General features: G+C 41.2%; 221 protein-coding genes, 4 tRNA genes, 7 pseudogenes, 1 CRISPR repeat array, 1 riboswitch and 1 other annotated feature (2 of these 235 only partly in view). Of the genes and pseudogenes, 151 read left to right on the top strand and 81 right to left on the bottom strand.

What is annotated here, in order from left to right:
* From aroC to ACVC7Q_RS02930, 24 genes and pseudogenes are all read left to right on the top strand, one after another.
* A protein-coding gene (aroC, locus tag ACVC7Q_RS03045; RefSeq protein ID WP_447264792.1) for a chorismate synthase crosses the window boundary here: on the top strand, positions 1 to 524 show its final stretch. It extends 643 nt beyond the left edge of the window; only the last 524 of its 1,167 coding nucleotides appear in the window; its start codon lies off the left edge, out of view; its stop codon occupies positions 522 to 524.
* 18 nt (positions 525 to 542) lie between these two features.
* Positions 543 to 1,649, top strand: a complete 1,107-nt coding sequence (locus ACVC7Q_RS03040; protein ID WP_447264791.1) for a prephenate dehydrogenase — start codon at positions 543 to 545, stop codon at positions 1,647 to 1,649.
* 100 nt (positions 1,650 to 1,749) lie between these two features.
* Complete coding sequence (locus ACVC7Q_RS03035) at positions 1,750 to 2,088, top strand: YlbF/YmcA family competence regulator (RefSeq protein WP_447264790.1); 339 nt, start codon at positions 1,750 to 1,752, stop codon at positions 2,086 to 2,088.
* Positions 2,089 to 2,257: 169 nt separating this feature from the next.
* Complete coding sequence (gene aroA, locus ACVC7Q_RS03030; RefSeq protein ID WP_447264789.1) at positions 2,258 to 3,541, top strand: 3-phosphoshikimate 1-carboxyvinyltransferase; 1,284 nt, start codon at positions 2,258 to 2,260, stop codon at positions 3,539 to 3,541.
* Complete coding sequence (locus ACVC7Q_RS03025) at positions 3,534 to 4,019, top strand: shikimate kinase (RefSeq protein ID WP_447264788.1); 486 nt, start codon at positions 3,534 to 3,536, stop codon at positions 4,017 to 4,019. The genes aroA and ACVC7Q_RS03025 overlap by 8 nt, the downstream gene beginning before the upstream one ends.
* Positions 4,010 to 4,865, top strand: a pseudogene (gene pheA / locus ACVC7Q_RS03020) (prephenate dehydratase). The gene ACVC7Q_RS03025 and the pseudogene pheA overlap by 10 nt, the downstream one beginning before the upstream one ends.
* A complete protein-coding gene (locus ACVC7Q_RS03015; protein WP_447264787.1) occupies positions 4,862 to 6,178 on the top strand; it encodes an LCP family protein in 1,317 nt (438 codons plus the stop codon). Before pheA ends, ACVC7Q_RS03015 begins: the two are co-directional and overlap by 4 nt.
* A 62-nt stretch (positions 6,179 to 6,240) precedes the next feature.
* Complete coding sequence (gene rlmD, locus ACVC7Q_RS03010) at positions 6,241 to 7,599, top strand: 23S rRNA (uracil(1939)-C(5))-methyltransferase RlmD (RefSeq protein ID WP_447264786.1); 1,359 nt, start codon at positions 6,241 to 6,243, stop codon at positions 7,597 to 7,599.
* A 739-nt stretch (positions 7,600 to 8,338) separates the two neighbouring features.
* Positions 8,339 to 9,337 (top strand): DNA-processing protein DprA, encoded by a 999-nt coding sequence (dprA, locus tag ACVC7Q_RS03005; protein ID WP_447264785.1) that lies wholly within the window; start codon positions 8,339 to 8,341, stop codon positions 9,335 to 9,337.
* Positions 9,330 to 10,562: a ComF family protein gene (locus tag ACVC7Q_RS03000; RefSeq protein ID WP_447264784.1), complete on the top strand. Its 1,233-nt coding sequence runs from the start codon at positions 9,330 to 9,332 to the stop codon at positions 10,560 to 10,562. The genes dprA (ACVC7Q_RS03005) and ACVC7Q_RS03000 overlap by 8 nt, the downstream gene beginning before the upstream one ends.
* An 812-nt stretch (positions 10,563 to 11,374) precedes the next feature.
* A complete protein-coding gene (locus ACVC7Q_RS02995) occupies positions 11,375 to 12,001 on the top strand; it encodes a hypothetical protein (RefSeq protein WP_447264783.1) in 627 nt (208 codons plus the stop codon).
* A gap of 28 nt (positions 12,002 to 12,029) precedes the next feature.
* A complete protein-coding gene (locus ACVC7Q_RS02990) occupies positions 12,030 to 12,560 on the top strand; it encodes a VOC family protein (protein WP_447264782.1) in 531 nt (176 codons plus the stop codon).
* Between the two features lie 64 nt (positions 12,561 to 12,624).
* On the top strand, positions 12,625 to 12,939 hold the full coding sequence (locus ACVC7Q_RS02985) for a TfoX/Sxy family protein (RefSeq protein ID WP_006153684.1): 315 nt from the start codon (positions 12,625 to 12,627) through the stop codon (positions 12,937 to 12,939).
* Positions 12,940 to 13,081: 142 nt separating this feature from the next.
* Positions 13,082 to 13,924 (top strand): AraC family transcriptional regulator, encoded by an 843-nt coding sequence (locus tag ACVC7Q_RS02980; RefSeq protein ID WP_447264781.1) that lies wholly within the window; start codon positions 13,082 to 13,084, stop codon positions 13,922 to 13,924.
* 245 nt (positions 13,925 to 14,169) lie between these two features.
* Positions 14,170 to 15,069 (top strand): helix-turn-helix transcriptional regulator, encoded by a 900-nt coding sequence (locus ACVC7Q_RS02975; RefSeq protein WP_447264780.1) that lies wholly within the window; start codon positions 14,170 to 14,172, stop codon positions 15,067 to 15,069.
* Between the two features lie 63 nt (positions 15,070 to 15,132).
* Complete coding sequence (locus ACVC7Q_RS02970; RefSeq protein ID WP_447264779.1) at positions 15,133 to 15,747, top strand: GyrI-like domain-containing protein; 615 nt, start codon at positions 15,133 to 15,135, stop codon at positions 15,745 to 15,747.
* Positions 15,748 to 15,759: 12 nt separating this feature from the next.
* Positions 15,760 to 16,302, top strand: a complete 543-nt coding sequence (locus ACVC7Q_RS02965) for a ClbS/DfsB family four-helix bundle protein (RefSeq protein ID WP_447264778.1) — start codon at positions 15,760 to 15,762, stop codon at positions 16,300 to 16,302.
* 241 nt (positions 16,303 to 16,543) lie between these two features.
* Positions 16,544 to 17,161 (top strand): DNA alkylation repair protein, encoded by a 618-nt coding sequence (locus ACVC7Q_RS02960; protein WP_447265034.1) that lies wholly within the window; start codon positions 16,544 to 16,546, stop codon positions 17,159 to 17,161.
* Positions 17,162 to 17,720: 559 nt separating this feature from the next.
* Positions 17,721 to 18,794, top strand: a complete 1,074-nt coding sequence (locus ACVC7Q_RS02955) for a hypothetical protein (RefSeq protein ID WP_447264777.1) — start codon at positions 17,721 to 17,723, stop codon at positions 18,792 to 18,794.
* Between the two features lie 165 nt (positions 18,795 to 18,959).
* Entirely contained in the window at positions 18,960 to 19,766 is an 807-nt protein-coding gene (locus ACVC7Q_RS02950; protein ID WP_447264776.1) for an alpha/beta fold hydrolase, read from the top strand.
* 11 nt (positions 19,767 to 19,777) lie between these two features.
* Positions 19,778 to 20,602, top strand: coding sequence for an ADP-ribosylglycohydrolase family protein (locus ACVC7Q_RS02945; RefSeq protein ID WP_447264775.1), 825 nt, complete (start codon positions 19,778 to 19,780; stop codon positions 20,600 to 20,602).
* A 46-nt stretch (positions 20,603 to 20,648) separates the two neighbouring features.
* Positions 20,649 to 21,214: pseudogene (locus tag ACVC7Q_RS02940) on the top strand (hypothetical protein).
* Between the two features lie 169 nt (positions 21,215 to 21,383).
* Positions 21,384 to 21,578 (top strand): annotated as a pseudogene (locus ACVC7Q_RS02935) (hypothetical protein).
* Between the two features lie 33 nt (positions 21,579 to 21,611).
* Entirely contained in the window at positions 21,612 to 22,418 is an 807-nt protein-coding gene (locus ACVC7Q_RS02930; protein ID WP_447264774.1) for a hypothetical protein, read from the top strand.
* Between the two features lie 30 nt (positions 22,419 to 22,448).
* On the opposite strand, the gene ACVC7Q_RS02925 is transcribed toward ACVC7Q_RS02930, so the two are convergent.
* Positions 22,449 to 23,468, bottom strand: a complete 1,020-nt coding sequence (locus ACVC7Q_RS02925) for a hypothetical protein (RefSeq protein WP_447264773.1) — start codon at positions 23,466 to 23,468, stop codon at positions 22,449 to 22,451.
* Positions 23,469 to 23,585: 117 nt separating this feature from the next.
* Between ACVC7Q_RS02925 and ACVC7Q_RS02920 the strand changes: the two genes are divergently transcribed.
* From ACVC7Q_RS02920 to ACVC7Q_RS02890, 7 genes are all read left to right on the top strand, one after another.
* A complete protein-coding gene (locus ACVC7Q_RS02920; RefSeq protein ID WP_447264772.1) occupies positions 23,586 to 24,092 on the top strand; it encodes a YfbM family protein in 507 nt (168 codons plus the stop codon).
* Between the two features lie 31 nt (positions 24,093 to 24,123).
* Positions 24,124 to 24,975: a CbrC family protein gene (locus ACVC7Q_RS02915; RefSeq protein WP_447264771.1), complete on the top strand. Its 852-nt coding sequence runs from the start codon at positions 24,124 to 24,126 to the stop codon at positions 24,973 to 24,975.
* A 38-nt stretch (positions 24,976 to 25,013) separates the two neighbouring features.
* Positions 25,014 to 25,475, top strand: a complete 462-nt coding sequence (locus ACVC7Q_RS02910) for a hypothetical protein (RefSeq protein WP_447264770.1) — start codon at positions 25,014 to 25,016, stop codon at positions 25,473 to 25,475.
* A 17-nt stretch (positions 25,476 to 25,492) separates the two neighbouring features.
* Complete coding sequence (locus ACVC7Q_RS02905) at positions 25,493 to 26,047, top strand: hypothetical protein (protein ID WP_447264769.1); 555 nt, start codon at positions 25,493 to 25,495, stop codon at positions 26,045 to 26,047.
* A gap of 103 nt (positions 26,048 to 26,150) precedes the next feature.
* Positions 26,151 to 26,561, top strand: coding sequence for a DUF7668 domain-containing protein (locus ACVC7Q_RS02900; RefSeq protein WP_070674183.1), 411 nt, complete (start codon positions 26,151 to 26,153; stop codon positions 26,559 to 26,561).
* Between the two features lie 12 nt (positions 26,562 to 26,573).
* Complete coding sequence (locus ACVC7Q_RS02895; RefSeq protein ID WP_118397918.1) at positions 26,574 to 27,011, top strand: hypothetical protein; 438 nt, start codon at positions 26,574 to 26,576, stop codon at positions 27,009 to 27,011.
* A 15-nt stretch (positions 27,012 to 27,026) separates the two neighbouring features.
* Positions 27,027 to 27,470 carry a GNAT family N-acetyltransferase gene (locus ACVC7Q_RS02890; RefSeq protein WP_447264768.1) on the top strand — a complete coding sequence of 148 codons (444 nt, stop codon included), beginning with the start codon at positions 27,027 to 27,029 and terminating at the stop codon, positions 27,468 to 27,470.
* A 277-nt stretch (positions 27,471 to 27,747) separates the two neighbouring features.
* Here ACVC7Q_RS02890 and ACVC7Q_RS02885 read toward each other — a convergent pair.
* The 4 genes and pseudogenes from ACVC7Q_RS02885 to ACVC7Q_RS02870 form a co-directional block, all read right to left on the bottom strand.
* Positions 27,748 to 27,884 (bottom strand): annotated as a pseudogene (locus ACVC7Q_RS02885) (CPBP family intramembrane glutamic endopeptidase); the annotation flags it as partial.
* A gap of 123 nt (positions 27,885 to 28,007) precedes the next feature.
* A complete protein-coding gene (locus tag ACVC7Q_RS02880) occupies positions 28,008 to 28,721 on the bottom strand; it encodes an ABC transporter permease (protein ID WP_447264767.1) in 714 nt (237 codons plus the stop codon).
* The gene (locus ACVC7Q_RS02875; RefSeq protein WP_447264766.1) at positions 28,718 to 29,533 is read right to left on the bottom strand and encodes an ABC transporter ATP-binding protein; all 816 of its coding nucleotides are present in this window, start codon (positions 29,531 to 29,533) and stop codon (positions 28,718 to 28,720) included. The genes ACVC7Q_RS02880 and ACVC7Q_RS02875 overlap by 4 nt, the downstream gene beginning before the upstream one ends.
* On the bottom strand, positions 29,530 to 30,333 hold the full coding sequence (locus tag ACVC7Q_RS02870) for a MerR family transcriptional regulator (RefSeq protein WP_447264765.1): 804 nt from the start codon (positions 30,331 to 30,333) through the stop codon (positions 29,530 to 29,532). Before ACVC7Q_RS02870 ends, ACVC7Q_RS02875 begins: the two co-directional genes overlap by 4 nt.
* Positions 30,334 to 30,459: 126 nt before the next feature.
* Between ACVC7Q_RS02870 and ACVC7Q_RS02865 the strand changes: the two genes are divergently transcribed.
* The 17 genes from ACVC7Q_RS02865 to ACVC7Q_RS02785 all read left to right on the top strand — a co-directional run bounded on the left by ACVC7Q_RS02865 (position 30,460) and on the right by ACVC7Q_RS02785 (position 45,889).
* Positions 30,460 to 31,479 (top strand): DNA/RNA non-specific endonuclease, encoded by a 1,020-nt coding sequence (locus ACVC7Q_RS02865; protein WP_447264764.1) that lies wholly within the window; start codon positions 30,460 to 30,462, stop codon positions 31,477 to 31,479.
* 119 nt (positions 31,480 to 31,598) lie between these two features.
* The gene (locus tag ACVC7Q_RS02860) at positions 31,599 to 31,775 is read left to right on the top strand and encodes a hypothetical protein (protein ID WP_003017298.1); all 177 of its coding nucleotides are present in this window, start codon (positions 31,599 to 31,601) and stop codon (positions 31,773 to 31,775) included.
* A complete protein-coding gene (locus ACVC7Q_RS02855) occupies positions 31,775 to 32,386 on the top strand; it encodes a Fic/DOC family protein (RefSeq protein WP_447264763.1) in 612 nt (203 codons plus the stop codon). Before ACVC7Q_RS02860 ends, ACVC7Q_RS02855 begins: the two co-directional genes overlap by 1 nt.
* A gap of 253 nt (positions 32,387 to 32,639) precedes the next feature.
* Entirely contained in the window at positions 32,640 to 34,388 is a 1,749-nt protein-coding gene (locus ACVC7Q_RS02850) for a glycoside hydrolase family 13 protein (protein WP_447264762.1), read from the top strand.
* Between the two features lie 107 nt (positions 34,389 to 34,495).
* A complete protein-coding gene (locus tag ACVC7Q_RS02845; protein WP_447264761.1) occupies positions 34,496 to 35,014 on the top strand; it encodes an RDD family protein in 519 nt (172 codons plus the stop codon).
* 60 nt (positions 35,015 to 35,074) lie between these two features.
* Positions 35,075 to 35,518 carry an NUDIX domain-containing protein gene (locus tag ACVC7Q_RS02840; protein WP_447264760.1) on the top strand — a complete coding sequence of 148 codons (444 nt, stop codon included), beginning with the start codon at positions 35,075 to 35,077 and terminating at the stop codon, positions 35,516 to 35,518.
* Positions 35,519 to 35,736: 218 nt separating this feature from the next.
* Positions 35,737 to 36,594 carry a MerR family transcriptional regulator gene (locus ACVC7Q_RS02835; RefSeq protein WP_447264759.1) on the top strand — a complete coding sequence of 286 codons (858 nt, stop codon included), beginning with the start codon at positions 35,737 to 35,739 and terminating at the stop codon, positions 36,592 to 36,594.
* A gap of 154 nt (positions 36,595 to 36,748) precedes the next feature.
* Positions 36,749 to 37,060 (top strand): hypothetical protein, encoded by a 312-nt coding sequence (locus ACVC7Q_RS02830; RefSeq protein WP_447264758.1) that lies wholly within the window; start codon positions 36,749 to 36,751, stop codon positions 37,058 to 37,060.
* A gap of 348 nt (positions 37,061 to 37,408) precedes the next feature.
* Positions 37,409 to 38,164: an alpha/beta hydrolase gene (locus ACVC7Q_RS02825; protein WP_447264757.1), complete on the top strand. Its 756-nt coding sequence runs from the start codon at positions 37,409 to 37,411 to the stop codon at positions 38,162 to 38,164.
* Positions 38,165 to 38,331: 167 nt separating this feature from the next.
* Positions 38,332 to 39,219 (top strand): DUF4300 family protein, encoded by an 888-nt coding sequence (locus ACVC7Q_RS02820; RefSeq protein ID WP_447264756.1) that lies wholly within the window; start codon positions 38,332 to 38,334, stop codon positions 39,217 to 39,219.
* A gap of 3 nt (positions 39,220 to 39,222) precedes the next feature.
* Positions 39,223 to 39,636: a hypothetical protein gene (locus ACVC7Q_RS02815; RefSeq protein ID WP_447264755.1), complete on the top strand. Its 414-nt coding sequence runs from the start codon at positions 39,223 to 39,225 to the stop codon at positions 39,634 to 39,636.
* 67 nt (positions 39,637 to 39,703) lie between these two features.
* Positions 39,704 to 40,555, top strand: a complete 852-nt coding sequence (locus tag ACVC7Q_RS02810; protein ID WP_447264754.1) for a CbrC family protein — start codon at positions 39,704 to 39,706, stop codon at positions 40,553 to 40,555.
* Between the two features lie 61 nt (positions 40,556 to 40,616).
* Positions 40,617 to 41,372: a CPBP family intramembrane glutamic endopeptidase gene (locus ACVC7Q_RS02805; RefSeq protein WP_447264753.1), complete on the top strand. Its 756-nt coding sequence runs from the start codon at positions 40,617 to 40,619 to the stop codon at positions 41,370 to 41,372.
* Positions 41,369 to 42,124 (top strand): CPBP family intramembrane glutamic endopeptidase, encoded by a 756-nt coding sequence (locus tag ACVC7Q_RS02800; RefSeq protein ID WP_447264752.1) that lies wholly within the window; start codon positions 41,369 to 41,371, stop codon positions 42,122 to 42,124. The genes ACVC7Q_RS02805 and ACVC7Q_RS02800 overlap by 4 nt, the downstream gene beginning before the upstream one ends.
* Positions 42,125 to 42,282: 158 nt before the next feature.
* On the top strand, positions 42,283 to 42,942 hold the full coding sequence (locus tag ACVC7Q_RS02795) for an ankyrin repeat domain-containing protein (RefSeq protein WP_447264751.1): 660 nt from the start codon (positions 42,283 to 42,285) through the stop codon (positions 42,940 to 42,942).
* 195 nt (positions 42,943 to 43,137) lie between these two features.
* The gene (gene glpK / locus ACVC7Q_RS02790; protein WP_447264750.1) at positions 43,138 to 44,646 is read left to right on the top strand and encodes a glycerol kinase GlpK; all 1,509 of its coding nucleotides are present in this window, start codon (positions 43,138 to 43,140) and stop codon (positions 44,644 to 44,646) included.
* Between the two features lie 478 nt (positions 44,647 to 45,124).
* A complete protein-coding gene (locus ACVC7Q_RS02785; protein WP_049515143.1) occupies positions 45,125 to 45,889 on the top strand; it encodes a (S)-acetoin forming diacetyl reductase in 765 nt (254 codons plus the stop codon).
* A gap of 49 nt (positions 45,890 to 45,938) precedes the next feature.
* On the opposite strand, the gene ACVC7Q_RS02780 is transcribed toward ACVC7Q_RS02785, so the two are convergent.
* Positions 45,939 to 46,358 carry an SP_0198 family lipoprotein gene (locus ACVC7Q_RS02780; RefSeq protein WP_447264749.1) on the bottom strand — a complete coding sequence of 140 codons (420 nt, stop codon included), beginning with the start codon at positions 46,356 to 46,358 and terminating at the stop codon, positions 45,939 to 45,941.
* On the opposite strand from ACVC7Q_RS02780, the gene ACVC7Q_RS02775 reads away from it, so the two are divergent.
* Complete coding sequence (locus ACVC7Q_RS02775) at positions 46,336 to 46,524, top strand: hypothetical protein (RefSeq protein WP_447264748.1); 189 nt, start codon at positions 46,336 to 46,338, stop codon at positions 46,522 to 46,524. The two genes, ACVC7Q_RS02780 and ACVC7Q_RS02775, sit on opposite strands and share 23 nt — an antisense overlap.
* On the opposite strand, the gene ACVC7Q_RS02770 is transcribed toward ACVC7Q_RS02775, so the two are convergent.
* The 3 genes from ACVC7Q_RS02770 to ACVC7Q_RS02760 form a co-directional block, all read right to left on the bottom strand.
* Positions 46,517 to 46,759, bottom strand: a complete 243-nt coding sequence (locus ACVC7Q_RS02770; protein ID WP_021153079.1) for a type B 50S ribosomal protein L31 — start codon at positions 46,757 to 46,759, stop codon at positions 46,517 to 46,519. The genes ACVC7Q_RS02775 and ACVC7Q_RS02770 overlap by 8 nt on opposite strands.
* Positions 46,760 to 46,920: 161 nt before the next feature.
* Complete coding sequence (locus ACVC7Q_RS02765; RefSeq protein WP_187539044.1) at positions 46,921 to 47,505, bottom strand: lantibiotic ABC transporter permease; 585 nt, start codon at positions 47,503 to 47,505, stop codon at positions 46,921 to 46,923.
* Between the two features lie 96 nt (positions 47,506 to 47,601).
* Positions 47,602 to 48,546: a DHH family phosphoesterase gene (locus ACVC7Q_RS02760; protein ID WP_447264747.1), complete on the bottom strand. Its 945-nt coding sequence runs from the start codon at positions 48,544 to 48,546 to the stop codon at positions 47,602 to 47,604.
* Between the two features lie 135 nt (positions 48,547 to 48,681).
* Here ACVC7Q_RS02760 and ACVC7Q_RS02755 point away from each other — a divergent pair.
* The 14 genes and pseudogenes from ACVC7Q_RS02755 to ACVC7Q_RS02690 all read left to right on the top strand — a co-directional run.
* Positions 48,682 to 49,446: pseudogene (locus tag ACVC7Q_RS02755) on the top strand (DUF3114 domain-containing protein); the annotation flags it as partial.
* Entirely contained in the window at positions 49,367 to 50,014 is a 648-nt protein-coding gene (locus tag ACVC7Q_RS02750; protein WP_447264746.1) for a hypothetical protein, read from the top strand. The pseudogene ACVC7Q_RS02755 and the gene ACVC7Q_RS02750, both read left to right, overlap by 80 nt.
* Positions 50,015 to 50,109: 95 nt before the next feature.
* On the top strand, positions 50,110 to 50,787 hold the full coding sequence (locus ACVC7Q_RS02745) for a hypothetical protein (RefSeq protein ID WP_447264745.1): 678 nt from the start codon (positions 50,110 to 50,112) through the stop codon (positions 50,785 to 50,787).
* A 116-nt stretch (positions 50,788 to 50,903) separates the two neighbouring features.
* Positions 50,904 to 51,347, top strand: coding sequence for a flavodoxin (locus ACVC7Q_RS02740; RefSeq protein ID WP_003007049.1), 444 nt, complete (start codon positions 50,904 to 50,906; stop codon positions 51,345 to 51,347).
* A gap of 63 nt (positions 51,348 to 51,410) precedes the next feature.
* On the top strand, positions 51,411 to 51,683 hold the full coding sequence (locus ACVC7Q_RS02735; RefSeq protein ID WP_447264744.1) for a chorismate mutase: 273 nt from the start codon (positions 51,411 to 51,413) through the stop codon (positions 51,681 to 51,683).
* 46 nt (positions 51,684 to 51,729) lie between these two features.
* Positions 51,730 to 52,893 (top strand): chloride channel protein, encoded by a 1,164-nt coding sequence (locus ACVC7Q_RS02730; protein ID WP_447265033.1) that lies wholly within the window; start codon positions 51,730 to 51,732, stop codon positions 52,891 to 52,893.
* Positions 52,894 to 53,016: 123 nt separating this feature from the next.
* Positions 53,017 to 53,364, top strand: a complete 348-nt coding sequence (gene rplS / locus ACVC7Q_RS02725) for a 50S ribosomal protein L19 (RefSeq protein WP_021153086.1) — start codon at positions 53,017 to 53,019, stop codon at positions 53,362 to 53,364.
* Positions 53,365 to 53,407: 43 nt separating this feature from the next.
* Positions 53,408 to 53,479 (top strand) — tRNA-Arg (locus ACVC7Q_RS02720).
* Between the two features lie 304 nt (positions 53,480 to 53,783).
* Positions 53,784 to 57,884: a type II CRISPR RNA-guided endonuclease Cas9 gene (cas9, locus tag ACVC7Q_RS02715; protein WP_447264743.1), complete on the top strand. Its 4,101-nt coding sequence runs from the start codon at positions 53,784 to 53,786 to the stop codon at positions 57,882 to 57,884.
* Positions 57,884 to 58,750: a type II CRISPR-associated endonuclease Cas1 gene (gene cas1, locus ACVC7Q_RS02710; RefSeq protein ID WP_447264742.1), complete on the top strand. Its 867-nt coding sequence runs from the start codon at positions 57,884 to 57,886 to the stop codon at positions 58,748 to 58,750. The genes cas9 and cas1 overlap by 1 nt, the downstream gene beginning before the upstream one ends.
* The gene (gene cas2 / locus ACVC7Q_RS02705) at positions 58,747 to 59,091 is read left to right on the top strand and encodes a CRISPR-associated endonuclease Cas2 (protein ID WP_447264741.1); all 345 of its coding nucleotides are present in this window, start codon (positions 58,747 to 58,749) and stop codon (positions 59,089 to 59,091) included. Before cas1 ends, cas2 begins: the two co-directional genes overlap by 4 nt.
* Positions 59,081 to 59,743, top strand: a complete 663-nt coding sequence (gene csn2, locus ACVC7Q_RS02700; RefSeq protein WP_447264740.1) for a type II-A CRISPR-associated protein Csn2 — start codon at positions 59,081 to 59,083, stop codon at positions 59,741 to 59,743. The genes cas2 and csn2 overlap by 11 nt, the downstream gene beginning before the upstream one ends.
* Before the next feature lie 90 nt (positions 59,744 to 59,833).
* Positions 59,834 to 61,323: direct repeats of the CRISPR family, unit length 36 nt; unit sequence GTTTTAGAGCCGTGTTGTTTCGAATGGTCCCAAAAC.
* 176 nt (positions 61,324 to 61,499) lie between these two features.
* Positions 61,500 to 62,468: a DUF6287 domain-containing protein gene (locus ACVC7Q_RS02695; RefSeq protein ID WP_447264739.1), complete on the top strand. Its 969-nt coding sequence runs from the start codon at positions 61,500 to 61,502 to the stop codon at positions 62,466 to 62,468.
* A gap of 115 nt (positions 62,469 to 62,583) precedes the next feature.
* Positions 62,584 to 63,396, top strand: coding sequence for a PrsW family glutamic-type intramembrane protease (locus ACVC7Q_RS02690; RefSeq protein ID WP_447264738.1), 813 nt, complete (start codon positions 62,584 to 62,586; stop codon positions 63,394 to 63,396).
* Between the two features lie 289 nt (positions 63,397 to 63,685).
* On the opposite strand, the gene mnmE is transcribed toward ACVC7Q_RS02690, so the two are convergent.
* Positions 63,686 to 65,059: a tRNA uridine-5-carboxymethylaminomethyl(34) synthesis GTPase MnmE gene (gene mnmE, locus ACVC7Q_RS02685; RefSeq protein ID WP_447264737.1), complete on the bottom strand. Its 1,374-nt coding sequence runs from the start codon at positions 65,057 to 65,059 to the stop codon at positions 63,686 to 63,688.
* Between the two features lie 162 nt (positions 65,060 to 65,221).
* On the opposite strand from mnmE, the gene rpiA reads away from it, so the two are divergent.
* From rpiA to ACVC7Q_RS02640, 9 genes are all read left to right on the top strand, one after another.
* Positions 65,222 to 65,893, top strand: coding sequence for a ribose-5-phosphate isomerase RpiA (rpiA, locus tag ACVC7Q_RS02680; RefSeq protein ID WP_118228234.1), 672 nt, complete (start codon positions 65,222 to 65,224; stop codon positions 65,891 to 65,893).
* Between the two features lie 93 nt (positions 65,894 to 65,986).
* Entirely contained in the window at positions 65,987 to 67,198 is a 1,212-nt protein-coding gene (locus ACVC7Q_RS02675; RefSeq protein WP_447264736.1) for a phosphopentomutase, read from the top strand.
* Position 67,199: 1 nt separating this feature from the next.
* A complete protein-coding gene (locus tag ACVC7Q_RS02670; protein ID WP_447264735.1) occupies positions 67,200 to 67,742 on the top strand; it encodes a DUF1697 domain-containing protein in 543 nt (180 codons plus the stop codon).
* Positions 67,743 to 67,755: 13 nt separating this feature from the next.
* The gene (locus tag ACVC7Q_RS02665) at positions 67,756 to 68,565 is read left to right on the top strand and encodes a purine-nucleoside phosphorylase (RefSeq protein ID WP_447264734.1); all 810 of its coding nucleotides are present in this window, start codon (positions 67,756 to 67,758) and stop codon (positions 68,563 to 68,565) included.
* 4 nt (positions 68,566 to 68,569) lie between these two features.
* Positions 68,570 to 69,802 (top strand): chloride channel protein, encoded by a 1,233-nt coding sequence (locus tag ACVC7Q_RS02660; RefSeq protein WP_447264733.1) that lies wholly within the window; start codon positions 68,570 to 68,572, stop codon positions 69,800 to 69,802.
* A complete protein-coding gene (locus ACVC7Q_RS02655) occupies positions 69,799 to 70,512 on the top strand; it encodes a glutamine amidotransferase-related protein (protein WP_447264732.1) in 714 nt (237 codons plus the stop codon). Before ACVC7Q_RS02660 ends, ACVC7Q_RS02655 begins: the two co-directional genes overlap by 4 nt.
* Before the next feature lie 383 nt (positions 70,513 to 70,895).
* Entirely contained in the window at positions 70,896 to 71,606 is a 711-nt protein-coding gene (gene deoD / locus ACVC7Q_RS02650; protein WP_447264731.1) for a purine-nucleoside phosphorylase, read from the top strand.
* Positions 71,606 to 72,373: a hypothetical protein gene (locus ACVC7Q_RS02645; RefSeq protein WP_447264730.1), complete on the top strand. Its 768-nt coding sequence runs from the start codon at positions 71,606 to 71,608 to the stop codon at positions 72,371 to 72,373. The genes deoD and ACVC7Q_RS02645 overlap by 1 nt, the downstream gene beginning before the upstream one ends.
* A complete protein-coding gene (locus ACVC7Q_RS02640; RefSeq protein ID WP_447264729.1) occupies positions 72,374 to 73,105 on the top strand; it encodes an NAD-dependent protein deacylase in 732 nt (243 codons plus the stop codon).
* Between the two features lie 37 nt (positions 73,106 to 73,142).
* On the opposite strand, the gene ACVC7Q_RS02635 is transcribed toward ACVC7Q_RS02640, so the two are convergent.
* The gene (locus ACVC7Q_RS02635) at positions 73,143 to 74,051 is read right to left on the bottom strand and encodes a LysR family transcriptional regulator (RefSeq protein WP_414348169.1); all 909 of its coding nucleotides are present in this window, start codon (positions 74,049 to 74,051) and stop codon (positions 73,143 to 73,145) included.
* A 244-nt stretch (positions 74,052 to 74,295) separates the two neighbouring features.
* Between ACVC7Q_RS02635 and ACVC7Q_RS02630 the strand changes: the two genes are divergently transcribed.
* From ACVC7Q_RS02630 to ACVC7Q_RS02540, 19 genes are all read left to right on the top strand, one after another.
* Complete coding sequence (locus tag ACVC7Q_RS02630) at positions 74,296 to 75,720, top strand: DUF6688 domain-containing protein (protein ID WP_447264728.1); 1,425 nt, start codon at positions 74,296 to 74,298, stop codon at positions 75,718 to 75,720.
* A 184-nt stretch (positions 75,721 to 75,904) separates the two neighbouring features.
* The gene (locus ACVC7Q_RS02625) at positions 75,905 to 76,711 is read left to right on the top strand and encodes a dihydroorotate dehydrogenase electron transfer subunit (protein WP_447264727.1); all 807 of its coding nucleotides are present in this window, start codon (positions 75,905 to 75,907) and stop codon (positions 76,709 to 76,711) included.
* Between the two features lie 10 nt (positions 76,712 to 76,721).
* Positions 76,722 to 77,660, top strand: a complete 939-nt coding sequence (locus ACVC7Q_RS02620) for a dihydroorotate dehydrogenase (RefSeq protein ID WP_447264726.1) — start codon at positions 76,722 to 76,724, stop codon at positions 77,658 to 77,660.
* 176 nt (positions 77,661 to 77,836) lie between these two features.
* Positions 77,837 to 78,529, top strand: a complete 693-nt coding sequence (gene pyrF / locus ACVC7Q_RS02615) for an orotidine-5'-phosphate decarboxylase (protein WP_003003278.1) — start codon at positions 77,837 to 77,839, stop codon at positions 78,527 to 78,529.
* 388 nt (positions 78,530 to 78,917) lie between these two features.
* Complete coding sequence (pyrE, locus tag ACVC7Q_RS02610) at positions 78,918 to 79,550, top strand: orotate phosphoribosyltransferase (RefSeq protein ID WP_447264725.1); 633 nt, start codon at positions 78,918 to 78,920, stop codon at positions 79,548 to 79,550.
* Positions 79,551 to 79,792: 242 nt separating this feature from the next.
* Positions 79,793 to 80,221 carry a hypothetical protein gene (locus ACVC7Q_RS02605; RefSeq protein WP_447264724.1) on the top strand — a complete coding sequence of 143 codons (429 nt, stop codon included), beginning with the start codon at positions 79,793 to 79,795 and terminating at the stop codon, positions 80,219 to 80,221.
* Between the two features lie 268 nt (positions 80,222 to 80,489).
* Positions 80,490 to 81,995, top strand: a complete 1,506-nt coding sequence (locus ACVC7Q_RS02600; protein WP_447264723.1) for a glycosyltransferase family 39 protein — start codon at positions 80,490 to 80,492, stop codon at positions 81,993 to 81,995.
* A 130-nt stretch (positions 81,996 to 82,125) separates the two neighbouring features.
* Positions 82,126 to 82,779 (top strand): uracil-DNA glycosylase, encoded by a 654-nt coding sequence (locus ACVC7Q_RS02595; protein ID WP_447264722.1) that lies wholly within the window; start codon positions 82,126 to 82,128, stop codon positions 82,777 to 82,779.
* 9 nt (positions 82,780 to 82,788) lie between these two features.
* Positions 82,789 to 83,253: an NUDIX hydrolase gene (locus ACVC7Q_RS02590; protein WP_298620210.1), complete on the top strand. Its 465-nt coding sequence runs from the start codon at positions 82,789 to 82,791 to the stop codon at positions 83,251 to 83,253.
* Between the two features lie 11 nt (positions 83,254 to 83,264).
* Complete coding sequence (locus ACVC7Q_RS02585) at positions 83,265 to 84,533, top strand: dihydroorotase (protein WP_447264721.1); 1,269 nt, start codon at positions 83,265 to 83,267, stop codon at positions 84,531 to 84,533.
* A 14-nt stretch (positions 84,534 to 84,547) separates the two neighbouring features.
* Positions 84,548 to 85,390 carry an SGNH/GDSL hydrolase family protein gene (locus ACVC7Q_RS02580; RefSeq protein WP_447264720.1) on the top strand — a complete coding sequence of 281 codons (843 nt, stop codon included), beginning with the start codon at positions 84,548 to 84,550 and terminating at the stop codon, positions 85,388 to 85,390.
* Positions 85,359 to 85,991: a YpmS family protein gene (locus ACVC7Q_RS02575; RefSeq protein ID WP_447264719.1), complete on the top strand. Its 633-nt coding sequence runs from the start codon at positions 85,359 to 85,361 to the stop codon at positions 85,989 to 85,991. Before ACVC7Q_RS02580 ends, ACVC7Q_RS02575 begins: the two co-directional genes overlap by 32 nt.
* A gap of 285 nt (positions 85,992 to 86,276) precedes the next feature.
* On the top strand, positions 86,277 to 87,833 hold the full coding sequence (locus tag ACVC7Q_RS02570; protein ID WP_447264718.1) for a 2-isopropylmalate synthase: 1,557 nt from the start codon (positions 86,277 to 86,279) through the stop codon (positions 87,831 to 87,833).
* A gap of 18 nt (positions 87,834 to 87,851) precedes the next feature.
* Positions 87,852 to 88,889 (top strand): 3-isopropylmalate dehydrogenase, encoded by a 1,038-nt coding sequence (gene leuB / locus ACVC7Q_RS02565; RefSeq protein ID WP_447264717.1) that lies wholly within the window; start codon positions 87,852 to 87,854, stop codon positions 88,887 to 88,889.
* 1 nt (position 88,890) lies between these two features.
* Positions 88,891 to 89,169, top strand: coding sequence for a DUF1294 domain-containing protein (locus ACVC7Q_RS02560; protein WP_447264716.1), 279 nt, complete (start codon positions 88,891 to 88,893; stop codon positions 89,167 to 89,169).
* 24 nt (positions 89,170 to 89,193) lie between these two features.
* Positions 89,194 to 90,576 (top strand): 3-isopropylmalate dehydratase large subunit, encoded by a 1,383-nt coding sequence (leuC, locus tag ACVC7Q_RS02555; protein ID WP_447264715.1) that lies wholly within the window; start codon positions 89,194 to 89,196, stop codon positions 90,574 to 90,576.
* 11 nt (positions 90,577 to 90,587) lie between these two features.
* On the top strand, positions 90,588 to 91,181 hold the full coding sequence (leuD, locus tag ACVC7Q_RS02550; RefSeq protein ID WP_447264714.1) for a 3-isopropylmalate dehydratase small subunit: 594 nt from the start codon (positions 90,588 to 90,590) through the stop codon (positions 91,179 to 91,181).
* 95 nt (positions 91,182 to 91,276) lie between these two features.
* Positions 91,277 to 92,062 carry an L-threonylcarbamoyladenylate synthase gene (locus ACVC7Q_RS02545; protein ID WP_447264713.1) on the top strand — a complete coding sequence of 262 codons (786 nt, stop codon included), beginning with the start codon at positions 91,277 to 91,279 and terminating at the stop codon, positions 92,060 to 92,062.
* A 520-nt stretch (positions 92,063 to 92,582) separates the two neighbouring features.
* Entirely contained in the window at positions 92,583 to 92,993 is a 411-nt protein-coding gene (locus ACVC7Q_RS02540; RefSeq protein ID WP_447264712.1) for a hypothetical protein, read from the top strand.
* A 57-nt stretch (positions 92,994 to 93,050) separates the two neighbouring features.
* Here the strand turns inward: ACVC7Q_RS02540 and plsY are convergent, their stop codons facing one another.
* A complete protein-coding gene (plsY, locus tag ACVC7Q_RS02535) occupies positions 93,051 to 93,695 on the bottom strand; it encodes a glycerol-3-phosphate 1-O-acyltransferase PlsY (RefSeq protein ID WP_447264711.1) in 645 nt (214 codons plus the stop codon).
* A 187-nt stretch (positions 93,696 to 93,882) separates the two neighbouring features.
* Here plsY and parE point away from each other — a divergent pair, with 187 nt between their 5' ends.
* The 9 genes and pseudogenes from parE to ACVC7Q_RS02490 all read left to right on the top strand — a co-directional run bounded on the left by parE (position 93,883) and on the right by ACVC7Q_RS02490 (position 102,905).
* A complete protein-coding gene (gene parE, locus ACVC7Q_RS02530; protein ID WP_049486220.1) occupies positions 93,883 to 95,832 on the top strand; it encodes a DNA topoisomerase IV subunit B in 1,950 nt (649 codons plus the stop codon).
* Positions 95,833 to 95,887: 55 nt separating this feature from the next.
* Positions 95,888 to 96,706, top strand: a complete 819-nt coding sequence (locus tag ACVC7Q_RS02525) for an aminoglycoside 6-adenylyltransferase (RefSeq protein ID WP_447264710.1) — start codon at positions 95,888 to 95,890, stop codon at positions 96,704 to 96,706.
* Positions 96,707 to 96,909: 203 nt separating this feature from the next.
* Positions 96,910 to 99,363 (top strand): DNA topoisomerase IV subunit A, encoded by a 2,454-nt coding sequence (gene parC / locus ACVC7Q_RS02520; RefSeq protein WP_447264709.1) that lies wholly within the window; start codon positions 96,910 to 96,912, stop codon positions 99,361 to 99,363.
* A 162-nt stretch (positions 99,364 to 99,525) separates the two neighbouring features.
* Positions 99,526 to 100,554: pseudogene (locus ACVC7Q_RS02515) on the top strand (branched-chain amino acid aminotransferase); the annotation flags it as partial.
* Positions 100,555 to 100,790: 236 nt separating this feature from the next.
* Positions 100,791 to 101,021, top strand: a complete 231-nt coding sequence (locus tag ACVC7Q_RS02510) for a DUF2969 domain-containing protein (protein ID WP_031576999.1) — start codon at positions 100,791 to 100,793, stop codon at positions 101,019 to 101,021.
* Between the two features lie 52 nt (positions 101,022 to 101,073).
* Positions 101,074 to 101,154, top strand: a tRNA-Tyr gene (locus tag ACVC7Q_RS02505).
* 9 nt (positions 101,155 to 101,163) lie between these two features.
* A tRNA-Gln gene (locus ACVC7Q_RS02500) sits at positions 101,164 to 101,235 on the top strand.
* A gap of 168 nt (positions 101,236 to 101,403) precedes the next feature.
* The gene (gene rpsA / locus ACVC7Q_RS02495; RefSeq protein WP_061604646.1) at positions 101,404 to 102,603 is read left to right on the top strand and encodes a 30S ribosomal protein S1; all 1,200 of its coding nucleotides are present in this window, start codon (positions 101,404 to 101,406) and stop codon (positions 102,601 to 102,603) included.
* Between the two features lie 230 nt (positions 102,604 to 102,833).
* Positions 102,834 to 102,905: transfer RNA gene (locus ACVC7Q_RS02490), tRNA-Arg, on the top strand.
* Between the two features lie 90 nt (positions 102,906 to 102,995).
* Here ACVC7Q_RS02490 and ACVC7Q_RS02485 read toward each other — a convergent pair.
* Positions 102,996 to 103,982 carry an L-lactate dehydrogenase gene (locus ACVC7Q_RS02485; protein WP_447264708.1) on the bottom strand — a complete coding sequence of 329 codons (987 nt, stop codon included), beginning with the start codon at positions 103,980 to 103,982 and terminating at the stop codon, positions 102,996 to 102,998.
* A gap of 200 nt (positions 103,983 to 104,182) precedes the next feature.
* Between ACVC7Q_RS02485 and gyrA the strand changes: the two genes are divergently transcribed.
* From gyrA to radC, 4 genes are all read left to right on the top strand, one after another.
* Positions 104,183 to 106,639, top strand: coding sequence for a DNA gyrase subunit A (gyrA, locus tag ACVC7Q_RS02480; RefSeq protein WP_447264707.1), 2,457 nt, complete (start codon positions 104,183 to 104,185; stop codon positions 106,637 to 106,639).
* 13 nt (positions 106,640 to 106,652) lie between these two features.
* Positions 106,653 to 107,396, top strand: coding sequence for a class A sortase (locus tag ACVC7Q_RS02475; protein WP_014713268.1), 744 nt, complete (start codon positions 106,653 to 106,655; stop codon positions 107,394 to 107,396).
* A 182-nt stretch (positions 107,397 to 107,578) separates the two neighbouring features.
* Positions 107,579 to 107,857 (top strand): porphobilinogen deaminase, encoded by a 279-nt coding sequence (locus ACVC7Q_RS02470; RefSeq protein ID WP_301362328.1) that lies wholly within the window; start codon positions 107,579 to 107,581, stop codon positions 107,855 to 107,857.
* A 54-nt stretch (positions 107,858 to 107,911) separates the two neighbouring features.
* Positions 107,912 to 108,595: a RadC family protein gene (gene radC / locus ACVC7Q_RS02465; protein WP_023918030.1), complete on the top strand. Its 684-nt coding sequence runs from the start codon at positions 107,912 to 107,914 to the stop codon at positions 108,593 to 108,595.
* Between the two features lie 52 nt (positions 108,596 to 108,647).
* On the opposite strand, the gene ACVC7Q_RS02460 is transcribed toward radC, so the two are convergent.
* The 6 genes from ACVC7Q_RS02460 to ACVC7Q_RS02435 form a co-directional block, all read right to left on the bottom strand.
* Positions 108,648 to 109,295 (bottom strand): redox-sensing transcriptional repressor Rex, encoded by a 648-nt coding sequence (locus tag ACVC7Q_RS02460; protein WP_024055729.1) that lies wholly within the window; start codon positions 109,293 to 109,295, stop codon positions 108,648 to 108,650.
* Between the two features lie 130 nt (positions 109,296 to 109,425).
* Positions 109,426 to 109,641 (bottom strand): DUF4649 family protein, encoded by a 216-nt coding sequence (locus ACVC7Q_RS02455; protein ID WP_049490891.1) that lies wholly within the window; start codon positions 109,639 to 109,641, stop codon positions 109,426 to 109,428.
* A 1-nt stretch (position 109,642) separates the two neighbouring features.
* Positions 109,643 to 109,990: a DUF1831 domain-containing protein gene (locus tag ACVC7Q_RS02450; RefSeq protein ID WP_368402669.1), complete on the bottom strand. Its 348-nt coding sequence runs from the start codon at positions 109,988 to 109,990 to the stop codon at positions 109,643 to 109,645.
* Between the two features lie 9 nt (positions 109,991 to 109,999).
* On the bottom strand, positions 110,000 to 111,112 hold the full coding sequence (locus tag ACVC7Q_RS02445) for a cysteine desulfurase family protein (RefSeq protein ID WP_447264706.1): 1,113 nt from the start codon (positions 111,110 to 111,112) through the stop codon (positions 110,000 to 110,002).
* A 9-nt stretch (positions 111,113 to 111,121) separates the two neighbouring features.
* Positions 111,122 to 112,078, bottom strand: a complete 957-nt coding sequence (locus ACVC7Q_RS02440; RefSeq protein WP_447264705.1) for a ribose-phosphate diphosphokinase — start codon at positions 112,076 to 112,078, stop codon at positions 111,122 to 111,124.
* Between the two features lie 72 nt (positions 112,079 to 112,150).
* Positions 112,151 to 112,708, bottom strand: coding sequence for a CYTH domain-containing protein (locus ACVC7Q_RS02435; RefSeq protein ID WP_447264704.1), 558 nt, complete (start codon positions 112,706 to 112,708; stop codon positions 112,151 to 112,153).
* Positions 112,709 to 112,803: 95 nt separating this feature from the next.
* Between ACVC7Q_RS02435 and ACVC7Q_RS02430 the strand changes: the two genes are divergently transcribed.
* The 5 genes from ACVC7Q_RS02430 (at position 112,804) to mutY (ending at position 117,406) form a co-directional block, all read left to right on the top strand.
* Positions 112,804 to 113,475, top strand: a complete 672-nt coding sequence (locus ACVC7Q_RS02430) for a GTP pyrophosphokinase (RefSeq protein WP_155169182.1) — start codon at positions 112,804 to 112,806, stop codon at positions 113,473 to 113,475.
* Entirely contained in the window at positions 113,459 to 114,277 is an 819-nt protein-coding gene (locus ACVC7Q_RS02425) for an NAD kinase (protein ID WP_447265032.1), read from the top strand. Before ACVC7Q_RS02430 ends, ACVC7Q_RS02425 begins: the two co-directional genes overlap by 17 nt.
* Positions 114,274 to 115,167: an RluA family pseudouridine synthase gene (locus ACVC7Q_RS02420; RefSeq protein ID WP_447264703.1), complete on the top strand. Its 894-nt coding sequence runs from the start codon at positions 114,274 to 114,276 to the stop codon at positions 115,165 to 115,167. The genes ACVC7Q_RS02425 and ACVC7Q_RS02420 overlap by 4 nt, the downstream gene beginning before the upstream one ends.
* A gap of 21 nt (positions 115,168 to 115,188) precedes the next feature.
* On the top strand, positions 115,189 to 116,163 hold the full coding sequence (gene pta, locus ACVC7Q_RS02415; protein WP_447264702.1) for a phosphate acetyltransferase: 975 nt from the start codon (positions 115,189 to 115,191) through the stop codon (positions 116,161 to 116,163).
* An 88-nt stretch (positions 116,164 to 116,251) separates the two neighbouring features.
* Entirely contained in the window at positions 116,252 to 117,406 is a 1,155-nt protein-coding gene (gene mutY / locus ACVC7Q_RS02410; protein WP_447264701.1) for an A/G-specific adenine glycosylase, read from the top strand.
* A 26-nt stretch (positions 117,407 to 117,432) separates the two neighbouring features.
* Here the strand turns inward: mutY and ACVC7Q_RS02405 are convergent, their stop codons facing one another.
* The 5 genes from ACVC7Q_RS02405 to ACVC7Q_RS02385 all read right to left on the bottom strand — a co-directional run bounded on the left by ACVC7Q_RS02405 (position 117,433) and on the right by ACVC7Q_RS02385 (position 121,536).
* On the bottom strand, positions 117,433 to 117,780 hold the full coding sequence (locus ACVC7Q_RS02405) for a thioredoxin (protein ID WP_371585059.1): 348 nt from the start codon (positions 117,778 to 117,780) through the stop codon (positions 117,433 to 117,435).
* Positions 117,781 to 117,887: 107 nt separating this feature from the next.
* On the bottom strand, positions 117,888 to 119,603 hold the full coding sequence (locus ACVC7Q_RS02400; protein ID WP_447264700.1) for a phospho-sugar mutase: 1,716 nt from the start codon (positions 119,601 to 119,603) through the stop codon (positions 117,888 to 117,890).
* A 148-nt stretch (positions 119,604 to 119,751) separates the two neighbouring features.
* Entirely contained in the window at positions 119,752 to 120,312 is a 561-nt protein-coding gene (locus ACVC7Q_RS02395) for an ECF transporter S component (protein ID WP_447264699.1), read from the bottom strand.
* Entirely contained in the window at positions 120,309 to 120,848 is a 540-nt protein-coding gene (gene coaC, locus ACVC7Q_RS02390; protein ID WP_447264698.1) for a phosphopantothenoylcysteine decarboxylase, read from the bottom strand. The genes ACVC7Q_RS02395 and coaC overlap by 4 nt, the downstream gene beginning before the upstream one ends.
* Before the next feature lie 10 nt (positions 120,849 to 120,858).
* On the bottom strand, positions 120,859 to 121,536 hold the full coding sequence (locus ACVC7Q_RS02385; protein ID WP_447264697.1) for a phosphopantothenate--cysteine ligase: 678 nt from the start codon (positions 121,534 to 121,536) through the stop codon (positions 120,859 to 120,861).
* Between the two features lie 175 nt (positions 121,537 to 121,711).
* Between ACVC7Q_RS02385 and ACVC7Q_RS02380 the strand changes: the two genes are divergently transcribed.
* Complete coding sequence (locus ACVC7Q_RS02380) at positions 121,712 to 123,382, top strand: formate--tetrahydrofolate ligase (RefSeq protein ID WP_447264696.1); 1,671 nt, start codon at positions 121,712 to 121,714, stop codon at positions 123,380 to 123,382.
* Between the two features lie 72 nt (positions 123,383 to 123,454).
* Here ACVC7Q_RS02380 and ACVC7Q_RS02375 read toward each other — a convergent pair whose 3' ends face one another.
* A complete protein-coding gene (locus ACVC7Q_RS02375) occupies positions 123,455 to 124,798 on the bottom strand; it encodes an MATE family efflux transporter (RefSeq protein WP_447264695.1) in 1,344 nt (447 codons plus the stop codon).
* Between the two features lie 95 nt (positions 124,799 to 124,893).
* On the opposite strand from ACVC7Q_RS02375, the gene ACVC7Q_RS02370 reads away from it, so the two are divergent.
* The gene (locus ACVC7Q_RS02370) at positions 124,894 to 125,448 is read left to right on the top strand and encodes a GNAT family N-acetyltransferase (protein ID WP_049497917.1); all 555 of its coding nucleotides are present in this window, start codon (positions 124,894 to 124,896) and stop codon (positions 125,446 to 125,448) included.
* A gap of 47 nt (positions 125,449 to 125,495) precedes the next feature.
* On the opposite strand, the gene ACVC7Q_RS02365 is transcribed toward ACVC7Q_RS02370, so the two are convergent.
* Positions 125,496 to 126,518, bottom strand: coding sequence for a YdcF family protein (locus ACVC7Q_RS02365; protein ID WP_447264694.1), 1,023 nt, complete (start codon positions 126,516 to 126,518; stop codon positions 125,496 to 125,498).
* Positions 126,519 to 126,713: 195 nt separating this feature from the next.
* On the opposite strand from ACVC7Q_RS02365, the gene brnQ reads away from it, so the two are divergent.
* From brnQ to ACVC7Q_RS02350, 3 genes are all read left to right on the top strand, one after another.
* Entirely contained in the window at positions 126,714 to 128,030 is a 1,317-nt protein-coding gene (gene brnQ / locus ACVC7Q_RS02360; protein ID WP_447264693.1) for a branched-chain amino acid transport system II carrier protein, read from the top strand.
* A gap of 157 nt (positions 128,031 to 128,187) precedes the next feature.
* Entirely contained in the window at positions 128,188 to 128,895 is a 708-nt protein-coding gene (gene ccdA2 / locus ACVC7Q_RS02355) for a thiol-disulfide oxidoreductase-associated membrane protein CcdA2 (protein ID WP_049497920.1), read from the top strand.
* Positions 128,896 to 128,917: 22 nt separating this feature from the next.
* Positions 128,918 to 129,487: a TlpA family protein disulfide reductase gene (locus ACVC7Q_RS02350; RefSeq protein WP_447264692.1), complete on the top strand. Its 570-nt coding sequence runs from the start codon at positions 128,918 to 128,920 to the stop codon at positions 129,485 to 129,487.
* Positions 129,488 to 129,517: 30 nt separating this feature from the next.
* Here the strand turns inward: ACVC7Q_RS02350 and ACVC7Q_RS02345 are convergent, their stop codons facing one another.
* The 3 genes from ACVC7Q_RS02345 to ACVC7Q_RS02335 are packed head-to-tail and all read right to left on the bottom strand — an operon-like array spanning position 129,518 to position 132,335.
* A complete protein-coding gene (locus ACVC7Q_RS02345; protein WP_447264691.1) occupies positions 129,518 to 130,762 on the bottom strand; it encodes an NAD(P)H-dependent oxidoreductase in 1,245 nt (414 codons plus the stop codon).
* Between the two features lie 18 nt (positions 130,763 to 130,780).
* Positions 130,781 to 131,386 (bottom strand): NADPH-dependent FMN reductase, encoded by a 606-nt coding sequence (locus ACVC7Q_RS02340; protein ID WP_447264690.1) that lies wholly within the window; start codon positions 131,384 to 131,386, stop codon positions 130,781 to 130,783.
* Positions 131,387 to 131,411: 25 nt separating this feature from the next.
* Positions 131,412 to 132,335, bottom strand: a complete 924-nt coding sequence (locus ACVC7Q_RS02335; RefSeq protein ID WP_447264689.1) for an FAD:protein FMN transferase — start codon at positions 132,333 to 132,335, stop codon at positions 131,412 to 131,414.
* A 224-nt stretch (positions 132,336 to 132,559) separates the two neighbouring features.
* On the opposite strand from ACVC7Q_RS02335, the gene nox reads away from it, so the two are divergent.
* From nox to ilvD, 13 genes are all read left to right on the top strand, one after another.
* Complete coding sequence (nox, locus tag ACVC7Q_RS02330; protein WP_447264688.1) at positions 132,560 to 133,936, top strand: H2O-forming NADH oxidase; 1,377 nt, start codon at positions 132,560 to 132,562, stop codon at positions 133,934 to 133,936.
* Positions 133,937 to 134,054: 118 nt separating this feature from the next.
* Positions 134,055 to 135,599 (top strand): chloride channel protein, encoded by a 1,545-nt coding sequence (locus tag ACVC7Q_RS02325; RefSeq protein WP_447264687.1) that lies wholly within the window; start codon positions 134,055 to 134,057, stop codon positions 135,597 to 135,599.
* A 110-nt stretch (positions 135,600 to 135,709) separates the two neighbouring features.
* Positions 135,710 to 136,582 (top strand): iron uptake system protein EfeO, encoded by an 873-nt coding sequence (gene efeO, locus ACVC7Q_RS02320; RefSeq protein ID WP_447264686.1) that lies wholly within the window; start codon positions 135,710 to 135,712, stop codon positions 136,580 to 136,582.
* A gap of 5 nt (positions 136,583 to 136,587) precedes the next feature.
* The gene (efeB, locus tag ACVC7Q_RS02315; RefSeq protein WP_447264685.1) at positions 136,588 to 137,793 is read left to right on the top strand and encodes an iron uptake transporter deferrochelatase/peroxidase subunit; all 1,206 of its coding nucleotides are present in this window, start codon (positions 136,588 to 136,590) and stop codon (positions 137,791 to 137,793) included.
* Entirely contained in the window at positions 137,771 to 139,456 is a 1,686-nt protein-coding gene (locus tag ACVC7Q_RS02310; RefSeq protein WP_447264684.1) for an FTR1 family iron permease, read from the top strand. Before efeB ends, ACVC7Q_RS02310 begins: the two co-directional genes overlap by 23 nt.
* Positions 139,443 to 140,162, top strand: a complete 720-nt coding sequence (tatC, locus tag ACVC7Q_RS02305) for a twin-arginine translocase subunit TatC (protein WP_447264683.1) — start codon at positions 139,443 to 139,445, stop codon at positions 140,160 to 140,162. Before ACVC7Q_RS02310 ends, tatC begins: the two co-directional genes overlap by 14 nt.
* The gene (locus ACVC7Q_RS02300) at positions 140,162 to 140,359 is read left to right on the top strand and encodes a Sec-independent protein translocase subunit TatA/TatB (protein ID WP_447264682.1); all 198 of its coding nucleotides are present in this window, start codon (positions 140,162 to 140,164) and stop codon (positions 140,357 to 140,359) included. The genes tatC and ACVC7Q_RS02300 overlap by 1 nt, the downstream gene beginning before the upstream one ends.
* 411 nt (positions 140,360 to 140,770) lie before the next feature.
* Complete coding sequence (locus tag ACVC7Q_RS02295; RefSeq protein ID WP_447264681.1) at positions 140,771 to 141,496, top strand: alpha/beta fold hydrolase; 726 nt, start codon at positions 140,771 to 140,773, stop codon at positions 141,494 to 141,496.
* Between the two features lie 181 nt (positions 141,497 to 141,677).
* Positions 141,678 to 142,661 carry a GMP reductase gene (gene guaC / locus ACVC7Q_RS02290; RefSeq protein ID WP_447264680.1) on the top strand — a complete coding sequence of 328 codons (984 nt, stop codon included), beginning with the start codon at positions 141,678 to 141,680 and terminating at the stop codon, positions 142,659 to 142,661.
* Positions 142,651 to 142,746, top strand: a riboswitch (purine riboswitch). Its footprint overlaps the gene before it by 11 nt.
* Positions 142,747 to 142,835: 89 nt before the next feature.
* The gene (locus ACVC7Q_RS02285) at positions 142,836 to 143,417 is read left to right on the top strand and encodes a xanthine phosphoribosyltransferase (RefSeq protein WP_447264679.1); all 582 of its coding nucleotides are present in this window, start codon (positions 142,836 to 142,838) and stop codon (positions 143,415 to 143,417) included.
* On the top strand, positions 143,417 to 144,676 hold the full coding sequence (locus ACVC7Q_RS02280) for a nucleobase:cation symporter-2 family protein (RefSeq protein WP_049474930.1): 1,260 nt from the start codon (positions 143,417 to 143,419) through the stop codon (positions 144,674 to 144,676). Before ACVC7Q_RS02285 ends, ACVC7Q_RS02280 begins: the two co-directional genes overlap by 1 nt.
* A gap of 113 nt (positions 144,677 to 144,789) precedes the next feature.
* Positions 144,790 to 146,133 (top strand): MATE family efflux transporter, encoded by a 1,344-nt coding sequence (locus ACVC7Q_RS02275; RefSeq protein ID WP_447264678.1) that lies wholly within the window; start codon positions 144,790 to 144,792, stop codon positions 146,131 to 146,133.
* A 121-nt stretch (positions 146,134 to 146,254) separates the two neighbouring features.
* A complete protein-coding gene (ilvD, locus tag ACVC7Q_RS02270; RefSeq protein ID WP_447264677.1) occupies positions 146,255 to 147,973 on the top strand; it encodes a dihydroxy-acid dehydratase in 1,719 nt (572 codons plus the stop codon).
* Between the two features lie 58 nt (positions 147,974 to 148,031).
* Here the strand turns inward: ilvD and ACVC7Q_RS02265 are convergent, their stop codons facing one another.
* Entirely contained in the window at positions 148,032 to 148,214 is a 183-nt protein-coding gene (locus ACVC7Q_RS02265; protein WP_001117401.1) for a 4-oxalocrotonate tautomerase, read from the bottom strand.
* A 114-nt stretch (positions 148,215 to 148,328) separates the two neighbouring features.
* Here ACVC7Q_RS02265 and ACVC7Q_RS02260 point away from each other — a divergent pair, with 114 nt between their 5' ends.
* From ACVC7Q_RS02260 to ACVC7Q_RS02215, 10 genes are all read left to right on the top strand, one after another.
* The gene (locus ACVC7Q_RS02260) at positions 148,329 to 148,913 is read left to right on the top strand and encodes a thymidine kinase (protein ID WP_447264676.1); all 585 of its coding nucleotides are present in this window, start codon (positions 148,329 to 148,331) and stop codon (positions 148,911 to 148,913) included.
* 21 nt (positions 148,914 to 148,934) lie between these two features.
* Complete coding sequence (locus ACVC7Q_RS02255) at positions 148,935 to 149,408, top strand: GNAT family N-acetyltransferase (protein ID WP_447265031.1); 474 nt, start codon at positions 148,935 to 148,937, stop codon at positions 149,406 to 149,408.
* Between the two features lie 15 nt (positions 149,409 to 149,423).
* Positions 149,424 to 150,503, top strand: a complete 1,080-nt coding sequence (prfA, locus tag ACVC7Q_RS02250) for a peptide chain release factor 1 (protein WP_003007273.1) — start codon at positions 149,424 to 149,426, stop codon at positions 150,501 to 150,503.
* Positions 150,503 to 151,333, top strand: coding sequence for a peptide chain release factor N(5)-glutamine methyltransferase (gene prmC, locus ACVC7Q_RS02245; RefSeq protein ID WP_447264675.1), 831 nt, complete (start codon positions 150,503 to 150,505; stop codon positions 151,331 to 151,333). Before prfA ends, prmC begins: the two co-directional genes overlap by 1 nt.
* Positions 151,326 to 151,940: an L-threonylcarbamoyladenylate synthase gene (locus tag ACVC7Q_RS02240; protein ID WP_447264674.1), complete on the top strand. Its 615-nt coding sequence runs from the start codon at positions 151,326 to 151,328 to the stop codon at positions 151,938 to 151,940. Before prmC ends, ACVC7Q_RS02240 begins: the two co-directional genes overlap by 8 nt.
* Before the next feature lie 35 nt (positions 151,941 to 151,975).
* On the top strand, positions 151,976 to 153,232 hold the full coding sequence (gene glyA, locus ACVC7Q_RS02235; protein ID WP_447264673.1) for a serine hydroxymethyltransferase: 1,257 nt from the start codon (positions 151,976 to 151,978) through the stop codon (positions 153,230 to 153,232).
* Between the two features lie 8 nt (positions 153,233 to 153,240).
* Complete coding sequence (locus tag ACVC7Q_RS02230) at positions 153,241 to 154,215, top strand: nucleoid-associated protein (RefSeq protein WP_447264672.1); 975 nt, start codon at positions 153,241 to 153,243, stop codon at positions 154,213 to 154,215.
* Positions 154,215 to 154,817: a lysozyme family protein gene (locus ACVC7Q_RS02225; protein WP_447264671.1), complete on the top strand. Its 603-nt coding sequence runs from the start codon at positions 154,215 to 154,217 to the stop codon at positions 154,815 to 154,817. Before ACVC7Q_RS02230 ends, ACVC7Q_RS02225 begins: the two co-directional genes overlap by 1 nt.
* A 357-nt stretch (positions 154,818 to 155,174) precedes the next feature.
* Complete coding sequence (locus ACVC7Q_RS02220; RefSeq protein WP_447265030.1) at positions 155,175 to 155,969, top strand: alpha/beta hydrolase; 795 nt, start codon at positions 155,175 to 155,177, stop codon at positions 155,967 to 155,969.
* 168 nt (positions 155,970 to 156,137) lie between these two features.
* The gene (locus ACVC7Q_RS02215) at positions 156,138 to 157,148 is read left to right on the top strand and encodes a DUF1002 domain-containing protein (protein ID WP_447264670.1); all 1,011 of its coding nucleotides are present in this window, start codon (positions 156,138 to 156,140) and stop codon (positions 157,146 to 157,148) included.
* Between the two features lie 200 nt (positions 157,149 to 157,348).
* Here ACVC7Q_RS02215 and ACVC7Q_RS02210 read toward each other — a convergent pair whose 3' ends face one another.
* Positions 157,349 to 157,984 (bottom strand): CPBP family glutamic-type intramembrane protease, encoded by a 636-nt coding sequence (locus tag ACVC7Q_RS02210; protein WP_447264669.1) that lies wholly within the window; start codon positions 157,982 to 157,984, stop codon positions 157,349 to 157,351.
* 222 nt (positions 157,985 to 158,206) lie between these two features.
* A complete protein-coding gene (gene guaA, locus ACVC7Q_RS02205) occupies positions 158,207 to 159,772 on the bottom strand; it encodes a glutamine-hydrolyzing GMP synthase (RefSeq protein ID WP_223324702.1) in 1,566 nt (521 codons plus the stop codon).
* Positions 159,773 to 159,900: 128 nt separating this feature from the next.
* Here guaA and ACVC7Q_RS02200 point away from each other — a divergent pair, with 128 nt between their 5' ends.
* The 12 genes from ACVC7Q_RS02200 (at position 159,901) to xerS (ending at position 172,203) form a co-directional block, all read left to right on the top strand.
* Positions 159,901 to 160,599 (top strand): GntR family transcriptional regulator, encoded by a 699-nt coding sequence (locus tag ACVC7Q_RS02200; protein WP_049514367.1) that lies wholly within the window; start codon positions 159,901 to 159,903, stop codon positions 160,597 to 160,599.
* A gap of 236 nt (positions 160,600 to 160,835) precedes the next feature.
* Positions 160,836 to 162,113 (top strand): glycosyltransferase, encoded by a 1,278-nt coding sequence (locus tag ACVC7Q_RS02195; protein ID WP_447264668.1) that lies wholly within the window; start codon positions 160,836 to 160,838, stop codon positions 162,111 to 162,113.
* A complete protein-coding gene (locus tag ACVC7Q_RS02190) occupies positions 162,110 to 163,087 on the top strand; it encodes an NAD-dependent epimerase/dehydratase family protein (RefSeq protein WP_447264667.1) in 978 nt (325 codons plus the stop codon). Before ACVC7Q_RS02195 ends, ACVC7Q_RS02190 begins: the two co-directional genes overlap by 4 nt.
* Positions 163,062 to 163,889, top strand: coding sequence for an MBL fold metallo-hydrolase (locus ACVC7Q_RS02185; protein WP_447264666.1), 828 nt, complete (start codon positions 163,062 to 163,064; stop codon positions 163,887 to 163,889). The genes ACVC7Q_RS02190 and ACVC7Q_RS02185 overlap by 26 nt, the downstream gene beginning before the upstream one ends.
* Complete coding sequence (locus ACVC7Q_RS02180) at positions 163,855 to 165,120, top strand: F390 synthetase-related protein (protein WP_447264665.1); 1,266 nt, start codon at positions 163,855 to 163,857, stop codon at positions 165,118 to 165,120. The genes ACVC7Q_RS02185 and ACVC7Q_RS02180 overlap by 35 nt, the downstream gene beginning before the upstream one ends.
* A 12-nt stretch (positions 165,121 to 165,132) precedes the next feature.
* A complete protein-coding gene (locus ACVC7Q_RS02175) occupies positions 165,133 to 166,077 on the top strand; it encodes a 3-oxoacyl-[acyl-carrier-protein] synthase III C-terminal domain-containing protein (RefSeq protein WP_447264664.1) in 945 nt (314 codons plus the stop codon).
* A 79-nt stretch (positions 166,078 to 166,156) separates the two neighbouring features.
* Positions 166,157 to 166,489: a putative DNA-binding protein gene (locus ACVC7Q_RS02170; RefSeq protein WP_126404245.1), complete on the top strand. Its 333-nt coding sequence runs from the start codon at positions 166,157 to 166,159 to the stop codon at positions 166,487 to 166,489.
* A 2-nt stretch (positions 166,490 to 166,491) separates the two neighbouring features.
* Entirely contained in the window at positions 166,492 to 166,707 is a 216-nt protein-coding gene (locus ACVC7Q_RS02165; RefSeq protein WP_447264663.1) for a 2-oxoglutarate:acceptor oxidoreductase, read from the top strand.
* Positions 166,708 to 166,723: 16 nt separating this feature from the next.
* Positions 166,724 to 168,295 carry a signal recognition particle protein gene (gene ffh / locus ACVC7Q_RS02160; RefSeq protein WP_447264662.1) on the top strand — a complete coding sequence of 524 codons (1,572 nt, stop codon included), beginning with the start codon at positions 166,724 to 166,726 and terminating at the stop codon, positions 168,293 to 168,295.
* Positions 168,296 to 168,359: 64 nt separating this feature from the next.
* Positions 168,360 to 169,127: an alpha/beta hydrolase gene (locus tag ACVC7Q_RS02155; protein ID WP_447264661.1), complete on the top strand. Its 768-nt coding sequence runs from the start codon at positions 168,360 to 168,362 to the stop codon at positions 169,125 to 169,127.
* Positions 169,128 to 169,229: 102 nt separating this feature from the next.
* The gene (locus tag ACVC7Q_RS02150; RefSeq protein ID WP_447264660.1) at positions 169,230 to 170,213 is read left to right on the top strand and encodes an acetylxylan esterase; all 984 of its coding nucleotides are present in this window, start codon (positions 169,230 to 169,232) and stop codon (positions 170,211 to 170,213) included.
* A gap of 919 nt (positions 170,214 to 171,132) precedes the next feature.
* Positions 171,133 to 172,203 (top strand): tyrosine recombinase XerS, encoded by a 1,071-nt coding sequence (gene xerS, locus ACVC7Q_RS02145; RefSeq protein WP_447264659.1) that lies wholly within the window; start codon positions 171,133 to 171,135, stop codon positions 172,201 to 172,203.
* A gap of 86 nt (positions 172,204 to 172,289) precedes the next feature.
* On the opposite strand, the gene ACVC7Q_RS02140 is transcribed toward xerS, so the two are convergent.
* The 32 genes from ACVC7Q_RS02140 to ACVC7Q_RS01985 form a co-directional block, all read right to left on the bottom strand.
* Positions 172,290 to 172,931: a hypothetical protein gene (locus tag ACVC7Q_RS02140; protein WP_447264658.1), complete on the bottom strand. Its 642-nt coding sequence runs from the start codon at positions 172,929 to 172,931 to the stop codon at positions 172,290 to 172,292.
* Positions 172,932 to 173,144: 213 nt separating this feature from the next.
* The gene (locus ACVC7Q_RS02135) at positions 173,145 to 173,771 is read right to left on the bottom strand and encodes a putative bacteriocin export ABC transporter (protein ID WP_447264657.1); all 627 of its coding nucleotides are present in this window, start codon (positions 173,769 to 173,771) and stop codon (positions 173,145 to 173,147) included.
* Between the two features lies 1 nt (position 173,772).
* Positions 173,773 to 175,782 carry a DUF1430 domain-containing protein gene (locus ACVC7Q_RS02130; protein WP_447264656.1) on the bottom strand — a complete coding sequence of 670 codons (2,010 nt, stop codon included), beginning with the start codon at positions 175,780 to 175,782 and terminating at the stop codon, positions 173,773 to 173,775.
* A 340-nt stretch (positions 175,783 to 176,122) separates the two neighbouring features.
* A complete protein-coding gene (locus ACVC7Q_RS02125; protein WP_447264655.1) occupies positions 176,123 to 177,112 on the bottom strand; it encodes a lipoate--protein ligase in 990 nt (329 codons plus the stop codon).
* Positions 177,113 to 177,180: 68 nt separating this feature from the next.
* Entirely contained in the window at positions 177,181 to 178,884 is a 1,704-nt protein-coding gene (gene lpdA / locus ACVC7Q_RS02120; RefSeq protein ID WP_447264654.1) for a dihydrolipoyl dehydrogenase, read from the bottom strand.
* Positions 178,885 to 178,925: 41 nt separating this feature from the next.
* Positions 178,926 to 179,969 (bottom strand): dihydrolipoamide acetyltransferase, encoded by a 1,044-nt coding sequence (locus ACVC7Q_RS02115; protein ID WP_117744237.1) that lies wholly within the window; start codon positions 179,967 to 179,969, stop codon positions 178,926 to 178,928.
* A 330-nt stretch (positions 179,970 to 180,299) separates the two neighbouring features.
* Positions 180,300 to 181,292 carry an alpha-ketoacid dehydrogenase subunit beta gene (locus ACVC7Q_RS02110; protein WP_003011072.1) on the bottom strand — a complete coding sequence of 331 codons (993 nt, stop codon included), beginning with the start codon at positions 181,290 to 181,292 and terminating at the stop codon, positions 180,300 to 180,302.
* A gap of 16 nt (positions 181,293 to 181,308) precedes the next feature.
* Positions 181,309 to 182,277, bottom strand: coding sequence for a thiamine pyrophosphate-dependent dehydrogenase E1 component subunit alpha (locus ACVC7Q_RS02105; RefSeq protein ID WP_049497866.1), 969 nt, complete (start codon positions 182,275 to 182,277; stop codon positions 181,309 to 181,311).
* Positions 182,278 to 182,503: 226 nt separating this feature from the next.
* Positions 182,504 to 183,670 carry an ATP-grasp domain-containing protein gene (locus tag ACVC7Q_RS02100; RefSeq protein WP_447264653.1) on the bottom strand — a complete coding sequence of 389 codons (1,167 nt, stop codon included), beginning with the start codon at positions 183,668 to 183,670 and terminating at the stop codon, positions 182,504 to 182,506.
* A 21-nt stretch (positions 183,671 to 183,691) separates the two neighbouring features.
* Positions 183,692 to 184,432, bottom strand: coding sequence for an esterase family protein (locus ACVC7Q_RS02095; RefSeq protein ID WP_447264652.1), 741 nt, complete (start codon positions 184,430 to 184,432; stop codon positions 183,692 to 183,694).
* Between the two features lie 38 nt (positions 184,433 to 184,470).
* A complete protein-coding gene (locus ACVC7Q_RS02090; RefSeq protein ID WP_447264651.1) occupies positions 184,471 to 185,298 on the bottom strand; it encodes an alpha/beta hydrolase in 828 nt (275 codons plus the stop codon).
* A 93-nt stretch (positions 185,299 to 185,391) separates the two neighbouring features.
* Complete coding sequence (gene trmFO, locus ACVC7Q_RS02085) at positions 185,392 to 186,726, bottom strand: methylenetetrahydrofolate--tRNA-(uracil(54)-C(5))-methyltransferase (FADH(2)-oxidizing) TrmFO (protein WP_447264650.1); 1,335 nt, start codon at positions 186,724 to 186,726, stop codon at positions 185,392 to 185,394.
* A 174-nt stretch (positions 186,727 to 186,900) separates the two neighbouring features.
* Entirely contained in the window at positions 186,901 to 187,608 is a 708-nt protein-coding gene (locus ACVC7Q_RS02080) for a DUF3307 domain-containing protein (RefSeq protein WP_447264649.1), read from the bottom strand.
* Positions 187,592 to 188,269 carry a SatD family protein gene (locus ACVC7Q_RS02075; protein ID WP_447264648.1) on the bottom strand — a complete coding sequence of 226 codons (678 nt, stop codon included), beginning with the start codon at positions 188,267 to 188,269 and terminating at the stop codon, positions 187,592 to 187,594. The genes ACVC7Q_RS02080 and ACVC7Q_RS02075 overlap by 17 nt, the downstream gene beginning before the upstream one ends.
* Positions 188,270 to 188,375: 106 nt before the next feature.
* Positions 188,376 to 190,463, bottom strand: a complete 2,088-nt coding sequence (gene topA / locus ACVC7Q_RS02070) for a type I DNA topoisomerase (RefSeq protein ID WP_447264647.1) — start codon at positions 190,461 to 190,463, stop codon at positions 188,376 to 188,378.
* Positions 190,464 to 190,549: 86 nt separating this feature from the next.
* On the bottom strand, positions 190,550 to 191,398 hold the full coding sequence (dprA, locus tag ACVC7Q_RS02065; RefSeq protein ID WP_447264646.1) for a DNA-processing protein DprA: 849 nt from the start codon (positions 191,396 to 191,398) through the stop codon (positions 190,550 to 190,552).
* A 61-nt stretch (positions 191,399 to 191,459) separates the two neighbouring features.
* Complete coding sequence (locus tag ACVC7Q_RS02060; protein WP_447264645.1) at positions 191,460 to 192,389, bottom strand: ROK family protein; 930 nt, start codon at positions 192,387 to 192,389, stop codon at positions 191,460 to 191,462.
* Positions 192,390 to 192,392: 3 nt separating this feature from the next.
* A complete protein-coding gene (locus tag ACVC7Q_RS02055; protein WP_447264644.1) occupies positions 192,393 to 193,160 on the bottom strand; it encodes a ribonuclease HII in 768 nt (255 codons plus the stop codon).
* Positions 193,147 to 193,998 carry a ribosome biogenesis GTPase YlqF gene (gene ylqF, locus ACVC7Q_RS02050; protein ID WP_447264643.1) on the bottom strand — a complete coding sequence of 284 codons (852 nt, stop codon included), beginning with the start codon at positions 193,996 to 193,998 and terminating at the stop codon, positions 193,147 to 193,149. Before ylqF ends, ACVC7Q_RS02055 begins: the two co-directional genes overlap by 14 nt.
* A gap of 113 nt (positions 193,999 to 194,111) precedes the next feature.
* Positions 194,112 to 194,450: an ATP cone domain-containing protein gene (locus tag ACVC7Q_RS02045; RefSeq protein ID WP_447264642.1), complete on the bottom strand. Its 339-nt coding sequence runs from the start codon at positions 194,448 to 194,450 to the stop codon at positions 194,112 to 194,114.
* Between the two features lie 179 nt (positions 194,451 to 194,629).
* Positions 194,630 to 195,565 (bottom strand): 4-hydroxy-tetrahydrodipicolinate synthase, encoded by a 936-nt coding sequence (gene dapA / locus ACVC7Q_RS02040; RefSeq protein ID WP_254728185.1) that lies wholly within the window; start codon positions 195,563 to 195,565, stop codon positions 194,630 to 194,632.
* 405 nt (positions 195,566 to 195,970) lie between these two features.
* A complete protein-coding gene (locus ACVC7Q_RS02035; RefSeq protein WP_223141885.1) occupies positions 195,971 to 197,047 on the bottom strand; it encodes an aspartate-semialdehyde dehydrogenase in 1,077 nt (358 codons plus the stop codon).
* Between the two features lie 145 nt (positions 197,048 to 197,192).
* Positions 197,193 to 197,744: a LemA family protein gene (locus tag ACVC7Q_RS02030; RefSeq protein WP_447264641.1), complete on the bottom strand. Its 552-nt coding sequence runs from the start codon at positions 197,742 to 197,744 to the stop codon at positions 197,193 to 197,195.
* Entirely contained in the window at positions 197,741 to 198,742 is a 1,002-nt protein-coding gene (locus ACVC7Q_RS02025) for a DUF3137 domain-containing protein (RefSeq protein WP_447264640.1), read from the bottom strand. The genes ACVC7Q_RS02030 and ACVC7Q_RS02025 overlap by 4 nt, the downstream gene beginning before the upstream one ends.
* Positions 198,743 to 199,071: 329 nt before the next feature.
* Complete coding sequence (locus ACVC7Q_RS02020) at positions 199,072 to 199,587, bottom strand: N-acetyltransferase family protein (protein WP_447264639.1); 516 nt, start codon at positions 199,585 to 199,587, stop codon at positions 199,072 to 199,074.
* 144 nt (positions 199,588 to 199,731) lie between these two features.
* Positions 199,732 to 201,510: an ABC transporter ATP-binding protein gene (locus ACVC7Q_RS02015; protein WP_447264638.1), complete on the bottom strand. Its 1,779-nt coding sequence runs from the start codon at positions 201,508 to 201,510 to the stop codon at positions 199,732 to 199,734.
* A 13-nt stretch (positions 201,511 to 201,523) separates the two neighbouring features.
* Positions 201,524 to 203,260 carry an ABC transporter ATP-binding protein gene (locus ACVC7Q_RS02010; protein WP_447264637.1) on the bottom strand — a complete coding sequence of 579 codons (1,737 nt, stop codon included), beginning with the start codon at positions 203,258 to 203,260 and terminating at the stop codon, positions 201,524 to 201,526.
* A gap of 177 nt (positions 203,261 to 203,437) precedes the next feature.
* A complete protein-coding gene (locus ACVC7Q_RS02005) occupies positions 203,438 to 203,887 on the bottom strand; it encodes an LptM family lipoprotein (RefSeq protein WP_447264636.1) in 450 nt (149 codons plus the stop codon).
* A 110-nt stretch (positions 203,888 to 203,997) separates the two neighbouring features.
* The gene (locus tag ACVC7Q_RS02000) at positions 203,998 to 204,450 is read right to left on the bottom strand and encodes a hypothetical protein (RefSeq protein ID WP_447264635.1); all 453 of its coding nucleotides are present in this window, start codon (positions 204,448 to 204,450) and stop codon (positions 203,998 to 204,000) included.
* 147 nt (positions 204,451 to 204,597) lie between these two features.
* On the bottom strand, positions 204,598 to 205,041 hold the full coding sequence (locus ACVC7Q_RS01995; RefSeq protein ID WP_447264634.1) for a hypothetical protein: 444 nt from the start codon (positions 205,039 to 205,041) through the stop codon (positions 204,598 to 204,600).
* 195 nt (positions 205,042 to 205,236) lie between these two features.
* Positions 205,237 to 205,386, bottom strand: coding sequence for a hypothetical protein (locus tag ACVC7Q_RS01990; RefSeq protein WP_447264633.1), 150 nt, complete (start codon positions 205,384 to 205,386; stop codon positions 205,237 to 205,239).
* 9 nt (positions 205,387 to 205,395) lie between these two features.
* Positions 205,396 to 206,949: a BCCT family transporter gene (locus ACVC7Q_RS01985; protein ID WP_447264632.1), complete on the bottom strand. Its 1,554-nt coding sequence runs from the start codon at positions 206,947 to 206,949 to the stop codon at positions 205,396 to 205,398.
* 187 nt (positions 206,950 to 207,136) lie between these two features.
* On the opposite strand from ACVC7Q_RS01985, the pseudogene ACVC7Q_RS01980 reads away from it, so the two are divergent.
* Both ACVC7Q_RS01980 and ACVC7Q_RS01975 read left to right on the top strand, forming a co-directional pair.
* Positions 207,137 to 207,250, top strand: a pseudogene (locus tag ACVC7Q_RS01980) (helix-turn-helix domain-containing protein); the annotation flags it as partial.
* A gap of 17 nt (positions 207,251 to 207,267) precedes the next feature.
* On the top strand, positions 207,268 to 207,465 hold the full coding sequence (locus tag ACVC7Q_RS01975; protein WP_447264631.1) for a hypothetical protein: 198 nt from the start codon (positions 207,268 to 207,270) through the stop codon (positions 207,463 to 207,465).
* Between the two features lie 201 nt (positions 207,466 to 207,666).
* On the opposite strand, the gene rplL is transcribed toward ACVC7Q_RS01975, so the two are convergent.
* The 17 genes from rplL to ACVC7Q_RS01890 form a co-directional block, all read right to left on the bottom strand.
* Positions 207,667 to 208,035: a 50S ribosomal protein L7/L12 gene (gene rplL / locus ACVC7Q_RS01970; RefSeq protein ID WP_003001622.1), complete on the bottom strand. Its 369-nt coding sequence runs from the start codon at positions 208,033 to 208,035 to the stop codon at positions 207,667 to 207,669.
* Between the two features lie 74 nt (positions 208,036 to 208,109).
* Entirely contained in the window at positions 208,110 to 208,610 is a 501-nt protein-coding gene (gene rplJ, locus ACVC7Q_RS01965; RefSeq protein ID WP_003001722.1) for a 50S ribosomal protein L10, read from the bottom strand.
* Positions 208,611 to 208,648: 38 nt separating this feature from the next.
* Positions 208,649 to 208,783: a sequence feature (ribosomal protein L10 leader region), on the bottom strand.
* 61 nt (positions 208,784 to 208,844) lie between these two features.
* Positions 208,845 to 209,642 (bottom strand): formate/nitrite transporter family protein, encoded by a 798-nt coding sequence (locus ACVC7Q_RS01960; protein WP_031573115.1) that lies wholly within the window; start codon positions 209,640 to 209,642, stop codon positions 208,845 to 208,847.
* A gap of 159 nt (positions 209,643 to 209,801) precedes the next feature.
* On the bottom strand, positions 209,802 to 210,506 hold the full coding sequence (locus tag ACVC7Q_RS01955) for a glucosaminidase domain-containing protein (protein WP_447264630.1): 705 nt from the start codon (positions 210,504 to 210,506) through the stop codon (positions 209,802 to 209,804).
* Positions 210,507 to 210,655: 149 nt separating this feature from the next.
* Entirely contained in the window at positions 210,656 to 211,258 is a 603-nt protein-coding gene (yihA, locus tag ACVC7Q_RS01950; protein ID WP_070662235.1) for a ribosome biogenesis GTP-binding protein YihA/YsxC, read from the bottom strand.
* An 11-nt stretch (positions 211,259 to 211,269) separates the two neighbouring features.
* Positions 211,270 to 212,502, bottom strand: a complete 1,233-nt coding sequence (gene clpX / locus ACVC7Q_RS01945; protein WP_254728205.1) for an ATP-dependent Clp protease ATP-binding subunit ClpX — start codon at positions 212,500 to 212,502, stop codon at positions 211,270 to 211,272.
* Between the two features lie 208 nt (positions 212,503 to 212,710).
* Positions 212,711 to 213,220 carry a dihydrofolate reductase gene (locus ACVC7Q_RS01940; protein ID WP_447264629.1) on the bottom strand — a complete coding sequence of 170 codons (510 nt, stop codon included), beginning with the start codon at positions 213,218 to 213,220 and terminating at the stop codon, positions 212,711 to 212,713.
* A 146-nt stretch (positions 213,221 to 213,366) separates the two neighbouring features.
* On the bottom strand, positions 213,367 to 222,576 hold the full coding sequence (locus ACVC7Q_RS01935) for a CshA/CshB family fibrillar adhesin-related protein (protein ID WP_447264628.1): 9,210 nt from the start codon (positions 222,574 to 222,576) through the stop codon (positions 213,367 to 213,369).
* Between the two features lie 203 nt (positions 222,577 to 222,779).
* Positions 222,780 to 223,619, bottom strand: a complete 840-nt coding sequence (locus tag ACVC7Q_RS01930; protein WP_447264627.1) for a thymidylate synthase — start codon at positions 223,617 to 223,619, stop codon at positions 222,780 to 222,782.
* A 90-nt stretch (positions 223,620 to 223,709) separates the two neighbouring features.
* Positions 223,710 to 224,669 (bottom strand): ROK family glucokinase, encoded by a 960-nt coding sequence (locus tag ACVC7Q_RS01925; protein WP_447264626.1) that lies wholly within the window; start codon positions 224,667 to 224,669, stop codon positions 223,710 to 223,712.
* Between the two features lie 86 nt (positions 224,670 to 224,755).
* Complete coding sequence (locus ACVC7Q_RS01920) at positions 224,756 to 225,274, bottom strand: DUF308 domain-containing protein (protein WP_447264625.1); 519 nt, start codon at positions 225,272 to 225,274, stop codon at positions 224,756 to 224,758.
* Positions 225,275 to 225,283: 9 nt separating this feature from the next.
* On the bottom strand, positions 225,284 to 227,152 hold the full coding sequence (locus ACVC7Q_RS01915) for an ABC-F family ATP-binding cassette domain-containing protein (RefSeq protein WP_447264624.1): 1,869 nt from the start codon (positions 227,150 to 227,152) through the stop codon (positions 225,284 to 225,286).
* Positions 227,149 to 228,360, bottom strand: coding sequence for a CCA tRNA nucleotidyltransferase (locus tag ACVC7Q_RS01910; RefSeq protein WP_447264623.1), 1,212 nt, complete (start codon positions 228,358 to 228,360; stop codon positions 227,149 to 227,151). Before ACVC7Q_RS01910 ends, ACVC7Q_RS01915 begins: the two co-directional genes overlap by 4 nt.
* Positions 228,357 to 229,124: a 4-hydroxy-tetrahydrodipicolinate reductase gene (gene dapB, locus ACVC7Q_RS01905; protein ID WP_447264622.1), complete on the bottom strand. Its 768-nt coding sequence runs from the start codon at positions 229,122 to 229,124 to the stop codon at positions 228,357 to 228,359. The genes ACVC7Q_RS01910 and dapB overlap by 4 nt, the downstream gene beginning before the upstream one ends.
* Before the next feature lie 10 nt (positions 229,125 to 229,134).
* Entirely contained in the window at positions 229,135 to 229,983 is an 849-nt protein-coding gene (locus tag ACVC7Q_RS01900) for a DegV family protein (protein WP_447264621.1), read from the bottom strand.
* Between the two features lie 3 nt (positions 229,984 to 229,986).
* Positions 229,987 to 230,361, bottom strand: coding sequence for a DUF1149 family protein (locus ACVC7Q_RS01895; RefSeq protein WP_009731099.1), 375 nt, complete (start codon positions 230,359 to 230,361; stop codon positions 229,987 to 229,989).
* Positions 230,362 to 230,493: 132 nt separating this feature from the next.
* Positions 230,494 to 230,686, bottom strand: partial view of a PTS fructose transporter subunit IIABC gene (locus ACVC7Q_RS01890; RefSeq protein ID WP_447264620.1) — the end only. The gene runs 1,775 nt beyond the window's last position; only the last 193 of its 1,968 coding nucleotides appear in the window; its start codon lies beyond the right edge, outside the window; it ends in the stop codon at positions 230,494 to 230,496.

Here is a 230,686-nt window from a genome sequence, read left to right as displayed (position 1 = left end):
GTGGGATCGTTGAAACCATTGTTGGGGGCGTCCCAGTTGGACTAGGCTCCTATGTACAATGGGACAAGAAATTGGATGCCAAAATCGCTCAAGGAGTGGTCTCTATCAATGCCTTTAAGGGAGTTGAGTTTGGTCTTGGTTTTGAAGCAGGTCGCCTAAAAGGGAGTCAAGTCATGGATGAAATCGTCTGGTCTGAAGAAGCTGGCTATACCCGTCGTACTAATAATCTTGGTGGTTTTGAAGGGGGCATGACCAACGGTGAGCCGATTCTGGTTCGTGGCGTCATGAAGCCAATTCCAACACTTTACAAGCCCTTGATGAGTGTGGATATTGAAACCCATGAGCCTTATAAGGCTACGGTCGAGCGGAGCGATCCAACGGCTTTGCCCGCTGCAGGAGTGGTGATGGAAGCAGTGGTCGCAACGGTTCTAGCGACAGAAGTTCTAGAAAAATTCTCATCCGATAATCTGGAAGAATTGAAAGATGCCGTTGCCAAGCACAGGGATTTTACTAAAAAGTTTTAACAGAGAAAGAGTTTTCCTTTGGAGAAGAAAGTAGTTTATATAGCAGGTCTAGGCTTGATTGGCGCTTCCCTAGCGCTAGGGATTAAGAGAGCTCACCCCAATGTGACGGTTCTTGGTTACAATCGGAGCGAAGCGTCACGAGACATCGCCCTTAAAAGAGGAATGGTGGATCAAGTGACGGATGATTTCGAAGCCTTTGCCCCGTTAGCAGATGTGATTATCTTGTCCCTTCCCATCAAGCAAACCAAGTCTTATTTAGAAACCTTGGCTGGCTTGAATTTGAAAGACCGGGTAATTGTGACAGATACAGGCTCTACCAAGGCAGAAATTGTGGCACAAGCTGAAAAGGTGTTTACAGATAAGGCTGTACGCTTTGTAGGGGGGCATCCCATGGCTGGTAGTCATAAGACCGGTGCTGCAGCAGCAGATGCAACCTTATTTGAAAATGCTTATTATATTTTTACCCCTTCCAGCTTGACCACAGAAGGTGCGCTGGAAGAGTTGAAAGAGCTTTTGAGTGGATTGGGATCCCGCTTTATTGAAATCGATGCCGAGGAACACGATCGGGTCACATCCCAGATCAGTCATTTCCCCCATATTTTAGCATCCACTTTGGTCGAGCAGGCCGTCGCTTATGGGGAAGAGCATGAAATGACCCGTCGTTTTGCGGCTGGGGGATTTCGGGATATGACACGGATTGCTGAAAGTGAGCCAAGTATGTGGACCTCTATTCTCTTGTCTAACCCTCAAGCTATATTGGAGCGGATTGCTGATTTCAAAGAGCGTTTGGATCAGGTGGCTAAGACCATTCAAGCAGAGAACGAAGAGGCCATTTGGTCATTTTTCCATGAGGGACGCAAGCACCGAAAAGAAATGCAGATCCACCAGCGTCCTGGACGCGATAGTGCCTATGATCTCTTTATCGATGTCCCAGATAAGGAAGGAGTCATTCTTGAGATACTGCAAATTCTAGAAGGGATTTCATTGGTCAATATTCACATCAATGAAGAGAATCGGGAAGATATCCACGGGATTTTGCAGCTGACCTTCAAAAATGCAGAGGATCAGGAGCGAGCCCAAACATTGATCGGCAAGGCGACGTCTTATACCGTCCTTGCTCGCTAGGTCTAAAGTAGGATTTGCATCAAAATGCCTGCTTCATTATAGGAATTTATAGGGAAAAGCAGTATAATAGAAGTATCTTATCAGTAAAGGAGCCTAACTAATGGCAAATATTTATGATGTCGCAAATGAACTTTCTCGAACTCTTCGAGACCTTCCTGAATACAAGGCTGTTGTAGAAAGTAAGGAAGCAATCGAAGCAAATTCAGAAGCTAAAACATTGTTTGACGAATATGTCGCTTTCCAAAATCAATTGCAAGGCTTGCTGCAATCAGGACAACTTCCAACAGAAGCTGTGCAACAAGAAATGAAAGATTATATGGAAAAGATCCAAGCAAGTCCAATTCTGAATGAATTTTTCACCAAACAACAACAGTTGTCTATTTACCTAGCGGATCTCGAAAAGATTATTTTTGAACCCATTCAAGATTTATATAAATAAGAATGCTACCAGAGTTGTGATTCACTCTGGTATTTTTGTTCGTCAGGAGATAGAAATAAGCTCAAAAAATGCTAGGAAACATTCGTTTTTTGTTCCAGATTTTTGATCAAAAATTGAATTCATGTCCTATTTATGATAGAATATGTGGAAAAGCACTCTGGAGAAGGCAATGAAATTAAGAACTAATGGCAAGGGTCTCAGGGGCACCATTCGTGTGCCTGGTGATAAATCCATCAGTCACCGATCCATTATTTTTGGAAGTCTCGCAACAGGCGAAACTAAGGTCTATGATATCTTGCGAGGCGAAGATGTACTCTCTACGATCCAGGTGTTTCGAGATTTGGGAGTTTCCATCCAGGATGATGGGGATGTGATTCGGATCCAAGGGGTAGGCTTTCACGGTCTTCAAGCCCCGACAGCTCCGCTTGATATGGGCAATTCAGGAACATCTATTCGTTTGATATCAGGTGTCCTAGCCGGTCAGGATTTTTCAGTGACGATGGTCGGAGACGATAGTCTTTCCAAACGGCCTATGGATCGTGTAGCGATTCCACTGCGTCAAATGGGAGTAGAAATTGCTGGGCAAGGAGAGCGTGATTGCCCACCTTTGCATGAAAAAGGAACACATCAGCTTCAACCCATTCATTACCATTTGCCAGTCGCATCAGCTCAAGTCAAATCTACCCTCATTTTTGCTGCTTTGCAGGCTGAGGGGGAGTCGACAATTATCGAGAAGGAAAAGACGCGTGACCATACTGAGGACATGATTCGCCAATTTGGCGGAGAGATCCAGGTAGACGGAAAAACTATTCACATCATGGGTGGACAAGAGTTCCAAGGTCAAACAGTCATCGTTCCTGGAGATATTTCCAGTGCAGCCTTTTGGTTAGTGGCTGGCCTCATTCTTCCAGAGAGCGTGATCAAGATCGAGAATGTTGGGATCAACCAAACACGGACAGGGATTCTCGATGTGATCCAGGAAATGGGGGGAGATCTCACCATTGACGATCGCGATGAAAAAGCGGTCTCTGCGAGTCTTACTGTCAAGACTTCGTCCTTAAAAGGGATTCGGATTGATGGGGAGTTGATTCCACGCTTAATTGATGAATTGCCGATTATTGCTTTACTTGCGACACAAGCCAATGGTCAAACTGTGATTGCGGATGCTGAAGAGCTTCGTGTGAAAGAAACGGACCGTATCCAGGTCGTAGCAGATAGCCTCAATGCCATGGGAGCCAATATTGTGCCAACAGAAGACGGCATGGTGATCACCGGACCGACCCCCCTGCACGGAGCTGACTTAGAGACCTTTGGGGACCATCGGATTGGCATGATGGCTGCCATTGCCGCCTTATTGGTGAGTGAAGGAAATGTGATGCTGGACCGAGCAGAGGCCATCAACACGAGTTACCCTAGTTTTTTTGAAGATTTGGAGACATTACTGCATGGCTAAAATTTTACTGGGATTTATGGGTGCTGGAAAAACGAGTGTTGGTCGTATTCTTGATCCGAAATTCCATGATATGGATGAATTAATTGTTGAAGAGATTGGCATGTCGATCAATGACTATTTCGCAGTGGAAGGGGAAGCAGCCTTTCGTCGCCACGAGGCTGAGATGCTGGAGCGTTTATTGGAAAATGAGGAGGCTATTATTTCGCCTGGAGGTGGGATTGTCCTCAACCCTCATAACCGTGCCCTCTTGGAAAAAAATCCGCATAACATCTATTTGCGAGTCGATTTTGAGACCTTGTACAGCCGGATTCAGAATGATAAAGCCATGCAACGTCCTCTCTTTTTAAACCACACCAAAGAAGAGTTTAAGAAGATCTTTGAGGGACGCTTGCCCTTGTATGAGGATATTGCTACCCATATTGTGGATGTTAAGGACAAAACACCTGACGAAATTGCGGAGATTATTCGATGCTTGTAGGCTATCTAGGTCCCAAGGGATCTTTTACCCACGATGTGGTGACTCATAGTTTTCCAAACTTCTGAACGCATCGCTTATCGAACGATCACAGATGTTATTAAGGCCTATGAAAATCAAGAAATTGATTTTGCAGTCGTCCCAGTTGAAAACTCTATCGAAGGCAGTGTCCACGAGACCATTGATTACCTCTTTCACCAGGGGACCATCCAGGCCGTTGCAGAAGTGGTCTATCCCATCAAGCAACAGCTCTTGGTAGCTAGAAAAGATCGGCCTATTCGAACGGTCTATTCGCATCCACAGGCCCTGGCCCAAGGGAAGGCTTTTCTAAGGGCCCATTATCCAGATGTGGCCATGGAAATGACGGCTTCAACAGCCTATGCAGCCCGCTATGTAGCAGAACATCCAGAATTGGAGATTGCGGCTATTGCCCCTTTGGCAGCAGCAAGTGAGTACGGTTTGGAGATCCAGGCCAAAGACATCCAAGAAATCGAGGACAACTACACACGTTTTTGGGTTTTAGGGGAAAAAGAGCCCTTGATTTCAGAAACTTTAAGTCCAGTCCTTCAAAAAGTTAGCTTGGCTTTAACCTTGCCAAGTAATCTGGCAGGAGCCCTATATAAGGGGTTGTCCACCTTTGCTTGGCGGGGAATCAATTTAACCAAGATTGAAAGTCGCCCCCTAAAAACAGCTTTAGGAGAATACTTTTTCATTATTGACCTCCTAAATGAAGCGCCTGATCTAGTGCAGTTTGCCTATCAAGAATTAGACAGTCTGGGCATTCAGACAAAAGTCTTGGGTCAGTATCAGGTCTATACCTTAAAAGAAAACGGAAGGAAGAAAAGATGAGTAACGAATCCAACTTTCTATCTCACCATGAGCGAAAGCGATTAGAGTACTTATACTCAAATTTTCATTATTTGAATGAACGAGAACAACTAGAATACAATTATTTGCTCAAAAAAAGCCAAGGAGCTTATGAGGGAACAGAACCCCTTCAACAGCCTGAAGTAGCTGCTACTGAAGAAGTGCAAGGGGGGATTGCTGAACCGATTGGTGACCTTCCTGTTTACCAATCACGTAGCAAAAAAACAAAGAAAAAAGCAGTTGCTGCGACGAGCGATCTACCTAAGAAACCACGGAAAAAGATCCGCGTCAAGCGGATCCTCAAATGGCTTGCTCTCTTTTTCTTGCTCATTATCGGTGGCATGGTCTTTATGTTTGTGAAAGGCCTCAACAGTAAACCAGCTGGTAAAGATGCCAAGCCTGCTGTCGTCGAGAAATTTAACGGCAAGAAGTCGCGAGATGGGGTCAATATTCTGATCTTGGGGACAGATGGTCGGATCGGTGAGAAATCAGATGAGACTCGGACAGACTCCATCATGGTGGTCAATGTCAATAACAAAGAAGGAAAGATCAAGATGGTCAGCTTCATGCGGGATACACTGGTCCATATCGATGGTGTCAGCCAGCAAAATATTCCTGAATACGATGGCTACTATGATCAAAAACTGAACACTGCCTTCACCATCGGGGAGCAAAATAACAACCAAGGGGCTGAATTGGTGCGTCAGATGCTCAAAGATAACTTTGACATTGACATCCAATATTACGCCATGGTCGATTTCAAGACCTTTGCGACAGCCATCGATACCCTCTTCCCAAATGGGGTCGAGATGAATGCGCAGTTTTCAACGGTTGATGGCGAAAAGGTCAGTGAAGTGGAAGTGCCAGACGATTTGAACATGAAAGACGGCGTCGTTCCGCAACAAACCATCAAGGTTGGAAAACAACGGATGGATGGCCGGACCCTTCTCAATTACTCGCGTTTCCGTAAGGACGATGAAGGGGACTTTGGCCGAACCCGTCGCCAGCAAGAGGTCATGTCTGCTATCATGCATCAGATCAAGGATCCAACCAAACTCTTTACGGGATCAGAAGCCCTCGGGAAAGTCTTTGCTATGACGTCTACCAATGTACCTTTCTCCTTCCTATTGACCAATGGACTTGGCCTGGTTGGAAGTGCTGGAAAAGGAATTGAACGAGTGACCATCCCAGAAAATGGGGATTGGGTCGATGCCTACGATATGTATGGTGGCCAAGGCTTGCTCGTCGATTTCGATGCTTATAAAAAGAAATTGTACCAAATGGGACTGAGATGATATAATAAGGGGATAGGAGTTTTGGACTCCACCCCTTTTAATTTGTAGAAAGATAGAACACCATGTTAAAGAAAAATGAAATTGTAACCGTTGAGATTGTCGATTTGACCCACGAAGGAGCAGGAGTGGCTAAGGTAGATGGCCTGGTCTTTTTTGTGGAGAATGCCCTGCCTGGAGAAATCATCCGCATGCGCGTGCTTAAAGTCAACAAAAAGATTGGCTACGGAAAAGTAGAGGAGTACTTAGAAAAATCCCCTCATCGTAATGAAGAGCTTGATCTTGCCTATTTACGAAGCGGAATCGCCGACTTGGGGCACCTGGCTTATCCCGAGCAACTGAAATTCAAGGCCAAGCAGGTCAAGGATAGTCTATATAAAATGGCGGGAATCGCTGATATGGAAGTACCCCTGACCTTGGGAATGGACCATCCTGTCCAATACCGCAACAAGGCCCAAGTCCCTGTTCGTCGCGTCAATGGTCAAGTTGAGACAGGCTTCTTTCGGAAGAACTCTCATGATTTGATGCCGATCGAAGATTTCTATATCCAGGATCCAGTCATTGACCAAGTGGTCTTGGCGCTTCGGGATTTGATTCGTCGTTACGACCTCAAGCCTTATGATGAGAAGGAACAATCTGGCTTGATTCGTAACCTTGTCGTTCGTCGAGGCCACCATTCTGGAGAAATCATGGTCATTTTGGTCACCACTCGTCCCAAGATTTTCCGTGTGGAGCAGTTGATCGAGCAGCTGATCAAGCAATTCCCTAAGATTGTGTCTGTCATGCAAAATATCAATGACCAGAATACCAATGCTATTTTCGGAAAAGAATGGCGGGTTCTCTATGGTCAAGATTACATTACGGACCAAATGTTAGGCAATAGCTTCCAAATCTCAGGACCAGCCTTTTACCAGGTCAATACCGAAATGGCAGAGAAGCTCTATCAAACAGCCATTGACTTTGCGGACTTAAAAAAAGATGATGTCGTGATTGACGCCTACTCAGGAATCGGGACCATTGGCCTATCAGTTGCCAAGCATGTCAAGGAAGTCTATGGAGTAGAAGTCATCCCAGAAGCCGTTGAAAATAGCCAGAAGAACGCTAGTATAAACAGCATCACCAATGCCCACTATGTCTGTGATACAGCTGAAAATGCCATGAAGAATTGGCTCAAGGAAGGTATCCAACCAACTGCCATCCTGGTCGACCCACCACGCAAGGGCTTGACTGAAAGCTTTATCAAAGCAAGCGCCCAAACAGGAGCTGACCGTATCGCCTATATCTCCTGTAACGTCGCCACCATGGCGCGTGATATCAAACTCTACCAAGAGTTGGGTTATGAATTGAAGAAAGTACAACCGGTGGATCTTTTTCCTCAAACGCACCATGTCGAATGTGTAAGCTTGTTAGTAAAACGCAACTAATCGTCAAAAGGTTCACTGAACCTTTTGAGTCCCACAGACGCACCACGTAGAGTGTGTGAGTTTGTTAGTGAAACGGGGTTAATCCTTAAAAGGTTCCCCGAACCTTTTGAGTCCCGCAAACGCATCACGTCGAATGTGTAAGCTTGTTGGTAAAACGCAGTTAATTCTCAAAAGGTTCCCCAAACCTTTTGAGTCCGAAGACGCACCATGTTGAGGCAGTGTGTTTGCTTGTAAAAGCCTAGAACCCTTTGACGGTTTGGAATAGTGAAAAGCTTTGGTATCAAGGATTTTTGTTGAATAGGAAGAGTATCAGAGTAAGACTGAAAATGGAGTGTGGGAGGATAGCTTGTAATTGATAAGTTTTGTAAAAAGTTAAAAATTCCCCACTTACTTTTTAAAATAAATTATAATTATCTTATAGGTAGTATTGCTAAATTACAAAGTTTACTTGAAAGTGATTAGGAAGATGTAATGGAAGGAAAAGGTACCAAGTTTTCAAGAAGATTATACTTTGTGATTATGGTAGCATTATTATTAAATTTTTAGAATGAATAGAATTTAATTTATCAGGCTGTAGTTAAAGAATGAAATGTTGTCATTACAGTTTTTTTTCTATTTTAATGTTATAATTAAAAATGAGTTTTTAATCTTTTCAAGTCAATTTTACATATATAAATTAATTTAACATGGAATATGTTATAATGATAAAGCACGAATTGATTTTGGGAAAGGAGGACATATGTTCAAAATAGATAATAAGATTAAACAAGAAGCCTTAAATTTTTCAACCTTGCAAAACTGTTTAAAAATGACAGAGGGAAAATTTGAGCCAATTTTTGATTCATTCATAGAAAAATATAAAGGAATAGAGTCATCTCCTGTTTTGGATTATCTAGATTTGTATAGTACATATTTCAAAATTAAACAAGATCAATTAAATAATGAATATGCATTTACTTATGCCCAGTTTTCAAAATTAAAAGAAACGGATGAAATAATAAAACGTGGAACTGGTGATTATCCAGATATGCTGGCATCAACGGAAAAATCACCTAGGTTTTTATATATTAGAGGTAGAAAAAGTCTTCTATATGAATTGCGAAAGGTTTCTCTTGTTGGTTCGAGAAATGCGACTGTTAAGGCAAAATATAACACGGCTAGGTTAGCCCAAAAACTTGGGAAAAATGGGATAACCGTAGTATCGGGCCTAGCAAAGGGAATTGATGTTTCTGCACATAAAGCAGCACTTGATTTAAGTTTAGATACTATTGCAGTAATAGGGACTCATTTAAATCAGTACTACCCAGCAGAAAATAAAGAAGTGCAGTTAGAGATAGAAAAGCATGGCTTAGTAGTTTCCCAATTCTCTCCAGCTTCTAAAACTCAGCGCTGGTTCTTTCCAATGAGAAATCGAGTTATGAGTGCTCTGTCTCTTGCGACGATTGTTATGGAGGCAGGGGAAACATCTGGCTCTCTTATTCAAGCTGAATATGCTCTTAAACAAGGAAGATTGGTTCTTCTACCTGAGAGTGCATTAGAAAATAAGAATATAACTTGGCCAGAGAAGTTTGTAAAAAAAGGGGCCAAGGTGATGCATAATCCAAGTGATGCACTAAAGATTTTGGCAGACAGTAGATTCTTTCAAGGGGAGTTTGATATTGATGAAGATTTAGAGCTTATACCTTTAGACTTTTCGTTAGATATTGTTTCTGAGGAAGGGAGAGATAGACTTGCTTAGAAATGTTAGTGAGATAAAAGTTATTGTTTTCCATATTTCTGATTCTCCGATTTTATCATCTAATGATTGGGAGGATATACAAAGGATTTATGAGTCAGAATATAATTGTATTTTTTTTACTGATTTTGATGAGTTACCTGGTTTTATTGATGATAGTGATATTATAAAAGTTGAGCCTTTTGAAATGATTCTGTGGCCTTCTTTGTATCTATTTGAACACATTAAAGAGCATTTTAACGCACAGACATCTGAAATTATTATAGTTTCTAAAGATTCTCGTTTTACTAAACGTTCTATGAAGTTATTAAGCGGGGTCATATTAATATCAGAGAATATGGTAATGTATGAACAATTAGATAATACCCCAGATGCTATTTTCCATAATTTTAACCAATTCTATGAGTTGGTTGTTCAGGATAAACTTGTGGGAAGGAATTATTTTGGTGAAAATCAGATCCCTTTGTCAACCAATCAATATAGAAGTAGATATATCCATTGCCTATATCCTATTTCAGATTCAAAAAAAGTAAGACTGTTTTCGTTGGGAAGATATTATAGTTCGAGACATTACATGCATGAAATTCATCCGTATTCTAAGGCGATTGTTTCTAACAAAAAATCCAATAGTAAGTTATTTGGAAAGTTTAATTTAGAACTCTCAGACCTTATTATACAAACAATAGGGTCTTTTCCTGATAGTTTTAAGCTTGATGCACTTTGTTACGTTCCTCCTCGCCCTGATGAGGAAAGTAGATTTAAAGAAATATTCGAGTTTATTTTCTCAAATTCTGATGAAAGAATACAACAAATTGAAGACCTTTCCCAATTTTTAATTGCAACAAGAGGGTTCGAAAAGCAAAAGTATTTAGGTACCGAAGAACGTTTGACAAATGTGGCGAACGCCTTTACTGTAACAAAAGATATTACGGGGAAAAGCATAATGGTTATAGATGACGTTGTTACAACTGGTGCAACACTAAAAGCTTGCGCGGATGCACTTTTTCAAGCTGGAGCAGAAAACGTGTCTTTTTTTGTCTTTGCGATTAATCAACGTGAGCAATCTGGCTTATTCTCTGAATATAGAGTAGTCTGTCCTGATTGTTCCGGAGACTTATATTTAAATATTAATTCAACTACCTTTTCGCCTTTTTATAGTTGTTCGGATTGTCGACGTACCTTTGGTTTCGATATTGTCATGGAAGATTTAAATCGAAGGATTATATAATTTGGGGTACATTTGATAATTTGATTCTACTATTCAGATGTTCTATATTTCGTTTCATAGTAAAGGATGATACATTCAAGATATACTGAGGCTGTATACGCTACTTGTACAAACTGGTGCATCAGCGAAGTAGAAGCATATATTTCACTCATTCGACAAGGTGAGAACGAAAGTCGAGAAGGTACCTGGGGGGATAGGTCTCTTAGAATGAGGCGGGACACCGACGAAACGATACGGTAACAGCGAACTGCCGAGTGTGTAGCTTTGCTAGTAAAACGCGGCTAAAGCCTCTCGCCTTTAACTTTCAAGGTGAGAGGCTTTAAAACTTTGGTGGAGCTTTGAACTACCCGAACCTTCTGTGTCCCACATACGTACCATGTTGACGATATAGCTACTTGTACGAGCTGAGTAATCATTAAAAAAATATAAATTTCAACGAAGTCTTAAACTATATTGATAGTATGATAAAATATAGCAGATATTGGATAGTATGACGATTTAATAGGCAAGGATGATTTCCTTTGTATTTTTATTACGAATGAATGTAGATTAATAAAAGACTGCAACTAGTATGTTGCAGTTTTTTGTATAGGTTAATGATATAATAGAAGTAGTTACTACTGATAATTCTATTTTTTATATGATGGTTATAGAATGTTGTATATAACGGAGGTTTAATTATGACAACTAGTCCAGAAAATAATAAGTTTATAGAGTAAACAAGAGTTGGTTTAGGTTTAGATGAAGATGATCCAAGTCTTGGAATTAGAGGATTTGAATTTGATAACTCAACATCTGAAAAAGATTGTGTTTTGGTTATTGGTCTAAACCCTGCAGGAGATAAAGAAGATGCAAAAAATGAGGAAGATATCAGAACATATCTCTATAGTTTAAAAAAGTCTATTAAAAGTAAATATGTTTATAATAAATACTATAAACCTATTTATGAACTAATGAATTATATCTTTGATGATGATGCTAAATGGCATTGGTGTAATAAATCATGGGATATTTTAAGTAAAGAAATAGAACAATCTGAGGACAAAAATGTGATACATAAAGAGTATTTAAACCACCAAAATAGAAAAGTATCAATCTATATTGGAGATATGTTCTATTATCATGAAACAAGTTCTAAAAAACTTCCACTTAAAAAATCAATATCTTACAATCAATACTGCAAAGAAATGTTGGACCTTCACATTGAGTCTCTTATAGAAGCTGGTAAAAGTATAAAATTTGTATACATAAATAATTCAAAAGTTTCTCAATGGTTGTGTGATAGTGATATAAATACATATACAGTTTTCGGGGATAGGAAAATTCCTGTTTTCTTTGGAAGAATGCTTTCTGGTGGTATTGATTCGTTTTCAAGATTAAGATTAGTAAATGAGATCAAAGATTATTTAAATAAACTTGAATCAAAAATAGGAAAATAATTAAAATTCGGTGACAGGGTCAAGTTACATGAAAGAATATATTTTAAATTTAGAAAAAGAATTCTCTTTAATAGAAAATGGATTTAAAGAAGAAGAGCAAAGAGCTCTTGCTGACTATCAATCAAACGATAATGTGTATACCAAAGAATTAGCATTTTTAGCTTTTAAATCCAATGTATATCAAGTTAGAATGTACAGTGTATTTCTCTTTGGATATTTGTCATCGTATGAAGAAATTTTGATTTTCATGAGGGATGAGGTTTCAAAGGATGACAATTGGAGAGTTCAAGAAGTATTAGCAAAAGCATTTGATGAAAATAATCCACCAAAAGGAAATGGATTTTCAGGAATTACATTAGCGTACAATGTTGAACATAAAGAAGATGTTGATGCTGTAATTGCATTAGTAAGAAAAGCAGGTGGAAAAATTGTGAAAGAGCCACAGGAAGTTTTTTGGGGTGGATATCACGCATATTTTTCTGATTTAGATGGATACTATTGGGAAGTTTCATGGGGACCGAATTTTCAATTTGATGAAAATGGATTGCTGAAATTTTGAGGATAAATAGGGAAAGAGTATGCCATAAAGTAAGGAATATTTGATTTTGAAGGAGGTAATCATAGTGAATGAATTTAATGAATTTGTTCGTGAGATTTTTTCCGCAGCAGGTGATATTGTCATAAGATCTATGATGGGCGGCTACCTTATATATTTTAACGGTAAGCTGATAGGTGACATTTGCGATAATGAACTATTTTTAAAGAGAACGCCGACATCGGACAAACTTCTTGCAGACTCAGAATTGCGTTATCCGTATGAGGGTTCAAAGACATTGATGTATGCATTCGACAGATTTGAGGATATGGATTTGATTACTGAACTACTGAAAGGTATGTATGCGGAACTGCCAGAAAAGAAACCCAAGAAAGCTAAATGAGACAAACAAGCTTCAGTTTGTTGAACTTAGCAAGGTATAAGTTTCTATGAGATGAAACCTGTAAAACTTGTACGGATATTGTAGGGTAGGAAAAGAAATCTTCCTCTATACTAAAATAAACCGAGAGGAAGGGAGAATCGAAATGAATATTATCAAGTCGTTTAACAATACGATTGATTATCTTGAAACAGTTCTTGATGATGAGATCAATGAAAAGAAAGTAACTCAGTTATCCGGATATTCTTATTCTATGTTTAGCCGTTTGTTTTCTATTCTAACCGAAACAACGCTCTCAGAATATTTAAGAAGCAGAAGATTAACTGAAGCAGCTGTTATATTAAGAGATACGGATGAAAAGATTATTGAAGTTGCATTCAGATTCGGATATGAGTCATCGGATTCATTTGGAACAGCTTTTAAGAATTTTCATGGATTTACTCCTTCTGAGGTAAGAAATGGGAAACCGTTCAAATTAGTATCACGAGTACAATTAGCACTTAGTGTAAGAGGAGGAAGAAGCATGAATATTACAATTCAAAAGAAAAAAGCATTTACAGTTGCAGGGGTAAATGAACAAAACATCAATTCATCATTATGTCCAAGTGTCTGGGGTAAGCTGTATGAAAAATATAGCCACGATGAACTTGCAAGTTTGGGAAGCGGTCAAAGTGTAGGCATTTGTCATGATGTCGAAAGCCCAAGTACAATAAACTATATGGCGGGTTATATTGTTAATGATGCAGACAAAGCAAGAAGTACGGATTTAGATGTTTTGGAAGTAGAAGAAGCAGAGTATGCTGTTGTAGAGTTAAAAGGCAGTGTTCCGGAGTGTATTCATACTGGATGGAAATATGCGATGGAAGTATTCTTCCCTGAGCATGGATATGTCCATTCAGGAAAACCTGACATTGAATATTACTATGAAGGTGATATGGATAGCAAAGACTATAAAATGGAACTTTGGATTCCGATAACTAAAGCTTAAAAAACAATTTGTCGATCTGAATAAAACTGAATATTGAAGATACAAGGCGATTAAGAAATAGAAATCTTAGTCGCTTTTTCTTATGCAAAAAATTAAAAAGAGAGGTGGTATGAGAAGTGGAATTTGATTATTCTTTATAACAGTTAATAAGATAAGCAGCACTATCATGATTTGAAAAACATTTCATAACATGACAATAGATGTCAAGTTATTGTGGTATACTATCTGTAGGAGATGTTAAGACGATGAAAGATAATAGACTATTTAGGATACTATATTACATTTTAGAAAAAGGAAAAGTTACAGCAAATGAGCTTGCTGATAAATTTGAGGTATCAGTCAGAACAATTTATAGGGATATTGACTCTATCAGCAGTGCCGGTATTCCAATCTATGCAACGCAAGGAAAGGGCGGCGGAATAGAAATTGCTGAAGATTTTGTACTTAATAAATCACTACTGTCTGAAAACGAGAAACAACAAATTATGTCAGCTCTTCAAGGATTGGATAATACCACAATACAGCGTGAGAATGAGCTCCTAACAAAACTCTCTGCACTCTTTAAAATGAAAAATACCAGTTGGATAGAGGTTGACTTTAATAATTGGCAAAACAATAAGATGTATGAAAAAACATTTGATGATATCAAATCTGCAATTTTAAGTAAAAACATTATTTCATTCACATATTTTAGCAGCAATGAAAAAGAAACAGACAGAAGTGTTAAACCTGTGAGATTGCTTTTCAAGAGTCAGGATTGGTATCTATATGCCCTATGTTTACTCAGAAATGATTTCAGATATTTCAAATTGTCCAGGATAAAGAATTTAGAAATCCATACTGAAAAGTTTGATGACAACTTTGAAGATGTAATACTCAAAAAAGAAACGCCACATGAAAATACAGTGAATATAAAAGTCAAGTTTAATCGTAAGGTTGCATTTCGAGTATATGATGAGTTAAATGGAGAAATCACAGAAGATAATGACGGAAATTTATATACCGAAATACAAATCCCAAATAATCACAATCTATACAACTATATTTTTTCTTTCGGAGATGGAGCAGAAGTATTAGAGCCGAAAGAGATACGGAGGCAGATTAAAGAAATGATAAATAAAATTGCAGAAAAATATATAACTTGACAAATGGTGTCAAGTATCTTCCTGTATAATAAAAATAACCAAATGTAAAGGGAGAACTGGATAATGAAATATGAATGGAGAAAACAAGAAAAAAATCTTTATGGTGTAAAGCAAACACCTATCATTGTAGAAGTGCCAAAGCAAAAATTTATTTTGCTAAAAGGTAAAGGAAATCCGAATGAAGTGGATTTCTCAGATAGAATATCCGCATTATATTCTCTTGCCTATGCCATTAAAATGTTGTTTAAAAATGCAATGAAAAATAAAAATTATAACGAGATTACAGATTTTACGGTATATCCATTAGAAGGCTTTTGGAAAAAAGTAAATGGAGAAGAGCTTGATAAAAATAAACTGGAATACACATTGATGATTAAACAACCTGATTTTATTACACAAGAGATATTCACAAAGGCACTTGAAAATGTAAAAAAGAAAAAGCCCAACGTATTGTATGATGAGATAAGTTTTAGAGAAATAGAAGAGGGTAAATCTATCCACATTTTACATGTTGGAAGTTATGATGATGAGCCAAAGTCATTTGAACTGATGAATGAATTTGCAAGAAAATTTGATCTTACAAGAATAGGTGATTTTCATAAAGAAATATACCTAAGTAATAAAAACAGGACATCAGAAGAAAAACAAAAAACTATATTAAGATATTCAGTGAAATAGGAGGGACTTGTTATGCCAAGACCAACGACAAAAAATGATTTAATGATTGTTGCTAAGGAAAACTATGAAAAGCTAAATTTATTTATCTCAAAGTTGACTGAGGAAGAGTTAAATACACCATTTGACTTTTCAAAAGATGAAAAGAAAAAAGAAGCCCACTGGAAAAGAGATAAGAATCTAAGAGATGTTTTAATCCATCTCTATGAATGGCATCAGCTTATTTTGAATTGGGTACATTCCAATCAAAAGGGAGAAGAAAAACCGTTTTTGCCTGAGCCGTACAATTGGAAAACTTATGGAGATATGAATGTAGAATTTTGGAAGAAACATCAAAATACTTCTCTTGAAGACGCAACTAAAATGTTTCATAAATCCCATAGCGATGTTTTACAGTTGGCTGAAACCTTTACAAACGAAGAACTTTTTTCAAAAGGTGTATATAAATGGGTTGGGGGGAGTACACTGGGTTCCTATTTTGTAAGTACCACTGCAAGTCATTATGATTGGGCTATGAAAAAATTAAAAGCTCATCAGAAAAAATGTAAATTAAAATAGAGGAAATTAGGGTAGTAAAGTGCATTTTAAAGAAGTAAAAGGAATTCTCTCTTCAAAGAATGGAATGAATTTATTCAGAGGGTGCACTAATGGGTGTATTTATTGCGACTCAAGAAGCAACTGCTACCGGATGAACCATAAATTTGAAGATGTAGAAGTAAAGGAAAATGGAATCAGTCTTTTGGAAGAGAACCTAAAACGAAAGCGAAAAAAATGCATGATTGGTTTGGGGGCAAGTAGCATGAAAGAATATATTTTAAATTTAGAAAAAGAATTTTCTTTAATTGAAAATGGATTTAAAGAAGAAGAGAAAAGAGCTCTTGCTGACTATCAATCAAACGATAATGCGTATACCAAAGAATTAGCATTTTTAGCCTTTAAATCCAATGTATATCAAGTTAGAATGTACAGTGTATTTCTCTTTGGATATTTGTCATCGTATGAAGAAATTTTGGTCTTCATGAGGGATGAGGTTTCAAAGGATGACAATTGGAGAGTTCAGGAAGTATTAGCAAAAGCATTTGATGAATTTTGTAAGCAAACAGGTTATGAAAAATCTCTTCCGGTTATTGACGAATGGTTACAAAACAGTAATCCAAATGTTAGAAGAGCTGTTACAGAAGGTTTGAGAATATGGACGAGTAGACCATATTTCAAGGATAATCCAGATGAAGCTATTAAACGAATCGCAACATTAAAAGAAGATTCTAGTGAATATGTTAGAAAATCAGTTGGTAATGCTTTGAGGGATATTAGCAAAAAATTTCCAGAGTTGATCAAAGAAGAACTTGATAGTTGGGACGTTAAGAGTAAAGAGATTCAAAAAGTTTACAAGTTAGCAAGTAAATTTATTAAGTGACAATTATCAGCTATAAAGCTTGAAAAATGCTAACTATAAAATAGTTTCATTCTAAAGTTTAATTTTAAACAACAACTTAGTCATTTTCGTTCTATAATATAGAAGTTTACTAGCACCACACGTAGAGTGTGTGAGTTTGTTAGTGAAACGTAGCTAATCCTCAAAAGGTTCACTGAACCTTTTGAGTCCGCCCATGCGAGAAGGTGCCCTGGGGTATAGCTGTCGTAGAGTAAGGAGTTTACGACGAAACGATACGGTTATAGCGAACCGCCTAATGTTGTGACGCCTTATACCGACTGATACAGGATTGTAGAAATGGTAAGCTGGATAAGATTTTAGCCAAATTCATTAGCCATTTTGAAAGCACTATCATGTGCCGAATTCTCGACAACATCACAATTTCAGAAAGTGGATAAATTCCTGTAACCTTTCTTGAAGAAACAGAAGTTGACTTGTAAGAGACTGCAATCGAAAGGTTGCAGTCTTTTGTGTTGTTTCGTGGTATAATAGGCTAAAACGATAAACGGTAAGATTGGTTACTAGCTGTAGGAGTTATATTATGGGTAAGTGGACTTGTCAATGCGGATATCCAATGAATGACCATGCAGCCCCAGACCCGAATGCTTTTTCTGTATTCTCGGATGAGTTATGGGAAGAGATAACGGATACTGCAGATCAAAATAATAAAATTGATTATTATGATATTACTGATGCTTCATACTATGCCTGGCAATGTCCAAATTGTCATAGCTTGATGGTATTCGGTGAGGATGAGAATCCAAATCGTTATACTTTCTATAAGTGGATAGATTTAGATAGTAAAGAGAAGGGGATAACTGATCAAGAAACTGATTCAAACTCATCAGATGTAGTTTATAGAGTTGCATTAGTCACTTTCTCAGAGTTTGGTGAAGAGTACACCTATATTTGTGAGGATGAATCAATCAGGGAAGACCATTTTGTGGTTGTTCCTGTTGGAATCAACAACGTTGAGAAGGTTGCTCATGTTGTGAAGGTATATCAGGCTACGCAAAAAGATATCTCATATCCAATTGACAAGTTAAAGCGTGTGATTAAGCGTTATTCTGATTTTGATAAAGAGAAAGCAAAGGGGATTGCAGCTGAATTATTAAGGTCAGGTCGATGTTTGCAAATAGATGATTTTTCTAAATCAGTAGCAGCAGACGAATATTTTGATATTTTGCACAATAAACTTGGATACTGGTGGTTGGAACTGAATGGCGTTCCCATTCCAATGAAGGTTATCCTATTGAATACCAATTATGAAAAGTATCACGTTGACTGCGCTATACATATCAAACCTTACAATATGCACTATAGTACTTTCCAATCGTTAAAGTTATGTACCGACTTTGAGATTGACGCTTCCCGCTGGGTTGATGTCATTTCTTATGAATATGTTTGGGGAAATTCCTGGGAACTTGATGGTATCCAGTTTGGGATAACGTGTCAGGAATCATCAGAGGAGGATGAAGTGACACTTGGCAAATACAGCCGTGTCCCATATTATAACGACTGGCATCCAGATTGGAGCGATAGATACGGTTTTAATGTAGCTTGGAAACCACATGAATCTGATGAAGACTTGTCGGTAGGTTTTTACATTTCTTAAAGTGATAAATTCGTTCAATCATATAATAACAAAGCCAGACTAGTCACTTTTCGTTCGATAATATAGATGTTTGCTAGCATCACATGTTGAGACAGTATCACTGCTTGTTCAAAATGATTTAATAAGGATGTATCTAGCGAAAATACTACAGTAAGGAGTTTAAATATGAAATTCCATGAATTTGGGGATAAGAATTTGCCTCCTATCTTGCTGATACATGGTGGTGGCAGTTCTTGGTGGAACTATCTTCGTCAAGCACGGATCTTGTCAGAAGAATACCGTGTCATTCTACCCACCTTGAATGGCCACGGTGAAGAATATCATCTCGATTATGTTTCTACGGAAGATTCTGCTTTGGAGATCCTAGACTATATCAAAGAACACTGTGGCGGGAAGTTGTTTGCGATTGGTGGTGTTTCGCTTGGCGGTCAAATTGCTATGGAGCTTTTGTCCTTAGACAGCGAAATTGCTGAGAAAGCCATCATAGACGGAAGCCTTTGTATTCCTCAACCAAGGTTGGCTAAAATCAGCATCTTTCTAGTATCTCTATTTGGTAAACTGATGTTCAGTAAATTCTCTTGTAAACTTCAATTAAGCATGATGGACAAACTCTATTCTAAACTGGCTTATTCAGACGAACTAAAATCTTATTATTTGAAGGATCTGCCAAGGACGCCTATCAAAACATTGGTGACTATTTACAAAACCTATATGGGGCGTTACAAGCTGAAGCACACGATTTCTGCTAGTAAGGCGCAGGTTCTGTATATCTACGGTGAAAAAGAATTGAACTGTGTGAAAGCATCAGCAAAATTATTTCAGCAGTTCCATCCAAACACGATCTTGTATGAAGCTGAGGGCTATAACCACGGCTATTTATCAGCTTATCTACCTCAAGAGTGGATTGATTTGGTGGTACCCTTTTTAAAGAGTGATTCATTGGAAATGTGTAATGAATCTGATATATCATAAGGAGGAATCTGATGCTAGGAGCAATAGTTGGAGATATTGTTGGTTCTGTTTATGAATGGGACAACATTAAAACGAAAGACTTTCCATTATTTCGTGAGGATTGTTTTTTCACAGATGATACGGTTATGACCTGTGCTGTTGCAGAAGCCATTATGAATGGCGGTCAGAAGGATGACTTTATTGATGCCATGAAAAAATATGGTAGGATGTATCCCGATGCAGGTTACGGTGCAAGATTTGGGAATTGGGTTGATGGCGACGATCGAGAACCTTATAATAGCTTTGGAAATGGCTCAGCAATGCGTGTTTCTCCATGTGCCTGGGTGATGGATGCCACAACCGACGAGTTGCCGTCCGATGGGAAACGTCTGGCACAAATTTCTGCAGAGGTGACGCATAACCATCCAGAAGGAATCAAAGGAGCGATGGCTACAGCGGATGCGATTTTTATGTGCCGTTATTTCCTTGGTGGTGATGGTTGCGATAACCCTGCGGAGATTAAAAGACGTATCAAGGAACATATCGAGAAAGAGTATGGATATGACCTTTCTAAAACGTTAGATGAAATTCGTCCTACGTATCGATTCAATGAAACGTGTCAGGATACCGTTCCTCAGGCCATCGTTGCCTTTCTAGAAAGTTCAGATTTTGAAGATGCGATTCGAAATGCGATTTCTCTTGGTGGGGACAGCGACACTCTTGCTGCAATCACAGGAAGTATCGCCGAGGCAGCTTATGGAATTCCTGAGTGGATCAAAGACAAGGCCTATAGCTATCTCGATGAGCCTTTGAAAGATGTGCTTAGACGATGGGAAGAAACGGTTGTAATAAAATAATAGATAGGCGTTATGCGGACCGATACTGAATGACAGAGGGGTATCGATGGTTATATTGGAATTGTATCAAGGTGATTATAAAAAGATTTAGTCGTGTTTGATTCTTTAGAAGAGGGAAGAGCCTTTGTAGCGCAAATCCCGGGATATACTTTAGAAAAAGAAGATAGTTTTGATGTGGAGTATTTGAATCCAAAAAATCTACCGGATTATATGGAGATTGTCCTCAATGGAAATATTGTCCCTTTATTTAGATTTTCGTTTAATTCTGAGGAAAATGTGGACATTATTTGGAAAGAAATTTCGAATCTATCCGTTAAAACCGATAAAATGATCGAAGGAGCTACAAAAGTAGATGCATATGTCGTGAATAACGATGAAGTGAAAGCTTATGTCGAAGCACGAGAAGCAAACTTCCGCAAGGCAAAAGCATTCCTAGAAAACAAAGGGTATGAAGTTGACAGAAGCTTTTTCGGAAGTGAAGACGGCGAAGCGATTCTCTACAGAAAACGCGGCACCGAAGATTGGCACTTCTTATGCCACTTAGACCCGCTGTTTGTAGAGATTGAAGATGTCGAAGAATATGTGAAAGAAGCGATGGAAGATACTCAATAGTCAAACAAAGTTCTTTGTGAGTGTATGCCACTGCTTGAGTAGACGGATTGAGCAGTAAAGAGAAACATATAGCACTATCTAGCTTCTTAAGGAGAAATATCTATCATGAAAATGGAAATCAGGAAAACCTATCTTGTAAAATAAGATTATCGCATTAATTCCTCAAGATATGATTAAACGGATTCCATTTTTTGTTAGAAAACATGCTATTACTCATACGATTAAGAGAATCTCTCTTTAGTATCCGGAATTGTACGCTGTAGCTGAACAAGAAGGCCAACTTCCAGAAAAAGAAGCTCAAGAATTACGACAAATTCTTACAAATATTTTCCAAGAGAAAATGAATAAGCATAAGATTAAATAAGCTTTGAGATTTAATAAGATATAGGAGTTAAGTATGGCTATTGATGGCGTTAAAATCATTGACAGTGATCAAGGTTATGACATTTACAATGAAGTAGTCGGTCGATATAGAGACGGTGAACAGGTGGCGAACATTATAAAGGATATCCTCGATGAGGAGAAAGATTACTGTCAAACAGACTTTTTTACAGAAATTTATTGGACTGCTCTTGCCTATTCACTGTGGAAGATTGGTCATCTGACAGGCGACATCAGAGATAAAACCTTAGAGCTTATCAAAAAAGGTCCTGATCCATTTTGGTTGGAAATAGATTCAAAGGCTTTGAAGCAAAGGCAAAAGGTTTTTGAAAAACTTGCAGTTCAGTTGCAAACTGAAAATCCTAGACCTCTGAAGGTTCCTAAAGCAAAAGCTAAACGCAAACCTTACTTTGAAGAAGGAGATCTCCTTACTGTTAAGTTCGAAGATGAGTATGGTCTTGTCTTTGTATCTATGGTTGAGCAGAGTCCTAGAAAGCTTGAGTACCATCTAGCTTGCACGCGCCTCTTACAAACAAAAAAGCCCACCATCGATGATTTTTTGACCAGTCAAATCTCCTGTAAGATGGACAATACGAAGTTTGCTCTGGATACAGATTGCTGGTTCAATCACAAAGATCTAGGGCAATTATTAGAAAATATTGAAAAGATTGGACAGGTGAAACTCAGCCCATTTAGTCTTTGGATGCTGGCACCTGCCCATAATTTAGAAGATGTTTATGAAGAAATCACTAGAGATAAAGGCCCTTCTGGCCTACGGTTCATCGAAACTTATAAACTTGTCGATGATATTTTTTCAGTCTAATGCTTATGTGATAAAGGGGGAAATGATGAATCATTCCCACATGCTATGTTGGGCTCTGACTCCATAGCTATCAATCGAACCATCTGAATTGAACTTGGATTCAATACGGTATCTTTTCCAGAGGTCGTAATCTGCTGTTTGGATGGTTAGGATAAAGTTGTTATCCTTATCAGAGACGTTATAATCAGCTGGATTGACTTCAAAGATATCGATTAATTTTCGTGTTTGAAAATCTTGGAGCTTGAGATTTGCTAGCTTGACATGATTGATGGAAATTTCTTCTAGTTGCTTGTTATCCTTAGGTGTTCTGTAATAGGTGATGACGCAGTTTTTGAGCTGATCAGTATCTTTACCTGTGGGGGTAAGGCTCATAAAGCCAAAGGACTGATTATCCCGCTTGACTTCGAGAAGTTGACCGTAGTAGAAGTGGTCGTTTTTGGGATTGGTGATGGAGCTCTCTGCGCCTTTATCTCCAAAGGTATAGCCTTGGTCTAAAAGCTTGGAAGCCTTGGTCTCCCCGATAATGATAGTGGTATCTTGAATGGTTACTGGAACAGGTTGAGCTGGAAGGCCACTCATCATCATGCAAAACATAAAAACATAACTCGTTAAAAAAGATGTCCCGATAAAAGCGTTGGTTGATGCATAGACATGACTGTTATGAAAGTTTTTGCTTATAGCTAGAACAACAAATTTGACAATACTTTTTAAAATCATACTAATAAGTACGATGAAAAATTGTTTTTTCAAACATTCATAAACTGCTTGAGGAAAGCTCTTGCCATGATAGTAGAAGCCAGCCAATACGAGTAGATTTACGATTAAATAGATTAGCAAGAACCAATGAATCTCTTTAAGGGCATTAGCATCAGTGATTTCTTCATAGTCAACGTGAATTCTTCCTTGAACAGCTTGGCCAAGTTTATAGATCCATTTTGGGACATCTTTCCCTTGTCTGACCGCAACTACGAGTCTGATATAGAGATAGATAGTAAAGGATAAGGATAGAAAGAAAAGAGCATAAAACCCTAAAACAATACTAGTGAACATGACTATTCCCTCTATTTAACATTCAATAAAACAATTTCTTAGCTCCATTATAGCATTTTCTAAAAAATAGAGCTAAAAACATCAGTATTATCCTACAAGATTCAAAGGAGAAAAATCATGGGAATGATTGCCAATTATCAATATTTACCAGACAATGAATTAGAACAAATAAAAGGTCTTTCTAACCAAGAAGATGATTTGTTAGATTTTGCTGAAGATTCCGCTGATACTCATGATATCTTAATAGATATTGACAAAATGTGGGATGCTCTTCTCTTTGTCATGACAGGATTTAGTAGTTCAGAATTTTTGGATGACAATCCCTTGAGAGAAGCTGTTTTAGGGGTGACTCCTCTAGAGGATGTATCTGAATATATCGCCTATACTGAAAAATCGAGAATTGCGGCTATCAGTCAAGCTTTAGAAGAATTTGATATGGACAAGGCTTTGAAAGACTTTAGTATGGAAACATGCAAGAAAGCCGACTTGTATCCTGATATTTGGGATTATCTTGAGGAAGAGGAAGAAATCAAGGATGATATTTTAACCTGCTTTGTCAAAATGAAAGACTTTTACAAGGAAATCTTAAACCACAAGGGGAATGTCTTAGTGACTATTTGTTAAGATTTTTATATTCCATTAGAAAGGTAGTCCCATGAATCCATTTCTAGAAAAGTATATTACTTTAAAAAAGCAATACATGGAACAAGATGGAAATTCTTCCAGTGTTGCGGCACTCTATGATTTGGCTGATGAATTAGCTAAGTCTGAGGATTTAGAAGCTAAAAAAGTCTTAGTTGACCTCTATGACCAATTGGGTCTCTACACTAGTGCCTATAGCTTATTTACCGAAATCTTAGATAAACCAGACCGAAAACAATTAAAGAAACTGAGCCGTTTACAAGAAATGAGTCAGAGTCATGGCGATCGTTTTGCCCTTCCTCGTCCTCTAAGAAAAGAAGATAAGAAGCAAAGACAGGACTTGTTAAAAAACTTGCCTCATTTTCTCTATCATCCAGATCCCTTAGCTACAGGTTCATTTGTTGAAGGAGAAGCCAAGCTTTGTCCATCTTGTGGGAAAGAAAGCAATATTTATTATGACTTGATCCCTTATTGTATCGAGGATATAGAATACCTTTGCCCAATGTGCATTGCAAATGGTCAAGCAGCTAAAAAATTTGATGCAGAATTTATCCAAGATGCCGAGTGGCAGGGAGAATTGGATCCAGAAAAGAATCAGCTGCTTTTTTGTCAGACCCCAGGCTACTCTAGTTGGCAGGGAGAATATTGGCTTTCTTGTTGCCAAGATTATTGTGCTTACTTGGGTATAGTTGGAAGTCGAGAATTGAAGGCCATGGGAATCGCTGAGCAAGTCTTGGCAGACTATGAAGCGCGTGAAGAATATCAAGAGGTAGAAGACTACTTGGTCAAAGACGGGCCTATCTGTGGTTATTTGTTTAGATGTCTCCATTGTCAAAAATACCAGATCTGGGTTGATGCAGATTGATCTAAATCTGATTAGCTATCAATATAAGAGAGAAGACTATGGAAAAACTAGAATTTTTCGAAGCAGCCTCCAAAGATTTATTTGATATTATGCAGGGATTTAAGGACAATCTATCTATTCAATTTCCCCTATTAGATAGTGATAACTGGCAGTATGATAAGGGATCGATAAAAGTTTGTAAAGCTGATGAGTTAGGATTCAAAAAAAGATGTAGGGTCGGAATCAGCTACAACTTGAAAGTCTCCCTATTAAACGAAGATGCCGAGCAAATCTGGTTACTGTTTAAAGACTGGTTCAATACTAGCAGATTGGGTCAAGTTGAAAGAAATCCTAATAATGAGGATTTGGGAAGATTTGTTTTTTCAGCAAGTTCCCCTCTAGGTGATCAGGTAGATTGTTCGATTTATTTGGCTAATGAGTGGAATATCCCTCAGATTAGCTTTTCAGGCTATCTAACAGCTCGTTATAGGGCTTGTGATCTTGATAAAATGCAAGAATAAGATGGAGGTTTTTAGAGATGAGAAAGATTGATTGGGACAAGATAAAAACTCGCTTAGATACCTTGCTGGTCATTGATGAGTATCTAACAGATCCGAGTGAGGATTGGCTCAGACTTGTGATTAAGACTGAGGAAGACTATGGAGTCCGATACCTTATTGACAATGGCTCTGGTGATTCTTTAGATGTGATTTTGACTGATAAAATGATCCTTATAAAAGGCTTTGATCATGAAAGCAGTTTAAGCCAGTTTGCTGCTGACGAGTGGAATCAAGATATCATCGATAGTTTTTATAAAGGACTGGAGGAAAAGTATGTCTCACTTTATTCAGAAGAACAAAAAGATGAAACAACCTTCTTTATCTGGTATGACGGTCACGCGCATCAACACACTTACCAAGATCAGGATGGCGGAGAATGGTTGCTCTCTTACCTTTTTGATAGCTTTGAGAGATTTCATGAGTTTGTGACTGATTATTATGAAATTACCGTAGATGAAGCCTTGTTAAGTAAACTATACAATCATGGATATCTTTCAGAAGTAGAATTGGAGCAATTAATTCATAATTCCTAGATTAGATAAAAAATCAGGCTTATTCTTATTTGGATAGGCCCTTAAAGCGATGGGATAAGTACATCTCAGTAAACTAATATGTACAGTGAGAAAGGATTTCCCTATGGGATTTTTCGATAGATTTAAAAAGAGAGATGATAGTTATAAAAGAGAAAAAGTTATAGAGGTTATCACAAATATTTTAAAAGATATTCACTTAAAAAATTATGAAGATATAAAGAATTATGTTGACGAATCTGAGATCGACGATTTAAATGAATTCTTTGGATATGTTGAAAAAACACTTGAATTAAATGATTTTGACACGATTGATGAATATGGAGTGGCATGTAATTTCCATCCACCTTATGAGTATTCTCAATTGGAGATTTATGATTATAATGACCATTCTGGGTTTGCCGTTGACTATGAGATGACTTCTAATTCAGAATTAGTGGATATGACCCTTCAATTAGAATTTTTATATACCAAAGATGGCTATAAGGTGAGATTTCTTAATATTGATTCAGATTAGTAAGGAGACCACATGTTAAAATCCAATAAGCTGATTATTTTTTTAATTTCTCTACCCTTTCTGATGGTCCTTGTTTTCTATTCTCTTAGTGAGCATCCTGGATACAGTGATGATGGGAATTTCGTCAGAAATCATGAGACTGCTATTAAGAGTGAGATCATCGCACACTTAGCCCAGGAAAAGCAGGACATAGAATCTGTGACCTTATTGCCAAATACTGCTAGGGGCGAGTATGATAATGGTGGTGATGTGAGTGGACATTACCATATCTATTTTACAGCCTACGTCAATCATAATCGCGAGCGAACGATAAGCGTAGAACTATTCTTCCCAGATGCCAGCATCCCCCCTTTCACCTTGTTTCCTCCCAACCCTTATAAAGACAAGGGCAAAAAGATGTCCAATTGGTTGATGGGGAATATTGAAGTTTCGAAAGAAACCTCTAGATAGAAATAAGGACAAGTCATGATGAATAGAATAGTAGACGAACAGATCACTCTTATTCCTTATTATAGAAATGATGATATTTCCCTTCTTTGGTATCAAGATAGTGAGGTTTGCAAACAAGTGGATAATACTGATCAGATTTACGATCTAACAAAACTTCATAAAATGTATGATTACCTAACTTCACACGGATCTTGCTATTATATCCAATATGAGGGAGTGTTAGTTGGAGATGTGACACTTCAAGATAACTCAGAACTTTCTATAGTGATCAGCAAAGAGTATCAGAATTTACAGATCGGAAGACGATGTATTTCTGAAATGATACAGCTGGCGAAAGAACAAAAAATGGTAAAGGTCTCTGCACAAATATATCCTTTTAATACTCAAAGTCAAAGAATGTTTTTGGCTTTGGGATTTCAGAAAGTAGATGAAGAGTGGTATGAATTTAAGTTGATATAGAACAGTTGTATATTTCCATATATATTAAGAATGTAATCTGCTGTTTATAAAATAATGTTCATGAAAAAGAGATAAAGGGTACCTACTGATCCATGGACAAGAGTTTTGTTCAGAAATCTAAAAATGAAGAGAACACCAACAGATGATATTTTGTTGGTGTTCTCTTTATGTGATTTTACATTCTATCTCGTTTTTTGTTTTCAACAAGTTAGATAGACAGTTTGTAGGAGGACATTCAAACTCAAAATTTTGTACAGTTAATGAAAGCTTTTCCCCATTATAAACTATCCACAGTTCTATTACGTATATGCATTGCAATCGGTGTGATGAGTAGGTATAGCAAGGTCAAAATGAAAAAAAACCGATATCGGCATCCAAAAATACATAAACGATATTAAATCCAAAATGCATGAAAAAAATGACATAGAGTAACCTAGATAAACACCACTAAAAACAGCAAAAGCGACGATATATGAAACAATCTCGTCGCTTTTGCTTTAAAGTAAATGCTGCCATGGAATCATTTCAGGCCCTTAGTTAGATTTTTTGTTTATTCAACAGGAGGATACATGATATTATTGCAATGCAAGATACAAGGATCAGATACCAGAGGTTTTCAAGACTAAAACTATTTTCTAGCATCAATCTGTATCCCCAAGAAGCGGGGAAAAGACGCCCGATTGTTTGGAGAAAATCAGGCAGTAAGGTAATGGGAAACATGATTCCTGAGAGCATAATTGATGGTAAAAAGATTAGTTGTGCTATCATGGTCAGCTTTGCTTGATTATTAACAGTAAGGCCCAGTATACTTCCGATACTCAACGATACAAAAATGTAGATGGCAAGCGCGAGAAAGAATAAGGGAAATTGACTTGGTAGATTTGCTTTAAATAAAATTGGAGCAAGTAGTAGGATGACCATGCAGGTAATCATCAAATGAACAAAGGCAGAGAAAACCATTATCACCAATCCTAAATGAATAGGCACACCATTTGCTTTATAAATCTTTTTTATGTCGCTTCCGTATGTTTCAATCAAGGAAGGCGGTAAACCGAGAAAGGCTCCCATTGAAACACTCATGACAATCATTGACTGTATAAGTGTGCTACCCATTTCAGGCATAACGGAAGTAAAAATACCACCCATGAGAAGAAAGAAAATAAGCGGTACAATATAGTAAGTAACCAAGAGAGACTTACTTCGTATGTCCAATTTCCACTGTAATGTTAGGCTATATAAAAACCCAGTCATTTCAAACCCCTCCTTGCCATTTCGATGAAATGCTGCTCCAGTGTGCCACGATCAACCTTGATATCCAATATCTGGATATTTTTCTGTTTGCATTCTTCCAATAATGAAATCAAGCTATCCTCGATCGTATCTGTTTCATATGTATCCTCCCCTTCCTGTGTTTTTAAATGGATGAAATATTTTCTTCCAAGTTTTTCTGTCAGTTCTGAAGGAGTACCACAAAAAACGATCTTACCACTATTCAAAATGGCAATGCGGTCACATAGGGTTTCAACTTCGGCCATATCGTGGCTTGCCAAGACGATTGTCTTTTCCTGTGATTTGAGCTTTCTGATTTGTTCATGGAGAGATAGTCGTCCTTCAACATCAAGTCCCGCTGTCGGTTCATCGAGAAAAATAATATCTGGATTACTGATAAGTGCAAGAGCAAGATGTAATCTTCTTTTTTGCCCAGTGGATAATTCTATGTATTGCGACTCTACAATTTCTTTTATGCCAAGGGCCTTTAGCATAACATCATCAATGTGTGTATGATTCCATTTTGCAAAGAGTTTTATGGCTTCCATCGGTTTGATGTGAGCGGGTAGAGAGGAGGACTGCAGTTGAATTCCGGTTTTCCCGTTTACAACTACCTTGCCTTCATCATATTTTCTCAGACCTTCGATACATTCAAGCGTTGTTGTTTTACCAGCTCCGTTTACTCCGAGCAGAGCAAATATTTCTCCTTGTTTGATTTGAAAATCGAGGCCTCCAAGAACCAATTTGCTACCATAACTTTTCTTTAATCCAGAAATCTTTATCGCGTCTTTCATGGTTCCACCTCCTCAAAGGGATTTGTTCCAAGCCTTGAAAAATAGACTTGTAGGGCGGGTCCTATATAGTCATTGACGATTTTTTGCTTTTCTTCCCAAGCGTTTGAGGCTGTGTCGATAGTACCAACTTCCATCAACTTTGGAAGCATGCTCATATCACCATTCGTAAACTCCATAATCAAGCCCCAGTATTCTTTCACAACCTGTTGGCTTTGTTCGCTTTCAGCTGGTACGTCTTCTTTTTGAAGCTCTACGATTTGATCACTTAGGCGGTTCAATCTGTCCATAAAGTCAAGTCCGCTTTTCTTGTCAAATCGACTGCGTATCTGGTCGAGTGTATTATCATCAAAGTGCTTAATGAGAGAGTAGGAGTCATTCTTCATCTGTAGATTGACGATGATGTCTGCATACTTTTTAAAATTGACCGTCTGTATTTGTAAAACCTCTGCCTTTAACTGCTCTATTGCGACTAAAGAATCCTTAAGTTGTTCAATATTTTTACGAATAGTATCTGCTTGCTCTGTAAGAACATTGGCAACATCATCAGGTGTTTTCAAAGAGATCAAATGCCCCTTTATATCCTTGAGAGAAAAACCTAATGATTTTAAAGACAATATCTGATGGAGTAGCACTAAGTCTTTATCGGTATAAAGCCTGCGACCTCCCTCACTTTCTGCCGATGGGGAAAGCACCCCTTCTTTATCATAATATTGTAAAGTACGGACGGTAACCCCCATTTTCTTAGCAAGTTCCCCAACTGTCATAAATCCTTCCGGTATTGCTCTGTATTTAGCCATCATTACCCACCTCCTGATACCTATTATACATCGTTACGTAAGGTCATGAACAAGAGTTATTGAAAAAATATTTTTTTGTAACCGTTTTTTCTGCTATAATAATACTAGATAGTAATACGGGAGTTTATTATGGTTACTAAACGGTTTTTGAAAAATATCTTCGTTGGAATAGTCGCGATTTTCATGTCCTTAACCTTTGTTCAAGGAGTTCAAGCTCAGCAAACTGGACTCGATTACCAGAGTCTTCATCTACTGCCTTTTAATGGCAATAAGCAGCTAGTACTGGGGGATTTTGATCATTTGGGTCGTGCGACCTCCGCTCATATTCAGCTGCAGGACAAGGATGAGCCAAATAAAAAAAGAGAGCCACGGCTTACCTACAATCCAGTTGGCTGGCACAATTATAAGATTGCTTATGGAAATAAGGGAAAGAAGGCCTGGTTGTTCCATAGAGGGCATTTGATCGGCTATCAGTTTAGCGGTCTGACCAATGATGGGAAAAATCTGGTTCCTCTAACTGCCTGGACCAATACGGGGAATTATAAAGGGACAGCAGATAGCAATGTGGAGGGCATGCTCTACTACGAGAAACGACTCGATAGCTGGCTATCCACCCACCCCAATTATTGGCTGGACTACAAGGTGACTCCGGTCTATACGGGGGATGAATTAATTCCTCGGCAGGTGACTTTGCAATATGTAGGAATTGATCGAGATGGCAATCTTCTGCCTATCCATCTAAGTAGTCCCAAAGAGTCAGTAGATCCTTATGGGATTACCACCGTTACCTTGGACAACTACTCTAAGAATGCGACCATTGACTATCTGAAGGGGACTGCCAAGCCATCTTTAGTGCCGACAGAACCAAGTAGTCAACCACAACCAGCCAGTCCTTCTGTAGAGACGCAACCAAGTCAAGCCCCTCAACCGAGTCAAGCAGTAGAGCCAGCTCAGCCAGTCCAACCTGTAGAGCCTGCAGAGCCAACTCCTCAACTAGCTCCAGTTGTTTATGTGGCAAGAAATGGGAGTGCGGATGTTTACTGGTATTCTAAAGATAGCATGCCACGAAATACCAATTTTGCGAAAGTAGTTGAAATGTCAGAAGAGCAAGCGTTAAGTCTTGGAAAGCGGCATACAAGTAAGGAATGAGGATCAGTTATTTTGATAATGAGAAAGCCCAATCGCTGGGCTTTTTGTGTAGGGTAAGTTCTAAATTGGAGAACTAAAATGATTGAAAATATGCTATAATAATAGGACGGAGGTAGAATATGACCTTAGATGTAGATAAAGAAAAAATGATGATTATGGGTGTGATTTTTGACAACAAAAAGGTTTTTAAGAGCGTCTGGTTTGCTCTGAGCACCAATATGATTGAAGGATGGCATCCCACGGTAGAAGACGTGGAGCGACTGAGAGAAGAGGCAGTTGCACTAGGAGTTGGATAATGGTCAGAAAAATATATGATGGGTATGATTATATAGACCCTGATAATTTATATACCTATCCCCATTCATCTGTTCTCATAAATAAATTTAATGAGAAAAATGATAATAAAGCACGAGAATTAGAATATCGTTTAGTAGCAAGCCAAAGTTTAAAACTGTTTATTAATCCAATTGAAGTAAATACTGTTTCAGATATTTTAAAGATTCATAAGTTTCTTTTTGAAGGAATGTATACTTGGGCAGGTCAATACCGTCAAGTAAATATCTCTAAAAGTGGAAATGCTTTTATGCCAGTTCAGTCTTTTTATATGGCAGAAAAATTTTTAAATACTTTGCTTTCAAACTATTTACTTAACGCAAATAATAAAATTGAGATTTGTAAAAGTTTAGCTGAGATATTGGATAATCTAAATTATTTTCACCCATTTCGAGAAGGAAATGGTCGTACTCAACGAGAAGTTATCCGTTCTTTAGCTTTGATGAAAGGTTATGAATGTGAAATTTCAATTGGTTTAGATGATGATATCTATCACTTATATATGGATGGAACAGTTTATGGAGATACTAGTAAGCTCGAACAACTGTTCAATAAACTATTAACAGAAATATAGATCTGTAGTATATTTTAGTAGGAAACAGTATAAAGTGATGCTTATAAGGTAAAGTCATTGCTTCAACAAAAATCTTTAAGCCCAATTGTTGGGCTTTTTGTTTTGCAATACAATTATAAAAAGTGAGTAATCTAAAATTATCTCTCAGAATCTTGCAAACGTTTTTATAAAGTAGTATACTAGAAATAGTTTATGGAATCGTTTGCATAAAACGGTAAATGATGAAAAGAGAGTATAGTAGGAGACGAGACAGATGGAATTAACAGCGATTTATCACCGGCCTGAATCGGAGTATGCCTATCTTTATAAGGACGGCCAGCTCCACATTCGCATCCGGACCAAGAAAGAAGATATCAAACGGATTGTCTTGCACTACGGGGATCCTTTTATTTTTATAGAGGGTCTTTATGAGGCATCCAAGGAAATGGATAAAGTGACGACAGACGACCTATTTGATTACTGGCAAGTGTCGGTATCTGTTGGCCATGCTCGGATCCAGTACCTCTTTGAATTAGAAGATACAAAAGGACAGAAGGTCTTGTACGGAGATCGAGGTGTGGCTTCCTATAACAAGGAGAACCTTGAATTCGTCATGAACGGATTTAAGCTTCCTTTTATCCATGAGATTGATGGTTGTGCTGTTCCAGATTGGGCGGCGCAGACGGTTTGGTACCAAATCTTCCCAGAACGCTTTGCCAATGGGAATCCAGCCCTTTCTCCAGAAGGCGTTCGCCCTTGGGATGCATCAATTGCTCCTCAAATATTGGATTTCTTTGGTGGAGATTTACAAGGCATTATTGATCACCTAGATTACTTACAGGAGTTAGGGATTACAGGGCTCTACCTTTGTCCGATTTTTGAATCTCCGAGCAATCACAAGTACGATACCATTGATTATTTTGAAATTGATCGACATTTTGGAGATAAGGAGACCTTCCGCCAGCTAGTGAAAGAGGCCCATGCGCGTGGGATGAAGATTATGCTGGATGCCGTCTTTAACCATATTGGCTATGATTCACCCCAATGGCAGGATGTGGTCAAATACGGGGAGGATTCGATTTACAAGGACTGGTTCCATATTAAAGAGTTCCCTGTCTCCTCAGAAAATCTGTGGAATAGTCGCGACTTGTCTTACCATGCTTTTGCCTTTGCGGGCTTTATGCCTAAGCTCAATACGGCTAATCCTGAGGTGAAGGCCTATCTCTTGAAGGTGGCGACTTACTGGATTGAAGAGTTTGATATCGATGCTTGGCGACTGGATGTGGCTAATGAGATCGACCATCAATTCTGGCGGGATTTCCGTAAGGCGGTCTTAGCCAAGAAACCAGACCTCTATATCCTCGGGGAAATCTGGCATTCGTCCCAACCTTGGCTCAAGGGCGATGAGTTCCATGCGGTGATGAACTATCCCCTCTCTGAAAGTATCAAGGATTATTTCCTGCGGGGGCATAAGGAAACCCAGCGCTTTATTTGGGAGATCAATAGCCAGTCTATGTACTACAGGCAGCAGATCTCTGAGGTCATGTTTAATCTCTTGGACTCGCATGATACAGAGCGTATCCTGACGACGGCTAAAGGGGATCTCCAATCCGTCAAGTCTGCTCTTGCCTTCCTCTATCTGCAACGCGGGACGCCATGTATCTATTATGGAACGGAGCTAGCTCTCATCGGTGGCCCCGACCCAGATTGCCGCCGTGTCATGCCTTGGGAGCGCGTATCTACAGATAATGACATGCTGAACTTTATGAAGGACTTAATCCAGCTCCGAAAAGAAGTAGCTGAGTTGATCCAACATGGTAAAGTGAGTCTAGCAGAGGTTGAGCCGGATGTGGTGGCAGTAGAATGGCAGCATGAAGGTGACATGCTCAAAGCCTACTTTAACCAGTCGAAGAAAGACGTTGTCTTAGAAAGAGGACAGGCAAATCTGATGAGTCTTGGAAGCATTTCCGATGATCGCTTGATCATTCAGCCAAATGGCTTTGTCATCTATAGAGAAAATTAGCAAGAAAGAAGACTGAAATTGAAATATTTCAGTCTTCTTTTTATAAATGGTTGGTTTATGGTTATCAGTATAGTATAATAGTAGCAAATGAGAAGGAGGGGACGGTGATGAAGATGTTAGCAATCAATCCTATTTCGCTTAAAAAAAGAGTGATGGAATTTCTATTCGATTATCTTTTCATTCTAACTTATTTAGTTTTTCTGTTTATAGTTTCTATGCTTATTTACATCATTTTTTTTAATGGTGTCCCAGAGTTTACAGAAATTCAGTCGCAGTGGCTTGTATTTTTAACCTCTATTTTGCCAATCACCCTCCTGTTCACATACTTGGATTATGCAAAAAATGGGAGTTTTGGGAAGGTAAAAGCAGGACTTGAACTGGTCTACCAGAAAAAAACAGTGCAAGCTAGCTTGATTAGAAACGTCATCAAATTTTTACCTTGGCAACTCGGTCATATGGGCACAATTCATGGCTTCTATAGTAATTTTGATGGATTATCCATTACCCTCTCTATTTCGGCGACTCTCCTCGCAGTTTTGCTACTGACAATGACGATATTTAGAAAAGATAAGAGGCATCTTGGAGACCTGCTAGCCCATACGCAAGTGCAACTAAAAGAAGAATAGGGTAGAGATTGTTTATCCTATCCTTAAAGAAAAAGACAAACATAGTTAGGAAGTATCTGTATGAATGAGATCGTTGAGTTTACAAATCTTTGTATGGTAAGTGACGGCGATAGAGTTCTTGTTATTGATCGTAAAAAAGAGGACTGGCCAGGCATAACCTTTCCTGGTGGTCATGTCGAAGCGGGAGAATCATTTACGGAAGCAGTCATCCGTGAAGTGAAGGAAGAAACTGGCTTAAGGATTGCTTCTCCCCAGATTTGTGGAATGAAAGATTGGGTAGAAGACGGCATTCGTTATGTAGTTCTCTTTTATAAGACAGAAAAGTTTGAAGGAGACTTAATATCCTCTGAAGTGGGGGAAGTCTGGTGGGAGGACCTGAAAGAATTGCCAAACAGAGATCTTTCATTAGATATGGAAGACATGCTTCGTATATTCCTTGAAGAAGACCTGTCTGAATTTTTCTACTACCAAGATGGAGAAGACTGGAAGTACGATTTAAAGTAAAATTGAACGCTGATTCTGAAAAAAATAACCTGATATTTTTTTTAGCAGTTAACCAGATGGTTGGCTGTTTTTCTTTGTTATGACTGATTTATTCGTGGAACCTTGTTATAATAGGAGATGAAAGTGATTAGAAAAATGATCGTCTTCTGTTTATAAGGTAAAGGTTGACATGCCCCTTGGGGGCAGGAGTATCATATAGATAAAGGGGGTGCAAGATCATGTTAAGAAATGATATTCAAAAAATAACAGGTTTAACTCGAAAAGCACTAGAATACTATGAAGAAAAAGGTTTTATTCATCCTCGAAGACTAGAAAATGGGTATAGGGAATATTCGGAAAAGGATGTAGAGATTCTGAATAAGATTGCTTTGTTTAAAAAATTAGGGCTAACCGTAACAGAAATAAAGGACTGTCTGAAGACAGATGGGGCTACTGCATCTAGTATTCTCAGAAGAAAAGAGCAAGAACTAGAAAGTGACGAGAAACGGAAAGTAGTGTTCGATCTCTATATCAAAGGTGCAGACACGGATCTAATCAATGAGAAACTTGCGGTCATCGAAGCTGAGGACTCCATTTATAAGAGACTAGAAAGAGCATTTCCAGGATACTTAGGTCAATGCTTATTTACTGCCTATCAACCTTTTTTACAAGAGCCCTTGTCAAAAGATGGAGAAGAAGCATTTAAGAAGTATATTCAATATTTAGATAGCCTTCCAACCTTTGAGCTAAGCAGAGAAGAACAGGATTATGTTGCTGGACTGAGTTCTAGTTTTAATATGAAGACCTTAAAAGAGGTTAATGAAGCTAAGATAGCTGCGGTAGAAAGTTATGAAAAGTGGCATAATGAAAATAAGGACACAATTTCTATTTATGATCGCTATTTGAACAGTGATGATTACAAAACAAGTCCAATGAAAAATATTCAAGATCAACTGAAAACATTTTTGATGGACCATCACTACTATGAAGTAGCTATCCCTCTGATTAGACAATTTAGTAAGAGTTACGATCATTATTATAAAAAACTAACTGAGGCAAGTGACTATTACTTAAAGCAAAAGGGAGATACTCCATAGAAAGTCGGAAATCAATATACTTCATAAGATTTAACTATTTAAAATATAGAGCGAGGGATAACTTGCCCTTGCTCTATTTTTCGGTTCCTATAGTTGTACTTTATCCTACATAGGTGTATAATGTGTCCTTAGATAAACAAATGAGGAATTTACTATGGAATTAAAAGATTTTACAGAAAAAGAACAAGAACAAATCAAGCAAGGATTGAGTACAGCTGAGATTTCTGATAAAGAAGCAGCGAAGAAGTTGCTTGCTCTTGTGCCGCAAGAATGGATCCAGCGTATTCCATTCTTTGTCAGAGGGCATGCGACAACAAAGACCATCGAGCGTGTAGCCATGCGCTATCCTGGACTCTATGCTGTGGCCAAGCGCCAAGGAGAACTTCCTGAAAAAGAACGAGAAGAATTGCGTGTCATTATGACGGAAGTCTTTGAAGAAAAGATGAACAAACACAATATTAAATAAGATTCATTATTCATTGAAGAGCTGGACAGTCTGCCAGCTCTTTTTATTGTTATTTTGTTAAAAATAGTTGGACTTGACTTGAATTTAAACTATAATATAAGAGAAGGAGACTAGGTATCCATCCGCAATGTCTAGTAAGCTCTGTTTCATATGCTGTAGATTATTTAAGGTCCTCAAGCTATGAACCGACATAAAAATTAAACTATCATATGTGTGCAAGAGTTACTCTCCACCAATAAGTGAAAATATACTTGGATATAACTGGATCATGCGAGTCAGATAGTTACCTCCATTGCAGTTTTCTTATAGAGAATAGAATGATTTAGGAAGGTATAATAGGGTCCTGATATGAAAATGCTTGATGTGAATTCTGAAAAGAATAAGGTCGTATTGTTAGTCCATCCAATGCTATCCTCTGCCCAAGGAATGAAACAGTTGTTATCAGACCAGATGGGAAATGAATACAGGTATTTGATTCCAGATTTATCCGCACACGGTGAAGCAGCTACTATTCCATATCTATCTGCAAAAAGGGAAAGTGAGTACATTTATGAGTATTTAAAAACTCATCAAATTGATGAGTTGGATCTAGCTTTTGGTGCTTCTTTAGGTGCTGTGGTTTTACTTCAATTGTTGAATTACAAGGACATTAAAATCCATAAAGCCGTGTTTGAAGGTTGTAGTGTCTGGCAAGCTTCGAGGCTCCATGAAGTATTTACAAGGAAATTCTTTATCTATAAGCATCGGAGGGCCATCAAGAATAGAAGTTTAGCGGTCAAAAAAATAGTTGCACTTTATGGTGAAACGGCAGAAGTAATGGCTGATAACTTGATAGCTATGGATGAGGATAGTATCAGACATATTTGTCATGATTGTGCATTTGTTGAATTACCGAGTCTATCAAAAGAGGAACAGTTGAACTGCACTTTCTCATATGGATCGAAAGAATTTGATCTGATTGGCGCTAGAAGGATTTTACCAGAGAAATATCCTTTTGCAAAAATGAAGATTTGGAATGGATACCAACATTGCACCAAACTAACATCAGACCCACTCGCCTATGGTGATATGTTAAAAAATGAGATGATAACAAACAGAATTTAAGGAAAGCTAGTGGCTAACTGTGAAAGTAGAATTCCTACTATAGGCAAGATGCTAAGAAATCTAAAAAGTATCTGACAGAGAGCCTTACTGTGCAAAGGTTACTAACTTTCTATTTAAGAATATCATCCAAACACGAATGATCAAAATGATTTAAAAAGGAACCAATAATGAAACAATTAAAAAAAACAATGCTCATTACTAGCTGTGCCTTGGCGATCTTTGCTTTAGCGGCTTGTGGGACCAACCAAAAGCAATCCAAGGAAAAGCAGGGAAGCTCCACTGTTCAGCAGTCCAGTTCAGACAAGGAGCACTACAAGGGAACATACAGCAACCTCAATAGCAAGGAAAGTGTCGAAGAAGTGCGGGCTCTCTTGTCTGCTTATTTGGATCAGGAAAGTGTAGACAAGTTTCTTGGTCTAGTAACGGACTATGATAGCATTGTTGGCTCTGTTGGCTTGACGGGTGACTTCAGCAAGTTCAAGAAAACAGACTACAATGTCGAGAAGATCAGTGACTTGTGGACCAAGCAGAAGGGCGATTTCGTCGGGACCAACTGCCGGATCAATAGTTATACCTTGCTGAAGAATCGCATCGGGATTCCTAAGATGAAAGCGGATAGTGAACTCTTGTTCGTGGACAATGATGCCATTGACAAAGGGAAGATCTTCGATGAGGCAGACAAGGAAGCTTTTAACATTCTGTATTCACGGGTTCCGACAGAGGCGACAACGGATGTCAAAGTCCATGCCAAGAAGATGGAAGAGTATTTTTCTCACTTCAAGTTCAATGAAAATGCCCGCATGCTTTCTGTCATCGTTCATGATAACCTAGATGGCAACACGCTTTTTGTCGGGCACGTCGGTGTCTTGGTTCCTGCAAAGGACGGCTATCTCTTTGTTGAAAAGCTAACCTTTGAAGAGCCTTACCAAGCCATCAAATTTGCGACCAAGGAAGATGTCTACAAATACTTGGAGACCAAATACCAAGATTACACCGGTGAAGGTCTAGCTAAGCCCTTTATCATGGACAATGAAAAATGGATTGAGATGAAGTAGAGAATGAAGGACATTGTGATAGCATTTAGAAAGATAATAGAGTATGCTCCGATTCTTTATGCGCTAGTTTTCTTGCTCTTTTTCAGTCTTCTCCTTTTCCTGAGAAGAGGGGCAATCGTGAGACGTAGCGGCGGTCCCTTCTTTGCTCCATTTCATATTAGCTATGGCTTCTTCTATATTCATGTGTCTCTGTGTTTCAGCCGTCGCAGGATACCACTGAAAGAAATCAAGCAAATCACGTACGCAATTTTTCGTGGTCGCGCTGGTGGTGGGAGTCGCTATGCTTTCTATATCGAACTCAGAAATGGAAAGACCATTCCCTTCTTTTTTGGTAAAAGTAAACAGAATGAACTGTTGGTTGAAAAACTCAAGCGAAATGCAGGCAGGTATGGGTTTAAAGTACATTTTCAACGCTAGAATACAATCACCTGAAGGAAACAAAACTAGGATTTGATTCTCTGTAAAAACGAAAGTGAGCAATTCTATGAACGATTCTATGAAAGAATATATCCACTTAAAAAAGCAGTTCCAAGCGCAGGATAAGGATTCATCCAGCGTGCTGGCTTTCTATGAATTTGCGGATCGGCTGACCTTACTGGAAACTCCAGAAGCTAAGCGAGTCTTGGTGGATGTTTACCAAGAGTTGGGATTATATGCCAGTGCCTTTGCTCTCTTCTCAGAGCTAGTAGACAAGTCTGATCGCAAGCAAGTTAAGAAACTTTTCACCTTAGAAAAGATGAGTCTAAGTCATGGAGATCGCTTTGCGCTCCCTCGTCCCTTGACCGAAAAAGAAAAAGAGGCACATAAGGAGAAAGTCAGTGAATTGCCAACCTTCCGCTATTATCCAGATCCACTAGCGACGGGTTCCTTTAAGGAAGGGGAGCCTAAGATCTGCCCTTCGTGTGGGGAAGACCACACCATCTATTATGCTCTGAGACCTTATTGTGTAGAAGAGCTAAGACATCTCTGTCCAACTTGTATTTCTACTGGTCGTGCTGCCCAAAAGTTTGAAGCAGAGTTTATCCAAGATGCTGATTGGCAAGGGGTCATGGATAAGGAAAAAGACCAGATCCTCTTCTGTCAAACTCCTGGCTATAGTAGCTGGCAGGGCGAATATTGGCTCTCTTGTTGCCAAGACTACTGTGCCTATCTGGGGACAGTTGGCACTCGTGAACTGGAAGAAATGGGCATTGCTGAGCAAGTTTTGGAAGAATATGAGGCACGTGATGAATTTCAGGATGTGGCTGAATACTTAGTCAAGGATGGTTCTATGTGTGGCTATCTCTTTCGATGTCTCCATTGTGGACAATACCATCTGTGGGTCGATGCGGATTAGAGGGAAGCTCCAAATCTAATAGAGTCATGAACTAGATGAAAGAATAGAAAAGGAATTACGAATGAGTAGAAAGCAAGCCCTATCTATGTATTTGTCAGGGACCTTTGGTCAAGTATTAGGAGTCAGCCTTCTGGTTTGGTTTTTAAGAACGGGAGGAGTGAAGGTTGATTTTACATCACCAATGGGGATCATCACTATGATTGTAGGTGGGTTGTCATCAGCTTTGTGGGGCAGTCTTGCAAGCATTAGTTACCATCAATCTAGTTTTAAACAACTTCTCAAAGATTTTTTTCAAGTCAAAGACAGTTTAGCAAATTATTGTTTGGTGCTTGTTTTCTTGTTGCTCGAGTTTTTCCCTTTTAGCTTTGGTGGTAAGATCACCACTCAATCGTTGGTCTTGCCAGTGGTGCTCTTTTTCAAGGCCCTTCTTTTTGGTGGGATTGAAGAAATTGGCTGGCGTTATTTCTTTCAACCAACTTTGGAGGAAAAAAGATCTTATCTTTCAGCTACTTTGATTACCTTTTTAGCCTGGTCTAGCTGGCATCTTTTTTACTTTTACATTGATGGTTCTTTAGGTGTCATTCAGTTACTCCCTTTTCTTGTAGGGCTATTCATCAACTGTTTTATCTTATCGGCCTTGTATCATAAAACGCAAAATTTATGGATCTGTGTCATGACTCATGCCTGTATTAATTCCTTGTCTCAGATTCTAGTGAATGAAGATGGATGGCTATCTCTAGTCAGTAAAATTCTTATTATTAGTTTAGCAATCATGATTGCAAGAAAGAAGTATATAACTCTAAAGGAGGAAAAATGAGCAAATTTATTTCAAAACAATCAGTCTCTATCTGGTATGCACTGACAGCCCTCCTTGCTACTTTTCTAGTAGGGCAAGTTATCCTTTGGTTTTTCCCAGATAGGAGTAGTATGGGGGCCTCACTCCTGTTTATCCTAATGAACTTGATTCCCATGATAACGGCTCTTTGCTTTTCCATCGGCTTAGGTGAAACTAAATCCCTGGGAGAATTTTTCAAAAAGGTCTTTCTTCAAAAAGAAAGTTCCCTGGCCTGGATCCTAGCTTTCTTCATTCCAGTTATCTATTATGGGATCTCCATCCTGCTCATGAATGTTCGCTTTACTGGAAACTCCCTCTTGGCCTTCTTCCTCTATTTCCTCTGGACATTTTTATATGGAGGTCTGGAAGAAGTCGGTTGGCGTTGGTTTTTACAAGATCATCTTTCCTTTAGCAAGCACTTTATATCTAAAATGATGGTTCTTTCCATTGTCTGGTTCCTCTGGCATATTCCTATCTATCAACTCCCTTGGATTACAGCAGGTTCGTCCAACTATCTCATCTTTTACTTGATGATTTTAGGGAATACTTTCCTATTTGGAGCTCTCAAGGAGTACTCGAATGGAGCTGTTCCTTGTATCCTCGCTCATATGCTGATCGATAGTCTAGCTGTTCTCATGCTGGTTCAGAGTTCTATTACTCAGATTATCCTTCTGGTTATTTTCGAAATCCTATTATCCTCTTGGCTAGTGGCTATACGAAAATCAGAAAAATAGAGTTTAACCTCTTTCTGTGAGAGTTTGTCTTATTTTTCCTTTAGGACTTCAATGTAGAGTCCATAAAATGGTATAATCAGTTTAACGAATAAACTAGAGGTAGGACCACAGTTTTAACACAGTCTGATATTTATTTACTAGGTAAGAGGGGAAAGACCATGCAAAAAACCTTTCAGTTATTGCGAAGAGGAGATATAGAGGGAATCCGTCAGATATTGGATAAAAAGCCTGAAGAAGTCAATGCTGTTTCGGGTGACAAACCTAAAAGAGATCAAGGCCAATCCCTTCTTCAAGTCGCTATTAAATCGGGACATTTAGATATTGCGGACTTACTCATTGATAGAGGGGCAGATATTAACTTTATTGAAGAACCTACAGAGCTGAATCCATTTTGTCAACCGGTCATCCAAACTGCCGGTGGAAGAGCTGTATTTGACTGCAGGCGCATGATCAAACGTTGGAATGGTCAATATGAGATGTATTCGTCTAAGGAAAAGGCTGACCAATCCTTCAAGGTTTTTAAAAAAATGTTAGAACTTGGAGCAGATATCTCTCAGAAGGATAGTCATGGCGGAACTTTATTGCAAACTATTTTAATAGAAACCAAGGAAGTTCTGCCCTCTTATTATTGGAAAACAAAAGAAACGAGCGATAATGTCCTCATTACGGATGAATTACGTCATGACTTAAATCGTATTTATGATCTCCTGATTCGTTACGGTGTGACATCGGAAGAGATTTCTGCCTATCATAAGATTCCTCTCAAAGAACTTTACCAGGACAGTCCGACCATGGAGTTCTTAAATCGGTTAGATTAGAGCAGATCTTGATAAGCATTTGAAATACTCGGAAGAGCCTTAGGGCTCTTTTAATTTGATCTGATAGAGTTGGAAGCAGAAGGAAAATTTAGACTGTAATTTATTAAAAAAATGGATACAAATCCTAGATGAAATAGAGTATACTAGTTTATGAAAGAACAAGATGTTTAAATACCTAACTTAGGAGGACAGTTTATGTCACCAGAAACCTATATCATGGCGATTGACCAGGGAACCACTAGTTCACGGGCCATCATTTTTAACAAAAAAGGAGAGCAAGTTAGCTCTAGTCAAAAGGAGTTCACTCAGATTTTTCCGCAGGCTGGTTGGGTGGAGCACAATGCCAATGAGATTTGGAACTCTGTTCAGTCGGTGATCGCTGAAGTCTTTATTGAAAGTGGTATCAAGCCCAATCAAATCGAGGCGATCGGCATTACCAATCAACGGGAAACGACAGTTGTTTGGGATAAGAATACGGGTCTTCCTATTTACAATGCTATTGTCTGGCAATCACGGCAAACTGCTCCACTGGCTGAAGAGCTCAAAAACCAAGGCTATGTAGAAACCTTCCACCAAAAGACAGGTTTGGTCATCGATGCTTACTTTTCAGCAACTAAAGTTCGTTGGATTTTGGATCATGTTAAAGGAGCACAAGAGCGTGCGGAAAAAGGAGAATTGCTCTTTGGGACCATTGATACTTGGCTGGTCTGGAAGTTGACGGATGGAGCAGCCCACGTGACAGACTATTCCAATGCTGCCCGTACCATGCTCTACAATATCAAGGAACTGAAATGGGATGATGAGATTTTGGAAATTCTCAACATTCCTAAAGCCATGCTTCCTGAAGTGCGTTCAAACTCTGAAATCTATGGCAAGACAGCTCCTTTCCATTTCTACGGTGGACAAGTGCCGATTGCGGGGATGGCAGGAGACCAGCAAGCCGCCCTCTTTGGCCAATTGGCTTTTGAACCTGGTATGGTTAAAAATACCTATGGGACTGGATCCTTCATCATTATGAATACGGGTGAAGAGATGCAGTTATCGGAAAATAACTTGCTGACGACGATTGGATATGGGATCAATGGCAAGGTCTACTATGCACTAGAAGGTTCTATCTTTATCGCTGGAAGTGCTATTCAATGGCTTCGTGATGGCCTGCGTATGATAGATAATTCACCTGAATCGGAAGCCTATGCTCTGAAGTCCCAGAACCAGGATGAAATCTATGTGGTCCCTGCCTTTACGGGTCTTGGAGCCCCATACTGGAATCAAGAGGCGCGTGGTTCTGTCTTTGGACTTACCCGGGGAACGACTAAGGAAGACTTTATCAAAGCAACCCTTCAATCCATTGCCTACCAAGTTCGCGATATCATCGACACTATGCAGGTAGATGCCAAAACTCCTATCCCTGTCCTAAAAGTAGACGGAGGAGCAGCGAAAAATGATTACTTAATGCAGTTTCAGGCAGATATTCTTGGAATTGCGATTGCTCGTGCCAAAAACTTGGAGACGACGGCTTTAGGAGCAGCCTTCCTAGCAGGTCTGACAGTAGGCTATTGGAAGGACTTAGATGAATTAAAAACTCTTCATGGAGCAGCTCAAATCTTTGAACCCAAGATGGATGAAGCTCGCAAAGAGAAATTGTACAAGGGATGGAAGAAAGCAGTCAAAGCCACTCAAGTATTTGCAGAGTCTAATGACTAAAGGGACTCATCAAATGAATAGTTTATTAGCAGAGGCTGGGACAAAAGTCCTAGCCTCTCTTTGGATTGTCGAGCAAGACGCAGTGGTTGAGTGGGCTCTACTACGCTGATTTCATCAGCTTTTACAGCCCTACTCAACTGTGCGGAGGTGGGACGACGAAATCGAATTCTAACGAATTACCGATTTCTGTCCCACTCTCTTTTTATGTAGCTTTTACAGAATAGAATAGTGATCCGCTGTGGGTAAAAGCTATACTCTATCTCATGGTTTAGTTCATTTATCACTAAATAAAAATATCATATAAATAAACTTTTTTTAAAAAATAACAGGCCAGAGTTTGACACTTTTTTCACAAAGGAGTATACTGTTAGCATAGTTTTGGAAGGAACTGATGATAGATTCACCCAAAACTAGTTGTCAACCCTTGCTGTTCTTCTATGAACGTTTGCTGGTATCGTTGATACCAAGGAGGAATCATATGTCTAAAGTAGCTATTGTCACAGGTGCTGGTCAAGGAATCGGTTTTGCAATCGCAAAACGTTTGGTGCAAGATGGCTTCAAGGTCGGAGTATTGGACTACAATGCTGAAACAGCTGAAAAAGCAGTTGCTGAGTTATCAGCAGATCATGCTTTTGCAGTCGTAGCTGATGTGTCTAAACAAGAAGAAGTGGCTGCAGCTTTCCAAAAGGTTGTTGACCATTTTGGAGATTTGAATGTTGTCGTAAACAATGCAGGTGTTGCGCCAACTACACCACTTGATACAATTACTGAAGAACAATTTACACGTACATTTGCTATTAATGTTGGTGGTGTAATTTGGGGTGCACAAGCGGCTCAAGCTCAGTTCAAAGCACTAGGTCATGGCGGAAAAATCATCAATGCAACTTCACAAGCAGGTGTTGTAGGTAACCCTAACTTGACTGTCTATGGTGGTACTAAATTTGCAGTTCGTGGGATTACGCAAACTTTGGCACGTGACTTGGCTGATTCAGGAATCACTGTCAATGCGTATGCACCAGGTATCGTTAAGACTCCAATGATGTTTGACATTGCTCATGAAGTAGGTAAGAACGCGGGCAAAGACGACGAATGGGGTATGCAAACATTCGCTAAAGATATCACTTTGAAACGTCTTTCAGAACCAGAAGATGTAGCAGCAGCGGTCAGCTTCCTTGCTGGACCTGATTCAAACTACATCACAGGACAAACCATTATCGTAGATGGTGGGATGCAGTTCCATTAAGATAATAAATAGAGGTTAGGATCAATATCCTAACCTCTTATTTTTTATGCTATTTCGTTAATACAATGGTATCAGAAGGATCGCGATCGTCATCTTCAATAATGAGTTGGTTACCTTCTAGTTTGTAATATTTGAGATCATCCCCCACATTGAGAGTATGATTGTCGGCGTGAACGGTTACAGGCTTGCTTTCTTTCTCGCCATCCCTTTCAACCTCTTCCCATGTGCCCGTCGTACCAGAGAGGATCAGAGTGATCTGATCATTTTCATCAGTTCCTTTGTATGTACCGTCTAGATTTTCAGCTTGGCTAGCCGTTTGTGAACCTTTAGAGCTTGAAGTGCTCGAAGAAACCTGGTGTGAACTAGCAGAGTTTGCAGGTGTTTGAGCTGTCTGGTTCGAGCAGGCTGCTAAAAGACCAAGAACTGCCAGTGAGGCAAGAGAAAGTGTGAATTTATTGGACAATATCATCGGCTTGTCTCCTTTCTTTGATAATCCAAGTATAGCAGAGGATAGAGGAGAAGACAATGAAAATGATTTTTCAGAAAAGGGAGAAAGTGTTCCTTATATGTTCATCTTTTTAGATCAAAAAAACCACTCCCGAAAGGGAAGTGGTTCTGTGTTGGTTCTTATTTGAGACCGTATTTTTTGTTGAAACGATCCACACGTCCATCTGCTTGAGTGAACTTTTGACGTCCAGTGTAGAATGGGTGTGAGTCTGATGAAATTTCAACACGGATCAATGGATAAGTTTCACCTTCGAATTCAACTGTTTCGCTAGAGTACTTAGTTGAACCGCTGACGAACTTGTAACCAGTAGTAGTGTCCATGAAGACAACAGGGCGATATTCTGGATGGATATCTTTTTTCATTTTGCAATATTTCCTTTCTGCCATGGTCTCTTTCCGAGCCATAGATTGTTACTTAGCTAGTGTACCAAATTTCCAGGATCTTGACAAGTATTTTCACTAATTTTATTTAAATTAATGATCAAAAAAATCACCCTGGCTTAGCCAAGGTGATTCTGATATTATTATTGTTCAGATTGATTTGGATCTTTTGGTGCTTCAACCGGTTGATCAGCTTGTCCCTCAGTGTGTTCGTGAGTTTCTTTTTTGATTTCATCTACAGCAGTTTTTACAGTAGAAGAAGTGACGCGTCCTACTGATTGGGCAAATCCTTTACCAGATTCAGCAAGTTCTTCGAAGGTTCCTTTAGTGATTTTACCACCTGACATCGCCAAGAGACCAGTCACAACAATAGCGATTGATGCGATCAAAGCAAGGATCAACCCAAAGCCAATTGAAACGCCATAACCATTGAAGTCAACAGCGTACTTGTTCACACCGAAGACATCGATCAATGTTACGATAGTTGAGAGAGCTCCTGCTACGATAACACCAATTGCAAAACCTTTTGGTAGTGAAGATTTTACATCGTTCAAGCAAGCAAGGACAATCGCAACGACTGCGAAGATAATAACAAACCATCCATCTCCGCGAAGGCCATTCCAGCTGTATGAACCAAAATTTCCAGCATTCAGGCTTGCCCATGGCAAGAAAGAGCTAAGAATCGCTACCGCAGCAGAGATAATGATAAACAAACGATTTTTTTCCATAATAAGTCTCCTTAATAATTTTATTAGCTTTATTTTACCATAAGGTTCTTGAATTGAAAACCCCACTAAAATAATAAAAAGGCTGAGAAATCGTTCTCAGCCTTCGTTTGTGCGAGCCACTTCTTGTAGCTCTTGGTAAATTTGGTCATTCTCTTCAAGAGAGTAAGAGTTGGCCCCACTAGCTAGTGGATGGCCACCACCATTATGACGTTTGGCGATTTCGTTAATTACTTTTCGTTTGCTCCGCATCCGGACACGGAAGTGACCGTCTGCCTGCTCGACAAAAATAGCCCAAACAGACACGGTATCGATGCGTCCAGGAGCCCCAACAATCGCAGCAGTCTCGGAATCACGTAGATCGAATTTTTTCAAGAGCTCTTGTGTCAAGGTAACACGCGCAGCGCCATATTCATCGATCTCTAGATGGTCATAGACGTAGCCTTGAAGCTTAGCCGTCTTGAGATTGATCGTATCCATCTGACGAGCAAGGGCTGTAAAATCAAAAGGAATGCTCCGAAGAGTTGCAGCGATCTCAAAAGTCCGAGTCGAAGTAGCAGGATAAAGGAAACGACCTGTATCGCCGACAATCCCCGCATAGAGGAGACGCGCAACACTAACCGGGAGTTCGAGATCCAATTCCTTAGCAAAAAGTGCAATCAGCTCACTGGTAGAGCTTGAGTCTGTATCAACCCAGAGCAGATCGCCATATGCATCGTCATTTGGATGGTGGTCGATCTTGATCAGGAAATCACCCGTTGAATAGCGCTTGTCATCGATGCGGGGAGTATTGGCCGTATCACAGACAATCACCAAAGCTCCTTCATAATCCTCATCCTTGACCTCATCCATTTCAGCAAGCCAAGTCAAGGTCGGCTCATCATAGCCAGTTGCCAATACCCGCTTTTGAGGGAAGTGCGCACGCAGGAGATCCCGCAAGCCCACTTGGCTACCAATCGCATCCGGATCCGGATTCTGGTGACGGTGGATAATAATTGTGTCATAAGCTTGAATCTTTTCAAGAATGTCATTCATTACGTTCATACATTACCTCATTTTCTCTGTCAATTTTAACATAAGAAAGGCCCATCCAGCAAGCGTTTATCACTATGTAGAGGCAGTGGAAGCGGTTTTACATTGGATAGATATTTTGTTAGAATGAAATCATTAGACCATTGTTTCTTCCGCTATTATTTGGATCGCCAAGCAATTTACTATATTCGCAGTCATTACGAAGGCGCAAATGATTACGAGAAACTTTTAGCATATGGCAAAGAAAATAATATTGAATTTGATTACACGACTGGTGCGAACTTTCATAACCGCTTTGATCCAAAAGATGGCTTCAAACGTCCCTATAATATGAAAGTTCAAGTACCCAAGGGCTATTCATCTAAAGGCAAAGATTTAAACAATGCCCGGATGGTGGAGTTTATTGTGAATATGGATACCGGCGAGTTTGATAGCCAATGGGATGCCTATGACAAGCACAAACTAGCAGATGGTCGCTATGATTCCGATCCGGGCAAATATTCTAATGAAGAATTAAGGAAAATAGCTAACAAGGAGTCCTTTAACTATGGCCCTTCAAAAGGTAATAATTCTGATGTTACTAAGTTTTACGAAGGTAAACATGGAATGCTCGATGTGGATGGCACTCCTGAGCCAGCTACTCGAACTGAAGCAAAAAAACTATTTCGCTATGAAGGTGATTTGGGTAAAACAGATGAAAAAACTGGTCATGTAGGTCAATTCGCGGATATCGTAAAAGGAGGAGGACATGAAGATTATGAAGCATGGCAACGTAATACAAAAGGAATGTCAGAAAAAGAAAAAATGGAAGAGTATAATAAATATAAAAGTTATGCTAGTGGCATTAAGCCTAGCGATCGTGGGTATAATAAGTATACTCGTAGCCCTGAGTACATCAAAGAGCATAAGTGATACTCATTCAATATTAATAAATAAACGTTATATTGAGACTCAAAGTATTTCAGATAATGATAAAAAATTATCAATTAGTGCGGGTTTTGATTTAAAAGAAAAAGAATTTTTTTATTACCACGGAGCTGCAATAAAAAATAGTAAATTGTATGGTGGCAGTCAGGAATATAGGGCTGCGGAGTATTATAAAAGAGCTTTGGATATTGAGCTCACTTCAGCACTTTTAAATCAGCAAATTAGTGTTAAAGATATAAAAGATTCCAACTATCAAATCACTCGTTCAGCTGATTCATTCATCAATAAAAAATTATTAGAAGAAAAACATCCGCCAGAATTTGAAGGTAGATATTCTATTAAGGATAGTCAATTTTCCAAGGTTCGTATCACCTACAACAAAGAGTTTCTACCTACTAAAATTGAGTGGTACTATAAGGGTGAAGAAGGGCTAAAATGGTACACTTGGCGCACGTATTCATATCCATTTAAGAATAAGACTGAATTTAATAAGAAGCTTGATGAAGAAATCGAAACTATTAAAGAAATTCAAGAAGAAAATGAGGGTGATTGACCTGTTATTGAAATAAAGCTGAGCTTATTTAGGGCCCAGCTTTATTGTTAGGAAGACACTTCCTTTTAGGTATATATTTTGTTAGAATGAGAGAGATGAAACACATTAAAAGATTAACAAGCAAATGGGAATTATTGTTTCATTTGCCAAAAATAATGATGGCAATTCTTGCCCTGTTTTTTATAAGTAGTTGCAGTAACAATCGATCAGCATTGAATGTTTTAAAGAAAAAGCAATTTGTTATGATCAAAATGGGAGATCCTACCGAAGAGCATTTTGAGGTTGGGTTGGATCTTGATAAAAAGGAATATTACTATAATGATGAAACGGCAGTGAAAGACGATACAGTTTATGGCGGTTATAAAGCAGACTGGGATCGTAAACAGTATTACAAATCTGCGATAAATGAAGAACTCTCATCGGTATTATTGAGCAACAAAATTACTACTGATGAAATAAAGAAATCCAACTATCAAATTACTAGCTCTCCGAAAAGATTTTTGGATGACAAATTGATGAAAGAGGAATATTCCCCGGAATTTGAAGGTAGATATTCTATTAAGGATAGTCAATTTTCCAAAGTTCGTATCACCTATAACAAAGAATTCTTACCAACCAAAATCGAGTGGTACTATAAGGGTAGAGAAGGACTCAAATGGTACACTTGGCGCACATATTCGTATCCATTCAAAAATAAAGCCGAATTTGATAAGAAATTGGATGAAGAAATCAAAACTATTAAAGAAATTCAAGAAGAAAACGAGGGTGATTAGGTTCCATCGGTCCAATTTCTTTGAATGAGCCATGACTTTCATCTTCTGGAGAAAGGTTTCGTGCAAAATGCTTGAAAAAGTGGTATAATACGGAAAATAGATTTTGGGAGGAAATTATGACTGTAGCGAAAATTGTTTTTGCTAGTATGACTGGAAATACTGAAGAAATTGCCGATATCGTAGCGGATAAATTCCGTGATCTTGGTGTCGAAGTAGATGTGGATGAGTGTACAACTGTGGATGCGGAGGACTTCCTTGATGCAGATATCGCAGTGGTAGCGACTTATACTTACGGTGATGGAGAGCTTCCAGATGAGATCCAAGATTTCTACGAAGATTTGGCTGGCCTTGATCTCAAAGGCAAACTTTACGGTGTTGTAGGATCAGGGGATACCTTCTACGATGAATTCTGTAAAGCAGTTGATGATTTCGACCGTTGCTTCGCTGCGACTGGTGCTGAAAAAGGTTCTGAGTGTGTCAAAGTTGATTTGTCTGCAGAAGACGAAGACATTGAAAAATTAGAAGCCTTTGCAGAAGAACTCGTAGCCAAAGCAAATTAATGACAAAGAGGCTGGATCGATGGATTACAGCCTCGATTTATATCCAAAATAAAGAGGAGACACATGGATTTAGATCAGATTCGTAAGGACATTGACCAAATCGATCAAGAGCTTGTAGCCTTGCTGGAAAAACGGATGGTTTGTGTCGGTCAGATTATAGAATATAAGGAGCAGCAGGGCCTACCTGTGCTCGACCAAGGAAGGGAAAGAGAGGTGCTTGAGAAAGTCGGATCTCTTGTGACAGATGATCAGTATCGCACGACTATTCAAGGCCAGTTTCAAGATATGATGAAGCGCTCGAGAGACTTCCAAGAGGAGGTCAGGGCGCGTGACTAGTCTATCTATCAAGCAAAAAGCACAGCAGTACCTGGTCCTCACAGGGATGGCCCTCTTCATCGGTCTCTTGGTCGGTGCTATTGACATGATTTTTGGTCAAGGATTGCTCCTGATCGGAGATTTCCGAAGCCAGCATTGGCCCTTGATTCTTTTTCTGGCCATAGCAGGGCTTTTCATCGTTTATCTTTATAAACGTTTTGGTGGGAAGGCTTCAAAAGGGATGGGCCTTGTTTTTGATGTCGGGCATGCGCGTGAGGAGAAAATCCCCTTGGTCTTAGTGCCTTTGATCATGCTGACGACCTGGATGAGCCACCTCTTCGGTGGTTCGGTCGGTCGGGAAGGTGTAGCAGTCCAAATCGGAGCGACCCTTTCGCATCGTTTTGCCCGTTATTTCAAGTTTCCAGATGCTTCACGTATCTTTCTCATGACCGGGATGGCAGCAGGTTTTGCGGGGCTCTTTCAGACGCCACTGGCAGCAACCTTCTTTGCCCTGGAAGTCTTGACAGTTGGAGAGTTGCAGTTGATTGCTCTCTATCCAGCGCTCATCGCCTCGATCGTGGCGAGCTTTACCTCTCATGCTCTTGGCTTGGAGAAGTTTGCTGTGCCACTCAAGGAAACGCTGAGCTGGACACCAGAGACCTTGATCAAAGTTGCCCTTCTTGGCTTGGCGTTCGGACTCGCTGGGAAGCTCTTTGCAGTTAGCCTTTCCTGGTTGAAAAAAACAGTCGCGAAAGTACTACCTAATCCTTATATCCGAATCTCGGTCATTGGGGTTGGACTCAGCTTGGTCCTCTTGACCCTCCAGCTGACCAAGGTTGGCTCTTATAGCGGCCTCGGAACCAATCTGATTGATATGGCATTTCATCAAGGAAGTGCGCAGAGTTATGACTGGATCCTCAAGCTCCTCTTTACCGTGGTGACCATCTCTGCTGGATACCAAGGAGGAGAAGTGACACCGCTCTTTGCGATCGGAGCTACACTTGGCGTCTTTCTCGCTCCTCTGCTGGGCTTACCCGTCTTGGTCGTGGCCGCTATCGGTTATGCCAGTGTCTTTGGTAGTGCGACCACGACCTTGCTCGCACCGATCTTGATCGGAGGGGAGGTCTTCGGCTATGGCAATCTTCCTTTCTTTGTGATCGCCTGCGCCATCGCCTATTGCCTACCAAAAGAGTGGAGTATTTATTCCGGCCAAAAAGTTGCAAAAAAGTAGAGAAAAGAGCTTTACAAACCTGAAAATATCTGATATGATAGTTTCTGTGCGTAATGGAAGCACAAAAATACAGTTTATCCGCTGAGGGAAGTCCCTCAAGATTGACGAAGATAGGAGAATAAAATGAATCCATTAATCCAAAGTTTGACAGAAGGTCAACTTCGTACTGATATCCCTGCATTCCGTCCTGGTGACACTGTTCGTGTACACGCGAAAGTTGTCGAAGGATCTCGTGAACGTATCCAGATCTTTGAAGGCGTTGTTATCGCTCGTAAAGGTCAAGGACATACAGAAATGTACACTGTTCGTAAAATCTCTAACGGTGTCGGTGTTGAACGTACATTCCCAGTACACACTCCACGTGTAGACAAGATTGAAGTTGTACGTTACGGTAAAGTACGTCGTGCGAAATTGTACTACCTTCGTGCATTGCAAGGTAAAGCAGCTCGTATTAAAGAAATCCGTCGTTAAGACGAACAAGGAGGCGGGAGTGATCTCGCTTCTTTTTTTATAAGTCCCCTTAGTTCAATGGATATAACAACTCCCTCCTAAGGAGTAGTTGCTGGTTCGATTCCGGCAGGGGACATGAAGAAAAAGGGAACTCGTGAATGCGAGTTCCTTTTTGTGTGTAAATGTAAAGTCAAGAAAAGAAGGAATATCTCCATGTAATGAATTGATTTTTGAGGAAGTAAGGAGTAAAATGTAGTTAATATAATGACTGATTAGGGATAGGAAAAAAAAGCACAAAAAAAGCACCGAATCGGTGCACTCTTTTTTCAAGTTGGATACGGACAAAGCCTTATTTTAACTTGCTGTGTTGTTTCGAATAATCCCAACACCATTATTCTACAACTTTATCATCGCAAATGCAAGACATAAAGGAGAAAATTATGAAAAAACCATATTCAATTGGCTTAGATATCGGTACAAATAGCGTAGGCTGGGCAATTATCACAGATGATTATAAGGTTCCTGCTAAAAAAATGAAGGTGCTTGGAAATACTAATAAGACGACTATTAAGAAAAATTTAATCGGAGCACTCCTTTTTGATGCAGGAAATACTGCTGCAGATCGTCGGTTAAAAAGAACTGCCAGACGTCGATATACAAGACGTCGGAATAGAATTTTGTATTTGCAGGAAATATTTGCTACAGAAATGAATAAAGTGGATGAGAGTTTTTTCCATCGCTTAGATGATTCATTCCTAGTTCCTGAAGATAAGAGAGGAAGTAAGTATCCAATTTTTGGAACTTTAGAGGAAGAGAAAGAGTATCATAAACAGTTTCCAACCATTTATCATTTGAGAAAGAGTCTTGCAGATTCGAAAGAGAAAGCTGATTTGCGTTTAATCTATTTAGCTTTGGCACATATCATTAAATATCGTGGACATTTCTTGTATGAAGACACATTCGATATTAAAAATAATGATATTCAAAAAATCTTTAACGAATTTGCAAGTGTTTATGATAACACTTTTGAAGAAAGTTCACTTTGCAAAGAAAATGCACAGGTAGAAGGAATTTTTACCGATAAGATTAGTAAATCTGCTAAAAGAGATCGTGTCCTAAAACTATTTCCTGATGAAAAATCAACGGGATTATTTTCTGAGTTTTTAAAATTAATTGTTGGGAATCAAGCTGATTTTAAGAAATATTTCGACTTAGAAGAAAAGGCTCCATTACAATTTTCTAAGGATACTTATGATGAGGATTTGGAAAGTTTGTTGGGGCAAATTGGCGATGATTACGCTGATCTTTTTGTAGTGGCTAAAAAACTCTATGATGCCATACTATTAGCAGGGATATTATCTGTTAAAGATCCTGCAACTAAGGCACCTCTATCTGCCTCTATGATAGAACGTTATGATAATCATCAAAATGATCTTTCAGCATTAAAACAATTCATAAGAAGAAATCTTCCAGAAAAATATACTGAAGTTTTTTCTGATGATTCTAAGGATGGATATGCAGGTTATATTGATGGTAAAACTACTCAAGAAGGATTTTACAAATATATCAAAAATCTCATCTCTAAGTTTGAAGGAGCAAACTATTTCCTTGAAAAAATTGAACGTGAAGATTTTTTGAGAAAACAGCGTACTTTCGATAATGGTTCAATTCCTCATCAAATTCATCTTCAAGAAATGAATGCCATCATCCGGCATCAAGGAGAATATTATCCATTTTTAAAAGAGAACAAAGAAAAAATTGAACGGATCTTAACATTCCGTATTCCTTATTATGTTGGGCCACTAGCTCGCGGCAATCGTGATTTTGCTTGGCTGACTCGAAATTCTGACGAAGCAATCAGACCATGGAATTTTGAAGAAATGGTTGATAAAGCTAGCTCTGCAGAAGATTTCATCAATAAAATGACCAACTATGACTTGTATTTGCCGGAGGAAAAAGTTCTACCTAAACACAGTCTTTTATACGAAAAATTTGCAGTTTATAATGAGCTAACAAAAGTAAAATATATTGCTGAAGGTTTAAGAGACTATCAATTTCTTGATAGTGGGCAAAAAAAGAAAATTGTCAATCAAATATTCAAAGATAAAAGGAAGGTAACCGAAAAGGACATCCTCCATTATCTACATAATATTGATGGGTATGATGGAATCGAGCTAAAAGGAATTGAAAAACAATTTAATGCCAGCCTGTCAACTTATCACGACCTGATTAAGATTATAAAGAATAAAGAGTTTATGGATGATTCTAAGAATGAAGCAATTCTTGAAAATATCGTTCATACTCTCACAATATTTGAAGATCGTGAGATGATTAAGCAACGTCTTACTCAGTACAGTTCTATGTTTGATGAGAAAGTAATCAAGGCACTAACTCGTCGACACTATACTGGTTGGGGAAAACTCTCTGCTAAGTTGATTAACGGCATTCGTGATAAACAAACTGGGAAAACAATTCTTGATTATCTGATTGATGATGGCTACAGCAATCGTAACTTTATGCAGTTAATTAATGACGATGGACTTTCTTTTAAAGAAGCTATCCGAAAAGCACAAGTGGTTGGTAAGACAGATGATTTGAATCAAGTTGTCCAAGAACTTCCAGGAAGTCCTGCCATTAAAAAGGGAATTTTACAAAGTATCAAAATTGTTGATGAACTTGTCAAGGTTATGGGTCATGCTCCTGATTCTGTTATAATTGAAATGGCACGTGAAAATCAGACTACTAATAAAGGAAGAAGTAAGTCGCAACAACGCCTAAAGACACTCTCAGATGCTATTTCTGAGCTTGGAAGTAACATTTTAAAAGAACATCCAACAGATAATATTCAACTTCAAAATGATCGTCTCTTCCTTTACTATCTCCAAAATGGGAAAGATATGTATACTGGAGAAGCTCTTGATATTAACCAATTGAGCAACTATGATATTGATCACATCATCCCACAGGCTTTTATTAAGGATGATTCGCTCGATAACCGTGTCTTGACTAGTTCAAAAGATAATCGTGGTAAATCTGACAATGTTCCAAGTTTGGAGATTGTTCAAAAAAGGAAATCTTTTTGGCATCAATTGTTAGATTCCAAATTGATTTCTGAACGTAAATTTAACAATTTAACCAAAGCTGAACGTGGAGGGCTAGATGAGCGCGATAAAGTTGGCTTTATCAAACGTCAGTTGGTTGAAACACGGCAAATTACAAAACATGTTGCACAGATTTTAGATGCTCGTTTCAATGCAGAAGTGAATGAAAAAAACCAAAAAATTCGTACCGTTAAAATCATCACTCTGAAATCCAATCTTGTTTCCAACTTCCGTAAAGAATTTGGATTATATAAAGTACGGGAAATCAATGACTACCACCATGCACATGATGCGTACTTAAATGCAGTGGTAGCTAAGGCTATCCTTAAGAAATATCCTAAACTAGAGCCTGAATTCGTCTATGGTGACTATCAAAAACATGATCTTAAGAGATACATCTCAAGAAGTAAAGATCCTAAAGAAATTGAAAAAGCAACTGAAAAGTATTTCTTCTACTCAAACTTGTTGAATTTCTTTAAAGAAGAAGTGCATTACGCAGACGGAACAGTCGTAAAAAGAGAGAATATCGAATATTCCAAGGATACTGGAGAAATCGCTTGGAATAAAGAAAAAGATTTCGCAATAATTAGAAAAGTACTTTCTATCCCTCAGGTGAATATTGTGAAGAAAACAGAAGAACAAACGGGTGGCTTCTCGAAAGAGTCCATTCTTCCTAAAGGAAATTCTGACAAGCTAATCCCTCGAAAAACAAAGGATATGCTTTGGGACACTACTAAATACGGAGGATTTGATAGCCCTGTTATCGCTTATTCGATCTTGCTTATTGCCGATATCGAAAAAGGAAAAGCGAAAAAACTTAAGACTGTCAAGACTCTAGTTGGTATAACGATTATGGAAAAAGCCACTTTTGAGAAGAATCCAGTAACTTTCCTTGAAAATAAAGGTTATCATAATGTTCGTAAAGAAAACATTCTTTTCCTACCTAAGTATAGTTTATTTGAACTGGAAAATGGTCGCAGACGGATGCTAGCAAGTGCTAAAGAACTTCAAAAAGGTAATGAAATGGTGCTACCATCGTATTTAATATCCTTACTTTACCATGCTAAAAGAATACATAAAAAAGACGAACCAGAGCATTTGGAATATATCCAGCAACATCGTACTGAATTTAATGATTTATTGAATTTTGTATCTGAGTTTTCACAAAAGTATGTACTTGCAGAGTCAAATCTAGAGAAAATTAAAAAATTATATAGTGATTCTGAACAAAGTAACATGGAAGAACAAGCAAATTCATTTATCAATTTGTTGACCTTCACTGCATTTGGCGCCCCTGCCGTCTTTAAATTTCTTGGAATTGATATTGAAAGAAAACGCTACTCATCTGTTACAGAAATTTTTAATGCTACCCTTATCCATCAATCTATTACAGGACTTTATGAAACTCGTATTGACTTGAGCAAATTAGGAGAAGAGTAATGGGCTGGCGTACAGTAGTAGTAAACACTCATTCTAAACTAACCTATAAAAACAATCATTTAATTTTTAAAGATGCATCTCGGACAGAACTAATTCATCTGTCCGAGATTGATATCTTGCTTCTTGAAACAACTGATATAGTCTTGTCGACCATGCTTGTAAAACGGCTTATTGATGAGAATGTGTTAGTGATCTTTTGTGATGATAAAAGACTTCCAACCGCCTATTTAATGCCTTATTATGGACGCCATGATTCAAGTTTACAATTATCTAAACAGATCTCTTGGAATGAAGAAAGTAAAGGTTTTGTTTGGACAAGTATCATTTCTCAAAAGATATTGAATCAAGCTATGTATTTAGGTAGTTGTAGTTTTTTTGAAAAATCACAATCTATTATGAAGTTATACGACGGGTTAGAAATTTTTGATCCAAATAATCGAGAAGGACATGCTGCACGAATCTATTTTAATACCTTATTTGGAAATAATTTTAGTCGTGAGCAAGATAATGATATCAATTCTGCATTAGACTATGGGTATACTTTATTATTAAGTATGTTTGCGCGTGAGATTGCGTTATCAGGCTGTATGACGCAACTAGGATTGAAGCATGCAAATCAGTTTAATCAATTTAACCTCGCAAGTGATATTATGGAGCCATTTCGACCTATTATTGATCGTATTGTATATGAAAATAGAGGTTCAGAATTTATAAAGATAAAAAGAGAATTGTTCTCGATATTTTCAGATACTTTTCAATACAATGATAAAGAAATGTACTTAACGAATATTGTCAGTGATTATACAAAGAAAGTCATTCAGTCATTAAATAATCCTCAGAAAGGAGTTCCTGAGTTTAGGATATGAGTTATCGATATATGCGAATGATTTTAATGTTTGATATGCCCGTTGAAACAGCAGAGGAGAGGAAAGCTTATCGCAAATTCAGGCAATTTCTAATTGATGAAGGATTCATCATGCATCAGTTTTCCATTTATAGCAAGTTGTTGCTAAATAATTCAGCAAATAACGCAATGATTGAACGATTAAAAAACCATAACCCTAAAAAAGGGAGTATTACATTGCTGACAGTTACGGAAAAACAGTTTTCCCGTATGATATATTTATGCGGTGAAAGAGATACAAGTGTAGCGAATTCAGATGCACGTTTAGTTATTTTAGGAGAGGAATTTTCAGATGAAGATTAATTTCCCTTTATTAGATGAAGCAATAACAATAGCAAATACTACCTTTTTAGTCCTTGAAGATCAGCAAGTATTTTCAGACCTTGTGAAGCAATTTTATCAATACAATGGTGATAGTAGTTTAAGGATTTTTGACTCTCGCCTTACAGCATTGAAAGATTCAGAACTTCTGGTGATAACAGATATTTTAGGTTATAATTTAAATTCAAATTCCATGCTAAAATTGATTCATACAGATTTAGAAAATCAATTGAATGAAAAACCTGAAGTGAAGTCAATGATAGATAAATTAGTTGTGACGATTACAGAATTATTAGCTTATGAGTGTTTAGAGAATGAATTGGATCTAGAATATGATGAAATCACTATCCTAGAATTGATCGAAGCATTAGGTGTTAAAATAGAGACAGTGAGTGATACTGTATTTGAAAAATGCATGGAAATTGTGCAAGTTTTTAAATATCTATCTAAAAAGAGACTACTTGTTTTTATAAATGTTTCTGCTTACTTATCAGAGAAAGAAATTGAAAGTTTAATAGAATATATTAGCTTAAATCAATTATCTGTCTTATTTATAGAACCAAGGCAAGTTTATAATTTTCCACAATTTATACTAGATAAAGATTATTTCTTAAATGCTGAAAATATGCTATAATAGCAGAAATGAAGGGATTCAGACGGACTGAAGTCTTGCTAGGACGAATGGCGCGATTACGAAATTTCGAAAGAAAAATTATTCTACGAGGTTTTAGAGCCGTGTTGTTTCGAATGGTCCCAAAACTTTATTACAGGTATCACTTCTCATATTCGTGTTTTAGAGCCGTGTTGTTTCGAATGGTCCCAAAACTGAATTGAAAATAATGCTTGTAGTCTTCCTGTTTTAGAGCCGTGTTGTTTCGAATGGTCCCAAAACTGGTGAGGACATCGAAGTTCACATCAATTCGTTTTAGAGCCGTGTTGTTTCGAATGGTCCCAAAACCTCTCGACAGCGTGAGCGTAAGCGACCGAGCGTTTTAGAGCCGTGTTGTTTCGAATGGTCCCAAAACCTCAATTTCAGTTATTTAAACGCTATAGACGTTTTAGAGCCGTGTTGTTTCGAATGGTCCCAAAACCTTAATATTATCCATCAATTAAGAACACGGAGTTTTAGAGCCGTGTTGTTTCGAATGGTCCCAAAACATTCCATATATCTTGTATAGATTTGATTTCGTTTTAGAGCCGTGTTGTTTCGAATGGTCCCAAAACTGCATCCAACAATATCCCCACGCTGTACACGTTTTAGAGCCGTGTTGTTTCGAATGGTCCCAAAACAAACCACGAAAGAAGCTGACAAACGTCTTGGTTTTAGAGCCGTGTTGTTTCGAATGGTCCCAAAACACAACCACCACAAATACCTCGACGGGAGGCGTTTTAGAGCCGTGTTGTTTCGAATGGTCCCAAAACCCTAGACTATGAAATGAAATGCTACTACAGGTTTTAGAGCCGTGTTGTTTCGAATGGTCCCAAAACCAGCGTTTATCAACCAAGGCTACGAAGTCGGTTTTAGAGCCGTGTTGTTTCGAATGGTCCCAAAACAGATGGCTCAACAGATCCAAAACATTAAGTGTTTTAGAGCCGTGTTGTTTCGAATGGTCCCAAAACGCACTCGACCTCGACAAGATAGCTCTCGACGTTTTAGAGCCGTGTTGTTTCGAATGGTCCCAAAACAAAACTTGGTTTGAGTTATACAGACGCTGCGTTTTAGAGCCGTGTTGTTTCGAATGGTCCCAAAACATATAGAAATGTTTTGAATAAATCCCCTCAGTTTTAGAGCCGTGTTGTTTCGAATGGTCCCAAAACAGTAAGCTAAACGACCTATACTTGGACGATGTTTTAGAGCCGTGTTGTTTCGAATGGTCCCAAAACTTATTTTAATGTGTCCACCGACTACCTCTTGTTTTAGAGCCGTGTTGTTTCGAATGGTCCCAAAACGAATCTGGAATGGCATCAGCTCCACTGCATGTTTTAGAGCCGTGTTGTTTCGAATGGTCCCAAAACATACGAAAAGTTTGACACAGGAAGCCTTGAGTTTTAGAGCCGTGTTGTTTCGAATGGTCCCAAAACTCCTCCATTTCTTCGCTCCTCCAATTGTGCGTTTTAAAGCCGTGCTGTTTCGAATGGTCCCAAAACTTTATCAAGAATCAAGGAGGAGATGTTACTGTTTTATATCTGTGTTGTTTCGAATGATCCCAAAACAAGAAAAACAAAAAATGATGGTCTAGGAGCTCGATACATTGAGCTTCTTTTTCTTTAGAAATTCAAATAATAATTTTACAGACTTTTATGTCATTAATTTATTTTTCCCCTCCACTTTTTCTTTGACTCTCCTTTCTTATTCTTCTAAAATAGTAGGTGTGTGAAGGGAGATTGATATGAAAAAAGGTTTTGTGATTGTGCTTTCTGCTTTGGTCTTGGCTTCGTGTGGTCGTCCTCAGAGGACGGTGATGCCTAAGAGTTCGGAGACCAAGCAGACTAGCACTGAAGAAAAGAAACAGTCTGGCATGGACTTGAAAGCCATCAAGGCTAAGGACTACTCGAGTATCAAAGGAACTTGGATCGATGGTCGTGGCAATGAGCTGGTCTTCGATGATAAGGGCTTGGTCAGCGAGGATGTTGAGCTTGATGGATCGAGCTTTAAGCAGAGGGACCAGATCGCTGAGATGACGGTCAGTGCCAAGTCAGGTGTTGGAGGATATGGTCTCTTGCTCCTTCCAAAAGGTCAGAAAGCTGGTAAAGACGATGCTTCAGATAAGTCTAAGGATCGGATCTGGGCTGGTCAGTCACCGGCATATGGCGATGATGACAATTTCTACTATCGCAAGAAAGAGCAACCGAAAGATCGGGAACAAGCAGATACAGCCGATAGCAGTAGTACGACAAAGACAAGCAAGGCCAAGAAATGGGCTAGCAGTCAAGTGTCCGATACCAAGTCTTCGAAAAAATCAGATAAGGATAGCTTCCCAGGCTATTCGTCTGAGCAGATCGAAGCTGCGCGGGTCTGGGCTTATGTGATTCAATCTGTTCCTAAGGAATTGAATATCAACGAAAGTGCTGCTGGTAGCTATATTTACACAGATGGGATGGGAGTGACCTATCCGAAGACGGTCCATCATTTATATGGCTCTTATTCGGCTGAGGGAAATGTGACCTATGCGTCTAACGGTGATGGAACAGTGACCATTTATCCTGTACCGAGCCACTGGCAACAGTCTGCGGATGAGTTGAACAGCCAAGAATACATGACGCAATTTACCCAAGGAATCTTGGATCATGCGGAGACGGTGACTTTGCCAGATGGGGATCCAGATATGATTCGTCAGATTCTTGCCGTACTGAAGTAAGATCTGAATTTGAGGGTTCAGTTTATTGTTTTTTTAAGCTGATCCTGTTACAATGATACTACACGAAAAAGACTGGTCTCCCAGCCTTTTTCATTTCACCATAGAAAGGTCTTTTATGAAACGCAAATCGATTTTGTTTCTCTATTTACTCTTGCTAGCGATTGGGCTGGCCTATGAGACCCAATCACTGACGGAAGGCTGGATGTCTGGTAGCCAGTACGGGATTGTGGGTCTTTCTACCCTGATCCTCCTGGTCTATGCGATTCCTGCTGTCTGGGCCCTCTTTCATTTTGCCAAGAAGTGGAAGTTGTCTTGGGTACCGGTTCTCTTTTCTCTGCTAGGAGGGGGCTTTGTGGCTGGCTGGTTGTCTAGCTTTGCCAATACCTATTTTCATGAGATGATCCAAGCCATCGCTCCAAATAGCGAATTTTGGAACCAGTACGAGAGTGCCATTGCTGCTCCACTATTTGAGGAACCTTTTAAGTTGATTCCAATCTTCTTTGTCCTCTATTTGTTTAGTGTCCGTCGTATCAAGTCCATCTTCCTTTTAGCCATTGCGTCTGGTCTTGGCTTCCAGATCGTGGAGGACTTTGCCTATATTCGTCAGGATCTGCCGGAAGGTTTCTCTTACACGGTGTCAGGGATTCTCGGTCGTGTAGCCAATGCGCCCATGTCTCACTGGGTCTACACAGGACTTGTCATGCTGGGGCTCTTCTTGATTGTCCAAGCTAGCAGAGGACGCAAGGATCTAGCTCTAGCAGGCTGGGGCTATTTAGTAGCTGGGTTTGGACTCCATTTTGTTGGAAATTCACCTTTCTCACAAATTGTGACCGAGTTGCCGATTGCGATTCCAGTCTTGAATGCTACTGGTCTCTTCCTGATCTACCTAGCTTATCAAACTGTCGAGCGATTAGAACAAGGAAAATAAACCAAAAATGCGTATGTTTGCACACATACGCATTTTTGTTATTTTGGACACATTGTTTTTCTACTTTTGTATAAACCGAGTGATACGATAGCTGTAAACGTAACTCTATTTTGGAAGATATATTTGAGACTTTCCGCCGTGAGAAAAGCGCTTGAAACATTGTTCTTTCAAGCACTCGGGAGTTTTGAAACGTTAGATTCAAAACTAAGTCATGGAACTTCTTCGAAGTTCGCTGACGTCCGTACTCACCTAAGGAAAGTCTCTAAGAGTATATGATCTTAAAATAGATTTATTTACCAAGACAGAACTGGCTGAAGAGCTGGGTAATGAGCTCATCTGGCGCAGCATCCCCAGTGATTTCTCCGAGGATTTCCCAGGTGCGGGTGAGGTCGACTTGAAGCAGGTCAACCGGCATACCGAGAGCCAAGCCTTCGTTGACAGCTTGCAGGGCTTCAACAGCTTTCTCGATCAGAGAGATGTGACGGGCATTTGAGAGATAAGTCGCATCTTGCTCGACCAGACCTGCATTTTCAAAGAAGAGGGCGTTGATGCGGTCTTCGATTTGGTCAATGTTTTGATTTTTAAGGACAGAGATCTTGATATGATCTTCCGGCAGTTGGTCGATTTCGATCTTCTCTGGGAGATCGACCTTGTTGAGGAGGATGATGCGGTTGTTATCTTGAGAAATTTCAAGTAACTGGCGATCTTGATCGGTCAAGGGCTCACTAGCATTGAGGACCAGGAGGACCAGATCAGCTTCCTTGAGGGCTTTTTTCGAACGTTCAACACCGATCTGCTCAACGATGTCTTCAGTCTCACGAATCCCAGCCGTATCGACCAACTTGAGGGGAACGCCGTTAATGTTGACGTATTCCTCGATGACGTCCCGGGTTGTCCCTTCGATATCGGTCACAATGGCTTTTTCTTCGCGCAGAAGGTTGTTCAGAAGGCTAGACTTGCCGACGTTTGGTCGACCGATGATAGCAGTAGAGATCCCTTCACGCAGGATCTTTCCACGGCGAGCTGTCTTGAGGAGATTGGTCAAGAGGGCTTCAAACTCAGTGGTCTTTTCACGAATGATCTCAGTGGTAGCTTCCTCGACATCGTCGTACTCAGGATAGTCGATGTTGACTTCGACTTGAGCCAGAGTATTGAGGATCTCTTGACGGGTATTGTTAATCAGATCAGATAGGGATCCGTCCAACTGTTTGACGGCAATATTCATAGCCTTGTCGGTCTTGGCACGGATAATATCCATGACGGCCTCCGCCTGGGTCAAATCGACCCGACCGTTGAGGAAGGCCCGCTTGGTAAATTCACCAGGCTCAGCTAGACGAGCTCCCTCACGGATGACCAACTGCAGGATTTCATTGGTCACTGCAATCCCGCCGTGGGTATTGATCTCGATGATGTCTTCTCGGGTGAAGGTCTTAGGCGAGCGCATGGCTCCAACCATGACTTCGTCGAGAATCTCGTCCTTATCTGGATCCACAATGTGGCCGTAGTTGAGGGTATGGCTAGCCACGCTGGTCAAGTCTTTTCCTTTGAAGATCTTTTGCGCAATCGCAAAGCTGTCTGTCCCGCTCAAGCGGACAATCCCGATAGCCCCCTCACCGAGAGGAGTCGAGATGGCAGCGATGGTATCAAATTCTTTAGTAATCATGTCATTTCTCTTTTCCTGTAGATTCATCTCTATTCTATCGTAAAGTCCGCAGACGGGCAAGGTTTTGCTTTTAGAACTAAAAGCTGGAAAGGTTTTCAATTAATTAGTGAAATCTCTTACAGAATATGCTATACTGTAAGAGAATATAAAAGGAGGTCTATGATGGTAAACCTAAAAGAACAGGTAGGAATTAAAGCGGCTGAGTTTGTCAAAGACGGCATGATTGTCGGTCTCGGTACAGGGTCAACTGCTTATTATTTTGTGGCTGAATTGGGTCGTCGCATCAAAGAAGAAGGCTTGAAAATCACAGCTGTCACGACGTCAAGTGTGACCTATGATCAGGCTGAAAGTTTAGGCATCCCGCTCAAGGCCATCGACGATGTCGAAGTGGTCGATGTGACAGTAGATGGCGCAGATGAAGTGGATCCTCAATTAAACGGGATCAAAGGTGGCGGCGGGGCTCTCCTCATGGAGAAGATCGTCGCAACCAATTCAAAAGACTGCATTTGGATTGTGGATGAATCCAAACAAGTCGCAACCCTTGGGGCTTTCAAACTTCCAGTGGAAGTAGTGCAATACGGGGCTGAAAATCTCTTCCGTCACTTTGAGCAAAAAGGCTACCATCCTGCCTTCCGTCTTGCGGAAGATCAACGCTTTGTCACTGACCAAGGCAACTTTATCATCGACTTGGATCTCAAGGTGATCAAGGATACGGAAGCTTTGGCTAATGAACTAGATCACACCGTAGGCGTTGTAGAGCACGGTTTGTTCTTGAATATGATTTCAAAAGTGATTGTAGGGACACCAGATGGTCCTGTCATCATCGAAAAATAGGTTTCTCTAAAGAGGAGCCGGATCAAACAACGGCTCTCTTCTTATAGGGATATGGTATAATATAGCTAGTTTAATAAAGGAAAGAGGCAGTATATGTCAAAATTTAAACGCATGCACTTAGTTGTGCTGGATTCAGTTGGGATCGGTGCTGCACCAGATGCCAATAACTTTGTCAATGCAGGAGTTCCAGATGGAGCATCTGACACACTTGGACACATCTCTAAATCCGTCGGTTTGAATGTGCCAAACATGGCGAAAATCGGTCTTGGAAATATTCCGCGTGAACAAGCCTTGAAGACTGTTCCAGCTGAGAGCAATCCAACTGGTTACGCTACGAAGTTAGAAGAAGTCTCTCTTGGTAAAGATACCATGACAGGTCACTGGGAAATCATGGGTCTTAATATTACAGAACCGTTTGATACTTTCTGGAATGGATTCCCTGAAGAAATCTTGACAAAAATCGAAGAATTCTCAGGTCGTAAGGTCATCCGTGAAGCCAACAAACCTTATTCTGGTACAGCAGTTATCGATGACTTCGGACCACGCCAAATGGAAACAGGCGAGTTGATTATCTATACATCAGCAGACCCTGTGCTTCAAATCGCAGCTCACGAAGACATCATTCCTTTGGATGAGTTGTACCGTATCTGCGAATATGCTCGTTCCATCACTTTGGAACGTCCGGCTCTTCTTGGTCGGATCATTGCTCGTCCTTATGTTGGAGAACCAGGAAACTTCACACGTACGGCCAACCGTCGTGACTTGGCTGTATCACCATTTGCGCCAACTGTTTTGGACAAGTTGAACGAAGCTGGTATCGATACCTATGCAGTTGGTAAGATCAACGATATCTTCAACGGTGCTGGTATCAACCACGATATGGGCCACAACAAATCAAATAGCCACGGTATGGATACTTTGATTAAGACCATGGGACTTCCTGAGTTCCAAGAAGGCTTCTCATTTACCAACTTGGTAGACTTTGATGCTCTATACGGACACCGTCGCAATGCGCACGGCTACCGCGATTGCTTGCATGAGTTCGATGAGCGTTTGCCAGAAATCATCGCAGCCATGCGTGAAGACGATCTCTTGATGATTACGGCTGACCATGGTAACGACCCAACCTACGCTGGTACTGACCATACGCGTGAATACATCCCATTCTTGGCTTATAGCCCATCTTTTAAAGGCAATGGCGTGATTCCGGTTGGCCACTTTGCGGATATCTCAGCTACTGTGGCGGAAAACTTTGGTGTTGAGAAAGCCATGATCGGAGAAAGCTTCTTAGATAAATTGGTCTAAGATGATGCGCTTTGCTCTCCTCGTAAGAGGAATCAATGTTGGCGGCAAAAACAAAGTGGTCATGGCTCAACTTCGTCAAGAATTGATGGAGCTGGGATTGGAACAAGTGGAAACCTACATCAACAGTGGCAATATCTTCTTTACAACAGGTCTTTCTCGATCTCAGTTAGTAGAGTGCCTGTCGACCTTCTTTGAGAATCACTATCCCTTTATTGAACGCTTTTCTCTCCTGAGTCGAGAAGAATATGAAGCAGAATGTGCAAACCTCCCGCAATGGTGGACAGAAGAGATGGCTCGTAAGGATGTGCTCTTTTACACCGAGGGCTTGGATAGGGAATTCCTAGAAGAGAAATTGCTTGCTTTGAAGCTAGGCGATGAAGTGCTTCACCTTGGAAAAACAGCGGTTTTCTGGGGCAAATTCTCAGAAGCAAGCTACGCTAAAACTGCCTACCACAAACATCTGATGAAGATGCCTTTCTATCGTCAGATCACTATTCGAAACGTTAACACCTTTGACAAAATTGGTAGATTACTTAAGAAATAAAAGGAGATACACAATGACATTGTTAGCAAAAATCAATGAAACAGCAGCATTTTTGAAGGGCAAAGGAATCGAAGCACCTGAGTTCGGTTTGATCCTTGGATCAGGTCTTGGAGAATTGGCTGAAGAAATTGAAAATGCAGTCGTAGTAGACTACTCTGACATTCCAAACTGGGGTCAATCCACAGTAGTCGGACACGCTGGTAAATTGGTTTATGGTGATCTTGCTGGACGTAAAGTCTTGGCTCTTCAAGGTCGTTTCCACTTCTACGAAGGAAACCCATTGGAAGTGGTGACTTTCCCAGTTCGTGTCATGAAAGTTTTGGGTTGTGAAGGAGTGCTTGTCACCAACGCTGCTGGAGGTATCGGCTTCGGTCCTGGTACTTTGATGGCTATTACTGACCACATCAACATGACTGGTCAAAACCCATTGATCGGTGAAAACTTGGATGACTTTGGTCCACGTTTCCCTGATATGTCGAAAGCTTACACTCCAGCTTACCGCGAAATCGCCCACAAAGTGGCTGACAAGCTTGGCATCAAATTGGATGATGGAGTTTATATTGGTGTGACAGGTCCTACTTATGAAACTCCAGCTGAAATCCGTGCGTATAAGACTCTTGGTGCCGATGCTGTCGGTATGTCAACTGTTCCTGAAGTCATTATTGCGGCTCACTCTGGCCTGAAGGTTCTTGGTATTTCATGTATTACCAACTTTGCGGCTGGTTTCCAAGAAGAGCTTAACCACGAAGAAGTAGTGGAAGTGACGGAGCGCGTCAAAGACGACTTCAAAGGCTTGCTTAAAGCAATTCTGGCTGAATTGTAAGACCATGAAAACACGACTCCAAAGCCTGCCTTACGGACTGAGGTTGCTTCTAGCCACTCTATCATTGGGAATAGGGACGGGTCTGGTCGGAATTGCCTGTCATTATCTACTAGAAGGTGTGCAAGAACTGGCCTTTGGTCAAGATAAGGGGGACTTGCTTCAGCAATTTAATCACGCTGGAGGTTTCCGTAGATTCCTTGTCCTAGGTGTGACAGGGGTCTTGGCAGCAGGTTTCTGGTATATTCTGCAGAGACGCCATAAGATCCTGTCTATTCGCAAGCAAATTGACCTGGTTGGAGATAGAGATCCTGCGCCCCTAGCCCATCTCCTTCATGCGACTATGCAGGTTGCGATTGTCGGAGCCGGCGCTTCGGTCGGAAAAGAAGGAGCCCCACGTGAGGTTGGGGCTCTTCTGGCTGGTCGTTTGGGCAAATCCTTGTCCTTGACGATCAAAGAGCGAAGAGTATTGATTGCTTGCGGAGCTGGTGCTGGCTTAGCTGCGGTCTATCAGGTTCCCTTTGCCAGTAGCTTGTTTGTCTTTGAGACCTTAGGGTTGGCCTATCACTGGAAAAATGTCTTGCTAGTCTTGTCTAGTACGTATGTGGCGACTTGGGTGGCCCAGCCAATCGTTGGACATGCTGCTATGTATCGCATGGCGCTAGTTCATTGGTCAGCAAGTAGTTTCTTCCAGGCTGTCTTAGTGGCTCTATTGGTTACTCCGTTGGCTCTTGCCTTTCGGTATCTAGCCAAACGGGCTAGTCGTAAACGGCGGAAGGATGGAACAATTCTTTGGGCTCTGCCCTTAGCATTTATGGTGCTAGCTGGCATTGTGACCTTTTACCCAATTTTTATGGGGAATGGCCAGGTTCTAGCTCAAGCTGTCCTATCAGGTCAGCCATTTTCGAATCTAGTCTTGATCTTGGCCGTGAAGGGTCTCCTGGTCTATCTCCTCTTGCGTAATGGGGCCTATGGGGGAACCTTGACGCCTTCATTTGCCTTAGGAATTGGATCTGGTTATTTGGTGACCATGATTCTTTCTGCAGTTGGCGTTCATCTAGATCCTGCTCTAGGAATGTTGCTTGGAGCGACCGTCTTTTTAGGGACGACCTTACAAGCTCCCATGACTGCCATTGCTTTAAGTCTTGGTTTTACAGGACAGAGCTGGTCCTTGATTCTACCGCTGGCACTATCTGCTGGTGTGTCCTATATGATTCAAAATAGATGGGAGAATAAATGATGAGAGTGCATTTTGTCTTGCACGAAACTTTTGAAGTACCTGGTGCCTATCTCAAGTGGGCGCAGGAGCGTGGTCATCAGGTGACAATGACCAAGGTCTACGAGCGAGAAACTCTGCCCGAGACAGTGGATGAGATCGATTTTTTGATTGTCATGGGGGGACCACAATCGCCAGATGAGGATCGCGCAACCTTCCCATACTATGATCCGCAAGCTGAGATTGAACTAATTCAAAAAGCCATGAAAGCGGATTGCTACATCGTTGGTGTCTGTCTTGGTGCGCAGCTCCTGTCTGTTGCTTATGGCGCAGAGTATGAACATAGTCCAGAACGAGAGATTGGTGTTCATCCGGTGGATCTAACACCTGAAGGATTAGCCGATCCGCATGTCGGCTTATTTGGTCCAAGCTTTGATTCAGGACACTGGCATGGCGATATGCCGGGCTTGACAGAGGATGCAGTTGTCCTCGCGATCAGTCAAGGTTGTCCACGGCAGATTGTACGCTTCAGTCCTAAGCACTATGCCTTCCAAGCCCACTTGGAATTTGATCCAGAGGCAGTTGATCTCTTAATTGCTGCAGATGGTGAAGCTGTTTTGGAAGCCCAAAGTCAAAAATTGCCATTTGTCGAGAAGCCTGAAGCCATTCGAGCTTACGATTATCATGAAATGAATGCCAAATTGTACGCATTTTTGGATTCATTAACAAAATAAAAAATGAAAGGAAGGCTAGTTCGGGTTTGAAATTGAACCCGGGCAAGCCATGACTTTCAAAACAATATTAAATTGACCCCGCCCTAAAAGCTGTGTGAAAAAGATCGATTGTCTTGCAAGTCCAGTACTTGCCGCGACAATCCCCTATTTTCACTTTGCTTTTTACGGGCTTGGTATCTTATAGAGAGGTAGAGCATGTGTTCTAGTTTGAACACGAGCGGAAAGCTTTTCTAAATAAAAAAATGAAAGGAAGGGCAGTTCGGGTTTGAATTGAACCCGGGCTAGAGGCTGTGTAAAAAAGATAAATCCTCCTAGATGCGGAGCATCTTTGTCGGATTTCCTATTTTTACTTTGCCTCTTTAACGCCCTTGGTATCTTAAATTATGTCTATCCATATTGCTGCTAAGCAGGGTGAAATTGCTGATAAAATTCTCCTTCCTGGGGATCCTCTTCGTGCGAAATTTATTGCTGAGAACTTTTTAGAAGACGCTGTTTGCTTTAACGAAGTGCGTAACATGTTTGGTTACACTGGAACTTACAAGGGTCACCGTGTTTCTGTCATGGGAACAGGTATGGGGATGCCCTCAATCTCTATTTATGCGCGTGAGTTGATCGTCGACTACGGTGTGAAGAAATTGATCCGTGTGGGAACGGCTGGATCTTTGAATGAGGATGTTCACGTCCGTGAATTGGTCTTGGCACAAGCTGCTGCAACCAACTCAAACATCATCCGTAACGACTGGCCTCAATACGATTTCCCACAAATCGCTAGCTTTGATCTTTTAGACAAGGCTTACCACATTGCCAAAGACCTTGGTATGAGTACTCACGTCGGAAATGTCTTGTCATCAGACGTTTTCTATTCAAACTATGGTGAAAAGAACATCGAGCTTGGTAAATGGGGCGTAAAAGCTGTGGAAATGGAAGCAGCAGCTCTTTACTATCTTGCTGCCCAACACCATGTCGATGCGCTGGCTATCATGACGATTTCAGACAGTTTGGTTAATCCAGATGAGGATACAACCGCTGAAGAACGCCAAAATACGTTCACAGACATGATGAAAGTTGGTCTTGAGACCTTGATTACAGACTAATGGCAAAATTCCTTCATGATGAATGGCTCTATGATCTCCAAAATTATCACTACAGCCGGGCTCTGCGCTCTATCAAGCAGCAGGAAGAAGTACCGGATTTGTTGGTGAACTTACTTCAGTTAATGGCGGAGCGTCGAGAGCTCAATATCCAACCCGTCATGAATCAAAAGTTGAGAACCGAGTTGCTAGAAGCGACTGGTTTTCAGCTTTTTTGGCATGAAGATCCAGAAGATGAACAGTTGGCCAACTACCTTTATGATCTCGAAGCGAAGTTGCGAAATGAACAGATTATCGACTTTGTTCGTGCCGTTAGCCCAGCCATCTATCGGATCTTTATGCGATTGATTCAGTTGAAAATTCCTGATATTACCAACTATATCCATAACTCCAAAGAATCCAGTTATGACCGTTGGAAGTTTGAGAGTCTGCATGCGTCGGACAACTCTATCCTGCAGCAATTCCACAGCGAAAGTGTGGTCAATTCATCCAGTTTAACGGAGTTGATTGTCCAGTTGGACTTGCCTGATCGCGTCAAAGTTGCAGCCCAACAATTGCGGGAGTTAGAAAAATCAGTTCGCAACCCCTTGGCCCATTTGATCAAGCCCTTTGATGAGGAAGAGCTCCATCGGACGACGGGTTTCTCTTCTCAGGATTTTATGAAGAATTTGATTGACCTTGCGAGCTACACAGGCATTCATTATAATCAAGTTACCTTTTATTTTGATCAGGCCAATGCTGTCATGGAAGAGCTACTAAAGGAGAAGTAAATGGATAAGATAGCTCAACTACAGGAGATGATTGATCAGAGTCAACGGATTGTTTTTTTTGGTGGGGCAGGAGTTTCAACGGAGTCAAATATTCCGGATTTTCGAAGCTCAGATGGTGTCTATAGTGTTCGGGTAGGACGGCATTTGACAGCCGAGCAATTGGTCTCACATACCATGTTTGAGTGCTATCCAGAGGACTTTTTCGACTTCTATAAGAAGTACCTGCTCTATCCAGATGCCAAGCCCAATGCAGCTCATCGCTATCTGGCTTGGCTGGAAGAAACTGGCAAACTCAAAGCAGTCGTGACACAAAATATCGATAGTCTCCATGAGATGGCCGGCTCTAAAAATGTCTTGAAGCTCCATGGTAGTGCCGACCGTAATTACTGTACTGGTTGCCGTCGTTTCTATGATTTAGAGGCCTTTCTAGCTTTAGAAGGCCCGGTTCCACATTGCCGAGACTGTGGCAAGGTCGTTAAACCAGATGTGACTCTTTACGAGGAGCCTCTCGATATGGAGGTCTTTAGCCAAGCAGCCCAAGCCATCCAGGCAGCTGATCTTCTCATTATCGGCGGGACCTCCCTTGTGGTCTACCCAGCAGCCAGCCTGATCCAGTATTTCCATGGGAAGAAGCTGGTTGTCATCAATAAAACCAGTATCCCACAAGACAAGCAAGCAGACCTGGTTATTGAAGGAAAGATCGGGGAAGTATTTTCACAATTAAGACAATAAAATATATCTGAGTGAACATGGATCACTCAGATATTTTTTACTTATCAAACTTCACTTCCTCAAGCAAGTACTCGATGAATTTTTCTCCCATTTTTGAGAGAGCTGTTTTTTCATGTTTGATATAGACCAGCTCGATCGGGTCTTCGATATCAAGAGGAATAGAGACGATGTTATCGCCATTGAGATTGCTGTTGAGGATCCCGGTCGCAATGGTGTAGCCATCCAGACCAATCAAGAGATTAAATAGGGTAGCCCGGTCACTGACGACGATGGATTTCTTATGGTGTTCTTGAGAGAGGATCTCTTCTGAGAAGTAGAAAGAGTTGTGAGTTCCTTGGTCATAGCTAAGGTATGGGAAATCTTCCAGATCAGACAGGTGGACGATCTCCTTCTTGGCCAGGGGATTGGTCTTGCTGACAAAGATATGAGGCTGCGCTGTAAAGAGGTGGGTGGCAATCAGGTGATTATCATCTAGCATCTTAGAGAGGACATCCCGGTTGTAGCTATTCAAAAAGAGCACGCCAACCTCGCTTCGGAAATTCTTCACGTCATCGATGATCTCCCAAGTCCGCGTCTCCCGTAAGAAAAGCTCGTATTTTTCCATGTCACTTTTCTTGAGGAGAGAAACGAAGGCCTCAACGACGAAGGCATAGTGCTGTGAAGAGACACTAAAGAGTTCACGAGAGCCTACAGGATTTTTATAGCGCTCGGATAAGAGGTCGATCTGCTCGATCACCTGGCGGGCATAAGAAAGAAACTCCATCCCATCACGAGTTAGAGTGATCCCTTTGGGATTCCGGATAAAGATTTCAATTCCCATCTCATTTTCCAAGTCCTTGACGGCATTGGAGAGACTGGGTTGCGTGATGAAGAGTTGTTTTGCGGCCTCATTCATAGAGCCGGTTTCGACGATTTTGATAATGTATTGTAATTGTTGTATTCTCATGCTTTTATTTTAACATAAAAAAGCACGTTTTTCCCGTAAAATTTGGATATTTCAAGGATTGTATAAGAGAGTAACACGGGCTGAAGTAAGTAATCAGAAGTAGGCTAGATCAAATCGTTAAAAAAATAGAAGATTTGAAAGAAAATCTCCATCTGGGGACTGATTTTTAAGGAAGAATACAGTTTTGCCTTGCTCAAGGAGAGATTTGATTGATAGAATGGTAAAAAAGGATTGAGGAGATCTTATGAAAAAACTCGTTTCCTGGTATAAGAAAAAGGATAAAGAAATGGAGACTCATTTCACAGCTGGACTCTTACAGATCAATTTTGTGACCAATGCGTTGATGCTATTGGCCTTTTACATCTATTTTGTCATTAGTCAGTCGCTCTACGCAATATCGGATTCATTCATTCAATTTAGTTTTCTTGCTATAGTGTCCTTTACGATGGAGGTTTTGCCCTTTGGTGTGACCTTAGCCCTTTTTGTACCCAATATTTTTGTCATCATCTATGGGATCGGTCGGTGGTCCAGCATCCAGTTCAAAGAAGCAGAGGAAGATGCTCTCAAAGATCCGGATCTGTTTGAAGATAGAGTGCTAGTGAAGGGAGAAGAGATAATAGAAGAAGACGCATTCACAACTGAATCACAGAGTCCTGAGCCTGTCAAAAAGAAAAAGAAACAGCCAACAATCGTTCTTTGGTTTGGTCTCTTTGGTTGCTTTCTCGAAGCGATTTTCATTTTCATCGTGAAAGATATGACCTTTTACAATTGGAGTGAACGCCTGATTAATTCTCAGAAGCACGCCCTGATCTGGTCGGGTGCCTATCCAACCTTCTTCACCTTTGCAGCTCTCACCTTGCTAGCCTTGATCATCTATTCCTATCGGGATGCTAATTCCCTCTCTCCATTAGCTAATATCTTCTGTATTAGTGGCATTCTGGGAGGAGTGGTTCTCCTCTTAGTTTTTGATCAACAGCTGCAGGTAGCAAGTTTTCACACCTTTTTCTTACTGATCTATTCCATTAATCTCTTGTGGGTTCGTATCAAGGAGTGGCAAGAAGATCGAACAGAGATCACCTATGAGAATCGTCTGCTTCAGTATTTCCATCAGCTCTTAAACAAGTCACGTAACTGGCCTTGGCTAGCGGTTCTGCTTGCCCTTCCGACGCTGGTTCTCGTCGTCCTCATTCTCATGCTCTTTGGCCAGCAACCCGATTCCATGATCAAGGCCTGGACCAATACAGCAGACTGGGCCTTTTCACAAAAGATCCCTCCTCAGAATCTCATCATAGATGAGCATTATCTCTGTACGGTTGCGGCAGGTGGTCATGAAAAGGTGGTCAAGCCCCAGCGGATGGGAGTCCGGCATGGTCATCCTGTGGTTGTCAATCGCCAGCTTTGTATTGCCAATGCTTTTGAGCAAGTACTGGAAGAAAAGATGCCACGTTTCCATCGCTTCTTACGTCGCAATTATGACCGCTATGGCTATCCCTTTGCTAAACATATCAAGAAGAAATGGGCTATGGACCTGATTTACTACCTAATGAAACCCTTGGAATGGATCTTTTTACTAGTTCTTTATCTAGTCGATCGCAAGCCCGAGAACCGAATAGCCATGCAATACATCAAACCGATCCCAGAAGATTTTGACCCCTGTAAAGCTTCCTGAGTTACTGATTTTACTTGACAAGCATCAAGTAGCGCGATATAATGAGACAAATTTAACCTTTAAGAGGTCCAGAGAGGCCTGCAAGGAAAGACAGAAAAAAGTTCAGCAGACGGAGTCTAGCTGATCATTTGTGGGACCTTGCTTTTGCGAGGTCTTTTTTGCTGGAAGAAAGAAGAGGAAACCAATGGTCAGTGACAGTTGTAAGAAACGGTTTGGAAAAATCATGATGGAAGACATGGAGTTAATCGCTCAAGAAGAGATTGCGCCACGGATTTTTTCAATGGTCTTGAAGGGGGAAATGGTGGAACAGATGTTGCCGGGGCAGTTTCTCCATATCCGCGTACCGGATGACTCCAAGCTCCTTCGCCGTCCCATTTCTATCTCAGAGATTGATCTAGACATCCAGACCTGTCGCCTCATCTATCGGGTAGAAGGAGGCGGAACGGCCATCTTTTCTCACTTGCCTGTCGGTAGCTTCCTCAGTGTCATGGGCCCTCAAGGAAATGGCTTTGATCTAAAAGGTCTTGGTCAAGGGGCGCGTGCTTTGATCATCGGTGGCGGGATTGGAGTTCCTCCCTTGGTCCAAGTGGCTAAACAACTACATGAGCAAGGAGTAGAAGTCCATTCTGTCCTGGGATTTGCTACTAAAGAAGCAGTTATCCTTGAGGAAGAATTGAAGCAGTATGGGCAAGTCACAGTGACAACCGACGATGGATCTTATGGAATCCAAGGGAATGTGTCAACTGTAGTGGAGACACTCAATGAGGATATCGATGCAGTTTATTCCTGTGGAGCCCCTGGCATGCTCAAATATGTCAACAGCAAGTTCTATAATCACCCTCGTGCTTACATTTCCATGGAATCCCGCATGGCTTGTGGAATGGGGGCTTGCTATGCCTGCGTGGTGCATCTGGAAAATGCAAGCCAAGCTGCCAATAAGCGCGTGTGTGAAGACGGACCGGTCTTTGAAACTGGTACAATTGTGATGTAGGGAGGAAAGTATGACAAGCAATCGATTAGCTGTATCCTTACCAGGATTAGACTTGAAAAATCCCATTATTCCAGCTTCTGGCTGTTTTGGGTTTGGCCAAGAATACGCCAAATACTATGATTTAGATCTTCTTGGATCCATTATGATCAAGGCGACGACAGCTGAGGCTCGCTTTGGAAATCCGACACCACGTGTTGCTGAGACTCCTGCAGGCATGCTTAATGCCATTGGTCTCCAAAATCCAGGCGTAGACGTTGTCCTAGCAGAGAAACTCCCTTGGTTGGCCCAGCATTATCCAGAGCTACCGATTATCGCCAATGTTGCTGGCTTCTCCAATGAAGAGTATGCGACGGTTTCTAGAAAAATCTCGCAAGCACCAAATGTCAAAGCGATTGAACTCAATATCTCTTGTCCAAACGTAGACCATGGCAACAACGGCCTCTTAATCGGGCAGGTTCCCGAGTTAGCCTATGCGGCTGTGAAAGCGGCGGTAGATGCTTCCTCCGTCCCTGTCTATGTTAAGTTGACTCCTAGTGTGGCTGATATTACCCAAGTAGCCAAGGCTGCTGAAGATGCAGGAGCGAGTGGTTTGACCATGATTAACACTTTGGTCGGGATGCGCTTCGACCTCAAGACCGGCAAACCGATCATTGCAAATGGTACGGGAGGGATGTCAGGACCAGCTATCTTCCCAGTAGCCTTGAAACTCATCCGCCAAGTAGCCCAATCCACTAGCCTGCCCATTATTGGAATGGGAGGTGTCGATTCAGCAGAAGCAGCCATTGAAATGATGATTGCTGGTGCTTCAGCGATTGGGGTCGGAACGGCCAATTTTACCGATCCTTATGCTTGTCCAACCATTATCCAAGAGCTGACACAGGTCATGGATCGAAACGGCATTGACACGCTTGAGAATTTTCGGAAACATGTACGGGAAAATCTACTGTAAATCCTTGACTTTTCCCAAATATCGTACTACAATAAATAAAAACCTTTAAAGCAGTCCAGAGAGGCTCCTAAGGTCTAGACGGTGAATCAGGGTAGATACTACCTAATTTTCGTGTAACCTTGCCTCGGGCAAGGTTTTTTTGTGGAAAAAATGTCACCCATCAAAAGGAGAAAACCATGCGTGAAGAACGTCCTATTATTGCCCTTGACTTCCCAGCTTTCGAGGATGTCAAACACTTTTTAGAGCATTTTCCAGAAGACGAAAAATTATTTGTAAAAATCGGAATGGAATTTTTCTATGCAGTTGGTCCTGAAATTGTACACTACCTAAAAGGGCTTGGACACAGTATCTTCCTTGATTTAAAATTGCACGATATCCCAAATACAGTCAAATCAGCTATGTCTGTATTGGGCACTTTCGGAGTGGATATGGTGACGGTTCACGCAGCTGGTGGTGTAGAGATGATGCGTGAAGCCAAAGCAGCTCTTGGTGAAGGAGCTAAGTTGGTAGCCGTAACCCAGTTGACTTCGACCAGTGAAGAAGACATGCGTGATTGCCAAAACATTCAAACAACAGTCCAAGAATCAGTCGTTAATTATGCTCGCAAGGCCCAAGAAGCTGGCTTGGACGGCGTGGTCTGTTCAGCCCATGAAGTAGCCTTGATCAAAGATGCCACTTCATCAGACTTTGTCTGTGTCACACCAGGGATTCGTCCTGCTGGAGCTGAAATCGGCGACCAAAAACGGGTTATGACGCCACAAGAAGCCCATAAAATTGGATCGGACTATATTGTTGTTGGACGCCCAATTATTCAAGCAGAAAACCCATGGGACGCTTACCATGAAATTAAGAGACAGTGGAATGCGTAAGAGCTACTAAAAGTGAAACTTTTGTAGCTCTACGGGAAGTCCTATGGGACCTTCCCTAACGCATTCACTAGATTTAGAGGATCAAAATAATCGTTTTATCCTCTAAATCGTCGGAATACCAATCGCTACTAAAAGTGGAATTTTTGTAGCTCTACGAGAAGTCCTATGGGACCTTCCCTAACGCATTCACTAGATTAGAAGAAAGAAAAATATAGTTCCTTTCTTCTAATCGTCGGAAATACTAATCGCTAATAAAAGTGGAACTTTTGTAGTTCTACTGGAAGTCCTATAGGACCTTCTCTAACTTAGTCACTAACCTGTAATGTTGTTGTTTAAATCATTTGTTGATTTAATTCGTATATGATTAAAATCGTAAAAAGGAGTTATCATGTCATTAGCTAAAGATATTGCCAGCCATCTTCTAAAAATTGAAGCCGTTTATTTGAAACCGGAGGAGCCTTTTACTTGGGCTTCAGGGATCAAGTCCCCTATTTATACGGATAACCGCGTGACCCTTGCTTATCCAGAAACTCGTACCTTGATTGAGAATGGATTCGTGAATAAAATCAAGGAAGCTTTCCCTGAAGTAGAAGTCATTGCGGGGACAGCAACTGCGGGGATTCCTCATGGAGCCATTATTGCCGACAAGATGAACCTTCCTTTTGCTTACATCCGTAGTAAACCAAAAGATCATGGTGCCGGAAACCAAATCGAAGGCCGTGTGCCACAAGGTCAAAAGATGGTGGTGGTTGAAGATTTGATTTCTACTGGTGGTTCTGTTTTGGAAGCTGTTGCAGCTGCGAAACGTGAAGGAGCAGACGTCCTTGGTGTGGTAGCTATCTTCACTTACCAATTAGAGAAGGCAGATAAGAAATTTGCGGAAGCTGGCGTTCAACTTGAAACCTTATCAAACTACACAGAATTGATCCATTTGGCTGAAGAACAGGGCTACATTACTTCTGAAGGTTTGGAACTGTTGCGTCGTTTCAAAGAAAACCAAGAAACTTGGCAAGACAAATAATATAACTGAAGCGTTTCTAACGCTTCTTTTTTATACTCTTTTCACTAGTTGGTGGTTAACTTGAAACCCAAAGTAAAATCCGGTATGATAGTAGTAATTGTTTTAATAGATTTACGATATAAGCGATTTTAAGGGAGAAGAACATGACAAAAGAAAAGTATTTGGAAATGAAAAAGCAGGCGAGAGTTTAGTTTACTGTTAATATCATCATCAGCTTGATCGCTATTACAGGAGGAATTTTAGTGATCATTAGTAAATCGCGTCATATTCCATATTTACTAATGTGCTTGGGAGCACTGACCTTGATGAACCAAGCCTTGATTTATCCTGTTTTCAATGGTAAAAAAGAAGTTGAGGAAGCACATCCAGAGTGGAAGGAATTATCCACTAAAGATTCTAAAATACCTGTGGAAGATCTTCAGAAAGGTTTTTTGGTATCCGTTACAGCTCTTTTGATTGTAATTATTGGTTTTTTTCGTGTTCTATCGTCCTCTACCAAAAGCAGACCCTACAGTTTCGATTTGACACCTAAAGATGTTCAAATCTTACAAGAATTGGAAGAAGATATTGACTCCAACATTTCCTCTGATTCAAATTCATTGGATATCGATGAAGCAAGAGATTTAGCAGAGAAAGCACAAAAGGAGAATTGGTTGAAAAGAGACGAGTAAGAAGTCTTTTTAGGGAGTTTGGATGTAGCTAGTCTGTGTGAATGGTTATAAAAACGTTAGTGACAGGAACAACATTTTGGCTTGTTTTTGGCCTTGATTTTATGTTTAATTGTGATCTTATTTTTTAGAGGACTCGAATTCACAGAGCCTCGGGAAATAGAGTTTGATTTCAAGGAAGATCGTAAATAACAAAGATAATTCCTCAGCCTAAAAGATTTCGTATCAGTCCAAAACAGCAGAAATGCTGTTTTTTTGATATAATGGACCTATGTTATCGAAAAGTAAACGTATTCTATTTGGGATGCTTCATGTTGTCATGTTGCTAGTGATGGTCCACTGGTTCTTGATCAGTGTGACCTATCTGAGAGAGATTTCATGGTTAGCCATTTTAGGTGCTGGATTGCTATTTCTGCTGGCCTGGTTGAAACGCGATGGGGTAAAAAGAGCCATTGCTTGGTTGACCCGGCACAAAAAAGGCTTCTTGCTTGGCGCGATCATCTGTCAGTTAATCTTTATGATTTGTGCTGAGCTTTTGATCCGTCGGGATGCTGCAGTTGTTTTCAAAGGGGCATTTGATCTTCTTAAACAATCTTCCATCACCAACTACCTCAGTCGCAATCCCAATAACATTCCGCTCTTTCTCTATGAAAAGTTTTTCTATGTTTTATTCGGTTCTAGCGGTTTGTGGGTTATGCAGGCTCTCAATATACTCTATGTCAATTTGGGTGCCGTCCTCTTGTACAAGCTGTCTCAGAAGCATTTCAATCAGAAAACAGCTGATCTAGTTTATCTCTTTTATGTCAGCTTGATCTGTTACTCGCCTTATTTCTATTCCATGTATACAGACATTCCTCCGCTTCCTTTGATCGCTCTTCAATTGTGGTGGGCCTTGGATCTCTTAAAGGAAGACCAAGCAGGGGTCTCTTGGAAGAAGATGTTTGGTTTAGGGATTTTATCTGGCGTGACCATGTTGATCCGTCCAACGACGATTATTATCATGATTGCCTTTTGGGCTGTCCTCTTCTTTAGAGGAAACTGGAAGGCCTTTGGCAAGATTGCTACGGTGACAGTGATGATGACGGGCTTTGTCTTTGCAGGATTGAATACAGCGGTCAATCATCAAACAGTTGTACCAATCTTGAAACAAGAAGGGCTGGCCAAAGGACCACTCTTGTTTATCAATCTGGGCTTGACAGATATGGGCCATAACCAAGAAGATATGAAAGAGGGCTTGCTAGCTTATATCGATAAGGATAAACGCTCGGACTACAACAATGGTCTCTTTAAGAAAGAGAATGTGATCAAAGAAATTAAGCGCCGTCTCAAGGAGTATGGACCTTTCGGTTTGATCGGTCATATCTACTACAAGCAGTCCTTGACGGTAGCAGAAGGGACCCTAGGTTGGCTTTACCGAGATGTAGAGTATGAGAAGACACCTTATATTAATCCTCTCTATGCGCCACTCACCAAAAATAGCAGTCTGGCTAAATGGGTGCGAACCTATTTCCTCAGCACGGATCGCCCACAGTACAAGTATTATGAATTTGTGAAACAGTTGATCTGGATCGTCTTGTCAGCTGGCTTGGTTGGGGCTTATCTCAAACGTCGAGATACAGATGCCTTTAACTTCCTTTCCTTAGCGGTCTTTGGTGGCTTGCTCTTCTTAACCATCTTTGAAGGTGGGAAGACCCGCTATCTCATCCAATTCTTGCCACAAATTTTGCTAGTGGCTTCAATCGGTCTAGCAGGATTTACCAAGAAAGAAAATACCTAAAAACTCTCGCTTATTTAACAGGCAGAACCAGAGGTTGGATAAAATGGTCCAGCCTCTTTTTTATTCAGTGGATCTGTGTCAAATGTGGTATAATGAGAGGTAAGAATTTATTGGATAGCGGAGAGTTTCCATGCAACATTCCCCCTGGCATGAAGCCATCAAATCCCATCTTCCGGAAGGGTATTTTCATCAGATTAATGACTTTATGAATGAGGTCTATAGCAAAGGGATGGTTTATCCACCTCGTGACAAGGTCTTTAAGGCCTTGCAGACGACAGATATGGATCAGGTCAAGGTCTTGATCTTAGGCCAAGATCCCTACCATGGACCGGATCAAGCACAGGGCTTAAGTTTTTCTGTGCCGGATCATGTCCCAGCCCCCCCTTCTTTGCAAAATATTCTCAAAGAATTGCGCTCAGATATCGGAGAGAAGCGGTCCCATGATCTGACCTCTTGGGCAGAGCAAGGAGTGCTCTTGCTCAATGCCTGCTTGACGGTTCCTGCTGGTCAGGCTAATGGCCATGCGGGTCAAATTTGGGAGCCGTTCACAGATGCTGTGATCAAGGTAGTCAATGGGTTGGGGGAGCCAGTTGTCTTTATCCTCTGGGGATCTTATGCCCGTAAGAAAAAACCTTTGATTACCAACGATCGACATTTGATCCTTGAATCAGCTCACCCAAGTCCCTTATCGGCCTACCGAGGATTCTTTGGTTCGCAACCCTTTTCAAAAACCAATCAATTTTTGAAAGAGGCGGGACGCGAGCCGATTGATTGGTTAAGATAGGAGAAAGAAATGCCACAATTAGCAACAATTTGTTATATCGACAATGGGAAAGAATTTCTCATGTTGCATCGCAATAAAAAGCCCAATGATGTCCATGAAGGTAAATGGATCGGGGTTGGTGGAAAATTAGAACGCGGGGAAACCCCACAGGAGTGTGCTGCGCGTGAGATTTTTGAGGAGACGGGCCTTAGAGCAAAGCCAGTCTTGAAAGGGATCATTACCTTCCCTGAATTTACACCTGATCTGGATTGGTATACCTATGTCTTCAAGGTAACTGAGTTTGAAGGGGATCTCATCGAGTGTAATGAAGGGACACTGGAGTGGGTACCTTACGATCAAGTCCTCTCAAAACCAACCTGGGAGGGGGACCACACCTTTGTCGAGTGGTTGTTGGAAGATAAACCCTTCTTTTCAGCAATGTTTCGCTATGATGGGGATCGCTTGCTAGAGACCCATGTCGATTTTTATGAATAAAGGAGAATGCAATGGTTGTCATTAAAAATGGTCGTGTCATGGATCCAAAGACTGGTTTGGATCAAGTCTGTGACCTTCGCATCGAAGGAAAGAAAATTGTAGAGATCGCTGAAAATCTCCCAACGGATGGACAAGAGGTCCTTGATGCCTCAGGTTTAGTGGTAGCTCCTGGTTTGATCGATGTGCACGTGCATTTTCGTGAACCTGGCCAAACCCATAAAGAAGATATCCATACGGGTGCTTTAGCAGCAGCTGCGGGTGGTTTTACTCGAGTGGTCATGATGGCCAATACCAATCCGACCATTTCAGATATTCCTACCTTAGAGGAAGTCTTAGCTTCTGCAGCCAAGGAAAATCTCCACATTCATACAGTTGCGACGGTGACCAAGAATTTTGACGGTCAAAACTTGACAGATTTTGAAGGCCTGCTCAAGGCTGGTGCGGTAGGATTTTCAGATGATGGAATTCCCCTTCAAAGCACCAAGGTTGTCCGCCAAGCCTTGGAAGAAGCTAAGCGTCTAGGAACCTTTATTAGTCTGCATGAAGAAGACCCTGAGTTGAATGGCATTCTTGGGTTGAATGAAAACATTGCCAAGGAACATTTCCATGTTTGTGGGGCGACGGGTGTAGCTGAATACTCAATGGCAGCGCGGGATGCCATGATTGCTCATGCGACAGGTGCTCACCTCCATATCCAACACCTTTCCAAGGAAGAAAGTGTCAAGGTTGTGGAATTTGCCCAAGGATTAGGAGCTCATGTGACGGCAGAAGTGGCACCTCAACACTTTTCAAAAACAGAAAGTTTGCTCTTGACCAAGGGAAGCAATGCCAAGATGAACCCACCTCTTCGCTTGGAATCAGATCGTCTAGCAGTGATTGAAGGCTTGAAGTCAGGCGTCATCTCCGTGATTGCGACGGATCACGCGCCTCACCATGCTGATGAGAAGAATGTTCCTGATATTACCAAGGCACCATCTGGAATGACCGGGCTTGAAACCTCACTTTCTCTTGGTTTGACCTACTTGGTCCATGCAGGACATTTGAGCCTCATGCAATTGCTAGAAAAGATGGCCTATAATCCAGCACGTCTTTATGATTTTGATGCCGGCTATATTGCTGTGGATGGACCAGCAGATTTGACCCTCTTTGATCCGGAAGCAGATCGTCTGGTATCGGATCATTTCGCTTCAAAAGCTGGAAATTCCCCATTTGTGGGTGAAACATTAAAAGGGAAAGTTGCTTATACTATCTGTGATGGACAAGTGATTTTTCAAGGATAAGCGATCGTATTCATATGAATCTTAAAAAAATGATGCAAGGCTTGGTTTTCTTTTTAACCAGCCTTCTTGTCTTTGTCTTTCTATTTCGTGCTTTGCTACCAACTGCATCTCCTCGTATGACCAAGCCCAAAACAGCTGCGAAAGAAACCACCTATACTTATGTAGCTCTAGGAGATTCACTGACCGAAGGAGTAGGAGATAGCACCAAGCAAGGAGGCTTTGTGCCCATTCTTGCCCAAAGTCTGTCCAATGAAAATGACGTTCAGTACCAGCCTGTCAACTATGGTGTGGCTGGAAATACAAGTGCTCAGATTTTAGATCGACTCAAGAAGCAAACAGACCTTCAGAAGGATCTCAAGAAGGCGCATGTCATGACCTTAACGGTTGGAGGAAATGATCTACGCAAAGTCGTTGTCGATCATCTGAGTGATTTTTCTCTATCAGATATCCGAAAACCGCTCAAGAATTATACAGCTAACCTCAAAGAAATTATCACAAAAGCAAGAAAGGACAATCCCTATCTTCCTATTTATGTAGTGGGGATCTACAATCCTCTTTACCTGAATTTTCCTGAATTAACCAGTATTCAGACGGCTGTAGATTGTTGGAATGAGACGACGGAAGAAACCATCGCGCAATTTGATCAGGTTTATTTCGTTCCTATCAATGATCTGCTATATAAAGGAATTGATGGCAAAATGGGCGTGTCAGAAATTAGTGACGGGAAGACAACCGTTATCAATGATGCCCTGTATGAAGAGGATAGTTTTCACCCCAACAATACGGGCTATGAAAAGATGAAACAAGCAATATTGGAGAAAATCAATGCCACGAAGAAAACTTGGAGTCAAAAATAATCCCATAAAAGAGAAGATCCCCTTCCTTCAAAAAATCAATATTTGGAAATGGTTGTTTTTAGGCTTAGTCAGCCTTCTCTTAGCCTTCGCTTTAGTCGTGCAAGGACGCTTAGCGACGCCAAGAGAAGATGTTAGCCAGCTTCGTCAAGTAGCTGGCACCAAAGATGTCAAAGTTGGAACTATGACAACGACTCGTGATCAACTCAATGATACCATCAAATCGCTTCTGAAAAAATATAAGCTGTCCGACTACAAGGTCTATGCGGATAATCAGCAAATCCTCTTAGAGGGACAGTTGAGTCTCTTAGGAAAGGACTATCCCTTATATATTTACTTTCAACCCTCCAAGTTGGAAAATGGGAATATTCTCTTAACAGTGAAAGATTTTTCAGTCGGTACCTTTCAAATTCCTCAAAAAATGGTTTTGCAGCTTTTGAGCAAAAATAAAAATATCCCAGATTTTATCCAGATTTCGCCAAAAGAGTCTACTATCACCATTGTATTACCGGAAATTGATAATGACTTTGGAATCTATGTCAAGGCCAATACCATTGATCTCTATAATGACAAGATCGTTTTTGATTTGTATCAGAAGAAGTAGGGCAAAAGGGGATATTTTGTTTCTATTCAAAAAATTCAGAATATTACAGAAAATTCTTGACATTGTTTTTTCCCTATGCTAAAATACTAAACAAGACATTGAACAAAGGAGAAAGTCAAACATGAAAACAGCTAAGTTTATTCAATTTGCTTTGTTGTTGAGGTATAAGGGCTAGTGCAGAAGCATTAGTCCTGTTTGGCTTACCAAGCGGGCAAAAACATCTCGCTTGGTTGACCGAGTGAGATGTTTTTCTTTATATCCACTACATAGAAATGAGGAGACCCTATGCGTAAAGTTGAATTTTTAGATACCAGCCTTCGGGATGGCGAACAGACTCCGGGAGTTAATTTCTCTATCAAAGAAAAGATTGCCATTGCCAAACAATTGGAAAAATGGGGTATTTCTGCTATTGAAGCAGGTTTTCCTGCAGCTAGTCCGGATTCCTTCACAGCTGTACAAAAAATTGCAAAGGTCTTAACCAAGACAGCCGTAACTGGCCTAGCTCGTTCTGTCAAATCAGATATTGATGCTTGTTATGAAGCCTTAAAGGATGCCAAGTATCCGCAAGTTCACGTCTTTATCGCAACCAGTCCTATTCACCGGGAGTTTAAACTCAACAAGAGCAAGGAAGAAATTCTTGAAGCCATTAAAGAGCACGTTTCATATGCGCGTTCAAAGTTTGAGGTTGTGGAATTCTCACCAGAAGATGCAACACGGACGGAATTGGATTTCCTCTTGCAAGTTGTCCAGACTGCGGTCGACGCAGGGGCTAGCTACATCAATATTCCTGATACAGTCGGTTTCACGACACCAGCAGAGTATGGCGCGATTTTCAAATACTTGATTGACCATGTCAAGACGGACCGCGAGATTATCTATTCACCTCATTGCCATAATGATCTAGGAATGGCAGTGGCGAATAGCCTCGCTGCTGTCAAAAATGGAGCCCGCCGTGTCGAAGGGACCATCAATGGGATCGGTGAACGGGCTGGAAATGCAGCGCTTGAAGAAGTAGCGGTAGCTCTTAATATTCGCGAAGACTATTACCAGGTGGAGAGCCCGATTGTGCTCAATGAAACCATCAATACTTCTGAGTTGGTTTCTCGTTACTCTGGGATTCCAATTCCTAAAAACAAAGCGGTTGTTGGTGGCAATGCCTTCTCACATGAGTCTGGGATTCACCAAGATGGGGTCCTTAAAAACCCGCTTACCTATGAAATCATCACCCCTGAGCTGGTGGGTGTCAAGAGCAATAGTCTCCCTCTTGGAAAATTGTCTGGTCGCCATGCCTTTGTCGAAAAATTGCATGAGCTGGGACTGGAATTCACAGAAGAAGACATCAAGCCATTGTTTGCTAAATTCAAATCTTTGGCAGACAAGAAACACGAAATCACAGATGCCGATATCCGCGCCCTTGTTGCCGGTACTGCAGTGGAAAATCCAGAAGGATTCCAATTTAATGACCTCCGCTTGATAACCAACGCAGACGAAACGATTACAGCAGCAGTTAGCCTCAGCAATGAAAAAGGGGAAGTGCTTGAATTCCTTGCCAATGGTCAAGGGTCGGTTGAAGCCATCTTTAATGCGATTGATAAATTCTTCAACCAAACCGTTCGCTTGACCTCATACAATATCGATGCAGTGACAGATGGGATCGACGCCCAAGCCCGTGTCTTGGTATCGGTGGAAAATGTCGATACAGATACGATCTTCAATGCCTCTGGTTTGGATTTTGACGTATTAAAAGCCTCTGCCATTGCTTATATCAATGCTAACACGCTGGTTCAAAAAGAGAATGCGGGTGAAATGGGACGAACTGTCTCTTACCGGGATCTTCCATAAGCCTAAGAGGAAATGAACATGACAAAGAAAATTGTAACACTTGCAGGAGATGGGATTGGCCCTGAGATCATGGCAGCTGGACTAGAGCTTCTCGCAGCCGTTGCTCCAAAAATTGGCTTTGATTATAGCCTAGAAGACAAACCTTTTGGGGGTGCTGGGATTGATGCCGCTGGCCACCCACTTCCCCAAGATACTCTCGAAGCAGCTAAAGGAGCGGATGCTATTCTTCTCGCAGCCATCGGGAGTCCTGAGTATGACCATGCTACTGTTCGTCCAGAACAAGGCCTGCTCGCTATTCGCAAGGAATTAAATCTTTTTGCAAATATTCGCCCTGTACGGATTTTTGACGCCTTGAAACACTTGTCTCCTTTGAAACCAGAGCGTATCGAGGGTGTCGACTTCGTGGTTGTGCGTGAATTGACAGGTGGGATTTACTTTGGAGAGCATATTTTGAAAGAAAGTACAGCGCGCGATATCAATGATTACAGTGCGGAAGAAATCCGTCGGATTATGCGCCAAGCCTTCAAGATTGCGCAAGGACGTAGCAAGAAAGTGACCAGTATCGATAAGCAAAATGTCCTTGCAACGTCTAAATTGTGGCGCCAAGTAGCAGAAGAAGTTGCCAAAGAATTTCCAGATGTGACCTTAGAGCACCAGCTTGTAGACAGTGCAGCCATGATCATGATCACCAATCCGGCTCGCTTTGATGTCGTCGTAACAGAGAATTTATTTGGAGATATCTTATCTGACGAATCGAGCGTCCTTCCTGGAACACTAGGCGTGATGCCGTCTGCCAGTCATTCTGACAAAGGACCAAGCATGTACGAGCCGATTCATGGTTCAGCACCAGATATTGCTGGCCAAGGTATTGCTAATCCGATTTCCATGATCCTCTCCGTTGCCATGATGCTCCGAGACAGTTTTGGAGAAACAGCAGGTGCAGAAATGATCGAAGAAGCGGTCAATCAAACCTTGAATCAGGGGATTTTAACTCGAGATCTAGGTGGTCAGGCTTCGACTGCAGAGATGACAGCAGCTATCATAAGGAATCTCTAAGATGACTTGGAGAGATCGCTGTTTAATGGTCATTGCTCTTTGGAATGGTATGGTCTTTCTGACCTATGGCTTAGATAAGCGAAAAGCCATCCAAAACAGATGGCGGATTCCTGAAAAGGTCCTCTTGCTCGAGAGCTGGTTACTTGGTGGATTTGGAGCTCTTCTAGGTGGGCATCTCTTTCACCACAAGGTACGGAAATGGTATTTCCAAGCCACCTGGTGGATGAGTAGCCTTCTCTTAACAGGTGTCCTCTTTCTAATCCTTCAATGGATTTCCTAACAAGAAGATAAATGGAGAAAGACGATGAGTGGAAAATCTATCTTTGATAAACTTTGGGACCGCCACGTGATTACAGGAGTGGAAGGGCAACCCCAACTCATGTATGTGGACCAACACTATATCCACGAAGTGACGAGTCCGCAAGCCTTTCAAGGATTACGTGACGCAGGACGCAAGGTTCGACGACCCGATTTAACCTTTGGAACCTTTGATCACAATGTTCCAACGGTCAATATTTTTGATATTCGAGATGTGATTTCAAAGGCCCAGATTGATAAATTAGCTGAGAATGTGGTGGACTTTGGGATTGATCATGCTGCCCATGGTTCTGCTAAGCAAGGAATTGTTCATATGGTGGGCCCTGAAACTGGTCGGACCCAGCCTGGAAAATTTATTGTCTGTGGAGACAGCCACACCGCCACCCACGGAGCCTTTGGTGCCATTGCCTTTGGGATTGGAACCAGTGAAGTGGAGCATGTCTTTGCCACCCAAACCATCTGGCAAGTCAAACCAAAGAAAATGTTGGTTGAATTCACCGGAACCCCACAAAAAGGGATCTATTCAAAGGATTACATCCTAGCATTGATAGCGCGCTACGGTGTTGCTTGTGGAGTTGGCTATGTCGTAGAGTATCGGGGAGAAGCAATTGATCGCTTGACCATGGAAGAACGCATGACCATCTGTAACATGTCGATCGAGTTCGGATCCAAAATGGGGATCATGAATCCAGATGAGACGACCTTTGACTACCTTCGGGGACGCGAATGTGTGCCAAGTGATTTTGAGGCTGCAGTAGCTGACTGGGAGACTCTGGTCAGTGATGACGATGCCGTATATGACAAGGTCATCCGTATGGATGTATCCGAACTAGCTCCGATGGTGACTTGGGGGACCAATCCTTCTATGGGAGTGGACTTTGAGACACCCTTCCCAGAGATTCGGGACATGAATGATGAACGAGCATATCATTATATGGATTTAGAACCTGGTCAAAAACCAGCAGACATTGAATTGGGTTATATTTTTATCGGTTCCTGTACCAATGCGCGTCTCAGTGATTTAGAGCTAGCGGCCAAGTTTGTGAAAGGCAAAAAAATCGCGCCCAACTTAACAGCCATTGTCGTACCTGGCTCTCGTCCAGTCAAGCAAGCCGCTGAAAAGTTGGGCTTGGATCAAATCTTTATGGATGCAGGCTTTGAATGGCGTGATCCAGGTTGCTCCATGTGTCTCGGGATGAACCCAGACAAGGTGCCGGATGGCGTCCACTGTGCCTCTACTAGTAATCGAAACTTTGAAGATCGCCAAGGGTTTGGGGCCAAGACCCATCTCTGTAGCCCCGCTATGGCCGCTGCAGCAGCAATTGCTGGTCGCTTTGTCGATGTGCGCCAATTGCCAGAAGTCAAGTAAAAGGAGGAATCATGGAGAAATTTACCATTTATACAGGGACAACGGTTCCCTTGATGAACGATAATATTGATACCGACCAAATCCTCCCCAAGCAATTCTTAAAGTTGATCGATAAAAAAGGATTTGGGAAATACCTCATGTATGCTTGGCGTTATTTGGATGACCAGTATACTGAGGATCCGGATTTTATCTTTAACAAGCCAGAATACCGCAAGGCGACCATTTTGATTACTGGTGACAATTTTGGGGCTGGTTCCTCTCGGGAGCACGCAGCCTGGGCTTTGGCAGATTATGGCTTTAAGGTCGTTATCGCTGGATCTTTCGGAGATATTCATTACAATAATGAGCTCAATAATGGCATGCTACCGATTGTGCAACCGCTAGAGGTTCGTCAAAAATTGGCAAGCTTGCAGCCGACAGATCCAGTGACGGTGGATTTGGAAGAGCAGAAAATCATCTCACCTGTTGGAGAGTTTTGCTTTGAGATCGATCAAGATTGGAAGTATAAATTGCTCAATGGGTTGGATGATATCGGGATTACGCTTCAGTACGAAGACTTGATCGCAGCATATGAGAAGAATCGGCCAGCTTACTGGCAATCATAAAATTGTATACTTAATTACGAATTTTCTGAAAATATATTGAAATTGAGACTAGTTTTTGATACAATACTAAAAAGAATAGAAAAGGAAAGAGACTTATGACAAAACACATTCAATGGGACGGACAACTTTCACAAGAAGGATTTGATATTTTGAAAGGAGAGGGTGGCTGTATCGTCTGCCCTACAAAAGTTGGCTACATCATCATGACCAGCGACAAGGCTGGATTGGAACGGAAGTTCGAAGCCAAAGAACGCAACCGCAACAAACCAGGTGTCGTTCTTTGTGGAAGCATGGATGAACTCCGCGCTCTTGCTCAATTGAATCCTGAAATTGAAGCCTTCTACCAAAAACATTGGGACCAAGATATCTTGCTTGGTTGTATCCTTCCTTGGCGTGAAGATGCCTATGCTAAGTTACAAGCCTTCGGCGATGGACGCGAAGAACTCATGACAGACGTTCGTGGAACTAGCTGTTTTGTCATCAAATTTGGTAAAGCTGGTGAGCAAATCGCCAAAGAAATGTGGGAAAAAGAAGGCAAGATGGTTTACGCCTCTTCGGCTAACCCATCCGGTAAAGGAAATCGTGGGAAAGTCGAGGGAATCGGTGAGCGTATCGAAGGTGCCGTTGACTTGGTCATTGAAGCTGACGATTATGTGGCTTCTATCCAACCAGACAAGACCATTGAAACGCGCTATGAACAAGGAGTAATGGTTTCTATGGTGGATGCAGAAGGGAAACTCATCCCAGAACAAGGAGCAGGTAGCCGTTCTGTCAATACTTGTCCAGTCGTCATCCGTAAAGGATTGGATATCGATAAGATCATGATGCACTTATCCGATCATTTCAACTCTTGGAACTACCGCCAAGGGGAATACTATTAAGAAACAGAAAAAAGCATTCCATTTGGGATGCTTTTTTGTGAAAGGATAAAAGATGGTATAATAGAGACAAACGATATTCCAATAGAAAGGGAATTGGTATGATCTCCAGAAAAGCATTTATCGATAAAGTAAATCAGGAAGGTTTTTCCTTCAACATCCAAATCTCATGGTAGAAGTTTAATAACTGCAAGTCTTTGGTTCGAAGAAAAAGGCTCTCTGAGGAGCAACTCTATCAGCTATTTCTTTCACTTTGTAGGGAGATAGAAGGCCGGAGAATGAAAGCCATAGCGGATAAGAGGAAGTATCAGACAGGATTTTATGTCGCTGCATGCAATGGTCGCGAGTTTCGTTTTGAGTTTGTATTCAAAAAGAATCAACAACTAAGAGTTTATAATCTATTTGAGACAGTCAATGGTCGGAAGAAACTTACCTTGATGGATCTGCTTGATTACATTATGGATTGACGATGTATAGAAACAATAAGGGTTCACTACAGATTGATAAAAGAAAGAGTGGTTCTATGATTTCAAGAGATGAATTTTTAGAAAGAATGAATCGGGAGGGATTTTCATTTAGCATTGAAATCCCGCGCAGAAATTTTTCGGATTTTAAATCATTGGTTCGGAGAAGAAGAATTTCAGTAGAAGACTTCTATCAGCTGTTTTATACCTATTGTCAGGAGCTAGAAAACTGTCTAAAAGAAGCAGGAGAGAAACGACGCTTGCTCTTCAATAAATTTCCAGTTAGCCCTGTTCATGATAAATATAAAACAAAATTTGATACAGTGGCACCCAATGGACGCCAATTTCGCTTTGAGTTTGTCTTTAGCAATGACAATCGTTTAAAAGTTTATCACATGATCGAAACTGTTAATGGTCGGAAGAAAAAAACGGTTAAGGACTTTCTGATGGACTTGGTTGACGCCTTATAATGAGGGTCTGTTCAAAAGTATAAGGGGAATCAAATCAAAAAAACTAGAGCGCAGGCTCTAGTTTTTTGGTTGTTGGTGGGTGATGTTCTTTCCCCAAGGGATAAGATTTTCTTTTTTTTCTTTGATCCGTTGGATATTGTCTTTGTGACGAAGAATGATCAAGGTCGCTAAGGCCAAGACAATGACTGTAAAAAGCGGATCATAACCGTGCAAGATCCATCCAGTCAAAGGGAGAAGGAGGACAGATAGAATGGCGAGTAGCGCAACGGTAACACTCGAAAACGAGATCATACTGGTTAAATACAGGCTGGCTACAAAATACACAGCTAAAATTAGTAGTAGGATAGGCGAGAAGCTAAGTAAGACACCAGCACTTGTCGCCACTGCTTTTCCCCCCTTGAATCCAGCAAAAATTGGAAAAGTGTGACCTAAAACAGCTAAGAGACCAAAGACCATCGGTGAGATCCCTTGAATTCCGAAGAAAGTCGGAAGGAGAACGGCTAAAGTCCCTTTTAAGAAATCAATCGCAAAGACGATGATCCCAGCCTTCTTCCCTAAAATCCGAAAGGTATTGGTCGTTCCTGTATTGCCCGAGCCATGTTCCCGTAAATTAATATGGAAAAAGATTTTCCCAATCCATAATCCCGAAGGAATGGAGCCTAATAGATAGGCTAAAATTAAAACACTTATTTCTTTTATCATACTTTCATTATAACAAAAAGCCATCAATAGAAAAAGCAATTTTTGGAGTTCAAGTGTGACATCTGAAGAAAGTGCTCAGCCGGCTTTTTTTACTGAGGTATAGAAATCTCCATATAAAGAGAAAAAATTTTGCAAAATTTCCTAAAAAACTGTAATATAGAAAAGATGAACAAACAGGAGGTTCCTTGTGGCAAAAAAGGAAATCAATATTAATAATTATAATGACGATGCCATTCAGGTACTAGAAGGGTTGGATGCAGTCCGTAAACGTCCAGGGATGTACATCGGATCGACCGATGGAAACGGCTTGCATCACATGGTCTGGGAGATCGTTGACAATGCGGTCGATGAAGCCTTGTCTGGCTTTGGCTCACAAATCGATGTCACGATTAATAAAGATGGTTCTCTATCGGTAGAAGACCAGGGACGTGGAATGCCGACAGGGATGCATGCTATGGGCAAACCAACCGTTGAGGTGATTTTTACGGTCCTCCACGCCGGAGGGAAGTTTGGTCAAGGAGGTTATAAGACATCTGGAGGTCTTCACGGAGTGGGATCTTCTGTCGTCAATGCCCTTTCTAGTTGGCTTGAGGTAGAAATTACCCGTGATGGAGCTGTCTACAAGCAACGCTTTGAAGATGGCGGGAAACCTGTCACTACTCTCGAGAAGATAGGAACGGCTCCCAAGTCTAAGACAGGGACCAAGGTCACCTTCATGCCGGATCCAACCATCTTTTCAACGACGGATTTCAAATTTAATACCATTGCTGAGAGGATCAAAGAATCAGCTTTCTTGCTTAAGGACGTAACGCTGACGCTGACCGACCTCCGCAAGGAAGAAGACAACCATGTGGCCTTTCATTATGAAAATGGTGTCCAAGATTTTGTAGAGTACTTGAACGAAGATAAGGAAACTTTGACACCTGTTCTTTACTTTAGTGGCGAATCGGATGGTTTTCAGGTAGAAGTAGCCATGCAATACAATGATGGTTACTCAGATAATATCTTGTCCTTCGTAAATAATGTCCGCACCAAAGATGGGGGAACCCACGAGACAGGTCTGAAGACAGCCATCACCAAGGCCATGAACGACTATGCAAGAAAGACAGGACTTCTCAAGGAAAAAGACAAAAATCTGGAAGGATCAGACTACCGCGAAGGTTTGTCTGCTGTTCTTTCAATCTTGGTCCCAGAAGCCCATTTGCAATTTGAAGGGCAAACCAAAGACAAGTTAGGAAGTCCCTTGGCTCGTCCAGTCGTTGATAGCATTGTTTCTGATAAATTGACCTTCTTCCTCATGGAAAATGGAGAGTTGGCTTCTAATCTCATTCGTAAGGCTATTAAGGCCCGGGATGCGCGTGAAGCAGCTCGAAAAGCGCGGGATGAAAGCCGAAATGGCAAGAAGAGCAAAAAGGACAAAGGACTTTTATCTGGTAAATTGACACCAGCCCAGTCTAAAAATCCTAAGAAAAATGAGCTCTATCTAGTCGAAGGAGACTCTGCTGGCGGTTCTGCCAAACAAGGACGGGACCGTAAGTTCCAAGCGATTCTCCCCCTTCGTGGGAAGGTTCTCAATACTGAGAAAGCCAATATGAGTGATATCCTCAAGAACGAGGAAATCAACACCATGATCTACACCATTGGTGCAGGAGTTGGGGCAGATTTCTCTGTGGAAGATGCCAACTACGATAAGATCATTATCATGACTGATGCGGATACAGATGGTGCCCACATTCAAACTCTTCTCTTAACCTTCTTCTATCGCTATATGCGACCTTTGGTAGAAGCTGGACATGTCTACATTGCGCTTCCTCCTCTTTATAAGATGTCCAAAGGCAAAGGCAAGAAAGAAGAAGTGGCCTATGCTTGGACAGATAGCGAATTAGAGGAGTTGCGTCGGACCTTTGGCCGTGGAGCAACCCTCCAACGATACAAAGGGTTGGGGGAAATGAATGCGGATCAGCTTTGGGAAACCACCATGAATCCAGAAACTCGTACCTTGATCCGTGTCACCATTGACGATTTAGCTCGTGCAGAACGCCGTGTCTCCGTCCTAATGGGCGATAAGGCTGCACCACGTCGTCAATGGATTGAAGACAATGTTAAGTTTACCTTGGAAGAAAATACGGTATTTTAATTACTTTCTACTATAAAATAAATAAGCCGTAATGTAGAAATGTTAAGGAATCGACATGAGAACTGATACAGAAATGATGACTCTGATCTTGCAGATAGCTGATACTCTAAAAGTAGAAGCAATTGCTTTATCCGGATCCCGAACGAATCCTCAGTCCGTAAAAGATGAGTTTCAAGATTACGATGTGGTCTATATAGTTGATGATCTGGAAGACCTGATTTCAGATTTATCTTGGCTAAACCAGTTTGGAAATCGCCTGATTTCCCAACATAACGTAGTAGAGCATCGTCGGCTGTATCTCATGCTTTTTGAAGATGGGAATCGCATTGATTTGACTATCTGTCCTAAGGAGTATATCCAAGAGTGGGTAGACAGCGAAGCAAATTTTGAAGTTATAAAAGATGACAAAGGTTTGTTTGAATCGTATTTGCCAAGCCCAAAACGCTACTGGACCTGTCCGCCTACTGAAGAGGAATTTGCAGCATCCTGCAATGAATTTTGGTGGGTATCGGCTTATGTGGTAAAGGCCATTAGAAGAAATCAGCTTATCTATGCGACCGACCACCTCTATGGTATTTGTCAGCAAGAACTCCTCAAGGTCTTGGCTTGGCAGGTAGCAAGTGATAAGGGAATAGTTGACATCGGAAAGAACTACAAGCACCTCTTTCACTATTTGCCTGCTGAGAAGGAAAAGGTTTTCTCAGCACTTCTTGATCTTTCTAGTATAGAGAAGGTTGGTCAGTCCTTATTTGCTACCATGAAGTTATTCGATGGTGAAGCGCAAGAATTGGCCCAAAAGATGGGGTTTACTTACGATAAGGAAGTAGCAGAGAAAATGATTTCTTATGCTAAAGAGAAACTTTCGAATCATTAATGAATCTATTTTAAACTACAGAAAGGATCGTTTGGTTACTTGTAGTAACTGAATTCCTTTTTCTAAAAAATCTACTCTACATTCTTTGAAAGGAGTTGAACACGCCCTAAATACTGTGTGAAAAAGATAAATTCTTTTGTGAGCATCGCTCACTGCAAGAATTTCCTATTTTCCCTTTGTATTTTACGGGCTTTGTATCCTATATGAGTAATATTCAAATCATGTCCCTGGAGGACATCATGGGAGAGCGCTTTGGTCGCTACTCCAAATACATTATTCAAGAACGGGCTCTTCCTGATATTCGGGATGGCTTGAAACCTGTTCAACGGCGGATCCTTTATTCTATGAATAAGGATGGGAATACCCATGACAAGGGCTACCGCAAGTCTGCCAAATCTGTCGGAAATATCATGGGGAATTTCCACCCTCACGGGGATAGTTCCATCTATGATGCTATGGTCCGCATGTCTCAAGACTGGAAGAACCGCGAAATCCTTGTCGAAATGCACGGAAACAATGGTTCTATGGACGGTGATCCACCGGCCGCCATGCGTTATACGGAAGCCCGTCTATCTGAAATTGCTGGTTATCTCCTTCAAGATATCGAAAAGAACACAGTGCCATTTGCCTGGAACTTTGATGATACAGAAAAAGAGCCAACGGTTTTGCCTGCAGCCTTTCCAAACCTTTTGGTCAATGGGGCAACGGGTATTTCAGCTGGTTACGCGACAGATATTCCGCCACATAACCTTGCTGAAGTCATCGATGCTGTGGTCTACATGATCGACCATCCTTCTGCTAAGGTAGACAAACTCATGGAGTTTCTTCCTGGACCTGATTTCCCGACCGGTGCCATTATTCAAGGGCGCTATGAGATCAAGAAAGCCTATGAAACTGGTAAGGGACGGGTGGTTGTCCGCTCTAAGACAGAGATCGAGCAACTCAAAGGCGGCAAGCAGCAAATCGTCGTCACTGAGATTCCATATGAGATTAATAAGGCTGTCTTGGTCAAGAAAATTGACGATGTTCGTGTCAATAACAAGGTGGCCGGTATTGCAGAAGTTCGGGATGAGTCTGACCGAGATGGTCTTCGCATTGCCATTGAGCTCAAGAAAGATGCCAATGCAGATCTAATCTTGAATTACTTGTTCAAGTACACAGATTTACAGGTCAATTACAACTTCAATATGGTGGCAATTGACAACTATACCCCTCGTCAAGTGGGGATTGTACCGATTTTATCAAGCTACATTGCTCACCGTCGAGATATCATTGTCGCTCGCTCTCGCTTTGACAAGGAAAAGGCTGAACGACGCCTCCACATCGTAGAGGGCTTGATCCGCGTCATTTCTATCCTAGATGAAGTCATCGCTCTGATCCGTGCTTCTGATAACAAGGCAGATGCTAAGGAAAACCTTAAGATCAGTTATGATTTCACAGAAGAGCAAGCAGAAGCCATTGTCACCTTGCAATTGTACCGTTTGACCAATACAGATATCGTCACCTTGGAAGAAGAGCATGCTAACCTCAAGGAGCAAATCGCGACCTTGGCAGCCATCATTGGAGACGAACGGACCATGTTCAATCTCATGAAGAAGGAATTGCGTGAAGTCAAGAAGCTCTTTGGCAACCCTCGTCGTAGTGAGTTGCAAGACACTGCTAAAACGATTGAGATTGATACAGCCAGTCTGATCGTTGAAGAGGAAACCTTCGTCAGCGTGACCCGTGCGGGTTACATTAAACGGACCTCTCCTCGTTCCTTCAATGCCTCAACACTGGAAGAAGTTGGAAAACGAGATGATGACGAGTTGATTTTCGTAGAGCCTGCTAAGACCACCCAGCATCTTTTACTCTTTACCAACTTGGGAAATGCCATTTATCGACCAATTCATGAATTGACAGATACCAAGTGGAAGGATATCGGAGAGCACCTCAGTCAAACCTTGACCAATTTCGAGCAAGAGGAAGAAATTCTCTTTGCGGAGATTGTGGATCAGTTTGAGGGCGTGACCTACTTTGCAGCAACTCAACAAGGGCAAATCAAGCGTTTTGAACGCAAGGAATTGAGCCCGTGGCGGACTTATCGTTCTAAATCGACTAAGTACGCTAAGCTAAAAGACCAAGACGATCGTATTGTAGCTGTTGCGCCAGTTGTCCTTGAAGACATCATGATCATCACCAAAAATGGGTATGGGTTGCGCTTTAATATTGAAGAGGTCCCTGTCGTAGGAGCCAAAGCAGCAGGGGTCAAAGCTATTAACCTCAAAGACGGGGATCAAGTCGCTGCCGCCTTTAAGTCTACAACACCAAGTATGTATATTTTGACCCAGCGAGGCAGTCTCAAACGGATGTTGCAAGACGATATTCCTGTAACTAGCCGTGCTAAACGTGGCCTACAGGTCTTGCGTGAGTTGAAAAATAAACCCCACCGCGTCTTCAAGGCAGGTCCAGTTTTTACGGACCAAGGAGATTTTGATCTCTTTACGAGCCAGGAAGAAGTAGGAGAGCAAGATCAAATTATTGCCATTACCTCTACCACTGGACAGGTGGCCGAGGTTGATTTGACACAATTAAGCATTTCTGAAAGAACAAGCAATGGATCCTTTGTCAATGATACCATTTCGGATCATGAAGTTTTTTCAGCCACTATCAAATAAAAGAAGGGGTCGGTCCATTCTAGGACTGACTTTCTTTAAAAATAAATTTTCTGAAAATTGAAAATATCACTTGAAATTCTCATGAAATGGTGTACAATAGTCTACATAGATTGAGAAACTAAATGGACCTGAACCAGGTCAAAAAGAAAAAATTTAAGGAGCACGATCATGACAGTATCACTTGATTGGGAAAACCTTGGCTTTTCATATATGAAATTACCCTATCGTTATTTGGCGTATTATCGCAATGGAGCTTGGGAAAAGGGAGAATTGACAGAAGATGCGACCTTGCATATATCCGAATCCTCTCCAAGTTTGCATTACGGTCAGCAAGCCTTTGAAGGCTTAAAAGCCTACCGTACAAAAGATGGAAGCATCCAATTGTTCCGTCCAGATCAAAACGCCAAACGTTTGCAACGCACGGCGGATCGTTTGCTGATGCCTCAAGTACCTGTTGACATGTTTGTGGATGCTTGTAAGGCAGTGGTAAAAGCTAATGAAGAGTACGTTCCACCATATGGTACAGGGGCAACACTTTATCTTCGTCCACTTTTGATTGGGGTTGGTGATATTATCGGTGTGCATCCAGCAGATGAGTATATCTTTACCATCTTTGCCATGCCTGTTGGTAACTACTTTAAAGGTGGTCTGGTTCCAACTAACTTCTTGATTCAAGATGAGTATGACCGTGCTGCACCACATGGTACAGGGGCAGCTAAAGTTGGTGGGAACTATGCAGCTAGTATGTTACCAGGGAAGATTGCCCATGATCGTAACTTCTCAGACGTGATTTACCTTGATCCAGCGACTCACACCAAGATTGAAGAAGTTGGTTCTGCAAACTTCTTTGGTATCACTGCAGATAACGAATTTGTGACGCCATTGAGCCCTTCTATCTTGCCATCTATTACTAAGTACTCTTTGCTTTACCTAGCAGAACACCGTCTTGGTATGACACCAATTGAGGGGGATGTCTTTATTAATGACTTGGATCGCTTTGTGGAAGCAGGAGCTTGTGGTACCGCAGCTGTGATCTCTCCAATCGGAGGTGTTCAACACGGGGATGACTTCCATGTCTTTTATTCTGAAACAGAAGTAGGTCCTATCACACGTAAACTCTACGACGAGTTGACCGGTATTCAATTTGGCGATATCGAAGCACCAGAAGGATGGATTGTCAAAGTCGATTAAAACGAAAGTGTCTGAGACCAAAATTGTCCAGGATTCAATGAGAAACAGCCTTAACGAAGGACGTAGCAGCTAAAGTTTCTCCTTATTCGCTTATAGGCTCAAAAGAATGCCGAATGACCTTTTTGGGGGTGGGATGAAGAAGGAATTTCTATTTAAATTCTTTCTGTCTCACTCCCTTTTCTCTTGCGTCATCAAAAGAATTTTTGTAAAATAGAAAAAGTGAAAAGAGGGTTGAAATGAGTAAAAAAGATAAGAAAATTGAGATTCAAATCGTTGATAGTAAAGTAATCGTCGGAAAAGACACTTTTGATGGGTTCACTTTGTCCATTGGTAAGAAAACGATTGGTGAAATTGCAGACATGGCAGGTCAATTTGCCATTATCAAAAATGGAAATGTGGATTCACTTTACAAAAAGCTTGAAAAAGCCGTTGAAATTTTAATAGAAAATTATAATTTGAATAAATAAGGGCTTGCAATCATAGTAAATCAATGGTATAATAGATCCTGTTGATTTATATGGAGAGATAGCGAAGAGGCTAAACGCGGCGGACTGTAAATCCGCTCCTTCGGGTTCGGGGGTTCGAATCCCTCTCTCTCCATTTTATTCATGGGGTATAGCCAAGCGGTAAGGCAAGGGACTTTGACTCCCTCATGCGTTGGTTCGAATCCAGCTACCCCAGTTCTTAGGTAATATCAGATAAGTGATAAAATATCTATCCAGGTATTTTATTTCTTTATAGGATGAGTCGTTAAAGATTGTAGTTGATCTCATTGCGAGTGCTTGCTTAGGAAAAATAATTATAAGTATGTCAAGTTTTAGAAAACTTGATTGTTGGAGGATTTTTTAGATGAATGAATTTGAAGATTTGCTAAACAGTGTTAGCCAAGTTGAACCAGGTGACGTTGTTACTGCTGAAGTATTGACAGTTGACGCGAACCAAGCTAACGTTGCAATCTCTGGAACTGGTGTCGAAGGTGTCTTGACTCTTCGCGAATTGACAAACGATCGTGATGCTGATATCAACGACTTGGTAAAACCAGGTGAAACACTTGAATTGCTTGTTCTTCGTCAAGTAGTTGGGAAAGATACTGATACAGTAACTTACCTTGTATCTAAAAAACGTTTGGAAGCTCGCAAAGCATGGGACAAATTGGTCGGACGTGAAGAAGAAGTTGTTACTGTTAAAGGAACTCGCGCTGTTAAGGGCGGACTTTCAGTAGAATTTGAAGGACTTCGTGGATTTATTCCAGCTTCAATGCTTGATACTCGTTTTGTACGTAACACTGAACGTTTCGTAGGTCAAGAATTTGATGCTAAAATCAAAGAAGTAGATCCGAAAGAAAACCGCTTCATCCTTTCTCGTCGTGAAGTTGTTGAAGCTGAATCAGCTGCAGCACGCGCAGAAGTATTTGGTAAATTGAACGTTGGTGATATCGTAACTGGTAAAGTTGCACGTATCACAAGCTTCGGTGCTTTCATCGACCTTGGTGGTGTTGATGGATTGGTTCACTTGACAGAATTGTCACACGAACGCAACGTATCACCTAAATCAGTCGTAACTGTTGGTGAAGAAATCCAAGTGAAAGTTCTTGACTTGAACGAAGAAGAAGGTCGTGTATCACTTTCATTGAAAGCTACAACACCTGGACCTTGGGATGGCGTAGAACAAAAATTGGCTGCTGGTGATGTTATCGAAGGAACTGTTAAACGTTTGACTGACTTCGGTGCATTCGTTGAAGTATTGCCAGGTATCGACGGACTTGTACACATCTCACAAATTTCACACAAACGTGTTGAAAATCCAAAAGATGTTCTTAAAGTTGGACAAGAAGTAACTGTTAAAGTTCTTGAAGTAAATGCTGCAGATGAACGTGTATCACTTTCTATCAAGGCTCTTGAAGAACGTCCAGCTCAAGAAGAAGGCGAAAAACAAGAAAAACGTCAATCTCGCCCACGTCGTCCAAAACAAGAAAAACGTGACTTTGATCTTCCAGAAACTCAAACTGGATTCTCAATGGCTGACTTGTTTGGCGATATCGAATTGTAATATTTTTAAGAGGCTAGGACAAAAGTCCTAGCCTCTTAATTTTCTTTGGATTGTCGAGCAAGACGCAGTGGTTGAGTGGGCTCTACTACCCTGATTTCATCAGCTTTTACAGACCTACTCAACTGTGCGGAGGTGGGACGACGAAATCGAATTCTAATGAATGACCGATTTCTGTCCCACTCTTTTTTTACTTGCCATATACTTGAAAATTTGATATACTATAACAGTTGCCACCCTTAGTGTAATGGATATCACGTAAGATTCCGGTTCTTGAGATGGGGGTTCGATTCCCTCAGGGTGGAAAGAAGAAGAGGTTGAGTTTCTCAACCTTTTTTGTTTTTCTAGCGTAAAAAAAAGACTCTCTATCATTAGAGAGTCTCATCACTGATTGATTAGTTTTTAGATGCTTCTTGGAATTCAGGGTTTTTCCATGCTTCATCAATGATTGCTTGCAATTCTTTTGCAGAAGCGTGCATTTTTTGAAGTTCAGCGTCGTTCAATGGAATGTTTACTGGACGTACGATACCGTGTGCACCTACAACTGCTGGTTGACCGATAAAGACGTTGCTGACACCATATTGACCTTCTTGGAATACAGAAAGTGGAAGTACCGCATTTTCATCATCAAGGATGGCTTTAGTGATACGAGCAAGGGCAACTGCGATACCGTAGTATGTAGCTCCTTTTTTGTTGATGATAGTGTAAGCAGCATCACGAACACCTTCGAACAATTCGATCAATTCAGTTTCTTGAACATTTTGAGTATCTTTAAGGAATTCTTCAAGGTTTACACCAGCGATGTTAGCGTGTGACCAAACCGCAAATTCTGAGTCACCATGTTCTCCCATGATGTAGGCGTGAACAGAACGAGCATCCACATCCAATTTTTCAGCAAGAGCTTGACGGAAACGAGCTGAGTCAAGTGAAGTACCTGAACCAATAACGCGTTCTTTAGGGAATCCTGAGAATTTCCATGTAGAGTATGTCAAAACGTCAACTGGGTTAGCAGCAACAAGGAAGATACCGTTAAATCCTGATTCAATAACTTGTGTTACGATTGATTTGTTAATCGCAAGGTTTTTACCAACAAGATCAAGACGAGTTTCACCTGGTTTTTGAGGAGCACCTGCAGTAATTACGACAAGATCAGCGTCTGCACAGTCAGCGTACTCAGCCGCATAGATCTTCTTAGGTGAAGTAAAGGCAAGGGCGTGGCTAAGGTCAAGCGCATCTCCGACAGCTTTTTCGTGCAATTGAGGAATTTCAATAATTCCAAGCTCTTGTGCAATTCCTTGGTTAACAAGTGCAAATGCGTAAGATGAACCTACAGCACCGTCACCGACAAGGATAACTTTTTTGTGTTGTTTAGTCAAAGTCATGAGTCTAAACGTCTCCTTCTTATTTTTTTTTGAGATAGATTCTCATACGTCTTCATTCTACCACTTTTGCAAGTCTTTGTCATCTGAAACATTGGGAATCCTTGATGTAAACGTTTTTACCATTGTGTTCATTAGAAGAAAAAAAGGCTAAAATGTGTTATAATAGTATGGTGAATTAAGTAAAGAGAGGCATTTTTTGAATGCAGGATAATAATCTAATTGATGTGAATTTAACATCAGAAATGAAGACGAGTTTTATTGATTATGCCATGAGCGTAATCGTGGCTCGTGCGCTCCCTGATGTTCGTGATGGCCTGAAACCCGTTCACCGTCGTATTTTATATGGAATGAATGAATTGGGTGTCACTCCTGACAAACCACATAAGAAATCAGCCCGTATTACAGGGGATGTTATGGGTAAATACCACCCACACGGAGATTCCTCTATTTATGAAGCTATGGTTCGGATGGCGCAATGGTGGAGCTATCGCTATATGCTAGTGGACGGCCATGGAAACTTTGGTTCTATGGATGGAGATGGAGCTGCTGCACAACGGTACACAGAAGCCCGGATGAGCAAGATCGCACTTGAGATGTTGCGAGATATCAATAAAAATACAGTTGATTTTGCAGATAACTATGATGCCAGTGAACGAGAGCCCTTGGTGTTACCAGCACGCTTCCCTAACCTTCTAGTAAATGGAGCCACTGGGATTGCCGTAGGGATGGCCACTAATATTCCACCTCATAATCTCGGTGAAACGATTGACGCCGTCAAATTGATGATGGACAATCCCGAAGTGACCACCCGTGAACTCATGGAAGTGTTGCCTGGTCCAGATTTTCCTACTGGAGCCTTGGTTATGGGTAGATCAGGTATTCATAAGGCTTATGAAACAGGGAAAGGCTCAATTGTCCTTCGCTCTCGTACGGAAATCGAGGAAACAAAGAGTGGCCGTGAACGAATTGTCGTAACGGAATTTCCATATATGGTAAATAAGACTAAGGTCCATGAACATATCGTGCGGTTGGTGCAAGAAAAACGGATTGAAGGAATTACTGCTGTACGAGATGAATCTAACCGTGAAGGGGTTCGTTTTGTCATTGAAGTACGTCGGGATGCCTCTGCCAATGTTATTTTGAACAATCTCTTCAAGATGACGCAAATGCAGACCAACTTTGGTTTCAATATGTTGGCCATTCAAAATGGTGTTCCAAAGATCCTTTCTCTTCGTCAAATTTTAGGTGCTTATATCGAGCACCAAACAGAAGTGGTGACTCGCCGGACCATCTTTGATAAAGAAAAAGCTGAAGCTCGTGCCCATATTTTAGAAGGCTTGCTTATTGCTTTGGATCACATTGATGAAGTAATCCGAATCATCCGCAATAGCCAGACAGACGCTGAAGCACAAGCTGAGTTGATGTCGAAGTTCAAGCTCTCTGAACGTCAAAGTCAAGCCATTTTGGACATGCGTCTTCGTCGTTTGACCGGTTTGGAACGAGACAAGATCCAGAGTGAATATGACGACTTGGTTGCCTTGATTGCTGATTTGGCTGATGTTTTGGCTAAACCAGAGCGTGTGGCGACTATCATCAAGGAAGAATTAGAAGAAGTCAAACGCAAGTTTGGCGATGATCGTCGAACTGAGTTGATGGTAGGGGAAGTTCTTTCTCTTGAAGATGAGGACTTGATTGAAGAAACAGATGTCTTAATTACCCTTTCTAATAAAGGATACATCAAACGTTTGGACCAAGCTGAATTTACTGCACAAAAACGTGGTGGACGTGGTGTCCAAGGAACCGGTGTGAAGGATGATGACTTTGTTCGCGAACTCGTATCTACGAGCACCCATGATCATTTGCTCTTCTTTACGAATAAGGGGCGGGTTTATCGTTTGAAAGGTTATGAGATTCCCGAATATGGCCGGACAGCTAAAGGATTGCCAATTGTCAACCTCCTAAAATTGGACGAAGGTGAATCGATTCAAACCATTATCAATGTGGAGCAAGATCGCAGTGACGAGGCTTATCTCTTCTTTACGACGCGACAAGGTTTGGTCAAGCGAACCAATGTAGCAGAATTTTCAAACATCCGTCAGAACGGTCTGAAAGCTCTGAACCTACGTAATGAGGATGAATTGATCAATGTCTTCCTTACAGATGGCAATACTGATGTCATTATTGGTACCAAATATGGATATTCTGTCCGCTTTAATGAGGCTGTAGTTCGGAATATGGGACGTTCTGCCACAGGTGTACGTGGTGTGAATCTCCGTGAAGGAGACAAGGTTGTAGGAGCTAGTGTCGTTACCGATCAAGATGAAGTATTGATCATTACTGAAAAAGGTTATGGTAAGCGGACAATGGCTGGCGAATACCCAACCAAGGGCCGTGGTGGTAAAGGAATCAAAACAGCCAATATTACAGAGAAAAATGGTCCGTTAGCTGGTCTTTTAACCGTTAAAGGGGATGAAGATCTGATGATCATTACCGATACCGGAGTTATGATCCGGACAGGTGTGGCTAATATTTCTCAAACGGGTCGTTCGACTCAGGGTGTGAAAGTCATGAGACTGGATCAGGATGCTAAAATTGTGACCTTCACAACTGTACAAGCTGATGAAAAAGATGAAGAAGTAGTGGAAGAAAACGAATAGATAAGGGGACAGCATGTCACGCAAAAGAAAAAAGAAAAAGAGTTTACGTAATACTCTTATCAACATCGTTGCAACACTTTTGATTATTCTCTCGCTTCTCTTAATTTTCAATGCTCCGATCCGCAATATGATCATGGTTTGGCATACCAACCAATACCAGGTTAGCAAGGTCGATAAAAAGACTATTGATAAAAACAAAGAAGTGAAGACGAGCTTTGATTTCCAACATGTCCAGTCACTCTCGACGGAGGCCGTGATCAATGCCCAATGGCAGGCTCAAAAACTTCCTGTAATTGGGGGAATTTCGATTCCTGAATTGAACATGAACCTTCCAATTTTTAAAGGACTCGAAAACGTAGCCCTTTACTATGGAGCAGGGACTATGAAGGAAAACCAAGTCATGGGACAAGGCAATTATTCTCTTGCTAGTCACCACGTATTTGGCCTAACTGGAGCAAATGCCATGCTGTTCTCACCATTAGAGAAAGCTAAGGCTGGTATGAAGATCTACATCACGGATAAAGAAAAAATCTATACTTATGTCATCTCGTCTGTTGAGACAGTGACTCCAGACCGTGTAGATGTTATTCAAGATCGTGAAGGTGTCAATGAAATCACCTTGGTGACCTGTGAGGATGCTGCAGCGACTTACCGGACGATTGTAAAAGGAAACTTGGAAACCTCTGTTGACTATGACAAGGCTCCAAAGGACATCCTGGATTCATTTAGCAAGTCTTATAATCAAATGCAACTCTAAAAAACCAAAGCCCGAGGCCAAGAGAGGCCTGGGCTTTTTTCTTTATAGTATGGCATGAAATAACTAAAGGATTCTTGTAAAATTGTAAGCGATTGGTAATATAATGTAAGGAATTTGTCATAATATTGAGGGAAATTCGGTATATAATAAGAGGAGAAAGAGTATGATAAGGAGGTAGAATAGTGACGAAAGAGCGAATTTATCATCACTTGCATCATTTCTATAATCTCTTAATAAATGATTTTCCACGAAATGGATTAATTACGAAAGGAATCTACGAAGTAGAGCAAGTCTACCAGACCTTAGAAGCCATTCCTCAGAGTCAGGAGTACTTGATCCGCTGTGAAATTCAACAGTTTTTAAAGGAGCTTGAACAAGTTCAAACAGGTTATCAGATCCGCTTTAATAAAGATGAAGCCTTAGTGTTAGATGATTTGAAGCAAGAAATCGCCTGTAAATAATGAAAGGTCGTTATTTTCTCAATTTATTACGAATTAATAAGTGAGGAGGAAATTATGTACGACATATCATTTATTGAACCATCTTTGCTTCCTAGGGAACGCTTGGTTTCTGAAGGGGTAGATAAGCTGAGTCATCAGGAATTGTTATCCATTCTCTTACGGACAGGCAACAAGCAAAAAAGCGTTTATGAGATAGCACAAGGTCTTTTGAGCTCGGTAAATAGTTTAAAGGAGTTAGGGCAATTAACCCTAGAGGAGCTACAGGAAATCTCTGGCATTGGGCGAGTGAAGGCCATCGAACTTCAGGCTGTTATTGAGTTTGGACGAAGGATTCATAAAGATGAACTAATGAGTTCCGAACAAATCATGAGTAGTCAGAAATTGGCCCATAAAATTCAACAGGAAATTGGCCATAAAAAGCAGGAGCACCTGGTTGCCCTTTATTTGAATACCCAAAATGAAATTATTCATCAACAGACGATATTTATTGGAACAGTGAATCGAAGTATCGCGGAGCCGCGTGAAATCCTGCATTATGCACTGAAGCACATGGCAACCTCCATTATCTTGGCTCACAATCATCCATCTGGTGCCGTGTTCCCTAGTAAAAATGATGATGAAGTCACTCATCGTGTCTTAGAGGCCTGTGAAGTAATGGGGTTAACCCTATTGGATCATTTGATTGTATCCGAAGAAAACTACTATAGTTATCGAGAAGAAACGGATTATTTGGTATAAAAAAGGTTGGAACCTTCTTGTTCCAACCTTTTTGTTATTGAAGTATAAGTCTTTATTCTTCGTTTTTACGCATAAAATAAAGGAGTGTTTGCAATTCACTAGTAAGATCGACATATTGGACGACGACATCCTTAGGGACTGTCAGATGTACTGGCGAGAAACTGAGAATTCCCTTGACACCAGCATCTACCAAGAGGCTAGCAACTTCTTGAGCCTTAACACTTGGAACAGTTAGAATGGCTGTTTGAATGCCTTCTTGTTTGAGTTTCTCTTTAATAGATGAAATACCGTAAATAGGAATTCCGTCTTTACTTTTAGTATTGATCAGTTCGTGATCGTCTAGATCAAACGCCATGACAATTTTCATCTTATTGCGTTCATGGAAGCGATAGTTGAGGAGGGCACTTCCCATATTTCCGATCCCAACAATAGCGACATTAGTAATAGCATTGTCATTTAAAAGATCTGCAAAGAAGTTCATCAGTTTTTTTACATCATAACCAAATCCACGTCTTCCTAATTCACCAAAATAAGAAAAATCTCGGCGAACAGTAGCAGAGTCAATCCCAATCGCATCCGCAATTTGTTTGGAATTGGCGCGCTCTATTTTTTCAGAGTTAAAGCGTTTAAAAATGCGGTAGTAGAGCGATAAGCGTTTTGCTGTTGCGCGTGGAATTGGAGTATTTTTATCATGTTTCACAATATCACAACCTTTCCCTCTTATTGTATAGGAAGATTGTGAAAAAATCAACTATCTAGAACGGTTTTTCAAAAATATTTTTGTCTAAAGAAAAAGCTGATGGCGATGAGAGAGTTCCATCAGCATCAGCTTAGTTTTCAGCTTGCTCTACCTTTTTCAAAAAAGCATAGAGCCCATCGACCCTTCCTGTATAGGGGAGTTTTTCACCCTTGTATTCAATGGAAACAATTGAGTAAGAGTCAGGCAGGGTTACACAGCCTGAAAATGCTAGAATGCAGGCTGCAAGGTCAGGATAAGTAGTCGTTCGCTCTACTTGGTAAGCGTCGATATAAGTTAGGGTTACCATATTAGACCTCTGTTTTGTTGAAAATTTCTCTTTCGACAAGACTATCCATTAGGAAATAAAATTTTTGTTGGATAATGTCATTCTCTGAATTTTTAAAGATATTAACCAGACGAAGTCCAGACTTGTCTGTGATATTGATTTTAAAACCTGTAAGGTCTTTGTTGAAGATAATTTTAAGCAAGAAGCCTTCACCGCTATTTGGAACAGCTTCGAGCAAACGATTTAACTCGTAATTTCCAACCTTTGTAACAGCAAATGTATTGTCACGTAAGGTATATTTTTTAACATTTGGGTGTAGACTATAGGTATATTTGCAGTCTTTCAATGAAACGCTTGTTTCAAAAGCCATATTGTTCTCCTATGATAAAATTTCTTTAAGTTTTGCGAGGAAGTCTCGAACCTCCTCTACGGTATTGAGTTCTGAAAAACTAATTCGAAGGGATTCTTTCAAGCGTGAGCTATCCTTTCCATAGAGCGCTTCAAGGACATGGCTGGGTTGTACAGTACCGGCGGTACAAGCAGAACCAGTGGATACGGAAATACCAGCTAAATCCAGTCTCATCAGCAAGACATCGTTTTGGACGCCTGGGAAGCCAAGATTCCAAACAAATGGAAGATGATCGTCACTCGCATTTACGTAGTAGTCGTAGGCTGCTAAACCATTAACTAGTTCTTGACCGAGTTTTTGAACGTGGTGGAAATTTTCTTCTTGATGAAGTGTGGCTTGCTGTATCGCAGTTGACATCCCTACAATTGAAATGAGATTTTCCGTGCTGGCTCTCATCTTATTTTCCTGATCCCCACCATGGATGAGATTATCAAAATCTGGGACGGCTGCATAAAGGAAACCGACTCCTTTGGGGCCGTGGAATTTGTGGGCAGAAGCACTGAGAAAATCAATCCCTAACTCTTCGGGATAGACCGGGACTTTCCCAATTGCTTGGACAGCATCAACATGAAAGGCAGCGGGATGATTTTTTAAGAGTACTCCGATTTCTTTAATCGGTAGAAGATCTCCAGTCTCGTTATTGGCAAACATGGTAGAGACAAGAATGGTATCCGGTCTAAGAGCTGCCTTGATATCACTAGCCTGAATACGCCCTTCTCTTGGTTGGACGATTGTGACTTCAAATCCGAAATGTTCTACAAGGTATTCAATGGGTTCGAGAACCGCATGGTGTTCCAAAGCGGTAGTAATGATGTGTTTGCCATCTGCCTGGTGTTTCAAGCAGTAGCCTTTTATCACAGTATTATTACTTTCTGATCCACCTGAAGTGAAGAAAATACGATTTGGAAGGGTATGGAGAGATCTAGCAATCTCCTCGCGAGATTCACGGAGGAGTTTACTAGCCATTCGTCCATGAGCATGAAGACTGGATGGATTTCCAAAGGTTGTCTTCATGGTTTCTGTCATCGCAGTGATGACTTCAGGCAAAAGGGGAGTTGTTGCGGCATTATCAAAATATATCACATTCAGACCTTATTTCTTATGGTAGGCAAATAAAGGACTAACAGGTTTTCTTTCTTGAATGCGAACAATAGCTTCAGCGATTAGTTCGCTAGCTGTCAGATAGTTAATGTTTTTAGGAGTTGGTCCTTTTGGAGCAACAGAATCGGTTACTAAGATTTCTTTGATCGGAGCTTGATCTAATAATTCAACAGCACCTTTAACAAATAAACCGTGGCTTGATACAGCATAAATTTCAGTAGCACCATCACGTTCGACGATTTTAGCAGCTTCTGAGAATGTCTTCCCAGTATTGAGGATATCGTCGATCAAGATTGCTTTCTTGCCTTTGACATCTCCAATAATATAGCCATAATCACGGTTCGCATCATCTTGCTCGTAATCGATGATCGCAATCGGTGCATCAAGATATTCTGCTAAACTACGAGCTCGTTTAACTCCTGAGTTTTTAGGGCTGACGACAACGACATCTGGACCTGTCAGGCCTTTGTTGATGTAGTGCTCTGCAAAAAGTGGAATGGTAAAGAGGTTATCCACGGCAATATCAAAGAAACCTTGGACCTGAACAGCATGGAGATCGAGTGTGACGACGCGATTCACCCCAGCTTTGACCAACATGTTTGCGACGAGCTTAGCTGTGATTGGTTCGCGAGGAGCAGCAGTTCGGTCTTGGCGAGCATAGCCAAAATAAGGCATGACCACATTGACGGTGTTTGCGCTAGCCCGTTGGCAAGCATCCACCATGATTAACAATTCCATCAAGTGATTATTAACAGGAAAACTGGTTGATTGAATGATATAAATATCATATCCACGAACACTTTCCTCAATGTTGACTTGGATTTCACCATCTGAAAACTGACGGGATGAAATTTTCCCAAGTGGAACCCCAGCATGATCCGCGATTTTTTGCGCAATCTCTGGGTTTGAATTGAGAGAGAAGAGCTTCATATTTTTTTTATCCGACATGTGATTCCAACCTCATTTAGATTTTTGATCTTAGCACTATTTTAGCAAAAATTTGCGATAATTTCAGCTATTTTACAATCTTTGCGCTAATCTAGCGATTTTATTTTTTGCTGCTTTGTAGACGATTCCATGGTCTGAAATGAACTGATGAAAATTTTCTTCCTGTTCAGCAGTTTCCACCTCAATTTCCAACTCATAATCTTCAGTGTCTAGATAGAGACTGTGGTCGAGTGCCACCAAGCCTGCAGCTGTTTCTTTTTCGAATCGTTCTGTTGTCAGGCTTCCCCAGACAGCAAGTTGTTCAACGGGGATTCCTTTTGACTCCAAGAGGTTTTTGATTTCTCCATCAGGAAACTCTTGGTGTTGAAGAATCTCCTTGGTTTCTTCTGGGCTGAGTGCTTGATTGTACTCGAAATGGCCAACTGTTTCAGGAACTTTGAGAGTCAATTCCGCTTGATCTGTGAAAGTGCGCACCCGTAAGGCCATTTTTTCCTTGCGGATGAGCTGGTCGGGTGTATCGATATAGTGATTGGTTTGGACAACCAATTCTGTATCAGCAAAAAGTGAAAGGAGGGATTGGTATTCCTCCTTGTCTAGCAAGGTTTTGTATTCAATTTCTAAATGGTTCATTTTATGGTCCTTTGCTTTTTTTCGAAAGCGATTCATGATATAATAAGAGATGTGTTTATTGTATACAAAAATGGTTCAGATTACAAGGTGGTAGGATGACAATTGATTGGGAAAACTTCTTAGATCCTTATATCCAAGCAGTTGGCGAATTAAAAATCAAACTGCGTGGGATTCGAAAGCAATATCGTAAGCAACAAAAGCATTCTCCAATCGAGTTTGTGACAGGTCGTGTTAAGCCGATTGAGAGCATCCGAGAAAAGATGATCCGAAGAAATATTTCTGAAGAAAATCTGGCACAGGATATGCAAGATATTGCTGGTCTTCGCATCATGGTCCAGTTCGTAGACGACGTCGAAGAGATCTTAGAGGTTCTGAGACAACGGCAGGATATGCGCGTGGTCCAAGAGCGAGATTACATTCGCCACAAGAAATCAAGTGGCTACCGGAGTTACCACGTTGTGGTGGAGTATCCAGTCGACACCATTGATGGAAATGAAACAATCTTAGCAGAGATTCAAATTCGGACCTTGTCCATGAATTTTTGGGCAACGATTGAACACTCGCTCAATTATAAATATAAAGGAGACTTTCCAGACGAGATCAAAAAACGCTTAGAGACGACTGCAAACCTGGCCTATCTCTTGGATGAAGAGATGGGAGCGATTCGGGATGCGATTCAGGAGGCTCAAGCCCTGTTTGATCCACTTCATCGTAAGTTAAATGATGGCGTTGGAAATAGTGATGACACAGATGAAGACTACAGGTAAAAAAGTATCCATTATTCGCAATCGCAAGCGTCAAAGTGAAGAGGTTTTTCAGCAGTTGCGCTATAAGCTTAGGAAAAATAATTTTATTTTGACGGAGAAGCATCCGGATATTGTGATTTCAATTGGTGGAGATGGGATGTTGCTATCGGCCTTTCACAAGTATGAACACCAGTTGGATCGGGTTCGCTTTGTTGGCGTCCATACCGGACACTTAGGATTTTATACAGATTACTTAGACAGTGAAATCGATAAGCTCGTTGAGAACTTAAAATATGATACAGGAGCTAAGGTTTCTTACCCTATTTTGAATGTCAAGATCACTTTCGACAATGGAGAAAACCGTACCATGAGAGCTTTAAACGAAGCGACGATTAAGAGAAGCGACCGGACCATGGTTGCTGATCTCACGATTAATGGAGTTGATTTTGAGCGCTTCAGAGGAGACGGCATTACTGTTTCGACTCCTACAGGAAGTACGGCTTACAACAAATCCTTGGGAGGAGCAGTCCTTCACCCAACTATTGAGGCGTTGCAGATTGCTGAAATTGCTAGTCTCAACAACCGTGTTTATCGTACCTTGGGTTCTTCTGTCATTGTCCCTAAAAAGGATAAGATCGAGATTACACCGACGAGACCTGGCTTCCACATTATCTCTGTCGACAATTCAACCTATTCTTACCGCAACATTGCAAAGGTGGAGTACCAGATTGACAACCATAAGATCAATTTTGTGGCTAGTTCTAGTCATACTAGCTTCTGGAATCGGGTCAAGGATGCCTTTATCGGAGATGATAGGGAATGAGATTTGAATTCATTGTCGATGAGCATGTCAAGGTTAAGACCTTCTTGAAAAAGCATGAGGTTTCTAAGGGCCTCTTAGCAAAGATCAAGTTTCGTGGTGGCCAGATCCTTGTCAATGGACGTCCGGAGAATGCAGTTTATTTGTTGGATATTGGGGATCACTTGGTCATAGACATTCCAGCAGAAGAAGGGTTCGAAACCCTAAAACCCATGGATCGGCCCTTGGATATTTTGTTTGAAGATGATCATTTTTTGGTCTTAAACAAACCCTTTGGCATTGCCTCGATTCCAAGTGCGATTCATTCTAATACCTTAGCAAATTTTGTAAAAGGCTATTATGTGAAGCAGGGATATGAGAATCAGCAGGTTCACATTGTTACTCGTTTGGACAAGGATACTAGTGGCGTTATGCTTTTTGCAAAACATGGTTATGCCCATGCTCGCTTGGACAAGCAATTGCAATCTAAAACGATTCAGAAACGCTATTATGCCTTTGTTAAGGGAGAAGGTCAGTTAGACCCTGCTGGAGAGATCATTGCCCCGATTGCGCGTGATGAAGAGTCGATCATTACTCGAAAGGTAGCAAAGGGAGGCAAGTATGCTCATACTAGCTACCAGGTTGTTCAATCTTTTGGTGATATTCACCTAGTGGATATTCAGTTACACACAGGTCGAACCCATCAGATCCGCGTTCATTTTTCCCATATTGGTTTTCCGCTTTTGGGAGATGATCTCTATGGCGGAAGTCTAGACGATGGCATTGAGCGCCAGGCCCTCCATTGCCATCGTCTATCCTATTATCATCCATTTCTAGAGGAAGAATTGGTCATAGAAAGCCCACTGCCTCCAGATTTCCAAGCTGTTCTAACACAGCTTCAAACCAGTTATTAATTATTAAAAGGAGTAAAACTCATGGAAGTTTTCGAAAATCTCAAAGCCAACCTCGTTGGTAAGAATGCACGTATTGTATTACCAGAAGGTGAAGAACCTCGTATTCTCCAAGCGACCAAACGCCTTGTGAAGGAGACAGAAGTAACCCCTGTCTTGCTTGGTAATCCCGATAAAATTCGGATTTACCTTGAAATTGAAGGGGTTTTGGATGGATATGAAGTTATTGATCCGCATTCTTATCCAGGTTTTGAAGAGATGGTAGCTTCCTTGGTAGAACGTCGTAAGGGCAAAATGACAGAAGAAGAAGCGCGTCAAGTCTTGAAAGACGACGTTAACTATTTTGGTGTCATGTTGGTTCACATGGGAATTGTTGATGGGATGGTATCAGGTGCGATTCACTCAACAGCTGCAACCGTTCGTCCAGCTCTTCAAATTATCAAGACTCGTCCAAATGTCAAACGGACTTCTGGTGCCTTCCTTATGGTACGTGGATCCGAACGCTACTTGTTCGGGGATTGTGCCATCAACATTAATCCAGATGCTGAAGGCTTAGCTGAAATCGCCATCAACTCTGCTATCACAGCTAAGATGTTTGGCATTGATCCAAAAATTGCCATGTTGAGCTATTCAACCAAAGGCTCTGGTTTTGGAGAAAGTGTTGATAAGGTTGTTGAAGCGACTAAGCTTGCTCATGAACTTCGTCCAGACCTTGAAATTGACGGGGAATTGCAATTTGACGCAGCCTTTGTCCCAGCAACTGCAGCCTTGAAGGCTCCAGGAAGCAAGGTGGCAGGACAAGCCAATGTCTTTATCTTCCCTGGTATTGAGGCAGGTAACATTGGATACAAGATGGCTGAACGTTTGGGTGGCTTTGCAGCAGTAGGTCCTGTCTTGCAAGGGTTGAACAAACCAGTGAACGATCTCTCTCGTGGATGTAATGCAGAGGACGTTTATAATTTGACTTTGATCACAGCAGCTCAAGCAGTAGAACAGTAAAAAACGACTTGACTCAGGAATTTCCTGAGTTTTTTATGTGCAAATCAGAATTTCTTACCTCTACTCCATTCTGTGGTATACTAGGAATATGATGGATTTAAAAGATTACGGGATTACCATGTGGGAGGAGGAAAAAATTGCTTCCTTCCGAGAAAGGTTATTAGCCTGGTATGATGCCAATAAACGGGATCTCCCCTGGAGAAGGACACAGGATCCTTATAAAATTTGGATCTCAGAGATTATGCTCCAGCAGACACGTGTCGATACGGTCATTCCTTATTATGAGCGTTTTCTTGACTGGTTTCCGACGATTGAGGAATTGGCTAATGCGCCAGAAGAAAGGCTCCTAAAAGCCTGGGAAGGTTTGGGCTATTACTCTCGAGTTCGCAACATGCAGAAAGCTGCTCAGCAGATGATGGAGAACCACGAAGGAGTGTTTCCATCAAGTTATGAGGAAATATCTAAACTGAAGGGGATTGGGCCTTATACAGCCGGTGCCATAGCCAGTATTGCCTTTGGTTTGCCGGAGCCAGCAGTGGATGGGAATGTCATGCGGGTTCTAGCCCGCTTGTTTGAGGTGGACTACGATATCGGAGTTCCGACCAATCGAAAAATTTTTCAAGCCATGATGGAAGTCTTGATTGATCCGGACCGTCCTGGTGACTTCAATCAAGCCTTGATGGATTTGGGGTCAGATATTGAATCCCCAGTCAATCCACGACCAGAAGAGAGTCCTGTTAAGGAATTTAGTGCGGCTTATCAGAATGGAACCATGGATCGTTATCCCATCAAGGCTCCTAAGAAGAAACCAGTGCCAGTTTATTTAACAGCATTTATTGTAAAGGATAACCAAGGACGTTACTTGCTGGAGAAAAATGAGCGAGAAGGACTATTGTCAGGCTTTTGGCATTTTCCTTTGATTGAAGTGGATAGCCTATCGGAGAACCTAGGGCAATTGTCTCTACTGGATGGGCAGGGGCATACAGTAGACAACCCAGAAATTCTTTCCTTTGAACAGGACTATGATTTGGCCATTGATTGGCAGGACCGGTCTTATCCTATCGTCCAGCATATCTTTTCACATCGCAAGTGGCAGATTCAGATTCGATATGGTCTGGTAAAAGAAGGAGAGCAAGAATCAAGTGAATCGACTGTTTGGTTAACACCAGAAGAATTTTCGAAATATCCTTTTGCCAAACCCCAGCAAAAGATTTGGACGACGTTTACGGAAAACGAAAATTAGCTAGAGTATGATCTCTAGCTAATTTTTTATAGATGAGCGAATGCTTTAATTTCTTCTTCAGACATGGATGAGTCGCAACGAACAGTGACTTCGTCGGATTCAACATGTAAAAATCCAGGGACAGTTGGAATACCGTAAGTTGAGCGGAAGGCTTGTAAAGCATCAAGTTGACTTGGTTCTTCACTATTAATGAAGTAGATATGAGCTTTTGTTTCATCTACGACAGTTGCTAACTTACTAGCAAACTTCCGGCAGTAAGGGCAAGTCTTGCGTCCGATAAAGAAGGTTGCTGTTTCTTTTTGATCGATCGCTTCTTGCGCACGCGCAACAGTTGTGACTTCAAGATCTTTAATATCTTCTAAAAATTGTTCCATGAGATTACCTCGCTTTCTTCTAAATCTAGTATGCCATATTTTCTAAAAAATCGCTGGTATTTGCTACGAAAGAAAGAGAAAAGCTCCGTTGAGGAACTTTTCATGTTTTAGCCTACAAAAGCATTGATTTCTGCTTCGATATTAGCAATTTTTTCTTTAGCATCTGCTTCAGATTCACCAACTGTAGCAATGTAGAATTTGATTTTTGGTTCGGTACCTGAAGGACGGACAGCAAACCATGAATCGTCAGCCAAGATGTATTTCAATACGTTACTTGGAGGAGTTGTTAATTTTTCAACGCCGTCAGCAGTAGTAGCTGTTTGTTCCAAGAAGTCTTCTGTCTTAGCAATGTCTGTGTTATTAAATTGCTTAGGAGCATTGCCACGGAATTTATCCATGATTTTCTTGATTTCAGCAGCTCCATCCACACCTGAAAGGGTAACAGAGATAGTCTTTTCTGCGAAGTAGCCGTATTGTTTGTAGATTTCTTCGATACCGTCTGCCAAAGTCATACCACGTGAGCGGTAGTAAGCTGCGATTTCAGCAACGATAAGAACGGCTTGGATAGCATCTTTGTCACGTACGAATGGTTTGATGAGGTAACCGAAGCTTTCTTCAAAACCAAGCATGTAAGTGTGGTTGTGTTGTGTTTCAAATTCATGAATTTTTTCACCGATAAATTTGAAACCAGTCAAGACGTTAAACATGGTTGCGCCGTAGCTTTCTGCAATCTTAGTTACCAATTCAGTTGATACAATGGATTTACAAAGAGCAGCATTTTCAGGAAGAGTACCAGCTGTTTTGTGAGCTTCAAGAATATATTTAGCAATGATCGCTCCGATTTGGTTACCAGAAAGGTTGAGGTAAGAACCGTCTGGTTGGCGGATTTCAACACCAAGGCGGTCTGCATCTGGGTCAGTTGCAACCAATACATCAGCGTCTACTTTGCGGCCAAGTTCTTCAGCAAGAGCAAAAGCAGCTTGGTTTTCAGGGTTTGGAGATTTAACAGTTGAGAAGTCAGCATCTGGAACAGCTTGAGCTTCAACAACTTGAACTGCTTCAAATCCAGCTTGTGCAAGAGCACGACGAGCCAACATTTCACCTGTACCATGAAGAGGAGTGTAGACAATCTTCATGTCGCGACCGTATTCATTGATCAAGTCTTGGTTGATGTTAACGCCTTTCACTTCTTTCAAATATTCAGCGTCGACGTTTTCACCAATCACTTCAATCAATCCGTTAGCTTTGCCTTCTTCAAGATCAGCCAATTGAACAGTGAATGGATTTTCGATCGCACGGATGTAATCTGTCAATGCATCCGCATCTGCAGGTGGCATTTGTCCACCGTCTTCACCGTATACCTTGTATCCATTAAATGGAGCAGGGTTGTGGCTAGCTGTTACCATGATCCCAGCAAATGTGTGGAGGTGACGAACAGCAAATGACAATTCAGGTGTTGGACGAAGGCTTTCAAATACATAAGATTTGATACCATGGGCAGCCAAAACTTGAGCAGATTCAAAAGCAAACTCAGGAGAGAAGTGACGGCTATCGTAAGCGATAGCAACTCCACGTTTTTTAGCTTCTTCCCCTTTTGATTCGATCAATTGGGCCAATCCTTCAGTTGCTTGGCGAACCACATAAATGTTAATACGGTTGGTACCAGCACCGATCAAACCACGCATACCAGCTGTACCAAATTCCAAGTTTGTATAGAAGGCATCTTCTTTAGTTTTTTCGTCCATTGCGACCAACTCGTCACGAAGGTAAGCTGGTAATTCAGCAAAGTCGAGCCATTTTTGGTAGTTTTCTTGATAAGTCATGCAAGCGTCTCCTTTTTGATATATATTTAATCGCTTACATTATAGCAAATTTTTTCAGAAAATTCTAGCGATAATTGTAAATCTTTTCAAAAATAATAAACATTTAACCATTAAAAAAGCCAAGACGAATCTGTCTTGACTTGGAAGATTATTTTAATTTTTCAAGAGATGGAACAACTGCGCTGGTAATGAGGACTGTCGCAACGACTTCGATAAGAGAGTTAGTAGACACAATCAAGCCAAGGAAATGTTGAATTCCCCCTCCAAAGCTGTTCCCAAAGAAGAAGTAAATTCCACTTAAAACGAATACAGTGTTCGTCATAGAACCGATCATCCCAGCTACCATAAGTCCTGTACGATTGTGGAACCATCGATAGATGAAGTAAGGGGTTACCCCGATGAGAATACGCGGTACTAAAGCGATGAGAAGGGAGTAGAGATTTCCGTGAGGGACAAAAGGACTAAAGAGATAACTTGCTGGGGTTAAAACTAGTGTATTCATGGTGACACTAAAGAGTCCCATGAGTAGTCCTAGAATCGCTCCTGTTCGAGGACCGTATATGATAGATGCGATCACGACAGGAATATGAACCAAGGTTGGTTGAATGCCTGATGGAACAAATTGCAGAATGAAGGACGTCACAAAGTGAATAGTGATCATAACCGCAAAAAAGATGGCAATTCTTGAAATAGAAGATGATTTTCTCATAAACAATTCTCCTTAACAGTTTCTACAATAGTTTCTACAGTCGCTAGAGCTCCAGACCCTTGATCGCCACAAGCGAGAGTAGCATGGCGAGGTTGGATAATCTGATAGCCGTAGTCTTGTAAGAGTTTTAGATTTCGTTGGGTAGCTGGGTGTTCCAGCATTTTTGTATTCATGGCGGGGGCTAGTAATTTTTTTGTTCCTTGAGGCAAGGCTAGAGCTGTGCTTGTCACTATATTATCTGCTAGCCCCATGGCAAGTTTAGCAATCGTATTGGCACTGGCTGGCGCTACAAGAAAGAGGTCTGTTTCTTTTCCAATGTAGATGTGCTCGATCCTCTGTGGATCGTCTTCGATCATTACATCAAGGCCTACTTGATTCTTTGAAAGAACTTGCAAAGTTAAAGGGGTGATAAATTTTCTGGTTGCAGGAGTCATGAGGACCTTCACCTCAAACCCCAATTTGGTTAGTTGGCTGGTAATATCAGCCGCTTTATAGGCGGAAATACTACCGGTAACAGCTAAAGTAATTTGTGTCATATGTACCTTTTTATTGTAAATGATTTAGGATAGCTTCTGCGATTTCTGTTTTCGTAGAAGCTTCTAGGACGTGATTATCTGTCACTAGATAGGCTTGATGCTGACCATTCTGAATTTTGGTCAGATCATTGGCAACGATCATGCTGGCGTGATTTTTAACGAGGCTTTCATGCGCTACCTGGATCAACTCTTCAGAAGAAACGTCAACTAATAGCTTAAAACCAATCAGTTGAATCGCAGGGTTCCATTCTTTGACGAGCGATATAATCTTAGGATTTTTCTTTAGAAAGAGCACTTGGTATTCTTCTTTCGAAGAGATTTTGGTTTCGTGATTTTCGCGATGTAGAAAGCTATGGAGGTCCTGAGATTTCTCAACTTCCTCAAGGCCTGTCATGTAAACAGGTGTATAGTCTGAAACAGCCATAGCGTGAATCAAGGTCTGATGATGAAGGACTTCCTTCTGCATTTCTGTATGTAGTTCCTCTACATTCTCGATCAATAGAAGTCGAAGGTGAGGATGAGGATCGGGTTTAAGCGCGGTAGGCGTTGTGATCAAGGTCACCTGATGTCCCTTTTCAAGAGCTGCTTCTGTAAGGATTTTCCCTAGGCTCCCGGTGGAATGGTTGGTGATTGAACGAACGCTATCAATGGCTTCACTCGTCCCGCCTGATGTAATTAAAATATGCATATGCTTATTTTACACAAAAAAGATACGTAAGTAAAGTTCTGAAGCTATTCAAATAGGCTATGACAAGCCATAAAATATACATAAAAAGCGAACGTTGAAATCAAAACATGGAAAAACAATGTCATTTTCGCGAATTTTAGGTATAATAGTTCTATCAAATATAAAGGAGTCCCTTATGAAAACAGATATCGAAATTGCTCAAAGCATTGAACTCCAACCAATTGTGGACGTTGTTAAGAAAATTGGTTTGGAGGACGATGATCTTGAATTGTATGGAAAATACAAGGCGAAATTGAGCTTTGATAAGATTCGTGATGTTGAGAAAAATCCAGTAGGAAAACTCATTTTAGTCACTGCGATCAACCCAACTCCTGCTGGAGAAGGGAAATCAACCATTACAATTGGATTGGCAGATGCTTTGAATAAAATCGGTAAAAAAACCATGATAGCCATTCGCGAACCCTCTTTAGGACCGGTTATGGGGATTAAAGGTGGTGCTGCTGGAGGTGGTTATGCCCAAGTGTTACCGATGGAAGACATCAACCTTCATTTCACAGGGGATATGCATGCCATCACAACGGCTAATAATGCTCTTTCCGCTTTGATTGACAATCATTTGCATCAAGGAAATGAGCTCGGTATTGACCAACGTCGCATTATCTGGAAGCGTGTAGTGGATTTGAATGACCGTGCTTTGCGCCATGTCAGTGTAGGTCTTGGTGGTCCTTTGAATGGGATTCCGCGTGAAGACGGTTTTGATATTACAGTTGCTTCTGAGATTATGGCCATCCTTTGCTTGGCGACAGATATTGAAGATTTGAAAGGCCGTTTGGCTAATATTGTGATCGGTTACCGCTATGATCGCAGTCCAGTTTATGTCCGTGATTTAGAAGTGGAAGGGGCTCTTGCCTTGATCCTTAAAGATGCGATTAAGCCAAACTTGGTACAAACCATCTATGGAACTCCTGCCTTTGTTCACGGTGGTCCATTTGCCAATATTGCCCATGGATGTAACTCTGTATTAGCAACGACGACAGCTCTTCATTTAGCGGACTATACGATTACAGAAGCAGGATTTGGTGCTGACCTTGGTGCTGAAAAATTTCTCGATATTAAAACTCCAAACTTGCCTACTTCTCCAGATGCAGTAGTGATCGTAGCGACACTTCGTGCTCTTAAGATGAATGGTGGAGTTACCAAGGATGCTCTGACTGAAGAAAATGTAGAGGCTGTTCGTGCTGGTTTTGCCAACCTAAAACGTCACGTTGAAAATATTCGTAAGTTTGGCATTCCTGCGGTAGTTGCCATCAATGAATTTATCACCGATACAGAAGCAGAAATTGCTGCTTTGAAAGAATTGTGTGCTGAAATTGAGGTACCAGTAGAGCTTGCGAGCGTATGGGCGAATGGTGCTGACGGTGGAGTTGACCTTGCTGAAACACTGGTTAAGACCATTGAAACAAGTCCAGCTAACTACACACGTTTGTATGATAACAACCTTTCTGTAGAAGAAAAAATTGAAAAAATTGTGACGGAGATTTACCGTGGTAGCAAGGTAAACTTTGAGAAGAAAGCTAAGACACAAATTGCCCAAATCGTGAAAAATGGTTGGGATAAGTTGCCAATCTGTATGGCCAAAACACAATATAGCTTCTCCGATAATCCAAACGCCTTGGGAGCTCCGGAAAACTTTGAAATTACTATTCGTGAAGTGGTTCCAAAATTGGGAGCAGGCTTTATTGTCGCTTTGACTGGGGATGTAATGACCATGCCTGGTCTACCAAAACGTCCAGCTGCTTTAAATATGGATGTGGCTGCTGATGGAACAGCGATCGGCTTGTTCTAATAAACGCCTGATGACAAAAAATAACTTCTGTTCAAATGAGCAGAAGTTATTTTATTACGTACTCGTCGAATGTTATGATGCAAGAAGCTGATGACTGGCTTTGTGGTAGGTAAACCAAAGTTGAAGGGTCATTGGAACCCAAATGAGAGGCTCACAAAGAATGACTCCTATATAGCCTGTATGAGGGATAATGAAAAGTACAAAGAGAATTTTTCCGGTTAACTCGATAAAGCTAGAAACCAAAGGGGTCAATTTTCGGCCGATACCTTGGAGGGAATTCCCTAAAATCAAGAGGCATCCTAAGACCGGATAGAAGCAGGAGCTGATTTGCAGATAGAGACTGGCATTTGCGATCAGGTTAGGATTGGTTGATCCAGATATGAGGCTTGTCAAGAACGGGCTTATAAAGAAGAGGAGGATGGCAACAATGATCGACCAAACGAAGGAGAGAAGACAAGCCTGTTTGACCCCTTTTTGAATGCGTCGAAATCGTTTGGCGCCAAAGTTTTGCGAGGTAAAGGTCGTCATACTAGTGGAAATAGCAGCCATTGGCAGAAGGGCAAAGGACATGATTCGCCGAGCTGAGATTTGAGCACTAATGATGGTCATTCCAAGCTTATTGATAGCTGATTGTAAGATGACTGTTCCGATAGAGACAATGGAAGACATGAGCCCCATGGTAAATCCCTGACTGATTAAGTCCTGATAGAGCCTTTGATCCCAAACAAAATCGTTGCGATTTGGCAGGAGGAAAGGCATTTTTTTGCGAATATAAAAGAAACAAAGAAGGGCAGAAAAACTTTGCGCAATAATGGTCGCAATCCCAGCGGATTGGACTCCGAGATGGAGTTGGGTAATAAAATAAAGATCAAGAAGAATATTGAGAACGGCAGCGATAATCAAGAAGTAGAGTGCCGCTAAGCTATCGCCAACTGCTCGAAGAAGTCCGGCACAAAGATTATAGGCAAAGGTCACAGCTACACCATTGACAATGGTGGAGATATAGAGATAGGACTGAGCTATAATAGCTGATGGGGTCCCTAAAAACTGGAGAAGGGGATAAAGACCCACAACACCAATGGATATCACGAAGAGACTGAGGACACCGCCAATAACAGCAGTTGCTGCGACAGATTTCCGTAATTGGTCATCATTTTTAGATCCATAATTTCTAGCGATAATGATGCCCATCCCATTTCCAACACCGACAGCAAATCCAACAATCAAATCAAAAATAGCAGAGGTCGCCCCAACGGCGGCCAATGATTTTTGACCTAAAAATCGTCCTACAATCATGACATCCGAGGTATTGTAGAGTTGTTGGAAGATATTGGATAAAAGAATAGGAAAGGCAAAACTTAAAAGAGTGGGTAAAATAGGACCATCTATGAGGTCCACACGTTGAATTCTTTTCATAGTGCCATTATACCAACTTCAGTAACCAGCGACAAGCATCGGTAGTTGAATCCCCTTACATTTTTTGATATAATCGTGTCAGAATAGGAGGCCTTATGAGTTTAACGAGCCAATTAATCACTGAAACGTTCCCAGATCTGGATAAGGTGGAAAGGCTGAATATCGAAGCATTTCCAGAAGAAGAACGGGTTCCTTTATCAGAGTTTTTACGCTATACGGACAATGACGATGCCAATTTCTTTGCTTTCTATAACGAGGAAGAATTTGTCGGATTTGCTTTTTCAATCTATAATCAGAAAGCTTTTTATGTCAGTTTCTTTGCCATTATGCCACATTTAAGAAGCCACGGATATGGTCAAGAAATTATTGAAAAATTGGTGGAATTTTACCAAAGGACCATGATTCTTGAAGTGGAACGTTTAGATGAAGAATGTGACAATATAGAGCAACGTCAGTCTCGGATGGATTTCTATAAGCGAAATGGATTTAAAACTGCTAATGCCTTTTTAGAATACGACGGACTTAGCTTTGAAATTCTCTATCGAGGCGATCAATTTGATGAGGAGGCTTATCGGGACATCTTCCATAAACTGCAGGCAGAGAATTACTTTGATTTCCGTATTGAATACCGACGCTTTAGTGATCATTAGACATGATATAAAAAAGTTCTCAGCTAATTTGCAGAGAACTTTTTTGGTTAGTAAATAAAGAAATAGTTCACGATACTCATGATTTGTGAAAAGAACCAAGGAAGAAACAGAAAAGCTAAGAAAGCAACATGCCATTTCCAATAGAGAGAAACTAGCCCAACCGTTTCACGGATCCAAGCCGATGGGAGATAATAAAAAGCTGTTTTTGAACCGACACTGCGTCCAGGGATTTTTAATCGTCTCATAAAGACACCAGCTCGAAGAGCGTGAAAGGAATTGGTCACCACAAGGACACTCTTTCCTAGTCCCTGATCTTCAAGAATAGCCTTGCTAAAGGTCAGATTCTCAAAAGTCGTTCGAGAACGATTCTCAATCAAAATGTCTTCCTGTGATACACCCTGTTCCATCAGGTAGTTTGCCATAGCTTCCGCCTCTGAGGTTAACTCATCAGCACCTTGTCCACCAGAAACAATTAGTTTCGGTCGTCCCTCGAACTGCTCATAGATAGTCTTTGCTTTAGTTAGACGCTGGGCCAAAAGTGGTGGTACTTTATCCTCAATTAGACCGGAGCCAAGGACGATGATAGCATGGGGCTCTTTACGAACGGGGAAGTAATTGCAAAAAGTCCCATATAAAACATAAGATAGATAAAGAAAAGTCGAGTAAAAGAGGGCAAAGTCTGTTGGATAAATCAAGAGATCTTTCCCTGGGAAATAAGGAAGGAAATGAAGCGCCAAGGCGCCGATAATAAAGATCCCATATAGGAGTGAGAGGAGATTAGCCAACCTTTTTCCTTCAAAAGATATCATTTGACGGCCGTTAAAAAGAAGAAAAACAGTTGAGAAAATAATACTGAGTAAAACAAGAATAGCAAGTACTGAAAAGATAATGATGGCAACCTTTTGGTTAAACCAAAGCTCCGTACGAACAACTAGTAGAAAGGCGGAAATTAGGAGGAAAAGGCCGAAACTTATTGAAAAGAGGTAAGCATTGATCAGTCGTCTGCGGTCGTTTATAAAGAAAAATAAAAAAATAGTAGCTGGAACCAACCAGAATAGATAGAGCAACATGATGACTCCTAGATGTAGTAGTAATTTAATTGTAACACAATTGACTAAAAGGTGCTTATGAACTACACAATCGTTCAATATTGTTAAAAGCCTTAACTGCCAATTGAGAAAATCAATAGATTCAGAAAAAAAGAATTGCCGTGGTGGATAAAAGCTGTTATACTAGAAAAGATTGACAAATGTAAAGGAGAACACATGTTACGAAAAGGTTCCTTAACAGGTTTGCTGTTATTTGGTATTTTCTTCGGCGCAGGGAATTTAATCTTTCCACCTGCGCTAGGTGCCCAGTCGGGTAGCCATTTTTGGCCAGCTATTGCTGGATTTGTCTTATCAGGAGTAGGGATTGCGATTATCACCTTGATTATTGGGACACTCAATCCTAAAGGGTATATCCATGAGATTTCACGAAAAATTGCTCCTTGGTTTGCCATCGTTTATCTGGTAGCCTTGTATCTGTCTATTGGTCCCTTCTTTGCCATTCCAAGAACGGCTACCGTTTCCTACGAAGTTGGGATTGCCCCCTTGTTAGGAAATGCCAATGGAGGACTTGGTCTCTTCATTTTTACCTTGATCTATTTCTGTTTGGCCTATTTGATTGCCTTGTATCCTTCTAAAATCTTAGATAGTATAGGTCGGATTTTAACACCTGTCTTTGCTATCTTGATCGTTGTACTCGTTGTCCTTGGTGCTCTCAAGTACAGCGGACAAGCGCCTCAAATGGCAACAGAAGCCTACCAAGCATCTGCCTTTGGTCAAGGTTTCCTTGAAGGGTACAATACCTTGGATGCTCTTGCTTCAGTAGCCTTTAGTGTCATCGCAGTGACTACTCTTAATCAACTTGGTTTCACCAGCAAAAAAGAATACATTAAAACGATCTGGATTGTTGGCATCGTTGTAGCCATTGGCTTTAGTATTTTGTATATTGGATTGGGTTATCTTGGAAATCACTTCCCAATTCCAGCAGAAGTGATGGCTTCCGATGCCAATAAGGGTGTTTATGTCCTCTCAGAAGCAACCAAGGCTATCTTTGGCTCAGTTGCTCAAATTTTCCTTGCAGGTATGGTGACGGTGACTTGCTTTACCACAACAGCCGGTTTGATCGTATCGACAGGGGAATTCTTCCATAACACTTTCCCTAAAATTTCTTACAAGGTCTATGCAAGTTTCTTCACTCTGATTGGTTTTGCGATTGCAAATCTGGGCTTGAGTGCCATTATTGCCTATTCATTGCCTGTTTTGATGATCCTCTACCCAATCACCATTACCATTGTATTGATTGTCATTGTGAATAAATTTGTGGCCCTTTCAAAACCAGGGATGCAATTGACGATTTTTTTTGCCAGCTTGGTCTCTGTTGCCAGTGTTCTAGCAAGTACCTTTAAAATTTCTCTATTAGAAAAGGGAATTGCGTTACTGCCTTTTGCAGCTCAATCTCTTCCATGGTTGGTGCCAGTAGTCATAGGGATTCTTTTATCGTTTGTATTACCCAATAAACAAACTGCAGAAGAATAAGTCACGATAGAAACTCTAAAGTTTTGTGCTTTAGAGTTTTTTTGATTTTGAAACTAGTAACGAAATGGATTCTTTAAAACCAAAACGTAGCAGAAATTTTTAATTTAAGGAAGGGCATGTTATACTATTTCTAACATATCAATATACGGAGCATTTTATGAATCAAATCGTTTTCTCTTTCACTGTCTTTCTGGCAGGGATTCTCTCCTTTTTCTCTCCCTGTGTCTTTCCTTTGCTCCCGGTCTACATCGGCGTTTTGCTAGGAAGTGATCAGGAAAAATCCGTTCAGATTTTTGGGAAAAAGATACGCTGGCATGGCATCGTTAAGACCTTGTGTTTTATCGCAGGTATTTCTGTTATTTTCCTTATCATAGGTTTCGGAGCTGGCTTATTGGGGCAGGTTATGTATACCAACTGGTTCCGCTACGTGATGGGAGCGCTGATCATTATCCTTGGTCTTCATCAGATGGAAGTCTTTCATTTTCATTTCCTTGAGAAGCAAAAATCAGTAGATTTTGGAGCCAACAAACAGAAGAATGAGTTGTTTTCAGCCTTTCTTCTTGGTCTTGGCTTTAGTTTTGGTTGGACGCCTTGCATTGGCCCGGTATTAGGATCGGTTCTAGCATTAGCAGCATCCAATGGACAAGATGCCCTCGTGGGTGCTCTCTATCTCTTTATCTATACATTAGGGATGGCCATCCCATTCTTGCTCTTAGCACTGGCATCAGGCCTTGTATTGCCTTATTTCAATCGTCTCAAACCCCATCTCTTGTTACTGAAGAAAATCGGTGGAGCCATCATCATTATTATGGGGATTCTATTACTCTTGGGACAATTAAATAGCTTGTCTTCAATCTTTTCATAAATCAAATGGAGGTATTATACCTATGAAATTTATCAAATATACGTGTTTTTCAATCCTCTCAATCGCTTTACTGTCTGCTTGTTCGATGGAGCAATCAAGTGAGAGTGGTATGAACAATATGAGCAATCAAACCATGACCAACACAACCTCAAGTAAACATCCCTTAGTAGGAAAAGAAGCAAGTGACTTCGAACTCAAAGACAAGAAGGGGAACACAGTTAAGCTTTCAGATTATAAAGGCAAAAAGGTTTATTTGAAATTCTGGGCTACCTGGTGCGGTCCTTGTCGTCAAAGCATGCCTGAACTTAATAAATTGGTTGAAGAAAAGGATAGAGACTTTGAAATTCTGACCATTATGGCACCAGGACTCCAAGGTGAAAAAACAGAGGAAGAATTCGTCAAATGGTTTGATCAACAAGATTACAAGTCAGTACCGGTCTTGTACAATCCAGATGGCTCTGCCTTTGCGAACTATCAAGTACGTTCCATTCCTACAGAAGTCTTCATTGATAGCCAAGGGAAGATTGGTCATGTGCAGCTAGGGGCAATTTCAAACGAAGAAGCTAAGAAGATTATCAAGGAGTTAAAATAAAAAAATGAAGCACGAAGCTTCATTTTTTTATTAGTTGCTTGCACCAGAAGTGGCATCTGCATCTCCGTGGCCTCCGTCACCATGTCCTCCAGCATCAGAAGCACCAGAAGTTGCATCTGCATCACCATGACCACCAGCAGGAGCAAATGGTCCGCTACCACCTACAAGGCGTTGACCTGTTGTTTGCAGGTACCAGTCTAACCATGGTTTGAAGTTGAAGACAATTTCATTGATACCAGCGTAAGAACCATCTTCATAATACATAGCTTGGTAGTTGTGGGTGTTGATCACGCCTTCAGGAGATCCTGGAACAATGGTTCGAACATATTCTTGGTTTCCGTTGCGAAGAGTGCCGATTACCCATTCAACGTTTTTCATACGTGCTGGTGGAAGGGATCCATGAACGGTTGACATTCGGCTACCAGATTGAGGTGGCACGCGTTTAGCAAACATGGTATCTGGATCTTGATGAGCATTGTTGTAGTAGAGGAATTGGTTGTTATCATCGGCATATGTCAACTCAAATGGCATGGCCTTCAAGAACATATTAATTTGGTCAACGGTTAGAATACCGTGGTCAAGTTTGACATAAGTATCTCCAGAAACAGCACCTGTAAGTTCAGCTACTTTTTCAACCCAATCTGGATCATCTGGATCAACCTCAGTAACAGTTGTAGCAATTGGATGATTACAATCTAAATCTTCTGGTTCAATTGGTTTTGGTTTTTTCAATTTGGATACAACCTCAACGTATTTCATAAAATTATCCAAGCAGGTTTCGAGGAATTTGACGGTTCCTTCGTTGATGATATTGCCGTTTTCGTCAAAAGCTTCTTTTGCTTTTCCAAGAAGGAATTCATTACCTGGAAGAGTATAAGCATTGACACCTGGAGCATCAAGGATCTTGCGGAGGTGAACCTGAGCACGTGATGTCCCTTGATCATAGTAGGAAGCACCAACGATCATTACTGGTTTGTTTTCAAATGGATGCACCTCAAAAGATAGCCATTCAAGAACAGATTTAAGAGCAGCAGAGATCGTATGGTTGTGCTCTGGAGTAGCAATGATGACACCATCTGCTCGAGTAATTTTATTGAACAAAAGACGTAATTGGAAACTTTCGTCCCATTTTTCATCTTGGTTAAACATTGGAACTTCATCGATTTCAAGAACTTCCAATTCAAATTTGATCTTAAATTGGCGGCGAATGAATTCCAAGAGTTTACGGTTATATGATTGATCGTAGTTTGATCCTACAAGTCCTACAAATTTCATTCTTTTCTGTCTCCTATCTTACAAGTTTTCCCAGTCAAATTCTTCAGCATCTTTGCGAAGCAATTCTTGGGCGTTGCGTAATTTGTCTGTAATTTTTACAAACACACGGAAATCATTGAAGACGGCATCTAATTTTTGAATAACATCCAAATCTACTAAGTCTCCATTTTGATCAAAGGCTTGTAATGAATGAGATAGCAAGAATTCATCTGGCAAGACATTCGCCTTAATTTCTGGAGCGTTTAAGATTTGACGGAGTTGGAGTTGGGCACGTGAAGATCCCAAGGTACCGTATGATGCCCCAGTAATCATGACTGGTTTGTTCAACAATGGGAAGACTCCGTATGAGAGCCAAGCTAGAGCACTCATCAAGACTGCTGGAATAGAGTGGTCATATTCTGGAGTCCCAATAATGACTCCATCAGACTCCTCAATTTTTGCAACAATATCCAAGACAGCGTCAGGTACTTGTTTGTCAGCTGGTTTGTTAAAGACAGGGATATCTTTAATTTCGACCAATTCGATCTCAGCCTTATCAGCAAAATGTTTTTGCATGTATTGAAGCAGTTGACGGTTTGTAGAACGTTTGGAGTTAGTCCCCACAATCGCAATAAGTTTTACCATGGAAATTTCCTTTCTGATAACAGAATTATAAATAAGATTGAAGCCCACTTGTATAGGCGATCTTGCCTGATTGTGAAACCAATAAGGTCTCTATACCAGGAAGTGATTCAACAGTGTTGAGGATAGAAGTAGGAGAGTCCCCGAACAGGCGGGTAGTCCATATCTCCCCGTCTACGGATCGATCAGATATAATGGTGATACTGGCTAAGTCTGTCTCAACCGGATAGCCTGTCGCGCTATCAAAGATATGGTGAAACGACTGGCCGTCGACTTCTAAATGACGCTCATAGATGCCAGAGGTGACAACAGATTTATCCTTGACTGAGAGGACCAGTAGGTGCTGGCCTCTTTTTTCAACAGGATTTTGAATGCCAATCCGCCAAGGCTGCTGTTTAACGGGGTGTTGACCGACGGTTAGGATATTTCCTCCAAGATCGATCAAGGCATCCTTGATTCCCTTACCTCTCAGATAGGTAGCAATTAGATCTGCGCTATAGCCTTTTGCTAAAGCTCCCAAGTCGATCTTCATTCCAGGACGTTTCAAAAAGACTGTATAGTTTTCTTGGTCTAGTTGAATCTGCTGGGGATCGATCTTTAAAAGCGCTTGTTCGATTTCTTCTGGTGCAGGCCGTCTGGCATCTGAAAATCCGATCCGCCAGGTTTGCACAAGAGGGCCGATAGCAATGTTTAAATGGCTATTTTTAGCTTGACTATGCAAGGTACCTAATGCAATCAGTTCAAAAAGATCTGGATGAACTTGAACAGGAGCAATGCCAGCTTGGTGATTGACTTCCATGAGTTCAGACCTTGCATCATTAGCACTGAAGCGATGTTCGTAGGAGCGAAGAAGTTCAAAGCAATGTGCAAGGAGTTCATCCGCTTGTGGGTCACAGATCGAAACGGTGATAGTGGTTCCCATCAGACGTTCGGATCGACTACTTAGGTCCACTAAAAATCTATCCTTTCCAATTTTCACTTACCTACAGTATACCAAATAGAGACCGTTTTCACAATCCTTTCAGACAAATTATTTGACATTTTGTGAAAGCTGTGGGAGGAAGTTTTCAGAAGGTTTGAAGAAAAGATCACAAATATTGAGCAAATATCTTGTAACCGATATCATTTTTGTGATATACTCAAGAAGTAAATTAAATTAAAGGTAGGATTTATTCTATGAGTAAAATTGTTGTTATAGGGGCAAACCATGCCGGAACAGCTTGTATCAATACTATGTTAGATAATTTTGGAAATGAAAATGAAATTGTAGTTTTTGACCAAAACTCAAACATTTCATTCCTTGGGTGTGGGATGGCACTTTGGATCGGTGAGCAAATCGATGGTCCAGAAGGTCTCTTCTACTCTGACAAAGAAAAATTGGAAGCAAAAGGTGCAAAAGTCTACATGAACTCTCCTGTTCTTTCGATTGACTATGACAACAAAGTGGTAACTGCAGAAGTTGATGGAAAAGAACACAAAGAATCTTATGAAAAATTAATCTTTGCGACTGGATCAACACCAATCATTCCTCCAATTAAAGGAGTTGAAGTTGTTCCTGGTAACCGTGAATTCAAAGCAACTCTTGAAAATCTTCAATTCGTTAAATTGTACCAAAACGCTGAAGAAGTGATCGAAAAATTGAAAGACAACAGCAAACACTTGAACCGTATCGCCGTAGTTGGTGGTGGTTACATCGGTGTTGAACTTGCTGAAGCTTTCGAACGTCTTGGCAAAGACGTTGTCTTGGTGGATATCGTGGACACTGTCTTAAACGGCTACTATGACAAAGACTTTACAGACATCATGGCGAAAAACTTGGAAGACCACAACATCCGTTTGGCTCTTGGACAGACTGTTCAAGCAGTTGAAGGAGATGGTAAGGTAGAACGTCTTGTAACCAATAAAGAAACCTTCGATGTAGATATGGTCATCTTGGCTGTTGGTTTCCGTCCAAATACAGCTCTTGCAGATGGTAAGATCGAACTCTTCCGCAACGGTGCCTTCCTTGTCGATAAGAAACAAGAAACGTCACTTCCAGGTGTCTATGCAGTTGGTGACTGTGCGACTATCTATGACAATGCACGTGGTGAAATGAGCTACATCGCACTTGCATCTAATGCGGTTCGTTCAGGTATTGTTGGTGCCTACAATGCGACTGGTCATGAATTGGAAGGAATCGGTGTTCAAGGTTCTAACGGTATCTCTATCTATGGCCTCCACATGGTTTCAACTGGTTTGACTCTTGAAAAAGCAAAAGCTGCCGGCTTCAATGCCACTGAAACAGGCTTCAATGACCTTCAAAAACCTGAATTTATTAAACATGATAACTATGAGGTTGGTATCAAGATTGTTTATGACAAAGACACTCGTCAAATCCTTGGAGCTCAAATGGTATCACGTGATAGCGCCATCTCAATGGCCATCCACATGTTCTCACTTGCAATTCAAGAACACGTGACGATTGATAAGTTAGCATTGACTGACTTGTTCTTCTTGCCACACTTCAACAAACCATACAACTACATCACAATGGCAGCTTTAACTGCTGAATAATGACTAAATAAAAAACAAAGCTAGCGGTGCTAGTTTTGTTTTTTTCTGTCTTTGAATGTATGCAGAGGCAGTGAAATAAGGTATAATGAATAGGATAAGAGTTTGAAGGAGTTAGGGAATGTCTGAAAAAGAAGAAGCCTTAAAAAATGAATTTCGTTTTGCCTCTAGTTCGATTGTGGCCCATATTGTCAGAGGTGTTCTGGTTGGGATCGTTGTGGGCTGTGTCGTCTCGAGTTTTCGTTTTTTGATCGAACATATTTTTCATTTTGTTCAAGGCGTCTACAAAGAGATGCCGACTCAACCACTATATCTATTTGCGATGCTGTTGGGGTATGGGGTGATCGTACTGATTGCTGGTCGTCTCATTCGCACCAATCGGGATATCAAGGGATCGGGAATTCCGCAAGTCGAAGCAGAGCTCAAGGGACTCTTAGCGGTGAGCTGGTGGGATACCTTATGGAAAAAATATATTCTAGGTGTCTTAGCCATTGGAAGTGGCTTGATGCTTGGTCGTGAAGGTCCTAGTATTCAATTAGGGGCTATGGGTGGAAAAGGAGTGGCCCATCATTTGAAGGTCAGCCCAGTTGAGGAGCGGTCTTTGATTGCAAGTGGAGCTGCTGCAGGCCTTGCAGCCGCCTTTAATGCACCTATAGCAGGACTTTTATTTGTCGTGGAAGAAGTCTACCATCATTTTTCTCGATTCTTTTGGATTTCGACCTTGGCTGCTAGTCTGACTGCGAATTTTATTTCACTCAATGTCTTTGGTCAAACACCCGTACTTCATATGCCGCAAAATATTCCGCCGCTCCATTTGTCTCAGTACTGGATTTACCTCTTTCTCGGAGTCTTTTTGGGGGCAGCAGGTTATGTATATGAAGTAGTGGTGCTGAATATCGGTCGATTGTATCGTTTACTTGAGAAGATTTTTCATGTTCCCTCTCATTACTCTTCCTTATTTGCCTTTGTCTTGATTATTCCAATCGGCTATTTCCTTCCACAAATTCTTGGTGGCGGGAACCAATTGGTTTTGGATTTAGCTCGAGTACCGTATCCAGTTCTGTCGATCCTTCTCTATTTTACGATCCGTTTTATCTGGAGTATGTTGAGCTATGGTAGTGGTCTACCTGGCGGAATTTTCTTGCCCATTCTAGCTTTAGGATCTCTTTTAGGCGCGATCGTTGGAACTCTCCTCCATAACATTGGCTTTATCTCTCAAAATCAATTACCTCTCTTCATTATTTTAGGAATGAGTGGATATTTTGGGGCCATTTCGAAAGCTCCTTTAACAGCGATGATCTTAGTGACAGAGATGGTAGGCGATATTCGAAGTTTAATGCCACTAGGGATGGTCACCTTGGTAGCTTATATGATTATGGATCTCTTCCATGGAGCACCAGTCTATGAAGCCATGCTGGAGCAACTCTTACCTGATAAGGCGCAAGAAGAAGGAGAGTTGACCTTGATTGAGATTCCTGTATCCGAAAAGATTGCAGGAAAACAAGTTCATGAACTCGAACTCCCCCAAGATATTTTGATTACTACGCAAATGCGAAGTGGTAAAAGCTTCACAGTCAATGGAGCAACTCGCTTGTATCTAGGTGATAGCATCTTTGTGGTGGTGAAAGAATCTGAAATTGGACGAGTCAAGGATATTCTTTTGTAAAAGACAGTTTCTTAGAAAGGTCTTTCTATTATTAAATTTTCAGACAATTGTTGAAAAATGAGAAAACTTCTGGTAAAATAAGTCCAAGAACAAAAGAGGAGAAGTCTTTCATGAAAAAATATAGTCTACTCTTATTGAGTGTTGCTCTTTTAGCAGGGTGTGCGAATTCTAGCAACAAACAGTCGAGTCAAAAGACGCAAACCAGCTCAACGGTGCAGTTGTCAAAGGCTGACCAGAAGACTTTGGACAATTCGACAGCTGAATACAAAGACTTTGTTGAAATGCAAATTGACCAATTGCTCAAGGATACAGAAGGTTTCCGAGATACCCTAAAAGCTGGGAATTTGGAAGAAGCTAAAAAGCAATATCCCTTGATCCGTATGGCTTATGAACGTTCTGAACCGATTGCTGAAACCTTCGGAGAATCGGATGTCAAAATCGACTACCGTTTGGTGGACTATGTGGATGAAAATAAATCAGAAGAAGGCTGGTCTGGCTTCCACCGGATTGAGCGCATCCTTTGGGAAAACAATACGACAGATGGCACTGACAAATATGCAGACCAACTGGTGAACGATATCAAGGAGTTGAAAGCTAAAATTGCTACAGTAGAAGTAACACCGGATATCATGTTGACCGGAGCTGTCGATTTGCTCAATGAAGTGGCAACGCAAAAGATCACGGGTGAAGAAGAAGTCTTCTCTCATACAGATTTGTACGACTTCCGTGCCAATATTGAAGGAGCTGAAAAGATTTTCTCTCTCTTTAAACCTTTGATTGAGAAAAAAGATGCCAAGTTGGTTAAAACCTTGGAAGCAGAATTCAAAAATGTCAATGCTTTATTGGACAAACACATGACTGATGAAACAAATTACAAGTCTTACACAGATTTGACCAAGGAAGATACCAAGGAATTGGCTGAAGCGGTGACTAAACTTGGTGAACCTTTGTCTCAAATGGGTGTGATTTTAGATGGGAAATAAGAAAAATGGCTGACGAAAAATTTTTAGATAAAAAAATGGACCGTCGTGAATTTCTTAAAAAAGCAGGTATTGGAGGGGCTGGTCTAGCACTGGGCCTCTCTGGTGCATCTGCTTTTTTCGCTAATCAAGACAGTTCTAGTAAAAAAGCTTATGATGGGGATGAAGACGTCTCCTTTTATGGCAAGCATCAAGCTGGGATTACGACGGCCATGCCGAAGGCTTGCTACTTGGTGGTGCTGGATCTTCACACGACGGATAAAAAAGAAGTCATCCAGCTTTTTAAAGACTGGACCGACTATAGTAGTAAATTAGTCGAAGGGCAGCTGGTCAAAAAAGATGGCGCCAATGCCCTCTTGCCGCCAACAGATACAGGGGAAACAGTGGGACTCAACCCCTATCGCTTGAGTCTGACGTTTGGTGTCTCTGCTAGCTTTCTCAAGAAATTAGGTTTGGAATCTAAACGTCCCAAGCTCTTTCGTGATTTGCCTCCATTTCCAAAGGAGCAGTTGCAGGACAAATATACAGGTGGCGACATCGTCATTCAGGCCTGTGCTGACGATGAGCAAGTAGCCTTTCATGCGGTCCGAAATCTCATCCGCAAAGGTCGCAATACCATCACCATGAAGTGGAGCAAGTCTGGTTTTGCGGCGATTGGTGACAGAAAAGAAACACCCCGCAATCTCTTTGGTTTCAAGGATGGAACAGCAAATGTCACGACGGAGAAGGATTTTGACAAGGTCGTCTGGACTGACAGCAAGGACTGGATGAAGGGTGGTTCCTATATGGCTCTTCGCCTAGTCCAAATGCACTTGGAAACTTGGGACCGGACCAATTTGCAGGAGCAAGAAAATACCTTTGGTCGCTACAAGGAGTCCGGTGCTCCATTTGGGAAAACCAACGAATTTGATGAAGTAGATTTATCTAAACTACCAGTAGATTCACATGTCCGTTTGGCCAAAGAAGTGGATCGGCCGATTTTACGACGTTCCTATTCCTACTCGGATGGCATCAATGAACAGACTGGGCAATTTGATGCAGGCTTGATTTTTATCGCCTTTCAAAAAGATCCAAACAGTTTTGTTAAAATCCAAACCAATCTAGGTGCAGTGGATAAAATGAACGAGTACATCACCCATATTGGAAGTGGACTCTTTGCTTGCTTTGCAGGCGTAGAGAAAGGAGGCTACCTTGGTCAAGCACTCTTTGAATAAAGTTTTGATCTTGTTAGGCCTTCTTGCCTTGTTCTGGACTTATCCAGTGGCTGCGGAATCTTATAGCGATCTCTTTATCAAGATCACAGATGCAACAACCGCTGTAGAAAATAAGAACCAGGATAAGGCCAAGGAATTGATCGCTGAGATTCAGGATAATTTTGAATCCAAAGATCACCATGATTCCAAGGCAGGAAAAAAAGTTAGCCAAGCTCTAGCTATAAAAGGGGAGGTAACCAAAGAGGATCTCACCAAGATCTCATCAACCTTGCTAGCTTTTGAAAAAGAGCAAAATCCGGTCGATTTAGAGGCGGAAAAAGACAAACTCGTGAGTCGCCTCGCTCCTTATTTTAAGAACTTACAAGATGCCATTACAGCTAAGGATCTGGATAAAACCCGTCAAACCTATGCAGATCTCAATAATACCTGGACACGAAACGAAGCAGTGGTAAGAGATCATAGCACAGCCTACTATGGCAAAATCGAGACGGCCATTTCGCTCTTACGTAGTAGCATTGAAACAGAGCCTACCGACTTTACCAGCATCCAGTCCTCCTATGATGACCTCAAAAACGGGATTGATGCCTTTGTAAAAGGAGAAGCGATTAGCAGCGCCAGTACAGATTTGACACTGAAAGATGGGATCAAGCTTTTGGAGAAGGCGCAAAGCCAATTCCAATCCGGCGACGATAAATCTGCTGCAGCAACTATGAAGCAGTTCATCACCATCTGGCCAACCATTGAGGGGGATGTCAGCACGACCAATCCAAGCCTCTACACGCGCGTAGAGAGTGAATCCCCGGTCATTATGGTTAAGGGGAAAGAAAAGACCTATCAAGAGAAATTACATACCTTGATCAGGGACCTGTCTGCGATTGATACGACAGCTTCTTACAACGCTTTTGATGCCATGTTGATTCTTCTACGTGAAGGGGTAGAAGCGCTTCTGATCGTCATGGCCCTTGTAACGACCCTTAAGGCTGCTAAGATGAGGAAAGGCCTCAAATGGGTCTACGGTGGAGCTGTTGCGGGGGTTCTTGCCAGCGCAGCGATCGCTCTTGTTTTGCAAGTAGCTTTTCCAGCCGTTACTTCGGGCTCTAACCGGGAAATCATTGAAGGGGTCGTTGGGATTTTCGCTGTGGTCATGATGATCCTCATCGGAATTTGGCTCCACAGCAAGTCCTCTGTCAAACAGTGGAATGCCTTTATGGACCGTCAGATGAAGACGGTAACAGCTACAGGAAGTTTTGTCTCTATGTTTGCCCTTAGTTTTTTAGCAGTCTTTCGTGAAGGGGCTGAGACCATTCTCTTCTATGTTGGAATCATTCCACGGATTACAACCGCTCATTTCATACTAGGAATCGGGCTTGCCATAGCCGTTCTCATCATCATTGCAGTTGCGATGACCAAGGCCAGTCAAGCGATCCAACCTCATCGAATCTTTTTCATTCTGACGTGGTTGATTTACGCCTTGGCCTTCAAGATGCTCGGTGTCAGCATCCACGCCCTGCAGTTGACTAATATCCTACCGAGTCATTTGGTCAATGGACTTCCTACCATTGATTGGGCAGGGATCTATCCAAGCTGGGAAGTTCTTCTTCCCCAACTACTCTTTGTGGCCCTGATCACCCTTATCACGGTGAGACAACATGGCAAAGAGTAGAGCAGATAAAATGACCATTGTCGAGCACTTGGTCGAATTTCGAAAACGATTGATCGCTGTGGTCTTGTGTTACATTATCGTCTTTATTGTAGCCTTTGTATTTGGAGGAGAACTCTACCAGATCTTGACCGCTAGCCTGCATCAAAAATTGCTGGTACTAGGTCCAAATGATATCCTCTGGATCTATGTTTCGCTGGCCAATCTCACAGCCTTTAGCCTGACCCTGCCCTTTATTGTCTACCAGATTTGGCAATTTGTGAGACCGGCTTTAAGGGAGAAGGAGGCGCGTGCAGTCTTTGCCTATATACCAGCTAGCTTTATTTGCTTTGTGCTGGGGCTAGCGTTTGGTTATTTCTTTGTCAGCCCAGCTATTTTAGAGGTCTTGATGCGCTTGGGAGAAGGACTGTTTGATACCCAATTGACGGCGCAAAATTATTTAACCTTTTTATGGCACACCACCTTGCCTTTAGGAGTCTTGTTCGAGTTACCAGTTTTAGTCGCTTTTCTGACCTCAATTGGGCTTTTGACACCACAGTTTTTAATCACCTACCGTCGTTATGCTTACTTTGTCCTGCTGGTCTTAGCTGTCGTGCTAACCCCTGCAGACTTTATCAGTGACTTGGCCATGACCCTCCCTTTGATCCTCTTATTTGAAGTGAGTGTCGCCATCAGTAAAGTCATCTATTCGAGAAAAAGGAGAAACTAATGGGAATTTTACGTGATATTGGAGCACCAGGTTTGATCATCATCATCCTGGGTGCCCTCTTGATTTTTGGACCAAAACGCCTGCCAGAGTTGGGTCAGTCCATCGGCAAAATGTTTGCTGAATTTAAGACAGCTGTCAATAAAGGCAGTGAAGAAGCTGATCAAGACACAAAAGAAGATAAGAAAGAAAAAGAATAATCAGACAATTTTCAAAATTCTATTGAGTTCGATTGCATAAAAAGGTATAATAAGACAAGGACTTGCAATCGATGAAGGAGGAAACCATGATTATTACGATTTTGTCACTCATTTTCTATTTTACCTATATCGGATTCTTATGCTGGTTGGTCGTAAAAATTGTCGAAAAATTGTTCAATTTCTTGTTGAACCGTTGATGAAGAAACAATCCATTTCACAACAAGTGAGTGGATTTTTTTGTATCCTGTTTATTCAGATAGAGACCCTGTGGGCTCTTTTTGTGCATCTAATTCCCCTAGCTAGTGACTAACTTGATCTTCAAACTGTATTTCGGTATGATAGTAGGGAAAGGATGACTAAATATGTATAGCTTTCATAAGCTTTTAATCTTATAGAAATGAGACAAAACACATGCAATATTATTTTATTGGTGGCCTAGGTAGCAATAGCTACCATCTAGCGCCACTTATCGATGAGCTCGGCTTTCCGGTAACCTTTTTAGATCCCTACAGGGAAATGATTCAGACAGAAAAAGATCTTCGTGCTTGGTTTCAAGGTCAGATTGTACAAGATGAAGAGATCTGTTTATTGGGGCACTCCTTGGGTGGAGATTTGGCTCGTTATCTTGCTGCAGAGTTTCCTCAAATCCAGGCTCTGATTCTCTTAGATGGGGGCTACCTGGATATGGAAAAGATCCTGCCTTTGGAGGAAGAACTAGAAGGCACATCATCCTTCATGCAACAGCAAGTCTTTTCGACCTTGGAAGAAGCCGTGTTAGCAGAATTCTGTGATGGAGCAGATCCTACGCCTATAGCGCGAAAAGCAGTAGAGGCTAGCTATCGCTGGAATCCATCAAGTGAACAATATGAATTAAATCTGGATCTAGAAAAGGTCATGGCTTTATTGCGTCTACGACGTCAGATCAAGGCTAACCAGATTTCAATTACAGACAAGCCCGTCCTCTTTCTTGGCCCTTGCTACCAAGAAGAACCTGAATGGAGGAAAGCAGCTCTGAATCAACTAGATCCCAAGATCAAGCAAGTCTTGCTAGAAGGCTTGGGGCACGAACTGTATACAGAGGCACCAGAAATTGTAACTAGAGAAATCAACAATTGGCTCCAAAATGTTCATAAATAAAACCTGTTTCTCTTTTCGAAACAGGTTTTATTTTGTAATTTCCGAACGTTATTTCCTATAAAATCATTCCCGTTGCATTAGGTCCGTATCTTTGGTATAATCTATCAAGGAAACGTCAAGAGACGTAGCGATGCGCTTGCGCATAGGTAGGTCAGTTTTTAGAAAAGAGATTTTTCAATCGATGTTAAATGAATTTCCTATTTTCGACTATGAAGATATCCAGTTGATTCCCAACAAATGTATCATCAATAGTCGATCTGAAGCAGACACAACCGTTCAATTTGGAAAGCATACCTTCAAGCTTCCCGTTGTCCCTGCTAATATGCAGACGATCTTGGATGAGAATGTAGCAGAGCAGTTGGCGCGTGGTGGTTACTTCTACATCATGCACCGCTTTGATGAAGCGGGTCGGATTCCTTTTGTCAAACGCATGCACGAGCAAGGTTTAATCGCATCCATTTCGGTTGGTGTTAAGGAATACGAATATGACTTTGTTAGTCAACTGAAGGCAGATGCACCTGAGTACATTACCATTGATATCGCACATGGTCATGCGGATAGTGTCATTCGGATGATCCAACACATCAAGAAAGAATTACCAGATACCTTTGTCATTGCTGGAAATGTTGGGACACCTGAGGCTGTTCGTGAATTGGAAAATGCGGGAGCTGATGCGACTAAGGTCGGAATCGGCCCTGGTAAGGTTTGTATCACCAAAGTGAAGACTGGATTTGGTACAGGTGGTTGGCAATTGGCTGCCCTTCGCTGGTGCTCAAAAGCAGCGCGTAAGCCAATCATTGCGGACGGTGGGATTCGGACCCATGGCGATATTGCCAAATCGATTCGTTTCGGGGCGTCTATGGTCATGATTGGTTCCCTCTTTGCAGGCCATATCGAAAGTCCTGGTAAAACAGTCGAAATCGACGGAGAGTCTTTCAAAGAGTACTATGGATCTGCTTCAGAGTACCAAAAAGGCGCTTATAAGAACGTCGAAGGCAAGAAGATTTTATTGCCTGCCAAGGGTCATTTGCAAGACACCTTGACAGAAATGGAACAAGATTTGCAAAGTTCGATCTCTTATGCTGGAGGCCGGAGATTAGCAGATTTGAAACATGTTGACTATGTGATCGTTAAGAATTCCATCTGGAATGGCGATGCACACTAATTGAATTACTTATTTATTTCACGAATGGGCGTGATGTTTCTACAAGGTGCCGGAACACCTAACAATAAGTAAGTCGAGATAAATCCTTTTATTAGAGGATATTCAAGGCTTGCTTTGCAGGCCTTTTTGTGTTTTGTGAATAAGTAACGGATTTTATAGAAAGTAGGAGGAAGTATGAAATTACTTGAAGAACGCATCTTAAAAGATGGCAACGTTTTAGGTGAGAATATCCTCAAGGTGGACTCCTTTTTGACCCACCAAGTGGATTTCAAACTCATGAAAGAAATTGGCCAGGCCTTTGCGGACCGGTTCAAAGATGCGGGGATTACCAAAGTCGTCACCATTGAAGCGTCTGGGATCGCGCCAGCCCTTTATGTAGCAGAAGCACTGGATGTCCCTATGATTTTTGCGAAGAAAGCGAAAAACATCACCATGAATGAGGGGATTTTGACAGCTGAGGTTTATTCCTTCACCAAGCAAGTCACCAGTACGGTTTCAATTGCTGGTAAATTCTTAGATCCAGTGGATAAGGTTTTAATTATTGATGATTTCCTTGCAAATGGCCAAGCAGCTAAGGGCTTGATTCAGATCATCGAACAAGCTGGTGCTCAAGTGGAAGCCGTTGGGATCGTCATTGAAAAATCCTTCCAAGATGGACGGGGATTATTAGAAGAGTTGGGATATCCAGTTGTATCCCTCGCGCGTTTGGACCGTTTTGAAAATGGTCAAGTTGTTTTTAAGGAGGCAGACATCTAATGCAAAAACAAGAAAGCCATTCACAGGCCGCTGTTCTAGGCTTGCAACATTTATTAGCCATGTATTCGGGATCAATTTTGGTGCCGATCATGATCGCGGGTGCTTTGGGCTACAACGCTCATCAGCTAACCTACCTCATCTCTACAGATATCTTTATGTGTGGGGTAGCGACATTCCTTCAAGTCCAGCTCAATAAATACTTTGGGATCGGTCTTCCGGTCGTCCTTGGGGTTGCCTTCCAGTCTGTGGCACCTCTCAGCATGATCGGGGCTAGCCATGGTAGTGGGGCCATGTTTGGTGCCTTGATTGTTTCAGGGATTTACGTGGTTCTGGTCTCAGGATTCTTCTCGAAAATTGCCAACCTCTTCCCATCCATTGTGACGGGATCTGTCATTACGACTATTGGTTTGACTTTGATTCCAGTTGCGATTGGGAATATGGGGAATAACGCAGCCAAACCAACAGTGCAAAGTCTGATTTTAGCCGTGATCACCATTCTCATCATTCTTGTGGTCAACATCTATACGACTGGCTTTATCAAGTCTATCTCTATCTTGATTGGGTTGATTGTAGGAACTGCTATTGCAGCTTCTATGGGCTTGGTGGATTTCACACCTGTATCGCAAGCACCAGTCGTTCACGTTCCAACGCCTTTCTTCTTTGGAGCGCCTAAGTTTGAAATCACCTCAATCTTGATGATGTGTATCATCGCGACAGTTTCCATGGTTGAATCAACAGGGGTTTATCTCGCCCTTTCAGATATTACCAAAGATCCGATTGACAGCACGCGCCTCCGTAATGGCTATCGTGCTGAAGGGTTGGCCGTGCTTCTCGGTGGTATCTTCAACACCTTCCCATACACTGGATTCTCACAAAACGTTGGTTTAGTGAAATTGTCTGGTATCAAGACCCGTCTTCCAATCTATTATGCGGCTGGTTTCCTTGTTCTACTCGGTCTCCTTCCAAAGTTTGGAGCTTTAGCACAAATCATCCCAAGCCCAGTACTTGGTGGAGCGATGCTGGTCATGTTTGGTTTCGTATCTATTCAGGGGATGCAGATCCTTGCGCGTGTTGATTTCGAACACAACGAGCACAATTTCCTCATCGCAGCTGTATCTATTGCAGCAGGGGTTGGCTTGAATAACAGTACCCTCTTTAATGGCCTTCCAACAGGATTCCAAATGTTCTTTGCAAACGGAATTGTCGTTGCAAGCGTCTTAGCGATCGTTCTCAATGCGATTTTGAACCGCAATAAATAATTATCTCAAATTTACCGGAGGTCCTTGGATCTTCGGTTTTTTTGACTTTTAAGGAAACATATAGTAGAGTGGAAGGGGAGAAAATCTTATTTGATGAGAAGAGAGTTAGAATCATGTATTTAACCTATCACTTTAAAGAACGCTTGCGTTTGTTTTTGAGTCTATTTTTGCCGATTTTGATCTACCAATTGGCCAATTATTCAGCCAGCTTTGTCGATACAGCCATGACCGGTCAGTACCGGACCCTTGATTTGGCTGGAGTTTCTACAGCTACCAGTCTGTGGAACCCATTTTTTACTTTCCTGACCGGGATTGTCTCTGCTCTGACACCGATTGTCGGGCATCATTTGGGCAAGGGAAATAAAGAACGGATTGCTGGCGATTTTTACCAATTCCTCTATATGTCATTTGCGATGGCCATTCTCTTAATAGGCTTTGTCTGGGGGATTGCGCCAATGATTCTCAAGCAGATCGGCTTAGAAAATGTTGTTGCTCAAATAGCCATTCGCTACTTATATTTCCTTTCTCTAGGAATCTTACCCTTGTTGCTCTTTAGTATCGTGCGGACCTTCCTCGATACGTTGGGAATGACGCGACTATCGATGTACTTGATGCTCTTGCTCTTGCCTTTGAATGCTTGTTTTAACTATATCTTGATCTATGGGGCTTTTGGCTTTCCTGAGATGGGAGGAGCGGGAGCAGGTCTTGGAACCTCTCTGGCCTACTGGGTCTTGCTGGCTATTGCAGTTTTAATCTTGTGCAAGCACCCTAAGGTAGCACCTTTCCAATTGTGGAAGCCGCAACCTTATGATTTTAAAGGGATGAAAGAAGTATTGCGCCTTGGGCTTCCAATCGGTGGAATTGTTTTTGCAGAAGTCATCATCTTCTCGCTGGTTGGCCTGTTAATGGCAAAATTCCCATCACTAACCATCGCTAGTCACCAATCGGCCATGAATTTTTCTACCCTGATGTATGCTTTTCCGGTTAGTATCTCGAGCACCATGGCTATTATCGTATCTTTCGAATTGGGTGCAGGAAGACCAGAAGTGGTCAAACAATATTGCCGTTTGGGACGGCTGACAGCCTTTGGCTTTGCGATTGTCACCCTCGTCTTTCTTTATACATTCCGCTTTCAACTGGCAGGGCTATACGGCAAGGATCCAGTCTTTGTGCAGCAAACTGCTATTTTCATGACCTATAGTCTCTTTTTCCAAGTAGCTGATACCTTTGCAGCACCCCTTCAAGGGATTTTGCGGGGTTATAAGGATACAACCGTTCCATTCTTATTAGGAGTTTTTAGCTATTGGTGTATTTCTATTCCTTTAGGGATTTTCCTTGATCATGTGACCACCCTTGGTCCCTATGCCTATTGGATCGGTCTTATTTCTAGCCTTGTCGTGAGTGGTATTTGCTACCAACTTCGGCTCTGGCAGATCGAAAAAAAGCAAACAAACTAAAGTCTGGGAAACCAGGTTTTTTATGCACCATAAATAGTATAAATTTTCTGAAAGTTCTTGACAATTGATGTCAAAGTGATAAGATTAGGAGGTAGAAATGAAGAACTAGGAGGAGAACAAGATGAGAAGTGATATGATCAAAATGGGGATCGACCGAGCACCAGCGCGTGGTCTCCTCTATGCAACAGGGCAAGTAAAATCAGCAAAGGATATGCAAAAGCCCTTTATTGCAATTTGTAACTCCTATATTGATATCGTTCCAGGGCATGTTCATCTGCGTGAATTAGCAGATATTGCAAAGGAAGCTATTCGCGAGGCTGGTGGGATTCCTTTTGAATTTAATACCATCGGTGTCGATGACGGAATCGCTATGGGGCATATCGGGATGCGTTATAGTTTGCCATCTCGCGAGTTGATCGCAGATACTGCTGAAACGGTCATCAATGCCCACTGGTTTGACGGTGTTTTCTATATTCCCAACTGTGACAAGATTACACCGGGAATGATTTTGGCAGCCATGCGGACCAATGTGCCAGCAGTATTTTGTTCTGGCGGCCCTATGAAGGGTGGCGTTGACATGACGGGGCATCAAGCGACTCTCTCAAGTTTGTTTGAAGCAGTAGGGACTTATCAGGCTGGTGATATGAGCATGGATGAGCTGGATTTCCTGGAAAAAAATGCTTGCCCAACTTGTGGCTCTTGCTCTGGTATGTTTACCGCCAATTCCATGAACTGTTTGATGGAAGTATTAGGCCTTGCTCTTCCAGGTAATGGTACCATCCTAGCGGTTTCGGATGAACGCCGTGAATTGGTTCGCCAAGCAGCCAAACAATTGGTGGAGAATATTAAAAAGGATATCCGTCCACGGGATATTGTGACCAAAGAAGCTATCGATGATGCCTTTGCGCTTGATATGGCCATGGGTGGATCAACCAATACTGTCCTCCATACGCTTGCGATTGCGCGTGAGGCAGGGATTGACTATGATCTCAAAGATATCAACGAAATTGCCAAGAAGACACCATATCTCTCTAAAATTGCACCTTCAAGTATCTACACTATGCATGATGTGCACGAAGCTGGTGGTGTTCCAGCCATTATCAATCAGTTGATCAAAAAAGGTGCTATTAAGGGTGATCGTATTACAGTTACTGGTAAAACCTTGAAAGAAAACGTAGCTGGTGCGGAAATCAAAAATGAAGAAATTATTCATCCAATTGAGCATCCTATCTCACCTGTAGGTGGTTTGTCTATCCTTTACGGAAATATCGCTCAAGATGGAGCGGTTATCAAGGTCGGTGGTGTAGATCCATCTGTGACCACTTTCCGCGGTAAGGCTATTTGTTGCGATTCACAAGATCAAGCCCTTGAGTTGATTGACAATGGAACAGTCAAGAAGGGCCATGTCGTTGTCATTCGTTACGAAGGTCCTCAGGGTGGTCCTGGTATGCCAGAGATGCTGGCGCCAACTTCTAAGATTGTCGGACGCGGTCTTGGTAAGGATGTGGCTCTCATTACGGATGGTCGTTTCTCAGGAGCTACTCGTGGGATTGCGATTGGTCACGTTTCTCCAGAAGCAGCAGAAGGTGGTAATATTGCCCTAATCGAAGATGGGGATGAAATCGTGATTGACCTACCAAATCGTACCCTTGATTTGCTTGTCGATGATGCATCCCTTGAAGAACGCCGTAAACACTTGAAACCTTTCAAATCTAAGATTTCAAGTGGATGGTTGCGCCGCTACACTGCTTTTGCTAAATCAGCTAATGTCGGTGGAACTCTGATGAGTGATGAAGAATTCGAAGAACGTAAAGCAGAACGTCAAGCACAAGAAAAATAAGAAAAACCTTTCCTGCTATGTGTTATCACAAGCAAGAAAGGTTTTTTTAGTGGAAATATTATTTGGTGCGCATTTCACCTTGAGGGAAGTAGGTTCCTTCAGGCATATCATTAATGATAACGTGAACAGCTGACTGAGGAGCGCCAGTATTACGGACAACAGCCTCCGTTACTTCTTTAGCGAGGGCTTTCTTTTGTTCCAAAGTGCGTCCTTCAAATAGATCAATTCGTACAAATGGCATGTGGCCACCTCCTAAATTTTTTATAGGACTATTTTATCACATTTTGGGATACAAAGGTTAGCAAAATTATGGTAAAATGATAATGAAACACATTTTAGAGAGAACAAAAGGAAAATGGCACAATTATATTATAAATATGGGACCATGAACTCTGGTAAAACCATTGAGATTTTGAAGGTGGCTCATAATTATGAAGAGCAAGGTAAGAGCGTCGTCATCATGACCTCAGCAATCGATACGCGTGATGGATTTGGAGTGGTTTCTAGCCGGATTGGTATGAAACGGGAAGCCGTTGCGATCGAAGAAGAAACTGATATCTTTGGCTTTATTAAAAACCAAGCAATCAAACCTTACTGTGTCTTAATCGATGAAGCTCAGTTTTTGAAACGCCACCATGTCTATGATCTGGCAAGAGTCGTGGATGAACTGGATGTGCCGGTGATGGCTTTTGGCCTCAAAAATGATTTTCGAAATGAACTCTTTGAAGGTTCTAAACACCTCCTCTTGTTAGCAGACAAGATCGAGGAAATCAAAACCATCTGCCAATACTGTTCCCGCAAGGCGACCATGGTCTTACGCACCCAAGCGGGCAAACCTGTCTACGACGGAGAGCAGATCCAGATTGGTGGACACGAGACCTATATCTCGGTTTGCCGCAAGCATTATTTTAATCCGGACATACCATCTGAAAGCGTCTAGAACGTTTTAGAGAGGATAATGATGCCTATTTGTTTAAAAGATATTACAATAGAAAATTATTTTGACGTTTTAAATCTAGAAGTTCATCCAAACCAAAGGAATTTTATTGCATCCAATTCCATTAGTTTAGCTGAAGCCTATGTATATGATAAAAATGGTGAATTTATAGCTCCCTTAGCAGTTTATGATAAGGAAGTATTAGTTGGTTTTGTTATGATTGCCTATGACCGGAAAATTGGGATCAGTAAGGGGAACTACTTGTTATTTCGTTTTATGATCGATAAACGATTTCAAGGTTTAGGCTATTTTAAACCGACTATGGATGCAGTCATTGACTTTGTTCGAACAGAGCCAGCTGGAAAAGCAACAAGTCTTTGGTTATCTTATGAACCGGAAAATAATCAAGCGAGATCTTGCTATCTCCATTATGGATTTAAAGAAACTGGCCAAGTCATAGAAGACGAAATTGTAGCAATCTATGATCTAACAACCTAGAATTAAGGAGCAAACATGAATATCTATGATCAACTACAAGCTGTAGAAGACCGTTATGAAGAGTTAGGGGAATTATTGAGTGACCCTGATGTGGTCTCTGATACCAAACGCTTTATGGAGCTTTCAAAAGAAGAGGCTTCCACTCGCGACACGGTGACAGCCTACAGAGAGTACAAGCAAGTGCTTCAAAATATCGTCGATGCTGAAGAAATGATCAAGGAAGCAGGCGGCGATGCAGATTTGGAAGAAATGGCCAAGCAAGAGCTCAAAGATGCCAAGGCTGAAAAGGAAGAGTACGAAGAAAAACTGAAGATCTTACTTCTTCCAAAAGATCCAAACGATGACAAGAACATTATCTTGGAAATCCGTGGGGCAGCAGGAGGAGACGAAGCACAGTTGTTTGCTGGCGACCTCTTGCAGATGTACCAAAAATATGCGGAAAGCCAAGGTTGGCGCTTTGAGGTCATGGAAGCCTCTTACAATGGCGTTGGCGGGATCAAAGAAGTAGTGGCCATGGTTTCTGGTCAATCTGTCTACTCGAAACTCAAGTATGAATCTGGTGCCCACCGGGTACAACGGGTCCCTGTGACGGAAAGCCAAGGTCGTGTCCATACCTCTACAGCAACCGTTCTGGTCATGCCAGAAATCGAAGAAGTTGAATACGACATTGATCCAAAAGACCTTCGGATTGACATTTACCACGCATCTGGTGCGGGTGGACAAAACGTCAACAAGGTTGCAACAGCCGTTCGTATCGTCCACTTGCCAACCAATATCAAGGTAGAGATGCAGGAAGAACGGACCCAACAGAAGAACCGTGAAAAAGCCATGAAGATCATCCGTGCGCGTGTGGCTGACCACTTTGCTCAGATCGCCCAAGATGAGCAAGACGCTGAGCGGAAGTCAACTATCGGTACTGGTGATCGTTCAGAGCGGATCCGGACTTATAACTTCCCTCAAAACCGTGTGACCGATCACCGGATTGGCTTGACCCTTCAAAAACTGGATACTATCTTATCTGGTAAATTAGATGAAGTGGTCGATGCTTTGGTCTTGTATGATCAAACACAAAAACTAGAAGAGTTGAATAAATAATGTTGTTGGGACCATTATTAGCCCAGTATGAAGAAGAATTAATAGCCGTTGGAGAGGAAGCAGAAAGCCTCTCCTTCGCGTATCGTGCTTTAAAAAATTGGACCTTTACAGACTTTGTCCTTGCCTTGCAAAAAGAAGTTGAAGTAGAGGATCAGGACTTGCTCCTATCCATCTTTGAGCAGTTGAAACATCATGTTCCTGCCCAATATATTGTTGGCAGCGCCGAATTCTGTGGCCATACTTTTACAGTTGATAAGCGCGTGCTAATTCCTAGACCTGAAACGGAAGAATTAGTTGCACTCATTCTTGAAGAAAACGACGGGGAATCCCTACGAGTTCTGGATATCGGAACAGGAAGTGGTGCTATTGCGATTAGCTTAGCGCTCGCTAGACCTAACTGGCAGATTCAAGCTAGTGATGTGTCAGAAAAGGCTTTGGAGCTTGCTCATGAAAATGCCCAGCAGTTAGAAGCAGTCGTTTCCTTTAAGTCTTCAGATGTACTAGATGATCTAGAAGGTCCATACGACCTGATTGTGTCCAATCCACCCTATATCTCGCGTGATGATCTAGAAGAAGTAGGAGTCAATGTATTAGCCTCTGAACCTCACTTAGCTCTCTTTGCAGACCGTGATGGATATGCTATCTACGAAAAGATTGCCCAGCAAGCACCGAGTGTATTAACACCAGAAGGAAAGATCTATCTAGAAATTGGCTATAAGCAAGGAGCCAAAGTAAAAGAGCTCTTTCGAGAAGCGTTTCCTGACAAACGAGTTCGAGTTCTGAAAGACCAATTTGGACAAGAAAGAATGGTAGTAGTAGACAATGGATAACATTGAGAAAGAATTAGAAGCAGGCCGTGCGGTTATTCTGCCAACTGAAACAGTCTATGGTATTTTCGCTAAAGCTTTGGACCAAGAGGCAGTTGATTATATTTACGAATTAAAACGTAGACCTAGAGACAAGGCTCTGAATTTAAATGTAGCCGATGAAAAAACGATTCGAATTTATTCGAAAAATCAACCCAGCTATTTAACAAAACTAATTCATTCATTTTTACCTGGGCCTCTAACTATTATTCTTCAAGCGAATGAAAAGGTACCTAACTGGATTCATTCAGGATTGGATACAGTTGGTTTCCGTATACCGGCTCACCCAAAGACATTGGATTTAATTCGTAAATACGGCCCTTTGGTTGGTCCCTCGGCCAATCTTTCAGGTCATGCAAGTGGAACAAAGTATGAAACAATTGTAAAAGAATTTGATCAGGTAATTCCTGGCTTTGAGGACGATGCTTTCCTTACTGGCCAAGATTCAACCATCTTGGACATTTCTGGTTCCAAAGCAAGGATTTTGCGCCAAGGTTCGATTACGAAAGATGATTTGCTTGCACAAGTACCCGAGCTTTCTTTTGAGGAAGATGACCTTCCTCTGTCATAATGTATATAAAAAATTATTTAATAAGGAGTAGACGGATGATTTTTGATAAAGAAGATTACAAAGCCTATGATGCAGACCTATGGAATGCTATTTCCAAAGAAGAGGAACGCCAACAAAACAATATCGAGTTGATTGCTTCTGAAAATGTCGTCTCTAAGGCGGTTATGGCAGCGCAAGGGTCTATTCTGACCAATAAATATGCAGAAGGTTATCCAGGTCGCCGTTACTACGGTGGGACTGATGTTGTAGACATCGTTGAAAGCCTGGCAATTGAACGTGCTAAGGAAATCTTTGGGGCTAAGTTTGCTAACGTTCAACCGCATTCAGGAAGTCAGGCTAACTGTGCTGCCTATATGGCCTTGATTGAACCTGGTGACACTGTCATGGGGATGGATCTAGCTGCCGGTGGGCATTTGACGCACGGAGCTTCTGTGAGCTTCTCTGGTCAAACTTATAACTTTGTGTCCTATAGTGTAGATCCGGAAACAGAACTCTTGGATTTTGACGCCATCTTAAAACAAGCTCAAGAAGTCAAACCAAAACTCATTGTTGCTGGTGCCTCAGCCTACTCTCACATTATTGATTTCTCAAAATTCCGTGAAATTGCAGATGCAGTAGGAGCTAAGCTCATGGTTGATATGGCCCATATTGCTGGTCTAGTTGCAGCAGGTCTTCACCCAAGTCCAGTTCCTTATGCCCATATCACGACAACAACCACTCACAAGACCCTTCGTGGTCCTCGTGGTGGCTTGATCTTGACTAATGACGAGGAGTTAGCTAAGAAAATTAACTCTGCCATCTTCCCTGGTATTCAAGGAGGACCACTAGAGCATGTCGTTGCAGCTAAAGCTGTTGCTTTCAAAGAAGCGCTTGACCCTGCCTTTAAAGAGTATGCCACTAACGTGATTAAGAATAGTCAGGCTATGGCTGATGTCTTCTTGCAAGATCCTGATTTCCGTGTCATTTCAGGCGGAACTGAGAACCACCTTTTCCTTGTCGATGTGACTAAAGTCGTTGAAAATGGGAAAGTGGCGCAAAACTTACTGGACGAGGTCAACATTACCCTCAACAAAAACTCTATTCCTTATGAAACCTTGTCTCCATTTAAGACCAGTGGGATTCGGATTGGTGCAGCAGCCATCACTGCTCGCGGTTTTGGTGAAAAAGAAAGTCGCACCGTTGCTGAACTCATGATCAAAGCGCTGAAGAATGCAGACAAGCAAGAAGTATTAGACGAGGTTCGTAGCCAAGTCAAAACCCTGACAGACGCCTTTCCACTTTATGAGGATTAAACTATCTTATGGATATTTACGTAAAGAAAGCCATCATTCATCAATTCAGTCCAGATGATACCGATCTCTATCTGGCAGATAAATTCCTCAATATCACGCCTAAAATTGAGGAATACTTGCGCAAGAAGATTGAGCGCGTTTATTCCGATGAAGCCAGGACCGGTATTTTCGAAGAGGACAATCCTTTTCTTGAGATGATTTCAGATGATCTTTTAGAAACTTCGGTCGCGGTAGCGAATCGCTGGAAGGAAGAATTTGTCGTCTCTGAGAATCAAAAAACCAACGATTTAGTATTCGTCCAATTCTCGAAAGAAGGAGTGGAGCATTTTGCCTTTCTTCGAATCGCTTTACGAGAAACCTTGACCCATCTTGGCGGTGAAGTGGACAATCCGATCAAGCTGACGCAAAACAATCTACCTGGTTTTGGTACTGGTGCTGACGAAGCCTTGGTCATTAATCTTCAAAGTCGCAAATACCACTTGATTGAAAAACGGATCAAGTATAACGGGACCTTCTTGAATTATTTTTCCGAGAATCTTTTGCAGGTGCAACCCAAGATTTCTCCTAAAAAATCGATCAAGGCTCTAGAAAAAACAGCCCAGAAGATTGCGGAAAGCTTTAACACAGATGATTTTCGATTTCAATCAAAGGTTAAATCAGCTATTTTCAATCATATCGAGGAAGAAAATAAACTCTCTCCAGAGAAATTAGCAGATGATCTCTTTGACGATAATTTGACAGCTCGCCTCAGTTTTATTGACCAAGTCAAAGAAGCGGTACCTGAACCTGTCACTTTTGAAGAAATTGATGCAAGTCGCCAGTTGAAGAAGTTTGAAAATCAGAAATTGTCATTGTCAAATGGAATTGAACTGATCGTTCCGAATAATGTCTATGAAGATGCAGAATCTGTTGAATTTATTCTAAACGAGAACGGGACCTATTCTATTCTGATCAAAAATATTGAGGATATACAGAGTAAATAATGATTAAACGCATAGTGAAGATCTTCTTATTCATCTTACTTATATTTGGAATCTACAAGGGGATCCAGATCCACCATGATGTCAAACAAGTCATGCAGTATCGCTCTCTGGTTAGAGAAGTCCTTGCTGAGGAGGATACCACAGCCAATGAAAACCTCATTCTGGCTATGATCTATACAGAGACCAAAGGTCGAGAGGACGATGTCATGCAGGCTAGCGAGAGTGCAAGTGGTGAGACCAATACCATTAGTGATAATAAGGCCAGCATTCGCCAAGGTATTCAGACTCTTTCAGATGAGTTAAAAGAAGCCAAGAAAAAAAGGGTTGATAGCTGGACAGCCGTTCAAGCCTATAATTTCGGGAAAGATTACATTGATTATGTAGCTAAACACGGTGGAACAAATTCCCTAGAGTTGGCCCGAGCTTATTCGCGGGATGTGGTAGCTCCGAGTCTTGGCAATGTAACCGGTGAAACTTATCTTTACCTCCATCCTATCTCTCTTTTAAACGGGATGGAACTCTACATTAATGGGGGTAACATTTATTACTCTCGTTTAGTAGAAACCAATATGACAATTATGAAGTTATTTTCATGGTTTTAATCAAACAAGTCAGAGAGTGTGGGACAGAAATCGGTCATTCGTTAGAATTTGATTTCGTCGTCCCACCTCCGCACAGTTGAGTAGGGCTGTAAAAGCTGATGAATTCAGCGTAGTAGAGCCCACTCAACCACTGCGTCTTGCTCGACAATCCAAAGACAATTGAGAGGCTAGGACTTTTATCCCAGCCTCTCTTATAATCTATAAATCTTTTTGTGTATTTTGGCTCTTTCATTCTCAATCTTTTGAAATCATTAAATAGCTATGATAAAATACTAGTTAGTTTTAAATTATCTTGAGGAGTTCCTATTGAACAAAAAATCATTCTACGGGCTGCTTTTGGGGTTGATTCTCCTATGTATCGCTTTTTGGGGGAAGTCTCAACAAAAAACGCAGTTGGACCACACTAATTACCTACAAAATACTCGTCCTACCTTATTTTTTCATGGTTATGGCTCGAGTGCCAATGCAGAAAAACACATGACAGATGCGGCAAAAAAAGCAGGGGTTACAGAGACCGTCATTACTGCAAACGTGGCTACCGATGGACAAGTAAAGCTGACAGGGACCATTCCCAAAGGTGCGGTCAATCCAATTATCAAAGTGGAATATCAAAACAATCGCACGCCCGATCCAAAAGTCATCAGCCATTATGCCTATCAGGTAGTTAAAAAACTTCAAGATACCTACCATTTTAAAGAGATGAACGTCGTCGCTCATTCTATGGGAAATATGTCCGTCTTATATTATCTTCTGGAACATGGAAGTGATGAGAATTTGCCAAAAATTGTCAAGCAGGTCGCCATTGCCAACCATGTCGCTGGACTCGAAGGGATGAATTTACCCCAAGGTTTGGTTCTAGATTCACAAACAGGTAAGCCTTCATCAATGAATGAGCAGTACCAACAGCTTTTAGCTCTTCGGGAAGTCTATCCAGAAAATCAGATCGATGTACTGAATATCTATGGAGATATCGGAGGAGAAACTGATGGATCGGTTCTCAATATTTCTTCAAAAGCCCTTCGTTACCTAGTAGCAGAACGTGCAAAAAGCTACCGTGAAGAACAGATTGATGGCAAAGGGGCTCAGCACAGCCAACTTCATGAAAATCCAATAGTAGATAAGTTGTTGATCCAGTTTCTTTGGGGAAAATAAATATGTCATCCTTTCTTAAAAGAAATGTAAGCTTCTTTTAAGAAAGAAACGATATAATAAACATTGAAGTGAATAACTCTTTTATTGGCTTCTTTTTTTCATCTCTAGTCAGGTGGAATAGTCGATAAAATCTACTCAGCGTGGATATGAGATAGAAAGAAGAGAGAAATGAAATTTAGAAAAATTGCTTTATTTGTAGCGTCGACAGTTGCCCTCTTTAGTGGAATTCCACATGTTTCTGCAGATACTAATGTCCAGAAAGTCATTGATGAAACTTATGTCAAGCCAGACTATGTTTTGGGTTATTCTCTTGACCAAAGTCAAATTGAGCAAACCTTGAGTTTACTGAACTACGATAGTTCAAAAGACAAAGAAGAGTGGAAGACCATGACACCAGAGGTTTACTCTTCGATTATGAACGTTGCTAACGATGATAGTCTAGAACTCTATTCCTCCGTTAAAATTCAAAAATTAGGTAAGAATAAGGCTCTAGAAGTGAATATCGTAACGCCTCAAAACATCACCAAGGTTACCGCAGATATGTATCGTAATGCAGCCGTTACACTTGGATTGGAGCATGCTCAAATTACAGTCGCATCTCCTGTCCAAGTAACAGGTGAAAGTGCCTTAGCTGGTATCTATTACTCGCTTGAGAAAAATGGCGCCAAAGTTTCTCAAGAAAGCAAAGATCTGGCTCAAGAAGAGTTAAAGACTCTATCCGGGATCAACGAGGAAAACGCTGGCAAGAAAAACTTCGATGCAGATAAGTTAAACGTCGCTTTGACCGATATTAAAACAGCAGTAGCCAATGCCAAACAGAACAACCAGGATTTGAGTAAGGATGATATCCGGAAAATCGTCGAAGAAACGCTGAAAAATTATAAGCTAGATACAACTGTGACAGGTAACCAGATCAATTTGATCGTGAATTTCGCAGTGAACCTCTCAAAGAGTAGCGTCATCAGTAGTAAAAACTTTACCAAAACGTTGACGGATTTGAAAGATAGTATCGTAGACAAGGCTGGCGATACCTTTAACAATATCAATCTCAATTTTGATACTAATGCTATTTTAAAAGACAGTGGTAATTTCTTTACAAATGTGTGGAATGCCATAGCCGGCTTCTTCGGATCTATCTGGGATATGATTGTTAAATTCTTTAGTGGTTTGGTTGGTTAAGTAAAAAAGAAAGCACCCCTGACAACCTGAAAAAAGATTATGTTCCTTTTGGGGAAAGCAATATAAAGTTCTATAATGGTAGCATTGGAGCCAAAATTCCACCGAATATAAAAAAGGCACAGAAAAAGCACATAGCTGAAAGATTTTACAATCTTAAAGTTATGTGCTTTAACAATGTAAATATTGTTTTGTGCAGATAATCAATGCAATAGATAATCACATATTTTAATAACAGCAATTCCATTTATAACAAAATTACATATAAAATGTGACGTCATTGTAACATAGATGTTTTTGGTTTTAATGTAAGAAACGCTTAAGGGCAAAGCCCATATCATGCATAAGAAAACTCCCCAAATTGAAAATGTGTGTTCTAAAGCATATGCAAACATGCTAAACAAGGTTGTCAAAATTAACATTTTCCCATTTTTAAAAGATATAAGGTTCTTTCTATAAAACACTTCTTCTACGATTGGTGGCAACATTATTGTAGATGCTGCAAATAGAATAAGTTTTAACCAATTATCCGCTTTCAAATGAATCATTTCCGTACTAAGATATGGGAACATATTTTCTAAGATATTTGTAAATACGAAAGCAAGACAAAAGAATAATATCGTCAATATAACCTGTTTCCAAAAAGCAATTCCCCCTTTTACAGAAGCTATCCACTCTTTGATTGAAAAATCCTTTCCTAACCAGAAATATATTGCTAAAATTATATAAAACAAAAAATTGATGTATATATAATATCCTTGAAATAGCAAGCATGCTAGTACAAACAGCACTTCAGCAATAATTGGAAAGATATTTATTTTGATATAATTATTGTCCATCTGATCTGCCCAGTTTCCCTTTTACACTATTTCCACAAAAGCCTTCCACCATATCAGTGGAAGGCTTTTTAAACAATTCAGCTACATTCAACAACTTCCTTTTGAACGTACTATTTCAACTTTTTAGTATCAAAATAGTATCACTCAAGAGTGTTTTGCACCATTTAATCACTAAAACCCACTGTTTTCAATGGTTTTATAGCAGCGACATATTTGCTTATGTTATTCCCACTCTACAGTTGCAGGTGGTTTACTTGTGATATCGTAGACGATGCGGTTGACGTGGTCAACTTCGTTTACGATACGGACAGAGATTTTTTGAAGAACTTCCCATGGAATCTTAGCGAAGTCAGCTGTCATTCCATCGATCGAAGTGATAGCACGGATAGCGATGGTATAGTCGTAAGTACGGCCATCTCCCATCACACCGACAGAACGAACACCAGTATTAACAGTGAAGTATTGCCAGATATCGCGGTCGAGGCCAGCCTTAGCGATTTCTTCACGAAGGATAGCGTCTGATTCGCGAACTGTTTCAAGTTTTTCTTCAGTGATTTCACCCATAACACGGATAGCAAGACCTGGACCTGGGAATGGTTGGCGCCATACGATGTGGTCTGGCATGCCAAGTTCAGTACCGAGGGCACGAACTTCATCTTTGTAAAGAGTGTTAAGTGGCTCGATCAGTTCAAACTGCATATCTTCTGGAAGTCCACCAACATTGTGGTGAGACTTGATGGTTTGAGCAGTATCCGTACCAGACTCGATCACGTCAGTGTATAGTGTTCCTTGCGCTAAGAATTTTACATCTTTTAGCTTGCTTGCTTCGTCATCAAAGACATAAACAAATTCGTTCCCAATGATCTTGCGTTTTTGTTCTGGATCAGACACACCAGCTAATTTATCAAGGAAACGTTTAGCAGCATCTGCTTTGACAATGTTCAAACCAAACTTCCCACCAAGCATCTCCATAACTTGGTCAGCTTCCCCTTTACGAAGAAGACCGTGGTCTACAAATATACAGATCAATTGATCGCCAATTGCTTTTTGAAGGAGAACCCCAACAACGGAAGAGTCAACACCACCTGAAAGACCAAGAAGGACACGTTTGTCTCCGACGGTTTCACGGATTTTTTTGATCTGCATGTCGATGAAGTTGTCCATGGTCCAGTCACCTTTAGCCCCACAGATGTTCAAGGCAAAGTTACGCAAGATGTCATAACCGTGAACAGAGTGACGAACTTCAGGGTGGAATTGGATTCCGTAGATTTTCTTATCAGGATTTTCAATGGATGCAAATGGACAGTCAGCAGAAGTACCAGTGCGGATAAAGTCAGCCGGAATTTCTGTAACAGCATCCCCGTGGCTCATCAAGACCAATTGTTTGTCTGGCGTGTCTGCAAAAAGAGCAGAAGATTCTGTCAAGCTGAGTTCAGATTGACCATATTCACGGTTACCAGCGTCACCTGCTGGAACGACCTTCCCACCCAATTTATGGGTCAACAATTGCATTCCGTAACAGATTCCAAGGATTGGAATACCGAGTTCGAAAATTTCAGGATCGATATCAAAAGAACCTTCCTCGTATACAGAGTTTGGTCCGCCTGAAAGAACGATCCCAACTGGATTGATTGCACGAACTTCATCAGCAGAAATCTTATGGCTCTTCAATTCTGAGAAGACACCAATTTCACGAATTCGACGTGAAATAAGCTGATTGTACTGGCTACCGTAGTCAAGCACGATGATTTTTTCAACATCATGCAAATCAGTTGATAGGTTTGTCATCTTATCCCCTTCTTATAGAAATTTACTTTCCTCTATTCTAACACAAATGCCTTGTCTTTACCAATCTCTGATTGAAGAATTGGGAATTTTACGCTACAATAGAGGTAACACAGAGAAAGAGCAATATTATGATTCCAGCTTATATTCAAATTCATGATCAGATTAAATCTGAGATTGATCAAAAAATATGGAAAATTGGAGAGCGGCTTCCCAGTGAACGCGATCTAGCTGAAAAATTCCAGGTCAGTCGGATGACTCTTAGGCAGGCCATTACCCTTCTAGTTGAAGAAGGAGTACTTGAAAGACGGGTAGGAAGTGGTACCTTTATCACTAGCACGCGCGTCCAAGAAAAAATGCGCGGAACAACCAGTTTTACTGAGATTATGAAATCGCAAGGTAAGGAACCTTCTAGTCAAGTGATTTCTTACCGTAAAACCATTCCTAGCCTCCAAGAAGTGGATAAATTAGGCATCGATAAGACAGACACCATCATTCGGATGGAGCGGGTCCGATATGCGGATGGGATCCCTGTCGTTTATGAAGTGGCTTCCATTCCAGAGAAATTTATTAAGAATTTCAATCGCGAAGAGGTGACCAGTCATTTCTTCCAAACCTTGGAGCGTCATGGCTATAAGATTGGAAAATCGCATCAGACCATCTATGCGCGATTAGCCAAGGATAAGATTGCGGACTATTTACAGATTTCAAAAGGACAAGCTATTTTAGGATTGACACAGGTTTCTTATTTTGAAGACGGGACTGCTTTTGAGTATGTGAAAAGCCAGTATGTAGGGGAACGTTTCGAATTTTATTTGGAAAACAATTAAACCAACAATGAACAGAAATAAAAAACTCTTCAAATGTCCAAGGCATATTATCAGGGCATTTGGGAGCTTTTTTAGTGAGAAGTCATTCTTTCTATATAGTGATAGTGTGGTCAAAAATAAAAGATTTAAAAAAATTTAAAAAAATTTTTATTTTTTTCTCCAATTTTTGATTTTTTTTACGAATTAATAGATAGAAGCTAGTTTTAGATCTAAAAAAAGATATAAGGCAGGAAAAAATGAAAAAAATTAAAATTGATGTGGTAGCTGTTCCCTTGAGTGGGCATCTGTATCCAACTTTAAATCTGGTCAAACCCTTATTGGATGATCCAACCATGGAAATTCGGGTTTTCACGGGTCCTCAGAAAAAAGCCGTTGCAGAAAGTCTCGGCTTCACGGTTGTTCCTATTCTAGAGGACAAAGTAGAAGAGTTTGAACGTGCGGCGAATAACGATAAGAAACTCAATCTATTTTCAGCTTATCGGCAATTGTCCAAGAGTCTCGATTTGATTAATCATGTATCGGATCAATTGCTAGAGGAGTGGCGCGTAAATCGTCCAGATATTGTAATTGCAGATTTTATTACCCTATCAGCTGGCTTTGTAGCTGAAGAGCTGGAAATCCCTTGGATTACCACCATGGCAACACAATTTGCGATCGAGACTCCATATGGTCCACCATGCTTCTTTGGAGGGATGGGGGTCGCACGAACCAAAAAAGAAGAGAAGATCCAAGCACTATGTCGTAAACTCACGCGCATTGGAAAATACTGTGGGGCTTTCCTCTTACGCAAACGCTTAAAACGTTACAATTTTAAGTTATACAATCAAAATGGAGTGGAGACGATCTACTCACCTTATGCCATCTTTGGAATTGGTATGATGGAGCTGGAATTGAAAACACATTTCCCTCATCAATATGCTTGGCTTGGCCCTTTGGGGACTTCTCTTGAAAAAGCAGAAGATTATCCTTTGGATCTCAGCCCTTATGAAGACAAAAAGAAGATTCTCGTGACTTGTGGGACTCAGTTGCCGTGGGCAAAAGAAAATTTGCTCCATCAAACCGAGCAGTTAGCCAAAGAGCATCCAGAATGCCACTTTTTTGTCACACTAGGAGATGGAGCAAAAGAATTTTCTAAAGAAGAAGTGGCTTCAAATGTGACTCTCGTAACTTATCTCCCTTACAAAGAATACATACCGCAAATGGACTATGTGGTTCACCATGGAGGGGCTGGAATCTTTTATCAGTGCATCGAATTTAAGAAACCAGCCTTGATCTTGCCGCATGATTATGACCAATTTGACTATGCCATTCGAGGAGTAGAAGCAGGGATTGCTTTTCAAGCTCATCGAAATCGCACTGAAGAAATTCAAGCAGGTTTTAACGCCCTTTTAGAAAAAGAATCTTGGGAAGAGTTGGCGAGACTAAACAAACTATCAAAAACCTACAAACCGTTGGATACCTTAGAGTTTGAAATTCAACGATTGTTAAGACGTGGAACGGATGGGAAACTATGAAAATTCTTGTAACAGGTGCGACTGGCTTCCTTGGAAAATATGTGATTGAGGAGTTATTGGATCACGACTATTCCATTGTAGCCTTTGGTCGAAATGAAAAAGTTGGGAAGGCTCTGGAAAGTGAGCACGTTCAATTTGTTAAAGGAGATTTGAGCGCTAGTGAGGAACTAAGACAAGCTTTTCAGGAAGTTGATGCTGTTGTTCATGCAGGAGCCTTGTCCACTGCTTGGGGACCTTGGAAAGATTTCTATCAGGCAAATGTCATCGGTACCCAAAATGTCCTTAACTTGTGTCGTGAATTTGCGGTAAAACGCTTGGTGTATGTTTCTTCTCCCAGTATTTATGCAGCTGGAAAAGACCAACTCGATATTAAGGAAAGTGATGCTCCAAAAGAAAACCACCTCAACAATTACATCCGAAGCAAATTGGCTTCTGAAAAACTTTTTTCTGACTATCCAGATGTGCCAAGTATCATCTTGCGTCCAAGAGGATTATTTGGCGTAGGGGATACCAGTATTTTACCTCGTGTCTTACGTCTCAGTCGGAAAATTGGGATTCCGTTGATTCGAGGGGGAGAGCAGCTCATGGATATGACCTGTGTGGAAAATGTTGCCCTCGCCATTCGTTTGGCTTTGGAAGCAAAGGAGGCAAACGGACAGGTTTATAATATTACAAATGGAGAGCCAAAGACCTTTAAGTATTTGATTGAAACAACATTAAAAGGATTAGGAGAACCCATCCGTTATCGGGACATTCCAACAGGTCTAATAGCAGCTATGGCGTACAGTTTTGAAGGGGTGTATCGATTATTTCATATGAAAGCTGAACCCCCGTTGACGCGCTATACCTATTATCTCCTTCGCTATAGCCAAACTCTCGATATAAAAAAAGCCCAAACAGAACTTGGCTACTATCCAAAAATGACCATTGAAGAAGGGATTGACAAGTATGTCCAACATGATCAAGCACATTGATTATTTTCCAGCAGGTTATTGTAGTAGTCATTCTGGACTCTTATTTAAAGGGATTCCAAACGAAAAGATGCAATTTCCAGCAGGTGTCTTTTTGATTCATCATCGTGAAAAAGGCTATATTTTGTACGATACTGGCTATCATTATGAGATCAAGAAAAAAGCACGGTATTTCTGGTACCGTCTAGCAACGCCCATGCAGATGAAAAAAGAAGACCAGATTGACTATTTATTACAAGAGCGTGAAATTGATCCAGCAGCCATTTCCTATGTGATTCTTTCGCATTTGCACCCTGATCATCTGGGCGGAGCAGCTCTTTTTCCAAATGCTCATTTCTTTGTCACTCAGGAAGTCTACGATGTGTACCAAAAGCCAAAATTCAAAGATCTAATTTTTAAAGAGTTTCTTCCAGCTGATTTCAAAGATCGGGTGACTTGTCTCAAAGCGGATCAAACGCACCCTGCTTTCCCTTACCGCCCGACTACGGACCTATTTGGGGATGGGAGCATTCTTGTATCGTCTATTGATGGGCACGCAAAAGGCCAAGGCTGTCTTTATCTGGATGAGCTCAAGCTCTTTATTGGAGCAGATCTTTCTTGGGGAGTGGATCTCTTGCCTTACACGCGAAATATGCGTCTCATTCCTTCCCTCGTGCAGGACAATAAGAAGGCCTATCTCCAGGGAGCAGAGTTGCTAGAGAAACTTTTACAAGAGGGCATTCAAGTTGTGGTCAGCCACGACCCACAAGAACGGATTGAAAGGATTTTAAATGAAAAAAACAGTCTTTCTGAAAACCTTTATTGAAACTAGATGGTGCCATCGATTCCGTTCAAAGGAAACCTTAGAAAAGTACCAAAAAAAGCAATTGGCTCGCTACCATGCTTTTATCACTTCTCACTCCCCCTATTTTCAAACCCATTCTCCTGAAGCCTTCGGGACTATGGATAAGAATTTCATGATGACGCATTTCAATGAACTCAATACCCTAGGGGTAGATCGTGATCAGGCATTAGAGATGGCCATACGTGGAGAACAAACACGAGATTTCACCGAGATGAATGGAGAAGTAGCAGTAGGCTTGTCCTCTGGAACTTCCGGCCACCGAGGAGTCTTTGTCACCACAGAAAAAGAAAGAAGTATGTGGGCCGCGGCTATCTTAGCTAAAATGCTCCCCAAAGGAAATCTGTTTGGTCATCGCATTGCCTTTTTCTTACGAGCGGATAATGAACTCTATCAAACCATCAATTCGTCCCTTATTCGATTAGAGTATTTTGATATTTTCAAGGATAGCAAGGAGCATATAGAGCGTCTCAAAGAATATCAACCAACTATTGTAGTGGCGCCAGCCTCCACCTTGATTGAGTTAGCCAACTATATTACTCATCAGCAACTTGTGATTCAACCTATCAAGGTTGTCTCTGTCGCAGAGATCCTAGAGGATAGAGACGCTCAGACAATTGCTAAAGCCTTTCACTTAGACAAGGTTGATCAGGTCTACCAAGCGACAGAGGGGTTTCTGGCTTGTACTTGTTCGGAAGGCAATCTTCACCTCAACGAAGATATTTTGTATGTCGAAAAAGAGTATCTTGATGATAACCGCTTTTATCCGATTATTACAGATTTTAAACGAACGAGTCAACCCATCTATCGCTACCGACTCAATGATATTTTGGTAGAAGAAAAATCCCCTTGCCCTTGCGGATCCGTCTTTACTCGAATCGCAAAGGTCGAAGGACGATCGGATGATATCTTCTATTTCAAAAAAGAAGATGGAAGCAACCAAACCATCTATCCAGATTTTATTCGCCGGTGCATTTTATTCGTCGAAAATATTCAGGACTATCAAGTGACTCAGTTGGCGGATGGATCGATTACCATCGCCTTGAGTCATCGTTCCGAGTTTATTGAGAAAGCGATCTTTGCCCAATTTGAACTCTTGGCTCAACAAAAACAATTCATCCTCCCACGTATTCAATTTATCGATTACCAATGGGACCCAACACGTAAATTAAAACGTGTTCAACGACTTCAATAAAAGGAGAATCCTATGACTACTGTAAAAAGACATCTGCAAATTAAAGGCTATGGAACTGCACTTCCTGCTCATACAGTGACCTTCAAAGACCAAACTCGTTACCGTGTGAAAGAAGGAGAAGAAACACAGATTGATCTAGCAGCGCGTGCAATTGAAGCTGCTTTAAAACATGCAGGGCTTGAAATGACAGACATCGACTGCCTGGTTTCGGCTAGTGCGGTTGGCGTTCAGCCGATTCCTTGTACAGCTGCTTTGATCCACGAGCGCGTGGCCAAGGGACTTACGATTCCTGCCATGGATATCAATACCACCTGTACCAGTTTTGTATCAGCTCTAAGCACTATTTCTTACCTGATTGAAGGTGGCGAATACCAACGGGTTCTCATTGTATCCAGTGAGGTCGGAAGTCTTGGGCTTAATCCTAAACAAAAAGAGAGTTTTGAATTATTTAGCGATGGAGCAGCGGCCTTTATTTTTGAAGCAACAAGTCAAGACAAAGGAATCATTGCTAGCATGCAACGGACCTGGTCTGAGGGAGCCCATGATACCGAAATTCGTGGTGGTTTGACAGCTTATCATCCAAAACTCTACTCTGAATCAACCAAGACTGATTTCATGTTTGATATGAAAGGGAAGAAAATTCTCTTACTTTCTGCTCGTGTCATTCCAGAAATGTTCCAAGAATTCCAAGAGAAATCAGGCATTTCTAAAGATACAGTAGACTATATTATTCCCCACCAAGCTAGCCGGGCCTTGCCACTCGTCATGGACAAATTGGGAGTTGGCAAAGATAAATATCTCAATATTGTCAGCGATTATGGAAATATGGTTTCAGTAGCCGTGCCTTTTGGTTTAGCCTATGCGCTTGATCACGGCTATGTGAAGGAAGGCGATACCATCTTCTTGATGGGAACTGCGGCAGGGATGACGGTCAACATGTTGGCACTGAAACTCTGATAATTCATCCTCTCATTTCAACTCAAAAAGCATCAAGTCCCGCTAGTCTTTAGCGGGCTTTTTTGATATAATGAAAGGTATGGAAATTGAGAAAACCAACCGAATGAATGCTCTCTTTGAATTTTATGCAGCACTTTTGACAGACAAGCAGATGAACTATATCGAGCTCTATTATGCAGATGACTACAGCTTGGCTGAGATTGCTGAAGAGTTCGGGGTGAGTCGTCAAGCGGTTTATGATAATATCAAGCGGACGGAGAAAATCCTAGAGGATTATGAGATGAAATTGCATATGTACTCTGATTACATTGTCCGCAGTCAGATTTTTGATCAGATCCTAGAGCGCTATCCAGAGGATGCTTTTCTACAAGAGCAAGTTGAGATTTTATCAAGTATTGATAATCGGGAGTAACCATGGGCAGTCTTGTCATTTACCAAGGAATACCTTGCAAACTATTAGTCGCGGAGGAACCATTTCCCACTCGACTACAGATTATTTTGCCCAATGATATCTCCAAAGCTATGCAAGTAGGTTTTAGCTGTTGGGGATATCCAAATGAAATCATGAAAGAAGTCACACCCGAAGAACTAGAGTGTTTGCAACATTTCGGACGATTTCCACTGAATTGAAAAATAGGAGAAAATAATGGCATTTGAAAGTTTAACTGAACGTTTACAGAACGTCTTTAAAAATCTTCGTAAGAAAGGGAAAATCTCTGAAGCAGATGTCCAAGAGGCAACCAAGGAGATTCGTCTAGCCCTCTTAGAGGCCGACGTAGCCCTTCCTGTTGTAAAAGACTTTATCAAGCGAGTCCGTGAGCGGGCCGTAGGGCATGAAGTTATTGAAACCCTGAACCCTGCCCAACAAATCGTTAAGATTGTCGATGAAGAATTGACAGCCATTTTGGGTTCTGAGACAGCAGACATTATCAAATCACCTAAGATTCCAACCATTATCATGATGGTCGGTCTTCAAGGGGCTGGTAAAACAACCTTTGCTGGGAAATTGGCTAACAAATTGGTCAAGGAAGAAAATGCACGTCCTTTGATGATTGCGGCCGATATCTATCGTCCAGCAGCCATCGACCAGTTGAAGACTCTTGGTCAACAGATCAATGTCCCTGTCTTCTCACTGGGTACAGAAGTCCCTGCAGTAGAAATCGTTCGTAAAGGTTTAGAGCAAGCAAGAGCTAACCACAATGACTATGTCTTGATCGATACGGCTGGTCGTCTGCAAATCGATGAAAAACTCATGGGTGAGTTGCGCGATGTCAAAGCCCTTGCTGAGCCGAATGAAATCCTCTTGGTTGTGGATGCCATGATCGGTCAAGAAGCGGCCAATGTGGCGCGTGAGTTTAACGAACAACTCGAAGTGACCGGGGTGATTTTGACCAAGATTGATGGGGATACCCGTGGTGGTGCAGCCCTTTCTGTCCGTCAGATTACTGGGAAGCCAATCAAATTCACTGGTACTGGTGAAAAAATCACGGATATCGAAACCTTCCACCCAGACCGCATGTCTGGTCGGATCCTCGGTATGGGGGATATGCTGACGTTGATCGAGAAGGCTTCTCAAGAATACGATGAGAAACGCTCGCTTGAACTCGCTGAGAAGATGCGGGAAAATACCTTTGACTTCAACGACTTCATCGATCAGTTAGACCAAGTTCAAAACATGGGACCAATGGAAGATTTGCTCAAGATGCTTCCAGGTATGGCCAACAATCCAGCCATGAAGAACCTCAAGGTCGACGAACGAGAAATTGCTCGTAAACGCGCGATTGTATCATCTATGACCCCAGCTGAACGCGAAAATCCAGATCTTTTGAACCCTAGCCGTCGCCGTCGGATTGCTGCCGGTTCAGGAAACAGCTTTGTCGAAGTCAACAAATTCATCAAAGACTTTAACCAAGCCAAACAGATGATGCAAGGCGTCCTCTCTGGCGATATGAACAAGATGATGAAACAAATGGGGCTTAATCCAAATAATCTGCCAAAGAACATGCCTGCTGGAATGCCTGATATGTCTGCCCTCGAAGGAATGATGGGACAAGGTGGAATGCCTGACTTATCAGCTCTTGGCGGAGGCGCTGGAATGCCTGACATGAGCCAAATGTTCGGTGGTGGTCTCAAAGGAAAAGCCGGCGAATTCATGATGAAACGGGCCATGAAAAAGATGGCCAAACAAATGCGCAAGAATAAGAAAAAACGGAAATAATCGTTTCTAATAAGGGCCTGGGACATTGTTCCGGGTTCTTTTAGAAAAAAGTACTAGAGAAAACATGTTAAAAAAACTATTTCAACAACTCATTCGTTTCTTTGTAAGATTGTTTTCTTCGCATAGCAAGCCCTTTTATTTTCCAAAAGGGTCGAAGAAACCACCAATCAATCCGATCATCTTTGTACCTGGAAGTTCAGCTAGTATCCAGCGTTTCAATGGAACCATCCGCATGCTCCATCGTTTTTCTAGAAAAAAACAGAGTCTCTTAAAAATTAAAGTCAATAAAGATGATTCTATAGAGATGGAAGGAAGACTGAATACAAAAGAGCCGAATCCTATGATTGTGATTGGCTTTGAGAACAATCGAGATGGCTACAGCAATATCAAGCAGCAAATCGAATCCCTTAAGCTCGCATTAACCTACCTTCTTGACCACTATTATTTCACAGAGTTTAAGGCAGTAGGGCACTCCAATGGTGGACTAGTTCTAACTGGTTTATTGGAAAGTGGCTTTTTAGAGAAAAAGAAGTTAACCGTAAGCAAGATAGCTATTATAGGAAGTCCTTACAAATTTAACCAAGAGATGTATGACGATTTTCAAAGGTGGAAGCATCGCTTAGATAAAGAAGTAGAGGTCCTTAACTTTGTCGGTAGCTTTGCTGGAAAATCAGACGGCATCGTTCCTCTCTCTAGTGCACAAGCAGCAAAATCAATTTTTGAGAATCAAACTTATTCAGAAGTGAATTTAAAAGGTCGAAAGGCTCAACATTCTGCATTGCCCACTAATCCAGAGCTGGTTAAGCAATTAAGTCTATTTTTGAATCTATAATAAATTACATAATTTTGGTTATGTAATTTATTTTTGTCTCTTGCAATCCTTAAGTAAATATGGTACATTTTTGATACCGGTTACAAACAAAAGGAGAAACTAATGAAAAATCCAGCCTTACTTGAGGAAATGAAGACTTATAAAGGGCGTGATGAAGTTCCTGCAGACTTTGATACTTTCTGGGATCAAGCCTTAGCAAACCTTACTGAACTTCCTGAATACAAGCTTGAAGAACAAGATTTCAGCATTCCAAATGTTGTCTGTTATGAATTAAGCTTTAAAGGAACACGTGATGGTCTTGTTTATGCACGGGTTGTTTTCCCAAAAACAGATCAAAAGGTTCCAGTTATTTTCCATTTTCATGGCTATATGGGCCGTTGTTGGGATTGGTCAGACATGCTGGCTTATACAGTAGCTGGATATGGTGTGGTCTCCATGGACGTAAGAGGTCAATCAGGCTATTCAACAGACGGAGTTCGATCACCACTTGGAAACACAGTAAAAGGACAGATTATCCGCGGAGCTGTGGAAGGTCCGCATGAGCTTTTTTATAAGGATGTCTACTTAGACCTTTACCAGTTAATCGAAATTGTAGCTAGCCTTCCTCAAGTAGATGACAGCAAACTCGCCAGCTATGGAGCCTCTCAAGGTGGTGCCTTGGCTTTAGTTGCTGCTGGATTAAATTCCCGAATCCAACGAACGGTAGCCATTTATCCATTCTTATCAGATTTCAGACGTGTGTTAGAGATTGGAAACACCAGCGAGGCCTATGACGAGCTTTTCCGTTATTTCAAATTCCATGATCCATTCCATGAAACAGAAGACCAAATTATGGACACATTAGCCTATATTGATGTGAAAAATTTTGCCCATCGCATTAAAGGACAGGTTCACATGATTACCGGGTTAGATGATGATGTCTGTTATCCTGTGACACAGTTTGCCATTTATAATCGATTAGAATGTCCAAAAGAGCATTTAATCATGCCAGAATATGCCCATGAAGCTATGAACGTCCAAGTTAATGATCGAGTCTATAATTGGCTTTGTGGTAGCAAGATTTCTTTTCAATATGTAGAAAAATAAAGTACAGAAGAATAACAATCAGTAGATCCCTAAGATTTGCTGATTGTTTTGTGTTTAAAAGGTATAGAGTATAGAAAACAATCCTATAAAAACTAAAAGTTTATGTACAATTGACTAAACAAGACTTAAACCATTGATATAACTGAATTAGAAGCATAAAGTACATTCTTTAAAAAGTGTACTTTATTTTTATTTTGTACATTATTCTGGGGTGGTATTTTGTATGTTTTCTAGTACATAACATCCTCAAATCTAAGAAATTGATTTGTACATTATTTTCAATGATAATCAATGTATAATAAAAAATTAAAAGTTCAAATTCTGAAACTACTTTCACATATAAATAATTGAATATAAATTGCTGTAGATCTATAATAAAGATAGGAATAATAAGAACTCTTCTTAGAAAGGAGTATACTGTATCCTAAGGGTCAGTATTATTAATAAATCATGAAAAAAATAATTATTTTTATCTTGTTAATCCTCTTAATCCTCTTATTAATCTTTTCTATTATTGCAATTTATATATACAACATGTTTTAAAAAATAAATAAAGAGATATTTTTGACACATGTAATATAATCATATTGTCGAATAAACAGTTCAAGGATACACTAAATCCCTAGAAGACAACAGTCCTCTAGGGATTTTTTACGTCGGCTTTTGATTAAAGTGTATTTTGGAGCTGAAAATGGTTTATCCTTTTCGGATTATGGATAATTGAAAAAAATTTTAGTTTTCACTTAAATAAAGTACATAATTAAGGATAATTAACTCTAAAAAAATTTTTGGTTACATTTTGAAAAATTTTTAGTTATCCTATAGATCCCCTATAGCATCTTTCCGAAAAACTATAATTTTCTTGAAAAATATATCTGGCTATGCTATACTACTAGTATAGAAAGATTTGGAGAAAAACATGAAACGTGAGATCTTATTAGAACGTATTGATAAACTCAAACAAGTCATGCCTTGGTATGTATTGGAATACTATCAATCGAAAATGGCCGTTCCCTACAGTTTTACGACCTTGTACGAATACTTAAAAGAATACGATCGATTTTTCACCTGGGTCTTGGAATCTGGTATATCAGATGCTGACACCATTGCCAAGATCCCTTTAGATGTTCTGGAGCACATGACCAAGAAAGACATGGAATCCTTTATTCTGTATTTGCGTGAACGTCCTCTGCTCAATGCCAATACGACTAAAAATGGGGTTTCTCAAACAACCATTAACCGTACTCTTTCTGCACTTTCTAGTCTTTATAAGTATTTGACTGAGGAAGTTGAAAATGAGCAAGGGGAACCTTATTTCTACCGTAATGTCATGAAGAAGGTTGCAACCAAGAAAAAGAAAGAAACCTTAGCTGCTCGAGCTGAAAATATCAAGCAAAAGCTCTTTTTAGGTGATGAGACAGAAGGTTTCCTTAACTATATCGACCAGGAATACCCTAAAACACTTTCAAATCGGGCCTTATCTTCCTTTAATAAAAATAAAGAGCGAGATTTAGCCATTATAGCACTTCTTCTTGCCTCTGGTGTTCGTCTTTCTGAAGCAGTTAACCTGGATCTTCGAGATCTCAATCTTAAGATGATGGTGATTGACGTTACTCGAAAAGGTGGAAAACGAGACTCGGTTAATGTTGCTGCCTTTGCTAAGCCTTATTTAGAGCAATATCTTGCTATCCGAGACAAACGTTACAAGACAGAAAATACCGACACAGCTCTCTTTCTGACCTTATATCGAGGAGTTCCGAATCGGATTGATGCTTCTAGTGTCGAAAAGATGGTGGCCAAGTATTCAGAAGACTTCAAAGTCCGGGTGACACCCCACAAGCTTCGCCATACCCTAGCAACTCGTCTCTATGATGCAACCAAATCCCAAGTTTTGGTCAGCCATCAACTAGGACATGCCAGCACACAAGTTACTGACTTGTATACCCATATAGTAAATGACGAACAGAAAAATGCCTTGGATAGCTTATAAGATACATAATATAAATTATGTGATATTTTTGATATTAGAAAAAGAGCATAAGATTTTTTATGGAATCTTACGCTCTTTTATTCTTTTTATAAAAATTCGATCCAATAATTACGATGGGGCTCAATAATTACTGGTTTACCCCAGAATGATTTTAGATAAGCCAAGTTTGCAGGGGTGACAGGTCTTTTTTCACTATTGAACTTCTCTGCACTCTCTTTCGTTAAAAAGCATTTAACTGCTTCATATGGTGTACCATCGCTCGCTATTCGATCAATTCCTAAATAAGCAATTTCATCACCAGCTTTTGGAAAATCTGTAAATAGTTTACCGATAAAATAAACCGTCTTATCTTTCATTAATTCATAAGCTTTACTATTTTCCAGTCTGTTATTCGCTGCAGCGTACATAATACAAAAACTATCCACGATATCTTTCAAAGGCATTAATTCCTCTTTGCTGACCATAATTTCGTCGGGAGCAAGTCCACCAATGATTAAGTTTTGATAATGAGGTTGCTGAATGATATTATCTAAAGCCATTCCTAATGGTAGTTGGACAGCTTGATAGCCTAATGGTTCGAGCTCTTGCTTTTTCTGGTCAAGGTGTTCTTGAGTAATACTGACATTCAAATCATATGGACTGGAAGGTTGTTCCTTCCTAAAAAAAGCCACTACGATACGATCTAACTGTTCAAATAGACCAAGATTTTCTACTGGAACTTTCATCATTGAATTTGATCCCCTTTTTGTTTCAGATTTCCTCTATATTCTACACTCATCGCATTTGAATAGCCAGAAAAGAGGCCATGTCACGAACTAACTTTTGATGAAAAAACTTAAGATTTTTGTTTGACATGATCTTTTTACTTCATCAGCCTATACCTCATGAATAGCTAGTTATAAAAGATAATATAGAAGATCCTACCATTCTTCAGCCATGGACTAGTTGAGCTTTACCACTTCGTCAGCTTTTTCCCAAATCACTGGATTATGGGTTGCAATAATGATTATACGCTCTTGATTCTTTAACATTAAGAGCAAGTCCATCACCTCTTGTGAGGTTTCTGGATCCAGTGCTGCAGTTAGTTCATCCGCCAAAATTAAAGGTGGATCTTTTAAAATAACTTTAGCTAATGCGACACGTTGCGCCTCTCCCCCGGATAATTCATAAATCTTTTGATCCAGAGCAAGGTAAGCCAATCCTACTTTTTTGAGTACTTCTTCTTCTTGCTGCTTCTTCTCTTTTTTCGTTAATTTTTGCCCAATCAATCCCAAATCTAAATTTGTAGCGATAGTTTCGTTTTCAAGTAGGCCAAAGTTTTGAAAGAGATAGCCTAATTCATGCTTAAAGAAGTGATGCTGTTTGATTTGTTTCAATTCTTGCCCTTGATAGATGATACTTCCCTTTTCATAAGGCTCTAACTTTGCCAAGATATTAAGCAAGGTTGTTTTACCACACCCGCTATTTCCGATCAGAGCATAGACCTTACCTTCTGTAAATTGCAAGCTCAAATCTTGAAAGACCGTTCGTTGGCCAAATGATTTGGTTAAATGTTCTACGCTAATCATATTAGGCTCCTTTCAGTACAGTGGCTAACAAGTGGTCTTCTTTATGAGACCGGTACAGGAGAATGAACCAAGCATTAGTAAGAAATAGAAAGAGAGTGACAAGAGCAATCCACCATTCCGAAGTGAGAATGAATACCAAGAGGCTTCCTAATAGCAAGAGGCTACTTTCTGAGAGCAAAATCATTTGGTGAATGTTTACAAATCCCAGACCTGCAATCTTCTTCAAGAAGATTTGTTTTCTAAACTCTTCAAAATATAGGAAATTCATAGTGTTAAAAAGAAGAACAGAGGTTGCTATACCAAAGACTCCTCCTGCAATCGCCATGAGATTTTCTATTTGTATTTTTTGGGCCATTTGCTGGTAAACGTCCACTGCATAGTCGTACTGACTAACACTTTTTTCAAGATTATACTCAGCGATTAGCTTCTTACTATTCTGAAGCCCATTAAAATAAAGGTAGGAATCTAGGTGGGTGAAATATGGATTCTCATAGCCTCCAAAACTTTCAGGTTGTATAACCACTAAAACAGGATCTGTAAAGAATTGCTGATAGCTGATTGGTGTGTTGTTGTAGATAAAGCGTTTTTGATGATTCGGAATATACGTTACCTGCGCCTTCATTGATAAGGTGATATTTCCTTGATCATCTCGAGGAGATAGATAATCTTCATATCGTTTGATCATCTCCTCTTCTCGACCTTTTAATTTTTCCGGAAGTAAGAGACCAAATTCTCCTGCTTGTAAGTGATTTAAGTGATCTTTTTCTTCACGAGATACTGGAACACCTTGGATTTCGAGGTAATTTGGAGTTACATAGAGAGTTCGTGCAAGAGGATCGTAATCTGTGATGGAAAACTCTTTACCTGTACTAGGATCCGTCATAACTCCTTTTGAACCAAAAAATACGAGGTGATGATAAGCTAAAAGACCACCATTTTCGATGCCAGACTCGATGAGCTTAGACCATTTTGCTCTGTTCTCAATTTGCGTCTCTTTGTTTGTTTTCTGTGAAAAATCCTCCCGACTTGTACTAATTTGGACCCAATTCGACTGTTTTAACCAAGCCTCACTTCCCTCTCGGTGAGTTTGCCAGACTGATCCATAAATACTGATTCGATGAATCGCAAGGCCAATTAATGCCACAGCGAGAAATTGACAAATAAAGAGGAAAACCAATATGCGCTTCAATGGAACCTTCCCTTTTAAAAGGGGGACTAAATGAATCGTTTGAATACTATATGCAAAGAGGAAGGATAAGAAAACAGACAAAATTAGTAAAATCCCATTGTAAATAATACTACTGGAAATGACGAGGGAATAGGAAAAAGGTGTCAATTGAAAGCAATAAATCAGAACAGCACCCATTATACTTGCCCCTATACATCCCAAAAGCAACTCTATACTATCATCTTTTAGAGAATGTCCGAAAAGTTGCAAGCGTCTCATTCCTGAGATATATCGAATCCCAGCACTCCTCATTTCTTGTGTTTTTTGAATAATCGTAAAAGAGCTAAAACTAATGATAAAAATGACTAAGGCAAGTGATTGTGAACCTGAGCCAAAAAAGGCAATAAAGGTCAGCAGAAGATTCGGTTTCTCAATAAAAGTTTGTGAGAAACCAAGAGTATGAAGAGTTTGATCCAGCTTTTCAGTTTCCAATTCACCTGTTAATACATAATAATTCGTTAGCAGGCTTTCTTTGGCAGCCAGTTCTTTCTTCTCTCTTTTAATCCCAAGAGGAAGTTTTCCCTCTCCGTAGATTTCATAGGTGAAAACAACCTGCCCCTTAGAGTCTGTTCTTTGTATCTGACGGGCAATTATACTATGATTTTCCCTTGCCAAGCGGTCTAAACTGGAAGATAACTCTTCATATGTGACGCTCTTATCTTGTCTTACCACACCTACTACCGGAAGACTGCGGTGGATAAGCGTATTTGGAGAAATAAAGGCAATCCAAATCAAAAAGCTAGAGATGAAAAGGTTTGATAAAATAATAAAGACACGTTTCATATCATCACACTTTCTAAAGAAAAAAGGCAAGTAATATCTAGCTAGTCAATCATTTCCGTTGTTTTAGTAATTACTGAGTTTTATAACTAACAGTTACATTTTTTGTAAACGAATACACTTTTCCACCTTTACTATACTACAAAATCCTTCGGAAAACAATAATTTCTATGTGAAACTAGTTTCAAAAAAGAGGCTGGGACAAAAGTCCTAGCCTCTCAATTGTCTTTGGATTGTCGAGCAAGGCGCAGTGGTTGACTGGGCTCTACTCAACTGTGCGGAGGTGGGACGACGAAATCGAATTCTAACGAATTACCGATTTCTGTCCCACTCTCTTATGATTTTATTCCACCACTGCCTCAGCAATTTCTTCTGCAGTGATTCCTGCGAAGTAACGGCCTAGGTTAATGGTTTGTAGGGTTTTAAGAACGTCTTCGCGTTCGTATTTAACACCACGAAGGACATCTTCTACAGCTGCAACATCTTCGATACCGAAGAAGTCACCATAAATCTTAATGTCTTGAATTTTTGATTCAATAACATTCGCAAAGATTTCAACCTTTCCGCTAGGGAATTTAGTGCCGCGACGGACATTGTATTCAGGAGACTTCCCATAGTTCCAGTCCCAAGTTCCAAACTTAGTTTCTTTGATACGATTGATTTCAGCCAATTCTTCATCTGAGAAGACATATTCTGTCATCTCAGGATATTCTTTCTTCATGTAGTCCAGAAGCAGGTCACGGAACTCTTCAACCGTGATTTTTTCTGGCAACTCGTCGATAATATTGGTCACACGAGCACGAACGGATTTAACCCCTTTGGACTCAAACTTGTCTTTAGACACCTTGAGAGCATTGGCAAGGACAGACAAATCAACATCAAAAAGAAGGCAACCATGGTGCATGATGCGTCCATTGATATAGGCTTGAGCATTCCCACAGAATTTCTTACCGTCGATTTCTAAGTCATTACGACCTGTAAATTCGGCTTTAACACCAAGCTGAGCCAAAGTATTGATGACTGGAGTTGAGAAGCTCTTGAAGTCAAAGGCTTTATTTTCATCTTCTTTAGAGATGATGGTATAGTTAAGGTTATTCAAATCATGGTAAACAGCCCCACCACCACTGATCCGGCGAACGACTTCAATACCATGCTCCCGAACGTAGTCACGGTTAATTTCTTCGATAGTATTTTGGTGACGACCAACGATGATTGATGGTTTGTTAATCCAGAGAAGGAAGATTTGATCCTCATCCAATAGATGCTTAAAGGCATACTCTTCTAAAGCAATATTAAAAGCAGTATCATTTGAATAATTAATAATGTATTTCATAAGATTCCTTTATATACGATAGAGACTGGTCCAGCACTTGCTGTCCAGTCATTCTATCATTTTAATGATTATTTCTTCTTAGGTGAATGAATAGCCATTCCAAGAACATCAGCAAATGCTTCGTACATAACTTCAGAGTATGTTGGGTGACCGTGGATTGTCTTAAGCATTTCTTCTACAGTGATTTCCATCTCAATGATGGTTGAAGCTTCGTTGATCAATTCAGCTGCTGCTGGACCTATGATGTGAACCCCAAGAACTTCACCATATTTCTTGTCTGCAATGACCTTAACAAAACCTTGAGCTGCATCTGATGCAATGGCACGACCGTTAGCTGCAAAGTTGAATTTACCGATTTGGACATCGTATTTTTCACGAGCTTGTTCTTCAGTCAAACCAACTGCTGCTACTTCTGGAAGTGTGTAGATGGCTGCAGGAGTCAAGTTCAATTTGGCAACAGCGTGGTTCCCTTTAAGAGCATTTTCAGCTGCTACTTCACCCATACGGAAGGCAGCGTGGGCCAACATCTTGGTACCGTTGATATCACCTGGCGCATAGATACCTGGAACAGATGTTTCCATGTATTCATTGACCTTGATACGACCACGATCCAATTCAAACTCAACTTCACCGATTCCTTCAAGATCTGGAACACGACCGATTGAAAGAAGAGCTTTGTTTGCGATAACATCGTCTTTTCCTTCAACCTTGATGCGGAGTTTGCCATCTTCTTCAATGATTTCTTGCAGTTTGGTATCAGTCAAGATCGTCATTCCCTTGCGTTCAAGGATCAAGCGAAGGTTCTTAGATACTTCCGCATCCATAGCTGGAACAATGCGGTCCATCATTTCGATGACCGTTACTTTTGAACCAAAGGTCATAAAGGCTTGACCAAGTTCGATACCGACAACACCACCACCGATGATTACAAGGCTTTCTGGGACTTCGTTCATATCCAAGATGTCATCACTGGTCATTACAAGAGAAGACTCCATACCAGGAACGTTAATCTTGCTGACTTTTGAACCACCAGCAAGGATAATCTTCTTCGTTTCAAGTAACTCAGAACCATTGACCAAAACATTCTTATCTTTCGTAATCGTACCGATACCTTTGTGAACTGTTACGCCATAGCTACGAAGAAGTCCTGCAACACCGCCAACCAAAGTATTGACAACCTTGTTCTTGGTTTCAAGAACCTTGTCCATATCCACTGTGAAGTTAGGATTTTCAATTACGATCCCACGATTTGCAGCATGCCCGATATTTTCGATGATTTCAGCGTTATGAAGGTAAGTCTTCGTTGGGATACATCCGCGGTTCAAGCAAGTTCCACCAAGTTCAGATTTCTCAACAAGGGCAACCTTACCACCCAATTGAGCTGCCTTGATAGCAGAGACGTAACCAGCAGGACCACCACCAATTACTACGATATCATAAGCGTCATCACTCTTATTGTCATCATTTGAAGCACTTGCTGCGGCTGGCGCTGGACTCGCTTCTGGTGCTGCTCCAGCTGTTGGGATGTTTTCCCCTTCTTCACCAAGGTAACCGATTACTTCAGTGACAGGAACAGTTTCGCCGTCCCCTTTCAAGATAGCAATCAAGTAACCATCTTCTTCAGCTTCCAATTCCATGCTGACTTTATCTGTCATGATTTCAAGGAGAACTTCCCCTTCTTTAACAAATTCGCCGACTTTTTTATTCCACTGAACGATTTGTCCTTCGGTCATATCTACGCCGGCTTTTGGCATAATTACTTCTAAGGCCATTTTATTTCCCTCTTTTTCTTGTTTCTATTCTCTCTCGTTGATTAGACCAACATTGAAATCGGGTCTTCAATCAAGGCTTTCAAGTCTTTCATGAATTTGGCACCAGCCATACCATCGACAACGCGGTGGTCAATGGTCAATCCCAAGCTCATGATTGGACGAATGACGATTTCACCGTTAACTACAACTGGTTTTTCAACAGTTGCGCTAACCCCAAGGATGGCTGAGTTTGGTTGATTGATAATCGGTCCAAATGATTGAACACCAAACATTCCCAAGTTACTGATGGTAAAGGTTGAATTTTGTAATTCGCTTGGTGCTAATTTACCGTCCAGGGTACGTCCAATGACGTCTTTAAAGGCTACCACCAACTCTGACAAGGTCATCTTTTCTGCGTTATAAACAACCGGTGTCATCAATCCATTGTCCATTCCAACCGCCATAGCCAAGTTGACATAGTTGTGAGTGATGATGGTTTTGCCATCCTCTGTCAATGACGCATTGATGTATGGGTGTTTCATCAAGGTCTTAACAACTGCTAGAGAAAGCAAATCTGTTACAGTGACTTTCTTTCCAGTTGCTTCCATGATTGGGTCCAATACCTTCTTACGAAGCGCCAACATTTGAGACATATCGACGTCATAGTTCAATGTGAAGGTTGGTGCTGTCAAGTAAGATTCCACCATCCGTTGAGCAATCACCTTACGCATTGGTGTCATTGGAATCCGCTCGATCTCACCATAAGGTGTCACGTTATCAGGAACTTCTTCCACCTTCTCAATTTGAGAAGGTGACTTAATGGTATCCTTCTCAATATTCTCAGGAAGGAAAGCAAGAACATCCTTCTTCATGATCTTGCCACGATGACCAGTTCCTTGAATTTCTTGCCAAGCAATATTGTGTTCTAAAGCAATTCGTTTTGCAAGTGGTGAAATGCGAACCACATTTGTGTCTTTATATGTTTCCACGTCTTCTTTGTGGACACGACCGTTTGCGCCTGAACCAGAAACATCATAGAGGTTGATCCCTAGATCATCCGCTAATTTTCTAGCCGCAGGAGTCGCTCTTAGCTTATCATCAGCCATGACCTCTCCTATTCTATTATAAGATATTAAGGACGCAGAGGGCAATGAAAAAATAGGAGATTGACGCTGTGTTCGATGAACACAAGGAAATCTATCTTTTTTTCGCAGACCTCCGTCCGAATTCAATTATAAGATACTAAGGGCGATTAAAAGCGACTGAAAAATAGGAAATCAACGAAGACTTCGATGAAGTCAAGGAGATTTATCTTTTTTCCGAGCTTTTAGCCCGTGCTCTAATCTAAGATATCAAGGACGAAGAGAACTTTGCATTTTAAAGATACAAAGTTTCTTCATCTGATTCAATAAATGCTACATAATTTAAATTATGTCTTATTCTTTATTGTACGTTTTCCGAATGGCATCTTTGATGCTTTCAACTGTTGGAATCATTGCATTTTCGAGGTTTTGTGCGTAAGGCATTGGCACATCTTCTCCCGCACAACGACGGATAGGTGCATCCAAGTAATCAAATGCTTCTGATTCAGAAATGATAGCTGAGATTTCACCGATATAACCACTTGTCTTGTGGGCGTCATTGACAAGGACAACTTTTCCTGTTTTCTTAACAGAATTAATAATAATCTCTTTATCAAGCGGAACCAAAGTTCGTGGGTCTACTACTTCTACTGAGATTCCTTCTTCTGCCAACTCTTCAGCTGCTTGCATCACGCGACGAAGCATTTTTCCGTAGGTTACGACAGTTACATCAGTTCCTTCTCGTTTGATCTCTCCGACACCAAGTGGAATGGTATAGTCAGGATCTACAGGCACTTCACCTTTTTGGTTGAATTCTGATTTGTATTCAAGAATGATCACTGGGTTGTTGTCACGGATAGAAGACTTGAGAAGTCCTTTCATATCCGCTGGAGTTCCTGGAGCAACAACTTTCAAACCAGGAATATGGGTAAACCATGATTCCAAAGATTGGGAGTGTTGAGCTGCAGATCCAACTCCGTTACCGGCAGCACAGCGAATGGTCATCGGTACTTGCCCTTTTCCACCAAACATGTAGCGCGTCTTCGCAGCTTGGTTGACAATAGCATCCATGGCAATCACTGAGAAATCCATGAACGTCATATCAACGATTGGACGAAGTCCGGTCATGGCTGCACCAGCTGCTGCACCTGAGATAGCAGCCTCCGAAATTGGACAGTCACGAACACGTTCTGGACCGAATTCCTCTAGCATCCCTACGGAAGTTCCGAAGTCTCCACCAAAAACTCCGACATCTTCCCCCATCAACAATACATTTTCGTCGCGACGCATTTCCTCAGACATAGCAAGGATAATGGTATCGCGGAAAGACATTAATTTAGTTTCCATAATTCTCTACTCCCCCTTAGTCTGCGTAAATATCTTCGAAAGCTGATTCGAGTGGAGGGAATGGGCTTTCTTCCGCAAATTTCACTGAAGCTTCAACGGCTTCTTTCACTTCTTCTTGAATCTGATCCAATTCTTCTGCGCTCGCAATTTCATTTTCAAGGAGATACTTGCGAAGATTTTCAATCGGATCTTTCTTCTTCCACTCTTCGACTTCTTCACGAGTCCGGTATTTACCAGGGTCAGATGAAGAGTGACCAAGCCAACGATAGGTGACACTTTCGATCAAGACAGGACCTTTACCGGAGCGGACGTGTTCAACAGCTTTTTGGAATCCTTCATAGACATCAATGACGTTGTTACCATCAGGAATAAACATTCCTGGAATGCCGTAAGCAGCACTACGCTCATGAATGTGCTGGATATTGGTCATTTTCTTAATGTCAGCAGAGATTCCATAACCATTATTAATACAGTAGAAAATTACTGGTAGGTTCCAGATGGAAGCCATATTGACCGCTTCGTGGAAGACACCTTCATTGGTTGCACCATCCCCAAAGAAGCAGACAACAATCTTACCAGTCTTATGCATTTGTTGAGTAAGGGCAGCCCCTACAGCAATCCCCATACCACCACCGACGATACCGTTGGCACCGAGGTTACCAGCATCCAGGTCAGCGATATGCATAGAGCCTCCCTTCCCTTTACAAGTACCGGTATACTTACCAAGGATTTCAGCCATCATGCCATTCAGGTCGATACCTTTAGCGATCGCTTGTCCGTGACCACGGTGGTTAGATGTCAGCAAATCGTCATCATTTAAAGCCAGCATTGCTCCAACGTTTGCTGCTTCTTCACCAACAGAAAAGTGCGTCATTCCTGGCACTTTCCCTTTTTTTACTAACTGTGCAATTTTTAAGTCCATGCGACGGATTTCTTCCATTTTACGGAACATTTCCAATAAGAGACTTTTATCTAATGTTGCCATCTTTTTTTTCGCCTTTCTTAACATTTATTCATTCATTTTTATTCTAGCCAAAAATGAAAGCACTGTCAAAAATATTGCTCAATTTTCTTCACAAACTAATCTTCATAAATTCTTGATATAAATGGTTTTTAGAACTGTTATATAAAAGATTCACAAAGTTTTATAATGAAATATTCTTGATGATTTGGGAATAAAAAACCGATAGGACAGACCTATCGGCACAATTTTATTCAGCGCGTTGACCAAAGTCATGAATCATTTGTTCTAATTCTTCACGACTTGGTGTTGTTAACATGTAAAGGTAATCACCTTGGAGTTCCGCAAAGGCTGCAGGCATCTCCTTCTTCACTCGGAATTGATGCTGGTATTTAGCCAAAACTTCTTCCTCAGAAAGGGCATAGGCCGCATTAGCACGACGCGAAGTTGCCAAGCAATACAAAGGCTCAAATTCAGAAGCTGGGAAAGGTTCTCCAGCTACGAGAGCTGCATAGCCACGGTACAAGTCAATAGAGTGTGCATAATTGTAGACATCAATGGTAAAGCCACCTGCAGGACGGTTATTGTACTCAATTGCAATATAATCATCACCTTCACGGAAGAACTCAATGTGGAAGAAACGTTCCTTCATGCCAAAGGCTTTAACAATCGCTTCCCCATACTGACGCAATTTTGGATCCATCTCTTTGAGGACATAATAAGAATTGTCCATTTTGTAGAGCATCAAGTCAAGTGGCGTATAGGCATAGTCAAAAGTAGTTGAGAAGACTATGTTACCATCGCGATCGACCAGACCATCGAAGGTACAAATCTCGCTAGAAGTGACGAATTTCTCAAAGAAGTACTCCGTATGTCCATCCCATTCTGCTTTGAAATGATCGACATCTTCTGGTGTTTCAAGTTTAAAGGTCGCTGCTGCACCTACTCCATTATCAGGCTTGGCAATCAATGGCAACCCAATCTTCTTCACAGCCTTATCGATATCTTTTTCTGCTTTTACCACAGCACCAGGAACGACAGGAACTCCTGCTTTCTTGAAGAGTTTTTTCATTTCTGATTTAAACTTGGTTTTCTTCAAATCTTTAGGTTTGGCCCCAAAGACATTAAATTGCTCGCGAAGAGCTGCATCCAATTCCAACCAGTATTCATTATGGGACTCAATGCGATCAATTGGCCCATGTTTGTAGAAAAGAAAAGCTACTGCGCGTTTGACTTCGTCCAGATCTTCCAAATTCTCAACACGGAAATACTCTGTCAAACTATTGCGCAAAGGCTCATCTAACTGTTCGTACGGCTCTTGACCAATCCCCAAGACAGTGATACCTTTGTTAGCTAGTTCAATGGTGAATTGTTGGAAATTTTGTGGATAATAAGGTGAAATAACAAGATAATTCATTGAGGTCTCCTCCCTTTTAACTTATAGATACATTTGGCCTAGGAAATAGGGCATTTGCTTGCGCCACCATTCCCAATCGTGGGCTACATCATGGCCCCATTCAGCGAACCAAGCGGGAATGTTTTTGTGATCAAAGGCTTCTTTCAGTTTGTAGAAAGATGGAAGCCCGTCTTGCTCCCAAGCTCCTAAACCAGTACAAACAACGATTTCGGCCTGACGGTAATGATCGATAAACCAGCCATCATTTTGGTTCCAGATATAATCAGATGGAGAGTTTTGGTAAATCGCTTCATCCCCACCAAACTCCCCAACAAAGAAACGAGCGTCATAGACACCACTCAAGGCAATCACTTTGTTGAAGACATCTGGATGTTGCAAGAAGAAATTGAGCGCGTGGTAAGCTCCCATAGAACAGCCAGTTGTCATCATTGGGTCAAACCAGCCTGTTTTGTGTTTGATAAAAGGAATGGCTTCTTCAATCACATAGCGTTCATAAGCGCGATGCATTTCAGCACGATCGTGTGGGTTTTTCCAATCACAAAGCCAGCTTTCACTATCGACACTTGAAAGGGTGAAGAATTGAACCCGTCCTTCTTCGATGAACTGAGCACAGGCATCAATCATACCAAAGTCATAGTATTCGTTATGGCTTCCACCTGATGAAGCGAAGACCACTACAGGAATCCCTGCATGTCCATAACGGTTTAGATACATTTCGCGGTTAAGTTGGCCACTCCAGTGGCTTAGATGTTCAATATTCATAGGTTCCCTCTTTCTTTATTATAAAAATTTAAAAGCTTCTAGTCCCACTTCTCTGCTAAGAAACGAAGACATTCCGGTAAATGCTCTGCCCAGGCCTCTTCATGGTGGATAGCTCCAGACTGAATCCGAATGGCGATATTTTCTAAAGCTACTCCTTGTTGAATGACATCATGATAGTAACGAAGAGATGAGTCAATATAGGCTTGCTTGATATTCCCTGCCATTAGGGTTTTATCTGTATCATCAGCCTCTTCCGTCCCCACATAGATGTAAATGCGTTGATCAGCATATAATTTTTTGCGCTCGATATAATGATTGAAGGCATCTTGGTGCAGCCAGTTAGCGGATGAAAAGACCCCTAAACAACCGATTTGATCTTGGTACTCTAATCCCAAGAATTGGGTAATATTTCCACCCAAGGAAGAACCAATCATGGCTGTATGTTCTCGATCAGCAAGCGTTCGGTATTCTTGGTCAATGAAAGGTTTGACCACTTCCATAACGAACTCTCCGTACTCAACGCCCTTGCCACCAAATTGCATTCCAGGAATATTAGATTCCTTGTATTTCCAGGCAGAGTATTCATTCATGCGTTGGAAACCATCATTATCGATAGCAACGACAATCATGCGGCTAATATCGGGATTCCGCTTGATGGCTGGAATCACCTTCCAGGAATGACCCGCAAAAGCTTCCTTGCTATAGAGAACATTCTGGCCATCTTGAAAATAGACAACAGGATAGCGTCGATCGGCATCTGTTTCATAATTCTTGGGTAATAAGACTCGCACACGACGGAGTTTTCCGGTATAAGGCACTTTCAACTCGTGTGTCTTCATATCTAAATAAAAATAGGATTTGTTCAATGTCAGAAAACTCTCTATATTCTAAATTTTATTCATTATACCATTTTTAAAAGAAAAAGTCTGGATTTTCTCCAAACTTTTTCACTTCATACACTATTTTTCCATAAATTGGGCCAAATCTTCTAAAGAACGTTCGGCAATTTTTTCATAGCGCTCCTTTTTATCCCGAATGCGTGGGCCTTCTAGCTCCTTGATTATCCCGAAGTTGACATTCATGGGCTGGAAGTGTTTGCTGTCAGCATGGGTGATATAGTGAGCCAGACTTCCGATAGCTGTTGTTTCAGGGAAGATGGCTGCTTCTTCTCCTTTGAAAAGGCGAGCTGCATTGATTCCAGCAACTAAGCCAGAAGCTGCAGATTCAACATAGCCTTCTACCCCTGTCATTTGACCTGCAAAGAAGAGGTTTGGTTGTTTCTTAGAACGGTAGGTTTGCTCGAGGAGATTTGGCGAGTCCATGTAAGAATTGCGGTGCATGACGCCGTAACGAACGAACTCCGCATTTTCTAAACCAGGGATCATTTGGAAGACCCGTTTTTGCTCGCCCCATTTAAGGTGAGTTTGGAAGCCAACGATATTGTAGAGACTAGCCGCCGCATTATCTTGGCGAAGCTGAACGACTGCGTAAGGGGTCTTAAATTCCCCATCACGAGGTCCTTTGTAATCATCCGGATACTCGAGCCCAACTGGCTTCATAGGACCATAGAGCATGGTTTTAATGCCTCGTTTAGCCATGACTTCAATTGGCATACAACCTTCGAAATACTTTTCTTTTTCAAAAGAGTTAAGCGGGGCTTCTTTCGCGTTAACCAAGGCCTCATGGAAATCCATAAACTCTTGTTTGGTCATGGGGCAGTTGAGATAGGCTGCCTCGCCTTTGTCATAGCGAGACTTGAGATAGACCTTGTTCATATCAACGGTATTGACATCGATAATCGGAGCTGCCGCATCGTAGAAATAGAAGCCATCGCCACCATTAAGGGCATGGATCTTTTCTGCCAAGGCATCACTGGTTAGAGGACCCGTTGCGACCACTGTGATGGCATCTATCGGCAATTCCGTAATTTCATCGCGAATCACTTCGATGAGCGGGTGTTGGGATACCTTCTCTGTCACTCGAGTAGCAAAACCTTCTCGGTCCACAGCAAGTGCTCCACCGGCTGGCACACGAGTCGCTTCCGCTGCTTCAAGGATGACAGAACCCAAACGGCGCATTTCTTCTTTGAGGAGCCCGACAGCATTGGTGAGAGAATCCCCACGAAGAGAGTTGGAACAAACTAGCTCAGCAAAGTTGTCTGATTTGTGTTGCGGAGTAGATTTAACCCCACGCATTTCATAAAGCTTCACCGGGATTCCTTGTTGGGCAATCTGGAAAGCTGCTTCCGAGCCAGCAAGACCCGCACCGATAACATTGATATAAGATTGAGACATGACACTAATACCTCTTTGGGTGAAAACTTAGGCCAGATTAAAACAAGCCACTGGATTGTTAGACACCCACAAATCTTTCTAAATTGATACTCGGTCTATTATACCAAAAAGCTAAGTAAAAAGACAGGGAGGCTCCCCCTCTCCTGTCTAGATTTTCATATGATTGTTATTAGCTTATAAACACAACCAGGCTGCGAAGAGGGCAGATAGGATACTGAATAAGGACCCAATCAAATAATACTCCGCAAAGGCTGGGTTCTCCGAAATTTTATTGTAGCGAGCGATGGATTTGGCTGTAAAGACTAGCCCGATCGAAGCAAATTGCCCATAGACGAGACAAGCGCCAATCACCAAACGCTCTAAAAAGCCAATCATGGAACCAGCCCCAGTGATCGTATCCATTTTCTTCTTGCTGGTAGGTTGATACTTGGCAAACAGAATTTTGAAGGCGATATTGCTCGGTTTCCCAACTAGGAGGACATAAAAGATCAGATTTAAAGTGTCCAAGGGTGGAAGATAGGTCATGCCATTCTTCGCTCCTAAAAGGACTAGACAGCTAATGATGGCGATATGCAAGACTTGATCCAAGGCAAAAGTCCATGCGGCTGTTAATTTCAATTGCTTCTGCACCCAAGGTTTTCCGTAATCAATCACTGCATGAGTCAGTAAAATGACCAAGCAAATCCACCACAAATCTAGATGACAGAAGGAAACGACGATCAGAGGCAGAGCTACATATAGAATGTGAAGCCCTAGCACTTTCTTATCCTGATCCTTGCGATCCGCCATCTTTTGGTTTTGAAAATAATAATCTGATAGTAAATGACAAATCAACAAGAGAATCAAGTATGGATTCACTATGATACTAGACAATCCGCTCATCTTCCTCTCCTTTCACTGTGCTTTGAATGCTAGCTAGTGCTGCTGTTCGCCCCCGTAAATAAACACGGATACTACTACTCTTTAACCGTTTAGAGAGGGCACTTGGGTTGATAGCTAGTGATTGAGCCAAATCCTGCTGACTAAAGGACTCGCTATATACAGATCTCTTTAGCAGATTGAGCAGGATCTCTTCCTGACTCTCTCGCCAACCCGAACGTATGGCCTCTCCAGAAGCGATGAGGGCGTTCACAAAAAAGTCTTGGTTTTCCTTCCCGCTTGAAAAATAGATCTGGGTATTGCCATAGTCATTTTTCTGATGAACAAAATTGATGGCTGCGCGTGCATTCCAATAAGCTGGACCATCTGCTCCAACACTTTGCAAGGGATCAATAGCTGTTACAATCTCCCCGAGGCCAATCCCAAAACGAAGTTGAGTAGGGGTCAGTTCTGAACGCAGGGTATCAATGATTTGAAAAATCGGAGCATCCACTTTTAAAAGTGCCTGAAACTCATCCCCCAAGGTCAAAGTAAAACGGGATGCCAGGTAATCTCCAAATAATTCGTTCATCTTTTGAAGCGTTTTTTCTACCTGTTTTTGCAGGTCAAGACGTTCTTGAACCATTTTGGAATCAATCACATCTGCAATCAAAGCAAGATACATAAGCCCACCTCCTTATGTCTATTATAACGAAAAAAAGCAAAAATGTCTATTATAACAGACATTTTAAAAAATTGCCGTTATAATAGACATTGAATCATTTAAAAGATTATTTCACTTTTTCTTCTTCGTAGTCCCCATTACTACAAACGACTTGTTTGCCACCGCCACGGACTTTCTTCTCAACTAAGTAATGACCACATTTTGGACAATCCCGGCCGATTGGCTTGTCCCAAGAAGTGAATTCACAGTCTGGGTAGCGATTACAGCCATAGAAGATACGGTTGCGCTTGGTTTTACGCTCGATGATTTGTCCCTGGTGACAGTTTGGACACTCCACCCCGATTTCTTTGACAATGGCTTGGGTATGACGACAATCTGGGAAATTACTACAAGCATAGAACTTACCAAAACGTCCTAATTTAATCACCATCGGGCTGCCACAGACTTCACAATCAAAACCAGCTGGTTCGTCTTTGATTTGGATTTTTTCCATCTCTTCTTCAGCCTTTGCGACTTCTTTAGAGAATGGTTTGTAGAAGGCATCAATGACTTTTTGCCACTCTTCTTTTCCGAGTTCGACATCATCGAGTTTCCCTTCCATCTCCGCTGTGAAGGTCACATTGACAATATCTGGGAAAAATTCAACAATCAGTTTATTAACGATCTCCCCTAATTCCGTTGGTTCAAAGCGTTTAGCTACCAGCTTCACATAATAGCGTTTTTGAATGGTCTCAATCGTCGGAGCATAGGTTGAAGGTCGTCCAACACCGTTCTCTTCCAAGGTCTTAATCAAGGTTGCTTCAGAATATCGAGCAGGTGGTTGGGTAAAGTGTTGCTCAGGCTTGCTATTGACCTGCTTGACGATATCGCCTTCTACCATGTCCGGCAACATCTTGTTTTTGTCTGAATCATTATAAATCGCCAAATAACCGTCAAACTTTACCTGACTCCCATTCGCTGTATATTGAACCCCATTTTGATCTAACCGAACATTCATAGTATCAAAGACAGCTGCGGTCATCTGGCTAGCGACAAAACGGTTCCAGATCAAGGTGTAGAGTTTCAATTGGTCTTTGTCCAAGTATTTAGCAATGCTCTCAGGAGTATTGAAGACGCTAGACGGACGAATGGCTTCATGGGCATCTTGGGCACCAGAAGCATTCTTCACACGGCTTCCATGCTTAGAATATTTCTCACCGAAGCGATCCACGATAAAGTTCGCTGCCTCATTTTGCGCAACCGGACTGATCCGTGTGGAGTCGGTACGCATATAGGTAATCAAACCTTGAACACCCGAACCAATATTAATTCCTTCGTACAATTGCTGAGCGACCATCATGGTCTTACGGGTACGGAAGTTGATCTTATTGGCCGCATCCATCTGCATAGAAGAGGTTGTATATGGAAGCGGCGCATTCCGACGACGTTCTTTCTTTTCAACTTTTTCAACGGTAAAATCTTTGCCATTTAGGCGTTCAAGAACTGCTTTCACCTCTTCATTGGTGTTGAGCTTCATCTTCTTGCCATCAATCCCATAGAAGCTAGCTTGGAATTGTTTAGTCCCTTTTTTGAAGACACCATCAATGGTCCAGTATTCTTCCGGCTTGAAATCATTGATTTCATTTTCGCGATCAATGATTAATTTGAGGGCAACAGATTGCACGCGCCCAGCAGAAAGTCCTTTTTTGACCTTTTTCCAAAGAATAGGCGAAATTGAATACCCTACAATCCGGTCCAAGACCCGACGTGCTTGTTGGGCATCAACCAAATCCATATCGATTTGGCGCGGTTCTTTGAAGGCATTTTTGACCGCATCCTTAGTGATTTCATTAAAGACTACTCGGTTCTTTTCATTGGCATCCAAGTTTAAAATATGGGCCAAATGCCAAGAAATAGCTTCTCCCTCACGGTCCGGGTCACTCGCGAGAAAGACTTGTTTAGCTTTTTTGGCTTCTTTTTTCAAATCATTAATCAAGGGGCCTTTACCGCGAATATTGATGTACTCCGGTTCATAGTTGTTGTCAAAATCAATCGACATGGTCGATTTTTTTAGGTCTCGAATATGACCCACACTGGCCATTACTTTATAGTTCCGTCCAAGGTATTTCTCGATTGTTTTCGCCTTAGCAGGAGACTCCACAATCACCAAATTTTTCTTGGTTGTACTGCTTTTCTTTTTTGTTTTTGTTACCACGTTTTATCCCTCTGAATTGTATAAATCTCATTGAGTTTAATACATTTTAAGAAAGATGTCAACTAGGAACTTCTCCTATAGGAAAATCACCATTCGTATTTCAATTCATCAAGAATGTCCTGGCCTGATGTGACAAGCTTTGCACCTTCTTGAATCAAGTGATGGCAGCCTGCAGATTTTCCATCTAAAATGTTTCCTGGAATAGCAAAAACATCTCGTCCTTCCTCCATGGCACGCTCACAAGTAATTAAACTTCCTGAACGAAGTCGTGCCTCTGCCACAATCACAGCCTGACAGAGTCCTGCAATGATGCGATTTCTCTCAGGAAAATGAAACTTCAGTGGCCCTTGGCCTGGTCCATACTCGCTCAAGACAAGATGGTGTTCGCTCATGTGTGTCTGTAATCTTTGATTGCTCTTAGGATAAAAGACATCCAGACCTGTTCCGATTACTCCGATAGTCTTTCCACCATTGCGAATGCTGGCATAATGGGCTGTCGCATCAATCCCCTTAGCAAGTCCACTAACAATGACCAATTCATTTCCAAGTTCCTTAATAATTTTCTCTACAGATCGCACCCCTTCTCGCGTGGTCTCCCGAGCTCCAACGACTGCAATCTTCGGTTTGGTTAATAGCTCCAAATTCCCTTGGTAAAAAAGGAGTACAGGAGGATTGTAGATCTGTAGCAATTCCTCAGGGTATTCAGTATCAAAAATGGATAAGGATGGGAACCGTTCAAACTCCTTGTGTAAATGGTCTTCATCCAGTTGCCGGTATTTGTCTACAAAATGAATGATACTTCGACAGCGAGCGATCCTTGCTATCTCTTCTAAACTAGGATAGAATTGCCCTTCCTTACAGTAGGCCAAGATTCTTAAGACTTGCTCATTTGATAAACCAGCTGCTTTTAATTTATAGATTTCAAATTTATCCATGGTCACCTTCCACTTCCTCTTACTTATCTATTCGAGAAAGAAAAGAAAAAAAGATCTATTTCTAGAACTTTTTTTGATGTGTAGAAGAATAAAAGTAAGATGCGGCACCAATCAAGTTGCTTTCATTATGGAAGCGAGCTGCTTGAATGGGCAAAGCCTCAAATTGTTTATGGCCTTTTTGAGAGAGCAGGTCATGGTATTGGTGATTGATTTCATCGATCAGTAGCGGTTGGCTACTAACGCCACCTCCAATTGTCACTTTCTCAAGCAAGAGCAAAGATTGAAGATTAAAAATCAGAATAGCAATATCGTGGCAATAAGCCTGAAACAAGGATGTCAGCTCCTCATGGCCCCCTTGATCAAGAGCTTTGAAAACAGCTATACCATCTGCCTTTTCTAGATTCAAGATGTGACGAGCTTTCTCAACAAATTGAACAGCTGAACCGGTGTTTTCCAAAAGATTGGAAATGCCTTGCAAAAAGAGTTCGCGATGAAAGCGGCGATTTTCTGGTGTTCTTTCTGCCTTATCAATAGACCGAATGTATTCTGTCAGTTGCCATCCTCTCAATAGGTCACCATTAGAAAGAAGAGCAAGGCCAACTCCTGTCCCTAGGACCAAGGTCGCACCGCAAGGACAATTTTTTAGATTACCAAGCCTTGCTTCCGCTAGACCAGCAGCTTCTCCATCATTGAGAACAGTGACAGGTACTTGAAATGTTTGTTCTAATCTACTTGCTAGAGGAATGTCGCGCAAATATGGAATGAGACCACCTCGAAAGACAAAGCCAAGGCTCTTTTGGATCTCACCAGGGCACGAAATGGCGATTCCATCGATTTCTTCCCGCACAGGAGCAACGATTCCTTCTAATCCTTGCCAAAAGTCCTCAATCGTAGATGGTGTTGGGATCTTGTCTGTACGGATCAATTGATAGTCTGCATCCATCAGACCGTACTTTATAAAGGTCCCTCCGATATCGATGGTAAATAGCATAGCCTAATCCTCACACATTGATTTGACGGGTTCAAATGAACGCCGATGGATAGGAGTCACTCCCAGCTTGTCGAGGCCAGCAAGATGCTTAGCTGTCCCATAGCCAGCGTTCTGCGCAAAATCATAGCCTGGATATTTTCGATCAAACTCTTCCATCATCTGATCCCGAGTCACCTTAGCTACGATGGATGCTGCAGCAATGGATAAAGAATTGGCATCCCCTTTGATGATACTAGTTTGATGAATAGAAAGATCCAACTTCATGGCATCAATCAAAAGATGCTGGGGTTGAGGATCTAGCTGACCAATAGCCTCCATCATGGCTAGTTTCGTAGCTTCATAGATATTGACCTGGTCAATCACCTGATTGTCCTTGACGCCGATGCCGATCGCAATAGCTTCTTGGAGCACAGCCTCATAGATTTCCTTGTGTTTGGATTTTGGAATCTTTTTACTATCGTTGAGGCCTGGAATCTTAGAACCTTTGGGTAAGATCACAGCAGCTGCAACAACTGGTCCCGCTAATGGGCCACGTCCCACTTCATCCACTCCTGCAATGAGCTCAATTCCACGCGCATAGCATTCTTTTTCATAGGCCAGCATTCCTTCCAAGCGTTCTTCTTCATCTAAACGTTTTTGGATTTCCCTTTTTCGCTTTGCGATTGCTTGGATCACACCAGATCGGCTATCCTGTTCCAATTCAGCCAATAAAGGGTCATCTAACTGCTGAATGTCTGCTAATTGTTCTTTAATTTCCTTAATGGTTGCCATCAATTTCCCCTACGCGATCCAGCGTATACCGTCCTAATTTCCCATCGCGCACATCTTTAACAAAGAGTTGGTAAAAACGGTCGTAATCCTCGCGAAACCCCAATTTCTGAGTCATCTCCATAATAATTTCAGGAGCTTCTTCCTCCAGGTCCATTTGTTTAAAACGCTCTTGTAAAACTGCTGGATAGTGCTCTTTAAAATAGTTAAGGCCAAAGATGGTCACTTCATCCATTGGAAGCAACTGATCCTTGATAGCTCCTGTTAAAGCGAGCTTTAAGGCCACTTCTTCATCTTCAAATTTGGGCCAAAGAATCCCAGGAGTGTCCAAGATTTCGAGATCCTTATTGGTTTTCAACCATTGTTGCCCCTTGGTCACCCCTGGTTTATTGCCAACAACAGCAATCTTTTTCCCTGCTAAGCGGTTCATAAGAGTTGATTTCCCAGCATTTGGAATCCCAATAATCATGGTCCGAAGGGTTTCAATCTGAATCCCACGTTCCTTTTGACGAGCAATTTTATCGGCCATCAAGCTCTTAGCAGCATCTGTGACCTTCTTAACCGTCGACTGCTCTTTGGAGTTGATCGCCAGGGTTTTGATGCCTTGCGATTCAAAATAGTCCTGCCATTCTTTTGTTGCCACAGGATCTGCCAGGTCTACCTTGTTCAAAATCATTAATTTGGGCTTATCACCAACAATTTTTGTTAACATGGGATTTTGGCTTGATAGGGGCAATCGAGCATCTACCAAAACCGTCACAAAATCCACGAATTTTAAATTTTCTTGTACTTGTCTTCTAGCTTTGGACATGTGTCCAGGAAACCATTGAATAGTTGCCATAATCTCACTACCTTTCCAGTTCAATCTCCTCTATTATACCATGTTTTCTTGAATTCTCAGTGATTAATAAAAACACTAAAAAGAAGCTACCGAAGTAACTTCTATTTTATATTCTAGCGAATTTGCTCAAAATGCAAATGCACGGCAATATGGTCACCATAGCCACTCCGTTCCAAATCACGTTGCAAGCGATAAGAAATATAATGTTCAGCAATGGTAATATAGCCTGCACCAAGTAAACGATGCTCTACCATTGATTGGATCATACTGATCGTTGCGCGTTCTACTTGAGCTTCATCCAAATCCATGGCAACTTTCTTCGTTACTTGAGCTAGGTTTTGTCGCAAATCATCTGTCAAAACATAGACCACTTGCGCTGCTTTCAAAATTGCTTGGTAGATTTTATCTGGATCAAATTCAACTACTTCTCCACTACGTTTAATGACTTCCATCGGATTCTCCTTTATCCATTATTTTTTCATGAATGCTCCATTTCCGTAAGACAGGGAATGAATACCTACTACTTTATTATATAATTTTTTTGCCAAGAATCAAAGGTCTTTCAAAAAATAGATTCATTGATTGGGAAGTTAAGTTATTATTATTCAAACACATTTCTTACAACAAAATATTAGTAATCTGGTCTTAAAACACCTGTTATGATCTCTTTGGTTGCATGGTAATCCCCATCTACTACAACCTTGATAATGCGTTTCGCTTCTTCTGCCGGTGCTGGCACCAATGGCAAACGAGTTGGCCCTGCTTCAAATCCCATATAGTTTAAAACAGCTTTGACAGGAGCAGGACTCGGATAAGAGAAGAGAGCATTGACTTTAGGGATAAACTGACGTTGGATAGCTGCAGCCTTTTTAATATCGTTGTGTTCAATGGCTTGGAACATCTCATACATCTCATCCCCATTTGTATGAGAGGCTACTGAGATCACTCCATCAGCCCCAAGGTTCATCGCGTGGAAGGCATCTCCGTCTTCCCCTGTATAGACGAGAAATTCTTCTGGTTTGTGTTCAATCAAGTAAGCCATATTAGCCAAGGTTGTACACTCTTTGACCCCAATGATATTTGGATGTTCTGCCAAACGAAGCATGGTTTCAGGTGTCATTTCTACTACCACGCGCCCTGGAATATTGTAGATAATAATCGGAAGATTGGATGCATCCGCAATGGCTTTAAAGTGTTGGTACATTCCTTCTTGGGATGGTTTGTTGTAGTAAGGAACAATAGCCAATCCTGCTGCAAAGCCACCAAAAGTATCCACTTCTTTAACGAACTCGATCGAATCGCGAGTTTCATTGGTTCCGACACCAGCGATCAAAGGAACTCGACCATTGACAATCTTTTGTACAGCTGCAAAGAGCTCCAATTCCTCATCGTGGGTCAGGGTTGGACTTTCCGCAGTCGTACCAGCTAAGAGAATCCCGTCTGTATGATGAGCCAAGAGGTGCTCGATCAAGGCAGGAAGAGCGTCAAAATTAATGGTCCCATCTTCATGGAAGGGAGTGATAAATGCAGTGATGATTTTACAATCTTTTAAATCATTATAAGACATAGAAAAACCTTTCTCTATATAAGAAAGAGGCTGGGGCATGCTTGCCTTTGCCTCATGATCTGTTCATAAAACAAGTTGATTTGCTAGTTAGCTAAGGAAAAATCAAACTCTTCGAGTTACTGATTTCTGAATCATGGCGCAGTGGTTGATTAGAACTACTCATGTTTGCAACATTCGTACTTCCTAATCAACTGTGCGGGGGGGAGCCGGTGGACTTTTATAGCCTGAGCCTTAAATTATAAAAGCGGAGGAGAAATCAAACTCTTCGAGTTACTGATTTCTGAATCGCGACGCAGTGGTTGATTGGAACTACTCATGTTTGCAACATTCGTACTTCCTAATCAACTGTGCGGGGGCAAAACTACGAAATCAAACTCTTCGAGTTACTGATTTCTGTTTTGCTCCCTATTTCAATTCAAACTTCAATTCAGCTGTTGGACGTACGAGTCCACGTTCATGAAGGGTTTCTGCGATTTGGACTGAGTTCCAAGCGGCACCTTTTAGAAGGTTGTCTGAAACCACCCACATGTGGATCCCTTTTTCAGCATCCAAGTCTTTACGGATACGTCCAACGAAGGTATCACGTGAACCGACAGCATTAACTGCTTGAGGATAGATTTGGTGAGCAACGTCGTCTTCAAGGACAGCACCTGGGAAGGCAGCAATCGCAGCTTTCACTTCGTCAATTGGTGCCACTTCTTTAGTTTCAATGTAGACTGACTCAGAGTGAGCTGACAAGACTGGAATCCGCACACATGTTGCTGAAACAGCAATGCTATCATCTTCCATGATTTTCTTGGTTTCATTCGTCATCTTCATTTCTTCGTAAGTATAGTCGTTTTCTGTGAAGACATCGATTTGTGGAAGAGCGTTGAAGGCGATTGGATAGTGTTTCTTATCTCCACCTGAAGGCAAGATTTCAGCTTTGACATCACGTGGATTAACGCCGTCGTTTAAGACTTCCTTCAACTCACGTTGGGTCTCAAGAATTGCTCCCATACCAGCACCTGATACAGCTTGGTAAGTGGATACGATGATACGGTCCAAGCCCCATTTTTGACGGACTGGCTCAAGAGCGACCATCATTTGGATCGTTGAACAGTTTGGACAAGAGATAATGCCGTTATGAGCATCAAGCGCATGTGCATTCACTTCAGGAACAACCAATGGGACATCCGGATTTTGACGGAAATAAGAAGTGTTATCCACCACTACTGCGCCTGCTTTCACAGCGTATGGTGCATATTTAGCAGATGTTGAACCGCCAGCTGAGAAAAGGGCAATATCAACCCCTTCGAAAGCATCTTCAGTCGTTTCTTCAATAGTCACATCTTGACCCTTGAATTGCAAGACCTTCCCTGCAGAACGTGCAGAGGCAAGGTAGCGAATTTTATCGATTGGAAGTGTTGATTCTTCCAACATTTTGATCATTTGAGCACCAACGGCACCTGTAGCACCGACAACAGCAACTGTGTATCCCATAGTAAATCCTCTTTCAAAATTTTCTAAAAATTGAGTATTTGTACTATTATACAATTTTTTGGCATAAATGAAAAGTACCAACAGTAGGAAAAAATCCTGATAACAAGACCAGGATTTTTGATGGTTATTTATCATAAATAGCTTTTTAATTACGGTCATAGTTCAAATCACTTAAATTTTTCTTACCTTGTGTTTCTTCAGTAAGAAATGGAACTTGATGGATCCCCTTTACACCTGCTACGATAGACGCCGGAAATGAAACAATTTCTTGATTGATGTGGCTAATATTACTGTTGACAATTCGCTTCGCTGCAGCAAGATCTTCATTTTCATCAGCAATTTCCTTTTGCAAGGCCAAGAATTGGTTAGAAGACAAGAGCTCTGGATAATTTTCACCAACTGCACGAATTTGTGCCAAGACATCGTTTTGATTGGTTATGACTTTGTTGGATTCTTGAATGCTCGCTCCTTGGCGTAAAGCAACTAAATCGGTAAAGAGCCCCTGTTCATGTTTTGCATAAGCTTTCGCTACTTTTAGCATTTCCGAAATGGTATCATAGCGTTTTACGAGGACGATATCGACCGTTCTCTTTGATTCTTCAATGGTCACAAGATAACGATTGAGGCGATTTCCTACACTAATAAACCAAATAGCCAATAGGCCAACAAATATGATTAAGCCGATAATGAGATTCATGATGTTTCTCCTTCAAAAATTGCTGTTATTTCTTTAATTAAATCCAGTTCTTTGCATAATTTATGATATTCAGACACCAAAGATAGTTGATCAATATCTTCCGGTTTTTGGGGAGTCGGAAATATATAACGATCGGTATACAAAGAAATATAGAGTTTCTTTTCTTTCAAAAATACACACATGGCATTTTGAGAAATTTGTCGATCAAACCATTCCAACATCTTAGGGGTGAGAAATTTACGGGCAGACAGTTCATCTGTACAGTAGATATTGTAATTCTCGTTATTGCGAATATCCTCGGTTTCAATCTGAACTTCATCTCCTCTGGCTCCAGGATAAACCCCATTCACCTCCCTCTTAAATAGAAAGGATTTCTTGGTTGGTACAACCCGAAGATGACCGGAGAAATTGATCGGTAGACATAAAGAGAACACTTGTCCAAGGAAATCTGTAACTTCCACATGTTCTGCCCTTGTATGTCCATTGGACGTCCGGTAACGAGTCTCCGTATGATGGGCATAGAGATTTGACACCGTCAGCTCTTTGTCATCATGAAACGAGAGCTGTTTGAAACATAGAAAATCAGTCGACCGAGGACATAAATGCGAGAGAGCTTCAGAAGGGATGGAACCATCCTCTTTTATCGAAGCCTTAGGAAAAACTTCCTTTAATACAGGCGATAGGATATCATCGAGATAGATCTCATCGTTCGATCGAATTCGATCCCCAAACAAGGCTTTTCGTTTTTTATATTGTGGCCAATAATACAAACCTACAACTAAAAGTATCAAAGGAATAGCTGCAAAACGCAATAAAATGAGAGACAGTATGGCACAAACAATACCAAAAGATCGAAAAACATTCCATTGTAAATTGTTCTTCATTTGTTCTCGGATTAATCCGATTGCATCCTGAAATTGTTTGGAGTTTTCTAGCTCCTCAATTTTATGCGAATAGTCTGTAGATGCTGGATCATTAGAATGATAGAAATCTCCCAATCAACTCAACTCCTTTCTGACATTAAGCACTTTACTATATTATAACACCAACGTAACTTTGTAGCAATTGTATTATAATAGTTTTCAATTCTTTGAAGAAACAAAAAAATCCTGATCCGAAGATCAGGATTCGAGGCACCTTTCAGTGAGAGCAGCCGGTTCACACAACTACTCAAGGTCCGCTCCTGCGTTACAATTGAATGTAGACCTCCTCAGCGCAAAAGGCTCCTAAGAGCCAATCGACTCATCGCATGAAACTAGTTTATCATGGAGTTCTTCATCTGTCAAGAAACGGGAGCTTGTTTTCTTACAGGACATACAAAAACTTTTCATTGCTCTTTCAAGGTTGACACCGGCCCTTCGATCGTCTTTTGCATCCAGACGATATCATGCCATTTATTAAACTTATAACCAATCTTTGGGAAATGAGCCACTTGAACATACCCCCGCTTTTTATGCATGGAGATGCTGGCTTCGTTAGGAACTGCAATGCAAGCCAGAAAGCGTAAGTAACCTCGTACTTCTAACTCTTCTTCTAAGGCAATATAGAGGGCCGACCCAATCCCTTGTCCACGTGACTCTTTTGCTACATAAATAGATAATTCAGTGGTCCAATCATAGGCAGCGCGTGCATAATAGGTCGAGGCATAGGCATACCCCACAACTTTCCCATCCACCTCTGCGACCAAATAAGGAAATTTGGTCAGCGTTTTTGTGATTCGTCTTTCAAATTCCTGGACAGTCGGCACATCAACCTCAAAGGTAATGGCTGTCTCTGTCACATAAGGTTGGTAAATCGCTCGGATAGTCGCTGCATCACTAATCTGAACGGGTCGAATAATCATGGTGCCCTCCTAAATAAATTACACCTAGTATACCGATAAGGCTTCTTACTGTCAATGAAGGATTGTAATGAACTTATTGTTTCACTTTTTAGCAAAAGAAATTAAATAGAGAAAAGTTGAGAAATCTGTCTCAAGCTTTTTAGATTAATTAGCTTGTTTACTTGAAAACTGGCTATTGTAGAGCTCATAATAGAAGCCCTTGTCTGCCAATAAGGATTGGTGGTTTCCTTGCTCAATGATTTGTCCATCTTTGAGGACAAGAATTTTATCTGCTTCTTGAATGGTAGACAAGCGGTGAGCAATGACAAAGCTAGTCCGCCCTTTCATCAAATTCTTCATAGCTTTTTGAATCAAGAGCTCTAAACGCGTATCGACAGAAGACGTCGCTTCATCCAAAATCAAAATCTTAGGATCAGCAAGGAGCGCACGCGCAATAGTTAGGAGTTGCTTTTGGCCTAGAGAAATATTGCTAGACTCCTGGTTCATTTCCATATTGTAACCACCAGGAAGTGTCCTGATAAAGTGATCGACATTGGCTGCCTTTGCAGCCTCAACAATTTCTTCATCCGTTGCTTCTAGGTTACCAAAGCGAAGATTTTCTTTGATGGTTCCCTCGTACAACCAAGCATCCTGAAGTACCATCCCAAATTGCTTACGGTAATCTTGGCGAGACAGATGGCGAATATCATGACCATCCACCGTAATCGATCCCGCAGTCACATCGTAAAAGCGCATGAGCAGATTAATCAGAGTTGTTTTCCCTGCTCCGGTAGGTCCGACAATAGCCACCATTTCACCTGGTTTCACTTCTAGGTTAAAATCACGAATCAAGGGTTTATCCGCTACATATTGGAAATCAACATGTTTAAAGCTAACTTGCCCTGTCAAATCTCCAGAGAGTGTTTCTGTCACATCTGCCACTTCATCTGGTTCATCCATGACTTGGAAAATCCGATCTAGTGATGATTTGGCACTTTGGAGTTGGCCGGCTAATTGGGTCAAGTTTTGAATGGGTTGATTGATCTGCCAGACATACTGAACGAAGGCTTGCATATTCCCGACTGTCAAACGACCCGCTAACACTTGCAAGCCCCCCATCAAAGCGATCATCAGATAGGTCAAATCTGAAATCCCATTTAAAATCGGCATCATTAAGCCGGAAATGAAGTTGGCCTTAAATCCTACCTTTTGTAGGTGATGGGTAATATCATGAAACTCTTCCTGGGAAGATTTTTCTCGGACATAGAGCTTAAGGACATTAAAACCTGTTAAATTTTCTTGAACGAAACCGTTCATTGCCCCCAAAACTTCTGCCTGCTCTTTAAAGTAAGGCTGAGATTTTTTCATGATAAATCGAGCACTGAAATAAGTGATCGGAATGGACAAGATCACCACCATCCCCAATTGGATATTTAAATACAAGACCATGCTGATGACAAAGAGCAAGGTAAAGATAGCATTGACGATCTGTAAAAAGGACTGTTGCAAGGCATTAGAGACAGTTTCGACATCGCTAGTAAAACGTCCTAATAAGTCTCCGAATTGATGCCGGTCAAAATAAGAAACCGGAATGTGATTGATTTTATGAGACAAATCATTTCGCATATCCTGAACGGTTTTTTGAACAGCATTGGTCATGAAATAGTTGGAATAATAAGATCCCAACTCATAGAGGACCCCACGAAATAGATAGAGCGTCATAATGATGGCGATGTAGGAAGTATTCAGACTAGCTCCTGCAAGGCCTTTTGCCATATCCATGAGGTTCTTTGTCAACTCCGTAATGGCAAGTCCCAAAACAAAGGGTTCGACAACACTCATGATGACACTTAGGATTTTTAAGAAAATGGACAAGCAAACTTCCAAGCGATAGGCTCTCAAGTAAGTCCATAGTCTACTAAAACTATTTTGTTCTTGTTTCATCTGCTTCTCCTTTCTATTCCTCTGTTAATGATGGACTATCGAGCTGCGAATTAGCGATCTCACGATAGATTTCATTACTTTCCATCAATTCATCGTGGGTTCCGCGACCGACGATCTCCCCTTGATCCAAGACAATAATTTGATCCGCATCCATAATGGTTCCCACACGTTGTGCTACGATCAAGACAGTCGCATCTCCTGTAACTTCTTTCAGGCGCTTCCGCAAAGTAGCATCCGTCTTGTAGTCCAAGGCAGAGAAGGAATCATCAAAAATAAAGACATCTGGATCTTTGACAACAGCACGAGCAATGGACAAACGTTGTTTTTGACCACCTGAAAGGTTACTTCCGCCTTCTGCCAAATGCGTGTCAAAACGTTCCTCACGACTGTCAATAAAATCCTTGGCTTGGGAAATATCTGCTGCTTGTTCTAGCTCTTCTACAGACGCGTCTTCTTTCCCATAACGAAGGTTTTCAGCAATGGTTCCTGTAAAGAGTAAGGCCTTTTGCGGAATAAAACCAATCTTTTGGCGAAGGGCTTTCAGATTGTAGTCTCGAACATCCACACCATCGACCAAAATTTTCCCTAGGGTGACATCATAGAATCGAGGAATTAACTGCACCAGCGACGATTTCCCAGAACCCGTCGAGCCGATAAAGGCAATTGTTTCACCAGGTTTAGCCTGAAAGGAAATGTTGTGAAGAACTGGACTCTCCGTCTCACCTGGATAAGCAAAGGTGACATTATCAAATTCCAAATAGCCTCGAGATGCTGTCTCTGTGACACCATTCTCATTCGGATCAATCGAAATTGGCATGTCCATGATTTCCTTGAGACGCCGGCTAGAAACCGCAGTCCGAGGATACATAGTAAAGAGATTGGCTAAAAAGAGGAAAGATAAGAGCGCGTGGAAGCTATACTCAATAAAGGCAACCAAATCCCCAATTTTGAGACTTCCGTCATGAAGAGGATCCAAGGCAAACCAGACAATCGCTACAATCATAGCAATGATGATCTGCACAAACAGGGGTTCAGTCAAACCGGTTAATTTGAACAATTTATTCGAGTTTTCTGCATAGACTTCATTTTCAGCTGCAAATTTATCCTCTTGGAATTCTTCGCGGGCAAAGGCACGAATCACTCGGAGACCTGTCAAATTTTCACGCGCAAACTGATTGAGATGGTCAAGGGTCTTTTGTTGCTTCTCAGAAAGTGGACGTGTCTTGACTGCTACATACCAGACAACGACAGCAAGAAAGGGTACAGATACTGCTACAATCCATGCTAGAGAAGGACTGGTTGTCAGAATCAAGAGAACACTGGAAACCATCATCAAGGGAGTGATAACACCCATCTTCAGCATAGAATCCGCAAACTGCATCAAAACAAAGGCATCTGAAGTCAAGCGAGTGACCAATGACGATACCCCAATTTGCTCATACTCGCGATGCGAGTACTCCTGTAACTTGGCATAGAGGTCATTGCGCATATCGCGCACCATGGTCGTTGTTAGCTGGCCAACCGCGTAAGATAAGATAATCCGACCCACAATCCCAAGCAAAATAATCGCAAACATGACCCAGCCCCAGAAATAAAGCCGATCCACATCACGTGGGTTAATCCCCTCATCAATCATGCGAGCCAGAATCGTTGGCAAACCTAAATTGACAATGACAAAAAGGACGGCCGAAAATAGATTCAGGGCTAGCCACTTGGGATACTTTCTCAAGTAAGACCAAATATATTGCATAGATGATTCTCCTTTTCCATAAATAATTTCCTTGATCACACAGAAAAGAGGGAGCGAGACGAAATCATTTTCAAAGAAAATCATTCCTGCCCCAGTCCCATCTGTAGTCTCATTCATTATACCAAACCAGCTATAAAAGTAAAGCAAAAGAGCAGGTTTTCCTGCTCTTCACTCGCCTTATTTCGTGCGTTTGAATTTAGCATTTTTAAGAATCATAAGATCCCCTTGGTTGCTAGAACTTAACTTAGAAAGATCAAATGTCAAATAGTCACCATCGACCTTGTATGTAATCTTTTCTCCACTACCATTTTTTGACGCGATTGTTTTCTCTTTTTGATCGATTTTGACTTCATAAGATCGCTCATTCTTTTGACCAGCCACTTCACCCGCAATTTTGAGGGTTCCTTTTGAATCTTTGATCTTAATAGAAACTTCAAAATTAATAACGTCTCCAATAGACTCTAATTGACTACCTGATAAGCCTTGATCTTCAAGAATTTTCTTGAGTTCAGTTTTTGTTGGTTTGTAAACATAAGTCCCATTATCACTTTTGGCACCACATGCCACCAAGAGGACTGCTGCAAAAACTGCAACGAAAGCTAAAAGAATACGTTTCATATTTTTCATAATCAATCTCCTAATGTATTTTATAATCAGATTTTACCATTATTCTAATTCTGATTCAAGATATTATAAAGAAGAAAAAGAGCAGATCCCCTCTGCCCTTCTCTTTTGTATTATTTTGTGCGTTTGAATTTAGCGTTTTTGAACATTTCCAAAGCTGCTGCGTGATCTGAACTTTTCTCTCCAGATAAATCAAATGTGAATACATCGCCTGATACTTTGTATTTAACCTTTTCACCTTCACCTGTTTTAGATTGAAGAGTTTTCTTTTGTTGGTCAACTTTCATATCAAATGATTGGTCTGTTTTTTGACCCATCATTTCACCTTTAATTTTAAGGCTACCTTTTTTATCTTTAATGGTCACTGAAACTTCCAATTTAACATTGTCGATCAATGCATCTACGCTTGAACTTGGAGCACCTTGTTCTTCAAGGATGTCCTTCACTTCAGATTTTGTAGGTTTGTAGACATAAGTCCCATTATCACTTTTGGCACCACATCCCACCAAAAGAACTACTGCAAAAACGGCAACAAAAGCTAAAAGAATGCGTTTAAAGTTTTTCATAACTTCTCCTTCTTAGTTAGAATAAGCCTATTATATCAACAATTTCAATGCACTGCAATGAAAGTTTATAAATGTCATATTCTTGTAATATTTCTTTCATAAACAAAGAAAAATAAAAAGGCAGGATGTAAATCCCGCCCTGATGGATTATTTAACTTTTTTGAACTTAGCAATTTTCATGTAGTTATTAAACATGTCTGTGTCACCCATTAAAGAATTCTTCACATCCTTAATCGTTAACACATTTCCTGAAACTTGATAAGTAATTTCCGCTTTCCCATACTCATTTTCTGAGACAAGAGTTTTAGCTTTTTGGTCTACTTCCAACTCAATCACTTGATTAACATTTTGACCACCTGCATTCGTGTCTACTTTCATCTCACCTTTCTTATCCTTAATTGTAATAGAAATAGTAAATGAGTAATTATCACCTATCAAAGATTGAAATTCACTTGGCATAATTTCTTTGATTTCATCTTTAGTAGGCTCAAACACGTAAGTCCCATTATCGCTTTTAGCGCCACAGGCTACCAAAAAGACTGCTGCAAAGACAGCTACAAAAGCAAACAAAAGACGTTTAAAATTTTTCATGATCTTCTCCTTTATGGTATGTTTTATAGTCATTATAGCAACAAATCAGCAACATCTCAAGGCCATATAGCAAATGTAAAAGGATTGTAACATCATTAAAACAGCACTATCTAATACAGTTGAGAGCGAATTAATCAACGTACAAATATGGTGGATTTATAGAAGAATTCAAGCCTCATTCTACAATCATTCTTTTCAAAAAAAACCGAGGCCTAAACCTCGGTTTTCATCTTGATTGGAAACTCTATTATTTAAGAGTAACTGAAGCTCCAGCTTCTCAGATGCCTTGGAGATACTCCCCTCTTCAGCAATAGTAATAAAATAACGAAGCACTCTTAACTCCATGCCATCCTCCTAATTTTCCTCATAAGATTTAAACGGTTGATTCTTCTCAGGATATCGGTCTGGTGTAATGGCAAGTCCCATTTGCTCTTTTTCGTGATATAACTCTTTCATAAGCGACCACGTCATCAACACTAGTACTATGGAAAATGGAAAAGCGACAATAATGAGCGTGTTTTGTAAAGCTGTCAATCCACCAGAAAACATGAGTGCAATAGCAATCAAGGCCAGCATGACACCCCAAACCACCTTTTTACGATTACTTGGATTTAGATCGCCATCTTCAGACAACATGGCCAAAACATAGGTGGCAGAATCCGCCGAGGTCACAAAGAAGGTTAAAACTAAAGTAATTGCCAGGAGTGAAAGGACACTTCCCAGAGGATATTCATTAAAAGAGGCAAAAAGAATTTCTTCTGTGGCAAAACGTATCAAATCAACCCCCGAATCTTGTAGTGAAGTAGATAAGGTACCAAAAGCAGAAAACCAGATAAAACTAAGGACTGTTGGTGCCAAAAGCACTACTGTCAAAAATTCGCGAATAGTCCGACCTTTTGAGATACGGGCAATAAAGACGCCCACAAAAGGTGACCAGGAAATCCACCATGCCCAGTAAAAAATGGTCCATTGGTTAATCCAATCCCGCTTGGTCTCATCAAAAGCCGCCGCTCGAAAACTCATACGGAAGAAGTTTTGAAAATAAAGGCCGATAGAGTCTGTCATGGTGTCAAATATCTTAATCGTTGGCCCCAAAACTATGACTCCAGCAAGCAAGACAACAGCTAAAATCAAGTTTGTATTAGATAGGATTTTAACACCCTTTCCTAAACCTGATAAGGCAGAAATAAGAAAAAGAATTGTCGCAATGATGATAATGATGACTTGCACAAGACTATTATTAGGAATACCAAAGACATAGGAGAGACCACCATTGATTTGTGAGGCACCAAAGCCGAGCGTTGTCGCTACTCCAATCACTGTCGCAATAATGGTGATGGTATCGATAATGGTTGCTATTGGTCCGTCCGCATATTTTCCAAAAAGAGGCTTAAAGACGACTGAGAGCTGATATTTCTCCCGTTTACGAAAGCCAAAATAAGCCAAAGACAATCCCACCAGGGCATAGACCGCCCAAGCATGAAATCCCCAGTGAAAAAAAGTAAAACGAAAAGCATCTGCAAGAGCATCCGCACTGCCTATTTCTGCATTGGGCGTCGAGATAGCAAAGTGACTCAAAGGCTCTGCTGCCCCATAGAAGACCAGACCAATCCCCATTCCAGCAGAAAACATCATGGCAATCCATGACGTCGTCGAATGCTCTGGCCGACTCGTGGGATTACCCAAACGAATCTGCCCTATCGGACTTACAATTAAAAAGACACAAAAAACTAAAATCCCCGTAACCAATAACAAGTAAAACCAGCCAACACTAGTTGTTAAGAGATTTTTTAAATAAGAACTAATATTTTGAAACTGCTGGGGAACAAAGAGCCCTAACAAGACTAAAATAAATATGATAACGAGTGAAAGCTGAAAAACTTTTGTTATTTTAGAACGCTTCACCATTTTACCTCCTTATGTGTTCTTAGTTATAGAAGGTTTTTGAGAAAACTTAAAATTCTATATAGTTTCATTATAACACAATTGTTTAATTTATACGATAAATTGTAAAATATAGTGCAACAAAAAAACTCATAGCGTTTCATTGGTGTAAACTGTAAGTAACCACACAAACAGAACCCGAGGAAAAACTATGAGCTACTCCCATCTTACCATAACCGACCGAATAAAGATAGAAACTTACTTGGATTTAGGTTTAAAATCTTGCCAAATTGCAAGTAAACTTGGCGTTCATAAGTCTACCATACTAGTTTTTTAGATTACGTGAGTTTACCTGAATCAATCTCAAAATTAATTGAAGAAGGTTATGCTGATAAAAGAAATCAATTAGATGAATACATTGATTTTGCACTTCAGCATAATTTAATTACTATTCAAAATAATAATATTCAAGCTACTGATCTTGGTTTAGCCTGGGTGTGGTGGGCTTATGCACCAGTTGAAGGCGATGATTGGATTTAGAAAATAGGCTCCATAATTTCTATTTAGACTAAAACTAACATAGGAATTATGGAGCCTATTTTGTTGTAGAAAAAAATCCCCGCCAAGTTAGATCTTGGCGGGGATTTGGTGGGGAATAAGTCCCCTATTAAGATTTAAATCACCTTAAGCAATTCTTAACCTTAATATACTAGGCTTTCGCATTCAATTTGCGTTACTCTATTATTTAAGAGTAACTGAAGCTCCAGCTTCTTCCAATTTACCTTTGATTTCTTCAGCTTCAGCTGCAGCAACACCTTCTTTGATAACGCCAGGTGCACCATCAACAAGTTCTTTAGCTTCTTTAAGACCAAGACCAGTGATTTCACGTACAACTTTGATAACGCCGACTTTCTTGTCGCCTGCAGATGTCAATTCGATATCGAATGAATCTTTAGCAGCACCTGCGTCAGCAGCACCAGCTGCAGCAACAGCTACAGGAGCAGCTGCAGTTACACCAAATTCTTCTTCGATAGCTTTTACAAGGTCGTTCAATTCAAGGATTGAAGCTTCTTTAATTTCAGCAATAATGTTTTCAATGTTCAATGCCATTGTTATTTCCTCCAAATAAGTTTTAATTTTATGTTTTATTTTTTTGTAGCTAGGCTACGCTGCGTAGCTTAAGATTAAGCTGCGTCTTCTTTGTTGTCTGCAACCGCTTTGACTGCAAGAGCAACGTTGCGCACTGGCGCTTGAAGTACAGAAAGGAGCATAGAAAGAAGTCCTTCGCGGTTTGGAAGAGTTGCAAGTGCAAGAATCTCTTCTTTAGATGCGACAGCGCCTTCGATTGCACCACCTTTGATTTCAAGTGCTTCAGCGTCTTTTGCAAAATCGTTCAAGATTTTCGCAGGTGCGATAACATCTTCGTTAGAAAATGCTACTGCAGAAGGTCCAACGAATACAGATGCAAGATCTTCAAGACCAGCTTTTTCAGCTGCACGACGCAAGATTGAGTTTTTGATAACTTTAAACTCAACTTCGCTTCCGCGAAGGTTGCGACGAAGAACTGTATCTTGCTCAACTGTCAAACCGCGAGAATCTACCACGACGATTGATGCGGCAGCTTTCATTTTTTCAGCTACTACGTCAACTAGTTCCGCTTTTTTAGCAATAATTGCTTCACTCATTAGTGTGTTCACCTCCGTAATTATTTTGCTTGGGGAATTTTTCCAAAAGAAAAACGCGCCCAAACCTAGACACGAAAGTACAATACGCTTCTTTTAATTGATACGTTTTGTCCTCGGTAGGATTTTTATGAGTCGAGCTCCCCTACTGTCTTAGGCAGTTTTTTCAAACCGTAGATTAGTTTATCACATATAAAAAAAGAATGCAAGTACTTTTGCAAACTTTTTTTATATTTTTTAGTCGTTGTAAAGACTCTTGATATTATTCAACCAAGCATAGGCTAGTCCCATTAGGACTCCTCCTCCTACCCAGTTGGCAAAGAAGGTAACACCATAGTGACGTAAAATATTTAAAAATTCAAAATGTGGCAATTGGCTAGATACTGAATTAAAGCTTAATAATGAGAAAGAAGCAAAATTAGCCGCCAAGTGTTCATTGGTCATAAAGACAAACATATAAATAGCAGATAGGGCTAAGAGCACCTTCGCTGTTTCATCTTTGAAATATAGATAAGAGAGAATAGCAATATTTACAAAGATATTGGCAATGACACCTTCAAAGAAAACCACTTGATTGCTCCGTTGGAGTTTATTTTCTGCCACCGTGGCTAGGAATCCTTTTGGATCGATATGAGCAAAGGCAGTTGTTTGATTGAACAGAAAAGCTACAATTAAAGCACCAATTAAATTAAAGAAGGTACAATAAAGTAGAATCTCCAAAGCTTTCTTCCAGTGAATTTTCTTTAGATAGGTTCCCGCCGTCAAATACATCATATTTGAGGTGGTTAATTCCGCATTTAAGAATAAGAGGTAAACCAACCCCCAGGCAAAGATGAAAGGAAATAGGAAACGACCCGTTCCAGGTACAAAGGTATTTAATAAGTCAGCTGCAACTGCTCCGACCGCCGTACTTAAAGTAAGAAATCCTCCAGCAAAAATAGAGCGAACTGCATAGCGAGTTTTAGATTTCTGATAAAGATCTTCTTTCTTATTACACGCCGCTCCCACTTTTTGAATAAAATTAGATTCAGACATACTATTCTCCTTATATAATGTTTGTGAATAAACTCATTATATCATAGACAAAAAAGTTTGAAAAGGTTTTCAGGAAGAATTCTTAAATCCACAATATATACGTTTTAAATCATATACTAAGAAATAATAAAAAAACAGGCATTCGCCTGCTTTTCTTTTTTAATAGTTTAAACGGTTCGCCCAAGCGATATCCAAATTCAAGATTTCTTGTGAAGTGAACTGTTGACGATATGGATTGTATACCGAACCAGTGATACCACCCTGAACATTTGGTGAATCATATTGAGTCAAATTATAGGTTTCAATGATATTATTGAGCTTTGCGTAGTAGCTAGTATCTGTCGCATAAACACCTGTCAATGCTGCTGTTGCGTCTTGATAACTTGATGTGTTACTCTTCCAAGCACCTGCAAAATGTCCTTGTTTCAAAACTGCTACATAGTCTTGCAATGATTCATAGTAAGATGGGTATGAACGAAAAGCATCATTAATCGTATACGCGTTTCCAGCACCATCATCTTCCCAAGTTTGCATCACTGCAGATTGCCCAGCATAACTTCCTTTAATTCCAAAAAGGTTGTAATGTGGATAAGAAGCCAAACCAGACTGTCCTGATCCACTTTCCAGGATCGCTTGTGCAATCATAACGGAAGCATAAAGATCATTCTCTTGACCAAGCTGACGAGCTGACTCACCAATTTGTGAGATGAAAGCTTCAGTTGGGTCTGAGTATGCTTGGTAAGTTCCATCATTAGCACCAACTGATGTTACGTGCTCGCTCATAGCAGCAGCAAATGTCCCCACTGCTAATACAGAAACGAACAAACCAAAAATTTTCGTTTTATTCCGTATTTTCTTTTTCATAATACAATTTATCTCCAATTAATTTTTTATCATCTTTTATCTTTATAGAGATTATACCATATAAATAGAAGAAAACAAAGCCACTTATATTACACTTCTATTACAATTGCGAGATAAATCCAAAACAAAAATGACATTTTCATGTCATTTCAATTTATTTCGTAAAATGCATTTTCCAAAATAGCATCCCATGACTTCTCTAGTCCTTCCTTGGTTACCGAAGAAAAGACAATGAAAGTGTCTGCCGGATCAAAATCTAGTTTTTTCTTAATGATGGATTCATGTTTGTTCCATTTTCCACGTGGAATCTTATCTGCCTTGGTCGCTACTAAGATCACAGGGATCTCATAATATTTTAAGAATTCATACATCTGAACATCATCTGCAGAAGGTTCATGACGAAAATCGACTAGGCTAACCACTGCTTTTAAGTTCTCACGACTGGTGAGGTATTCTTCAATCATCCGTCCCCACTTCTCGCGCTCTTTTTTAGAGACACGTGCATAGCCATAACCAGGTACATCTACCAAACGGAGTTTATCATCGATATTGAAGAAATTTAGCAATTGGGTTTTTCCTGGTTTACCAGATGTTCTGGCTAGGTTCTTTCGATTTAAGAGAGTATTAATAAAAGAAGACTTGCCGACATTTGATCGACCGGCAAGTGCAACTTCTGGAATCTCATCTTGAGGATAATGACTCTTGTTCGCAGCGCTTAAGAGGATATCCGCATTATGTGTGTTAATTTCCATATTTTATCTTTCTAGGCTGTTTCAAGAATTGGTTTTTCAGTTCCATCTACAGCTTCTTTTGTGATTCGAATAAGTTTGACATCTTCTTGACTTGGAATTTCAAACATGACATCCATCATCGTTTCTTCGATAATCGAGCGAAGTCCACGAGCTCCTGTTTTTCTTTCGATAGCTTTATTCGCAATCTCTTGAAGGGCTTCATCGTCAAATTCCAATTCAACATTATCATAAGAGAGCAAGGTTTGGTATTGTTTTACCAAGGCATTGCGTGGCTCTTTCAAGATACGAACAAGGTCGTCAACTGTCAATTGCTCAAGAGCGGCAAAGACTGGAAGACGTCCGATCAATTCTGGGATAATCCCGAATTTTTGAATGTCTTCTGCAACGATTTCTTGCATGTAAGAGCTTGATTCATCAATGGCTTTATTGTTTTTACCGAAACCGATGACTTTTTCACCAAGACGTTGCTTAACAATTTCTTCGATTCCGTCAAATGCTCCTCCTACGATGAAGAGAATATTCTTGGTATCTACTTGGATCATCTCTTGTTGAGGGTGTTTGCGTCCCCCTTGTGGTGGTACACTAGCAACAGTCCCTTCGATAATTTTCAAGAGAGCTTGTTGTACTCCTTCACCGGAAACGTCACGAGTAATAGAGACATTTTCACTTTTCTTAGCAATCTTATCGATTTCATCAACATAAATTATACCACGTTCTGCACGCTCAATATTGAAATCCGCCGCCTGAAGAAGTTTTAAGAGAATATTTTCAACGTCTTCACCCACATAACCGGCTTCAGTTAAAGCTGTTGCATCTGCAATAGCAAATGGAACATTCAGGCTACGAGCTAAGGTTTGGGCCAAGAAGGTCTTTCCTGAACCAGTAGGTCCAATCATGAGGATGTTTGATTTTTGCAATTCAACATCCGTCTCATCTTCGCGTGTATCGTGAAAGTTAATGCGTTTGTAGTGGTTGTATACCGCTACTGCAAGGGCACGTTTAGCCCGATCTTGACCGATGACGTAGTGGTTCAAGATATTGAGCAATTCGATTGGTTTTGGAACTTCACTAAGGTCAGCAAGTACTTCTTCAGCAAGCTCCTCGCGGATGATTTCTTGAGCTAACTCTACACATTCATTACAGATAAACGCATTGTTTCCTGCAATGATTTTTTGGACTTCATCTTGACTCTTTCCGCAAAATGAGCAATAAACCATCATATCATTGTTTTGATTCGTTGGCATGTATTTCCTCTTTCTGTCATTTTCTGTTTGTATTTAGTTTAAAATAAGGTCATGTAAAAGGCGTGAATAGAATTCACAAGATTGGTAAAAGCATTTAGTAAGAATAAAATAGCGAGGCCGAACCGTTTTTTACGAAAGGTTTGTAAGGCACAAATCAAACAGATGACACATAGGACAGCTGTAAAAAAACCAAAGACACTTCGCTCCATTAGTCTAAATCCTTTCTCTTATAATAGTTGACCGTAAAATCATATGGATTTTTCTCATCTTTCAGATGGGGAACTTGACGGACCTTTTCATAACGGTTCTCATCAAATTTTGGTGCCAATGTATCGCCATCAATCGTTGCATGAATCATGGTCTGGATCAACTCTTCTAACTGATCAGAGAAAAGCCTTAAAATCTGACTCCCCCCAATAATGTAAAGATTCTTCTCTTGGTTCTGATACCACTCTAAGACTTCTTCTTTGCTGTGCATGACAAGTACAGCGTCATTTTCAGAATCATAAGCCTGATCTTGCGTTAAGATAATGCTAGTCCGACCTGGTAGAACCCGTTTTTTCATACCCTCAAAGGTCACTCTTCCCATAAGAATTGCTTGTCCCATGGTCGTTTCCTTGAAATGCTGAAGCTCAGCTGGCAGATGCCAAGGCATGACTTGGTCCTTTCCAATAATGCCGTTTTCAGTTTGAGCCCAGATACCAATAATCTTTTTCATTCTCTCATCCTTTACACTGATACTTCTATTTTATCAAATTTTCTTATAAAAGACTGATTTCAACTATCTAGTTTGGAGGATATTTTTTCAAATACAAACAGAAAAAACCGCGAGATTTTCGCGGTTTTTCTTAGCCACAAGTTAGCTTAGTCTTCTTTTTTGCGTTTTGCAAATCCGAATAATGAGAGACCTGCTAAAGCACTAAAGATTGCAAGACCAGCAGTAGAAGATTCTTTTGTTCCTGTGTTTGGAAGTTGTGCAGTTGGATTTTGTGGATCGATATACTTCACTTCTTCTTTCGTTTCTGGAACGACAGGAATCGTTGGTTCTTCTGGTTTTGGTTGTGGAATTGGTTGTGGTTCTGGTGTTGGTTGCGGTTGTGGAGTAGGCTGTGGTTGTGGCTCTGGTGTCGGAGTTGGATCCGGCGTTGGAGTTGGTGTCACAGTCTTCTTGTAGATATGTTGAGTGTTTCCATCTTTATCTACAACAGTCTTCACGAAGTCATAACCTGGGATTTCTTTCTTCGGTTGTTCCCCATCTTCTGTAGGGTTGCCAGGGATAGGATTACCATTTTCGTCTACGTATGAAGTTGTAACTTTTTCATAGACGTGTTCCGTATCACCATTAGGCAATTTCTTCGTTTCCACAAAGCGGTAACCTGGAATTTCAGCTTTTGGCTCTTCTCCATCAACTGTAGGATATCCTGGGATTTCCTTACCTTCTTTATCAACAAACTTAGTGATTGGAAGAACAGTTGGTGTGTAAGTTGCGGAAGCTTTTGTTCCGTTCACATCTTCACGAACTACTGTCACTGCTGGTGCAGTACCGGTAAATTCAGGTTCTGGAGTGAAGGTTACTGTTCCATCTGCTGCTACTGTGTAAGTACCAACACCTGGAATTGTCTTCGTAGTTGAACCATCTTCAAAGGTTGCTGGAACTTCGTCATTCATTGGTACACGGCTATCACCTGCTGTGAAGCTTGGTTTACCTGTTTGAGTAGCACCCTTCTTACCAATTGAAGTAACTGGTTCACCCGTTGGAGCAACTGGTGTTACTGTTGGTGTGTAAGTTGCTGTAATTGGTGTACCGTTCTTATCAACACGTTTCACTGTTACGCCTGTACCTGTTCCTGTGAATGATTTCTCCGGTACGAAGGTTACTGTTCCGTCTGGAGCAACTGTGTAAGTTCCTTCACCTGGAATTGTCTTCGTAGTTGAACCATCTTCAAAGGTTGCTGGAACTTCATCATCCATTGGCACACTTGGGTTACCAGGTGTGAAGATTGGTTTACCTGTTTGGGTTTGACCTTGGATGTCTGTAGAAGTTGCAGGTTCTGCTGTTGGAGTCACAGGAGTTACGGTTGGTGTGTAAGTTGCAGAAGCTTTTGTTCCGTTCACATCTTCACGAACCACTGTCACTGCTGGTGCAGTTCCTACGAATGATTTTTCTGGTACAAATGTAACTGTTCCGTCTGGTGCTACTGTGTATGTACCAACACCTTCTACTGTCTTCGTAGTTGAGCCATTATCAAATGTTGCTGGAACTTCATCGTTCATAGGTACATTTGGATTACCTTCTGTGAAGCTTGGCTTACCTGTTTGTGTTGCACCTTGTACATCAGTAGATACTGCTGGAGTAGCTGTTGGTGTTACTGGGGTTACAGTTGGTGTGTACTTAGCTGTTACTTGAGTACCGTTCTTATCAACACGTTTCACTGTTACGCCTGTACCTGTTCCAGTGAATGATTTCTCTGGTACGAAGGTTACAGTTCCGTCTGGTGCTACTGTGTAAGTACCTTCACCTGGAATTGTCTTCGTAGTTGATCCATCTTCAAAGGTTGCTGGAACATCATCATCCATTGGGATTGCTGGGTTGCCAGGTGTGAAGATTGGTGTACCAGTTTGTGTTTTACCTTGGATATCTGTAGATGTTGCAGGATCAGCTGTTGGAACAACTGGAGTAATCTTAGGAGTGTATGTTGTTTCAGTTGGAGTGCCATTTGCATCTTTGGCTTGAACCTTAACTGGAACGACTTCTCCTGAGTATGACTTATCAGTTGGTGTGAAGGTTACAAGGCCTGTTTCTTTATCAACTGTGAAAGTACCAATTTCTTTACCTTCTGGTGATTTAGCAACTACTGATGCAGCAGGTTGACCGTTTTCATCAAGAAGAGTAATGGTATCCTTGTCGATTGGTGCAACAGGATCACCTTCTGTGAAGGTTACAGTTCCAGTCTGAACCACACCTTGAGGTGCTTCTGACTCAGCTGGAGTGGCTGTAGGTGTTACTGGAGTCACAGTTGGTGTGTACTTAGCTGTAACTGGCGTACCGTTCTTATCAACACGTTTCACAGTTACGCCTGTACCTGTTCCTGTGAATGATTTTTCTGGAACAAATGTCACTGTTCCATCTGGTGCTACAGTGTATGTTCCCTCTCCTTCAACTGTCTTAGTTGTTGAGCCATCTTCAAAGGTTGCAGGTGTATCATTATCCATTGGGACATTTGGATTTCCTGGTGTGAAGGTTGGTTTACCTGTTTGTGTTTGACCTTGTTTATCAGTTGAAGTAGCATCTTCAGCTGTTGGTGTTACTGGTGTGACAGTTGGTGTATAAGTTGCAGAAGCTTTTGTTCCGTTCTTATCTTCACGAACCACTGTTACAGCTGGTGCAGTTCCGACGAATGATTTTTCTGGTACGAAGGATACTGTTCCATCTGCTGCTACTGTGTAAGTACCAACACCGTCTACAGTCTTAGTCGTTGAGCCATCGTCAAATGTTGCTGGAACATCATCGTTCATTGGCACACGGCTATCGCCTTCAGTAAATACAGGTTTGCCAGTTTGTGTAGCACCTTGGATATCTGTGGTTTCAACTGGTGTTGCAGTTGGAGTTACTGGTGTCACAGTTGGTGTGTACTTCGCTGTGATTTCAGTACCGTTCTTATCCACGCGTTTCACTGTTACGCCTGTAGCAGTTCCAGTGAATGATTTTTCAGGAACGAAGGTTACTGTTCCATCTGGAGCAACTGAGTAAGTTCCTTCACCATCGACAGTCTTCGTAGTTGAGCCATCTTCGAAGGTAGCTGGTGTATCTTCATCGATTGGAACATTTGGATTTCCTTCGGTGAAGGTTGGTTTACCAGATTGTGTTTGACCTTGGATATCTGTCGATGTTGCATCTTCAGAAGTTGGGACAACTGGAGTAATCTTCGGTGTATAAGCTGTTTCTACTTTAGTTCCATTTGTATCAGCTGCTTGAACCTTAACTGGAACAACATCACCTGAGTAAGATTTATCTGTTGGTGTGAAGGTCACAACACCTGTTTCTTTATCAACAGTGAAGGTACCGATCACATCACCTGCTGGTGATTTCGCTTCTACTGATGCAGCAGGTTGACCATTTTCATCAAGAAGAGTAATGGTATTCTTGTCGATTGGCGCTACTTCATCACCTTCAGTAAAGGTTACAGTTCCAGTTTGAACCAAACCTTGAGGTCCAGTAGATTCAGCTGGTGTTGCAGTTGGAGTTACTGGAGTTACGGTTGGTGTGTAAGTTGCAGAAGCTTTGGTTCCGTTCTTATCTTCGCGGACAACGGTCACGGCTGGTGCTTTACCTGTGAATGATTTTTCAGGGACAAAGGTTACAGTTCCATCTGCTGCTACGGTGTAAGTACCAACACCGTCCACAGTCTTAGTCGTTGAGCCATCGTCAAATGTTGCTGGAACGTCATCGTTCATTGGGACACGACTGTCGCCTTCAGTAAATTCAGGCTTACCTGTTTGGGTTTGACCTTGTTTACCTGTTGTTTCAACTGGTGTAGCTGTCGGTGTGACTGGAGTCACAGTTGGTGTATAAGTCGCAGAGGCTTTGGTTCCGTTCTTATCTTCTCGAACAACCGTTACGGCTGGTGCAGTTCCGACGAATGATTTTTCTGGTACGAAGGTTACTGTTCCATCTGCTGCTACTGTGTAAGTACCAACACCGTCTACAGTCTTAGTCGTTGAGCCATCGTCAAATGTTGCTGGAACATCATCGTTCATTGGCACACGGCTATTGCCTTCAGTAAATACAGGTTTACCTGTTTGTGTAGCACCTTGGATATCTGTCGATGTTGCATCTTCAGAAGTTGGAACGACTGGAGTAATCTTCGGTGTGTAAGTTGTTTCAGCAACTGTTCCGTTTGTATCTTTACCTTGAACCTTAACTGGAACCACATCACCTGAGTAAGATTTATCAGTTGGTGTGAAGGTCACAACACCTGTTTCTTTATCAACTGTGAAGGTACCGATCACGTCACCTGCTGGTGATTTCGCTTCTACTGATGCGGCTGGTTGACCATTTTCATCAAGAAGAGTAATGGTATCCTTGTCGATTGGTGCAACTGGGTCACCTTCAGTGAAGGTTACGGTTCCAGTTTGAACCAAACCTTGAGGTGCTTCAGATTCAGCAGGAGTTGCTGTTGGGGTTACTGGAGTCACAGTTGGTGTGTAAGTCGCAGAGGCTTTGGTTCCATTCTTATCTTCACGAACAACTGTTACGGCTGGTGCTTTACCTGTGAATGATTTTTCAGGGACAAAGGTTACAGTTCCGTCTGCTGCTAATGTGTAAGTACCAACGCCATCCACTGTCTTGGTAGTTGAACCATCGTCGAAAGTAGCTGGAACGTCATCGTTCATTGGTACACGACTGTCGCCTTCAGTAAATTCAGGCTTACCTGTTTGGGTTTGACCTTGTTTACCTGTTGTTTCAACTGGTGTAGCTGTCGGTGTGACTGGAGTAACAGTTGGTGTATAAGTTGCAGAGGCTTTGGTTCCGTTCTTATCTTCACGAACAACCGTCACTGCTGGAGCAGTTCCAGTAAATGATTTCTCTGGAACGAAGGTAACAGTTCCATCTGCTGCTACTGTGTAAGTACCAACGCCGTCTACTGTCTTGGTCGTTGAGCCATCGTCAAATGTTGCTGGAACATCATCGTTCATTGGGACACGGCTATCGCCTTCAGTAAATACAGGTTTACCTGTTTGTGTAGCACCTTGGATATCTGTAGTTTCAACTGGTTTTGCAGTTGGAGTAACTGCAGTTACAGTCGGTGTGTAAGTCGCAGAAGCTTTGGTTCCGTTCTTATCTTCGCGGACAACTGTCACTGCTGGTGCAGTTCCGACGAATGATTTTTCTGGAACAAATGTAACTGTTCCATCTGCTGCTACTGTGTAAGTACCAACGCCATCAACCGTCTTAGTTGTTGAGCCATCATCAAATGTTGCAGGAACATCTTCGTTGATTTCAACAGTCTTCTCAACGCCATCAACTGTTACAGTTCCACCCTTGAATTCAGGTTTACCTGTTTGAGTAGCCCCTTGAATGTCAGTAGTTTCAGCTGGTGTTGCTGTTGGAGTTACTGGCAATACTGTTGGTGTGTAGGTTGCAGAAGCTTTGGTTCCGTTCTTATCTTCGCGAACAACGGTCACAGCTGGTGCCGTTCCGACAAATGATTTTTCTGGAACAAATGTAACTGTTCCGTCTGCTGCTACTGTGTATGTACCAACACCGTTTACAGTCTTAGTTGTTGAGCCATCGTCAAATGTCGCTGGAACATCTTCGTTGATTTCAACAGTCTTCTCAACGCCATCAACTGTTACAGTTCCACCCTTGAATTCAGGTTTACCTGTTTGAGTGGCACCTTGAACATCTTTTGTTTCAGCTAGAGTTGCAGTTGGTGTTACTGGAACAATTTCTGGAGTGTAAGTTGTATCCACCTTGATACCGTTTGAGCTTTCAGCTTGAACCTTGGCTGGTGAGACTGCACCAGTGTATGATTTATCAGTCGGTGTGAAGGTTACTTGACCAGTTGCTGGGTCTATTGTGAAGTTACCGATCACGGTTGAACCGTCTGCCGCATAAGCTGGTGTCGTTGAAACTTCGTTACCATCTTTATCTAGCAATGTGTAGCTATTGTCTTTAATGGTAATAGCTTTATCTTCACCGTTTACTTGAACAGTTGTTCCTGCAAAGGTTGGTGTACCGGTTTGAGTCGCACCTTGAACATCTTTAGAAGTTGCAGGGTTTGCAGTTGGAACTGCTGGCACAACAGTTGGTGTGTAGGTCGCATCTGAAGTAATGGTTGCAGTCTTACCATTAGCATTTGTAATAGTAGCAGTTGCCTGAACTGTCACACCAGTTGCAGTTCCGACAAAGTCTTTTTCAGGTGTGAAGGTCACCGCTCCTGTAGTAGGATCGATTGTATATGTACCTTCCCCTGCTACTGTCACAGTTGTTTCATCAGTAGGTTGACCAGTTGCGGGATCTACCAATTTCTTGCTTGTGATTTCAGCAGTCTTGTCGTTGCTCAACTCAAATGTAGGAGTTTGAGTTTGTGGAACGTTTTGGATGTCCTCAGAAACTTTATCTGTTGGAGTGACGGTAATTGGAGTTACAGTTGGAGTGTACTTAGCTGTAGCTGTCTTGATGTACTCCTCTTGAACCTTACCGTCTTTATTACGACCAACTGGCGCTGACAATGTAACTTCCACACCTTTGGCAGTACCAGTAAAGCTTGGATCTGGAGTGAAGGTTACTTCACCTGTTGTAGGATTAATGGTGTATGTTCCTTCTCCATCTACTGTTACAGATGGCTCATCAGTCGTGCGACCTGTAACTGGATCCACCAACTTAGCTGGGTATTCCGCACTTGGAGTAATCGCAATCTTATCACCATTTAAGTTAGTAGCAGTTGTATTAAAGGTAGGTGTTTCTTTTTGAGTTGCACCTTGAACATCGGTCGATGTCTTGTCAACAGCTTCAATATCAATAGGAGTTACTGTTGGGATGTAAAGACCATCCATGGTATTCAATTGACCATCAATGTTTGGTTCTTGATCTGGGAATTTGGTTGACCAACCAGTATCGTAACCGTTGTTATCTGAACGACGGATAGAAATACCATCAGCTGTTCCTAGGAAGTTATCTTCAGGGATAAATTCAACGTCTACGTCCTTACCGTTGGCAGTGATTTTGTATTTCCCTTGACCTGGTACAACATAGTAACCTTTCGCATCAAGAGTCGCACGGTTGCCATCTTTGTCAACGATGTATGGTTCTACTGTCTCGTCGATGACTGCCTGAGAGTTAGGTTCATACTTGTGCTCTCCACGTGCTGTAAAGGTTACAGTTGCTGTTTGTTTAGTAGCTTGAGGACCAGAAGTTTCCTTAAATTCCCCTTTTGGTGGGTGGGTGATTTGAGTCTTGAAGTCTTCTACTTCCCCTGAGAAAGCCATGCCAGTTGGGCTTTCGATCTCGTTTGCTTTCTTAGCGATACGAACACGAGCACCTAACTCTTTAACGCTTGGGTCGACGTAAGTCTTGCTGTTTGCAAAGGTCAACTCAACAGTGCCATCTTGTGTGATTGTAGCGAGATTTGAGCGTTCATCCTCATCGAATTTACCATTTTGGTTAAAGTCTACCCAACCATAGATATGTGCTTCTGAAGCTCCATCCAAATGGGCTTGAACTGACAGCTTGTAGTTACCTGGGCGTGTACGGTCCATCTTGATCATCTCATTGGTTGTCCCTTTGAGTTCATCTGGAAGCAATTGGTTAATTCCTTCATCGGCCGTAGTTGCCTTATCATCACCGAACCAGTCGAGAGTCGTATTCTCATCCATATCTGGGCTCACATTACCAAGATACGGTTGATTTACTTTAGCTCCAGTAACACCGTCTACAGTTGCAATGGTATGCATAGCTTTGCCGTATGACTCAGGAGCATCTCCTTCATCAATTGGGAAGAATCCAAGCATAGCTGATTGTTTACCGCCAGAAGCGATATAAAGTCCCACTTCAGATGCTCCACGCGTCATTACGAGTGGAACTGTGTAATTACCTGCAGAAATATTTGGTCCAAAGACACCAGTTCCTAAACCACCCGTAACTTTGTCAGGATTTCCAAAGTACTTCCAGGCTACTGGTTTCTTATCTGGCCCAACTTCAGTAGATCTACGAATTTGATTAAGGTTAGTATTATTATATTTAGGTGTAGGTCCCAAAAGGTTCTCTGTATCTTGTGGTTCATAAGTTACAGAGGTAGCTAGTCTGTTATTCTTTTTCCATTCTCCAATATGTTGCCAACCTTGTCCGTTGGTAGTGAACATAACAAATTCACCAGGGTTGGCAGATTCGCCATCAGCCATTACAATAGCCGGTTTAACAACTTTGCCACGGAAGGTTGCAGAGATTTCAAACTGAACCCCAATATTCCCACCATTATATGCAGAACCCATAGTCGTCTTTTTGGCTTTCGTATCAATATTTTCCTGTTTGATTTCAGTCCAACCGTTTTGGGCATCAGCGATAACGTCAGCTTCTTTTCCTTCATTAAAATTTTGCTTAGCAAGTGGTGAAGTGACTCCGTTTACATATCCATTTTTTGCATTTGGGTCATAGGTTGCTTTTTCGGCTTCTGTAGCCCCTTGCTCTTCCATCCGCTTTTTATAGATTTCAGTTGCTTGGAATGGTTTCAAGGATTTGACTTTTACCGTAACTACATAACCAGGCATGATTTCCTTGGTATAGGTAGCCCCAACTTGAAGAGCCAAGCTCTCTGTTAGCTCATTTGGCTTCAATTCATTTTTAGCGACTTGGATTGTTTTTGCTCCTGTCCAGTTAGCTACATCTCCAAAGTCCAACCAAGAGATTTGGCTAGCCATAGATTTGGCATCAACATCTGTTGTAAATCCTGGTTTTTCAACTTTTGGAGTTGAAGTTGCGTCTTCAACGTCATCCCCAATCAAGCTTTCGTCATTAGGATCACCGATTGCACGGCGAGTACGACGGCGAGAAGTGTTGGCTGTCTCTTCCGTTGCGACTGTATTGTTTGCTGTTACTCCTTGTCCAGCTGAAAGAGTTAGTGTTTCTTTTTTATCTGCACTTGTTGCAGCTACTTCTGCTGCCTTGTTTACTGGAGTAGTTGCTTCTAATTTTGGTGTTGCAGCGGTTGATGTAGCTGCAGCAGTTGATGTTGCTGAAGCTGCTGTACTTGTGCTACTTGCTTCACTAGTTGAAGCAGGTGCTGTTGAAGTTGATGCTGCAGTAACAGCTGGGCTTGCTTCATAAGTTGTGGCTGCTGTACTAGTAGTTTCAGCAGTTGATGCTGCTGAAGTAGCTGTTGAAGTTGCAGGCGCTTCCGACGCTGTTGCAACTGCTGCTACACTTTCACTTGTCGTATCTGTATTTTCTTCTGCGGCTGCACTTGCTGCTGTACCAACCATGACAAGTGTTCCCAATAGTACAGAGCAAACACCCACATTCAGTTTACGAATTGAGAATCTGCTAATACGATCATTAAATAAGTCTTTCCCCATCTAATGGACCTCCATTTTTATCTATAAATTAACATTCTTTTTAAAACTGTTTAGTTTTTCCAAACCTTATCTATTTTAACAAAACCCGAACGATTTTCAAAACATTTTGACTCAAAAATGAGTAAAAATTTTTAGCTAAAATTGTTTTAATTCTGAAAGGATTTTACCAATAGATCAGGGTATCAAAAAAACTTGGTTTATCACTAAATGGCAAGATCGAACTTCAATTGTGGCTTCACTGGATCGTAATCGACCAGTTCAAAATCTTCTGGTTTTATGTCAAAGAAATTGGTTCCGTCTGGTACATTCAAAACCAAGTGTGGCTGACAATTTGAAGGCTCCCGACGGAGTAACTCTTCAGCCTGTTCAAATTGATTATCATAAATATGAAGGTTATTAATGAAGTAAAAGAACTTTCCAACCTTCCATCCAAAGTGCTTGGCAATCATCATCTGAAGAGCAACATATTGCATGGCATTGATATGGTGGGCTACCAACATATCATTTGAACGCTGGGTCAGGGTCGCATCTAGATAGATCTCTCCATCAACGCGCCTCACGTCAAACATGGTCTGAAAAGCACATGGCAAGAGTCCGTCGGTCTCCTCAAAGGCATCATAATCCCAGAGCGAGATGATGTTGCGGCGATTCCAAGGATTGGCTTCTAATTGTTTGAGGATTTTATTGGTAAGGTCATGCTTTTTGACCACAGCACCATAGCGCTGACCGATGGTGCGACTATCCCCTACTTCCCAGTCATTCCAGTAGTGGACATTGTATTTATCTTCTAACAGGTCTAAGCTATTCGACTGATCCTGGTAGATCCAGAGCATCTCTTTGATGGCTGATTTAATCGCGATGGGACGAAGGGTCGTGATAGGAAACTCGCCTTTTGAGAGATCAAACTCCATAAAGGCTCCCGTGATGTACTTGGAGTTGGCCGTTCTACCATCCTTATACTTAGGACGCGCCTGCTCTGACCAGGCCCCTTCTTCCATGATTTTTCGAATGTTTTCTTTAAAAATTGTATCTGCTTTTGTCATATACTCTCCTTGAATCCAGTTTTGTCTTCATTATATCACAGGACACAGAAAAAAAGGAGATCCTAGCACGAGCCAGATCTCCTTTTCATCTTATTGTAATACAAGGGATGCAGCACCGATAACACCGGCGTCATTTCCCAAAGTAGCAAGCGCCAATTGAGTAGATTCACGTACTTGTGGGAATGAGTTTTCTTCAAAGACCTTGCGCACGCCATCCAAGAGGAAGTCTCCAGCAGCAGATACCCCACCACCGATAACGATCTTAGATGGGTTCAAGGTTGAACCAATATTGGCTGCAGCAAGTCCAAGGTAGCGTGAGAAGTTCTTATAAACGATCAAAGCAAGAGCGTCACCCTCTTTTGCTAGATCAAAGACCGTTTTAGCTGTCACTTCTTCACCATTGTCGATCAAGACTTTCAATTGAGAGTCTCCTTCGTACTCGTCTGCATAACGACGAGTCAAGTTGACGATCCCTGTTGCTGATGCAACCGTTTCAAGACAGCCTTTTTTACCACAGGTACATTGGATTGGATCATCAAAGTCAACCGTGATGTGACCAAGTTCCCCGGCAGCTCCACGCACACCGTGCAAGAGACGACCTTCAGCGACGATACCACCGCCAACACCTGTACCAAGTGTCATGAAGACAACATCTGGTTGGTTTTCACCAGCCCCTTTCCAACGTTCACCCAAAGCAGCAACGTTGGCATCGTTATCAATGAAGAATGGAATATGAAGGGCACTTTCGATCTTCTCTTTAACTGGTTGAAGGGTCTTCCAATTCAAGTTGTAGGCCCCGATAACTGTACCTTTTTCACGGTCAACAACACCAGGCGATCCCATTCCGATTCCTTGGAATTCAGAAGCATCAAGCCCAAGCATGTTCAAACGATGAGCGATCGATTCGATCATATCCTCTACAATATGACTTCCTTCATCCAAAATATTTGTTTTAATAGACCATTTTTCTTGAACTTCACCATCTAAAGTGAGGATAGCAAACTTAATTGAAGTTCCTCCAAGGTCAATACCGATAATTTTTTTAGACATCTGTAACTCCTTTCAAACTTGTAAACACTTACAGATCTATTATATCAGACTTCTAGGCAAATGCAAAGGTTTGCGCATAACTTTTCTTAACTTTTTAACAAAAGGCTAAAGGATTGAAATCCTAAAAATAGGAAAATCAAACCAATAATATTCAGGAGAATGACACTGATTGATAATGGACTGACAATTAAGAACAAGCCGATAAAGAGCTGCACCAAGGCAAAGAAAATATAGCGCTTGGAAAGCTCTTCAATCTTCTTGGAATAGAAGTTAGCTTTTTGGAAATTTAAAACGGAGCGATAGATCAGCCAAATCCCTAAGGTAACTGGGAAGACAATCGGTAAGGTCTTGTAGCCATATAGTAGCAAGTAAACAGCAAACACTAAGGCAACCATACTGTGAAAGAGCTGTTGCTGCTTGATAATACCTGACTGACGCAATCGGTAATAACGTGAAAAACGTGAAAAAGAGATTAAAAAGAAGCCACAGGAGATCAACCAGCTAAAAGAGCCGATGTGCTCAATGGGATTGATAAACAAGACAATACCAATAATGGTAAACATAGTAGCTGAAATTCCAAGAGATATGCGATTCAATTGATTCATAGGGCCTCCTTATTCATCTAATTCACTTAGGTAATCATAACGATCATACTTTTCAAGTAGACGCTCGTTTTCCTGATCTAGTTCTTTTTGAAGGGCTGACAACTTGCCAAAGTCAGAGCCGTTTTCATTCATCTCCACTTCAATCTCTGCAATTCGATTTTCAATCGCTTCGATATCTGCCTCAATACTTGCCCACTCTTGCTTCTCCATGTAGCTCATGCGCTTCTTCTCTTCTTTTGGCTTGACAGGTTTCTCTTTTTCAATCTTTTGACTAGCCGTTACCTGGGCTGCTTCAAAGGCTTTTTCATCTAAATAATCCGTATAATTGCCAAAGAACTCACGAATGCTCCCATTTTCAAAAGCGAGGATCTTACTCGCGACTTTATCTAGGAAATAACGGTCGTGGCTGACGGTAATGACTGGTCCACCAAAGTTTTGAAGGAAGTTTTCCAAAACCGTCAAGGTTGCGATATCCAAGTCATTGGTCGGCTCGTCGAGAAGAAGCACATTGGGTTTTTCAATCAAGAGTTTTAAGAGAAAGAGGCGCTTCTTCTCACCACCGGAGAGTTTTTCGATCAAGGTTCCATGCATAGAACGTGGGAAGAGAAATTGCTCCAAGAGATCTGCTATCGAAGTTGTTCCGACAGTCGTCTTGACTTCCTCAGCCACTTCTTGCAAGAAATTGATCACGCGCTTGCTCTCATCCAAGCCATCAATCTGTTGAGAGAAATAAGCCACCCGAACAGTTTCCCCAATGATCACTTGCCCTGACTGAGGCTGGAGTCGCTCAGCGATCAGATTGAGTAGGGTCGATTTACCAACACCATTATCCCCGACAATGCCGATACGATCCTTATTTTGCACCAAGAGGTTAAAGTCTTGTAAAATCGGCTTATTTTCAAAAGCAAAACTCACATTCTTAAACTCGATGACTTTCTTTCCGATCCGGCTGGTCTCAAAGTTCATCTCTAGATCCGTCTGGTTGCTTTGACCAGACAAGTCTTGCTTAAGATCATGGAAACGATTGATCCGCGCCTGTTGCTTGGTCGCACGCGCCTGGGGTTGCCTCCGCATCCAGGTCAACTCCTGCTTATAGAGTTGCTGCTTCTTATGAAGAAGGGCTGCATCACGCTCATCTTGCTCAGCCTTTAAGCGGACATAATCCTGGTAATTGCCCTGATACTCGATCAAACCAGCCCGATCCAACTCAAAGATCCGTGTTGAAATATTATCCAAGAAATAACGATCGTGGGTAATGAAGAGCACGGTTTTCTTAGAGTTCTTCAAGAAATTGGTCAGCCATTCGATGGTATCAATATCTAGGTGGTTGGTCGGCTCATCTAACAAGAGCAGGTCGTGGTGAGACAGCAAAACTTGTGCCAGATGTACCCGTCGACGCAAGCCTCCAGATAGATCCCCAACTTTTGCATTCAAGTCTTCAATCCCAAGTTTTGAAAGGACTGTCTTGACCTGACTCTCGATTTCCCAAGCATTGAGTGAATCCATCTCCGCCATGACCTTTTCCAGACGTGCTTGGTTCTCTTCTCTGTAATCCGCCATCAAGAATTCATAATCACGAATCAGCTGCATTTCACGCAAATCACTAGATAGCACCGTATCCAGAACCGTTTTTTGATCATCAAAGTCTGGCTCCTGCGTCAAGTAACCAATCGTATAATCACTCTTGGCAGAAAAAGGACTCACATCTCCATCAAAGCCAGAGCGTCCTGACAATACATCTAACAGAGTGGTTTTTCCAGTCCCATTGACCCCGATCAATCCGATCCGATCCAAGTCGTGAATAATAAAAGAAATCTCACGAAAGACGGTCTTATCTCCGACAGATTTGGTTAATTTATCGACAATAAAATCGCTCATTTTTCCTCCTCTTTTACTTGCTGGATATAGGCAATGATGGCTTCTTTTTCATTGGCCAGCTCCCCATCGACAATGGCGTATTCGATCTTTGTCAAAATCTCTCCCAAGGCTGGACCAGGTTGAAAGCCGTATTCTTTGATCAGCATGCCACCATTGACCACCACTTCGTGCTTATCATGAATGGTCAAGCTATCATAGACCTGCTCAATCGCTAGGTAATCGACGCTTAATTCAGAAGCCTCACGTAATTCTTCCGCTAGTAGCAACAAGCGCTTCTCATACTTGTAACATGCCCGCTTGTCTAGACTTCCTTTTTCTCGAAGCTTAAGAATCTCCACAATCTGCTCCACCGTCTTGGCAAGGTCTCTTGAGGTCTTCCATTTCTTAAAGAATTTTGGAATGTCTTGGATGTCTAGTGCTAAAACCAGAGCAGCCCAAGCTTGCTCAGAAGTTGAAAAGGTAAATTCAATTTCTATGTCAAACAAACGCTCAAGTGCTTCTTTGCGCTCCTTCATCTCTGGCAGATAATGATAGGCTTTGCTTGCAAGCATGGCTTCCAAGCCTTGTCTCCAATATGGAGAAAGTAAGAGCTTATCAAACTCGATGAAAGTACGCTCAACAGAGATCTTCTCTAGCAAAGGAGCGCACTCCTTCATAGCGTCAAAGGTTGCCTCTTCTAATTCAAAGCCAAGACTGGCCTGAAAACGAAAGCCTCGCATGATCCGGAGCGCATCTTCGTTAAACCGTTCATGAGGAAGCCCAACGGCCCGAAGGACCTTGTTTTCTAAATCTTCTAACCCCTGAAAGAGGTCAACAATCTCTCCTTTTTCATTTAAGGCAAAGGCATTGACGGTGAAATCGCGGCGCTTCAGGTCTTCTTCTAGTGAGCGGACAAAAGACACGGAGCTTGGACGGCGATAATCGACATAGACATCCTCCGTCCGGAAGGTCGTAATTTCATATTCTTGACCATTTTCAAGAACCAAGACGGTCCCGTGTTCGATACCGATATCTACTGTTCGATCAAAAATCGCCTTTGTTTCCTCTGGATAAGAGGAGGAAGCGATATCGACATCGTGAATCGGACGATCCAAGAGAGCATCGCGGACAGATCCTCCCACAAAATAGGCCTCAAACCCAGCTGCTTTAATCTTCTCTAATATTGGTAAAGCCTCCTGAAACTCAGAAGGCATCTTTTTTAATCTCATAGTAAGTGTTCCAAACCATAGACAAGCTCATGACGCTTGACAACTTCTTTAATCCCTAGATTTACTCCTGTCATGAAGGAAACACGATCATAGGAATCATGACGGAGAGTCAAGCCTTCGCCTTGGCTACCAAAAATCACTTCTTGGTGAGCCACTAGGCCAGGCAATCGAACCGAATGGATGCGCATCCCTTCAAAATCCGCCCCCCTTGCTCCAGGCATCAACTCTTCTTCATCTGCTGCACCTTGCTGGATTTTCTCGCGTTTCTCCGAGATCAACTCAGCTGTCTTAATCGCTGTTCCACTCGGTGCATCTTTTTTCTTATCGTGGTGCAATTCGATGATTTCCACATTTGGGAAATACTTGGCCGCTTGCGCTGCAAATTGCATCAAGAGCACAGCTCCAATAGCAAAGTTCGGAGCAATCAAGCCACCCAAATCCTTTTCACGAGAAAGCTCTGTCAATTCTTGGATCTGCTCAGGAGTGAATCCAGTTGTCCCTACAACAGGAGCGAAGCCATTTTCAATTGCAAAGCGAGTATTCTCGTAAGCAACCTTTGGCATGGTAAAGTCCACCCAAACATCTGCTTCAAGACCCACGACATCTTCTTTGCGGTTAAAGACGGGGACCCCTGCAACCTCTGTCTCATCAGTAAATGGATCGATCAAGCCAGCTAGTTCTAGCTCAGAATCTTCAGAAACCATCTGGTAGGCTGCCTGCCCCATTTTCCCCTTGAAACCTGCAATAATGACTTTAATTGACATAGAATTCTCCTTAAACGATAGGGATATACCCAACTGCTAAGCTATGGTCGCCTAAGTGCGTCCCAATCACGCCTCCAAAAGTGGCAAAAGGAATTTCTCCTTCCACTCCTTCAGCCACCAACATCTGACGAAGCGCTTCGGCTTTTTCAGGTACATTAGCATGGATGATAAAGACTTGGTAATGACCACCGGTGAGTCCTTCATCAACGATTTCCACCAAGCGTTTCATGGCTTTCTTTTCCGTCCGGACTTTTTCAAAAACTTCGATGACACCTTGGTCATTAAAGTGAAGGATCGGCTTGATACTCAAGAGATTGCCAATGATGGCAGCGCCATTTGACAGGCGTCCCCCCTTGACCAAGTGATTCAAATCATCGACCATAATATAGGCAGTGGTCCCATCAATCTGGTGTTGGACATTGGCCACAATCTCATCAAACAAACGACCTTCACCAGCCCATTTCAAGCAATCATCGACCATCATTCCTAATGGAGCACTAGTGATTTTTGAGTCAGGAAATTCGACGGTCAAGCCTTCAAATTCGTCCTTCAAATATTGGATATTTTGGTAGAATCCAGAGATGCCTGATGACAAGAAGAGACCAAGAGCATGCGTATAACCTTTAGCTGTCAAACCAGATAAGAGTTCTTCTAACGCTGCCACACTCGGTTGGCTAGTCTTTGGTAAATCCTTAGACGCAGCCATCTTTTGGTAGAACTCGTCGTGTGTCAGATTCTTCCCTTCCACATAGGATTCTCCATCGATATAGATCGGAATGTCTAAAATAAATAAGTCGTCGTGATGGAGAAGGTGCTGCGGTAAATAGGCAGACGAATCCGTAATCACTGCTAATTTCATTGATTAAAACTCCAAATTAATACCCGGTAAATCAAGGGCAATTTCTGTAACTTCATAAGTCAAACGGTTGAGCATATCCAAGCAAGGACGAGCCAATTCTTCCACTTCATCTTTGCTGAATTCACTTGGTTCATTTACATAACGACCAAACAAGTGGTTAATTTGAGTGATGGTTCCACTGATCACAAAGCCGTCAAATACAATCATGTAGCTCAAAATCACAATCAAAGAAGTTGTGTTTTGTTGTTGATCACGATTGATTAATTGAAAGTTTACATCTACTTTTGTTTCGGGAATGCCATTTTCTTTTTCCCACTCAAAATTACGAGCGTCATAGTGGTATTGGCTGACAAATTCTTTTTCACGTTGAATATCCATTTTTATTCTCCTAAAAATATGCGATAGGCTTATTATATCATAATTCAGCTCAAGATACCAACGCCGAATGAAGTGATTTTTTCGTTTGTACAAGAAGAAAAGGTCGGGGAAGACCCAACCTTTTAGGTATGATTAGTTTTTAGGTTTGCGAAGCAAGCCGAACAAGATACCACTTACGACTGCACCGATCAATACAAACAAGATGTAAAGAAGTGGATTTGAAGTAAGAGCGATAACGAAGATTCCTCCGTGAGGAGCCATCAATTTCAAACCTGCAAGACCAACAAGGGCACCTGTCAAGGCTGAACCTGCAATGAAGCTTGGG

The organism is Streptococcus sp. W151 (genome assembly GCF_053010205.1).
Note: the sequence above shows the minus strand (reverse complement) of the source record. Positions and strands in the feature narration are given on the sequence as shown.

Excerpts from the sequence above, each read along its gene's own strand:
- ACVC7Q_RS03035 (WP_447264790.1), top strand. The coding sequence starts at position 1,750 with ATGGCAAATATTTATGATGTCGCAAATGAACTTTCTCGAACTCTTCGA.
- aroA (WP_447264789.1), top strand. The coding sequence starts at position 2,258 with ATGAAATTAAGAACTAATGGCAAGGGTCTCAGGGGCACCATTCGTGTG.
- ACVC7Q_RS03025 (WP_447264788.1), top strand. The coding sequence starts at position 3,534 with ATGGCTAAAATTTTACTGGGATTTATGGGTGCTGGAAAAACGAGTGTT.
- ACVC7Q_RS03015 (WP_447264787.1), top strand. The coding sequence starts at position 4,862 with ATGAGTAACGAATCCAACTTTCTATCTCACCATGAGCGAAAGCGATTA.
- rlmD (WP_447264786.1), top strand. The coding sequence starts at position 6,241 with ATGTTAAAGAAAAATGAAATTGTAACCGTTGAGATTGTCGATTTGACC.
- dprA (WP_447264785.1), top strand. The coding sequence starts at position 8,339 with ATGTTCAAAATAGATAATAAGATTAAACAAGAAGCCTTAAATTTTTCA.
- ACVC7Q_RS02990 (WP_447264782.1), top strand. The coding sequence starts at position 12,030 with ATGAAAGAATATATTTTAAATTTAGAAAAAGAATTCTCTTTAATAGAA.
- ACVC7Q_RS02980 (WP_447264781.1), top strand. The coding sequence starts at position 13,082 with ATGAATATTATCAAGTCGTTTAACAATACGATTGATTATCTTGAAACA.
- ACVC7Q_RS02975 (WP_447264780.1), top strand. The coding sequence starts at position 14,170 with ATGAAAGATAATAGACTATTTAGGATACTATATTACATTTTAGAAAAA.
- ACVC7Q_RS02970 (WP_447264779.1), top strand. The coding sequence starts at position 15,133 with ATGAAATATGAATGGAGAAAACAAGAAAAAAATCTTTATGGTGTAAAG.
- ACVC7Q_RS02965 (WP_447264778.1), top strand. The coding sequence starts at position 15,760 with ATGCCAAGACCAACGACAAAAAATGATTTAATGATTGTTGCTAAGGAA.
- ACVC7Q_RS02960 (WP_447265034.1), top strand. The coding sequence starts at position 16,544 with ATGAAAGAATATATTTTAAATTTAGAAAAAGAATTTTCTTTAATTGAA.
- ACVC7Q_RS02955 (WP_447264777.1), top strand. The coding sequence starts at position 17,721 with ATGGGTAAGTGGACTTGTCAATGCGGATATCCAATGAATGACCATGCA.
- ACVC7Q_RS02950 (WP_447264776.1), top strand. The coding sequence starts at position 18,960 with ATGAAATTCCATGAATTTGGGGATAAGAATTTGCCTCCTATCTTGCTG.
- ACVC7Q_RS02945 (WP_447264775.1), top strand. The coding sequence starts at position 19,778 with ATGCTAGGAGCAATAGTTGGAGATATTGTTGGTTCTGTTTATGAATGG.
- ACVC7Q_RS02930 (WP_447264774.1), top strand. The coding sequence starts at position 21,612 with ATGGCTATTGATGGCGTTAAAATCATTGACAGTGATCAAGGTTATGAC.
- ACVC7Q_RS02925 (WP_447264773.1), bottom strand. The coding sequence starts at position 23,468 with ATGTTCACTAGTATTGTTTTAGGGTTTTATGCTCTTTTCTTTCTATCC.
- ACVC7Q_RS02920 (WP_447264772.1), top strand. The coding sequence starts at position 23,586 with ATGGGAATGATTGCCAATTATCAATATTTACCAGACAATGAATTAGAA.
- ACVC7Q_RS02915 (WP_447264771.1), top strand. The coding sequence starts at position 24,124 with ATGAATCCATTTCTAGAAAAGTATATTACTTTAAAAAAGCAATACATG.
- ACVC7Q_RS02910 (WP_447264770.1), top strand. The coding sequence starts at position 25,014 with ATGGAAAAACTAGAATTTTTCGAAGCAGCCTCCAAAGATTTATTTGAT.
- ACVC7Q_RS02905 (WP_447264769.1), top strand. The coding sequence starts at position 25,493 with ATGAGAAAGATTGATTGGGACAAGATAAAAACTCGCTTAGATACCTTG.
- ACVC7Q_RS02900 (WP_070674183.1), top strand. The coding sequence starts at position 26,151 with ATGGGATTTTTCGATAGATTTAAAAAGAGAGATGATAGTTATAAAAGA.
- ACVC7Q_RS02895 (WP_118397918.1), top strand. The coding sequence starts at position 26,574 with ATGTTAAAATCCAATAAGCTGATTATTTTTTTAATTTCTCTACCCTTT.
- ACVC7Q_RS02890 (WP_447264768.1), top strand. The coding sequence starts at position 27,027 with ATGATGAATAGAATAGTAGACGAACAGATCACTCTTATTCCTTATTAT.
- ACVC7Q_RS02880 (WP_447264767.1), bottom strand. The coding sequence starts at position 28,721 with ATGACTGGGTTTTTATATAGCCTAACATTACAGTGGAAATTGGACATA.
- ACVC7Q_RS02875 (WP_447264766.1), bottom strand. The coding sequence starts at position 29,533 with ATGAAAGACGCGATAAAGATTTCTGGATTAAAGAAAAGTTATGGTAGC.
- ACVC7Q_RS02870 (WP_447264765.1), bottom strand. The coding sequence starts at position 30,333 with ATGATGGCTAAATACAGAGCAATACCGGAAGGATTTATGACAGTTGGG.
- ACVC7Q_RS02865 (WP_447264764.1), top strand. The coding sequence starts at position 30,460 with ATGGTTACTAAACGGTTTTTGAAAAATATCTTCGTTGGAATAGTCGCG.
- ACVC7Q_RS02860 (WP_003017298.1), top strand. The coding sequence starts at position 31,599 with ATGACCTTAGATGTAGATAAAGAAAAAATGATGATTATGGGTGTGATT.
- ACVC7Q_RS02855 (WP_447264763.1), top strand. The coding sequence starts at position 31,775 with ATGGTCAGAAAAATATATGATGGGTATGATTATATAGACCCTGATAAT.
- ACVC7Q_RS02850 (WP_447264762.1), top strand. The coding sequence starts at position 32,640 with ATGGAATTAACAGCGATTTATCACCGGCCTGAATCGGAGTATGCCTAT.
- ACVC7Q_RS02845 (WP_447264761.1), top strand. The coding sequence starts at position 34,496 with ATGAAGATGTTAGCAATCAATCCTATTTCGCTTAAAAAAAGAGTGATG.
- ACVC7Q_RS02840 (WP_447264760.1), top strand. The coding sequence starts at position 35,075 with ATGAATGAGATCGTTGAGTTTACAAATCTTTGTATGGTAAGTGACGGC.
- ACVC7Q_RS02835 (WP_447264759.1), top strand. The coding sequence starts at position 35,737 with ATGTTAAGAAATGATATTCAAAAAATAACAGGTTTAACTCGAAAAGCA.
- ACVC7Q_RS02830 (WP_447264758.1), top strand. The coding sequence starts at position 36,749 with ATGGAATTAAAAGATTTTACAGAAAAAGAACAAGAACAAATCAAGCAA.
- ACVC7Q_RS02825 (WP_447264757.1), top strand. The coding sequence starts at position 37,409 with ATGAAAATGCTTGATGTGAATTCTGAAAAGAATAAGGTCGTATTGTTA.
- ACVC7Q_RS02820 (WP_447264756.1), top strand. The coding sequence starts at position 38,332 with ATGAAACAATTAAAAAAAACAATGCTCATTACTAGCTGTGCCTTGGCG.
- ACVC7Q_RS02815 (WP_447264755.1), top strand. The coding sequence starts at position 39,223 with ATGAAGGACATTGTGATAGCATTTAGAAAGATAATAGAGTATGCTCCG.
- ACVC7Q_RS02810 (WP_447264754.1), top strand. The coding sequence starts at position 39,704 with ATGAACGATTCTATGAAAGAATATATCCACTTAAAAAAGCAGTTCCAA.
- ACVC7Q_RS02805 (WP_447264753.1), top strand. The coding sequence starts at position 40,617 with ATGAGTAGAAAGCAAGCCCTATCTATGTATTTGTCAGGGACCTTTGGT.
- ACVC7Q_RS02800 (WP_447264752.1), top strand. The coding sequence starts at position 41,369 with ATGAGCAAATTTATTTCAAAACAATCAGTCTCTATCTGGTATGCACTG.
- ACVC7Q_RS02795 (WP_447264751.1), top strand. The coding sequence starts at position 42,283 with ATGCAAAAAACCTTTCAGTTATTGCGAAGAGGAGATATAGAGGGAATC.
- glpK (WP_447264750.1), top strand. The coding sequence starts at position 43,138 with ATGTCACCAGAAACCTATATCATGGCGATTGACCAGGGAACCACTAGT.
- ACVC7Q_RS02785 (WP_049515143.1), top strand. The coding sequence starts at position 45,125 with ATGTCTAAAGTAGCTATTGTCACAGGTGCTGGTCAAGGAATCGGTTTT.
- ACVC7Q_RS02780 (WP_447264749.1), bottom strand. The coding sequence starts at position 46,358 with ATGATATTGTCCAATAAATTCACACTTTCTCTTGCCTCACTGGCAGTT.
- ACVC7Q_RS02770 (WP_021153079.1), bottom strand. The coding sequence starts at position 46,759 with ATGAAAAAAGATATCCATCCAGAATATCGCCCTGTTGTCTTCATGGAC.
- ACVC7Q_RS02765 (WP_187539044.1), bottom strand. The coding sequence starts at position 47,505 with ATGGAAAAAAATCGTTTGTTTATCATTATCTCTGCTGCGGTAGCGATT.
- ACVC7Q_RS02760 (WP_447264747.1), bottom strand. The coding sequence starts at position 48,546 with ATGAACGTAATGAATGACATTCTTGAAAAGATTCAAGCTTATGACACA.
- ACVC7Q_RS02750 (WP_447264746.1), top strand. The coding sequence starts at position 49,367 with ATGCTAGTGGCATTAAGCCTAGCGATCGTGGGTATAATAAGTATACTC.
- ACVC7Q_RS02745 (WP_447264745.1), top strand. The coding sequence starts at position 50,110 with ATGAAACACATTAAAAGATTAACAAGCAAATGGGAATTATTGTTTCAT.
- ACVC7Q_RS02740 (WP_003007049.1), top strand. The coding sequence starts at position 50,904 with ATGACTGTAGCGAAAATTGTTTTTGCTAGTATGACTGGAAATACTGAA.
- ACVC7Q_RS02735 (WP_447264744.1), top strand. The coding sequence starts at position 51,411 with ATGGATTTAGATCAGATTCGTAAGGACATTGACCAAATCGATCAAGAG.
- ACVC7Q_RS02730 (WP_447265033.1), top strand. The coding sequence starts at position 51,730 with ATGGCCCTCTTCATCGGTCTCTTGGTCGGTGCTATTGACATGATTTTT.
- rplS (WP_021153086.1), top strand. The coding sequence starts at position 53,017 with ATGAATCCATTAATCCAAAGTTTGACAGAAGGTCAACTTCGTACTGAT.
- cas9 (WP_447264743.1), top strand. The coding sequence starts at position 53,784 with ATGAAAAAACCATATTCAATTGGCTTAGATATCGGTACAAATAGCGTA.
- cas1 (WP_447264742.1), top strand. The coding sequence starts at position 57,884 with ATGGGCTGGCGTACAGTAGTAGTAAACACTCATTCTAAACTAACCTAT.
- cas2 (WP_447264741.1), top strand. The coding sequence starts at position 58,747 with ATGAGTTATCGATATATGCGAATGATTTTAATGTTTGATATGCCCGTT.
- csn2 (WP_447264740.1), top strand. The coding sequence starts at position 59,081 with ATGAAGATTAATTTCCCTTTATTAGATGAAGCAATAACAATAGCAAAT.
- ACVC7Q_RS02695 (WP_447264739.1), top strand. The coding sequence starts at position 61,500 with ATGAAAAAAGGTTTTGTGATTGTGCTTTCTGCTTTGGTCTTGGCTTCG.
- ACVC7Q_RS02690 (WP_447264738.1), top strand. The coding sequence starts at position 62,584 with ATGAAACGCAAATCGATTTTGTTTCTCTATTTACTCTTGCTAGCGATT.
- mnmE (WP_447264737.1), bottom strand. The coding sequence starts at position 65,059 with ATGATTACTAAAGAATTTGATACCATCGCTGCCATCTCGACTCCTCTC.
- rpiA (WP_118228234.1), top strand. The coding sequence starts at position 65,222 with ATGGTAAACCTAAAAGAACAGGTAGGAATTAAAGCGGCTGAGTTTGTC.
- ACVC7Q_RS02675 (WP_447264736.1), top strand. The coding sequence starts at position 65,987 with ATGTCAAAATTTAAACGCATGCACTTAGTTGTGCTGGATTCAGTTGGG.
- ACVC7Q_RS02670 (WP_447264735.1), top strand. The coding sequence starts at position 67,200 with ATGATGCGCTTTGCTCTCCTCGTAAGAGGAATCAATGTTGGCGGCAAA.
- ACVC7Q_RS02665 (WP_447264734.1), top strand. The coding sequence starts at position 67,756 with ATGACATTGTTAGCAAAAATCAATGAAACAGCAGCATTTTTGAAGGGC.
- ACVC7Q_RS02660 (WP_447264733.1), top strand. The coding sequence starts at position 68,570 with ATGAAAACACGACTCCAAAGCCTGCCTTACGGACTGAGGTTGCTTCTA.
- ACVC7Q_RS02655 (WP_447264732.1), top strand. The coding sequence starts at position 69,799 with ATGATGAGAGTGCATTTTGTCTTGCACGAAACTTTTGAAGTACCTGGT.
- deoD (WP_447264731.1), top strand. The coding sequence starts at position 70,896 with ATGTCTATCCATATTGCTGCTAAGCAGGGTGAAATTGCTGATAAAATT.
- ACVC7Q_RS02645 (WP_447264730.1), top strand. The coding sequence starts at position 71,606 with ATGGCAAAATTCCTTCATGATGAATGGCTCTATGATCTCCAAAATTAT.
- ACVC7Q_RS02640 (WP_447264729.1), top strand. The coding sequence starts at position 72,374 with ATGGATAAGATAGCTCAACTACAGGAGATGATTGATCAGAGTCAACGG.
- ACVC7Q_RS02635 (WP_414348169.1), bottom strand. The coding sequence starts at position 74,051 with ATGAGAATACAACAATTACAATACATTATCAAAATCGTCGAAACCGGC.
- ACVC7Q_RS02630 (WP_447264728.1), top strand. The coding sequence starts at position 74,296 with ATGAAAAAACTCGTTTCCTGGTATAAGAAAAAGGATAAAGAAATGGAG.
- ACVC7Q_RS02625 (WP_447264727.1), top strand. The coding sequence starts at position 75,905 with ATGGTCAGTGACAGTTGTAAGAAACGGTTTGGAAAAATCATGATGGAA.
- ACVC7Q_RS02620 (WP_447264726.1), top strand. The coding sequence starts at position 76,722 with ATGACAAGCAATCGATTAGCTGTATCCTTACCAGGATTAGACTTGAAA.
- pyrF (WP_003003278.1), top strand. The coding sequence starts at position 77,837 with ATGCGTGAAGAACGTCCTATTATTGCCCTTGACTTCCCAGCTTTCGAG.
- pyrE (WP_447264725.1), top strand. The coding sequence starts at position 78,918 with ATGTCATTAGCTAAAGATATTGCCAGCCATCTTCTAAAAATTGAAGCC.
- ACVC7Q_RS02600 (WP_447264723.1), top strand. The coding sequence starts at position 80,490 with ATGTTATCGAAAAGTAAACGTATTCTATTTGGGATGCTTCATGTTGTC.
- ACVC7Q_RS02595 (WP_447264722.1), top strand. The coding sequence starts at position 82,126 with ATGCAACATTCCCCCTGGCATGAAGCCATCAAATCCCATCTTCCGGAA.
- ACVC7Q_RS02590 (WP_298620210.1), top strand. The coding sequence starts at position 82,789 with ATGCCACAATTAGCAACAATTTGTTATATCGACAATGGGAAAGAATTT.
- ACVC7Q_RS02585 (WP_447264721.1), top strand. The coding sequence starts at position 83,265 with ATGGTTGTCATTAAAAATGGTCGTGTCATGGATCCAAAGACTGGTTTG.
- ACVC7Q_RS02580 (WP_447264720.1), top strand. The coding sequence starts at position 84,548 with ATGAATCTTAAAAAAATGATGCAAGGCTTGGTTTTCTTTTTAACCAGC.
- ACVC7Q_RS02575 (WP_447264719.1), top strand. The coding sequence starts at position 85,359 with ATGCCACGAAGAAAACTTGGAGTCAAAAATAATCCCATAAAAGAGAAG.
- ACVC7Q_RS02570 (WP_447264718.1), top strand. The coding sequence starts at position 86,277 with ATGCGTAAAGTTGAATTTTTAGATACCAGCCTTCGGGATGGCGAACAG.
- leuB (WP_447264717.1), top strand. The coding sequence starts at position 87,852 with ATGACAAAGAAAATTGTAACACTTGCAGGAGATGGGATTGGCCCTGAG.
- ACVC7Q_RS02560 (WP_447264716.1), top strand. The coding sequence starts at position 88,891 with ATGACTTGGAGAGATCGCTGTTTAATGGTCATTGCTCTTTGGAATGGT.
- leuC (WP_447264715.1), top strand. The coding sequence starts at position 89,194 with ATGAGTGGAAAATCTATCTTTGATAAACTTTGGGACCGCCACGTGATT.
- leuD (WP_447264714.1), top strand. The coding sequence starts at position 90,588 with ATGGAGAAATTTACCATTTATACAGGGACAACGGTTCCCTTGATGAAC.
- ACVC7Q_RS02545 (WP_447264713.1), top strand. The coding sequence starts at position 91,277 with ATGACAAAACACATTCAATGGGACGGACAACTTTCACAAGAAGGATTT.
- ACVC7Q_RS02540 (WP_447264712.1), top strand. The coding sequence starts at position 92,583 with ATGATTTCAAGAGATGAATTTTTAGAAAGAATGAATCGGGAGGGATTT.
- plsY (WP_447264711.1), bottom strand. The coding sequence starts at position 93,695 with ATGATAAAAGAAATAAGTGTTTTAATTTTAGCCTATCTATTAGGCTCC.
- ACVC7Q_RS02525 (WP_447264710.1), top strand. The coding sequence starts at position 95,888 with ATGAGAACTGATACAGAAATGATGACTCTGATCTTGCAGATAGCTGAT.
- parC (WP_447264709.1), top strand. The coding sequence starts at position 96,910 with ATGAGTAATATTCAAATCATGTCCCTGGAGGACATCATGGGAGAGCGC.
- ACVC7Q_RS02510 (WP_031576999.1), top strand. The coding sequence starts at position 100,791 with ATGAGTAAAAAAGATAAGAAAATTGAGATTCAAATCGTTGATAGTAAA.
- rpsA (WP_061604646.1), top strand. The coding sequence starts at position 101,404 with ATGAATGAATTTGAAGATTTGCTAAACAGTGTTAGCCAAGTTGAACCA.
- ACVC7Q_RS02485 (WP_447264708.1), bottom strand. The coding sequence starts at position 103,982 with ATGACTTTGACTAAACAACACAAAAAAGTTATCCTTGTCGGTGACGGT.
- gyrA (WP_447264707.1), top strand. The coding sequence starts at position 104,183 with ATGCAGGATAATAATCTAATTGATGTGAATTTAACATCAGAAATGAAG.
- ACVC7Q_RS02475 (WP_014713268.1), top strand. The coding sequence starts at position 106,653 with ATGTCACGCAAAAGAAAAAAGAAAAAGAGTTTACGTAATACTCTTATC.
- radC (WP_023918030.1), top strand. The coding sequence starts at position 107,912 with ATGTACGACATATCATTTATTGAACCATCTTTGCTTCCTAGGGAACGC.
- ACVC7Q_RS02455 (WP_049490891.1), bottom strand. The coding sequence starts at position 109,641 with ATGGTAACCCTAACTTATATCGACGCTTACCAAGTAGAGCGAACGACT.
- ACVC7Q_RS02450 (WP_368402669.1), bottom strand. The coding sequence starts at position 109,990 with ATGGCTTTTGAAACAAGCGTTTCATTGAAAGACTGCAAATATACCTAT.
- ACVC7Q_RS02440 (WP_447264705.1), bottom strand. The coding sequence starts at position 112,078 with ATGTCGGATAAAAAAAATATGAAGCTCTTCTCTCTCAATTCAAACCCA.
- ACVC7Q_RS02435 (WP_447264704.1), bottom strand. The coding sequence starts at position 112,708 with ATGAACCATTTAGAAATTGAATACAAAACCTTGCTAGACAAGGAGGAA.
- ACVC7Q_RS02430 (WP_155169182.1), top strand. The coding sequence starts at position 112,804 with ATGACAATTGATTGGGAAAACTTCTTAGATCCTTATATCCAAGCAGTT.
- ACVC7Q_RS02425 (WP_447265032.1), top strand. The coding sequence starts at position 113,459 with ATGAAGACTACAGGTAAAAAAGTATCCATTATTCGCAATCGCAAGCGT.
- ACVC7Q_RS02420 (WP_447264703.1), top strand. The coding sequence starts at position 114,274 with ATGAGATTTGAATTCATTGTCGATGAGCATGTCAAGGTTAAGACCTTC.
- pta (WP_447264702.1), top strand. The coding sequence starts at position 115,189 with ATGGAAGTTTTCGAAAATCTCAAAGCCAACCTCGTTGGTAAGAATGCA.
- mutY (WP_447264701.1), top strand. The coding sequence starts at position 116,252 with ATGATGGATTTAAAAGATTACGGGATTACCATGTGGGAGGAGGAAAAA.
- ACVC7Q_RS02405 (WP_371585059.1), bottom strand. The coding sequence starts at position 117,780 with ATGGAACAATTTTTAGAAGATATTAAAGATCTTGAAGTCACAACTGTT.
- ACVC7Q_RS02400 (WP_447264700.1), bottom strand. The coding sequence starts at position 119,603 with ATGACTTATCAAGAAAACTACCAAAAATGGCTCGACTTTGCTGAATTA.
- ACVC7Q_RS02395 (WP_447264699.1), bottom strand. The coding sequence starts at position 120,312 with ATGAGAAAATCATCTTCTATTTCAAGAATTGCCATCTTTTTTGCGGTT.
- coaC (WP_447264698.1), bottom strand. The coding sequence starts at position 120,848 with ATGACACAAATTACTTTAGCTGTTACCGGTAGTATTTCCGCCTATAAA.
- ACVC7Q_RS02385 (WP_447264697.1), bottom strand. The coding sequence starts at position 121,536 with ATGCATATTTTAATTACATCAGGCGGGACGAGTGAAGCCATTGATAGC.
- ACVC7Q_RS02380 (WP_447264696.1), top strand. The coding sequence starts at position 121,712 with ATGAAAACAGATATCGAAATTGCTCAAAGCATTGAACTCCAACCAATT.
- ACVC7Q_RS02375 (WP_447264695.1), bottom strand. The coding sequence starts at position 124,798 with ATGAAAAGAATTCAACGTGTGGACCTCATAGATGGTCCTATTTTACCC.
- ACVC7Q_RS02370 (WP_049497917.1), top strand. The coding sequence starts at position 124,894 with ATGAGTTTAACGAGCCAATTAATCACTGAAACGTTCCCAGATCTGGAT.
- ACVC7Q_RS02365 (WP_447264694.1), bottom strand. The coding sequence starts at position 126,518 with ATGTTGCTCTATCTATTCTGGTTGGTTCCAGCTACTATTTTTTTATTT.
- brnQ (WP_447264693.1), top strand. The coding sequence starts at position 126,714 with ATGTTACGAAAAGGTTCCTTAACAGGTTTGCTGTTATTTGGTATTTTC.
- ccdA2 (WP_049497920.1), top strand. The coding sequence starts at position 128,188 with ATGAATCAAATCGTTTTCTCTTTCACTGTCTTTCTGGCAGGGATTCTC.
- ACVC7Q_RS02350 (WP_447264692.1), top strand. The coding sequence starts at position 128,918 with ATGAAATTTATCAAATATACGTGTTTTTCAATCCTCTCAATCGCTTTA.
- ACVC7Q_RS02345 (WP_447264691.1), bottom strand. The coding sequence starts at position 130,762 with ATGAAATTTGTAGGACTTGTAGGATCAAACTACGATCAATCATATAAC.
- ACVC7Q_RS02340 (WP_447264690.1), bottom strand. The coding sequence starts at position 131,386 with ATGGTAAAACTTATTGCGATTGTGGGGACTAACTCCAAACGTTCTACA.
- nox (WP_447264688.1), top strand. The coding sequence starts at position 132,560 with ATGAGTAAAATTGTTGTTATAGGGGCAAACCATGCCGGAACAGCTTGT.
- ACVC7Q_RS02325 (WP_447264687.1), top strand. The coding sequence starts at position 134,055 with ATGTCTGAAAAAGAAGAAGCCTTAAAAAATGAATTTCGTTTTGCCTCT.
- efeO (WP_447264686.1), top strand. The coding sequence starts at position 135,710 with ATGAAAAAATATAGTCTACTCTTATTGAGTGTTGCTCTTTTAGCAGGG.
- efeB (WP_447264685.1), top strand. The coding sequence starts at position 136,588 with ATGGCTGACGAAAAATTTTTAGATAAAAAAATGGACCGTCGTGAATTT.
- tatC (WP_447264683.1), top strand. The coding sequence starts at position 139,443 with ATGGCAAAGAGTAGAGCAGATAAAATGACCATTGTCGAGCACTTGGTC.
- ACVC7Q_RS02300 (WP_447264682.1), top strand. The coding sequence starts at position 140,162 with ATGGGAATTTTACGTGATATTGGAGCACCAGGTTTGATCATCATCATC.
- ACVC7Q_RS02295 (WP_447264681.1), top strand. The coding sequence starts at position 140,771 with ATGCAATATTATTTTATTGGTGGCCTAGGTAGCAATAGCTACCATCTA.
- guaC (WP_447264680.1), top strand. The coding sequence starts at position 141,678 with ATGTTAAATGAATTTCCTATTTTCGACTATGAAGATATCCAGTTGATT.
- ACVC7Q_RS02285 (WP_447264679.1), top strand. The coding sequence starts at position 142,836 with ATGAAATTACTTGAAGAACGCATCTTAAAAGATGGCAACGTTTTAGGT.
- ACVC7Q_RS02280 (WP_049474930.1), top strand. The coding sequence starts at position 143,417 with ATGCAAAAACAAGAAAGCCATTCACAGGCCGCTGTTCTAGGCTTGCAA.
- ACVC7Q_RS02275 (WP_447264678.1), top strand. The coding sequence starts at position 144,790 with ATGTATTTAACCTATCACTTTAAAGAACGCTTGCGTTTGTTTTTGAGT.
- ilvD (WP_447264677.1), top strand. The coding sequence starts at position 146,255 with ATGAGAAGTGATATGATCAAAATGGGGATCGACCGAGCACCAGCGCGT.
- ACVC7Q_RS02265 (WP_001117401.1), bottom strand. The coding sequence starts at position 148,214 with ATGCCATTTGTACGAATTGATCTATTTGAAGGACGCACTTTGGAACAA.
- ACVC7Q_RS02260 (WP_447264676.1), top strand. The coding sequence starts at position 148,329 with ATGGCACAATTATATTATAAATATGGGACCATGAACTCTGGTAAAACC.
- ACVC7Q_RS02255 (WP_447265031.1), top strand. The coding sequence starts at position 148,935 with ATGCCTATTTGTTTAAAAGATATTACAATAGAAAATTATTTTGACGTT.
- prfA (WP_003007273.1), top strand. The coding sequence starts at position 149,424 with ATGAATATCTATGATCAACTACAAGCTGTAGAAGACCGTTATGAAGAG.
- prmC (WP_447264675.1), top strand. The coding sequence starts at position 150,503 with ATGTTGTTGGGACCATTATTAGCCCAGTATGAAGAAGAATTAATAGCC.
- ACVC7Q_RS02240 (WP_447264674.1), top strand. The coding sequence starts at position 151,326 with ATGGATAACATTGAGAAAGAATTAGAAGCAGGCCGTGCGGTTATTCTG.
- glyA (WP_447264673.1), top strand. The coding sequence starts at position 151,976 with ATGATTTTTGATAAAGAAGATTACAAAGCCTATGATGCAGACCTATGG.
- ACVC7Q_RS02230 (WP_447264672.1), top strand. The coding sequence starts at position 153,241 with ATGGATATTTACGTAAAGAAAGCCATCATTCATCAATTCAGTCCAGAT.
- ACVC7Q_RS02225 (WP_447264671.1), top strand. The coding sequence starts at position 154,215 with ATGATTAAACGCATAGTGAAGATCTTCTTATTCATCTTACTTATATTT.
- ACVC7Q_RS02215 (WP_447264670.1), top strand. The coding sequence starts at position 156,138 with ATGAAATTTAGAAAAATTGCTTTATTTGTAGCGTCGACAGTTGCCCTC.
- ACVC7Q_RS02210 (WP_447264669.1), bottom strand. The coding sequence starts at position 157,984 with ATGGACAATAATTATATCAAAATAAATATCTTTCCAATTATTGCTGAA.
- guaA (WP_223324702.1), bottom strand. The coding sequence starts at position 159,772 with ATGACAAACCTATCAACTGATTTGCATGATGTTGAAAAAATCATCGTG.
- ACVC7Q_RS02200 (WP_049514367.1), top strand. The coding sequence starts at position 159,901 with ATGATTCCAGCTTATATTCAAATTCATGATCAGATTAAATCTGAGATT.
- ACVC7Q_RS02195 (WP_447264668.1), top strand. The coding sequence starts at position 160,836 with ATGAAAAAAATTAAAATTGATGTGGTAGCTGTTCCCTTGAGTGGGCAT.
- ACVC7Q_RS02190 (WP_447264667.1), top strand. The coding sequence starts at position 162,110 with ATGAAAATTCTTGTAACAGGTGCGACTGGCTTCCTTGGAAAATATGTG.
- ACVC7Q_RS02185 (WP_447264666.1), top strand. The coding sequence starts at position 163,062 with ATGTCCAACATGATCAAGCACATTGATTATTTTCCAGCAGGTTATTGT.
- ACVC7Q_RS02180 (WP_447264665.1), top strand. The coding sequence starts at position 163,855 with ATGAAAAAAACAGTCTTTCTGAAAACCTTTATTGAAACTAGATGGTGC.
- ACVC7Q_RS02175 (WP_447264664.1), top strand. The coding sequence starts at position 165,133 with ATGACTACTGTAAAAAGACATCTGCAAATTAAAGGCTATGGAACTGCA.
- ACVC7Q_RS02170 (WP_126404245.1), top strand. The coding sequence starts at position 166,157 with ATGGAAATTGAGAAAACCAACCGAATGAATGCTCTCTTTGAATTTTAT.
- ACVC7Q_RS02165 (WP_447264663.1), top strand. The coding sequence starts at position 166,492 with ATGGGCAGTCTTGTCATTTACCAAGGAATACCTTGCAAACTATTAGTC.
- ffh (WP_447264662.1), top strand. The coding sequence starts at position 166,724 with ATGGCATTTGAAAGTTTAACTGAACGTTTACAGAACGTCTTTAAAAAT.
- ACVC7Q_RS02155 (WP_447264661.1), top strand. The coding sequence starts at position 168,360 with ATGTTAAAAAAACTATTTCAACAACTCATTCGTTTCTTTGTAAGATTG.
- ACVC7Q_RS02150 (WP_447264660.1), top strand. The coding sequence starts at position 169,230 with ATGAAAAATCCAGCCTTACTTGAGGAAATGAAGACTTATAAAGGGCGT.
- xerS (WP_447264659.1), top strand. The coding sequence starts at position 171,133 with ATGAAACGTGAGATCTTATTAGAACGTATTGATAAACTCAAACAAGTC.
- ACVC7Q_RS02140 (WP_447264658.1), bottom strand. The coding sequence starts at position 172,931 with ATGATGAAAGTTCCAGTAGAAAATCTTGGTCTATTTGAACAGTTAGAT.
- ACVC7Q_RS02135 (WP_447264657.1), bottom strand. The coding sequence starts at position 173,771 with ATGATTAGCGTAGAACATTTAACCAAATCATTTGGCCAACGAACGGTC.
- ACVC7Q_RS02130 (WP_447264656.1), bottom strand. The coding sequence starts at position 175,782 with ATGAAACGTGTCTTTATTATTTTATCAAACCTTTTCATCTCTAGCTTT.
- ACVC7Q_RS02125 (WP_447264655.1), bottom strand. The coding sequence starts at position 177,112 with ATGAAATACATTATTAATTATTCAAATGATACTGCTTTTAATATTGCT.
- lpdA (WP_447264654.1), bottom strand. The coding sequence starts at position 178,884 with ATGGCCTTAGAAGTAATTATGCCAAAAGCCGGCGTAGATATGACCGAA.
- ACVC7Q_RS02115 (WP_117744237.1), bottom strand. The coding sequence starts at position 179,969 with ATGGCTGATGATAAGCTAAGAGCGACTCCTGCGGCTAGAAAATTAGCG.
- ACVC7Q_RS02110 (WP_003011072.1), bottom strand. The coding sequence starts at position 181,292 with ATGGAAACTAAATTAATGTCTTTCCGCGATACCATTATCCTTGCTATG.
- ACVC7Q_RS02105 (WP_049497866.1), bottom strand. The coding sequence starts at position 182,277 with ATGGCAACATTAGATAAAAGTCTCTTATTGGAAATGTTCCGTAAAATG.
- ACVC7Q_RS02100 (WP_447264653.1), bottom strand. The coding sequence starts at position 183,670 with ATGAATTATCTTGTTATTTCACCTTATTATCCACAAAATTTCCAACAA.
- ACVC7Q_RS02095 (WP_447264652.1), bottom strand. The coding sequence starts at position 184,432 with ATGAATATTGAACATCTAAGCCACTGGAGTGGCCAACTTAACCGCGAA.
- trmFO (WP_447264650.1), bottom strand. The coding sequence starts at position 186,726 with ATGTCTCAATCTTATATCAATGTTATCGGTGCGGGTCTTGCTGGCTCG.
- ACVC7Q_RS02080 (WP_447264649.1), bottom strand. The coding sequence starts at position 187,608 with ATGAGCGGATTGTCTAGTATCATAGTGAATCCATACTTGATTCTCTTG.
- ACVC7Q_RS02075 (WP_447264648.1), bottom strand. The coding sequence starts at position 188,269 with ATGTATCTTGCTTTGATTGCAGATGTGATTGATTCCAAAATGGTTCAA.
- dprA (WP_447264646.1), bottom strand. The coding sequence starts at position 191,398 with ATGGATAAATTTGAAATCTATAAATTAAAAGCAGCTGGTTTATCAAAT.
- ACVC7Q_RS02060 (WP_447264645.1), bottom strand. The coding sequence starts at position 192,389 with ATGCTATTTACCATCGATATCGGAGGGACCTTTATAAAGTACGGTCTG.
- ACVC7Q_RS02055 (WP_447264644.1), bottom strand. The coding sequence starts at position 193,160 with ATGGCAACCATTAAGGAAATTAAAGAACAATTAGCAGACATTCAGCAG.
- ylqF (WP_447264643.1), bottom strand. The coding sequence starts at position 193,998 with ATGGCAACTATTCAATGGTTTCCTGGACACATGTCCAAAGCTAGAAGA.
- ACVC7Q_RS02045 (WP_447264642.1), bottom strand. The coding sequence starts at position 194,450 with ATGGAAGTCATTAAACGTAGTGGAGAAGTAGTTGAATTTGATCCAGAT.
- dapA (WP_254728185.1), bottom strand. The coding sequence starts at position 195,565 with ATGTCTTATAATGATTTAAAAGATTGTAAAATCATCACTGCATTTATC.
- ACVC7Q_RS02035 (WP_223141885.1), bottom strand. The coding sequence starts at position 197,047 with ATGGGATACACAGTTGCTGTTGTCGGTGCTACAGGTGCCGTTGGTGCT.
- ACVC7Q_RS02030 (WP_447264641.1), bottom strand. The coding sequence starts at position 197,744 with ATGAATCTCATTATCGGCTTAATCATATTTGTTGGCCTATTGGCTATT.
- ACVC7Q_RS02020 (WP_447264639.1), bottom strand. The coding sequence starts at position 199,587 with ATGATTATTCGACCCGTTCAGATTAGTGATGCAGCGACTATCCGAGCG.
- ACVC7Q_RS02015 (WP_447264638.1), bottom strand. The coding sequence starts at position 201,510 with ATGAAACAAGAACAAAATAGTTTTAGTAGACTATGGACTTACTTGAGA.
- ACVC7Q_RS02010 (WP_447264637.1), bottom strand. The coding sequence starts at position 203,260 with ATGCAATATATTTGGTCTTACTTGAGAAAGTATCCCAAGTGGCTAGCC.
- ACVC7Q_RS02005 (WP_447264636.1), bottom strand. The coding sequence starts at position 203,887 with ATGAAAAATATGAAACGTATTCTTTTAGCTTTCGTTGCAGTTTTTGCA.
- ACVC7Q_RS02000 (WP_447264635.1), bottom strand. The coding sequence starts at position 204,450 with ATGAAAAACTTTAAACGCATTCTTTTAGCTTTTGTTGCCGTTTTTGCA.
- ACVC7Q_RS01995 (WP_447264634.1), bottom strand. The coding sequence starts at position 205,041 with ATGAAAAATTTTAAACGTCTTTTGTTTGCTTTTGTAGCTGTCTTTGCA.
- ACVC7Q_RS01990 (WP_447264633.1), bottom strand. The coding sequence starts at position 205,386 with ATGGAGTTAAGAGTGCTTCGTTATTTTATTACTATTGCTGAAGAGGGG.
- ACVC7Q_RS01985 (WP_447264632.1), bottom strand. The coding sequence starts at position 206,949 with ATGGTGAAGCGTTCTAAAATAACAAAAGTTTTTCAGCTTTCACTCGTT.
- rplL (WP_003001622.1), bottom strand. The coding sequence starts at position 208,035 with ATGGCATTGAACATTGAAAACATTATTGCTGAAATTAAAGAAGCTTCA.
- rplJ (WP_003001722.1), bottom strand. The coding sequence starts at position 208,610 with ATGAGTGAAGCAATTATTGCTAAAAAAGCGGAACTAGTTGACGTAGTA.
- ACVC7Q_RS01960 (WP_031573115.1), bottom strand. The coding sequence starts at position 209,642 with ATGTCTGAATCTAATTTTATTCAAAAAGTGGGAGCGGCGTGTAATAAG.
- ACVC7Q_RS01955 (WP_447264630.1), bottom strand. The coding sequence starts at position 210,506 with ATGAAAAAGAAAATACGGAATAAAACGAAAATTTTTGGTTTGTTCGTT.
- yihA (WP_070662235.1), bottom strand. The coding sequence starts at position 211,258 with ATGGAAATTAACACACATAATGCGGATATCCTCTTAAGCGCTGCGAAC.
- clpX (WP_254728205.1), bottom strand. The coding sequence starts at position 212,502 with ATGCCAACGAATCAAAACAATGATATGATGGTTTATTGCTCATTTTGC.
- ACVC7Q_RS01940 (WP_447264629.1), bottom strand. The coding sequence starts at position 213,220 with ATGAAAAAGATTATTGGTATCTGGGCTCAAACTGAAAACGGCATTATT.
- ACVC7Q_RS01935 (WP_447264628.1), bottom strand. The coding sequence starts at position 222,576 with ATGGGGAAAGACTTATTTAATGATCGTATTAGCAGATTCTCAATTCGT.
- ACVC7Q_RS01930 (WP_447264627.1), bottom strand. The coding sequence starts at position 223,619 with ATGACAAAAGCAGATACAATTTTTAAAGAAAACATTCGAAAAATCATG.
- ACVC7Q_RS01925 (WP_447264626.1), bottom strand. The coding sequence starts at position 224,669 with ATGTCTAAAAAAATTATCGGTATTGACCTTGGAGGAACTTCAATTAAG.
- ACVC7Q_RS01920 (WP_447264625.1), bottom strand. The coding sequence starts at position 225,274 with ATGAATCAATTGAATCGCATATCTCTTGGAATTTCAGCTACTATGTTT.
- ACVC7Q_RS01915 (WP_447264624.1), bottom strand. The coding sequence starts at position 227,152 with ATGAGCGATTTTATTGTCGATAAATTAACCAAATCTGTCGGAGATAAG.
- ACVC7Q_RS01910 (WP_447264623.1), bottom strand. The coding sequence starts at position 228,360 with ATGAGATTAAAAAAGATGCCTTCTGAGTTTCAGGAGGCTTTACCAATA.
- dapB (WP_447264622.1), bottom strand. The coding sequence starts at position 229,124 with ATGTCAATTAAAGTCATTATTGCAGGTTTCAAGGGGAAAATGGGGCAG.
- ACVC7Q_RS01900 (WP_447264621.1), bottom strand. The coding sequence starts at position 229,983 with ATGAAATTAGCAGTGATTACGGATTCGTCTGCCTATTTACCGCAGCAC.
- ACVC7Q_RS01895 (WP_009731099.1), bottom strand. The coding sequence starts at position 230,361 with ATGGATATTCAACGTGAAAAAGAATTTGTCAGCCAATACCACTATGAC.